General features: G+C 56.1%; 183 protein-coding genes, 3 tRNA genes and 1 other RNA gene (2 of these 187 running past the window's edge). 105 read left to right on the plus strand and 82 right to left on the minus strand.

The annotated features are described in order from the left end of the window. Positions 1-46, plus strand: partial view of a dienelactone hydrolase family protein gene (locus ABD890_RS21300; protein ID WP_345094354.1) — the 3' portion only. The gene continues 743 nt to the left of window position 1, outside the view; 46 of the gene's 789 nt are visible here — the last part of the coding sequence; its start codon lies off the left edge, out of view; it ends in the stop codon at positions 44-46. A gap of 43 nt (positions 47-89) precedes the next feature. Here ABD890_RS21300 and ABD890_RS21305 read toward each other — a convergent pair whose 3' ends face one another. The 3 genes from ABD890_RS21305 to glgX all read right to left on the minus strand — a co-directional run bounded on the left by ABD890_RS21305 (position 90) and on the right by glgX (position 4088). Next, positions 90-725 (minus strand): hypothetical protein, encoded by a 636-nt coding sequence (locus tag ABD890_RS21305; RefSeq protein WP_345094355.1) that lies wholly within the window; start codon positions 723-725, stop codon positions 90-92. A gap of 93 nt (positions 726-818) precedes the next feature. Beyond that, the gene (locus tag ABD890_RS21310) at positions 819-1922 is read right to left on the minus strand and encodes a cellulase family glycosylhydrolase (protein WP_345094357.1); all 1104 of its coding nucleotides are present in this window, start codon (positions 1920-1922) and stop codon (positions 819-821) included. 78 nt (positions 1923-2000) lie between these two features. Then, entirely contained in the window at positions 2001-4088 is a 2088-nt protein-coding gene (glgX, locus tag ABD890_RS21315; RefSeq protein WP_345094358.1) for a glycogen debranching protein GlgX, read from the minus strand. A gap of 583 nt (positions 4089-4671) precedes the next feature. Between glgX and purM the strand changes: the two genes are divergently transcribed. After that, positions 4672-5733 carry a phosphoribosylformylglycinamidine cyclo-ligase gene (gene purM, locus ABD890_RS21320; RefSeq protein ID WP_345094361.1) on the plus strand — a complete coding sequence of 354 codons (1062 nt, stop codon included), beginning with the start codon at positions 4672-4674 and terminating at the stop codon, positions 5731-5733. Here purM and ABD890_RS21325 read toward each other — a convergent pair. The 5 genes from ABD890_RS21325 to hflX form a co-directional block, all read right to left on the minus strand. Continuing rightward, positions 5704-6939: an amidohydrolase family protein gene (locus ABD890_RS21325; RefSeq protein WP_345094363.1), complete on the minus strand. Its 1236-nt coding sequence runs from the start codon at positions 6937-6939 to the stop codon at positions 5704-5706. The two genes, purM and ABD890_RS21325, sit on opposite strands and share 30 nt — an antisense overlap. Next, positions 6936-7682, minus strand: a complete 747-nt coding sequence (locus tag ABD890_RS21330) for an RluA family pseudouridine synthase (protein ID WP_345094365.1) — start codon at positions 7680-7682, stop codon at positions 6936-6938. The genes ABD890_RS21325 and ABD890_RS21330 overlap by 4 nt, the downstream gene beginning before the upstream one ends. A gap of 126 nt (positions 7683-7808) precedes the next feature. Beyond that, entirely contained in the window at positions 7809-9302 is a 1494-nt protein-coding gene (locus ABD890_RS21335; protein WP_345094367.1) for a Gfo/Idh/MocA family protein, read from the minus strand. A gap of 346 nt (positions 9303-9648) precedes the next feature. Beyond that, positions 9649-10437 carry an SDR family NAD(P)-dependent oxidoreductase gene (locus ABD890_RS21340; RefSeq protein WP_345094369.1) on the minus strand — a complete coding sequence of 263 codons (789 nt, stop codon included), beginning with the start codon at positions 10435-10437 and terminating at the stop codon, positions 9649-9651. Then, the gene (gene hflX, locus ABD890_RS21345; RefSeq protein ID WP_373356250.1) at positions 10437-11768 is read right to left on the minus strand and encodes a GTPase HflX; all 1332 of its coding nucleotides are present in this window, start codon (positions 11766-11768) and stop codon (positions 10437-10439) included. Before hflX ends, ABD890_RS21340 begins: the two co-directional genes overlap by 1 nt. A gap of 306 nt (positions 11769-12074) precedes the next feature. Here hflX and ABD890_RS21350 point away from each other — a divergent pair, with 306 nt between their 5' ends. The 4 genes from ABD890_RS21350 (at position 12075) to trhO (ending at position 16647) form a co-directional block, all read left to right on the plus strand. Then, entirely contained in the window at positions 12075-12998 is a 924-nt protein-coding gene (locus tag ABD890_RS21350) for a sugar phosphate isomerase/epimerase family protein (RefSeq protein WP_345094370.1), read from the plus strand. A gap of 413 nt (positions 12999-13411) precedes the next feature. Continuing rightward, entirely contained in the window at positions 13412-14032 is a 621-nt protein-coding gene (locus tag ABD890_RS21355; protein ID WP_345094372.1) for a toxin-antitoxin system HicB family antitoxin, read from the plus strand. Positions 14033-14397: 365 nt separating this feature from the next. Next, the gene (locus ABD890_RS21360) at positions 14398-14733 is read left to right on the plus strand and encodes an ATP-dependent Clp protease adaptor ClpS (protein ID WP_345094374.1); all 336 of its coding nucleotides are present in this window, start codon (positions 14398-14400) and stop codon (positions 14731-14733) included. 60 nt (positions 14734-14793) lie between these two features. Continuing rightward, the gene (gene trhO / locus ABD890_RS21365) at positions 14794-16647 is read left to right on the plus strand and encodes an oxygen-dependent tRNA uridine(34) hydroxylase TrhO (RefSeq protein ID WP_345094376.1); all 1854 of its coding nucleotides are present in this window, start codon (positions 14794-14796) and stop codon (positions 16645-16647) included. 23 nt (positions 16648-16670) lie between these two features. Here trhO and ABD890_RS21370 read toward each other — a convergent pair whose 3' ends face one another. From ABD890_RS21370 to ABD890_RS21380, 3 genes are all read right to left on the minus strand, one after another. Then, entirely contained in the window at positions 16671-18992 is a 2322-nt protein-coding gene (locus tag ABD890_RS21370; protein WP_345094378.1) for an ABC transporter permease subunit/CPBP intramembrane protease, read from the minus strand. An 18-nt stretch (positions 18993-19010) separates the two neighbouring features. Further along, a complete protein-coding gene (locus ABD890_RS21375; protein ID WP_345094380.1) occupies positions 19011-19760 on the minus strand; it encodes an ABC transporter ATP-binding protein in 750 nt (249 codons plus the stop codon). Positions 19761-19937: 177 nt separating this feature from the next. Beyond that, complete coding sequence (locus ABD890_RS21380) at positions 19938-20432, minus strand: acetolactate synthase (protein WP_345094382.1); 495 nt, start codon at positions 20430-20432, stop codon at positions 19938-19940. A 166-nt stretch (positions 20433-20598) separates the two neighbouring features. Between ABD890_RS21380 and ABD890_RS21385 the strand changes: the two genes are divergently transcribed. Continuing rightward, positions 20599-20985 (plus strand): acyl-CoA thioesterase, encoded by a 387-nt coding sequence (locus tag ABD890_RS21385; RefSeq protein ID WP_345094384.1) that lies wholly within the window; start codon positions 20599-20601, stop codon positions 20983-20985. Here ABD890_RS21385 and ABD890_RS21390 read toward each other — a convergent pair. Next, positions 20971-21600 (minus strand): phosphopantothenoylcysteine decarboxylase domain-containing protein, encoded by a 630-nt coding sequence (locus tag ABD890_RS21390; protein WP_345094386.1) that lies wholly within the window; start codon positions 21598-21600, stop codon positions 20971-20973. The genes ABD890_RS21385 and ABD890_RS21390 overlap by 15 nt on opposite strands. Positions 21601-21832: 232 nt before the next feature. Between ABD890_RS21390 and ABD890_RS21395 the strand changes: the two genes are divergently transcribed. Both ABD890_RS21395 and ABD890_RS21400 read left to right on the plus strand, forming a co-directional pair. Continuing rightward, complete coding sequence (locus ABD890_RS21395; RefSeq protein WP_345094388.1) at positions 21833-22717, plus strand: hypothetical protein; 885 nt, start codon at positions 21833-21835, stop codon at positions 22715-22717. 97 nt (positions 22718-22814) lie between these two features. Continuing rightward, positions 22815-23786, plus strand: a complete 972-nt coding sequence (locus tag ABD890_RS21400; protein ID WP_345094390.1) for a right-handed parallel beta-helix repeat-containing protein — start codon at positions 22815-22817, stop codon at positions 23784-23786. Here ABD890_RS21400 and ABD890_RS21405 read toward each other — a convergent pair. Continuing rightward, the gene (locus ABD890_RS21405) at positions 23701-24783 is read right to left on the minus strand and encodes a lysylphosphatidylglycerol synthase transmembrane domain-containing protein (protein WP_345094392.1); all 1083 of its coding nucleotides are present in this window, start codon (positions 24781-24783) and stop codon (positions 23701-23703) included. The two genes, ABD890_RS21400 and ABD890_RS21405, sit on opposite strands and share 86 nt — an antisense overlap. A gap of 235 nt (positions 24784-25018) precedes the next feature. Between ABD890_RS21405 and ABD890_RS21410 the strand changes: the two genes are divergently transcribed. Then, a tRNA-Ala gene (locus ABD890_RS21410) sits at positions 25019-25091 on the plus strand. 139 nt (positions 25092-25230) lie between these two features. Here the strand turns inward: ABD890_RS21410 and ABD890_RS21415 are convergent. From ABD890_RS21415 to ABD890_RS21430, 4 genes are all read right to left on the minus strand, one after another. Then, on the minus strand, positions 25231-26427 hold the full coding sequence (locus tag ABD890_RS21415) for a RimK family alpha-L-glutamate ligase (RefSeq protein WP_345094394.1): 1197 nt from the start codon (positions 26425-26427) through the stop codon (positions 25231-25233). A 123-nt stretch (positions 26428-26550) separates the two neighbouring features. Next, complete coding sequence (locus ABD890_RS21420; RefSeq protein ID WP_345094396.1) at positions 26551-27078, minus strand: ATP-dependent zinc protease family protein; 528 nt, start codon at positions 27076-27078, stop codon at positions 26551-26553. Between the two features lie 92 nt (positions 27079-27170). After that, positions 27171-28769 carry a M48 family metalloprotease gene (locus ABD890_RS21425; protein ID WP_345094398.1) on the minus strand — a complete coding sequence of 533 codons (1599 nt, stop codon included), beginning with the start codon at positions 28767-28769 and terminating at the stop codon, positions 27171-27173. Positions 28770-28905: 136 nt separating this feature from the next. Further along, complete coding sequence (locus ABD890_RS21430; RefSeq protein WP_345094399.1) at positions 28906-29658, minus strand: NIPSNAP family protein; 753 nt, start codon at positions 29656-29658, stop codon at positions 28906-28908. 197 nt (positions 29659-29855) lie between these two features. On the opposite strand from ABD890_RS21430, the gene rnpB reads away from it, so the two are divergent. Continuing rightward, an RNA gene (gene rnpB / locus ABD890_RS21435) (RNase P RNA component class A) lies at positions 29856-30252 on the plus strand. Between the two features lie 45 nt (positions 30253-30297). Here the strand turns inward: rnpB and mnmL are convergent. Beyond that, positions 30298-31248, minus strand: coding sequence for a tRNA modification radical SAM protein MnmL/YtqA (gene mnmL, locus ABD890_RS21440; protein ID WP_345094402.1), 951 nt, complete (start codon positions 31246-31248; stop codon positions 30298-30300). A 115-nt stretch (positions 31249-31363) separates the two neighbouring features. Between mnmL and ABD890_RS21445 the strand changes: the two genes are divergently transcribed. From ABD890_RS21445 to ABD890_RS21455, 3 genes are all read left to right on the plus strand, one after another. Next, positions 31364-31777: an FHA domain-containing protein gene (locus ABD890_RS21445; protein ID WP_345094404.1), complete on the plus strand. Its 414-nt coding sequence runs from the start codon at positions 31364-31366 to the stop codon at positions 31775-31777. 154 nt (positions 31778-31931) lie between these two features. Further along, on the plus strand, positions 31932-32255 hold the full coding sequence (locus ABD890_RS21450) for a Dabb family protein (protein ID WP_345094406.1): 324 nt from the start codon (positions 31932-31934) through the stop codon (positions 32253-32255). Between the two features lie 17 nt (positions 32256-32272). After that, positions 32273-33109, plus strand: coding sequence for a DNA alkylation repair protein (locus tag ABD890_RS21455; RefSeq protein ID WP_345094408.1), 837 nt, complete (start codon positions 32273-32275; stop codon positions 33107-33109). A gap of 85 nt (positions 33110-33194) precedes the next feature. On the opposite strand, the gene ABD890_RS21460 is transcribed toward ABD890_RS21455, so the two are convergent. Beyond that, complete coding sequence (locus ABD890_RS21460) at positions 33195-34502, minus strand: leucine-rich repeat domain-containing protein (RefSeq protein WP_345094410.1); 1308 nt, start codon at positions 34500-34502, stop codon at positions 33195-33197. A gap of 163 nt (positions 34503-34665) precedes the next feature. After that, a complete protein-coding gene (locus ABD890_RS21465; protein WP_345094412.1) occupies positions 34666-35031 on the minus strand; it encodes a hypothetical protein in 366 nt (121 codons plus the stop codon). Between the two features lie 242 nt (positions 35032-35273). Between ABD890_RS21465 and ABD890_RS21470 the strand changes: the two genes are divergently transcribed. From ABD890_RS21470 to ABD890_RS21485, 4 genes are all read left to right on the plus strand, one after another. Continuing rightward, positions 35274-35840: a hypothetical protein gene (locus ABD890_RS21470; RefSeq protein ID WP_345094414.1), complete on the plus strand. Its 567-nt coding sequence runs from the start codon at positions 35274-35276 to the stop codon at positions 35838-35840. A 138-nt stretch (positions 35841-35978) separates the two neighbouring features. Further along, positions 35979-36872 (plus strand): FAD binding domain-containing protein, encoded by an 894-nt coding sequence (locus ABD890_RS21475; RefSeq protein WP_345094416.1) that lies wholly within the window; start codon positions 35979-35981, stop codon positions 36870-36872. A gap of 19 nt (positions 36873-36891) precedes the next feature. Next, on the plus strand, positions 36892-37434 hold the full coding sequence (locus ABD890_RS21480) for a (2Fe-2S)-binding protein (RefSeq protein ID WP_345094418.1): 543 nt from the start codon (positions 36892-36894) through the stop codon (positions 37432-37434). 11 nt (positions 37435-37445) lie between these two features. Then, positions 37446-39716 carry a xanthine dehydrogenase family protein molybdopterin-binding subunit gene (locus ABD890_RS21485; RefSeq protein WP_345094420.1) on the plus strand — a complete coding sequence of 757 codons (2271 nt, stop codon included), beginning with the start codon at positions 37446-37448 and terminating at the stop codon, positions 39714-39716. Here the strand turns inward: ABD890_RS21485 and ABD890_RS21490 are convergent. Then, positions 39713-41689 (minus strand): vWA domain-containing protein, encoded by a 1977-nt coding sequence (locus ABD890_RS21490; RefSeq protein ID WP_345094422.1) that lies wholly within the window; start codon positions 41687-41689, stop codon positions 39713-39715. The two genes, ABD890_RS21485 and ABD890_RS21490, sit on opposite strands and share 4 nt — an antisense overlap. Before the next feature lie 218 nt (positions 41690-41907). On the opposite strand from ABD890_RS21490, the gene ABD890_RS21495 reads away from it, so the two are divergent. Beyond that, a complete protein-coding gene (locus ABD890_RS21495; RefSeq protein WP_345094424.1) occupies positions 41908-43518 on the plus strand; it encodes a hypothetical protein in 1611 nt (536 codons plus the stop codon). Here ABD890_RS21495 and ABD890_RS21500 read toward each other — a convergent pair. Next, a complete protein-coding gene (locus ABD890_RS21500; RefSeq protein WP_345094425.1) occupies positions 43515-44474 on the minus strand; it encodes an ornithine cyclodeaminase family protein in 960 nt (319 codons plus the stop codon). The genes ABD890_RS21495 and ABD890_RS21500 overlap by 4 nt on opposite strands. A 23-nt stretch (positions 44475-44497) precedes the next feature. Next, entirely contained in the window at positions 44498-46024 is a 1527-nt protein-coding gene (gene xylB, locus ABD890_RS21505; RefSeq protein ID WP_345094427.1) for a xylulokinase, read from the minus strand. A gap of 483 nt (positions 46025-46507) precedes the next feature. On the opposite strand from xylB, the gene ABD890_RS21510 reads away from it, so the two are divergent. Both ABD890_RS21510 and ABD890_RS21515 read left to right on the plus strand, forming a co-directional pair. Beyond that, positions 46508-47536: a glycosyltransferase family 4 protein gene (locus tag ABD890_RS21510; protein ID WP_345094429.1), complete on the plus strand. Its 1029-nt coding sequence runs from the start codon at positions 46508-46510 to the stop codon at positions 47534-47536. Between the two features lie 428 nt (positions 47537-47964). Beyond that, positions 47965-48561 carry a hypothetical protein gene (locus ABD890_RS21515; RefSeq protein ID WP_345094431.1) on the plus strand — a complete coding sequence of 199 codons (597 nt, stop codon included), beginning with the start codon at positions 47965-47967 and terminating at the stop codon, positions 48559-48561. 3 nt (positions 48562-48564) lie between these two features. Here the strand turns inward: ABD890_RS21515 and hemG are convergent, their stop codons facing one another. Then, positions 48565-50010 (minus strand): protoporphyrinogen oxidase, encoded by a 1446-nt coding sequence (hemG, locus tag ABD890_RS21520; protein WP_345094433.1) that lies wholly within the window; start codon positions 50008-50010, stop codon positions 48565-48567. A 166-nt stretch (positions 50011-50176) separates the two neighbouring features. Here hemG and fhcD point away from each other — a divergent pair, with 166 nt between their 5' ends. Then, positions 50177-51061 (plus strand): formylmethanofuran--tetrahydromethanopterin N-formyltransferase, encoded by an 885-nt coding sequence (gene fhcD / locus ABD890_RS21525; RefSeq protein ID WP_345094435.1) that lies wholly within the window; start codon positions 50177-50179, stop codon positions 51059-51061. 122 nt (positions 51062-51183) lie between these two features. Here the strand turns inward: fhcD and ABD890_RS21530 are convergent, their stop codons facing one another. Both ABD890_RS21530 and ABD890_RS21535 read right to left on the minus strand, forming a co-directional pair. Further along, positions 51184-51717, minus strand: a complete 534-nt coding sequence (locus ABD890_RS21530) for a helix-turn-helix domain-containing protein (protein WP_345094437.1) — start codon at positions 51715-51717, stop codon at positions 51184-51186. A gap of 528 nt (positions 51718-52245) precedes the next feature. Next, complete coding sequence (locus ABD890_RS21535) at positions 52246-52869, minus strand: glycosyltransferase family 2 protein (protein WP_345094439.1); 624 nt, start codon at positions 52867-52869, stop codon at positions 52246-52248. Positions 52870-53190: 321 nt separating this feature from the next. Between ABD890_RS21535 and hisI the strand changes: the two genes are divergently transcribed. From hisI to ABD890_RS21555, 4 genes are all read left to right on the plus strand, one after another. Beyond that, positions 53191-53580 (plus strand): phosphoribosyl-AMP cyclohydrolase, encoded by a 390-nt coding sequence (gene hisI, locus ABD890_RS21540; protein WP_345094442.1) that lies wholly within the window; start codon positions 53191-53193, stop codon positions 53578-53580. Between the two features lie 26 nt (positions 53581-53606). Beyond that, positions 53607-54071 carry a RidA family protein gene (locus ABD890_RS21545; protein WP_345094444.1) on the plus strand — a complete coding sequence of 155 codons (465 nt, stop codon included), beginning with the start codon at positions 53607-53609 and terminating at the stop codon, positions 54069-54071. Positions 54072-54175: 104 nt separating this feature from the next. After that, a protein-coding gene (gene prfB / locus ABD890_RS21550) for a peptide chain release factor 2 (RefSeq protein WP_345094446.1) occupies positions 54176-55286 on the plus strand; the annotation gives its coding sequence in 2 pieces (ribosomal slippage) (positions 54176-54244 and positions 54246-55286; 1110 coding nt in all). Between the two features lie 36 nt (positions 55287-55322). Next, entirely contained in the window at positions 55323-55916 is a 594-nt protein-coding gene (locus ABD890_RS21555; RefSeq protein WP_345094448.1) for a hypothetical protein, read from the plus strand. Position 55917: 1 nt separating this feature from the next. Here the strand turns inward: ABD890_RS21555 and ABD890_RS21560 are convergent, their stop codons facing one another. Next, positions 55918-57573, minus strand: coding sequence for a diguanylate cyclase (locus ABD890_RS21560; protein ID WP_345094450.1), 1656 nt, complete (start codon positions 57571-57573; stop codon positions 55918-55920). A gap of 325 nt (positions 57574-57898) precedes the next feature. On the opposite strand from ABD890_RS21560, the gene ABD890_RS21565 reads away from it, so the two are divergent. The 3 genes from ABD890_RS21565 to ABD890_RS21575 all read left to right on the plus strand — a co-directional run bounded on the left by ABD890_RS21565 (position 57899) and on the right by ABD890_RS21575 (position 62962). Beyond that, positions 57899-59707 (plus strand): hypothetical protein, encoded by a 1809-nt coding sequence (locus tag ABD890_RS21565; RefSeq protein WP_345094452.1) that lies wholly within the window; start codon positions 57899-57901, stop codon positions 59705-59707. Between the two features lie 29 nt (positions 59708-59736). Next, positions 59737-60870 (plus strand): polysaccharide biosynthesis/export family protein, encoded by a 1134-nt coding sequence (locus ABD890_RS21570; protein WP_345094454.1) that lies wholly within the window; start codon positions 59737-59739, stop codon positions 60868-60870. A 103-nt stretch (positions 60871-60973) separates the two neighbouring features. Then, positions 60974-62962: a redoxin domain-containing protein gene (locus ABD890_RS21575; protein ID WP_345094456.1), complete on the plus strand. Its 1989-nt coding sequence runs from the start codon at positions 60974-60976 to the stop codon at positions 62960-62962. 17 nt (positions 62963-62979) lie between these two features. On the opposite strand, the gene ABD890_RS21580 is transcribed toward ABD890_RS21575, so the two are convergent. Then, positions 62980-63420: a hypothetical protein gene (locus ABD890_RS21580; protein ID WP_345094458.1), complete on the minus strand. Its 441-nt coding sequence runs from the start codon at positions 63418-63420 to the stop codon at positions 62980-62982. Between the two features lie 295 nt (positions 63421-63715). Beyond that, entirely contained in the window at positions 63716-64825 is a 1110-nt protein-coding gene (locus ABD890_RS21585; RefSeq protein ID WP_345094460.1) for a hypothetical protein, read from the minus strand. A 253-nt stretch (positions 64826-65078) separates the two neighbouring features. Between ABD890_RS21585 and ABD890_RS21590 the strand changes: the two genes are divergently transcribed. Then, positions 65079-65149, plus strand: a tRNA-Gly gene (locus tag ABD890_RS21590). Between the two features lie 68 nt (positions 65150-65217). Here the strand turns inward: ABD890_RS21590 and ABD890_RS21595 are convergent. Next, positions 65218-65595: a hypothetical protein gene (locus ABD890_RS21595; protein WP_345094462.1), complete on the minus strand. Its 378-nt coding sequence runs from the start codon at positions 65593-65595 to the stop codon at positions 65218-65220. A gap of 225 nt (positions 65596-65820) precedes the next feature. Between ABD890_RS21595 and ABD890_RS21600 the strand changes: the two genes are divergently transcribed. Together ABD890_RS21600 and ABD890_RS21605 are read left to right on the plus strand one after the other, a co-directional pair. Beyond that, positions 65821-66750 (plus strand): sialate O-acetylesterase, encoded by a 930-nt coding sequence (locus ABD890_RS21600; RefSeq protein WP_345094464.1) that lies wholly within the window; start codon positions 65821-65823, stop codon positions 66748-66750. Positions 66751-66960: 210 nt separating this feature from the next. Next, positions 66961-68997 carry an ABC transporter ATP-binding protein gene (locus ABD890_RS21605; RefSeq protein WP_345094466.1) on the plus strand — a complete coding sequence of 679 codons (2037 nt, stop codon included), beginning with the start codon at positions 66961-66963 and terminating at the stop codon, positions 68995-68997. A 44-nt stretch (positions 68998-69041) separates the two neighbouring features. On the opposite strand, the gene ABD890_RS21610 is transcribed toward ABD890_RS21605, so the two are convergent. Continuing rightward, entirely contained in the window at positions 69042-69407 is a 366-nt protein-coding gene (locus ABD890_RS21610; RefSeq protein ID WP_345094468.1) for a hypothetical protein, read from the minus strand. A 40-nt stretch (positions 69408-69447) separates the two neighbouring features. Continuing rightward, positions 69448-69927 (minus strand): thiol-disulfide oxidoreductase DCC family protein, encoded by a 480-nt coding sequence (locus tag ABD890_RS21615; protein ID WP_345094470.1) that lies wholly within the window; start codon positions 69925-69927, stop codon positions 69448-69450. Between the two features lie 278 nt (positions 69928-70205). Here ABD890_RS21615 and ABD890_RS21620 point away from each other — a divergent pair, with 278 nt between their 5' ends. Then, positions 70206-71861: a hypothetical protein gene (locus ABD890_RS21620; protein ID WP_345094471.1), complete on the plus strand. Its 1656-nt coding sequence runs from the start codon at positions 70206-70208 to the stop codon at positions 71859-71861. A gap of 131 nt (positions 71862-71992) precedes the next feature. On the opposite strand, the gene ABD890_RS21625 is transcribed toward ABD890_RS21620, so the two are convergent. The 5 genes from ABD890_RS21625 to ABD890_RS21645 form a co-directional block, all read right to left on the minus strand. Further along, complete coding sequence (locus ABD890_RS21625; protein ID WP_345094473.1) at positions 71993-72196, minus strand: hypothetical protein; 204 nt, start codon at positions 72194-72196, stop codon at positions 71993-71995. A gap of 298 nt (positions 72197-72494) precedes the next feature. After that, positions 72495-73514 carry a 2-oxoacid:ferredoxin oxidoreductase subunit beta gene (locus ABD890_RS21630; protein ID WP_345094475.1) on the minus strand — a complete coding sequence of 340 codons (1020 nt, stop codon included), beginning with the start codon at positions 73512-73514 and terminating at the stop codon, positions 72495-72497. A 59-nt stretch (positions 73515-73573) separates the two neighbouring features. Beyond that, entirely contained in the window at positions 73574-75439 is a 1866-nt protein-coding gene (locus tag ABD890_RS21635; RefSeq protein WP_345094477.1) for a 2-oxoacid:acceptor oxidoreductase subunit alpha, read from the minus strand. An 871-nt stretch (positions 75440-76310) separates the two neighbouring features. Next, positions 76311-77192, minus strand: coding sequence for a hypothetical protein (locus ABD890_RS21640; protein WP_345094479.1), 882 nt, complete (start codon positions 77190-77192; stop codon positions 76311-76313). Positions 77193-77296: 104 nt separating this feature from the next. After that, positions 77297-78136, minus strand: coding sequence for an alpha/beta hydrolase fold domain-containing protein (locus tag ABD890_RS21645; protein WP_345094480.1), 840 nt, complete (start codon positions 78134-78136; stop codon positions 77297-77299). Positions 78137-78304: 168 nt separating this feature from the next. Here ABD890_RS21645 and ribA point away from each other — a divergent pair, with 168 nt between their 5' ends. Then, positions 78305-79510, plus strand: a complete 1206-nt coding sequence (gene ribA / locus ABD890_RS21650; RefSeq protein WP_345094482.1) for a GTP cyclohydrolase II — start codon at positions 78305-78307, stop codon at positions 79508-79510. A 23-nt stretch (positions 79511-79533) separates the two neighbouring features. Here the strand turns inward: ribA and ABD890_RS21655 are convergent, their stop codons facing one another. From ABD890_RS21655 to ABD890_RS21670, 4 genes are all read right to left on the minus strand, one after another. Continuing rightward, positions 79534-79809 (minus strand): hypothetical protein, encoded by a 276-nt coding sequence (locus ABD890_RS21655; RefSeq protein WP_345094484.1) that lies wholly within the window; start codon positions 79807-79809, stop codon positions 79534-79536. Between the two features lie 9 nt (positions 79810-79818). Further along, complete coding sequence (locus ABD890_RS21660) at positions 79819-80247, minus strand: RrF2 family transcriptional regulator (RefSeq protein ID WP_345094486.1); 429 nt, start codon at positions 80245-80247, stop codon at positions 79819-79821. A 7-nt stretch (positions 80248-80254) separates the two neighbouring features. Then, the gene (locus tag ABD890_RS21665) at positions 80255-81022 is read right to left on the minus strand and encodes a phosphoadenylyl-sulfate reductase (protein WP_373356470.1); all 768 of its coding nucleotides are present in this window, start codon (positions 81020-81022) and stop codon (positions 80255-80257) included. A gap of 207 nt (positions 81023-81229) precedes the next feature. After that, positions 81230-82864: a cation:proton antiporter domain-containing protein gene (locus ABD890_RS21670; protein WP_345094490.1), complete on the minus strand. Its 1635-nt coding sequence runs from the start codon at positions 82862-82864 to the stop codon at positions 81230-81232. Between the two features lie 260 nt (positions 82865-83124). Between ABD890_RS21670 and ABD890_RS21675 the strand changes: the two genes are divergently transcribed. The 9 genes from ABD890_RS21675 (at position 83125) to ABD890_RS21715 (ending at position 91440) form a co-directional block, all read left to right on the plus strand. After that, positions 83125-84618, plus strand: a complete 1494-nt coding sequence (locus tag ABD890_RS21675; protein WP_345094492.1) for a rhamnulokinase — start codon at positions 83125-83127, stop codon at positions 84616-84618. A gap of 148 nt (positions 84619-84766) precedes the next feature. Then, complete coding sequence (locus ABD890_RS21680) at positions 84767-85810, plus strand: Gfo/Idh/MocA family protein (RefSeq protein ID WP_345094494.1); 1044 nt, start codon at positions 84767-84769, stop codon at positions 85808-85810. A 135-nt stretch (positions 85811-85945) separates the two neighbouring features. After that, positions 85946-86233: a hypothetical protein gene (locus tag ABD890_RS21685; RefSeq protein ID WP_345094496.1), complete on the plus strand. Its 288-nt coding sequence runs from the start codon at positions 85946-85948 to the stop codon at positions 86231-86233. A gap of 281 nt (positions 86234-86514) precedes the next feature. After that, the gene (locus ABD890_RS21690) at positions 86515-86841 is read left to right on the plus strand and encodes a hypothetical protein (protein ID WP_345094498.1); all 327 of its coding nucleotides are present in this window, start codon (positions 86515-86517) and stop codon (positions 86839-86841) included. Positions 86842-86971: 130 nt separating this feature from the next. Continuing rightward, a complete protein-coding gene (locus tag ABD890_RS21695; protein WP_345094499.1) occupies positions 86972-87259 on the plus strand; it encodes a hypothetical protein in 288 nt (95 codons plus the stop codon). Positions 87260-87604: 345 nt separating this feature from the next. Then, the gene (locus ABD890_RS21700; protein ID WP_345094501.1) at positions 87605-87937 is read left to right on the plus strand and encodes a co-chaperone GroES; all 333 of its coding nucleotides are present in this window, start codon (positions 87605-87607) and stop codon (positions 87935-87937) included. A gap of 73 nt (positions 87938-88010) precedes the next feature. Then, positions 88011-89624: a chaperonin GroEL gene (groL, locus tag ABD890_RS21705; protein ID WP_345094503.1), complete on the plus strand. Its 1614-nt coding sequence runs from the start codon at positions 88011-88013 to the stop codon at positions 89622-89624. Between the two features lie 132 nt (positions 89625-89756). Continuing rightward, positions 89757-90191 carry a DUF6985 domain-containing protein gene (locus ABD890_RS21710; protein ID WP_345094505.1) on the plus strand — a complete coding sequence of 145 codons (435 nt, stop codon included), beginning with the start codon at positions 89757-89759 and terminating at the stop codon, positions 90189-90191. 232 nt (positions 90192-90423) lie between these two features. Next, a complete protein-coding gene (locus tag ABD890_RS21715; protein ID WP_345094506.1) occupies positions 90424-91440 on the plus strand; it encodes a glycoside hydrolase family 43 protein in 1017 nt (338 codons plus the stop codon). On the opposite strand, the gene ppk2 is transcribed toward ABD890_RS21715, so the two are convergent. Both ppk2 and ABD890_RS21725 read right to left on the minus strand, forming a co-directional pair. Continuing rightward, entirely contained in the window at positions 91429-92343 is a 915-nt protein-coding gene (gene ppk2, locus ABD890_RS21720; RefSeq protein WP_345094507.1) for a polyphosphate kinase 2, read from the minus strand. The two genes, ABD890_RS21715 and ppk2, sit on opposite strands and share 12 nt — an antisense overlap. Before the next feature lie 111 nt (positions 92344-92454). After that, a complete protein-coding gene (locus tag ABD890_RS21725) occupies positions 92455-93420 on the minus strand; it encodes a LysR family transcriptional regulator (protein WP_345094508.1) in 966 nt (321 codons plus the stop codon). Between the two features lie 386 nt (positions 93421-93806). On the opposite strand from ABD890_RS21725, the gene ABD890_RS21730 reads away from it, so the two are divergent. Beyond that, positions 93807-94625: a universal stress protein gene (locus ABD890_RS21730; protein WP_345094510.1), complete on the plus strand. Its 819-nt coding sequence runs from the start codon at positions 93807-93809 to the stop codon at positions 94623-94625. Positions 94626-94683: 58 nt separating this feature from the next. Next, positions 94684-95685, plus strand: a complete 1002-nt coding sequence (locus ABD890_RS21735; protein WP_345094512.1) for a bestrophin family protein — start codon at positions 94684-94686, stop codon at positions 95683-95685. A gap of 17 nt (positions 95686-95702) precedes the next feature. On the opposite strand, the gene ABD890_RS21740 is transcribed toward ABD890_RS21735, so the two are convergent. Next, positions 95703-98708 (minus strand): hypothetical protein, encoded by a 3006-nt coding sequence (locus tag ABD890_RS21740; protein WP_345094514.1) that lies wholly within the window; start codon positions 98706-98708, stop codon positions 95703-95705. Between the two features lie 154 nt (positions 98709-98862). Here ABD890_RS21740 and ABD890_RS21745 point away from each other — a divergent pair, with 154 nt between their 5' ends. The 7 genes from ABD890_RS21745 (at position 98863) to ABD890_RS21775 (ending at position 105927) form a co-directional block, all read left to right on the plus strand. Further along, positions 98863-100623: an arylsulfatase gene (locus ABD890_RS21745; RefSeq protein WP_345094516.1), complete on the plus strand. Its 1761-nt coding sequence runs from the start codon at positions 98863-98865 to the stop codon at positions 100621-100623. A gap of 42 nt (positions 100624-100665) precedes the next feature. Next, positions 100666-101634 carry a sialate O-acetylesterase gene (locus ABD890_RS21750; protein ID WP_345094518.1) on the plus strand — a complete coding sequence of 323 codons (969 nt, stop codon included), beginning with the start codon at positions 100666-100668 and terminating at the stop codon, positions 101632-101634. A gap of 237 nt (positions 101635-101871) precedes the next feature. After that, positions 101872-102105, plus strand: a complete 234-nt coding sequence (locus ABD890_RS21755; RefSeq protein ID WP_345094520.1) for a FeoA family protein — start codon at positions 101872-101874, stop codon at positions 102103-102105. Then, entirely contained in the window at positions 102105-102329 is a 225-nt protein-coding gene (locus ABD890_RS21760) for a FeoA family protein (RefSeq protein WP_345094522.1), read from the plus strand. Before ABD890_RS21755 ends, ABD890_RS21760 begins: the two co-directional genes overlap by 1 nt. 92 nt (positions 102330-102421) lie before the next feature. After that, positions 102422-104641 carry a ferrous iron transport protein B gene (gene feoB, locus ABD890_RS21765; protein ID WP_345094524.1) on the plus strand — a complete coding sequence of 740 codons (2220 nt, stop codon included), beginning with the start codon at positions 102422-102424 and terminating at the stop codon, positions 104639-104641. Between the two features lie 102 nt (positions 104642-104743). After that, entirely contained in the window at positions 104744-104989 is a 246-nt protein-coding gene (locus ABD890_RS21770; protein WP_345094528.1) for a hypothetical protein, read from the plus strand. A 29-nt stretch (positions 104990-105018) separates the two neighbouring features. Next, positions 105019-105927, plus strand: coding sequence for an aminotransferase class IV (locus tag ABD890_RS21775; protein WP_345094530.1), 909 nt, complete (start codon positions 105019-105021; stop codon positions 105925-105927). Here ABD890_RS21775 and ABD890_RS21780 read toward each other — a convergent pair. The 4 genes from ABD890_RS21780 to ABD890_RS21795 form a co-directional block, all read right to left on the minus strand. After that, on the minus strand, positions 105924-107156 hold the full coding sequence (locus tag ABD890_RS21780) for a HEAT repeat domain-containing protein (RefSeq protein ID WP_345094532.1): 1233 nt from the start codon (positions 107154-107156) through the stop codon (positions 105924-105926). The genes ABD890_RS21775 and ABD890_RS21780 overlap by 4 nt on opposite strands. Before the next feature lie 159 nt (positions 107157-107315). Continuing rightward, the gene (locus tag ABD890_RS21785) at positions 107316-107948 is read right to left on the minus strand and encodes a T6SS immunity protein Tdi1 domain-containing protein (protein ID WP_345094534.1); all 633 of its coding nucleotides are present in this window, start codon (positions 107946-107948) and stop codon (positions 107316-107318) included. 144 nt (positions 107949-108092) lie between these two features. Further along, positions 108093-108521 (minus strand): acyl-CoA thioesterase, encoded by a 429-nt coding sequence (locus ABD890_RS21790; RefSeq protein WP_345094536.1) that lies wholly within the window; start codon positions 108519-108521, stop codon positions 108093-108095. Positions 108522-108536: 15 nt separating this feature from the next. Beyond that, positions 108537-109127: an HAD family hydrolase gene (locus ABD890_RS21795; protein ID WP_345094538.1), complete on the minus strand. Its 591-nt coding sequence runs from the start codon at positions 109125-109127 to the stop codon at positions 108537-108539. A gap of 180 nt (positions 109128-109307) precedes the next feature. On the opposite strand from ABD890_RS21795, the gene ABD890_RS21800 reads away from it, so the two are divergent. Together ABD890_RS21800 and ABD890_RS21805 are read left to right on the plus strand one after the other, a co-directional pair. Further along, complete coding sequence (locus ABD890_RS21800) at positions 109308-110558, plus strand: PQQ-binding-like beta-propeller repeat protein (protein ID WP_345094540.1); 1251 nt, start codon at positions 109308-109310, stop codon at positions 110556-110558. A 61-nt stretch (positions 110559-110619) separates the two neighbouring features. Further along, positions 110620-111981, plus strand: a complete 1362-nt coding sequence (locus ABD890_RS21805) for a Trx7/PDZ domain-containing (seleno)protein (RefSeq protein ID WP_345094542.1) — start codon at positions 110620-110622, stop codon at positions 111979-111981. A gap of 81 nt (positions 111982-112062) precedes the next feature. Here ABD890_RS21805 and ABD890_RS21810 read toward each other — a convergent pair whose 3' ends face one another. From ABD890_RS21810 to ABD890_RS21830, 5 genes are all read right to left on the minus strand, one after another. Then, positions 112063-113088, minus strand: coding sequence for a hypothetical protein (locus ABD890_RS21810; RefSeq protein WP_345094544.1), 1026 nt, complete (start codon positions 113086-113088; stop codon positions 112063-112065). 388 nt (positions 113089-113476) lie between these two features. After that, a complete protein-coding gene (locus ABD890_RS21815; RefSeq protein WP_345094546.1) occupies positions 113477-114127 on the minus strand; it encodes a 3-keto-disaccharide hydrolase in 651 nt (216 codons plus the stop codon). A 182-nt stretch (positions 114128-114309) separates the two neighbouring features. Next, entirely contained in the window at positions 114310-114528 is a 219-nt protein-coding gene (locus ABD890_RS21820) for a hypothetical protein (RefSeq protein ID WP_345094548.1), read from the minus strand. 574 nt (positions 114529-115102) lie between these two features. Beyond that, complete coding sequence (locus tag ABD890_RS21825) at positions 115103-116185, minus strand: PA0069 family radical SAM protein (RefSeq protein WP_345094549.1); 1083 nt, start codon at positions 116183-116185, stop codon at positions 115103-115105. A gap of 77 nt (positions 116186-116262) precedes the next feature. Beyond that, positions 116263-117150 (minus strand): SMP-30/gluconolactonase/LRE family protein, encoded by an 888-nt coding sequence (locus tag ABD890_RS21830; RefSeq protein WP_345094551.1) that lies wholly within the window; start codon positions 117148-117150, stop codon positions 116263-116265. Positions 117151-117300: 150 nt separating this feature from the next. Here ABD890_RS21830 and ABD890_RS21835 point away from each other — a divergent pair, with 150 nt between their 5' ends. Continuing rightward, positions 117301-118290, plus strand: coding sequence for a 3'(2'),5'-bisphosphate nucleotidase (locus ABD890_RS21835; RefSeq protein ID WP_345094553.1), 990 nt, complete (start codon positions 117301-117303; stop codon positions 118288-118290). Here the strand turns inward: ABD890_RS21835 and ABD890_RS21840 are convergent. The 3 genes from ABD890_RS21840 to ABD890_RS21850 form a co-directional block, all read right to left on the minus strand. Then, on the minus strand, positions 118287-118628 hold the full coding sequence (locus tag ABD890_RS21840; RefSeq protein ID WP_345094554.1) for a Rieske (2Fe-2S) protein: 342 nt from the start codon (positions 118626-118628) through the stop codon (positions 118287-118289). The two genes, ABD890_RS21835 and ABD890_RS21840, sit on opposite strands and share 4 nt — an antisense overlap. A gap of 13 nt (positions 118629-118641) precedes the next feature. Further along, a complete protein-coding gene (locus ABD890_RS21845) occupies positions 118642-119700 on the minus strand; it encodes a 3-deoxy-7-phosphoheptulonate synthase (protein WP_345094556.1) in 1059 nt (352 codons plus the stop codon). A 142-nt stretch (positions 119701-119842) separates the two neighbouring features. Further along, positions 119843-120340, minus strand: coding sequence for a hypothetical protein (locus ABD890_RS21850; protein ID WP_345094558.1), 498 nt, complete (start codon positions 120338-120340; stop codon positions 119843-119845). An 82-nt stretch (positions 120341-120422) separates the two neighbouring features. Between ABD890_RS21850 and ABD890_RS21855 the strand changes: the two genes are divergently transcribed. The 14 genes from ABD890_RS21855 (at position 120423) to ABD890_RS21920 (ending at position 136884) form a co-directional block, all read left to right on the plus strand. Further along, positions 120423-121811 (plus strand): ATP-binding protein, encoded by a 1389-nt coding sequence (locus tag ABD890_RS21855; RefSeq protein ID WP_345094560.1) that lies wholly within the window; start codon positions 120423-120425, stop codon positions 121809-121811. Positions 121812-121910: 99 nt separating this feature from the next. Further along, the gene (locus tag ABD890_RS21860) at positions 121911-122444 is read left to right on the plus strand and encodes a response regulator transcription factor (RefSeq protein ID WP_345094561.1); all 534 of its coding nucleotides are present in this window, start codon (positions 121911-121913) and stop codon (positions 122442-122444) included. 261 nt (positions 122445-122705) lie between these two features. After that, positions 122706-123398 carry a cytochrome c3 family protein gene (locus ABD890_RS21865; protein ID WP_345094563.1) on the plus strand — a complete coding sequence of 231 codons (693 nt, stop codon included), beginning with the start codon at positions 122706-122708 and terminating at the stop codon, positions 123396-123398. After that, positions 123386-126586 (plus strand): TAT-variant-translocated molybdopterin oxidoreductase, encoded by a 3201-nt coding sequence (locus ABD890_RS21870; RefSeq protein ID WP_345094564.1) that lies wholly within the window; start codon positions 123386-123388, stop codon positions 126584-126586. Before ABD890_RS21865 ends, ABD890_RS21870 begins: the two co-directional genes overlap by 13 nt. 63 nt (positions 126587-126649) lie before the next feature. Continuing rightward, positions 126650-128071, plus strand: coding sequence for an NrfD/PsrC family molybdoenzyme membrane anchor subunit (nrfD, locus tag ABD890_RS21875; RefSeq protein WP_345094566.1), 1422 nt, complete (start codon positions 126650-126652; stop codon positions 128069-128071). A 40-nt stretch (positions 128072-128111) separates the two neighbouring features. Further along, complete coding sequence (locus ABD890_RS21880; RefSeq protein WP_345094568.1) at positions 128112-129539, plus strand: quinol:electron acceptor oxidoreductase subunit ActD; 1428 nt, start codon at positions 128112-128114, stop codon at positions 129537-129539. Between the two features lie 5 nt (positions 129540-129544). Then, on the plus strand, positions 129545-130798 hold the full coding sequence (locus ABD890_RS21885) for a quinol:cytochrome C oxidoreductase (protein WP_345094570.1): 1254 nt from the start codon (positions 129545-129547) through the stop codon (positions 130796-130798). Positions 130799-130811: 13 nt separating this feature from the next. Then, a complete protein-coding gene (locus ABD890_RS21890; RefSeq protein WP_345094572.1) occupies positions 130812-131195 on the plus strand; it encodes a hypothetical protein in 384 nt (127 codons plus the stop codon). A 24-nt stretch (positions 131196-131219) separates the two neighbouring features. Then, positions 131220-132089 (plus strand): SCO family protein, encoded by an 870-nt coding sequence (locus tag ABD890_RS21895; RefSeq protein ID WP_345094573.1) that lies wholly within the window; start codon positions 131220-131222, stop codon positions 132087-132089. Positions 132090-132135: 46 nt separating this feature from the next. Beyond that, positions 132136-133146: a cytochrome c oxidase subunit II gene (gene coxB / locus ABD890_RS21900; protein ID WP_345094575.1), complete on the plus strand. Its 1011-nt coding sequence runs from the start codon at positions 132136-132138 to the stop codon at positions 133144-133146. Positions 133147-133171: 25 nt separating this feature from the next. Next, positions 133172-134875 (plus strand): cytochrome c oxidase subunit I, encoded by a 1704-nt coding sequence (locus ABD890_RS21905; protein WP_345094577.1) that lies wholly within the window; start codon positions 133172-133174, stop codon positions 134873-134875. Between the two features lie 62 nt (positions 134876-134937). Beyond that, complete coding sequence (locus ABD890_RS21910) at positions 134938-135840, plus strand: cytochrome c oxidase subunit 3 family protein (protein ID WP_345094578.1); 903 nt, start codon at positions 134938-134940, stop codon at positions 135838-135840. A gap of 18 nt (positions 135841-135858) precedes the next feature. Next, the gene (locus ABD890_RS21915; RefSeq protein ID WP_345094580.1) at positions 135859-136230 is read left to right on the plus strand and encodes a cytochrome C oxidase subunit IV family protein; all 372 of its coding nucleotides are present in this window, start codon (positions 135859-135861) and stop codon (positions 136228-136230) included. A gap of 90 nt (positions 136231-136320) precedes the next feature. Next, positions 136321-136884 (plus strand): cytochrome c oxidase subunit 3, encoded by a 564-nt coding sequence (locus ABD890_RS21920; RefSeq protein WP_345094582.1) that lies wholly within the window; start codon positions 136321-136323, stop codon positions 136882-136884. Here the strand turns inward: ABD890_RS21920 and ABD890_RS21925 are convergent. Continuing rightward, on the minus strand, positions 136881-138812 hold the full coding sequence (locus ABD890_RS21925) for an ATP-binding cassette domain-containing protein (RefSeq protein WP_345094584.1): 1932 nt from the start codon (positions 138810-138812) through the stop codon (positions 136881-136883). The two genes, ABD890_RS21920 and ABD890_RS21925, sit on opposite strands and share 4 nt — an antisense overlap. Positions 138813-139263: 451 nt before the next feature. Here ABD890_RS21925 and ABD890_RS21930 point away from each other — a divergent pair. The 4 genes from ABD890_RS21930 (at position 139264) to ABD890_RS21945 (ending at position 142751) form a co-directional block, all read left to right on the plus strand. Further along, positions 139264-139339 (plus strand) — tRNA-Ser (locus tag ABD890_RS21930). 473 nt (positions 139340-139812) lie between these two features. Then, positions 139813-140919 (plus strand): slipin family protein, encoded by a 1107-nt coding sequence (locus ABD890_RS21935; RefSeq protein ID WP_345094586.1) that lies wholly within the window; start codon positions 139813-139815, stop codon positions 140917-140919. 130 nt (positions 140920-141049) lie between these two features. Next, entirely contained in the window at positions 141050-141433 is a 384-nt protein-coding gene (locus ABD890_RS21940; RefSeq protein WP_345094588.1) for a DUF488 family protein, N3 subclade, read from the plus strand. Positions 141434-141905: 472 nt separating this feature from the next. Further along, positions 141906-142751, plus strand: a complete 846-nt coding sequence (locus tag ABD890_RS21945; protein WP_345094589.1) for a TIGR01457 family HAD-type hydrolase — start codon at positions 141906-141908, stop codon at positions 142749-142751. Between the two features lie 216 nt (positions 142752-142967). Here the strand turns inward: ABD890_RS21945 and ABD890_RS21950 are convergent, their stop codons facing one another. Then, the gene (locus ABD890_RS21950; protein ID WP_345094591.1) at positions 142968-147407 is read right to left on the minus strand and encodes a CheR family methyltransferase; all 4440 of its coding nucleotides are present in this window, start codon (positions 147405-147407) and stop codon (positions 142968-142970) included. 474 nt (positions 147408-147881) lie between these two features. Here ABD890_RS21950 and ABD890_RS21955 point away from each other — a divergent pair, with 474 nt between their 5' ends. Continuing rightward, positions 147882-148796, plus strand: a complete 915-nt coding sequence (locus ABD890_RS21955) for an outer membrane protein assembly factor BamB family protein (RefSeq protein ID WP_373356468.1) — start codon at positions 147882-147884, stop codon at positions 148794-148796. Here the strand turns inward: ABD890_RS21955 and ABD890_RS21960 are convergent. Then, a complete protein-coding gene (locus tag ABD890_RS21960) occupies positions 148793-149089 on the minus strand; it encodes a Rho termination factor N-terminal domain-containing protein (RefSeq protein ID WP_345094595.1) in 297 nt (98 codons plus the stop codon). The two genes, ABD890_RS21955 and ABD890_RS21960, sit on opposite strands and share 4 nt — an antisense overlap. Before the next feature lie 300 nt (positions 149090-149389). Here ABD890_RS21960 and ABD890_RS21965 point away from each other — a divergent pair, with 300 nt between their 5' ends. The 3 genes from ABD890_RS21965 to ABD890_RS21975 all read left to right on the plus strand — a co-directional run bounded on the left by ABD890_RS21965 (position 149390) and on the right by ABD890_RS21975 (position 153539). Beyond that, positions 149390-149971: an RNA polymerase sigma factor gene (locus ABD890_RS21965; protein WP_345094597.1), complete on the plus strand. Its 582-nt coding sequence runs from the start codon at positions 149390-149392 to the stop codon at positions 149969-149971. A 34-nt stretch (positions 149972-150005) separates the two neighbouring features. Beyond that, positions 150006-151952, plus strand: a complete 1947-nt coding sequence (locus ABD890_RS21970; RefSeq protein WP_345094599.1) for a serine/threonine-protein kinase — start codon at positions 150006-150008, stop codon at positions 151950-151952. A gap of 138 nt (positions 151953-152090) precedes the next feature. Then, positions 152091-153539: a DJ-1/PfpI family protein gene (locus tag ABD890_RS21975; RefSeq protein WP_345094601.1), complete on the plus strand. Its 1449-nt coding sequence runs from the start codon at positions 152091-152093 to the stop codon at positions 153537-153539. Positions 153540-153625: 86 nt separating this feature from the next. On the opposite strand, the gene ABD890_RS21980 is transcribed toward ABD890_RS21975, so the two are convergent. From ABD890_RS21980 to ABD890_RS22005, 6 genes are all read right to left on the minus strand, one after another. Next, positions 153626-158452, minus strand: a complete 4827-nt coding sequence (locus ABD890_RS21980) for a PVC-type heme-binding CxxCH protein (RefSeq protein WP_345094603.1) — start codon at positions 158450-158452, stop codon at positions 153626-153628. Between the two features lie 185 nt (positions 158453-158637). Further along, positions 158638-159915 carry a DUF1552 domain-containing protein gene (locus ABD890_RS21985; protein ID WP_345094605.1) on the minus strand — a complete coding sequence of 426 codons (1278 nt, stop codon included), beginning with the start codon at positions 159913-159915 and terminating at the stop codon, positions 158638-158640. Positions 159916-159949: 34 nt separating this feature from the next. After that, on the minus strand, positions 159950-162250 hold the full coding sequence (locus tag ABD890_RS21990; RefSeq protein WP_345094607.1) for a DUF1592 domain-containing protein: 2301 nt from the start codon (positions 162248-162250) through the stop codon (positions 159950-159952). Between the two features lie 265 nt (positions 162251-162515). Further along, entirely contained in the window at positions 162516-163952 is a 1437-nt protein-coding gene (locus ABD890_RS21995) for an L-serine ammonia-lyase (RefSeq protein ID WP_345094609.1), read from the minus strand. A 164-nt stretch (positions 163953-164116) separates the two neighbouring features. Continuing rightward, a complete protein-coding gene (locus tag ABD890_RS22000; protein WP_345094611.1) occupies positions 164117-165595 on the minus strand; it encodes a DUF1501 domain-containing protein in 1479 nt (492 codons plus the stop codon). Positions 165596-165649: 54 nt separating this feature from the next. Further along, on the minus strand, positions 165650-168712 hold the full coding sequence (locus ABD890_RS22005) for a DUF1553 domain-containing protein (protein ID WP_345094613.1): 3063 nt from the start codon (positions 168710-168712) through the stop codon (positions 165650-165652). A gap of 241 nt (positions 168713-168953) precedes the next feature. Between ABD890_RS22005 and ABD890_RS22010 the strand changes: the two genes are divergently transcribed. The 3 genes from ABD890_RS22010 to ABD890_RS22020 all read left to right on the plus strand — a co-directional run bounded on the left by ABD890_RS22010 (position 168954) and on the right by ABD890_RS22020 (position 176086). After that, positions 168954-169466, plus strand: coding sequence for a sigma-70 family RNA polymerase sigma factor (locus ABD890_RS22010; RefSeq protein WP_345094615.1), 513 nt, complete (start codon positions 168954-168956; stop codon positions 169464-169466). Beyond that, positions 169463-171037, plus strand: a complete 1575-nt coding sequence (locus tag ABD890_RS22015; protein WP_345094617.1) for a LamG-like jellyroll fold domain-containing protein — start codon at positions 169463-169465, stop codon at positions 171035-171037. Before ABD890_RS22010 ends, ABD890_RS22015 begins: the two co-directional genes overlap by 4 nt. A 126-nt stretch (positions 171038-171163) precedes the next feature. Further along, on the plus strand, positions 171164-176086 hold the full coding sequence (locus ABD890_RS22020) for a DUF7133 domain-containing protein (protein WP_345094619.1): 4923 nt from the start codon (positions 171164-171166) through the stop codon (positions 176084-176086). A gap of 65 nt (positions 176087-176151) precedes the next feature. Here the strand turns inward: ABD890_RS22020 and ABD890_RS22025 are convergent, their stop codons facing one another. The 4 genes from ABD890_RS22025 to ABD890_RS22040 all read right to left on the minus strand — a co-directional run bounded on the left by ABD890_RS22025 (position 176152) and on the right by ABD890_RS22040 (position 181823). Beyond that, positions 176152-177183, minus strand: a complete 1032-nt coding sequence (locus ABD890_RS22025; RefSeq protein WP_345094620.1) for a diacylglycerol kinase catalytic domain-containing protein — start codon at positions 177181-177183, stop codon at positions 176152-176154. A gap of 10 nt (positions 177184-177193) precedes the next feature. After that, positions 177194-178174 (minus strand): SPFH domain-containing protein, encoded by a 981-nt coding sequence (locus ABD890_RS22030; RefSeq protein WP_345094622.1) that lies wholly within the window; start codon positions 178172-178174, stop codon positions 177194-177196. A 148-nt stretch (positions 178175-178322) separates the two neighbouring features. Continuing rightward, positions 178323-180275, minus strand: coding sequence for a glycoside hydrolase family 32 protein (locus tag ABD890_RS22035; RefSeq protein ID WP_345094623.1), 1953 nt, complete (start codon positions 180273-180275; stop codon positions 178323-178325). Between the two features lie 99 nt (positions 180276-180374). Further along, a complete protein-coding gene (locus ABD890_RS22040; protein WP_345094624.1) occupies positions 180375-181823 on the minus strand; it encodes a Gfo/Idh/MocA family oxidoreductase in 1449 nt (482 codons plus the stop codon). Positions 181824-182089: 266 nt separating this feature from the next. On the opposite strand from ABD890_RS22040, the gene ABD890_RS22045 reads away from it, so the two are divergent. From ABD890_RS22045 to ABD890_RS22055, 3 genes are read left to right on the plus strand one after another with little or no spacing between them, the layout of a single operon-like run. Beyond that, positions 182090-184531 (plus strand): DUF1592 domain-containing protein, encoded by a 2442-nt coding sequence (locus ABD890_RS22045; RefSeq protein ID WP_345094626.1) that lies wholly within the window; start codon positions 182090-182092, stop codon positions 184529-184531. A gap of 3 nt (positions 184532-184534) precedes the next feature. Then, entirely contained in the window at positions 184535-185932 is a 1398-nt protein-coding gene (locus ABD890_RS22050; protein WP_345094627.1) for a DUF1552 domain-containing protein, read from the plus strand. 7 nt (positions 185933-185939) lie between these two features. Next, positions 185940-187076 (plus strand): hypothetical protein, encoded by a 1137-nt coding sequence (locus ABD890_RS22055; RefSeq protein ID WP_345094629.1) that lies wholly within the window; start codon positions 185940-185942, stop codon positions 187074-187076. Between the two features lie 90 nt (positions 187077-187166). Here the strand turns inward: ABD890_RS22055 and ABD890_RS22060 are convergent, their stop codons facing one another. From ABD890_RS22060 to ABD890_RS22075, 4 genes are all read right to left on the minus strand, one after another. Further along, positions 187167-188051 (minus strand): alpha/beta hydrolase fold domain-containing protein, encoded by an 885-nt coding sequence (locus ABD890_RS22060; RefSeq protein WP_345094630.1) that lies wholly within the window; start codon positions 188049-188051, stop codon positions 187167-187169. Between the two features lie 88 nt (positions 188052-188139). Beyond that, on the minus strand, positions 188140-189249 hold the full coding sequence (locus tag ABD890_RS22065; RefSeq protein ID WP_345094632.1) for a hypothetical protein: 1110 nt from the start codon (positions 189247-189249) through the stop codon (positions 188140-188142). 132 nt (positions 189250-189381) lie between these two features. Continuing rightward, positions 189382-189816, minus strand: coding sequence for a hypothetical protein (locus ABD890_RS22070; RefSeq protein ID WP_345094634.1), 435 nt, complete (start codon positions 189814-189816; stop codon positions 189382-189384). A 33-nt stretch (positions 189817-189849) separates the two neighbouring features. Beyond that, positions 189850-190830 carry a DUF1559 family PulG-like putative transporter gene (locus ABD890_RS22075; RefSeq protein ID WP_345094636.1) on the minus strand — a complete coding sequence of 327 codons (981 nt, stop codon included), beginning with the start codon at positions 190828-190830 and terminating at the stop codon, positions 189850-189852. A 250-nt stretch (positions 190831-191080) separates the two neighbouring features. Between ABD890_RS22075 and ABD890_RS22080 the strand changes: the two genes are divergently transcribed. Continuing rightward, entirely contained in the window at positions 191081-192175 is a 1095-nt protein-coding gene (locus ABD890_RS22080) for an NAD(P)H-dependent flavin oxidoreductase (RefSeq protein WP_345094638.1), read from the plus strand. Between the two features lie 39 nt (positions 192176-192214). Here ABD890_RS22080 and ABD890_RS22085 read toward each other — a convergent pair whose 3' ends face one another. Next, entirely contained in the window at positions 192215-193657 is a 1443-nt protein-coding gene (locus ABD890_RS22085; RefSeq protein WP_345094640.1) for an MFS transporter, read from the minus strand. Between the two features lie 96 nt (positions 193658-193753). Next, on the minus strand, positions 193754-194743 hold the full coding sequence (locus ABD890_RS22090) for an aldo/keto reductase (RefSeq protein ID WP_345094642.1): 990 nt from the start codon (positions 194741-194743) through the stop codon (positions 193754-193756). Between the two features lie 411 nt (positions 194744-195154). Between ABD890_RS22090 and ABD890_RS22095 the strand changes: the two genes are divergently transcribed. The 8 genes from ABD890_RS22095 to ABD890_RS22130 all read left to right on the plus strand — a co-directional run bounded on the left by ABD890_RS22095 (position 195155) and on the right by ABD890_RS22130 (position 203802). Beyond that, positions 195155-196063 (plus strand): AraC family transcriptional regulator, encoded by a 909-nt coding sequence (locus tag ABD890_RS22095; protein ID WP_345094644.1) that lies wholly within the window; start codon positions 195155-195157, stop codon positions 196061-196063. A 202-nt stretch (positions 196064-196265) separates the two neighbouring features. Continuing rightward, positions 196266-197327 (plus strand): NAD(P)-dependent alcohol dehydrogenase, encoded by a 1062-nt coding sequence (locus ABD890_RS22100; protein WP_345094646.1) that lies wholly within the window; start codon positions 196266-196268, stop codon positions 197325-197327. A 61-nt stretch (positions 197328-197388) separates the two neighbouring features. Continuing rightward, entirely contained in the window at positions 197389-197760 is a 372-nt protein-coding gene (locus ABD890_RS22105) for a hypothetical protein (protein WP_345094648.1), read from the plus strand. Between the two features lie 141 nt (positions 197761-197901). Further along, positions 197902-198087, plus strand: a complete 186-nt coding sequence (locus ABD890_RS22110) for a hypothetical protein (RefSeq protein ID WP_345094650.1) — start codon at positions 197902-197904, stop codon at positions 198085-198087. Then, positions 198066-198464 (plus strand): HTTM domain-containing protein, encoded by a 399-nt coding sequence (locus ABD890_RS22115; RefSeq protein WP_345094652.1) that lies wholly within the window; start codon positions 198066-198068, stop codon positions 198462-198464. Before ABD890_RS22110 ends, ABD890_RS22115 begins: the two co-directional genes overlap by 22 nt. Then, entirely contained in the window at positions 198430-198834 is a 405-nt protein-coding gene (locus ABD890_RS22120; protein ID WP_345095067.1) for an HTTM domain-containing protein, read from the plus strand. Before ABD890_RS22115 ends, ABD890_RS22120 begins: the two co-directional genes overlap by 35 nt. 472 nt (positions 198835-199306) lie before the next feature. Continuing rightward, positions 199307-200620, plus strand: a complete 1314-nt coding sequence (locus ABD890_RS22125; RefSeq protein WP_345094654.1) for an efflux RND transporter periplasmic adaptor subunit — start codon at positions 199307-199309, stop codon at positions 200618-200620. Further along, a complete protein-coding gene (locus ABD890_RS22130) occupies positions 200617-203802 on the plus strand; it encodes an efflux RND transporter permease subunit (RefSeq protein WP_345094656.1) in 3186 nt (1061 codons plus the stop codon). The genes ABD890_RS22125 and ABD890_RS22130 overlap by 4 nt, the downstream gene beginning before the upstream one ends. Positions 203803-203903: 101 nt before the next feature. Here ABD890_RS22130 and ABD890_RS22135 read toward each other — a convergent pair whose 3' ends face one another. Both ABD890_RS22135 and ABD890_RS22140 read right to left on the minus strand, forming a co-directional pair. Then, entirely contained in the window at positions 203904-205358 is a 1455-nt protein-coding gene (locus ABD890_RS22135) for a DUF1570 domain-containing protein (RefSeq protein WP_345094657.1), read from the minus strand. A 326-nt stretch (positions 205359-205684) separates the two neighbouring features. Continuing rightward, positions 205685-207304, minus strand: a complete 1620-nt coding sequence (locus tag ABD890_RS22140) for an NAD-dependent malic enzyme (RefSeq protein ID WP_345094659.1) — start codon at positions 207302-207304, stop codon at positions 205685-205687. A 400-nt stretch (positions 207305-207704) separates the two neighbouring features. Between ABD890_RS22140 and ABD890_RS22145 the strand changes: the two genes are divergently transcribed. From ABD890_RS22145 to ABD890_RS22165, 5 genes are all read left to right on the plus strand, one after another. After that, the gene (locus tag ABD890_RS22145) at positions 207705-210416 is read left to right on the plus strand and encodes a DUF1592 domain-containing protein (RefSeq protein WP_345094661.1); all 2712 of its coding nucleotides are present in this window, start codon (positions 207705-207707) and stop codon (positions 210414-210416) included. A 56-nt stretch (positions 210417-210472) separates the two neighbouring features. After that, positions 210473-211876, plus strand: coding sequence for a DUF1552 domain-containing protein (locus ABD890_RS22150; protein ID WP_345094663.1), 1404 nt, complete (start codon positions 210473-210475; stop codon positions 211874-211876). Positions 211877-212129: 253 nt separating this feature from the next. Then, positions 212130-212786 (plus strand): hypothetical protein, encoded by a 657-nt coding sequence (locus ABD890_RS22155; RefSeq protein ID WP_345094664.1) that lies wholly within the window; start codon positions 212130-212132, stop codon positions 212784-212786. 221 nt (positions 212787-213007) lie between these two features. After that, complete coding sequence (locus ABD890_RS22160; RefSeq protein ID WP_345094666.1) at positions 213008-213457, plus strand: cupin domain-containing protein; 450 nt, start codon at positions 213008-213010, stop codon at positions 213455-213457. 442 nt (positions 213458-213899) lie between these two features. Then, positions 213900-215015: an EAL domain-containing protein gene (locus tag ABD890_RS22165; RefSeq protein WP_345094668.1), complete on the plus strand. Its 1116-nt coding sequence runs from the start codon at positions 213900-213902 to the stop codon at positions 215013-215015. Here the strand turns inward: ABD890_RS22165 and ABD890_RS22170 are convergent. The 3 genes from ABD890_RS22170 to ABD890_RS22180 all read right to left on the minus strand — a co-directional run bounded on the left by ABD890_RS22170 (position 215012) and on the right by ABD890_RS22180 (position 220389). Beyond that, the gene (locus tag ABD890_RS22170) at positions 215012-215821 is read right to left on the minus strand and encodes a metallophosphoesterase family protein (RefSeq protein ID WP_345094670.1); all 810 of its coding nucleotides are present in this window, start codon (positions 215819-215821) and stop codon (positions 215012-215014) included. The genes ABD890_RS22165 and ABD890_RS22170 overlap by 4 nt on opposite strands. Positions 215822-215895: 74 nt before the next feature. Further along, positions 215896-217335: a DUF1501 domain-containing protein gene (locus ABD890_RS22175; protein WP_345094672.1), complete on the minus strand. Its 1440-nt coding sequence runs from the start codon at positions 217333-217335 to the stop codon at positions 215896-215898. 18 nt (positions 217336-217353) lie between these two features. Beyond that, positions 217354-220389: a PSD1 and planctomycete cytochrome C domain-containing protein gene (locus tag ABD890_RS22180; protein WP_345094674.1), complete on the minus strand. Its 3036-nt coding sequence runs from the start codon at positions 220387-220389 to the stop codon at positions 217354-217356. A gap of 366 nt (positions 220390-220755) precedes the next feature. Here ABD890_RS22180 and ABD890_RS22185 point away from each other — a divergent pair, with 366 nt between their 5' ends. Both ABD890_RS22185 and ABD890_RS22190 read left to right on the plus strand, forming a co-directional pair. Continuing rightward, positions 220756-221256, plus strand: a complete 501-nt coding sequence (locus ABD890_RS22185; RefSeq protein ID WP_345094676.1) for a carboxypeptidase regulatory-like domain-containing protein — start codon at positions 220756-220758, stop codon at positions 221254-221256. Between the two features lie 76 nt (positions 221257-221332). Beyond that, positions 221333-222430, plus strand: coding sequence for a DUF1559 family PulG-like putative transporter (locus ABD890_RS22190; protein ID WP_345094678.1), 1098 nt, complete (start codon positions 221333-221335; stop codon positions 222428-222430). A gap of 236 nt (positions 222431-222666) precedes the next feature. Here the strand turns inward: ABD890_RS22190 and ABD890_RS22195 are convergent, their stop codons facing one another. Next, entirely contained in the window at positions 222667-223308 is a 642-nt protein-coding gene (locus ABD890_RS22195; protein ID WP_345094680.1) for a hypothetical protein, read from the minus strand. A 384-nt stretch (positions 223309-223692) separates the two neighbouring features. On the opposite strand from ABD890_RS22195, the gene ABD890_RS22200 reads away from it, so the two are divergent. Next, positions 223693-224241 (plus strand): leucine-rich repeat domain-containing protein, encoded by a 549-nt coding sequence (locus ABD890_RS22200; protein ID WP_345094682.1) that lies wholly within the window; start codon positions 223693-223695, stop codon positions 224239-224241. 252 nt (positions 224242-224493) lie between these two features. Here ABD890_RS22200 and ABD890_RS22205 read toward each other — a convergent pair whose 3' ends face one another. Further along, positions 224494-225366 carry a leucine-rich repeat domain-containing protein gene (locus ABD890_RS22205; RefSeq protein WP_345094684.1) on the minus strand — a complete coding sequence of 291 codons (873 nt, stop codon included), beginning with the start codon at positions 225364-225366 and terminating at the stop codon, positions 224494-224496. Positions 225367-226138: 772 nt separating this feature from the next. On the opposite strand from ABD890_RS22205, the gene ABD890_RS25550 reads away from it, so the two are divergent. The 5 genes from ABD890_RS25550 to ABD890_RS22225 form a co-directional block, all read left to right on the plus strand. After that, positions 226139-226726, plus strand: coding sequence for a sigma-70 family RNA polymerase sigma factor (locus ABD890_RS25550; RefSeq protein ID WP_373356202.1), 588 nt, complete (start codon positions 226139-226141; stop codon positions 226724-226726). After that, positions 226723-228141 carry a FecR domain-containing protein gene (locus ABD890_RS22210; RefSeq protein WP_345094686.1) on the plus strand — a complete coding sequence of 473 codons (1419 nt, stop codon included), beginning with the start codon at positions 226723-226725 and terminating at the stop codon, positions 228139-228141. The genes ABD890_RS25550 and ABD890_RS22210 overlap by 4 nt, the downstream gene beginning before the upstream one ends. 50 nt (positions 228142-228191) lie before the next feature. Then, positions 228192-229151 carry a DUF1559 family PulG-like putative transporter gene (locus tag ABD890_RS22215; protein WP_345095069.1) on the plus strand — a complete coding sequence of 320 codons (960 nt, stop codon included), beginning with the start codon at positions 228192-228194 and terminating at the stop codon, positions 229149-229151. A gap of 79 nt (positions 229152-229230) precedes the next feature. Continuing rightward, positions 229231-229650: a transthyretin-like family protein gene (locus ABD890_RS22220; protein ID WP_345094687.1), complete on the plus strand. Its 420-nt coding sequence runs from the start codon at positions 229231-229233 to the stop codon at positions 229648-229650. Positions 229651-229723: 73 nt separating this feature from the next. Continuing rightward, positions 229724-230686 carry the 5' portion of an FAD-dependent oxidoreductase gene (locus ABD890_RS22225; RefSeq protein ID WP_345094689.1) on the plus strand. 531 nt of this gene lie beyond the right edge of the window, so the window shows 963 of its 1494 coding nt (coding positions 1-963); the start codon lies at positions 229724-229726; its stop codon lies beyond the right edge, outside the window.

Consider the following 230686-nt stretch of genomic DNA (forward strand, 5'->3'; position numbering starts at 1 on the left):
CCTGCTGATGGCGTTGCTCAAGAAAGACTTGGGGGAAAATAAATAGGCACCCAAATAATTGCGAAGCGATTTTCGCTTGCTAAATCGCATCAGGGGGAGAGAGATTGCTCAACTGAAGTCTCTTTCCCCTTTCTGTTTTCTTGCATATGAAAACCAGCAACGGCAAATTTGCCTCCGAAATAGCCCAACAAGAGCAACCACAGGGTGTGCCCAGCCATATGAAACGTTTGCCAATCCGGATAAGCCACACGTGTTACTAGGGTACTACTAAATAAACTGGCTTGTGAGCCGAGCATTCCCAATTTATTACCATGGCGATCGAAAACTTGGCCAACCCGATCAACGGTAGGCCCAGATGCAGGGTCCACCAGTTTTCCCTCGACGAAATACTCGTACCGGACGATTCCTTCGTAGACTTTGTCCCAAACCAACTGCGAAGGGAGTCGAGGTCCAATGTCCATCTGACTGGCCAGCGAAGAAAAGAGCAAGGTCGTTGCCACGTAGCCATACGCGAAAACCAAAAACCCAATCAGGAAAGCTTTTCTTTCACCATCGACAATCCAGACCAGCGCTGTCATACCCATCAAAGAAACCCAAACACATGTCAGCAGAATTTGATCCCCTGGCGAGGGGGACCAAATCGAGCCCAGGGCGACAAATCCCACGGAAACAACCACGAGAAATTCTACCAACGAGAATTGAACGATTGCCTTCGATCGACTCATGAACGTCTTACCTCTCGAAGTTCTCATGGCGTTGAAAACGGTTTTGGACATCCATTTTAGAACGACCAACCATTCAGGCGAGTGTTTCGGCATTCATGGTGTCTGACCAGAAGCCAATTCACGATAGATTTTGAGCCATTTCGCGACGATCGCTCCTGAGATCTCGCCCGACGATTGATTTTCTTCGATCGTCTTTCCCCAATAGAAACTGGTCAGGCCATCGCTTACGGGCCTGGCCTTGTCGATGAAGTCTTTCGCTTCTTCCAGCGAGCACTTCAAGGGAAAGAACTCTTCGATCACCAGCGGTTTACCAATGTCGTAAACCTTCAAGGCGGTGATCGCTTTGTCGACTTCGCCCGCAACGGGATAGAAGTGAACGCTGGCGAAGTCGAGGTGCTTCGAGACCGGCTCGCTATAGAACAGCGGCTTCGCGTTGGGCCAAACATGGGCCCACGGAATTACGCCGACCGTGATCAGCGTTTGGGAATCTTCCGAACGGATGGCTTCGGTCAGCTTCTGCCCCCACGCGGCGGCGATTTCCTGATTGCTTCGTCCTTTGAGATCGCCGGCCCGGGCAATTCGCTGGACGAAATACTTGCCTCCCAACGAATCCCCTACCAGCCACTCATCGCTGGGGCCACCACCACTGACAACCGGTTCGTTCATCAAGTCGTAGCAGAAAACGGCCAGCTGATCGCGACATGCATGAGCGATTGCTTTCCAGAAGTTGGCTTGCACCTGCCAACGCTGCTCTAGCGGTAGTTCGTCGTACCAGGCCGGAATGTCCGCTTTGTGGTAACACCCGAGGCCCGTGAGATTCAGATACAGCCCACTCCTTTCGGCCAGCTTGACCAACTGAACCAGCTTAAGAAGATTCGCTTCGTTCGGCTGGTCAGCCGTGGACATGAACTTGCCCAACTGCAGATGCACCCGGACGACGTTGGCGCCGAGCGATTTAATTTCGGCGAAGTCTTCCTCCACGGTCGACCACTCGGCATCCCAGTAGTCTTCGATCAATCGGCTGTCACCATCGTGATCGTAGTTGACGCCCCAGACGAAGAAGTCCTGATCGGTTCCGGCAAGTACGAAGTCTTGGCCATTCTCGGCAATCTGCACCCTTCGCAACGTTTGACCGTGGGCAATGGCGATAAGCCCCAGATGGCATGTCAGCATCAAGGCAATTAGGTGAAGACGCATGACGATCACTCCACAAAAAAAATGGCGGCTCGTTTCCAAGCCGCCATTTTAAGGTTTTCCCGAGGGGGTCGCGAATCGTTACCGGGAGGCAACGTAGATTCGCACGCTTCGTTCTGGCATGACAAACTTGCCCGAAGCTGGTGGGCGTGGCCCGTTGAGGTCTGGGTAAACGTCGCTTGGCGAAGTTGCTGCCGTGTCGACAAACATTCGCCAACTCGTTCCCTTGGCAACCGGCGGCAGAATGAACTGCTGCGGCGAAGCACTACCGTTCATCAGCAACAGGACGTCGCGACCGAATTGCTCTGGGTCGGTATCCTTGTTAGGTGCTGCGAACAAACAGGTCAGCATCGAGTCGCCACTGTCCCAATCGACGGCCGTGCCGAGATTGTTGTACCAGTTCACGTCGAACAGACCACGTCGACCGGTGGGGAAACCACCGAGGAAGTGCTTCTGGCGGACGGTTGGCTGGTCGCGACGGAAGGCGATCAAGGCTCGGACGAAGCGACGCATTTCGTCGTTCTTCTTCACCAGCTTCCAGTCGAGCCACGAAATTTCGTTGTCCTGGCAGTAGGCATTGTTATTGCCGTGCTGCGTACGACGAACTTCGTCACCCATCAGGATCATCGGAACGCCCTGCGACATCAGCAACGTGCAGAACATGTTCTTGATCTGCTGGTTGCGGATCTTTTCCGTACTGGCCCGCTTGGTTGGACCTTCCACACCGTAGTTGTAACTCAGGTTGTGGTTGTCACCGTCGCGGTTCCCTTCGCCGTTGGCCTCGTTGTGCTTGTGGTTGTACGAGACCAGGTCGTTCATCGGGAAGCCGTCGTGCGACGTGATGAAGTTAATGCTGTGGTACGGCTGACGACCACCGGCCTGGTAAAGGTCGCTCGATCCGGCCAAGCGAGTTGCCAGGGCACCCAGCTTGAATGGCTCACCCTTCCAGAAGCTACGGATGTCGTCGCGGTACCGGCCGTTCCATTCTGCCCAACGCAAGTTGGCGAACGATCCGACCTGGTAAGCACCGGCGGCGTCCCAAGCTTCGGCGATGATCTTCGTATCGGCCAGCATCGGATCTTCAGCAATCGCTTCGACCAGCGGCGGATTGGCCACCAGGTTGCCGTTGCGATCGCGGCTCAAGATCGATGCCAGGTCGAAGCGGAAACCGTCGACGTGGTAGTTATGCACCCAATGACGCAGGCTGTTAAAGATCATCTCGCGAACGATTGGGTGGTTACCGTTGACCGTATTACCGCAACCGGAGTAGTTCTTATACTCGCGGCCGCCGTTGGCCAACATGTAATAGACCTGGTTCTCGAGCCCCTTGAAGCTGAGGATCGGTCCCTTCTCGTTCCCTTCACAGGTGTGGTTGTAAACCACGTCGAGAATCACTTCGATGCCGGCCTGGTGCAAGGCCTTGACCATCTCTTTAAATTCGCGGACCTGACCACCAGGCGTTTTGCTGGCGGCGTATCCACGGTGCGGCGCGAAGAAGGCCATGGAGTCGTAACCCCAATAGTTGCCTCGCGTCGGCGTTTTGCCCGTGACCATGTCCATGATCGGGAACTCGTGGATCGGCATCAGCTCGACCGCGGTCACCCCGAGGGACTTCAGGTACGGAATTTTTTCAATCACCCCCAGGTAGGTTCCTGGGTTCTTCACGTCGCTCGACTCGTGTGCCGTGAAACCTTTCACGTGCATTTCGTAGATGATCGACTCACTGAGGTCCCGCTTGAGATGGCGGTCCCCTTCCCAGTTGAAGCTTTCATCCACGACAACGCACTTGGGCGGACGGATGATACCGTCGTCCGATGGTTGGAACGTCCCGGCCAAAGCTTTGGCGTAAGGATCGATCAACCGTGCGCGACCGTCGAACAGCATACCTTCGTCAGGGTTGTACGGTCCTTCGGCTTGGAAGTGGTAAAGCTGTCCAGCCGAGAGGCCTGGAATAAAAATACTCCAGATGTCTCCCCAACGATCGGTCTCGCGATCGAAGTCGATGATTTCGCTTGGCTCGCGATCGTCGACGTTTTTATAAAGTAGGAGTCGCATCGCCGTGGCGGAACGGCTGAATACAACAAACCGAACGCCGCGTTCGTGCAAGATTGCTCCATAAGGAAGCACGTGACTAAATTGCAGCTCCGGATGCGGATGAACCATAAGCATAGGCGACTATCCCGATCTAACCTCCAAAGGTCTCGATGAATGCGTGTGCTAGAACACTACCACCCATTTCGCAGAAGACCGGGTAAGACTCCCCTCCTAAATCCAAATTTTTGACTTCAATACGCGTGATGCATCATCTGGCGAAATAATAGCTTAGGGCTAAGGGGTAGGTCCTGCGGAGAGTTTGCCGGTTCAACCGAATGAACCCGGGATGTTCCTGCCTGAGGGACCAATCCTCGTGCCCTCACCAGGGAATGCCCTGGGTCGCCCGAGTCTGTTGCAATCGTCGGACCATTGGGGGAGTCTGCAATGCGCCGCCTAGGAGCAAATTTCCCATTTCGCCGATTTTGCCGTTTCATTTTAATCATTCCGACCCCAGTAATAGAACCTGGGCCCCCAAATACGTGCTATGCCGATCGGCAGTGGTGCCTATTCCGTTGGCGAGCCCTCCCCCCGAAAGAATTTCCGCAATTTTCACGAAGTTGTCCTCCGTCAGCCATTCTGCGGTGCGTTGACAATATCGGCGGTGGGTTCGAAAATCGGGCTCTCTGGTCGCACACCCTTGCCCCCATAGAAATAACTAATGGCAAAAGCCACCTATAAAGATGCCGGCGTCGATTTAGACGTATACGCAGAATCGATGTCCCGACTGCCGCGATTGGTCAAACGAACCTTCTCGCCTCGGGTTATGCAGTTGGATGGCGGCTTTGCCGGGTTGTTCAAGCTCGACTTCGACAACGCCCTGTTCGCCCGCAAGTACGAAGATCCCGTTCTGATCTCTTGCACCGACGGTGTCGGCACCAAGATCAAGCTGGCGATCGATAGCGGCAAGCACGACACCGTGGGGATCGATCTGGTCGCCATGTGCGTCAACGATGCCATCTGCTGCGGGGCCGAACCCCTCTTCTTTCTGGATTACGTTGCCATGGGCAAAGACGATCCAGAACTGCTTGAACAATTGGTCACCGGGATCACCAACGGCTGTGTCGACAGCGACTGTGCGCTGATCGGTGGCGAAACGGCCATCATGCCCGACTTGTACAAAGTGGGGGACTATGACATGGCTGGCTTCTGCGTCGGGGTTGCTGATCGCAAGCACCTGATCGACGGCAAAGCGATTGCCGATGGCGACGTGGTGCTGGGTATCTCGTCCAGCGGCGTCCATTCCAATGGTTTCAGTCTGGTCCGGAAAGTGGTCTTCGACATCGCCGGCCTCCAGTTGGATGATCATATCGAAGCCCTTGGCGGGACCGTCGGCGAAACCTTGCTGACGCCAACCAAGATCTACGTTCGTCCCGTTCGCCAGGTCTTGGCGCACTATAAGATCAAGAACGTCGTGCATGGCATCGCCCACATTACCGGCGGTGGCCTGCAAGAGAACCTCGAGCGTATTCTGCCGAAGAACGTCGACGTCGAGATCAAAAAGGGAAGCTGGCCCCAACTACCGGTCTTCCCATGGCTGCAAGAACTAGGCGAAATCGAAGACGCCGAAATGGGACGCGTCTTCAACATGGGTATCGGCCTGGTGGTGATCGTCAGCAGCTACTATGCGGCCAGCGTTCAGAAGATGTTGGACGAAGGTGGCTGCGATGTCTTCGAGATCGGCAAAGTCACCTCAGGCAGTGGCAAGGTCGAGCTCATTTAGCCCGGCCCCCAAGTCCCAAAGTCTTGGCTGGCCAGCCAACATGGTGGCCAGCACGTCGGGGCAATCGCTTCCTACGGCAAACGCAGCAACGCGAGCCTGATAACCAGGCTCGATCGTGCCGTAGCTTTCTTCCAGCCCTAATGCATACGCGGCATCCCGCGTAACCATCGTCAAAAGCTGCTCGGCCGGAATATCGGGAAACGCGTGATGGACGTGCTGCACTTCTGCCCAAAGATTCAAGTCAGGACTCGACGCCCGCGAATCGGTCCCCAGCACAACGCGAATCCCCTGCCCTAGCATCTCTTCGATCGGATGCGTCGGATGATGGAAATAGGCATGCGTTCGCGGGCAATAGCAGACGGTCAGTTTATCTGGGAATTGCTGTAAGACCTCGGAACTCGCTTCCGCCAGATAATTGCCATGCACGACCAAAGCCCGATAGGCCGACGTCAGATGCTGGATGTATTCCGAGACCTTCCGACCGCCTGGGAAGTCTTCCGCTTGGAACAGTCCCATGTTCTCGAGCATCACTCGAAACGGCCCGGTCCCTTTTTCTAATAGCTCTAGCTCCTCGAGCGACTCGCCCAGGTGCATCGCCAGCGGCAACTGATGTTTCTGTGAAAGCTGCGCGGACTGATCGACAATTTCCATCTGCACCGTGTACGGAGCATGGGGACTGATCCCTGGCGTCACCAACTTGCTGGACCAAGGGTACCCTGCATGGGTTTCGGCCTGGACGATCCTTTCAGCCGCCCTTTCTGGATCAAGCCCGAGAACTTCCAGCATCGAGACTACGTGAACCTGGGAGCGGTCGTACGATGCTTCCAACAGCGGAAGCGTGGCGATCTCGCCCACGACACCCACGCCGAAGCTTGCCGATTGCTGTAAGCCGTTGCGAATTGCATGAGCCCGTTCGACCGCCAGGTCTTCGCCAAAACCCTGGCGATAACGAACCACTTCCGTAATCCACTGCGGAAAGGGCATCGCTTCCGTGCCGAGGGGAGCCTCGAGATTGCTGAACTCGAGATGCGTGTGGGCATTCACCAGCGCCGGCATGATCGCCCACGAGCGCAGGTCGACCGCATCGGGCCAGACTCCGTTTTCTTCGATCGCGACGATCCTGCCATCTTCGACGGAAACCGTGGCGTCTTGAATGGGCGTTCCACTGATGGTGAATAGCCAGCCGACACGATATCTGCGAATCATGGTTGAATCTCCCTACTGCTTTGACGAGCCAGTTCCTGCCAGGCTACGTTTTCTAACCATGCCGACGACAAAGGTGCCACGACATCGACCTGTTCTTCGACCATCGGGTGTCGAAACTGCAGTCGGCGAGCGTGCAAGGCAATGTGCTGTTGCCGGGGATCGTCGACGATCGGTCCAAAGGCCTGCTGAGCACCATACAGCGAATCGCCGAGAATGGGAAACTGCCGCGAAGCACATTGCAATCGGATTTGATGATATCGGCCGGTTCCCAGCTCAATCTCTAGCAGGGAATGCGTCGAAGTCCGCGCGAGCACTTCATACGAAAGCTCTGCCGGCCGGGCATCGTCGCTGCCAGCCGCGACCACTTCGCCTTGGGCAACATCGGGGATCTTCCGAACGTGATCGGTCCACGCCCCCGAATCTTCCGGTACGACACCTTCGACGATCGCCCAATATGTCTTTCGTACACTTCGCTCGCGAAATTGGGCCGAGAGTCGCTGGGCTGCCCGCACATTGCGGCAAAACACAATCGCTCCCGACACAGGGCGATCAAGCCGATGGATGATCGCCAGATAGATCTTGCCGGTCTTGCCGTCACGCTGCTTGCAGAACTCGCGCACCTGAAGTTCCAGGTTGTCGATTCCGGGGGGCGCTTGCGTGAGCAACCCGGCCCGCTTCTGCACGCAGATGCAGGGACCTTTTTCGTATAAGACTTCAAATGGTGGCGTCACAGGCGAGTTCATGCCCGCTATTATATCGCGCGACGATTCTTCGATGAGGGATGCTCTGCTCCCCTGCCCTTTCCAAGAAACAGAAAACGCCAGACGACATGCACCTGGCGTTTTCCAATTTCAGCTTGGCGAATCGGCTTAGACTTTGCCTTCCGCTGGGACTTCGAAGCCCTTGCGGTAGTTGCGAGTCAGGTAACCGTCGGCTTCCTTGTTATCGACGAAGGTTTCGGTCTTTGCATCGAACGGCAGCATTGGGCCGAGCGTGACACCTTCCTTCACGATGTCGACACCGTTGTCGCGAAGGTGATCCTGGACACGTTCCATGGTCGCACGAACGTTTTCGGTCGTCTTGATCCCTTCCATCCGTTCCAGGCATTCTTCTGGAGAAACCTGTTCGCCCATCTGGTACGAGATGAGACCGGTATGGCAGAGAGCACTTGAGAGGTGACCTTCCAGGATGTCGCCATTGAGGTGGTCGACGTCGCGGCTGCGAACCGCTTCCACGAAGTTGTTGTAGTGGTTCTGGTCGCCACCACCGTTGAAGTCGCGGATCTTGTTGCCATCTTTGTCGAAGGCCGAACCGGAATGGTAGGTGGTCATAACGACGTAGCCATCGGTACCTTCAAAGATCACGCCGATCTTCGAGCCCTTATAGCTGACCGAGCTTTCCTTCAGCTTCTTGTCGTAGACCAGGCCACGCACTTCGAAGACCAGCGACTTGTCGCCGTAGTCGTGAACCACGACCTGCGTGTTAGGCGTGGTGCCGGCATCGTCGTAACCGAAGCGACCGCCGTAGCTGATCACAGCCTTGCTCAGCTCGTTGACGTTCAAGCCCCAGCGAGCCAGGTCCATCTGGTGGATACCCTGGTTACCCAAGTCACCGTTGCCGAAAGGCATCTGCCAGTGCCAGTCGTAGTGGAATTGAGGACGGGTCACGTCCTGCATCTGCGCTGGGCCAAGCCACAGGCTGTAGTCCACGGTCTTTGGCGGCTGGTAAACACCCTTCGGGCCGATGCTCTTACGTGGCTTGTAGCACAAACCACGAGCGACCTTCACGTCGCCGATCTTGCCGCTGTGAACGAACTCGATCGCTTCGATCATGCCTGGGTTCGAGCGGCTTTGGGTACCGGCCTGGCAGATACGGTTGTACTTGCGAGCCGCTTCGACAGCACGACGGCCTTCGCTGACGTTGTGACTGACTGGCTTTTCGACGTAGACGTCTTTGCCGGCCTGCAATGCCCAGATGGCCTGGAGCGAGTGCTGATGGTTCGGGGTCGCGATGCTGACGATATCAACTGATGGGTCATCCAATACGCGGCGAAGGTCGGTTTCAAACTTTGGCTTGTGACCATCCTGACGCTTGGCGACACCTTCCACCTTGCTTTCGTGGAACTTCGAGTCGACATCGCACAGGTGCGTAATGATCACGTCGTCGCGATTGGTGAAGCCGCCGATATGAGCGTTACCACGGCCATTCAAACCGATCACAGCAACGTGCAGCTTTTCGTTGGGGCTTTTGCTTTGCTTTTCTTCTGCGGCCAGCAACGAAGTCGGTGCCGCGAAAGCAGCGGCCGCGGCAGCGGCAAACATGGAATCTTCCAGGAACTCGCGGCGAGACTTGCGAATCGTCATGGCAGTAGCCTTTTCGATGAAAATGAATGATGGGCTTGATGGCAGGTAGGTGATGCCCAGGCTGGAATTCGACGACGGGGAGCATGACGGGGGTCGAGCTCGCAGAATTGCCCCCGAACAGGGAGTCACTGAGCACAATTAAGAATAACTGTTCATAAAGATTCTGACAACTATTTCGGCCTCAAACCCGCACGGCAAAATTGCCACCCACAAGATCGCCAGCAAGGGGAAAGCGGGCTCGAATAGGGCTCCCGGTTCGAGCCTACATCAGACGACGTTTTCGCCGAGAATTGCCGAGCCAAGCCACGTTTTTGGCCAGTCAAAATAAAGGCGAGTTTTTGACTACTCAAACATAGCCAAACTTCGCTACGGCCCAGTCCGCCAGAGATGGACAGAGCCGATCGAGCAGAATCATCGCAAAACCCGTTTTACTGGGGATGATCTCATGACGACCGAGTCGAATCGCCCGCAGGGCCGCGACTGCCACATTGTGGGGCGTGCGGACGAACTTTCCTTTGGCCGGAACCTTGCCCCGCTTCTCGATCACCGCGGCAGCAAACTCACTGCTGGTGGTGCTGGGACTGACCAAAATAACGTCTATTCCCTTACTCGACACTTCCGCCCGCAAGGCATCACTGAAACCGTGCAACGCGAACTTGCTAGCACAGTATTCGCTCTTCCCAGGGACCGCTCGATGCGCCAGAACCGACGAGATATTACAGACCGCCGGCGTGGTCCCTTTTTCCAGAATCGGGAGCACTAAACGGGTCAATTCGACCGGGGCGAAGAAGTTGACTTCCATCAGCGTTCGCAGACGTTCGGGCGTGGCATCTTCAAAACTTCCATACGCCCCGACGCCGGCATTGTTGACCAGCACATCGAGCCCTCGAAAATCGCTTTCCGCTCGCTCCACCAGACGCTGCCGATGGGCTGGATCGGTGATGTCGCCAACGACATAGCGAGCATCACAACCCTTGGCATGCAGCACCCCAAGAAGCTCCTCCAGACGGTCTTCGCGACGGGCTGTTAGCAGCAGCTTTGCCCCTGCTTCGGCCGCCAGAATTGCCATCGAACGGCCAATGCCTGAGGAGGCTCCGGTGATGAGCATCCGCAGGCCATCGAGTTTTCTCCGCATTAGGCCACATCCCCCACGGCGCCCGATTCCGCAGGATCGAAATCCTGAGCATAGGGACGAATAACAACGCCGGGGTTTTGGTTTTCGATACGCCCCAAATGAGCCGTCGGAATTCGGCAATGCACGAAGAGTTTTTCGTTGCCGTATCGCTTAGAAACGATCTCGCCATGCGTCGCACAATAGGCGACCAACTTGCCGTTCTCGACCGGGGCTTCGATCTCGACATCCGAGAACGATTTACTCAACGCATCACTGACGGCGATCGCCAGCTTATCGAGCCCTTCGCCCGAGTAGGCACTCACCGGAACCGCACGCGGGAAGCGAGCCTGAAGCTGCTCTAACTGCCGAGAATCTTCGATCCGATCGATCTTATTGAGGACCAGCAGCGTGTCTTTTTGCTCGATGCCGATTTCCTCGAGAACTTCGTAAACCGCCGCGATTTGCTGCTCGGCTTCCGGGTTACTGGCATCGGCCACGTGCAGCAGCAAATCGGCCTGATTAGCCTCTTCGAGCGTCGCCTTAAACGAAGCAATCAAGCGGTGAGGCAGGTCGCGAATAAACCCGACCGTATCACTCAGCAGAACGGGCCCCCAGTGTGGCAATCGCCAACGCCGAGTCCGGGTATCGAGCGTAGCAAAAAGCATGTCGGCCGACAGCACCTGGGCGTCGGTCAACTTGTTCATCAGGGTGCTTTTGCCGGCGTTGGTGTAGCCCACCAGGCTGATGGTCATCGACTCTTTGCGAGCGGCCACCTGACGTTCGCGACGCTTAGCAACCTTCTCTAAATCGTCCTTCAAATCGCGGATCCGCTTTTCGACCAAACGACGGTCGACTTCCAGCTGCTTTTCACCAGGACCACGCATACCCACGCCCATTTTGATACGGTCCAAGTGAGACCACATCCGCTTGAGGCGTGGAAGCGAATATTCAAGCTGCGCCAGCTCGACCGCCAGACGCGATTCAAGGGTCTGAGCATGGGTGGCGAAGATATCCAGAATCAGCTCGGTCCGGTCGATTACCTTCCGTTCGGTTTCACGTTCCAGATTACGCGTTTGACCAGGGGAAAGCTCGTTGTCGAAGATGATCACATCGGCCGACGAGGCATCGGCGCACAGCTTCAATTCTTCGATCTTTCCCTTTCCCAGGTACGTCCCCGGATCAGGCCTATCGCGTCGTTGAGTTAACTTGCCCACGACGGTCGTTCCAGCGGTGGTCGCCAGCCCATCCAATTCGTCGAGCGGATCGTTTGGATACTCGACACCAGGGTCCAAAAGCTTAACTAGAATGGCGTTTTCTTGAGCGACGCTCTGTTTGCGATCTCGTTCTGTCACAAGCGGTGCCTGCTATTCCTTTCTATTGACCTGCGTCTGGTTCCGACGAACCATTCGCGAGAGCCACTTTGAGACTGCTGAACCCGGGTCAGCAACTTCCATTTCAATTTTAACCCGCCCAGGCCATACAGCGAAGGTGCAATCACACCCCCTGTGGGTAAGAATTTATGGCCTGGGTGCCCCAATTTTTCCCCTGAAATAGCCCCGGGAATAGCGGCAAGATAATCCGTCTTCTAAACTAAACTGGAGACGAAACCTCGCGAAAAGTTCGCTAATCTCACGTAATTACCTACCAAGGAACACCCAATGCCCATGCAACTTGGCCGTCGCCAGTTTCTTCAATCGATGGCTGCCGCTGGCGCCAGCCTGTCCCTAGGCTCGTCGCTTTTGGCTGCCGAATCGGAAAAGAAGGCCCCCTTCAAGATCTCGCTAGCCCAATGGTCGCTCCACCGTACGATCCGCAGCGGCAAGCTCGACAACCTCGATTTCGCCAAGACCGCCAAAGAACAGTGCGGCATTGAAGCCATCGAGTACGTGAATCAGTTCTTCAAAGATAAGGCCAAGGACGAAAAGTACCTGGCCGAAATGAATATGCGGGCCAACGACCTGGGCGTGAAGCAGGTGCTGATCATGGTCGACGGCGAAGGTGCCCTGGGCGATGCCGACGAAGCAAAACGCAAGAAAGCCGTCGAAAACCACTATAAATGGGCCGAAGCCGCCAAAACCCTGGGTGGTCACTCGATCCGCGTGAATGCCCAGAGCAGCGGTAGCTACGAAGAACAGATCAAGCGAGCCGCCGATGGCCTGGCTCAATTGAGCGAATTCGCGAAGGGCCTGGGCCTGAACGTGATCGTCGAAAACCATGGTGGCCTTTCGTCCAACGGTGCCTGGTTGGCCGAAGTGATGAAGACTGTCGACATGGAAAACTGCGGCACGCTGCCAGACTTCGGCAACTTCCGTGTCAGCAAAGACGAAATGTATGATCGCTACAAAGGCGTCAACGAACTGATGCCATACGCCAAGGCGGTCAGCGCTAAGTCGCACAACTTCAACGCCGAAGGCCTGGAAACCAACACCGACTACTTCAAGATGATGGACATCGTCGTGAACAAGCATGGCTATCACGGCTATGTCGGTGTCGAATGGGAAGGTGGCAGTCCAGACGAGATCGAAGGGATCATCCTGACCCGCAAGCTGCTGGAACGTTGCGCCGAAAAGCTATCGGCCTAGTGCCAGCATTGCCTGGACACCCAGGCGAACTCTCAAATCTGACGAACCCGAAACCCCGGTGCTATCACGCTCCGGGGTTTCTTTATGCGCGTTTCCCCCGGAAAACTGCTATCAGAGCAACTATTTGGAACTATTTTCGGAAAAATGAAGGGCCCTTGGACAAACATCTTCTCCTATGCGACTTTCGGCCGTGCACAACTTTTAAGCACAGGCACCCCTGCCCAAAAAAGTCGCTCGACTGCAAGCAGATTGTGCATGCATTGCTGATACGCGTAAGTGCTTGCATTGCAGTCACTTCTACGCTGCTCTTGACTCGAAACACAGGATTCTGGCATACCGTTACACATCGCATGTCACACCAAGTCATGACGGTGCAAAAAGTCCTCAGTCGTTTCCAGGAAGGAGCCTCGCTAATGTCGCAGTTCAACCCAGGCACTAACTCGTATCCGCAGCCTCAGCCAGCACCGCGACCGGTTTACCCGAACACCACGTTCCCGCCGCAGCAGCATAGCCAGCCTCAGTACCACGCTCCGCAGCCAGCAGCTACCGAAGGCATGTACGCGACCTCGCGTCCGACCTTCACTGGTTCGCCGCAAGCACCGGTTCAGCCAGCTGCACCTGCCGGCCCGGCCATGAACGTTGCCCCAACTGCCACCTTCGACGAAAAGAAGGGTGAAGCCCTCCGTATCGCTCGCGATTTCTTCCGTGGCGTTCCGGATTGGGTTACCTACTTCCGTGAAATCCTGGGCGTGGAAGGCATCGTGCATCGCCTCTTCCCACAGCCAGAAGAATTCACCAAGTTCGAGCAATCGGAAGAGTACGGCGAAATCCAGCTGATGATCGTCAAGCTGCGTGAACGCACCAACACTCAGAACGAATCGAAAGAACCTACCCGGGTTATCACCGTTCGTCTGCCGAAGAGCCTGCACGAATCGCTGCGTGTCGAAGCCCACTCGCGTCGCACCAGCATGAACAAGCTTTGCATCTCGAAGCTGCTGCAGGTCATCGACGATTCGATGATCCCGAACGACTAAGGATCCGAGCCGCCCAGGGACGCCGCCACGTGCGATGGTCGATCCCGGCTCGATTCGAGAAACACAGAAGACCGGACCAATCAGGCTCCAAGCACCACGCGGAACCAACACCCCATCCGGCAACCTTCGCGCTTCCACGCGCGACCCGCTAGCGATCTGTTCGCTGGTCAGGTCGCCGCGCACTTGAATTCGATTGCGGCTGAGGACGAAAAGGGTCTGGCAGCATCGCCCAGCGATCTGCCGGCCCTTTTTTTGTTTCTTGCTGGCAATTGTTCCCCAAAAATTGGTTTGGCAGCGAAGGAATTCGTTATTACAACTGAAAAGAGTGCGATCCAGTTCCTTTCAACATGGCGTTCCAAGAGAGAATGAGCAGCGAAGATACCGTTGTCGCCACCCCAGAATCGATCGTCGAGAACAAACCTCGACGCCAGCCCCCCTATGGCGTGATTCTGCATAACGATCACATCAACACGATCGAGTTTGTGGTCGAGACACTCCGAAAGGTATTCGGATACGATCTCGAAAAGTGTTTTTTGCTGACCCTTGAAGCCCACGACCATGGCCGCAGCCTGGTCTGGTGCGGAACACTGGAAGGCGCCGAGCTGAAGCGTGAACTGATCCTCTCGCGCGGTGCCGATCCGGAAATGAAGGCCCGCGGCGCCCTTCCGCTGAAGGTCACCCTGGAAGAAATGCCGCAATAGCGTCCCCGACTTGGCGGTCCCCCGTTTGCGAAAATGGACGTCTTACCGATAATTTGCGGTATGAATACGACCACTGCTCTGCCCGACGCCGGGCCCGTTCTGAACATTTCTTCGTACCTGTTCGCATCGCTGAGCGACTTGAAGCCGCTGCGCGACTCGCTTCGCCGGCTTTGTCGCCGCTTGGATCTGCGCGGAACGATTCTGCTGAGCACTGAAGGGATCAATCTCTTCGTCGCCGGACCGGCCGAGAGCATCGAGAAGTTGTTGGTCGCCCTCCGCAAAGTCCCTGGCCTGGAAAAGCTGGAAGCGAAAGAAAGCTTCACCAGCTATCAGCCATTCCGCCGCATGCTGGTGAAGATCAAGAAAGAGATCATCGCCTTCGGTATCGATGGCATCGAACCCGCCACGCGGACCGCTCCCAAGCTTCCGCCTCAGCAGCTCAAGCAATGGCTCGACGAAGGTAAGCCGCTGATGCTGTACGATGTCCGCAACGACTACGAAGTCAAAGTCGGGACGTTCACCAATGCGGTGCCGGCCGGGATCGATACCTTCCGTGATTTTCCGGAAGCGGTCGCCAACCTGCCAGAAGAAAGCAAGCAAACTCCGGTCGTCATGTTCTGCACCGGGGGAATTCGCTGTGAGAAGGCAGGCCCCTTCATGCAGAAGGCGGGCTTCCAGGAAGTCTATCAACTGGAAGGTGGCATCCTGAAATACTTTGAACTTGTCGGTGGCGATCACTACCAGGGAGATTGTTTCGTCTTCGATCAAAGGGTTGCCGTCGATCCACGATTGCAAGAGTCGGCCGTGGCTCAGTGCTTTGTCTGCCAGACTCCCCTGACGACCGAAGAACAAAATTCTCCGTTGTATGTCCCTGGCGAGTCGTGCCCGCACTGCTTCAAGTCGGCTCAGGAAGCGATGACGTCCGTAATTGCCAAGCGACATGCCAAGCTGAAAGAAGTCACCTCGCCCCTGCCAGGCAGCATCCCTTACACCAACACGCGCCGCATTTATGTTTCGTCGGAACAAAAGGGTAAGACGATCTACGAAGTGATGGCCGAGAAAGTCCCGGCTGCCTCGCAAGGCTTTTGGGAGAAGATGGTCCGCGAGCGTTTGATGGTCGAGATCATCGAACACCAGGACGAACGCCTGGTCGAATATCGCGCCGTCGATCCAAATGCTCCACTAGAAGCAGGCCAGCTTTTCGAACAACGCTACCCAGGCACCATCGAGCCGGACGTCAGCACCGACATTCAGATTCTGTACGAAGACACTGGCCTGATCGTTGTCAGCAAGCCGGCCCCACTGCCCATGCATCCATGTGGTCGCTTCAACAAGAACTCGTTGGTCAACTTCCTCGAACGGGTCTATCACCCGCAGAAGCTTCGCATCGCCCATCGCCTCGATGCCAACACGACCGGCGTGGCGGTGTTGTCGCGAACCAGCGCTGTCGCGCGTCAGGTTCAGCCGCAGTTCGAGCAAGGCAAAGTCGAGAAGCGTTATCTCGCCCTGGTGCATGGCCATCCGACTGAAAACGAATTCATCTGCGAAGAACCGATTGGCACTTCGCGTGTCACTGGTGGTGGTCGCCGGGTGGAAGAAGGCGGCCAGCCAGCTCGAACCGATTTCATCGTTCGCGAGCGATTGGATAACGGCACCGCTTTAATGGAAGTCTCGCCGAAGACTGGTCGCACGAATCAAATTCGTTTGCACCTGTGGCATCTCGGCTTCCCGATCGTCGGCGATCCGATGTACCAGCAGAACAACGTCATGCAGCAGAAGCAGACGCTAGGCGTGGAAGAACCGCCCATGTGTTTGCATGCGTGGGAAGTGCGCTTCCGTCATCCGCAGACGACCGAGATGGTTACGTTCCAAGCCCCCGCACCAAGCTGGGCAGAAAGCGTTTCGGCAGAATAGCGGCTTTGCTCGTCGACCATCGGCTAAGTCGACGGGCTACCATCTTCACGCTTCGGGGCCGACGCTCGATAGGTCCCTTGATGGCTGAGTGCCATTTGGCGACGCTCTTCCACGGAAAGCTCCGCGGGCATGCGAGCAATTACGCCAACAATGACCACGGCCCCCAGGGCGGCAATGGCAACCAGAAACGGGTTGTAGCCCGCCTCGCCTGGCATATCACTTACCCACCACACCAGCCCGTTGAGCCAAGGGTGCTCTTTCATGGTCTCGGTCGTGATCACACCATGGGCGAACACCAGGCTGTTATGCACCATGTGGAACGCGATCGCCGGGAACAAGCTTCGGCACTGAACGGCAACAAAGCCGATCATCAGGCCAAAGATCGCGGCAGGGATCGATTGCTGCAAAATGCCATGCAACATTCCGAAGAAGATCGCCGAGATCGAAATAGCGGCCCATTTATGACCGAGGTGCCGCATGCCTGACAGAATAAATCCACGGCAGGCAAACTCTTCGCAGATCGCCGGCAAGACTGCAAACATTGCGAAGATCGCCCAGATCGGCAGATCGGCCGTCCCACCCAGCATACTCGCCAGACGTTCCTGTAAATCTTGCGACATCGGAATCGATTTCTGAATCAGCATCCGCAGGTACAACGCGAACGGATGCAGACAAATGGCCAGAGCAATTGCCAGAGGAATCCCTAGCAACGCCTGGCGATCGGCCAGGCGAAGCTGAAACGTCTTGGTCACACTGCGCGTGAAAATCAACGCGGCAACCACCACCGGCAACAAGATCAAACCGATCTGATTGGTCAGCATGTAACGCACAAGCTGCGGAGCTTCGAGCTGCCCATCGCCATTCAATTCTGGCTGAATGTAGCCACTCAGGGCGTGCGGAAGGGCCAGCAACACAATTCCCATCACGAACGCACCGGCGGGGGATGGCGTTGGCTGGCGATCTCGCCAAACTTTTCGTAGCCAGGCTTTCAGATTGAAACGCTCGCTTTCGCGGAACAAGACCGACTCGTTATTGAACTGATCAATCGCCCAGCGAATCGCAATCCAGATACAGAATGCCGTCACCGCCAAGACCGGCACGAAATAGGTCGCGGCCCGGGCATAATCCCCTTCCATCAACGTCTTCAGCAGGAACGACATCCCGCTGACGGGAATCAACGACGTACCGAAGCTCAGCTCGGTATCCGGCAGCACCGGCAGCACCACCAACGGCAAGTTCAGCATCAGCAGCGGCAGCAGGTAGTACTGTCCTTCCTTGCTACTGCGAGCCATCGTCGCGATCGCCAATGCCAACGCACTGAAAAGTGCCGCCATCGGAATCAACGCGAGGAACAACCAGCCCAGCGACCAGATCGGAGGAGGACCGAAGTTCAACTTACCGGCCATCTCGCCACCGACTTGCCCCATCACGAACGTGGCAGTGAAGCCCATGCTCATGAGATTCAAGACACTCGTCGCGATACTAAACGTCATGATTGCTAACAGCTTGCCTGCGACAATTTCGGATCGCAACGCGGGGCTGGAAAGCAACGTCTCGAGGGTGCCTCGTTCTTTTTCACCGGCACATAAGTCGATCGCCGGGTAAAACGCACCGGTCAACGCCCAGATCACCACAATAAACGGGAATATCTTGGCCCACAGATACGAAGACGTATCGAGTGGCTTGTCGGAAAGATCGAGCGTGCCGATGCTGAACGGATCGGTGATTTGCGAGGGAACGTCGTTCGCTTCCAGATTGAATTGAATGAGGTTTTCGCGCCATGAGTGCAAGATTTGCTTGAGTCGATTTTCGGCCAGCTTCGATCGCTCGTCCGAAGACTTGGTAATCAACTGAGGCGCCGGCAGGCCTTCGGCGCCTTCTTCCTGGTTTTTCCGCGCGTTCTGGAAACTCTCCATCCGCTCGCGGAAGCCGGGCGGGAAATAGATGATCGCGTCAAGCTTCTCGGCCTCTAGCGTTTCACGGGCCGTTTGTTCAACGACCGTCGCGTCGACAGAAGCTTCGGAAACTTCAATATTGAACCGGCTGGTCACGCCAGCACTCTTCAGCAGTTCTTCCGCGAACTGGTAGGTGGTTGTTTCGGTATCGTCTTCGTTTTTCTCAACAGTCGATTCAAAGAGCTGCGGCGTGCTGGGAAGCTCGACCAGGCCAATTACCCGCAAGCGAGTCGGATGAGCCTGACGAAACTGCATGACATTCAGCACCATCAATCCCATCAAGGGATAGAGCAGCACCGGCAAACCGATGACCGAGAACAACGTACGGCGATCCCGCGCCTGGTCGCGCAGTTCACGCTTCAAAATCAGTTTGACGTTGTCCCAGTTCATGCCCTGATCTCGCTGCCCTTAATTGGCGATACCATCTGGCTCGCCAATCAAGTGGAAGAAGAGCTCTTCCAGGTCAGGCTGCCCGTACTGCGTACGAAGTTCGTCGATCGTACCTTCCGCCAGAATCTTCCCGCGATTCATGATGGCGACTTTGTCACACAGCTTTTCGACTTCTCGCATGATGTGCGACGAAAAGATGATGCACTTCCCTTGATCGCGAAGTTCGGCGATCAGTTGAACCAGTGCGCGAGCAACAAAGACGTCGAGGCCCAATGTTGGTTCGTCGAAGATCAAAACCGGAGGATCATGCACCAAAGCACGCGCGATCGAAACCTTTTGCTTCATGCCGGTCGACATCTTCGCGCCGAGCACGTCGCGGATTTCTCGCATGCCAAGCCGATGGAATAGCTCTTCCATTCGCTCGTGCAGTTCTTCGTCCGGCAGGCCGTAGAGTCGACCGAAGTACTCGACCATTTCCCAGGCCGTCATCCGGTCGTAAACCGCCGTGTTGGCCGACATGAACCCGATGCGATGCCGCACCATGGCAGGCTCGGTGGTAACGTCGTAACCGGAGATCTTCACCGTGCCAGAAGTGGGTTCGAGAACCGTGCTCAAAATACGCAGCGCGGTGGTCTTCCCGGCACCGTTGGGACCGAGCAAGCCGAAGATTTCGCCCGGCATCGCGTAAAAGCTGATGTGATCCACTGCCGTGAATTTGCCGAGTTGCAGATCGTCGTACGATTTGACGAGATCACGAACGTGAATCATACGGCAGCCAGTGTCCGATGGCTAAAAAGGTTGCTGGGAACTTGAGTTCGTCGTGCAGTGAATTCTATCTGACGACGGACACGCGATGGCCTTGGGCAGGCAGTTCGCGTCACAGTTCGCCATATCCGAAGTGGCATGGCGCGGTTGTAACGATTTTCAGCAGGACCCCACGACGAACTAGGGGTCGTCGAATTTCAGGTCGTCTTCGCTCAAAACCTTGAAATTGCGGGCCAACAGGGTGTCCATCGCAATATCGGCGTTGTCGACCATCAAGGCCACTGCCGCTCGGTTGTTGGGCGTGTAGAGAAGCGGATAGGCCTGAACGATATTCACTTCCGATTGCAGCAGCGCGGTACAGACCCGCAGCAGTGGCTGCTTCTCGGCAGGAAGTTCCACGCCGATCAAATCAGATTCGATCAGCGCCAGGCCTGCTCGCTCGAGAATTTCGCGTCCCCCTTCGGGATCGCTTAAAAGAAACCGAACGAAACAACATTCGGTCGCATCGTTAATCGAGAGAGCGACGATGCGAACATTGCTCCCCTCGAACCGTCGCACGATTTCGAGCAACTGCCCTACGCGGTTTTCCAAAAAGACCGTGAACTGGCGCAGCGAAGGATAGTCGCGGCCACGCATCGTGCTGAAGTTCGTACCGGAGCCGGCTCCCGTACTCATAGAGCCCCAATCATGCTAAAACGAAACTGGCGGATAACAATCGCAACTATAAAACAGCCCTAGGGTTCGGTCAATCATCGCCCCAAATGGTGGGAATCGCTCGCCAACGCCGGATGATCACTGATCGAAACCGCTATCGGCCACTTCAGCTCCCCAGGACGAGAAGATGCTGACGGAACATACCATCGAGGTCCGCGTTCGCTATCAGGAAACGGACGCCCAAGGCCGTGTTCATCACGCCAACTATATAACCTATTTCGAGTTGGCACGAACAGAAATGCTGCGAGCCGGCGGATTTAATTACAAACGGATGGAAGCAGAGGGACTGCTGCTGGTTGTTCGCGATGTCGAAGTCCGGTATCACCTGCCTTCCGAATTCGACGATTTGCTGCTGGTAACGGTTAAAACCCTCAAAGCGAAGGGAGCCCGGATCGAGCTCGTTTACGAGATTCGTCGTGATGACGAGCTGGTTGTCGAAGGGCGAACGATCCTGGCTTGTATCTCGCGCGAGGGGAAGCCAACCCGAATCCCAGAAGTGCTACGCGTCGATTAGTCGCTCGCCGACGATCTGCATGATCTGCGAGGCGACCTCACCCTTCGAGCCGTCAATGGTCGCGACCACGCTGCCATCTTTGGCCAGCACTTCGACGTGGTTTTCTTCGCTGTTCATCGCTTCAGGGCCGTTCAAAACCATCAGATCGCAGCTCTTCTTTTCGAGCTTCACAAGTGCTCGAAAGCGGCGATCTTCGGTTTCCAAGGCGAACCCGACGACCCAGCGGTCTTTCTTTTCAGCCCCAAGCGTCGCCACGATGTCAGGCGTTTCGATCAGCTGCAGGACGAGCGGCTGGCCGGTTTTCGCGATCTTCTGATCCTGGACGAATTCTGGCCGATAGTCGCACGGGGCAGCCACGCCGATCAAACCGTCGCACTGGGCGAACTGCTCGCGAGCCGCCGACAGCATTTCGTCGGTAGTATTCACCCATACCACGGTGGCCTGCTCAGGGTAGGTCACGCTGACCGGTCCCGAGACGATGATCACCTCGTGCCCGGCTGCGACGGCCGCTTCAGCCAGGCTGCACCCCATCCGCCCGCTCGAGGCGTTGGTCAAGTAACGAACCGGATCAATGTACTGTCGGGTTGGTCCCGAGGTCAGAAGAATGCGGGCCATAGATCACAAGGCAAGGTTGGGGGCATGAAGCAAACCCCATCTATCCTACTGCGAAAGGCCGCCGGTGCTACCAGGGCATGCTGGCAAACCAAGGGTTGAATTCACCTTGACCCATCTTCGGGGGCTTCGTAATGTTGCCGCGGTTCAGGTTTTGCCCCCCGTGCGCTGCTGTTTGGCCGGTTTCGCACGAGAAATCTTGGCTTTCGATCCTTATCAGCAAAGGACACCACACATGGCGAAGACGCTGGCTTTCTGCCTGATCGTGACGATCGTGGCATGGACCACCAGTCCAGATTTCGCCCTGGGCCAAGGATTGCTATCGGCTGCCTCGAGCGAGAGCCGAGCTGACGATCCCGATCCGCCGAAACCCAAAAAGAAGAAAAAACACCACCATTACGATGACGATTGCGACGACGACGATTCGTTCGGCGACGCCCTGGCCGAGGCCGCATTCGCTGCAATCCTCAGCTCGTTTATTCCGAAACGGACAACCACGGTCTATACCACCCAGACCGGGCCCACCGTCAGCCAAGAGATCATCGCACTGCCTGGCTACTTTTCCGACTACCCCTACCAGCACGAGTTTGGCTACATGCTGATGGGCGACGAGTGGTACGGCATAGGAAAGACATCCTCGATTCGCGCCTCGGTCGAACATGGCAACGACTTCCAAGACCTGACGCGGATCGGCACAAAGCTGCTGGTCGAAGGGACCTCGAAATGGGGCCTCGATATGCAGTGGGACGAATACTTCGAGAACCTATCGGCAGGCGGCACCGATCAACTGTCGATGGGCGATATCAACTTGATGTACCGGTTCGGTCAGGGTTATCACAACCAGCTTCGTTTCGGGCTGGGGGCCAATTACCTGCACGACCGACACGGCTCGGAATACGGGCTCAACTTTACCGGCGGATACGATGCCTACCTGGGCAAGCCTTGGATCTGGTCGACAGAATTCGATCTGGGCAAAGTGGGTTCGGCTGACCTGTTTCGCTTTCGCACCACCCTTGGTCTGCAGTGGAAACGGGCGGAAGTGTTCGCGGGGTATCAATACACCAACTTGGAGGGCATCGAATTGGATGGATTCCTTTCGGGCCTGAGAATTTGGTTTTAACCAGTTTTCCCGGGTGGAAATCACACGGTCACCACGGCATGATGGGTCGTGTGAAACTGGTTCAATTGTGACGAATAAATCGACTGAGTGGACTTCCATGCGTCATATCGCGTTCGCCTTGATGACTATCCTTTTCGCCAGCCCAGCGTGGTGTGCCGACATCTTCGTGGACAATATCAGCGGAGATGATCGTAACACCGGTAATGCTGCCGCCTTGAAGGAAGGAAGCACCGGTCCCATCTTCACGATCGCTAAGGCCCTGCGAATTGCCCTTAAAGGGGATCGCATAGTTCTGAAAAACACCGGCGTTCCGTATCGCGAATCGATCACGCTGCAAGGTGCCAACAATAGCGGCCTGCAGTATCTTCCCTTCATCATTGAAGGCAACGGTGCGGTTCTCGATGGCCGAGCGAACATTCCCCTCGACGGCTGGAAGCATGCGACCGGCGACATCTATTGTTTTGCTCCGACCTATAAGTCGTACCAGCAGCTTTACATCGAAGACCGACCGGCCGAACGTGCCCAGATTGATAACGTGGCGGACATCATCAAGCTCCAGCCGTTGCAGTGGAGTCTGGTCGATGGCATGATCTTCTTTCGCGCGGAAAAGGACCATGGTCCTGGCAGTTACAACCTGACTTACTCGGCCCAGCGAACCGGCATCACACTTTATGAAGTGCGGCACGTGAAGATCGTCGATCTGACTGTCCAAGGCTTTCAGCTCGATGGCATCAACGTCCACAGCAACTGCTACCACACCGACCTGATCGCGGTCACCTCGCGCGGTAACGGCCGCAGTGGTGTTTCGGTCGGCGGTGCCTCGCGGGCCACGATTTCCAAGTCGCTTCTGGGTGACAACGGAACCGTGCAGCTCCGTGGCGAAGGCTTCTCGACGACAACCGTCATCGACTGCACGCTACTCGATAACACCGCACCAGCGACTTTCCAGAAAGACGCCAAGATCGAAATTGACGGCAAGCCGATTAGCGAGCCTCAGGCTCCTCAGACGGCTCGAACTCCTCGCCCGCTGTCTCAGCCAGGTGCTCCAGGTTCTCCTCTTCAGCGGTAGCCTCTGCCATCGATCGATCGACCGAAGCACGATTGGTCCAATAGAACACGGCCCCGATAAACGCCAGGCCGATCGTCAATGCCCGAAAGCCAAGTGCCACGGTAATCGCACTCGCCTTCGACATCTCTTCTTCTGGAACGGTCACGTACAGCTCGGTGATCGCCAGTTCGAGCGTTCCCATCCCGCCTGGGGAAAGAGGAATCGCCGCGAACACCATCGCGAGTGGCGTGATCACGATCATTTCGAGCAGCGTCGGATGATGCTCGAACAAGCCTGACGCCAGAAAGTAGGCCGCCACCGAAAAAAGCGAATGCACGCCCAGGCTCAGCACGGCGATCACTACCAGATATCGGGGATAGCGGCGGTACATTCGAACCGATGCAAAGATCCGTTTGAAAATATGCCCGACCTTCGGGATCGCCTCAAGGAAATCACGGATCGATCCCTTCGCGAAGCCTGGCAATAACGCCAACGACATTACCACCAAACCCGCGATCGACACCGAGTGGACGACGTAGGCCATCGTGCGAATGGCAGGCTTGGCGGTTTCCAGGTCAAGGCTCGATGCCGCAGCCGACGTAACCACGAAAAGCGCGTACAGCCCGATCAGACGATCCATGACGATTGTCGAGACTGCTTCGGGGCGTTTCTCGGGATTGTCTTTGGCGAGCATGTACCCTTTGAACAGGTCGCCCCCCACGCCACCGAGCCCAACGAAATTGAGCAGATAGCCTAGGAAGCCAAGCCGGAACGCATCTTTCAAATGGAAAGGAATGCCGACCGAGATCACCAGCAGATACCAACGAATGAACGTGAGCGACAGTGCACTCAAGGCGAAGCCAAACGCAATCGCTACCATTCCCCAGCGAGTTCGTGAACTGAAAATCTGGCGAACCGCTTCGACGTTTTCAGGGTCCCTAGCAATAGTCCAAATCAAATAGACCAGAATGGCCGCCGGCACGAGGATCCGCAGAAGAGTCAACAGATGCTTTTTCACGCGTTTCCTTAGAAGCTTAAAGGTGAGGGTCGCCCCCTTAGCGATACTGATGCCCGCACGTAATCGGGCGGAAATCGTAGGTGTAGTGTAACTTAGTAAAAAGTTCCGCGACCAGTCATTGACACCCTTCGCGGGGATTGGTAATTTTAACCCTTTACTTGACGGCCCCTGAGGCCGATAAGGTAAACTAAACGTTGTTGCGGGTCGTAAAAGCCCCAAGATAACGACCCAGTACGGGGGATTAGCTCAGCTGGGAGAGCGCTTGCATGGCATGCAAGAGGTCATCGGTTCGATCCCGTTATCCTCCACTTGAAAAGCCGCAAACCAATTTGGTTTGCGGCTTTTTTTGTGCGCGGATCGCACCCATGGAAGATCGCTTCCGCGCATGAAAAAGCCCGCCTGGCAATTTGCCGGACGGGCTTTGAATGACCGGGATCGCTCAAGCGATTAAGGTTTGCCCAGTGCCGAGTCGGTCAACTTCTTCACCTTCGGGCGACGCTGCTTGATCACCTTTTCTGGGATCATGCCGCGCATCGCGTCGAGCTTGCCGAAGCAGAGCAGACGGTCTCCCGGTTCGAGGGTTCGCTTGAGGCGTGGGTTCGGAATCACCGAGGTCCCACGGTAGAGCGTTAGCACGTTGATATCGAGATCAGGCAGACCTGATTCGTCGATGGTCTTACCGCAATACTCTGAGCCTTCCGGGATACGCAGTTCAGTCACGCCGTAGCCTCGGCTAACTGTCAGGCGCTGACGGATGTCGATTTCAGGGAAGTCGACCTGAGCGGCGATGTAATCGACGATCGCACCGGCAATATCGAGCTTGGTGCAGCGTTCGATCCCTTCCAGACCAGGGGAAGAATTCACTTCCATTACCTGCGGCCCGCTTTCGCTTTCCAGCATATCGACGCCAGCAACGCGAAGTCCCATGATCTGGGCGGCGCGGACGGCTGTTTCTCGGTAGCGTTCGTCCAGCTCGACTGGTTCGGTGGTACCACCACGGTGAACGTTACTGCGGAACTCGGTTCCTTGGGCAACGCGGCGCATCGCAGCGACGACCTGATCGCCGACGACGAAGGCTCGCACGTCACGGCCACGGCTTTCGGAGACAAACTTCTGCACCAGCACGTTTTGACGCGTGCTATGCAGGGTTTCGATGATCGCTTCGGCAATCTTGACCGAATCGGCCAGGATCACGCCAACCCCCTGGGTCCCTTCAATCAATTTAATCACGACCGGTGCACCACCCACGCGTTCGATTGCCGGAAGAATGTCGGCCCGATCGCGAACGAAAGTGGTCTGCGGGATGCCAATATGATGGCGGCTGAGGATCTGCAGGCTGCGGAGCTTGTCGCGCGAGTTGGTGATGCCTGACGAGCTGTTGGCCGGAAAGACATCCATTTGCTCGAACTGCCGCACCACGGCCGTGCCGAAATAGGTAATCGACGCGCCGATTCGGGGGAGAACGGCGTCGTACGGGGTGAGTTGCTTCGACCGAAAGTAAAGATCGGGCTCACCCTTCTCGAGATCGATCGCGAATTTAAGCGTGTTAAGCACTTTAACTTCGTGCCCACGTTCGGCCGCGGCATCGCGCAATCGACGAGTGCTGTAGCAAAACCGATTGCAGGAAAGAATTCCTAACTTCATTACGTCGCGTTTCCATCTCGACAGGTATTTATTAAGACACCGCGGTGAGGCGGCCAGACGCAAGGGAGCCGTCTCCCCGTTGGCGTCATCGTAAAGACATTTTGACGTGAGGCAACCGAATTGCTAGGTGGCATCCTGCTGCGGCTGCGTGGACGTCGTTTTTCCAGGTAAGACCTTGGAATTACGGGCAATCTTCAATCGCTTAGGGACGCCCGAGAGGAACGAAGCCCCAGAGTCGACCAGCAACCGGCCTCGAATCGCTTCACGCCCCAGCAGCATCCGGAAGCCCATAGCGTCGCGATTGGCCAGAGTTATCTCAATTTGCCAGATTCCGCCCAAGATATCGACATTCGTCAATATAACTGGACGCTTGGTGACCTGGCCGTTCGAGCTGCGGACCTTGCGGAACTCGAGGACCGCTGCTTCGGCAACGATCGGGCCAGAAGAACTGCGTTGGCGAGGATGGACTTTAAAGCGGACCCAATCCTGTCCATCGCGTTGCTCATACTTCAGATCGAATGCGTGCAGCGACGACGACCGGGCACCGGTGTCAATCTTCGCTTTGATCTTGGCGATCCCCAACTGGGGAAGCTGAACCCACTCGCGCCACCCGATGATCGGTAGCTTAACCGGATGTGCTTTCGAGGCCATGCCTGACTCGTGATCGTGATCTCTAGTTTATGAAACAAGAGGAGCACATCGCGCCACCTCAACCGAGCCTGGATTGTAGGCGACTTGCAGGTCTAATAGTAGTCGGGTTCGTTCCAGGGACGAACCGTTCCGACACCAATGCGATACCGCATTAAGACCGACTGCGTATCTTGCAGCGTGTTCCGCTTCACGGTCCGGCGCAGATACTGGCAGTACAAATCCCAAGTCACATTCTTGGCCATCGACTCGAAGTCGGCAAAGAGATTTTTGGCATCTTCGTCCAGCGTGAAGATCCCTGGCGCGTTCTCGCGGGCGGCATTCTGGAAGCGAGCCGATTCGCAAGGATGCGAGTCAAACAGACCGCTCCGCCCGGAGGTGGTTTCTTTTTGAATCTGTTCGATGATCGCATCCGACATGCTGGCGATGTGGTGACGAACCAGCAGTGCGACATCGTCGATCAAGATGTCACGTTCGGCCAACTGCGAGATCTGCGACTGGGCGTGCAGCCAGGCATATCCGGCCAATTGAATTCGCCAACTGGTCCTGGCAAACTCGTCGCTTCCAGCCACGCGAGCTTCGTAACGGTCGGCATCGTATTCCATCTCTCGCAGCAGAAAACCACCCACCAACCGCCCAATGTTCATCAACAACCGCAGCAGCTGCCGCGAAAGCCAAACGCAAGATCGGGCCGGCCAGGTAATCACCGCCAACGGCAGAAATTCAGGGCCGCACAGCATGTCGAGAGATTTATCCCACTGATCGCGTTCAAACACGACACGTGCGAACCAGTCGTTGATGGCGCGTATGATAAAGGTCAGCCGCATGCCGGTTCCCTGGCTGAAGTGCCCGAACTCGTGGGCCAGCACGCCTGCAAATTGACGCATCGTCAATGCGCCGACCAGCGGCACCCCGATCGTCAGCACCAGGTCATTGCCGCGCAGCAAACTCGAGAGCCCGGAACGGAAACTCGCGGAAGCGTTGACGTCGTAGGTCACATCGATTCGTGTCGGGAACGGCGAACCGACCACGTCACACACGCGAGAGACGAAGGCGAATAACATTGGATCGCTTTGCGGCGTGATGCTTCGCGTGCGAGCGACATTCGCCGGTGCGGCAAAGATCGGTTTCAGCAGGAAGAAGACCACCACGCAGCTAATCACCCCAATCGCCGAACCGACGAAGTAAGGGAGCGGCCCGACCATGGTGGGAAACAGCTGGTACTGGGCATGGGCGTAATACCAATAGGTCGCATAGCAGATACTGCCGACGAACAGGAAGTAGATCATCGGCAGCGTGATCATCACCAGCGCGACGATCGCGACGGCAATTTTGTAAGCCCACGTCGGCTCGGTCTTTTCAATCGGTCGACCGAACGCCTTCAGAATCCGCAGACCATCGGCTGGGAATTCCGGGGCATGCAGCGGCGAAGTTCGCTCGAAGTGTTCGGCCCGCTGCGAAGGAAGCCGCAGCGAACGTTGAACCGGAGACTTCCAGTTTTCGGACGAGGAAGTCGAGTCCTTCAAGGAATCGCGGTGCTGCGTCGCCCCAACGGGGTCGGGATTGGGCTGGGCCGGAGGCGTTGGGACGACAAGTTCTTCCAGGCAGCGCGGACACTTTTGTCGAGTACCCGCGGCAGAGGCTGAGATTGTCAGCTTCTGATGGCAATGCCGGCAGCGAAATCCAATTTTCATCCGCTTGCGAACCTTCGCTGTGACAGGTCAGGGATTAACCTGATACCCCCTAAGATAAGACGCTACTAGTTCGATCTGACCTTCTGTCAGGCGACTTCCTGACCTATCCACCCTGATTCGGTGGATGCCTTGCCTTTTATTTCGTTGGGGAATAATCGACCGGACGCAGGACCTGGCTTTCGACCTTGATCACGATTTTGCCATCCTTCGTCGATTTCTCCCATAATTGTTGCCACTCTTCGTCGGCTCGGAAACCGTCCCACGATTTCTTCATCGCGTCGGCATCTTTATGGGCGACCACATAAATCAACGTATTCGGCATATCGACCGGGACAAAATAAGCGATGTTGGTCATTCCCTGTTTCTCGAACAGCTTCAGCTCGCCATCGCGGAAACGCTGGAGGAGGGCTGGTAGGCGACCTTCCGCGGTGGTGTACTTACGCAGCTCGAACAGACGCGGTTCTTCGGTCGACTCGAAGTTCTGCGGCGAGAAGTCGGTCGCAGTCATATAGACCGCATCGGGACGTGCCGACAGGATCTTGCCATCCTTTTCCGATTCAGCGGCGACCTTCTGCCACTCAGCATCTTCGCGGAAGCCTTTCCAACTGGCCTGCGCGGCCTCTTTATCTTCGTGCGAGATGATGTAAACGAGCGTGTTGTCCGCCCCTTCGCCATCGACCGGAACCCAGTAAATCAGGTTCTTGATGCCATGCTTGGCAAACAGACCGACGGTGTGATCGCGGAAACGGGTATGCAGGTTCTCGAGCTTGCCTTCGTTGGTAACGTAAGTCCGCAGCTCAAACAGTTGGTCTTCAGCAGAGACAGCAGTTACCGACATGGCAAACAGAAAGAGGCAACAAAGCCCCAGCAAAGGCAGGCGGAAGCGCATCGTGCTATAGGTCCCGAGAAAAGGAGGAAGAAAGAGGTGGGTCCGAAGTCTTCATTCTAGTGAACTTGGAAAATAGTTTCGCGGGTATTTTCGCGAGATGGGGGAACTTTTTCCCCCAATCCCCACCATAAGGTGAACGCCTCCTTTCAGGGGTACGTATCCAATCCGGGACGGTTCACCTATGCTTAACCATTGCCCAAGTGGATCAGATAGTCGCCGGCTGAGGGTGTTACACCACCAGCGGGAGGAAAGTCCGGGCTCCACAGGACAGGGTGGTCGATAACGTCGACCGGTCGTGAGATTAGGGAAAGTGCCACAGAAAACATACCGCCTAAGTCCCCTTGGGGGCCGGTAAGGGTGAAAAGGTGCGGTAAGAGCGCACCAGCAGCCAGGGTGACCTGGTTGGCTTGGTAAACCCCACCCGGAGCAAGGCAAACAGGCGGAACGGGGTCTGGCAACAGACTTCCACGGGCTCGTCCGGCCCGTCACTTCCGCCGGGTACGCTGCTTGAGACGCCGAGCAATCGTCGTCCTAGAGGAATGGCTATCCCCGCTTTTTGCGGGACAGAACCCGGCTTACCGATCCACTCGGGCTTCTTTTATGCGCCGATCGAAGCGTCGGCGTTCCCTCGAATCCGCCTCAAGCGGTCGGGCAGAATTTCCCTTGCCAGGTATCGCGGCGGACCAGCTCGTCGTCGATCGCCCTAAGCACGGCCGACTTATCGAGACACCAGCTTGGCCCCACAAAATAGTCTGGCGGGGCATCGCCGATTGTTCGTTCGACCAGCACGTTCGCCGGAATGCGTTCGAGGAAATCGACCAGCGTGTTGATGTAATCTTGCCGCTCCATCAACACCACTTCGCCCGAAGCGACCTGATCGGCCATCTTCGTATTCTTAACGCAGTACAAGTTGTGGATCTTCACCGCATCGATGTTCAGCCGAGCAACTTCGGCGGCGGTCGCCATCATGTCTTCGTGCGTTTCGCCCGGTAAACCCAGGATTACGTGCAGACAGATCTCGAATCCCCGGCCACGGCTTCGTTCGATCGCGTCGACGGTGGCATCGTGATGATGGCCACGATTCATCCAGTCGAGCGAGCGATCGTGAATCGTTTGCATGCCGTACTCGACCGTCAGATAGGTCCGCCCGGCGAACTCTTCCAGTAAGTCCATCACGTCAGGACCGACACAGTCTGGCCGGGTACCAATGCTCAGCCCGACCACCTTGTCGTGATCGATTGCCTGATCGTAGAGAGGACGCAGTCGATCGACTGCCGCATAGGTATTGGTCGCTGGCTGAAAGTAGGCAATGAAGCGTTCGACTTTGTAGCGACGCTTCAATCGCATCATGCCGTTTTCCAACTGATCCGTCACATCACGGATTGGCTCGCGGCGGCTTGGGCTAAAGCTGCGATTATCACAGAACGTGCAGCCCCCCTTCGCGACCGTGCCATCCACGTTCGGACAGGTGAACTTGGCGTCGAGGCTTACCTTCTGGATTCGTTCGCCAAAACGCTGCCTCAGATACCAGCTATAGGCATAATATCGGAGCCCGGCTTCGCGCCATCCGTTGTCGACCGTCGCGGACAAATCAACCTCTACTGATGCGTGTTGACTGATGTTAAGGAATTGGTACAGTGGATCATGCCCTATTCTTATCGATATTAGGCTTATCATCTAGGCACTACGGAACGAGGCACTTGTAATGTCCCAGAAATTTGGGGAGCTGGTCCCCGTCGGCGGGGGAGATCCCATTCCTCTGCTTAAGAAGACACTTTTAGTGGGTCGTCGCGAAACCAATGATGTGGTTCTTCGCTTCGCCAACGTATCGAGCAACCACTGTCAGCTCTACGTGAAGCAGGGTTACTGGTTTGTCGAAGATCAGAACAGCCGCAATGGCACGAAAGTGAACGGCAAGCGCGTGACCGATACCGACAAGCGGATCGATCCCGGCAAGATCATTGCCATTGCCAAGCACGAATACGAACTGCATTACGACCCAATCGATTTGGGTGCGACCGGACCACCACCGTCTGAAACTGACATGACCGAAGAAATCCTCGGCAAGTCACTGTTGGAACGGGCCGGCATTGGTAACGCGCGGCGTCGCTCCGACTAATGCAGTCGTTGATTCCACCAACAAACTCGAAAGGCCACGGTCACCCGCCGTGGCCTTTTTCGTGCCCCTGCGTTGTGGGGCGGAGGGTGTCTGGTTAAATTGCACTGCTTCAATGGAACCCACCAAACATGCCCTTGGAAGACGATAGCCTGCCATGGAAAATCTGACGCAAATCGCCCACAACGTTTACTTCACGCTTAAAGACAAGTCGCCAGAAGCCCAGCAGAAGATGGTCGAAGCTTGTCACAAGTATCTTTCGGGTCACCCCGGCTGCGTCTTCTTTGCCGCTGGCGTACTTACCGAAGAACTCGATCGTCCAGTCAACGATCGTGCCTTCCAGGTGGCGCTGCACGTCGTTTTTGATTCGCTGGAATCGCAAAACGCTTACCAGGTCGCCGAACGCCACGTGCAGTTCATCGAAGAGAATAAAGAATCCTGGGAATCGGTCCGCGTCTTCGATTCGACCGTCGCCAGCTAACTCGGGCAATCGCCAACGTGGTCGACCTGGAACAACTCCGATCCCGCAAAGGTGCCGTTCGACGGAGCGAAATCCCGTCGAACGTCGTCACAGCGCTTAACCGTGGCGAACTCGAAACGGTCAATCTGGTCGAGTTTCTGATTGTCGATCACGTCAAACTCTTTCGCGCGGTTCGTCCTTCGCTGGATCTCGACGACCGCGCCGCCAAGCAAATCGCCGCCACGCTCAAACGACTGGCGGACGAAGGAGTCATGCAGCGGCTCGTGCAAACAGGCATCGCCTTCCACGAATCCTTGCCCGATGCCGATCGGCGGGAAGTGGTTTATCAGCAGTTGGCTGGCCACACCAGCGACACGCTACGAAACTGGGCCGCTTACATGGATGCAGCCGATGCGGGGATGACATTCAGCAAGCGACTGAAGCGAGTCCGCCCGTTCGCTCTCGATCCGAACATGGGCGTCCGTGAGATCGCGTGGATGTGCGTCCGCTTGCCAGCCGCGAACGAGATCGTTACGCAGATCGAAAAGCTAGTTCCCTGGGCGAAGCAAAAACATCATTACGCCCGACGCTTTGCGATTGAGCTCTCGCGACCATGCGGTGTGTGGACGAAGCACATCACCGAGCTGAAGCAGCGTCCGGAAGTCGCGGAAACATTGCTCGAGACCTGTTGCACCGACGAATCGAAGTACGTGCAAGACTCGGTCGCGAACTGGCTGAACGATGCCAGCAAGACGCGACCTGACTTCGTCCAATCGGTTTGCGATCGCTGGCTGGCCGAATACGATTCTCCCCATACGCAGCGAATTGCCCATCGTGCCTTGCGAACGCTTCGCAAGAAAAGTGGCGGCAAATAACTTTTAGTTCGACATCCATCCGCGCATGAAAAAGGCCCCGGCAATCGATGCCGAGGCCTCTTTTTGTTGGCAGGATCCGATTCGCTTAGAACGTAACGTCCAGCTTTGGATTGGCTTCCTTCAGCTTCTCGACGCCGTCGTCGTAGATCTGGGTGAAGTTCAGTGTCAGCTTCTTCAGATTGGTCAGCGTTAACAGAACCGGAATCGATTCGTCACTGATGCTGCTGTTTTCCTTCAGCGAGAGGCTTTGCAGGCTGGTCATGCCTTCCAGGTACTTCACCCCTTCATCGGTCAGTGCACAGTTCTGCAGGTCGAGTTCCTTCAAGTTCTTCAGGTTCTTGATTGGCTCGAGCCCGGCGTCGGTGATGAAAGTATTCCAGAGGTTCAGCGATTCGAGGCTTTCGAAGGTCGAAACCGTGGCGACCCCTTCATCGACGAACGAGGTTTCGCTGACGTCCAGATCCTTCAGCTTCTTCATGTTCTTCAAGGCATCCATCTTCAAGCCACGAATCTTGGCCGACTGACGCAGCTTCAAGTCGACCATTTCGGTCATGCCGCTCAGGTACTGCAGGCCATCGTCGCTCACCTTGGTGCGGAACAAGTGTAGCTTCTTCAGCTTGGTGCAATCTTTGATGTGGGCCAGACCTTCGTCCGTGCATGGCACTTCGTTCAGTTCCAGCGTTTCCAGATTCTTCATCCCGGTCAGGTACGACATACCCTTGTCGGTGATCTTCTTGTCACGCAGATTCAGAAAACGCATCTTGGTCAGGTCGGCAATATACGACAAACCTTCGTCGCTGATCAGCGTGCCTTCGGTTCGAAGCACTTCCATGTTCTTCATTTCGCCGATCGACTTCATCCCTTCGTCGTCGATATTGCAGTAGCGAATATCGAGATAACGGGTCTTGGGGAAGGTGGCGATGGTGGCCATCGACTTGTTCGAGATGTTGGTACGACGCAGACCAAATGCGCCGAGGTTTTTGGACGCCTTCAGGTTCTCGATACCGGCATCGGTGATGACGGTGTTCTCGAACGAAACGTCACGCAGTTCGGTCAGTTCCTTCAGGTACTCGGTTACCTGATCGGTCACTTCCGCCCCATAGAACTTGACGACCTGAAGCTGCTTCAGCTTCGAGACCGGTTCGAAGACCTTGTCGTCTTCGATCAGAACCTTCGAGAGGTCCGCGCGAATGACGTTGCCGTTGGCATCTTTGGTCAACTCTCCACCCAGCTTTTCCAAGGCAGCGACCGCTTCCGCATCGTCCGCTTCTGGTTTCGCAGCCGAGGTGTTGCCACCTTTGCCCTCGGGGGAGTCGGTCGGGGCGCTGGAGGGGCAGCCAACGAACAACGGAAGGGCGAGCAGAACAAATCCGAGAGTCCAGAGACGGTTCATGGAGAACTATTTCCTAAAGGGGACAAATTAGCGAGGCTAGGGAGAAATTTTCAAACAGTTTAGGCTACAGCACATCCCAAACCTTCGCAACCAACGATAAAAGGCCCGCGGCGTTTGACGCCCGGGCCTTTACGTTATTCTCGGAGTTATCCAAGGGGTCGGCTTATTTATGCACGTCGTGGCAAGTCTTGCAGTTGGCAGCCTTCTTCAGCTTATCTCCAGCCCCTTCTTTGCCATCAATGGTGGCTTTCGCGGCTTCGATCAGAGCGGTGGTCTTTTCCTTCCAGCTCTCTTCGCTGCCTTTGTGCGGTGGATTCTTGGCCAGCGATTCCAACATTTCCATCGCCAACTTCTTTTCTTCGTCGTCGGCTTCTCCCTTGGCAACCTTGGCGATCAGGCCCCCCTTGAAGCCCTTCTTCATGATCTCTTCGGTGCTGAACTTGGAATCTTCCCCTTTATCAGCCATCGCAATGTTGCCAAGCAACACGACAGCCAGTAGCCCGGTCGCAACGAGCAAACCTTTCTTCATCACAATATCTCCAGCAGAGGCAGGTCAAACAGGAAGCCGCAAAATCGAATGACTTTGCACAACTCGACTCATCGTACAGTTCTCCCTAACCAATTTCCTTAGGCAATGCTCCAAAACTGCCCAGATCCCCCTGATTGAGACATCCTCTCAATAATTTGCTGCCTGCCATATTTAGGAACGTGACATAGGCTTAAAAAACGGGCCCCAACACCTCCAGAATTGATGCCGAGAACGATCGACCGATGTTCAACTACTACGAATACTGGAGCGGGAAAGATCCGAGTCGCCAGGTCGGCAGTATCGACGTCAACACGCAGTACATCGCTCAGCGGTCGTGGGGGGTGATTCTGGTGAAAGCCTTCGCGGCAGTGATCGTCGCGGCGTTTCTGTTTTGGTTGCCATACCACTTTCTCCCGCTCGTCGGCTGGCAACGCATTCCGGTCGCTGCCGGTTGCGTGTTGATCTATACCGGGCTCGCCTTCTTTGTGGTTCCGCGGCCCAATACCGACAACATGGGTTGGTGCGGGGGCATGATCAACAATCCGCTTACCTACACCGACGACTGCAACCAGTGGCTGTTTTGTTTCTACGCGGTCCTCGGGCCAGGTCGTTTGATATCGGGAGCATTTCTGGACGTGGCCTGTGAATTGGGTTTCGCTCAAAGCGATACGATGCCAGAACCAGACACGTCGTTCGTCGATTACTATCGGACCGAGAATCAACATTCGAATGATTCTGTTTCCACCTTCGATGGTTTCGAATCCTCAGAAGATTCGAAGCCACGATTCGTATTGAACGACGACGAGTAGTCTCACGCCCGGAGCCCAAGCGACTTCGATTGCTTGACACTGTCAGAGTGAGCCTCGATATTGGGGGCGAACCCATTTTGCAGCGGCTGCCTGCCCCGCAATGTCGCCCCACTCACGCTGATAGAAATCGGAGTTCGTGTGCAATCGTTCACATATCATGCGCCTCGAACGATTCCCGAGGCGGTCGCACTGCTTACCGAGTCGGAAGGAAAGTCGGTCTTGCTGGCCGGCGGCACCGATATCTTGGTGCAGCTTCGCGAAAACCTGCGTCATGCTGACCACGTCATCGACATCAAGCAGATCCAGGATCTCGCGCGACTGGATGGCAATGCGAAGCAGGGGCTGTATCTGGGCTCGGCCGTGACCTGCTCTCAGCTTCTACGAAGCCCGATTACCCAACCGTATGCCGCACTGCGTGACTCGGCCCAGATCATTGGTGGCTGGCAAATTCAATCGCGAGCGACCATTGGCGGCAACCTCTGCAATTCGTCGCCGGCGGCCGACTCGATTCCCTCGCTGATGGTTCATGGCGCGGTCGCGGAAGTGATCAACGAAGATGGCCACCAGAACATTCCGGTCAGTCATTTCTGTACTGGGCCTGGGAAGAACGCCTTGGCAGGCAATGGGTTACTGCTGGGGCTCGCGATTCCCGAAGTCGGCACGATCAGCGGATCGGCCTACCAGCGATTCATTCCCCGGTATGAAATGGATATCGCTGTTGCCAGTGCGGCTTCTTACATCGAACTGCTGGAAGATGGTACGGTCGCCACCGCGACCATCGCCCTGGGTGCGGTTGGCCCCACGCCTCTTTTGGCCAGTGATGCTGCCGACATGCTCGTTGGTGAAACGCCGGAAGAAGCGTTGATCGAACAGATCGCCCAAGAGGCCGCCAGGATCGCCACGCCAATCAACGACATGCGTGGCACGATCGAATTTCGCAAACACCTTGCCTCGGTGTTGGTGAAACGAACTTTGCAAACGGCACTCCGCCGCGCCACCGGCGAAGTGGTTGTCTCTCATCCGCACGTTTAATGAGCTGAAAGTGAATTTGATGCCAGGCAACTCCCCAGCAAAAGTGGCGGTCTCGACCACGATCAACGGACAATCGCACGACTTCCTTTGTCAGCCACGACAAAGCTTGTTGGAGGTTTTACGCGACACGCTGCAACTGACCGGAGCGAAAGAAGGCTGCAACAACGGCAACTGCGGGGCATGCACCGTCTTAATGGATGGCGAGCCGGTCAACAGTTGCCTGGTCCTGGCGGTTGAGGTCGAAGGCAAGCAGCTAACGACCGTCGAAGGCCTGGCCAACAAAGGTGTACTGCATCCATTGCAGCAATGCTTCCTCGAAGGGGCGGCACTGCAATGTGGCATCTGTACGCCGGGCTTCTTGGTCGCCGCGAAAGCGCTCCTCGATAAGAAGCCGAACCCGACCGAAGAAGAAATTCGCTTCTCGCTGGCAGGCAACCTTTGCCGCTGCACCGGATACGACAAGATCGTCCGAGCCGTGCAAGCCGCCGCCGAACAGCTTCAAGCGGAAGAGGCTCCCCTCCCCTCTTCGGCCGCTCATCAACAAGCCCAGCAACAGCAATAGGAAACCACGCGATGCAAGGATCACCGATTTCCTACAGCGACAAGAAGTATCAGGTTCTGGGCACGCGGCCGATCCGTCACGACGGAACCGATAAAGTCACCGGGCGAGCGATCTATACCAACGACGTCCACTTCCCCGATATGGTGCATGGCAAGATCTTGCGCAGCCCGGTCGCTCATGCCCGGATCAAGTCGATCGATACCTCCGCGGCGGAAGCCCTCGACGGCGTCGTGGCCGTGGTGACAGTCAAAGATTGGCCTGACCTGAAAGACAAGATGGCCGACCTGGGCGAAGGTGCCGTGAACCTTGCTGAACTCGGCGCCAACTGCATGGCCCACGACAAAGTGCTGTACAAAGGGCACGCCGTCGCTGCCGTGGCGGCCCGTAATGTTCACATCGCGGAAGAAGCGTTGGCATTGATTCGCGTCGAATACGAAGAGCTGCCGTCGGTGCTCTGGGTGCAAGATGCGATGCACGAGAACGCGCCGATTTTGCACCCGAATCTTCGCACCGATCACATGGGTAAGCCTGGCGATCACCCCACGAACATCGCCAAGCATCTTCATTTCGAAACCGGTGATGTCGACGCGGCGTTTAAATCGGCCGATGTCGTCGTCGAACGCGAGTTCAAGACGGCGACCGTCCACCAAGGCTACATCGAGCCTCACAACTCGGTCGCTCTCTGGAACGAAGATGGCAAGCTGAAGATCTGGACCGCGACTCAGGGATCATTCACCTGTCGTCATCAGGTCGCTGAACTGCTGCAGATTCCGATTTCCAACGTGACGGTCACGCCTTGCGAGATCGGCGGCGGATTCGGCGGCAAGATCGCGGTCTATTTGGAACCGGTCGCGGCCCTGCTCAGTCGCAAGAGTGGCCGCCCGGTGAAGATGGTCATGCAGCGTGACGAAGTCTTCGAGGCAACCGGTCCGACACCTGGCTCGTACATGAAGGTGAAGCTCGGAGCGACCCGCGAAGGCAAGCTGCTCGCCGGCGACGCGACGCTGGCGTACGATGCGGGTGCCTACCCCGATGGCGTGATCGGCCCTGGCTGCATGTGTGTGTTCAGCTGCGTCGAACTGCCGAACGCTCGCGTACATGGTTACGACGTTTGCTTGAACAAGCCGAAAACGCAGGCCTACCGCGCCCCTGGAGCGACACAGGCCGCATTCGCGTTCGAGTCGGTCATGAACGAACTGGCCGAGTCGCTCGGGATTTGCCCGCTCGAGTTCCGCCTGAAGAACGCGGCGAAAGAAGGTACCCGACGCGTTGATGGTCCGGTCTATCCTCGGGTCGGCCTGATTGAATGTTTGGAAGCCGCCAAGAATAGTCCTCACTGGAACACGCCGCTGGAAGGACCGAATCAGGGACGTGGGATCGCGGCAGGGTTCTGGTTCAACATCGGCTTGAAATCGTCGGTCACCGCCACGGTCAATCACGACGGTACGGTGAACCTGCTGGAAGGTTCGACCGACATCGGCGGGACGCGAACATCGATCGCGATGCAGTTGGCCGAAACGCTGGGCATTTCTGCTGAAGCGGTGCATCCGAAGGTGGTCGATACCGATAGCGTAGGCTACACCGATGTCACCGGCGGAAGCCGTACGACGTTTGCCACCGGTTTGGCAGCATATGAAGTTGGACTCGACCTGCGGAAGCAACTTTGCCAACGCGCGGCGATACTGTGGGAATGCGATCCGAGCGAAGTGACGTTCAAGGAGGGCACCTTCGTCCATCAGGACAAGTCGCTAACGTTTCAGCAGTTGGCGGCTCAACTTCCAGAGACCGGCGAACCGGTCGTCGGCCGGGCCTCGATCTCCAAAGATGTTTCGACCAACGGTTTCGGTGTGCATCTTTGCGACGTTGAAGTTGACCCTGAGACCGGTAAGGTTCGCGTACTGCGGTACACGGCGATTCAAGATGCCGGCAAAGCGATTCACCCGAGCTATGTCGAAGGGCAACTGCAAGGGGGCGCGGTCCAGGGAATCGGCTGGGCTTTGAACGAAGAGTATTACTATCGCGACAACGCCACCATGGCGAACGCGTCGTTCCTCGACTATCGCATTCCGACCTGTTACGACTTGCCGATGATCGACACGATCATTGTCGAGGTCCCAAATCCGGACCATCCGTACGGAGTTCGTGGCGTGGGGGAAACGCCGATTGTCGCTCCCCCTGCTGCGGTTGCCGCCGCCATCTACGAAGCGACCGGAGTTCGCATGTTCGAGCTGCCGATGTCGCCTCCTAAGCTATGGAAGGCGATTTCCGAGAAGAACGCTTAGAGCTTCGGAATTTGAACCGGCGGTGGTGCCGGGCCATTGCCGACCGGACGAGGTCGATTGATTCGGCGCGTATCGAAGAAGACCGGCTCTAACTTGACGCCGAAGCCACGTTTGATTTCCCACGTGGCTCGCGTCGCCCAAGGTGTGCCCTCGTGTTCCTCGCGAATGTATTGCAATATTTCGCGTGAGAGGGAAATGTCGGCTTCGGTTTTCTCTGGGGCCGACAACTCATCGGTCGTCGCCAATCGCCAACCGCGAAACTCCATATACGGAGGCATTTTCGGCGGAGCCGGTGGGTTCTCGGCGAACTTCGTCAGGTAAGCCCCATACTCGAACGCACGAGCTCGGTAGGCCAATAGCTGGCCATACAACAGGTCGTAGTTCGCACTCCAGCGAAGCGACGTCGAGTCGTCTCGCAAATCACGGTTCTTCTCCGCCACTTCGATCGCGCGGTCGAGGTACGTGATATAGGTGATCATCTTCGCCTGTTGCTGGCGAACTTGCTGGCGGAACATTCGCAGGTCAGGGCTGAACGACTGCTGAATCTCGATCACGTCCGCTACGCTCTCTTGATAAGGATTCAGATCGTAGATGATCTTCGTCACCAGCGTTTTGAGCGGATCTTTCTTCACCTCGCCAACTTGTTCCAGACGAGAGCGCAGATCAGGGCGATACATGTCCATCGTCTTCGGTTCGTACCGACGATCGATGGCGTTGTTCACATTCGATTCTTCCCCAGGCAGCATGAAGAAGATCCCCCCGGTCTCTTTGGCCAGGCGAACCTGCTCGAACGGTCCGAAGCCACTGGCCAGGGCATCGGTTCGTTTACCGAAGCCATCGGTTTGAAGCTGCTCGATAATGGCAGCCTCCGGCCCGCGATCGACCGGCAGTAAGTGATCGGTTCCGTTTTCCGGATGGGTCCAGCGAACATGAGCGTAGGGATAGCCGAACACCGCTTCGCGTCCCAGAACAAAAACCCGAGCGTCGGTCGCCTTCGCAATCCCGATCGAAGTTTCCAACCGGCTTTCGTTGTCGGCGCTGTTGCCACTTTCGTCGGTCACCACAATTAAGGCGATTTTTCGATCGGCGATCTTCGCGTAGCGGCGATGTCGCGTGAGGACCTCGGCGACGGCCGAACTGAACATCTCTTCGCCGGAAGGATCGACCGGAACGGCCGCGATGGCCTGATCGACTTCGGCGGGATCGTTTGTGGGTGCCTTGGTGTGCATCAAAAAGCCTTGCCCGAAACTGGCGACCGCCGTGGTCAGTGCGTCGCCGCGGGCATGTTCGCTAAGGCCGACTTCGGCATAGATTCGATGAATGCGACGACGGATATCTTCCTGGTCGTCCTTCATGCTTTCCGACTGATCGAACAGCCAAATTACCAGTACCTTGTTATGCGACAACATCCAGATCAGTTCCTGCGAGATCTGATCCATCGCTTCCTGATAATCACCAACGACAGCCTGGACCGAACCAACAGTACCCAGTGGCATATCTTCGATCAGCGAATCGGTGTCTTTGGTCAGCAAGGCGTCCGCTTCCAGCGAAACGAGCGGAGCGTTGTCAAACTCGGTCGGTGGCATCTCGAGTTGCGGCGCGGTGAGCGAGGCCTCGACCATTCCCTGGAGCCCTTGCTCGGTGGTGGTCAGATTCGCGATCGTCATTTCCTCGGCGATCTTTTCTGACTCGTCGAGTTCAATTTCCAACGGCTTGATGTGCTCTTCCAGTTCGGGCTCGATCACCACCAACTCGATCTGTTTGGTGGGAGGTTCCAGAATCGTATACATGGCCAACACGACCACCAGGCCGAAGTGGAACATGAACGAGACCAGGAACGACGCCGAGTTATGGATACTCTCGACACGAAGCCAAGACCGACGGGGCGCACCTTCCGTGGTCGGTGCTAGCGGTGTAGCACCGTTGTCTGGTCCAGATGGAGACCAGTTTGCGGTGGGTGCAGGTTGGTGCATGCTTACCGGTCAATCAAGGAGGGAATCGTGTGGGGGTGTTTCTTCAATCGTAGAAGAAATTTGCTATTGGTGCCATGCATTTTTACGCAAAGGGCCAGTTGGTTCGGTCATTACGACCGAATCTCCCCCAACTGGCCTGGAACTGCTTCGGCATTTTTGATAAAGCACGACCAACTTGCGCAATTATTTTCGAGAAACTCGCTCCAGCCGAGGATACCGTGTCCGTTTTCCGAAATCTGTTGATCGTGGGACTTCTGGTCTGTGTAGCCTACAACGGCTACGTCATTTACCGCAATCAATTGGCTTCATCTCCTACCGAAGCGACCGCTCCGGAAGAGACCGCTCCTTTGTTTTCGGCCGAGGCCTTCACGGAACTCGCCGAGAATCGGAGCCAAGTCACCGTCAAAGAAGTTCCTACGGTAATCACGCCTGCACAGCCGGCGCAAACCGACGCTGTCGTGGCGAATCCGGTGCTGGAATCGTCGGTCGATAAGACCGAAGTCCTGCCAGTATCAGCCGAAGTGCCAGCCAATCCACGTGGCAGTCGCTTCTCGGAAACGGCAACTGTAGCCACGGAACCAGTCGTACCTGCTGAGGTAACCGAGTCCCCCCAGACCGATGTTGTGATGGCACCGCTGGGCGATATCACGCCCCAGGTCCTTTCCTTTGAAGATGCCTGGACCCAAATCGAAATGTCGGAAGCGGCATTTACCTGGGCGATCGCTCTGCGACAGATTCAGCAGCTGATCCAGCGTGACGATCTCACCAATTCCCAGCGTGAACAAGTTCTCGCCAAGGGTGACGAGCTCGCGGAAACGGTCATCTTCGCCAGCAACAAACATCTGGCCCAGCCAGCGTTGACTTATTTGCCAGGCACCAACGTCGTTGAAATCGCCAAGACGCACGAGATCCCGGTTTCGTTCCTCCGTCAAATCAATGGCTGGAACGACCAGTTCGAGCCAACCCCAGGCGACTCGGTCAAAGTGCTTCAAGGTCCAATCACCCTGGTGATCGACCTGCCGGCAAAGACCATGCGAATGACGGTTGGCGACCTTTACGCTGGTCGCATGTCGATTGGCAAAGCGGACGTGACCGTTCCGGTCGAAAGTATCTTGAACGTCGAAATGGTCGAAGAAGTTGAACGCCTTTCCATCGGTTCGGTCGCTGTGGTGATCGATCAAGAGAACATCGCACCAGAACCGAACTCGCTGCTGGTGACCGCCGACGACTGGAAGCTGCTGCACGCCCTGACCGGCAGTCACGTCGACATTCGCTGGATTGAAGAGAAGGCCCCGGTCGAAACCGTGGTCGCTGCTCCGATCACTCCCCAACCCGAGATGACAGCTGCCGTCGAACCGATGACCAGCCAGCCGGTCGATGCGTTGAAGATGGAAGTCTTCGCCCCGGCGGGCGCGGTGCTGCAAGGCAAGCCTGCTCGCTACGGAATCGAAATCACCAACATGAGCGACAAGCCGAGCGACTTGGTTCAGGTCGTGGTGAACTTGTCGGAAGGGATTGAACCGATCAAGGTCGAAGGCCAACCAGGGCGAATTGGCCCAGGCCAGGCGATGTTCGATCCCATGACGATCGAAGCAGGCGAGAGCGTTCGACTGGTGGTGACCATCGAAACGAAGACCCCAGGCCAGTTCCTGGTTCGCCCTGAGCTACAATGTGCGCAACCAGCCACCCGGTACGCCACAGAAATTCAGTTGAAGGTCGCTGCCGCCGAATCGATCTCGGCGGAAGTAGAAAAACAGGAAGCAGAGTCGCCGCTGCCGGAAAAGGCGATGGCAGAAGCTCCGCAGAATCCTGCCAAGGAAATTCGCTAGAACGGCAAGTCGACGCCCAGCTCTGGATTTTGAGCCGCAAGTTCCAAGAACTTCGTTCCCAAAGCCACGTCCTGAATGGCGAGCCCGACCGTCTTATAAATGACGATGCTATCGGCGTTGTCTCGACCGATCGACTGGCCGGCAATCACGTCGGCCAGCGAAACCGATTTGTCCCAGTCGAAGTAACCTTCTTCGGCGGCCAAGACATAATCGCCTGCTTCTCCGCGACAAGCTTCAATCGAATCGCACACCCAGTTATCGGCGCGGCGAATCGCGACGACGTCGAGCTCTCGCTTGAACGTCCAGTTCGCTCCCATCGCGCAGACCAGTGCCCCTTCGGCCAAAAGGTTGCCGTCGAAAACAGGATGTTTGCTGGTCGTGGCGGTGACGACCAGCGGTAGGTCTTCCACTGCATCTTTCGGATCGTGTACCGGGACGATCTCGATCTGCAGCTTCTCGCCCATGCGTTCGGCGAACGACTCTCGCTTTTCCTGATCGCGGGAATAGATGAATGCCTGGGTGATGGGCAATTCGGTGGCGAGTGCTTCGAGCTGAGCCTCGGCCTGCCAACCGCTTCCGAAGATACCAAGCTGCGTGATCGGTTTGCGGGCCAGATACCTCGCTCCGACGGCCGAAGACGCGGCGGTGCGAATCTGCCCGAGCGTGTCAGCTTCGATCAGGGCTTTCATCTGGCCACTGTCGATGTCGTAGAGCCCCACATGAAACCGAGCCTTGATCCGGGTCGTGCTGTACATTTTCCAGCCCGCCGTTCCCAAGTACTCGGCGGCGGCGTGCATGCCATGCAGCGCAAAGCCAGGGGCCCGGGCTCGTTGGCGAGGGATGTTCTCGGCCCCGCCAGTGCCCAGTTGCCGAAAGCTTTCTTCCACCACATCAATGGCGGTCGCCATATCCAACAGCGAAGCTACTTCTTCTTCGCGATAGAATCGGCACGTCATGTCGCCTCCCTTTCCGCCAGGGATCAGTCGTCAAGCCGCCCCAGCTTTTTGAAATCGTCTTTCAGTGATCGATACAGATCTTGATAGACCGGGAAGGCCCGATCGTAATACTTCTTGGCGGTGCGATCCGGAGTTGTTTCGCTCACTTCGCGAATTGTCGCCGCACATGCTTCCTGAATGTTTTTGTACGCTCCGGCGCCCGTGGCTGCCAACAGGGCGACCCCATAGGCAGGTCCCTGTTCGGCGTTCAGCGTCACGACCTTCTTCCCGAAGACATCCGACTGCATCTGTCGCCATAGTGGCGACTTGGCTCCGCCACCGCCGGCACGAACCTGGCGGACCGGGATGTTCATCTCGTTCAGCACTTCCAGGCTTTCTCGCAGCGAGTAAGTCACCCCTTCCATGATCGCACGCGTCACATGGGCTCGCTCGTGTTTCAAGGTAACCCCAATGAAACAGCCACGTGCATCCGGATCGGCATGCGGGGTCCTTTCGCCCGCCAGGTAAGGCAGGACCATCAGACCTTCGCTACCGGCCGGAACCGAGGCCGCTTCTTTCATCAGCGTCGTGTATGGATCGACTTTTCCCTTGGGGCCCTTCATGTCGCTGCATAGTTTCTGGACGAACCATTCCAGTGTGCCGGCGGCACAAAGGGTTACTCCCATCATATGCCACTTGCCACGAACGGCGTGACAGAAAGTGTGCAAACGGCCCTTTGGGTCGGCAGCCATTTCGTCGCTATGGACGAACATCACGCCGCTCGTTCCAAGCGAGCTGGCGAGAATCCCCTTCTTCACGACGCCATTCCCCAGAGCGTTGGCGGCGCAGTCCCCTGCCCCACCGACGACGACACACTCGGTGGTCAGGCCAAGTTGCCGAGCCGCCTTCTTGGTCAGCGTACCGGTGACATCTTCCGACTCGTACACCTTGCCGAGCAAGTCGCGATCGAGCTCCAGCTTCGACAACAAGTCGAGCGACCAGTCACGTTTGGCGACATCCAGCAGCAACATGCCGCTCGCATCGCTCACTTCGGTGGCGTATTCGCCCGTCAAGCGGCGACGGATTTCATCTTTGGGTAGCAGCACCTTCGCCAGGCGAGCGAAGTTCTTCGGTTCGTTGTTGCGGAGCCACAAGACTTTGGGAGCCGTGAAACCTGTCAGGGCCGGATTGGCGACCATTTTGATAAGCTTGGCCCGGCCGCCTGCGCGTGATTCGATCTCTTCGCATTCGGCGACGGTTCGTTGATCGTTCCAAAGCAGTGCCGGACGAATGACTTCGTCGTTTTTGTCGAGGAACACTGAGCCATGCATCTGCCCGGAAAGCCCGATCCCTTTCACGTCTTCCGGCTTGGCCTTTGCTAGTTGCACTACCTTTTTGACGGTCTTGATGGTTGCCTTCCACCACAGTTCAGGATCTTGTTCGCTCCACAGTGGCTTCGGATGCGAGACACCATAGCTAGCAGAGGCGTCTGCCAGAATCGATCCATCTTCGGCCATCGCGATGGTCTTGGTTCCAGACGTACCGATATCGATTCCCAGGTAGATATTCACCAGGTTAGATCCTCAATTGGGGGCAAGCGGGGCGACAGCTGCGAGGGTTAGGACGAGTTGAATTGACTATTCTGATCTATTTCTGCTAGAGAACCAAGCATCCCCAGGCCCCAAGAACGCCTATCTTGTTAACTTGTTACGATTGTTGTGATGCCGCATGAAAACTCCGGGTCTTACGGCGGGCAGTGTTAATGGTTCAGATCTCTATTTCCCACGGTCGATGAAATCGGTACTCTCTGGGCGTCGGTGGGGGATTTGCTCCAAGTCGTTTGAGGGCTAAGGATTCTTCCCAGTCAGACTATCGGCCATCTGCTCGATCTTCAGCCTAAGCATGGCGAGCGCTTCGAGTTGGCATCGATCCTGTTATTGAAATACATGCACAATCCACCACCACGAGTTGTTCTCGATCTCGAGAAGTCACGGAACCGCTGTTCCGGGCTCGGGCAATTTGCCTGCCAACTTGGTCATGCGCTTTTAAACGAAATGACCAATCGTGGCCTGGTGCCCATTCCTTTCGTGTCGCCCAGCAACAGCGATGAATTCGGTACGCCGGAATCGCTGGTGGCCAAGCTCTGGCGGAAAGAGATCTTTCAGCGGTGGTATCGCTGGACCCAGACCGGTCGCAAACCACCATATGCCTTGTGGCACGCAACGCATCAGCAGGTCAAGTTCCTGCCATTGAATTCCAAGACACGCGTTGTGTTGACCATTCACGACTTGAATTACTTGCGTGAAAAGAACGGCTCGAAGATCGAACGCGAACATCGCCGGATCGCCCGGCTTATCCGCCGCTGCGATGCCGTGACGGTGATCTCGAAGTTTGTCGCCGGCGAAGTCCAATCGCACTTCGATCTGCAAGGCAAACCGCTGCATGTGATCTACAACGGTCGCCCCGACATTTCGCAGTATGAAGCGGTCCAGCCAGATTGGCTGCACAGTGAACGACCTTTTCTGTTCACCATCGGCATCGTCGACCGTAAAAAGAACTTCCACGTACTGCTCGATCTGGTCGAGAGCCTGGCAGACCATCAGCTGGTGATCGCTGGCCAGAACGACTCGGAGTATGCCTCCGAAATTCGCCGCTGTATCGAACAGCGTGGTCTAGCCGATCGCGTGATCTTGCCGGGTCCCGTGAGCGATCACGAGCGTCAGTGGCTGTACGAACATTGCGAATCGTTCGTCTTCCCTTCCTTGACCGAAGGCTTTGGTCTTCCGCCGATCGAAGCAATGACCTGCGGCAAGCCAGTCTTCCTGGCACGCCGCACGAGCCTGCCGGAAATTGGCGGCAACAAGGCGTTTTATTGGGATGAGTTCACCACGGATCACATGGTGAACATCTATCGCGAAGGGATGCAAACGTTCGCGAGCAGCCCGACCTATCCCGCAGAACTGCAACAAGCGGCGGCCCGTTTCTGCTGGCAAGATTCCGCCAAGCAATACGTCGATCTCTATCGCGACGTGCTCGAAATGCCGGTGGAAGAGGCCTTCCAGCCGCGACTTGCCGCTGCCTAGCAGGCGAAACCGATCTCTCTCGGATTGCGATAATTAAATTTATTGGCGTTTTTACATTGACTCCATAGAGGGATACGCCTACGCTAATGCGCAGTATTCGATAGAGACTCATCGCATCGATAAATCTTCCTGCTTCCAAGCCAGGAACAAGTGTCGATGACATCGCGATAAGCTCAGCAGAATCTGTTCCCATTACCTACAGCGAACTTCTTCCCGGGGCAGGACACCGCCAGGTGTCGGCAGGAAGTTTGGTTGCACTGCGATCGTAGGCAATGGGAACTTTTTCTCTTTCTTGGCCTCCCCCTTCTGCTGTGGGGAAATTCTGCCTGCCAAATCGGCGTAATCGTTAAAGTCGGCCTGCCAGCATTCCCGATAGAAAGAAACACACAGGACTCGGTTTCTTTCTTCTCGCAGGAAGCGAAAGCGAAATGAACATCACATCCGCCATACCATTGGGCATCGGTGCTGCGTCACTCGCCGCTGGGGCTGCATCGCAGCTTTCTCAGGGTGTGTTTTCGTTGTTCAACGGAACGGAAGCAGAATCAGACGGTGGTTCGACCGACCAAGGTTCCATCGCCAGTTCGACACTGGAAGCGTTCCTTTCGCAAGCAGGTGAACTGGGTGCCCAGAAAGACGAACTGGAACAACAGCTTCAGCGTTCGCTGGAAGAACTGGAAGGGATCCTGCGACGCACCGCCCATCAAGCGGGACAAGAGCTTCCCGATGCATTCCAACTGAGCATTAATGCCGACGGCGAAGTGGCGTTGGACTCGTCCGATCCACTCAGCCAACAAACCGAAAGCTTGCTCAGTCAGTCGGAAGAAGCGCAACGCATTCTGAACCAGATCGCAGCCCAAACGGCCACCATCAAAGCCGCGAGTGAACAAGAGGCATACGCCAAACAGTTCAACGAAGATCCGATCGCGGCGGCCGACGCCTTAGAGAAAGCTCGCAGCAAACAAGCCGAACTCAACGTCACCTTCGTCGGTGGCGAGATCTCTGGCTTCCAGCTTGGTTCGGTCTAGCTTCTAGCGATTGCCCGCCGAAGCTTCCGCATTCGCTGCGGAAAGATACTCGATCACTTTGGTCGCTGCCTGTTCGCCGCTTTGAACACATTGCGGAACGCCTACACCGCGGTACGCATTGCCTGCCAACTCGAAGCCGGGCAATTGGGCCGCTTCGTTTTCCAGTTCCGCCACGCGATCGAGATGCCCGAGGTGATATTGCGGCATCTTCCCCATCCACCGCGTGACCAGAAACTTCTCCGGCTCCCCTTCCAGTCCGATCAAATCGCGAAGCTCGGTCTGGACGATCTCTTTCATCTCGTCGTCGGTCAGGTTCGCCAATTCCGGATGACAGGCCCCACCCACGAAAACGCGAATGATCACTTTGCCATCAGGAGCCCGGCCTGGGAACTTGGCACTCGAAAAGCTCCCGGCGAGGATCTTTCGATTTTCAATCTCTGGCACGACAAACCCGAACCCCGCGACGGGTCGACGAATCTGCTTCTGATCAACCGCCAAAATCGCCACACTGCAGCCGGCGTAAGGAATCGTCTCGAGACCTGCCGCCAACTTCGGAAACTCGGTCAGTACCTTGGCCGCATGAGGAGCCGGCAAGGCCATAACGACGGCGTCGAAAGTTTGCTGCGCGTCGGCTGTCTCAACGATCCATCCTTCAGCGGATTGACGGACCGACTTAACTGGCGTGTTCAAATGGATTGACTGGCCAGCGAGCCGCTCGGTCAATCGCTGGACGATGTCTCCCATGCCATGCTTCGGTGCGACAAACATCGAGTACCGGGCACCACTGTCCCCCTTCTTCGACTCGGCCGCCTCGCGGTTTCGCATCCCTTTAATGAGGCTGCCATGCTTCTTTTCCATTTCGACGAACTGCCGCAGCGTGGCCTGCACGCTGAGTTTCAGCGGATCGGCCGTATAGATCCCACCGATCAAAGGCTGCACCAAACGGTCGTAAACTTCCTGCCCCATTCGCCGGGTTACGAACGACTGAAGCGATTCGTCGGCGGCATCATCACGTTTGGGAACGAAGTATTCCTGAGCGAGCCGCAACTTGCCGCTCCACGAAAGAATAGGAGTCGTCAGGACCGACCACATCTTGCTCGGAGCCATTAACACGAAGCCTTCCGGCACCGGATGCAGTTGGCTCTTACGGACGACGAACGCCTTCCGCAGCGACTCGTTAGTGGGCAATAACTCTTCTTCCATCCCCAGCCGTCGGCACAGGTTTAGGGCGAAAGGAATGTTCGTGATGAAGTTGTCGGCGCTGTTTTCCAGCAGATAACCATCGTCGGTATGGGTCGTTTGCAGCACGCCCCCCAACTTGTCGTCGGCTTCGTACAAATGGATCTCGCAGGACGGATCAAGTTCCTGCAGACGATACGCGGCAGACAGCCCGGAAATACCTCCCCCAATGACGGCAACGCGGCGGGAAGGTGTCGAGGTTTCGCTCATGGAACGTGTGGCTTCATCAAGGCAGGTAGAGGGCGGACTCTATCTATTGTAGATCAGCCGCCCGGATATGGTTACCCATGCTTGGGCTGGGCGGGGTTGGCAGTGCCCTGGTCACGGGGGAAGATAGAGGTTCGATTGGCTCGATCTTTCAACGGGAAACGGCTCTGTGCAACTCGGAAATACGCAAATTGTCGATACGTTCGCCGAAGCGTTCGGGATGGTCTACACGCGTTTGATCATTACCGCTTTCGACGATCACTGGCTGATGGCCGCCGCCAACGAACTGTGTGGCTATGGCAGTAGCGTGATTGCCTGTGATGCGGAAGTTGGGATCGAGCACTTTCTGACTGCCGACCAATCGCCGGATGGCCGGCCGGCGGTTTCGATCCTGGCGTTCGGCTTTTCGGCCGATGCCCTCACCAAAGCGGTCAGCAATCGAGTTGGTCAGTGCGTGATGACCTGTGCTTCGACGGCCGTGTTCGACGGATTGCCAGCCGCGGAGAAACGACTACCGCTCGGTAAATCGCTACGGTACTTTGGCGACGGCTTCCAGAAGAGCAAGGTCGTCGCCGGAACGAGATACTGGCGGATCCCGGTCATGGATGGCGAGTTCTTCTGCGTCGAGTCGCTGGGAATCGAAAAAGGAGTCGCCGGGGGAAACATCATCTTTCAAGCCGTTGACCAGGCAACCGCCCTCACGGCTGCCCGGAAAGCGATCGATGCCTTGGCACCGCAGCCGGAAGTGATCGCTCCCTTCCCGGGCGGCGTGGCACGAAGTGGCAGTAAAGTTGGCTCGCGATATAAGACCTTACGGGCCTCGACTTCCGACACGAACTGCCCAACCTTGCGGGGCCGCGTCGAATCGCAAGTTGTCGAAGGTGCCAACTGCGTGCTCGAAATCGTTTTGGATGGCACCAGCGAAGAAGCAGTCGCCGCCGGCATGAAAACGGCTCTCCATGCCGCCGCGATCGAAGGCATTCTGGCGATCTCAGCCGGAAACTACGGCGGCAAGCTCGGGAAATTCCATTTCCATCTGAAAGATCTGGTTTAACGCTCGACTAGCCGGCAGGTTGGCTTCCATCACGCGATCGCGCATAAAAATGCCCCAAGCCTGAACGGGTCAAGCTTGGGGCACGGGGAAACACTGATCGGGAGAAGCGCGATTGGCGGTGGCTAGTCTCGCAAAGCACTAACGATCGAATCGCACGAAATACGCCGTTCGGCGATCTGGCCCAGGTCGTTCAGCGAACGGCGTTGGCCAACGTTGTTCCACGCATTGATTTCTGCCAATTCTGGCATCAGGTCGGTCAGTTGATCGACCAGCACTTCCGCCAGGATACCGATATTGGCTTCCTGGGTACGCTCCGAGATTGCCTTGACGGTCTTCATGATGCGAACCAGCTTGGCGCGTTCACGAATCGGAGACGAGAGATTGTTTTGTGGCTCTTCCAGTAGATCAGCGATGGGCACGTCTAAGATATCGGCCCACTGCGAAAGTTGAGAAACGAGAAGATCCGAACCGGGCTTCTCTTCTTCGCGGACCTGAGAAGCGGGCATGCCCAACTTCCGAGATGCGGTGCGAAGCGATACACCCTGCTGTTTACGAAGCTCGCGGATGCGATGCAACTTACGAGGGGACTTATTGCCCGTCTCGGAAGGCGCATACGCGTATACCGCGTGGTCCATGGTAAATGGAACCGTTGCCATGAGAAGTCCTCCCTATTCCGGAGACTCAACCGACTGCCGAATGACCTGGGTCGGTAGCAACGAAAAGACGGCACGACAGCAAACACACACCGAAAGCGCGCGGGCACCTAAGGAAAGAGAGTTTGTCGGAATGCTTCTTGTCTGTTCCGTTGTAATCGATCGAAGGCCAATTAGCGTGGGGTGCCTAATCCCGTCTGCTAAGCCTGATGTTTGGAATCTGATGCCGTCCCCGAAAAGAACCAGGACTTCATCGAACTCCGTGAAAAGTGTGCCTGAAAACGCTCCAAGCATCGGAATGATTCCGAAGCTGCCGTTGGGGTCACTTCTCAACCCTTAGGAATGAAAAGATCACCTGGAAGGGAAAATGAGGGATATAGCGCCTGAAACGTCTTGTCGGCACTGGCCGATTCTATCGAATCCATTCCGACGAATCAAGAGTTTGCAATATTTATTGGAAAATAGTTCGCCGCAACTTTGACAGTAAGGGGCAACATCTTGACGAACGGAAAACTCTTCGCAAATTGCCCGTTATTCACCGGTGGCGAAGTCGTGCAAACGGCGGAGGAAGCGTGGCATTTTTAAGCGAGGAGCCGGAGGCTGAACCACTTCGGTAGGCTGCCTGTCTGACCGGGATTCGTATTGCAGTTGTTCCAGTGCCTCGTTCAGTGATTCGAGCTCGCTGATGTCAGCACCCCAGCTGGCCAGGCGACGTAAGAGATCGTCGTTGAGTGGCTGAGGATCATTTGGCAGCACGGGGAAGCCCGGCCGACTGATGGCAGGCTCTGGCTTACGAACCGGCTGGGCGTTGGCTGCATCGATATGCATGGCCCACAGCGAATGGATATCGTCGCTGGTAAGTTGACGTTCTTGATCCTGGATCATCACCACTTCGCCAGAAGCGGCGGCCAGCCCGAGATCGATGGCCGTGGCCTTACCCTGGCGTGGCGTGTAGCGACGCGAGCGGACTTGCGGATATCGGCAAGTGATTTCGTACAGTACTTCTTCGGTACCGTCGGTCGAGCCATCGTCGACGATCATCACCTCGAAATCGTTGGTCAGATCCGAAACGATATCGAGCAAACGCTCTACTTCCCCACCGATGCTCGACTGAACATTGTGAACCGGCATGATAATACTGAGCGACTTTTTCACGACGGAACCTCGTGCATTCTGGGGGAATTATCGAAGGAAGCTGGCGATTGCTAGTCCTTTGCAGCGCGAAAGCGGCCTGACAAACTCAGATTCGGCAATCTGCTTCCAGTGACTACACCGCTAGCGGCTTTGGTCCGGATTTGCGGTGTCTGCGGGCAACACGGAATGCCCCTCGCAAGCCACGTATGACGTTTGACCGGCCCGCCAGGTTGAGGGGGCGTCCGACGTGCGCTCACCCGGTTGCCGATTGCGGCCCAGACGGTCACACTAAACCGAATTGGTTTCCCGATTTCCTGCCCATTTACTAGAGATTCCCCAGCGATGACGATTTCTCTCCCCCGCGAGCCGGACTTCGACAAAGCTGGTGGTTTGGTGCCGGCGATCGCCCAGGATGCTGATAACGGCGATGTCCTGATGATGGCATGGATGAATCGCGAAGCGTTCGCGGAAACGCTGGCCACCGGAAAAGCGGTCTATTTCAGCCGCAGCCGGAACAAGCTGTGGCGGAAGGGCGAAGAGAGCGGACACCAACAAACGGTCCGCCAGATTCTGGTCGACTGCGATGCCGATACCGTGCTGCTGAAAGTCGAGCAAGTTGGAGCGGCCTGTCACGAAGGCTTCCGAACCTGCTTCTTCCGCGAGATCGATTCCAGCGAAACCAAGATTGTCGAAACACGTCTGGTCAACCCAGACGATGTCTATAAGAAGTAAGAACTAATCGAACGAGAGAGCGAGCAATGAGCTTCGACGCAAACCTGGCAGCCCTGAACGTAGAACTTCCACCGGCCCCCAAGGCCATGGGCTTGTACAAGCCAGCCATCACCGTCGGTAACCTGGTTTACCTGTCGGGTCACGGTCCCTTGAGCACCGACGGCACGCTGCAACTGGGTAAGATCGGTCAAGACCTCGATCAGGAACAAGGCTACGCCGCAGCTCGCCAGACCGGCCTGGCCATGCTGGCTACGCTGAAGGCTCACCTTGGCAGCCTCGACAAGATCAAGCGTCTGGTGAAGACCTTTGGCTTGGTCAACTGTGTCGATGGTTTCTCGCAGCAGCCAGCCGTGATCAACGGTTTCAGCGAGCTGATGAAGGAAGTGTTCGGCGAAGATTGTGGCATTGCCGCCCGTAGTGCTGTCGGCGTGAACGCTCTGCCAGCCAACATGTGCGTGGAAGTCGAAGCGATCTTCGAGCTGAACGACTAAGTCGCATCGCATCTCAGGCCAGAGCGTCGCCACGTGCCCCGTTCTGGCCATTTGCTTTTCGATCTCACCCTGTCTTTGATTTGCAAGCCTCTTTCAGGTTTACCATGGAACGCGAGTTTTACGACCGTGCCGAATCAATCCGCCAGCGACTCCTACAGCTAAAGGACTCTCTTTGACTACGCTGCTAAACAGCAACAGTTGAAGAGTATCGAAGAGCGCATGGCCGCTGCCGATTTCTGGGATAACCAGGAACGCGCCCAGGAAACGGTCGGCCAAATGAAGTCGCTTCGCGCACTGGTCGAACCGCTGGATGAATGCCTGGCGGGAATCGAAGACCTGGACGTGATGCTCGAGATGGCCGAAGAAGATGACTCGCTGGCCGCGGAAGTCCCAGGCACGCTCGAGACGCTGGAAACCACGCTTGAAGCGTTGGAATTGAAGGCGTTGCTCGACGGGCCTTACGACAACTGCGGAGCGATCGTCACGATCAATGCTCGCGACGGTGGGACCGACGCCAACGACTGGGCCGAGATGTTGCTGATCATGTATGGCCGCTGGGCGGACCAGAATGAATACAACGTCGAACTACTCGATCGAACCGACAACGAAGAAGCAGGCATCAACAACGCCACGTTCGTCGTTCGCGGTCCGATGGCTTACGGCTACCTCAAAGGGGAAACGGGCATGCATCGCCTCGTGCGAATCAGCCCATTCAATTCGGAAGGGAAACGGCAGACCAGCTTCGCGGCGGTCGACGTCTCTCCTGAAATCCCCGATTCGGAAGAAGTCGACATCGACGAAGAAGATGTGCGAACCGACACCTTCCGGGCCAGCGGTGCCGGCGGTCAGCATGTCAACAAAACCGACAGCGCGATTCGCTTGACGCACATTCCAACCGGGATCGTGGTGCAGTGTCAGCAAGAGCGAAGTCAGCATAAGAACCGGGCCCAGGCCTGGAAGATGCTTCGTTCGCGGCTGGCTCGTGTTGAAGAAGAACGTCGCGAAAACGAGCAAGCCGCCAAGTACAAAACGCAGGCAAAAGTTGGTTTCGGATCGCAGATTCGCAACTACTTCCTGCATCCCGATCAACGCGTGAAAGATGCCCGAACTGGTTTTTACATGGGCAGTTTTCACAGCGTGATGAATGGTGAGATTCAAGGGTTCCTCGATGCCTACTTGCGTTGGCGAGTCGGACAGGAAACTCCAGACAACTAAGCCTTAACGCCCCCTCCATCATCAGGAGCCAGAGACGTGTCTCAAAACCCCGCGGAAGCCAACGAGTATATTGTCGAATCGATTCGTGAAGACGGTGTCGGCTTGTTCGTACATTTCGTCAAGCAGAAAGATCGCTTCGGTCATGTCCTCGCCCTGGTTCAAGGCGAAGAGTGCACGCCGCTGTTCGCTTCGATTGAAGGAACGGACGAAGAAGATTGGCCGGAGAGTCCACCTTATCAAGAGGTGCACATGGAAGATCGAGGCGATTCGAGTGTCGCTTTGCTGGTGGGCAAGGCGGGGCACAGCCACTGGTCTGCCGCGGTCGAACCGACGAGCAAGCCAGGCGGATTGCAGTATGCGGTTGCTTGCCGCATGCAAGATTACCCACGCTGCATGTGCAGCCGATATGGGTCAGTGATGCCAACGCCGGTCGAGCCGAAGCTGGAACGAGATGGGCCTTGGGTCTGGAACGTCAACGGCGTGGAAGTCTGTGTCGAAGTGATCGCCCAGGAACAGTTCCCGACGCCAGAGTTGCCAGCCTCTTCGACCGGTTTCGAGGTGAACGCTTCGCTCGATCACGAACCGTTTCCGAAAACGATTCAGTGGCGTTACCAGATCTGGGTGCGTTAACTTACGCTTCGTAAGATTCGAGGATCGAATCCAAGTGCATCGCTCCGCCACCTTCGCCGACCGATGCCAAAAGTTCGTTCAACAGTTCTTGCATCTGCGAGACCGAACCAATCACCATGGCAGCATGATCGTCTTCCGAAAACTGGTCGACGTCGTCGCTTAACTTACGAGACGCGTCGGCCAACAGCCTGGCGGCCGTCTCGATGCGTTGTGGCGTGCTTACGGGACCTACCCCGCCTCCTTCAACAGGAGCGGACTTCTTCCACACCGAGTTCGCCAGCCAGCGCAAGATGCTTTGTCGGCTGATGATTCCCAGCGTCTTACCATTCTGGCTGATGAACAGCGAACGGATTGAAACGCGGTTGAGAAACTCCCAGACGACCCGTAGGGGAATGTCGGGGGGATAGCAAATCGGATTGCGACGCATGACCTGATCGATCGTCGTCGAATAGGGATCGGGCTGACTGGCGACCGCCAGCAAGTCTTTATCGGAAACCACCCCGACCAGCAGGCCATCTTTGTTGACCACCGGCGCGGAAGGGATGCGATAGGTCAGGAAGAACTGACTGACTTCGATCACGCTCGACTCGGGTGTCACTGAACTGACAACCTGGGTCATCGCATCGGCAGCAATCGCTTCGCCGAAGATTGGATCGACTCGATTGGCTGATTCTGCGGCGGCCTGCTTCAGATCGTTAAAGCAGACGACCTGGTTGCGTCCGCTCCCCTTGGCTTCCAGCAAACATTGGTCGGCAATCTCGACCAAATCCTCTGGATCTTCCATCTCGGCCAACGACTCGGCGATGCCCATACTGATGGTCACATTGACGACGGCAGAGTCGAGGATGATGTCGCGTTCGGACAGTCGCTTTCGTAGCTTCTCGGCCCAAATCGCGGCCTGCTCGGAAGTCGCTTCCGGTAGCAAGGCACAGAACTCTTCCCCACCGTAGCGACAGATGATATCGGAGTCACGCACTGAATCAGCGAACACACGTCCCACTTCTCGGAGTACCTGATCGCCGGCGGCGTGGCCGTGAATGTCGTTGACCCGTTTGAAATAGTCGATGTCGAACAGGACGCATGATAGTGGACGACGATAACGTCGCGCTCGGCCCCATTCCTTTGAGACCAGTTCCTCGAACACACGTCGCGTTGGCAAGCCGGTTAGCAAGTCGCTGTTGGCCAGATGCGTGAGTCGGGTTTCAAGATCAAGGATACGTTGGCCCGCTCGCATACGGGCAATCAGTTCGCCGCGATCAATCGGCTTGGCGAGGAAGTCGTCGGCCCCAGCATTGAGTGCACGGGTCAGATTGTCTCGATGGCCGTGGGAAGTCGCCATCACGATATACATGTAGTGCGAACAGACCACGTGGCGAACGTGACGAATCAGATCGATTCCAGAACCATCGGGCAGTTCCCAGTCGGTCACCAGGAATTTAAATTCGTTACTGGCCTCTTCCAAAATCGATAGTGCTTCGAGGCAGTTCTCGGCCAAGACGACTTCATAGCCTTCACGGCTAAGATATTCGTGCATTAGCGTTCGAATGAGCCGATCATCGTCCACGACCAGGACGCGGCCGTGGGCTGGTTTGTGCTCAATTTGTGGACTATGAATCGTGGTCAATGTGTCGCTCTTCGAATCGGAGACGCCCCTCACAACGCCGGTAAATGATTACCGTTTCCCAAGATTAGAATACGTTTTTTTGCCAAGCGTGACTTACTTACTGGTAAATCCATTTTCCAGGTTCCACCTCTTCTTTTAGCCGCTGGCGTCGCCTCGATCTGGCTGTAACGGTTATCCGGAACGTTCATCTCCTACGGCGTGTATCAGGTATGACATCCAGCCTGCACACGACTGGCTTCGACGAGTCCGGTTTGAGTGATTGCATCGTTTTGGATTGGTCGATTCCGTCTTTAGGAATCGATGTGCCATTCCACGGATCGGAGTGCGCCACATCACGCGAGTCTTCATGGATGGAACGATGGATCGACCTCTGCCCTCAACAACCCAGGTTGGGATTGTGCTGAGTTTGGCGATTGCAATGATCGCCGGATGTGGACGCACACCTGAACTGGCCGATCACGCGCAAACACCGGCTGCCAAGGTCGTTGCCCCGAATCGTTTCCAGGCACCGGACGATGTTCGTCCTATGACCCAGTTGGCTGCTCATCTGGTCATCAGCGAGGCTCACGCAGCTGCCAGCGCGATCGAAAACTCCGACAGCAATCCAACGCGGCTACCCCCGGTCGGGCAAGATCAGAAGCCAACGTCGCTCGAGACGATCCGCTTTCCTATCAGAATCGAAAAGAAACCCTCATCGGAAAACTTGCCGCAACTGGAACCTGTTCCAACTCCGGTAAAAGCCCCCAAAGCAGGATTCAATTCCTTCTACGCGGAACCTCCACTTCCCTCGGCCGCACCCAAGCAACCTGCTTCGATTCCCGTTCAACCCAACCCAGCACCTCAGCCGCAGCGAGCGATCACTCCGGCCGTCGAGGCATCCACTCCGCTGGTTTTGAATGGGCCTGAACTGGAAATGCCTGCGCAGCCAACGCCAGCGGCTAGCCAGCCACGGATGTCGGCGGAAGAGTTCCTTGCCAACTTGCCGCCGCAAGAGCCGCTGCCGGAACCAACCAGCCAGATGCGTGAGATCCCGAACAACACGATTCTGCCGAACTACGTCGGTCCAGCTTCGCCGCAGAAATCGGTCCTGGAGTCTCCTGCTCCGCGACAACCAGGCCCTCGAGCCGATTACGTCAGCCTGGCTCCGCGGCAGGTGGAACTCGCTCCGGCCAATCCGGCGATGCAAGAGATTGTGAATCTCCCGGGTCCACCGATGGATATCCGTTCGCCAACGCAGAACATGCTTCCGATTGGTCCCCAGATGGTGCCATCTCCCCAGCAGCCGACACCATCCATCGATCATGCGATGCTGGCCGTGCGTGGGCGTATGGATTCGCTGGTCAATCATGGTTTGATCCTGGCTCAGCGGGGTGCCTACTTCTCGGCTCGTGCCGAGTTCATTCAGGTGCTGCGTCTCGCTACGCAAACGCTGGATACGGCCGAGAAGTCGCATCGTCACAGCGACGCCCTGGCCGAAGCGATCGTCGCGTTGGAAGAAGCAGGCGACTTCATTCCTTCAGGTGCCCGGCTGGAAGCGAACGTCGACCTGTCGATGGTGGTAAGTTCGCACCGTACGCCGGTGCTGAAGAACCGAGACCTGCAGTTTGAAACCGCGCTGACCGCCGCTCAGCTTTACTTCAACTACGCCCAAGACAAGATGTCGATTGCTTGCGGTGGTGTACCGGAAACAGCGCGGGCCTTGGTCGGACTGGGTCGCATTCAAGAGTACCTTTACAAAACGACCGGCGATAATCGGACGTTGATTGGCCCTCGCTCGATGGCCTTGTTCCAAACCGCTTTGGCCATCGATGGATCGAACTTCGAGGCGGCAAACGAACTAGGGGTCATGCTTGCTCGCTATGGCCAACTGGAAGACGCCAAGCAGGTCTTGCTGCAAGGTGTGAAGTCTTCGCCACGAGCCGAGATCTGGCAAAACCTGGCGTCGGTTCACCAATCATTGGGTGAAGCCGAGATGGCACAACGTGCTTCGACGGAAGCCCAGCTTGCTCGCCAGTTCTCGGAAACCAACGCCGGTCTAGATGCGGTCCGTTGGGTTTCGCCAGAAGAGATGGCCCATCATGGCAAGGGAGACACCGGTCTCAAGCAGGCACCGAGCGGCGAAGCCATCGATCCGATTGCACGACGACAACGCACCACCCCCCGCTAGTCACGATTCACGGTCAAGGATTCGACCCAATGCGTACTTGGATATTCACCCTGAGTGGTCTGCTGATCTTCGCGTTCAGCATGTCGGCCCATGCCCAAAACATTTCGGCCTATCACCAGCCACCTGGCACGAGCGACGTTCTCGTGGGTGTCGACTCGGCCGATCCGACTTGTGAAGGTGAACTTCACTGGAATGCTCGGCGACCGATCCCTTGGCAGGTCTTCGCCCAAGGTGAATACGTCGGCCCCGCGCGAACAGCTCACGTGCCAGAGTATCGCTTGCGTGTCGACGACGAACTCGACTTCATCTTCCGTTTGACTCGCCAGGAAACGACCAGTCCGTATCGTTTGAATGTCGGCGACGAGATCAACATCGAATCGCTTACCGACCCGAACCTGAACCGCAACCTGGTGGTGCAGCCCGACGGCACGATCACCGTGCTGCTGCTGGGTCAGATTCATGCGGCCCGTCGTACGGTCGACGAACTGCGTCAGGCGTTGGATGAGAAGTACAAGAAGTACTACAAGGTGCCTGCCATCACGGTTACTCCGCTGAAGGTGAACACCAAGCTGGAAGACCTGCGAGCTTCGGTCGACAGCCGTGCCGGTGAAGGTGGTCAGCAGCGTCGTAGCCGTGTCACGCCAGAAGGGACGATTCAGCTTCCCGCCATCGGGAACATCCCTGCCCAAGGGATGACCCTGGACGAACTGAAACGCGAAATCGACGAACGCTATGCCCAGCAGATCGAAGGTATCGAAGTCACACCCGTGCTGATCCAGCGAGCGGCTCGGTATGTTTACGTCCTGGGCGAAGTCCCGAACCCAGGCCGCTATGAACTGACCGGTCCGACGACTGCCATTCAAAGCGTGGCGATGGCTGGCGGCTGGAATGTGGGAGCTAACCTGCGAGAAGTGGTCGTCTTCCGCCGTGCCGAAGACTGGCGTCTGGTAGCGACAAAGCTCGACCTGAAGGGGGCCCTCTACGGCAAACGTCCTGCCCCTTCCGATGAAATCTGGATTCGCGATTCCGATATCATCATCGTCCCCAAGAGCCCGATCTTGTGGGCGGATGAATTCATCAACCTGGTCTTCACCCGTGGTATTTATGGGGTCGTTCCCTTCCAAGGGGTGAATATCAGCGTGAACCGCTTGACGACCTTCTAAACGGCTGAAAATTTTAGCTTGGCGAAACCAAAAGCCCTTCGCTACAGTTAGCGAAGTAGGAAATTCTTTTCGCCAAGCCCCGATTTTCATGAGGGTTCCTGCCGTGAACCGCGCCGTTGCTGCCCTTCTGCTCGTATGCTTCTCTGCCGGACCGCTGCTAGCCCGAGAGTCCAAAATCGAGCCACAGCCGATCGGGAAGCAGGTCGCAGGCTTCGAGCTGAAAGACTACCGCGGCAAGACGGTGAGCCTGTCGGACTTTAAAGATAGTCCGGTTGTTGTGCTGGCCTTCATCGGCTGCGAATGCCCGGTTGCCAAGCGCTATACGGTGACGCTGCAACAACTTGCCAACGATTTCCAAGACCAGAAGGTCGCGATTATTGCGGTCGACGCCAACCAGCACGACTCGCTGACCGAGATGGCTGCGTTCGCCAAAACGCACTCTCTGGAGATTCCGTTCCTGAAAGACCTGGCCAATCGACTGGCCGACGAAGTAGGTGCCCGCCGAACGCCTGAGGTGATCTTGCTCGATCAGGCGCGCACGATTCGTTATCGCGGCCGAATCGACGATCACTTCCTGGTCGGCAACGTCCGCGACGCCGCGACCCGCGACGACCTGAAGATCGCCATCAACGAAGTCCTCGCGGGAAAGACAGTCACCGTTCCTGAGACCGATCCGGTAGGTTGCCACATTGGTCGCTTGCTGGAAGCGGACGAGAAGGCCGAGGTGACCTACTCGAACCAGATCGCCCGCATCTTCCAGAACCGCTGCGTCGAGTGCCACCGCGAAGGGCAGATCGCTCCGTTCGCACTGGCCGACTACGAGGAAGTCGTCGGCTGGGCCGAGATGATTGCCGAAGTGGTCGAAGATCAGCGAATGCCTCCCTGGCATGCCGACCCGAGGTATGGCCACTTCGCCAACGATCGTCATCTGTCGGCGGAAGAGAAAGACACGATTCTGAAATGGGTCGAAGCAGGGGCTCCGGAAGGGGACAGCCAGCAGATGCCCCAGCCACGAACCTTCGTCGAAGGGTGGACGCTGCCGACCAAGCCAGACGTGGTGCTGAACGTCACGAGCACCCCTTACCCAGTTCCAGCGGAAGGGGAAGTGGAATACAAGTACGCGGTGGTTGACCCTGGCTTCGACAAAGACATGTGGGTCAAAGCGGCCGAAATTAAGCCAGGCAACCTGCAGGTCGTCCACCACATTCTTTGCTTTGCAGTCTCGCCGGGAGCGCTCAAGAAGGGGATGCTTCCTTCGGAAGGTGGAGCCGGCGGATTCCTGTTTGGTTATGTGCCTGGCATGCTGGCCAAGAGCTATCCGGAAGGTGCCGCCAAAAAGATCCCTGCCGGGTCCCGTCTCGTATTTCAGATTCATTACACGCCGATCGGCTCGCCTCAGGAAGACCTCAGCCAGCTTGGCCTGATCTTCGCCGAAGAGGAGGATGTGAAGTACGAAGTTCGCACAACCAGCGCCGCCAATCGCTGGTTTAAGATCCCTGCCAACGACGGCAACTACCCGGTCTACGCTTCCACCAACGAAGTGAGCAACGACGACACGCGACTGCTCAGCTTCATGCCGCACATGCATCTGCGCGGCAAGTCGTTCCGCTACATCCTGGCAACCGAAGATGGCCAAGAGGAAACGCTGATCGATATTCCTCACTACGACTTCAACTGGCAGACCGCTTACGAACTGGCCGAACCTCGGTCGTTACCGAAGGGCTCGCAGATTCATGCGATCGCCCACTTCGACAACTCGACGGAGAATCTATTCAACCCGGATCCCAAGAAGGATGTCCGCTGGGGTGATCAGACGAAGGATGAAATGATGATCGGGTACTTCGACGTCATCGTGCCGGCCGACGGCGACATCTCGGTTCCCAAGACGCAGCGTCCCAAGATCGACGTCGCCTTGATTCAGTCGCGTGCGAACGACATCTTGAAACGCTTCGATAGCGACAACGACGGCATCATCAAGCGCGCGGAAGTTCCCTTGCGTGGCCAGTTGTTATTCAACCGGATCGACAAGAACGGTGACGGTGAAGTCACTAAGGATGAGCTTCTGGAGTTCGGCCGGAATATGGAGCGATAACGTCGCGACCCAATCGGCTACGAAGGACCGTTCTGCGCAAGGATATGCAGAAAGCGTCCGCCGTTGTCGTACCAGCCATGCCGCGTGAAACGAGTCCACAGCAAGTCGGTCACGACCGATGCCCGGGCACCATCTTCCGATTCCAGTGTCAGGATCACGCGGCGATACGGCAGCGGATCGCGGTGGAAAAAGTCGATTCCGCGCTCGGTGATGTTCTTCCCCACGACCACCGTCGATAGATCGTTCAAAGCCTGACCGGCAGCATCGACTGGGGTCAAATAGATCAAATGGGGGTAGGGATACCGGAAGTCGCGTCGCCGCTCGTTGCTGATCTTCTTCGGTAAGATTCGGCTAATCAGTTGACCTACCGTCGCACGCACCTTGGCTTCACTTGCATCAGAGCAAGTTGGAACCGTGGTGAAAGCGAACTCGGATGCGGACGGTGCGCAACTGGTCATAAGCCTGTGAACCTGGAGTTAATCGCGTAAGAAAAGTGAATCAGACGAGCGGATATCGCATGTCGAACTGTCAAACGGATGAACGTCGGTGGGGCTAGACCGAGTTGGTACCTTCAGCGCGTAAGTTCCTCGAAATGATTGCCCCGGAACTATTCAAAAAAATACGTCATGATTCGTTGATGGCAAATCCTCGTCCCTTGAAAAGGGCCTAGGGCAACCCCACATCGCGGTAAGCCGCGAATCGAGCAGCTCTTGGGGCAGATAGCTGCGGGGAGTCGCAAATGGCTCGGCTCAACTAGCTGGGGAGAAATTGTCGATACTGGCGCCGCAACTGGGCGATCGCCAACGGATCGCTCTCGAGGGCGGTCATCGCCAATCGCAGAATGTTCTTGGCCTGAAGCCATTCGCCCCGGGCCGTCGCGTCCTGGATCCATTGTTCGTAGATAGAACGGGTTGTATAGCGGCTCGGCTCGGAGCCAGGGTACTGCTCAAGCAGTCGCAACGCTTCTTCAAAACGGCCGGTGCGGCACCACTGCTCGATGACGGCATCGACAATCTTCTGTCGGTTTTCGGTCAGTTGTTCGTCGTGCGTTGACTGCGATTCCATTTGCTCCAGGACCTTCAAGGCCTGGTCGCTGTCCCGCTGGCTGACACATGCCACCGCCCAATTGTTCAAGATGGCGGTATGGTTTCGCCGAGCCGCCGCATCGTTGGGATCGAGACGCAAGGCGAACTCGAGCAATTGCATGGCCTGGGCATAGTCTCCGCCGGCAGCCGCGATGCTCGCTTTGTTGTAGGGAATCTTGGCAGCCAGACCGCGTGCTGAAAGCGTTCGAGCCTCGTTTCCTGCGAGAATTGCCGGGGAAGAGTCGCGATCGTGCGGTTCCAACAGGAACCAGGTCGGGCAGGTCGTTTCGATGTCGAGCTCTGGTCGACTCAGCAATCGGCACCAGACGTGGCCGCGAGTTTGCATCGCCACGGTGGGCAAGGCAGACTGCTCGGTCAAAATCTGAAACAAGATCGTCGCCGAGACGCAGTTATAGTCCCCTTCGATCAGGGCTCCGCTCAGTGTGTTTTGATTTTCGTCGTACTTCCCATTCAGCAAACGATCGTGCATCGCTTGAAAGACCCATTCGCCACGCTGCTGCAGAGTGTACTGGCCCCAACGCTGCGGAAGATTGTCTTCCATCCATTTCAAATGGTTGAGCAGTCGCTGCTGAGCTTCCGCCTGGCGATTGCCATCGAGATCGGACTCGGCTGCCCAGGCATAATCGAGAAGGGTTGCCGCACTAGCTCGAATGATGGTGACGTCACGGGCAGGCATTGCCACGCTGATCGTCGTCGCCAAATAAAACAGAATCAACGTCCATAGGACGTGGTCAGATTCCTTCCAAAATCGAGCCATTCCATCACCGACCGGGATTGGGTTATCGGGAGAGTTTTACAAGTGTGCGCGCCGGTGATCTGCACGATGGAAAGCCGTCGAAGTTTTTCTGGTGCTTACCTCTTGCCCAACTGGCAGATGCGGAGAAACCGCTAGAATCGGATGATTCGACTACACAAATCGAGCAATCCGTGGCCAGCCACCGGCTGATTAAATTCGCCAAGGCACATCCTTGCCCAGCGTCAGGGTGGCGTTATATTAGGTGAAGTCCCTCGCGGGTGTAGCTCAATGGTAGAGCCCTTGCTTCCCAAGCAAGTTACGAGGGTTCGATTCCCTTCACCCGCTCTTCATCAAAAAAGCCCACGCTTTCATGGCGTGGGCTTTTTTCGTTTCAAGCTTGATCGATTGGCTGACTATTTCACTTCCAGCATGTAGTCGAAGGTCGTTGGCTTGTCGCCGGTGGGCCACTTCACCGTGATGCTGACTTTGACTTTTCCCTTCTTCGAAGGCAGGACCACCACGCGTTTGTGAGCCGGTCCGAGCAGGGCCGGGCCACCATTGACCCGCTTCAAGTCGTAAAGTGTCGCCGTTGCCGGACCATCGACGGCAATCTCGAATTGCGAGCCAGCGATCCCTTTCGGAGCGATCACGACAACGTCTTCCGTGGTCAGTTCGACCACTTCCTTCGCGTCCAAAGCGCCTTCGATTTCCAAAATGGTCGCGGCTTCAGCACTTGCGACCGTCCAACCTACCAGCAGCGCCAAACTGAACAGGGCAATCCAACGTTTCATTACCATCTCTCCTCGATTTGCGAATAACAGCCTGACTCCCTGGAATTGGGAGCGACTGAACATGTGCTTCAAATCGATGCCCTTCACTCGAAAGGCATCGCTACCCAACGTTACTACAGAAAACGAATGATGGCGGTGTTTTGTTTCGAAGGTCGATTCGGGGTAAGCTGAAAGCGTCTTATCTGGTCCCCGTCTCCCCTCCCCTTCTTCACCATGCGAGCCACTATGTCCTATCGATTTACTGCAGTTATTGGCCTGATCTTCGCCCTGACAGCGGTTGTTTCCCCTTCGACTGTCACCGCAGGCGAACCGGTCGACGTTTATATCCTGTCGGGACAATCGAACATGGCGGGTAGTGGTGCGAAAGTGCAACTGCCGGAAAGCTGGCAAAAGCCGCTCCCCTCGGTGCAGTATTGGGATGGGAAGCAGTTCGTTGAGTTCGCTCCAAATTCCTTGAACCTGAACGGCGGCGGTCGCTTTGGGCCGGAAGTCGGTTTCGCAGGTACCTTTGCCTCGCTGATGCCTGACAAGAAGATTTATGTCGTGAAGTTCGCACTGAGTGGGCAACCATTGCACGCCGGGTTCAACGGAGCGAAGTGGACCGGCGAAACGCCCGGCCCCAACCGGGGAACCTTCTACCCAGGCATCTCGCCTGACGATCCGAACATGGGAAATCACTACAAGCGACTCCGGGATCAGTTCACCAAGGCGTTCGAGGCACTCAAGGCGGATGGCAAAGAACCGCAATTGAAAGGGGTGGCCTGGATGCAAGGCGAAGCGGACGCCAAGCAAGAGGTGTCGGCCACCAAGTACGATCAATCGATCGCGCTGCTGAAGTCTCGGATTGAAGAAGATTGCCAAAGCCAGCCAGTCCCGTTCGTCATGGGAGAAGTGCTACCCAACGTGCCATGGATGGAACGCTTCACGCATCGCAACGAAATCCGGGCCCAGCAAGCAGCCGTCGATATGCGAAGCGGATCGGACCTGGCGATCCGCGGCGTCTGGACGGTGCCGACCGACGGAATGCCGCTGCTAGCAGACACTGTCCATTACGACACCACTGGGCAATTAATGCTGGGGACATCGTTCGCCCTGGGAATGATGGAAGCGGCAAATCAGATGAAAATGCTCGCCGCCAACGACGATCCCGAATAAATCGACTGCTAGCACAGCCCCCGCGGAAATGCGTTCGCCGGCATGACTGATATTGCTGGCAAATCCAAATCGCGGTAGCTTTCTCCGGTTCCTTTTCGCCGAGCTGGCATTGGGCAATGGATGTGCCTCTGCTGCGGCGACTTTCAAGAAGCCTGGTGCTCGAATATCTCGAGCGCTCGAGGTTCCTACCGAAGATTGCACGATCCTAGCATGAAGTATCTCCTGTTCGCGATTCGCCACTGTGTTTCCAAATACCGTTGGTCAATCATTGGCTCGGTGATTTGCTCCCTGTTGGTTGGGGTGCTGTGGGGAGCCAATATCGGTGCGGTCTACCCTTTCGCCGAAATTATTTTCGACGGACAGAGTCTGCATGAATGGGCCGATCGCGAAACGGTCAATTGCAATACGCAGATCGCGCGACTGAACACCGAAATTCAAGAGCTGCAGGCAAAGCTTCCGCAAGAGAACGATGCGGAAGAAGCGTCCCTGATGAAAACTCGCATTCGTCAGGCTGAAAGCGAGATCTCCGGCTGGCAAGGCAAGCTGAATAACGTTGAAAAAACGAAGCCCTACATCGAGTCGTATGCGCCTGCCAGTCCGTTCAATACGCTGCTGCTTCTCGTCGGCTTTTTGCTCGTTGGTACGATGCTGAAAGGCTTCTTCCTTTCGCTCAGCATGATGCTGGTGGCTCGGGCAACCCAGCTAACGGCGCTCGACTTGAAACACGAATTATTTGAGAAGCTGCTCGATATCCGGCTTGGCAAAGCGAACATCTCGGCCGGCGACTCGACGACCCGTATGCAAGGGGATGTCGGATCGATTGGTGCGGCACTCGAAATCTTGTTCGGCAAGTCGGTTCGTGAACCCATCAAAATGTTTGCCTGCCTCGCGGGCGCGGCCTACATCAATTGGCGGTTGCTGATCCTTTCGCTGATTATTGCTCCGATCGCGGCCTTCGTGCTTTATCGCCTGGCTCGAACGATCAAAGAACTGAACGTCCGTTCGATCTTGATCAACGGCATGATCACCGGGTTCTTCCTCCAAATCATGGAAGGCTATCACGTCGTCAAAGCGTACGGCACCGAAGACTACGAGAAACAACGTTTCGAGGCGAAGTCGCGCCAGGCCTATTGGGAACGGGTCAAAATCCAGTTCTTCAACTCGATGGTCCGCGTCAACAACGAAGTCCTCGGCCTCGGCATGGTCTGCTTGTCGATGATTGCCGGTGGCTATCTCGTGCTGAACCAAGAGACGCACATCTTTGGCATTCCGCTGGCTGACAAGCCAATGGAACTGGGCTCGATTCTCGCGTTTTACGCCTTCCTGATTGGCTGTACCGATCCCCTGCGAAAGCTGGGAGACGTGTTCGGCTCGATCCAGGCAGGCATCGCCAGTGCCGAGTTGGTTTATCCGATGCTGCAGGCCGATCCACCGATCCTCGATCCCGTAAACCCAGTTCCGATCGACAGCGTTGGCCGTGAAATCAAGTTCGAGAACCTCGAGTTCTGCTATATCGACAACACGCCGGTGCTGAAGAAATTGAACCTGACCGTTCGCCAAGGGGAAACGGTGGCGATCGTCGGGCCCAATGGCTGCGGTAAGAGTACGTTGATCAATCTGATGATGCGGTTCTACGATCCGGATCAGGGATCGGTCCAAGTTGGCGGCGTCGATATCCGCAATTTCACCCAGCACGATCTCCGCAAACAAATCGCGTTGGTGACACAGTCGACTGTGCTGTTCAACGAGTCGATCCTCGAGAACATTCGCTACGGTCGAATGGAAGCGACCGACGAAGAAGTTTATCAAGCCTCGAAGCTGGCCTACGTCGACCAGTTCGTCCAGACTCACATGTCGCATGGATACGACACGCTATGTGGCGACAGCGGCAAGAACCTCTCTGGCGGTCAGCGTCAGCGAGTTTCCATTGCCCGAGCCCTGCTTCGCGATCCAGATATCATCATCATGGACGAAGCAACGAGCCAGATCGACATGGAAAGCGAACGCTTGATCCACGAAAGCTTGAAGAACTGCATCGCCGGACGCACCGCGATCTTGATTACCCACCGGGCGAGCACGCTACAACTGGCCGACCGCATCGTCGTCATGAACCATGGCGAGATCGAAGCGACCGGCACGCATGAAGAATTGATCGAGACCAGCAAAACGTATTGCCGGCTCTACGTCGAAGACGAATCCGAAGCGAAGTCGGAAGAAGCCAACGGCGAGAAACGCTCGGCCGCTTAGGCGTGGCCCAACCACCACGCAGCAACCACAGAAAAGGGCGTCGCTCAGACGCCCTTCTTCTTTTCTTGCATCCGGCGGAAAGCACGTTGCTTCTTGAGGCTGGTCAAAATGTTCGAGATCGGCGAGACCGACTGACCATACTTGAAGTCCAGCTTCTTGATCTCTTCGTGCGCCGCAGCTCGGGCTGAACTCTCGGACAGAAATCCGGTCAGGTAGGCTTGCAGCAGAGGTTCGCCGCCATCGATCTTCACGCTGAAGACAACCCGCTTCGATATCGGACTGGCTGCACGCTGGGCGATCTCGACCTGGTAGTCGAGAAACGTTTCTACCTTGGGTGTCTGCATCCCCACACGGCGAATCGACTTCGGTTTGCCGGTGCTATGCGACGAATGCTTGCGAAGATCGAACATGGCCAGGAACTCCCTTCCTAGAATCAACGATCGAACAAAGCTACTTGGAATTCTGTTGGTCTGGTTTCGGACCGAAATGAATCTGGCAGGCATCGCCGCAGTCTTCACCGGTATGCTTCCCAAAGCGATACCGTGCCGCGGCCACCTTCCGATACATCCACTTCCCAACCGGAAGCGAGCCAGGGATGTGCATCAGCGGCATCACCGGCCACAACAAAACCAACCGCCGCGTCAGGTACCGAAACGCTTCGGCCCCGCTATGCTGGCGACCTCGAATATCCGCCACCCACATCTCTTCCATCATTTGATCGAAGGTCAAGTTGGGGGCCACATCAGCAACTCGGGCATCATGAAGTGACAGAAACGACAATCGCTTCTGCACATCGAGCCAGTACAGAATCTTCACCCCGCCGGTACAGATTCGACAGTGACCGTCATAGATCACGACGTCGGTATCGGGACGGGCCGCCGGATCTGGCAGCCGCTGCGAGGTCTTTCGAGATTCCGTTTGCGTTACCATCAATTTCCGTCCTCAAGCCTGCTCTTGCGCGAAAATGCAAGAATCGCTCTACCGTCTGGTATCGTCATTTTGGCAAGGCAGGCTCGTCTCCTACCATCTTACCCGCAATTTCCCGAGCAGTACCACTGCAACTTGGGGGCCCGTAAGTTGGGTTTTCCTTGGAAAATCAGTGGAAAATTCCGGCCCCTATCCGGTAAACTTACAAGTGCACCGATCTTGCCTGCGATGAGCCCGCAACGATCGCAACTCTACGTCGAAAACTACAAGGACGACGTTCCATGGACACTCTTCACAAACATATCCGCAAAGCCCAGTGGCGAATGACGTTACAGCAATTCGTCGCCCGGCTGATCATCAGCCTTTCGGTGACCATGTCGCTGGCGGCCATCGCGGTTCTGCTGCCCAAGTTCTGGCCGCTGGGACTTGATCGAACGGTATGGATGTGGAGCTGGATCGGCGGAGCCAGCGCTCTTGGCCTGATCCTGGCGATCGTCTGGACCTATTTAACGCGGACATCCGCACTCGCTGCCGCAATCGAGGTGGACATTCGGTACGGACTGAAAGAACGGGTTTCGAGCTCGCTATCGCTGGATGACGAAACCCGTCAGACCCCACTGGGTCAGGCTTTGATGTCCGATGCCATGCGTCAGGTTGAACGGATCGACGTGACCGAGCGTTTCCCGATCCGCAGCGGCTGGAACGGGCTCGCCCCGATCTTCATCGTGGCAGGTGCCATTCTGATCGCCTTGTTCGTGCCAGACGCCGTGATCGATCCGAACACCGCCAACGCCAACTCAACCCGTCTCGATCCGGAGCAAACCAAGGTGGTCAAAAAGACCGCCGACCAGCTTCGTAAGGAACTGCAAGAGCGTAAAGAAAAAGCGGAAGAAAAGGGTCTGGAAGAAGCCAAAGAGCTGTTCAAGAAGCTGGAAGAAGGCACCAAGGGAATCGCCAAGAAGGACAAAGTCGACCAGAAGGAAACCTTGCTGGAACTGAACGACCTGGCCAAAGAGTTGAAGAAGCGTCGCGACGAACTGGCTTCGAGCGCCGAGTTCAAAAAGAAGCTCGAGATGCTCAAAGACCTGCTCAAGGGTGGCCTGGCCGAAGAACTGGCCAAGGCGATGCAGAAGGGTGACCTGGGCAAGGCTCTGGAAGCGATGAAGAATCTGCAGAACAAGCTGAACAACGGCGAGCTCTCGAAGGAAGAACGAGAAGAACTGGCCAAGCAACTAGGCGAGATGGGCAAAAAAATGCAGGAAATGGCGAAGGCTCATCAGCAAGCCAAGCAGGCCCTCAAGGATCAAATCGATCAGGCTCGCCAGGCTGGCAATCAGGCCGAAGCGGAACGTCTGCAGCAGCAGCTCGACCAGATGAACATGCAGGATGGCCAGATGCAGCAAATGCAGCAGATGGGTGACAACCTGGCGAAGGCGTCCGACGCCCTGCAGAACGGTCAGCAGCAGCAAGCCGCCGATCAGATGAATCAGATGGCCCAGCAGATGCAAGACCTTCAGGCCCAGCTCGACGAGCTGGAGATGCTGGATGGTGCCATGGACCAGATGGAAGCGGCTCGCAACCAGATGTGCAAAGCCTGCCAGCCTGGCCAGAACGGGATGATGGGGCAAAACGGCATGATGGGCCAGCGACCTGGTAACGGCATGGGTCGTGGTCAGGGACAAGGCGATCGTCCGGAAGAGGAAAACGAAACCGGTGCCTACGACTCGCAAGTTCGTGCCGACCCGAAGAACGGCAAGGGTGTGATCGTCGATTACGTCGACGGAAAGAACCGCGCCGGCCAGACGCTGATCGACATCAAGACGGCGATGGAATCGGAGTCGTCGCTCGGCAGCGATGCGTTGACCGAAACCCGCCTGTCGAAGGATCACCAGCAGAACGCTCAGGAATACTTCGACATGGTTCGCGAAGGCCGTTAATAGCCCGGCTTCGCAATGAAACAGAAGAAGCCCTGAAAGGGAAACCGGTAACTCCGGCGTCTCTTTCAGGGCTTTCTTTTTTATCTACCCGACGATCGCATCCTGATGGCAGGACCGACCCGTTCGGCTGACTAGCCGTTCATCCGCTTGGGAATCGTGAAGCTGTAGAGAATGACAATCGCTCCGCTCGACATCATACTCCAAGGAGCCCAGTCTGGAGGCGTGAACGAACGAGGGCCACCTTCCGCGGCCATCATGGCCGAATCGACGACCAGACACTCAGCCCCGACAATGATCAGCGTGATTCCGACTGCCAAAAATAGCGACCGCCACATGGCAAATTTCCTTATTTTCCTCCGTGCGTTCCTGATCGACCTGAGACAGCTCAAGCCGCGGAGATCAACACCGTTCATCAGCGCATTTTCGAACGGCTTGTTGCGGTACTTATCGGCTAGCACCCGGGTAGCCGCTAGCGTGATTTTTGGCTGGGTACTCTAATCGATACAACCGTCGAACGATGCCTGATTCGTTCAACTAGGTCGTGCCCCTTGCCGTTCAGACAACGCGCACGAAAAAAGCCGGCAACGTAGCTGCCGGCTTCTTAATTTGGTCTCACAACGAATCGAGAACGGCTTATTCGACGACCCAGGTATCGCCCGAGTTGAACAGCTTTTCGAGGCTCGCTTCGCCGCGGGTTTCCTTGGCTTGCTGCACCTGGTAGTTGATCGCATCGTCGTAGCATGGAGCATCGATGTCACGCAGAACGCCGATTGGCTCTGGGAACTCGGGATGCGACATGCGGGTCAACAAGTAAGCGAGGGTCGGGTCGGTCGACTTGGCGTCGTGGAACAGCAAGTCGTCCTCGGTGATTCCCTTGCCCAGTTCGACCACTTCCGGGGTGATGCCGTTGAGACGAATCCCCTTATCGCGATTCTTACCGAAGATCAGCGGCTTGCCATGTTCGAGTTCGAGCACGGTGTCGGCCTTCGTGTCTTTGTCGGTCGCCCACTTGTAGGCACCGTCGTTGAACACGTTGCAGTTCTGGTAAACCTCGACGAACGACACACCCTTGTGGGCGACGGCCTTTTCCAAGGTGTCGGCCAGATGCTTGATGTGGACGTCGATCGAACGAGCAACGAAAGTAGCCTCACACGACAGAGCAACCGACAGCGGATGGATCGGGTTATCGATCGCACCCATCGGCGTGCTCTTGGTCACCTTCCCTCTTTCGGAGGTTGGCGAGTACTGACCCTTCGTCAAACCATAAATACGGTTGTTGAACAGAATGATGTTCAGGTTCACGTTACGACGCAGCACGTGCATCAGGTGGTTACCACCGATCGACAACGCGTCGCCGTCACCGGTAATCACGAACACCGTCAGATCCTGACGGGCCGACTTTAAACCGGTGGCAAAGGCTGGGGCACGACCATGCACGCTGTGCATGCCGTAGGTGTTCATGTAGTACGGGAAGCGGCTGCTGCAACCGATACCGCTGACGAAGACAGTGTCTTCACGGCTCATGTTGAGCGTCGACATGACCTTCTTCATTTGGGCCAAGATCGAATAGTCACCGCATCCTGGGCACCAACGCACGTCCTGGTCGGTGCCATAGTCCGCGGGCTTCAAAACAGGCAGTTCTGCGGATGCCATGATGGGTCGTTTCTCTATCATTGAAGGGTTATAGATTCAGGTTTCAGTGGGGGTGTTTTTTAGCCGAGCAGCGATTCAATCTTTTCAGCGATCTCGGTCGTGGTGAACGGCTTGCCTTGAACCTTGTTCAGACCGACCGCATCGACCAGGAACTTATCTCGCAACAGCATTCGCAGCTGGCCCAGGTTCAGTTCCGGAACCAGGATCTTGTCGAAGCTCGAAAGGAGTTCGCCCAGGTTACTCGGGAATGGATTGAGGTAGCGGAGGTGGGCATGGCTGACCGACTTGCCGGCGGCCTGCATACGGGCCACTGCGGTGCGGCACGAGCCGTAAGTACCACCCCAGCTCACGACCAGGACCTTACCCGATTCGGCGCCCATCACTTCCTGCTTTGGCACTACGCTGGCGATGTTCGCGACCTTCTTGGCTCGCGTCAGCACCATGTGATGATGGTTGGCAGGGTCGTAACTGACGTTACCGGTACCATCCTGCTTTTCCAGACCACCCACGCGGTGCATCAGACCTGGCGTGCCTGGGATCGCCCAAGGTCGAGCCAGTTCTTCGTTGCGTTTATAGGCCATGAACGGCGGATCGTCTTCGTTACGTGGGCCTGGATGTTTGACTTCAATCTTCGGCAGGTCGGCGACGTTCGGGATACGCCATGGCTCGCTGCCGTTCGCGATATAGCCGTCGGTCAGCACGACGATCGGGGTCATGAAGCGAACGGCCAGACGCCAGGCTTCAATCGCGACGTCGAAGCAGTCGGCAGGACTACGAGCGGCAATCACCGGGATGGGCGATTCACCGTTGCGGCCGAACATCGCTTGCAGCAAGTCGGCTTGTTCCGTCTTGGTTGGCAGACCGGTGCTTGGGCCACCACGCTGCACATCGACGATCACCAGCGGCAGTTCCAGCATCATCGCCAGACCCATCGCTTCACCTTTCAATGCCATGCCAGGACCGCTGGTCGTGGTCAAAGCCATTTCGCCACCGTAAGCGGCACCAATGGCCGAGCAGACAGCAGCGATTTCGTCTTCGGCCTGGAAAGTGAGGACGTCGAAATTCTTGTACTTGCTCAGTTCGTGCAGAATATCGCTGGCAGGCGTGATCGGGTACGAACCCAAAAACAGCTTTTTTTCGCTCAGCTTAGCCGCGGTCATCAAACCCCAAGCCAAGGCCTGGTTGCCGGTCATGTTGCGATAGCGACCCGGAGCCAGCTTGGCCTTGTCGACCTTGTAGCTGCTGCGGAAAGCGTCTGTCGTTTCACCGAACGCATGGCCAGCTTTAAGGGCGCGGCGGTTCGCTTCGGCGACGTTAGCAACCTTGGCGAACTTCGCATCGATGAATCGCAGGGTCGGTTCCATCGAGCGGCCATACAGCCAGAATACCAGGCCCATGGCGAAGAAGTTACGGCAACGATCCGCTTCCTTCACACTCAGATCAAGACCGTCAACCGCACCACGAGTCATGCTGGTCATCGGAACGGCAAACGTTTGATAGCCGCTCAACGATTCGTCTTCGATCGGGTTGGTTGCGTAGCCGGCCTGACCGAGCGACTTCTTGTCGAACGCATCGCTGTTGATGATCAACACGCCATTGCGTTTCAGGTCGCCGAGGTTGGTCTTCAAAGCGGCTGGATTCATCGCCACTAACGCGTCGACCGCTTCCCCAGGAGTGAAGATGTCGTGCGAGGCGAAATGAATCTGAAAACCACTCACGCCAGCGAGCGTTCCACGAGGCGCACGGATTTCAGCCGGGAAGTCTGGGAAGGTGGCAATGTCGTTGCCAGCCAACGCCGACGTGTTGGAGAACTGGGTACCAGCCAGCTGCATCCCGTCGCCCGAGTCGCCACAGAAGCGAACCGTCGCCTCCTCCAAGGGCTGAATCTCTTTTACGATCGTGGTTTCGTCAGTAGTCGTGGACATGATTACTAGGGGGTTCCGGGCAACAAACGGGGTTTCTTACTTGGAATTATTAAGAGGCGGCGACCTGCGGCAAATGTCGCGAGCCGGCAGCTCTTCATTGGGATAGGGGTGCGATGTCGGCAAGGTGGGGGAAGGTTCAACGATTGGTGAATTACTAGTCAAACAAATAGTACCCAAGGCCGCTACGCAATTCGGGCTTGCGTTCCTCCCAATTCGGGAAGAGTGCTGGCAGAAGAGAACGGATTCTCTCGTATGGACTAGACCACACAAGTCGCCGTCAGGTTCGACCGCAAATCGGGCGAAACCAGGAGAGCCTTCGGCCAGACGACCGGTGCTTCGGACGCAACTAGCGCCGAAAGGCATTGGTCGAATGCCTTGTTGATGGCGAGGATTCACACGACGACGGTTCGGCGAACGGTCGCGACATCCTTGCTGGACGGACTCCGCTTCGTGCTTCATGGCCCCTGGGCAAATATCAATGGATCGCTGCCATCAATGACAGCGATCGGCCTTCAATCGGTTGGTTTGGTTTTCGAAATCTCAACGCGTCGTCAAACGGCGCCCACTAATTGAAATTTCGACGAGCTACCCCGACTTTTCTGAGGCAATTTTGCCGGTTATGCCGATTTTTCGGGGTTCATTTCCCGGTTTAGTCTACCAATCTCCCCGTTTTGGTGTAACAAGACGACCAACGAAACCCGGGTAAATTGGGTAGAAATTGCCGTTTCCCAGTAAATCGGACATGTTTATCCATTTTATAGACGCGATCTTACGGCTGGCTACCCCGATTCTCAAAAACATGCCTCAGAAATGAGGTCATCTCGAATGCCCCGCAGACCCCCGGGTCACCCCAAAGCCCGTCAATTACCGCCTATTCGAAGTCGTCAATTGGCGGAGGGGGCATTCCTTCTTTCTGATAGAACTTCGTCAGATCGATCCCGCCTCGGTTTTCTTCTTCGAGCAGTTTGATACGGGCCTCAAGTCGTTCCATCCGCCGCATCATTTGGGGGATCAAAAACAAGCTCTCGTCGACCTTCTTCTTGGATGGGACCTTCGGATAGCCCAACTGACGCTGCAGGGCCGAGAACAACAGCATCGGGTCCCGCTTGCGATTGGCTAGCGCGATCCGCCCTTCCCGTTCCCCGAACAGTGGCGGAAAGTCCGAGCCTGGCAGCTTTCCACCACGGCGGATCTGCTGCGTGATGTAATGCTCGCTGCGGGTGTAGATCATGTCGGCGATGTCGATCAAACCGATCCGTCGACGATTGATCTCCAGGAAGTTTCGCCACGCGTCGTCGTACATCGGATCGAGCAGCATCGCCGCGAAGCCGGTGTCGTACTTCAAACGATGGCGACAGATCGCCTCGAACTGAAAGAGGAATAACGACTGCGGCGTCGCATGCTCGGCCCTTAGTTTGGCTTCGAGCTTCAGGATCTCGAGCCCGGTCTGAAAGTCGAACTTCCCATGATCGTCCTCGGCCGAGGCGACGATGTAGGTTTGAAAGCCGGAGAAGTAATGCCCCAGCCGCTTCATGGCAGGGCCGAACTGGCCGCTATGCCGCAGTTCGGAAGCCATGAAATCGATTGCCATCGGCAGGTTGGTGGTGACGAGAATCTCGTCTCTCACCGACATCAGTATCTCTTGCATGGGGCGATTGTCGGTCAGCCCGTGCTGGATACCTTCGAAGAAATGCCGCTGCTCGATGTATTCCTCAACCTCTAGACCTGGTCCAGGGTTCGGCGCTTCGCTCATAGTTTTCCTGTCTGTGGCCTGGGCTGGCGGCACAATGTTGCAAGATAAGCCCCAGGCGGAAGGATCGATGCTGGTGTGGCACAGAACCGCTCCGAGCACCTCGGTTACGACTCTTCGAGTTTGAGATGTCCGTCAAGGAATTTCAATGCCTCTCGCTTGGCATTGGGATCGATGAAGGTCGACAAGTGCCCGCGCCCTTCCGATTTAAAAAAGGTGGTCGGGATGCCCAGGTTGGTTAGCTTCGCATGCATCCGCTCGGCGTTGTCGATCGGCACCACGTCATCTTCGGTGCCATGAAAGAAGAAGATTGGTGGACACTTGGCGGTGACATGCGTCAGCGGCGAGGCCTCGGTATAGGTCTCGGGAACGTTGGCTCGCGAGCCTCCAAGGAAGAATTTCAACCGTTGACTATGCAGCGGTTCGTTCGTGAAATCGCAGGGAGCTCCACCGGCAACGACTGCCTTGAGCAGTGGAGTTTCTCCTTCGTCTTCCGCATCCATCGTGGCGACCAGACAGGCCAAGTGACCACCGGCCGAATAGCCCCAGCCAGCTATGCGGTTGGTGTCGATGTGAAACTCTTCGGCGTTCGTCACCAACCAATCGAGTGCGGCCTGACAGTCTTCAAGTTGGGCCGGGTAGATGTGCGTGGGAGCGAATCGATACGTAATCGTCGCTACAGCGTAGCCATGATTGGCGAGAAAAATGGCGTGCGTTGCCATGTGGCTTCGCGAACCACCAGCCCAAGCACCTCCATGAATCATCAGCACGGCAGGAAAGGGACCTTCCCCAGGAGGCAGATAAACATCGGCCTTGAGTATCTTGTCTTCCCGCTCGGCGAATACCTGATTCGGCAGGTAACGAATCGCCCCCATTTCGGCCTGGAGGGTCGAACGCCAGGTAGCGAGAAAAAGAATTGCGAGAATGAAGGTTTTCAAGCCTGTCACGACCGACTCCGTCAAGGTGAACTATTCCGCGATAGCACGGGTCCTATAATGAGTTATTCCGCTCCCGTTGCCTATTATTAACCCTGTGGGCAATATTAACCCCGAGCATCGTGCCAGGCATCCCTTTTAAATCGGCGATGCCCCCAAGTTTTCAGGAGAGTGCTTCCCGTGAGCCACCGATTTTCTACCGTCCAGGCTGCCGTCGACGCGATCAAAGCTGGCAAAGTTATCATCGTTGTCGATGCCGAAGACCGGGAAAACGAGGGGGATTTTGTCGCTGCCGCTGAAAAGACGACCCCCGAAGTGGTGAACTTCATGATCACCCAGGGGCGAGGCCTCTTATGTGCGGCTTGCCTTCCGGATGTCTGCGAACGGCTTGATCTGCCACCATTGGTCGAAAACAACAACGCTCCCCTGCGAACCGCGTTCACGACCCCCATCGACCATAAGAACGCCAAGACCGGAATCACCGCCAAGGAACGCTCCGAAACGATCATGGCGATGGTCGACCCCCAATCGACCGAAGACGACTTCGTCCGCCCTGGCCACGTTTACCCGCTGCTGGCCAAAGAAGGTGGCGTGCTGCGACGCGCCGGGCACACCGAAGCCTCGGTCGATCTGGCCCGCATGGCAGGCCTGACGCCGGCTGGTTCGCTGTGCGAGATCTTGAATGAAGAAGGAGACCGGGCCTCGCGTGACGAACTGATCGCCCTGGCCGAGAAGTTCAATCTCGAGATCATCTCGATCGAGCAGCTCATTTCCCATCGTCGCGTCAACGAAAAGCTCGTGGAACGAGGTGCCGAAGCGAAGCTGCCGACCAAGTTCGGCGAGTTCGACATCATCGTTTACGACGTGAAGTACGAAACCCAGGAACCAGTCGTACTGGCCATGGGAGATCTCAGCTCGGTCGAAGCACCTCTCGTGCGACTTCACAGTAGCTGCTTCACCGGCGACTTGATCGCTTCGCTCCGCTGCGACTGTGGCGACCAACTGGAAATGGCCCTGCGTAAGATCAGCGAAGAAGGCGTGGGGGCCTTGGTCTATTTGCCGCAGGAAGGTCGTGGCATCGGACTGAAAGCGAAGATCCGCGCTTACGCGTTGCAGGACCAAGGTCTCGATACGGTCGAGGCGAATCATGCGCTCGGTTTCAAGAGCGACATGCGCGACTATGGCGTGGGGATCCAAATCTTGAAAGACCTCGGTCTATCCAAGATTCGCCTGCTGACGAACAACCCCAAGAAGACAGACGCGTTCATCTATGGCGGGTTCGATCTGGAAGTTGTCGATCAGGTGCCAATTCACCCGACTCCCAATCCGCATAACCAAAAGTATCTCGACACCAAGCGCGACAAGATGGGGCATCGCCTGCCGTAAGCATCGCAGGTGGGCGGCACTCGTTAGTTGCGTGCCATGCACACGCTGTCGACAATCTTCCCTTCGCGTAGCACGGCCAGGCCAGCCTGGCCTTGATTGGCGGCCCAAGCGGAATCGGGCGTCGAGTAATTCCAAAGCTCGTCGCCAGGGACCATTTGCTGAAAGAGACCGCCCGCCTGATTCAGGTAGTGGCGAGCCATTTCGGCCACGGCAGGGTCTGGGTTAGAACAGGTCGCCAGAATTTCGTCGACCGTGGTCTGCGCGGTGAGCCACTCACGTGGGATCGCTTCAGAATTCATCAAATCCGCCTAGATATAGAACATTTCGTCAGGCTGTTCCGCCACGCGAGTAGCGAGACTGGCCAGGGTAACATCTTCCAGAATCTTGGTGCGTTCCTGACAAATCTTACCCCACACGCCGCATAGCGCCTGGGCAGCAGGCGTAGGCCGCTGCAGGTTCGATTCCGCCTGATCGCCACTTCCTTCGATCACTTGAAAGATATCGGCCAGGGTAATGCGATCGGGGGCCTGCGCCAAACGGTATCCCCCGGTCGAACCGCGGGTACTTTGCACGAGGCCCGCCGCTTTCAGCTGAGCCATGATCTGCACGAGAAACGGCTGCGGAATGCCTTGTGCCTCGGTGATCTCGCGCAAACGCGCTGGCTGATCGGCTTCGTACCGGGCAGCCAGTTCGATCATCGCGATGCAGGCGTATTCGCTTTTTGCCGAGACCGTCATGTCACTACTAGGCGTTGGGGCTGTCGTCTAAGGTGTGCAAGCCACACTCGGTCTTGCCTGTTCCGCTCCATCGGCCGGCACGTTCGTCTTCGCCTGCCAGAACGGCACGCGTGCATGGCCAGCAGCCAATGCTGGTGTAGCCCTGGTCGTGCAGTACGTTGTAAGGCACGCCATGCTCGGTAATCATTCGCCAGACCCAGCTCTTGGTCTGGTTGGCCAGCGGATTGATCTTCACCAGGCCGAACTTCTTATCCCAGCCAACAATGCTGGCGCGGGCCCGGTCTTCGCTTTGGTCGCGGCGAATGGCACTGATCCAAGCATGCTTCCCTTCCGCACCGCGCTGCAGCACTTTGATCTTCCGATCGAAGCAGCATTGGGTTGGGTTTGTCTTATAGAGCGGGCCGCCATGAAGTTGCTCGTACTCTTCGACGGTGTGCTCCGGCTTGAGCAACTCGACATCGATGCCGAACTTCTCGCGAATCTGGTCGCGAACATCGAGCGTCTCTTGGAACTGGTAGCCAGTGTCGAGATTGAAAACCGGCGTCTCCGGGGCAACTTGCGAAAGGAGATATAGAATCACACACCCTTCCGGACCGAAGGCGGTTCCCATCGTCAGCTTGGTGCCAAAACGTTCCGCTCCCCAGCGAATGATCTCTTCGGGGGTGGCGGTTTCTAGCCGCTGCGACGCTTCTTCCAACTCGGCCATCAGCTCTGGAGTGGGCTGTAGCATGCCGGAAGTTGTTTGCTCTTCTTGATTTACGTTGCTGGCCGACATGGCATTCACTTGAAACGGGTTGTCCGTGGTAAGGCTTGTCAGTTGCATGGATTACGTGCCCTTGGGTGTCATTGTTAACTAACATGACCAACTTAGTCAACAATAGATCCGATGCCGAGAATCTTCATCGGTTACACCCAGGGACAATCTCCAGGTTGATTTGTGCCGGTTCTAGCGATTGCGGCAGAGGAGGGACCAACAGCCCGTTTAAAACGCGTCGCTTTCCGAGAGCTTCTCGATCATTCCGATCAGCATGAGGGCGGTTTGCGATTCTTCGTCGGTCACGTAATCGGCCCCAACCAGGTGCAATCGCTCGCGATTTCGCTGATAGCGGCAGCGAGCCAAAATGGTGCAGCGACGGTTCATCGCTCGAATGCTTTTGACAATCTGCACCGAGGCCTCGTCGTCGGGGACCGCCACCAAAACCAGGTTGGCATGGGCGATTTCGGCTTCTTCCAGTGTCTTGCGCTTAGTGGCATCGCCGGTGACGGCTCGAAAACCAGCTTGAATCAGCGGATAGGTATTCACCGAATTCAGATCGATGAATCGAACTTCCGCCCCAAAGATTTCAATCCGCGAAGCCACCTGCCGGGCAACGGGGCCGACCCCGATGATCACCGCCTCGCGAATGGTCTCGCGGGCTTCAATGGCCTTCTCTTCTTTGCTGGTGTGCAAGGAAGGATCGTTACCCAGCTTGCGGATCCCCCAGCGAATGAACCCTGGCGTCAGAATCATAGTCCCAATCGCCAGCACCAGCATCTGGTTGTAGTGCGACTCTTGTACAAGGTTTCGCGTCAGACCTTCCGACAGCAGCAGGAAGCTCATTTCACCGACCTGCGAAACTCCCAGCCCCATCCAAAGAGCAACGCGCCAGCTCATGCCGGAAGCTCGAATCGCCAGGCCGGCCCCCAAGGTTTTCACGAGGACGACCAGCGGAAAGCCAATCAGCACCAGCAGCGGATCGTGAAGCAAGGCTTCGATATCGAGCAGGGCCCCCAGCGAGATGAAGAAGACCGCCGCAAAACTTTCGCGGAAAGGTAGTGTCAGGGCATCGACCTGCTGCGTGAAGCGATTTCCTCCCAGGATCAGACCGGCCCCAAAGGCACCGAAAGCGGCCGGAAGCCCCAGGATATGTGCCACAAAGCAGCCACTTCCCAGCAAAGCCAACGCAAATAGAAGCAACAATTCTCGGCTTCTCAGCAGCGAGAAGAGCGGTAAGGCGAAACGATGCGTGACAAATGCCAGGACCGGAATGGTTGTCAAAAACAGGATCGTCACGATCCCCAGCCGCACGAATTCCAGCGGCGAATGGTTCTCGGTCGCGGCGATCAGCGGGACTGCCAACATCAGCGGAACGATCGCCATGTCTTGGAAAAGCAAGATTCCGACGCTACGTACGCCAGCGGGCGACGAGGCGACATTGAGTTCGTGCAGGGCCCGAAAGACGAGCACTGTCGAACTCAAGGCCACGGATGCGCCCAACAGCGAAGCCCCCTGCCAGGGAAGCCCCAGCAAGATGAACAGAAAGCTTACTGGCACCGCCACGGCACACATCTGGACGAAGCCGGCCACCAGAATCCACGGCCCGACATGCCGCATTTCTTCCCACGAGACTTCCGTGCCGATCGAGAAAAGGAGAAATAGCGCCCCCATCTCAGCCAGGTGCTTCAGATCGTGATTCTCGGTATGCAGAATCTGCAGAGCCCCGTTCCCGATAATGGCACCAGCAATCAGGTAACCAACAATCGTCGAGACATGCAGGTAGCGACAAATGGCACCCGACACGAAGCCGGCAGCCAGAATGATGATCAGGTTGAGTGCCAGGATCTCTAACGGGTCCACAAGTCCAAAATCCCTGGAACAAAGAACAAAGGTGCTTCCATCACGCATTGGCCCCTTAGTTTTAAGCGGCCTGGCAAGTTTTATCGATTGGGTTGCCCCTTACTTTCTGGTGTTTCTCGCGAGAAAGCGATGATTGTTGACGTCGCTCGTGTCTATTAAACTGCAAATCCCATTTCTACTGACAGGCCAACTCCTTTTTAGGCCTGCCTGGATCTGCCCTTCCCCTGTCACCCAATCCTGCATCGTTCAAAAGCTCAATTATGTCTAACAAGACCTACCTCGCAGTCGACCTGGGAGCCTCCAGCGGTCGTGTCCTCGGTGGACGTTTCGATGGCTCGACGCTTCAACTGGAAGAAGTTCACCGTTTCGAGAATGGCCCGATCGCTTTCGCCGGGCATCTGCACTGGGACCTGTTGAAGCTTTGGCAAAACATCAAAGACGGCCTGACTGCTTCGGGAAGCAAGTTTGGCAGCGAGATCAGTAGCATTGGCGTCGATACGTGGGGCGTCGACTTCGCCCTGCTCGGCCGCAATGACGAATTGCTGGGCAATCCGTATCACTACCGCGATCCGCGCACCCAAGGCATCTTCGAGCGAGCCTTCGCCAAGGTGAGCCGTGACGAGATCTTCGCCGAAACTGGTTTGCAATTTATGGAGATCAACACGCTGTATCAGCTGATCGCCATGCGGGAAGCGAATAGTTCGATCCTCGAATCGGCCGAAAGCTTCCTGATGATGCCCGACCTGTTCCATTGGCTGCTGACCGGGGAAAAGGGGAACGAATTGACCAACGCCTCGACAACGCAGCTTTTGAACCCGGTGACCAAGCAGTGGTCGAAGAAGCTGATCGAAGGCTTCGACCTGCCAGAACGGATCTTCGGCGAGATCGTCGACCCCGGCAGTGTTGTCGGTCCACTCCGAACGACCGTACTCGAACAAATTGGCTTGAACGGAACACGTGTCGTTCGCCCAGGCACCCACGACACCGCTTCGGCGGTGGTTGCCGTGCCGGCCAAGAGCTCGCCCGGCGAGATGCCTAACTGGTGTTATATCTCCAGCGGAACCTGGTCGCTGATGGGTGTCGAAACGCCGCATCCGATCATCAACGAGCAGTGCGCCGAGTTTAACTACACCAACGAAGGCGGCGTCTACGGGACGACCCGCCTGCTGAAGAACATCGCCGGCTTGTGGCTGGTGCAAGAGTGCCGCCGTATCTGGAAACAGGGTGGCCACGAGTATGGCTACAGCGATCTGGTTCGGATGTCGCAGGAAGCTACGCCGCTGGCTTCGTTCGTGAATCCAGACCATTCCGACTTCGCCGCGCCACAAGATATGCCGGCGCAGATTCGCGACTTCTGCGAACGTACCGGACAGATCGTTCCGCAAGCCGACGGTGCCGTCATTCGTTGCGTGCTGGAAAGCCTCGCGATGCGGTACCGCGTGGTCCATCGCAAGCTGCAAGATCTGACCGGAACCAAGATCGACACCATCCATATCGTCGGTGGCGGAACGCAGAATCAGCTTCTTTGCCAGATGGCCGCCGATGCGTGCAACTGCCAGGTCGTCGCCGGCCCGGTCGAAGCAACGGCCATCGGCAACTTGATGCTTCAGGCCGTCGCTTCCGGCGACATCGGTAGCCTGGCAGAAGGCCGCGAAGTGATTCGCAACAGCTTCCCAGTTGTCACCTATACACCGAAGACCCCAACGATGTGGGACGACGCGTTTCCACGATTCGAGAAAACTTGCAGCATCTAATCAGGCCGCCGAGTTTTCGAGAAGAACTTTCTCTATTCGCTGACAGTGGCCAGCAACAGTCGATTCACCTTTACTGGTACCAGAACAGACTTCCCACCTAAAGCACTGCGACAAACAGCCTCGCCGAGAAGCAAGAAAGAGTAGCACCATGATCAAAGTCGGAATCGTTGGCGTCGGATTCATGAGTTGGATTCATTACCTGGCCTATCAAAAGGTCCGGGGAATGAAGGTCATCTCGTTCTGTTCGCGCGATCCGAAGAAGCAACAAGGGGACTGGCGCGGGATCAAGGGTAACTTTGGTCCGGCCGGCGAGCAGATCGATGTTTCCAAGATGGCGGTCTATGCCACGCTGGAAGAAATGCTGGCGGACGATTCGATCGATATGGTCGACATCTGCCTCCCCCCTGCTCTACACGAAGAAGCCACGATCAAAGCGTTGAAAGCAGGCAAACATGTACTGGTCGAGAAGCCGATCGCCCTCGATCCGGCGGCCGCTAAACGGATGCAGAAAGCAGCCGACAAGAGCGGCAAGCTGATGCTAACCGCGCACGTGCTGCCTTTCTTCACTGAATTCAACTTCGCGTTGGAAGCCGCTCGCTCTGGCAAGTTTGGCAAGGTGCTTGGTGGCCACTTCAAGCGTTTAATCAGCGATCCGACCTGGATCCCAGATTTCTACGATCTGGAAAAGGTGGGCGGCCCCCTTCTCGATCTGCATATTCACGACGCTCACTTCATTCGACTGATGTTTGGCATGCCCACCAGCGTGACCAGCGTTGGCCGCATGCGTGGCGACTGCGTCGAATACTGCACCACGCAGTTTGGTTTCGCGGACAGCAGCTACGTGGTGACGGCCACCAGCGGCGTCCTGCATCAGCCGGGACGAAGCTTCACGCATGGCTTCGAGATTCATTTTGAAGAAGCGACGCTGCTGATGGACTTCGCCGTGATCGACGACGCCCCGGTCGTGGCGATGCCGCTGACCGTGCTGCCGAAGAAGGGGAAGTCGAAGCAACCGAAGCTGAAGGGTGGCGACCCGGTCGATTCGTTCGCTGCCGAACTAAAGGAAGTGGAGCAAAGCATTCTTTCCGGCACCCCATCCAGCATCCTGGGTGGCGACCTGGCTGTCGACGCATTGGTACTTTGCCAGAAGCAAGCCGACTCGATTGCCAAAGGCAAGACGGTCCGCGTCTAAAGTGCCAGCTTGCCTGGAAACGATCTTCGATGGTCGACGGTGCGGCGAATCCGATTTTCGAAGAGATTCGCCGCAAGACTGGTCGGACCGGGGCGAATCTCAGTCCATAGCGTTGTTTTTCCCGAAGATCGACCGATGGCAATATTCCTTATTTCCCAAGGCTGCGGCCTGCTTGCCCTCTGCATCCTGGTGAACTTCTGGTGTGCCCTGAAGGTCGGTTCCGACCTGGACGACAACCGAGCCCTGGGAGCAGCGATGCACGCATCGTTCGTCACGGGTAATTGGGCCGCGAACTTCGGTGCTGGCTGGTCCCGCATGGACGAGCCCGAGATGCTATTCACGATGGTGACCTGGACAACCGCCCTAGGAACCTTCGGAGGAACGTTGGTCCTGGCATCGCTACTGTGGGACTATTTGTTCTGACGAGGATCGCCCTAGTAGTCCGATCACCTTCAAGCAAGAAATCATGGAACTTCTGGCTATGTTAGATGCGATCGGGATTATCTTCGAGTTCATCGGCTTTTTCCTCGAACTCTTCGTCGCGTCGTGCAACAAGAAGAAGTAACGCCCTGACAACGCTCTCAAATCGGCCAAATCCCCCGAAAACTGGTTGCCTGCACGAAAACGGCAACGTAAATATCTCCAGCCGGACCATGCTTCCGGAGTCGCGCTAAAACCGCTTCAATCCTGGGGAGCCGTACGAGATGAATGCCGTCGAAACGATGCTATATGCCCTGGTCTGGGTCATTGCGATCGTGAATTTCATTTGCTTCTTCTACGTTATTTTGAAGATGTTTCAGAACAATGACGTAGGTCTGGCACTGATCTCACTGCTACTGACGCCCTGCTCTGGGCTGGGGATGCTGATCGTCTTCATCGCCGGCTGGGCCTACGTAGTCCGGTACGACACCTTCCGTTTTATGGCATTCTGGAGCCTGCTCTCTTTCTCGCAACTTCTGTTTGCGATCGCGTATGTCCTGCTGGAAATCCAGCAGCACGGGCAACTACCGATGATTGCCGGCGCGGATTAAACAAATCGGAGATTCTCCTTCACTCCGCCATTGAATTTGCTTGCTCGGCCCTGAAATCGAGCAGTAGAACGAAGAACGGTGCTGCTTCACCGCGAAGCAGCAGTGGCCATGTTATCGGGGGAATTGCATCATGCTGGTTTTGCTGTTGGCCCTCTCTGGGCTCATGGGCCTGGTTTCGATCGGCTGCTTCATCGTCATTGTGATGCAGATGTTTCAGCACGGGGACGCGACCCTGGGGATCGTCTGCCTGGCTACGCTCTTGTGCGGCCTCCTTGGCTTTCTGATCGCGTTTGTGATGGGCTGGATCAACGTGGGTAAGTACCAGGCCAACAAGGTCATGATGATCTGGACCATCTGTTGGATCGGCCAAATGGCGATCGCCGTGATTGGCAATAGCAGCGGCGCTTTCGGCGGCTAAAACAGCCACTACAACACTACAGAAATACCGAAAGGGCACCTCGGCGAGTACGAGGTGCCTTTTTCTGTCATATTGGCAGGGCCGACCGCTACGGCGGAAACACCCTGCCACGGCGATGCACAGACACCGATAAGTCTTTTCCCCAAATACACTTACGCCGCCAAGACCATTCTATGGCACGCTTCTTGCATACTTCATGCCCCACGCAATCGTTCGCGCAACAATGGCAGGCGGTCGCGGTTTAGACCTACCGCGCCTCGTCCGTCCACCATTCATATCCCGCATCGGCGTCTCCTGATCGGAGGAGACACTAAGCCCCTAAGTTTTCTGGAGGAAGACAATAGCATGGCAACGGCTACGAAAAAGAAGGCTTCGAGCACCAAACAACGTCTGCAGCCACTGGGCGATCGCGTAGTGGTTCGCCGCGACGAATTGGAAGAAAAGACCGCTGGTGGGATCTTCCTGCCCGAAACCGCCAAGAACAAGCCGTCGCGTGGCGTGGTCGTTAGCGTCGGCACCGGCCGTCTGCTGGAAGACGGCAGCCGCAGCCCGCTGCAGGTCAAGGAAGGCAACAAGGTCATCTTCAGCGCTTACGCTGGTAGCGACACCTTCACCGTTGGCGACGACGAAGTCATCCTGCTCCGAGAAGACGACATTCTGGCCGTCATCGAAGGCTAAGCCGACGTCCTTCCGGACTATCTACCCGTACACACACTCAGACGAATCAAAATACCTTTAGGAGATACCATCGATGGCCAAGATCATCGCCTTTGATCAGGAAGCACGCGAAGCCATCCGTCGCGGCGTATCCAAGCTGGCGAAAGCTGTCAAAACGACCCTCGGTCCCAAGGGCCGTAACGTCATCATCCAGAAGAGCTTTGGCAGCCCAACCGTCACCAAGGACGGCGTGACCGTCGCCAAGGAAGTCGAACTGGAAGACGTCTACGAAAACATGGGCGCCCAGATGGTTCGCGAAGTTGCCAGCAAGACGAGCGACGTCGCTGGTGACGGTACCACCACCGCCACGCTGATGGCCGAAGCAATCTTCAACGAAGGCCTGAAGGCTGTTGTCTCGGGCGTCAACCCGATCCAGATGAAAGCTGGTATCGAAAAGGCTGTCGCCGCCATCACTGCCGAACTGAACGGCATGGCGATTCCGATCAAGAAGAAGGAAGAAATGGCCAACGTTGGCGCCATCGCTTCGAACAACGATCGCGAAATCGGCGAACTGCTGGCCGACGCCATGGAAAAGGTCGGTAAGGACGGCGTTATCACCGTCGACGAAGGCAAGAGCCTGGCCACGGAAGTGGAATGGGTCGAAGGTATGCAGTTCGATCGCGGCTACCTCTCGCCTTACTTCGTCACCAACCCGACCACCATGCAGGTCGAACTGGATGACTGCTACATCCTGGTCTTCGAAAAGAAGATCAGCAACATCAAGGACCTGGTTCCAGTTCTGGAAGCCGTGGTTCAGCAGAGCAAGCCACTGTTGATCATCGCTGAAGACGTCGACGGCGAAGCGTTGGCCACCCTGGTCATCAACCGTCTGCGTGGCACGTTCAAGTGTGCCGCCGTGAAGGCTCCTGGTTACGGCGATCGCCGCAAGGCCATGATGGAAGACATCTCCATCCTGACTGGTGGTACCGCGATCTTCGAAAGCTTGGGCATCAAGCTGGAAAACCTGGGCCTGGCCGAGCTGGGTCGTGCCAAGAAGGTGATCATCGACAAAGACAACACGACGATCATCGAAGGTGCCGGCGAAACCCAGAACATCAAGGATCGAATCGCTCAGATCCGTCGCGAAATCGAAAATTCGTCCAGCGATTACGACAAGGAAAAGCTGGAAGAACGTCTCGCCAAGCTGGCCGGCGGTGTCGCCAAGGTTAACGTTGGTGCCGCGACCGAAAGCGAAATGAAGGAAAAGAAGGCTCGCGTTGAAGACGCTCTGCACGCAACCCGTGCCGCTGCTGCCGAAGGCATCCTGCCAGGTGGTGGTGTTGCTCTGCTGCGTGCTTCGTCCAAGGTGAAGGGTGCTGACCTGAGCCACGACGAAGAAATCGGCTTCAACATCGTTATCCGCGCTTGCCGTGCACCGATCACCACGATCGCCACCAACGCTGGTAAAGATGGCAGCATCATCTGCGAAAAGATCCTGGATAGCAAAGGCAACCAGGGTTACAACGCACTGACCGACACCTACGAAGACCTGGTCAAGTCGGGCGTCATCGACCCAGCCAAGGTTACCAAGACCGCCCTGGCCAACGCCGCCAGTGTTGCGACCCTGCTGCTGACCAGCGATGCCCTCATCGCCGAGAAGCCAAAGTCCGACAAGAAGGGTGGCCACAGCCACGACGACATGTACTAAACCAATCTAGTACATCGTTCCATCCAAAAGCCTGCCAGAGTGCTCTCTGGCAGGCTTTTTTTATTTGGGGACCGTTGGTATAAATTGTCCCCGATTTTCTTCACTTTCACACATTGCAATTGAGACCTCGCAATGGACAAATACCAACACCCATCCTTAGGTACCTTGTTTCTCGAAGACGACCAATGGCTGACCGAAGAAGGTGAAGTCACCTTTGTTGACGAGGTTATTCGCATCGTCTTCGCCCGTGGTACCGAGGAAGGCCCGTCCGATGCCTCGCTCGAAGGTTTCGAGTGGATCGACGCCAACTGGAGCAAGGTTCTGACGCTGATCGAGGACCAGGCATTCGAGTTCTATCAAAGCTACGACAACTCAGTGGAAGAGTTCCCGGAGTTCGCCAAGCCTGCCGATATCTGGGGATCGGAATACCTGCTTGGACTGCGAATCTTTTCGCCCGAAGAGTTCGAGGTCACGCTACAGTTCGATTGGCAAGAGGAAGACGACGAACACGAGATCACCTTCTATATCGAAGAGGGAGAATGCAACTCGTATTCTCGAGACGGCTAGGCTTCCGTCACGTCGCCAATCAGAAGTCCTTAGGTTGCGAGCTGTCGAGGGACGAACGCGTCGACGACGCGGGATCTCAAATCGGCTAACAATCGTCCTCAAATGCCCAAGTTTCAGCCCGTTTTTATCGACCTTACGCCCCCATGCGGAGGAGGGAGCGACGAGCTGACCTACTAAAATGAACAGCAGTCCCCTTAGCTCCACTGCTTTCGTTTCGAAGGTCGTTGCATCGATGATTTCCCCTCGCGAATTCTCTTGGCGTCGTCTGAACTCGCTTCTGACATTTTCCCTGCTGCTCGGTATCACGATGAGCAATCTCGCGTCGGCGGAAGAACCTGCCCCATCCAACAATCCGATCTTTGAGGGTTGGTACGCTGATCCGGAAGGGATCATTTTCGACGACACCTACTGGGTCTATCCGACCTACTCGGCCCCGTACGATCAGCAAACGTTCTTCGATTGCTTCTCGTCGAAAGACCTGGTGCATTGGACCAAGCATTCCCGCATTCTCGACAACACCGAGATCAAGTGGGCCAAGCGAGCAATGTGGGCACCCTCGATCATTGAGAAAGATGGCAAGTACTACTTCTTTTTTGGTGCGAACGATATCCAGAATGACCAGCAACATGGGGGTATCGGTGTCGCCGTGGCCGATCATCCGGCTGGCCCCTTCAAAGACCATTTGGGCAAGCCGCTGATCGACAAATTCCATAACGGTGCCCAGCCGATTGACCAGTTTGTTTTCAAAGATGCCGACGGCACCTACTACTTGATCTACGGTGGCTGGCGACACTGCAACATCGCGAAGCTGAACGACGATTTCACCGGTTTCGAGCCACTCCCCAACGGGCAGATCTTTCAAGAGATAACACCGCAAGGTTATGTCGAAGGTCCGTTCATGTTCATCCGCGATGGCAAGTATTATTTCATGTGGTCGGAAGGTGGTTGGACCGGTCCCGACTACAGCGTTGCTTATGCGATTGCCGACAGCCCGTTCGGTCCGTTCAAGCGAATCGACAAAGTGTTGAAGCAAGACGCCGAAGTAGCTACCGGTGCCGGGCATCACTCGGTGATTCATATTCCCGGCACGGAAGAATACTTTGCCGTGTACCATCGTCGTCCAATCGGAGAAACCGATGGCAACGCGCGGGTCACCTGCATCGACGTCATGAAGTTCGACGATCAGGGCAAGATCTTGCCGATCAAGATCACGCACGAAGGTGTAGCGGCTCGCCCATTAGTAGACTGACGGCACGAACACATCTTCCGGCAGTGACTTTCGCTGATAACCTTCGGCATGCTCGCGTGGCGGAAGCGAGATCGGCTGGTTGGGCACTTCAGCGTATGGAATCTGCTGCAAGAAATGATGAATACAGTTGAGGCGAGCACGCTTCTTGTCGTCCGCCTCGACGACCCACCACGGGGCCTCTGAGATGTTTGTTCGGGCAAACATTTCTTCTTTGGCCCGCGTGTACTGCTCCCAGCGTCGACGCGCCTCGAGATCCATCGGGCTTAGTTTCCACTGCTTGAGAGGATCGTCGATCCGGCACTGGAAACGAAATCGTTGTTCGTGATCGCTGATCGAAAACCAATACTTGATCAGGTACATGCCAGAGGTCACCAGCATCCGTTCCAATTCCGGGACCGTTTGAAAAAACTCTTGCAACTGCTGGTCGTTGCAAAAGCCCATCACACGTTCGACACCGGCGCGGTTGTACCAACTACGATCGAAGAGCACGATCTCGCCACCGGCTGGAAGATGCCTGATGTAACGCTGGAAATACCACTGGGTTTTCTCACGCTGATTCGGTGCAGGCAAAGCGACGACACGGCAGACTCGCGGGTTGAGGCGTTGGGTAATGCGTTTAATCGCACCTCCTTTGCCCGCCGCGTCGCGGCCCTCGAAAAACACCGCCACCTTGGCTTTCGTTTCAACAACCCAGCTCTGCAGCTTGATCAACTCGCGCTGCAGCCGCAGCAGTTCGCGAAAATAGACACGTCGAGGCATGCGACCTTCTTCGCTGATCTCTTCCCGAGGAGTGGCCCGTTCCATCAGGGCATCTTCCAACTCGGCTTCAAATTCTTCGTCGAGCGAATCGAGAATTTCGTCGTGCAGACGTTGTTGTTCCAACTCGTGGTCCGAATCGGTCATGATCGCAGGTCTCGGCGGCAGAGGTTTTCATCCGTAAGGGCAGTTCCCTGGAGTTTAGCAAACCTGACGGGAGAGCGCCGTTAAGATTTTGAGAACCAGGCCGCCAAGCGGCTATTTTGCCGCGTCTGGTATGCTGCTGATCCCTGACAAATTCGTTCCGTTCCGCATGTCGAACAAGATCTTTGGAGCTTCTTCCGAGATCGCCATCACCACCGGATGCACCAGCTTTCGCTGAGCCGTGATGGCAAAGAAGTGGCTGCGAACGTCTTCCAGCGTTCCGACCAGCTCGACGTTGTATTGACGTCGAACCCGATCGAGAACCGCCGCTGGCGTTGGAAACACCCCTGCCCCACCACTGCCGAATTCATTCAGCATGGCACTATCGTCGAACTGGGCGACGACTCGCGGTGAGATGTCGTTCTCGTCGAACCACTGATTCAAGTGGCATCGCAGTTGAGTGTGAGGCGAAGGTAGCAACAGCGGCGCTTGCTTCAACGAGTTCGGGAAATCTCCCCGCAGTTGCTCCGCGAGCGACTCGACCGCACAAAAGGCAATCGCGCAGTCCCCCAAAGGATGATTGAAGCTTCGCGACTTGCGTTCCGAAGCGATCGGCCGGTCTGAGATAATCACATCGTGCTTGTGCCGAACCAGGTCCGCGACCAACTGTTCCATCGGCGCTTCATGGTATTCGATCTGCACCGGCGTTGGAAATCGCAGCACCACTTCCAGCAAGCGATAAGTGATCAGCTTCGGAACGTACATCGGCACGCCCACGCTCAGCTTCAATGCTCGCTCGGTCGGCAAGCCCCGCAAGCTGCCGAGCATTTCTCGTCCGGCGGAGAAGATCTCGTCGGCGTACTCGAAAACAGTTCGTCCCACTTCGGTCAGTTGCAGGTCGCGACCACTCCGATCGAACAGTTCGTGTCCAAGTGTTTTCTCCAGCTTGCGAATCTGCGAGCTGACCGTGGGCTGCGAGAGATGCAAATGATCGCATGCCGCCGTAATGCTTCCTTGCCGAACGGCACTCCAAAAGTAAAAGAGGTGCAGAAAGTTAAGGTCTTGCAGTCGTTCAATCATCTGGCCGCTTCGTCCATGGAATCGGTGTTGGCCGGGGGCATCGGCCGGGGTGACTCTTAAGGGTGGGGTGGTCCGTGAAATTGCTGCTTTATTCTAACGGCACAGTCCACCCCCGACCTTACGGCAATGGTGACCCCAAGGGCAGTTTTCGGCAGATTTGAGCTCATTGGCCATTGCAGACATAGAAATTTTTTATGGCTCACAAAGACATATACCCCATATAGAAAATTTGAATGTTCGCCTACGAAAGAATGACTGTGATCTTCCCTCAGGCATTCGCGTATAAACAAAAAGCCGCCGCGGGCAGCAGGGTGGCACCCACCCAAGCTCTGTTCCGAATCGTTCGAGAATGGATCGCGTTCCTAACTTGCAGGAGTAGCAACCGAATGCTCAAAAGCGTACTGCTTCATCTGAGCGGATCGTTTGGCTGCGATCGCGTCATCGAGCTTGGTGCCAGAATTGCCCAGTGCAATGGTGCCCGGCTGCGTGGCCTTTCGGTGCTCGATACCAGCTCGTTGCAGTCCGCGTCGCAATCGGTTTCGGCGGCTCATGCCATCTCGGACTTCGGTCGGTTGGCCCAGGCCGAGCGCGGTCAGGCTTATTCACACGATCAGCTCAGCGATATCGCCGAGAAGTTCGAGGTTCCGTTCGACTCGATTGGCATTGCCGGTAACGCGATCGAAAGCCTCGTTCGCGAAGCACAGTTTCACGACATCGTGGTTACGGCAGCTCCGACGCAAGGCAACCGCTCGACAGTCGATTTACCTGCCTGGCAATTGATCGACCTGGTGGTGAAAGGTCGGCAACCAACCTACATCTCGCGCGGCATGAACACACAACCGCGTCGGGTGCTGTTGCCCTACGACGGCACCGAGGCAGCGGCTCGTGCGATTCGCAGCTTTTTAATTCATAACCCACTACGCGATGCCCAGTGTCGGCTGCTGGGTGTCGGCCTGGCCGCACATGAACATTCCAAGTCGCTGCAAGCGATGCGCGAGTATTGCGAAGCTCGGCAGCCCAACCTGGAAGTCGGCTGTTTGCCCGGCCCTGTCCGCCGGGTGTTGATTCCCTATGCATCCAAATGGGGAGCCGACGTGATCGCGCTGGGCGTTCCGCGTACCTACGGATTGTGGACGCGGTTTTTGGGACAGCTATCGTTAGACGTACTCAATCGGACCCACTTGGACTTGTACCTCGTGGGATAACAACCTCATAAGTTTCTGCCCGGCTGGGTGACTTAGAAAGACCGAAAAAAGTTAGCGTATGATTCGAGAAGGTTTCTGGACCGAAGTATTTAAGTTACAGGGATCGGTAACGCCTTACATCGCAGGCCGCTTGATTGCGTTCACGTTGTTCGGAGCATGTGCCTATTTCTTCTTCGACATCTTTAAGATTCATAACGGCCTGGCAACGGCTCACTACGAGTACATCGGGGCCGTGTTGGCCTTGCTGCTGGTGATGCGAACCAACGCCGGTTACGACCGCTGGTATGAAGCCCGCAAATTGTGGGGAGGCATCGTCAACCAATCTCGAAATCTCGCCCAGATTGGCTTGATCTATGGCCCACAAGATCGGAAGTGGCGCGAAGCTTATGCTCGTTGGGTCGCTGCCTTTTCACGTTCGTGCTGCCACAGCCTACGCGACGAAAAGAAATACAACGAAATCGCTCAACTGGCCGAGACAGTTGGTGTCGAAGAAACGCGCCGCTTGAGCGATGCCAATCACATGCCGATGTACGTGGTTCGTCGCGTCGGCGAACTGCTGAAAGAAGCGGTCGAAAAGGATGATCTCGACCGTTTCTATTTTCTTCAGGCCGAAGCGGAACGGGCTCGCTTGATCGACCACCTTGGCGGGTGCGAGCGTATTTTGAAGACTCCACTGGCCGCGGCGTTCTCGATCAAGATTCGTCGCTTCCTGTTCCTTTACCTTCTGTTCCTGCCGATCGCCATCGTCGACGCGGCCGGGATGATCACGCCGCTGATCGTGTTCCTGGTGGCCTATCCGCTGTTGGCTCTCGATCAGATTGGTGTCGAGCTGGAAAACCCCTTCTCGAAGTCTCGTTTGAACCACCTTCCCCTCGACCAAATCTCGGACAATATCCGGAGCAATGTGCTGGCCTCGCTCGAAGACCTTGAGCCGCTGGTGCCTTACGCGGAGTCGCCTGTGGTTCGACCTCACGTTGAGAAGGCTCGTCCCGCTCTGGTTCCTTCGGTGGAAGATTACGCGACGATCCCCATCGCGCCTCACCCTGCCTTAGAAAGTTGATCATATGCGGCTGTGATTTAGGGCCGCTCGAATAGCAGCAAGGCCGGCTCCGGGGAGACACTGATCAATGCCGAAGATCTGTCGAACCGGAGCTGGCTGTGCTGACCATCGATTCGAATCAAATCAATCGCTGTGTTCGGAGGGACGGAGACTTCAACGGTCTTCGTCCGTTCGTCATTCCAGAGCACCTTCAGGCAACGCTTCTGGTCGTCTTCGAACAGAAACTCCTGCGTTCCGTCGGGGTGCTGCTTCTCCGAGACGAACTTCTTCGCCGCCAGGCTGTTGATCATGTGGTAATAGGTGATCGCGTCGATGCGAGGATTGTAGTTATTGAACTTGCAATCAAACACGCAGTGTGCGTCGCCGAACTGCCCGCGAGCGTTCCCGTTCTTATCGGGATACATGATCGTGAACCAACTGACGGTCTCGCCTCCTTCGGCAAAGAAGACCGTGCACTTCTTGATCAGTTCGATCGCCACCGAAAGGCGTGCTTGCCCTTGGCTGTTGAGGCCCAGCTCGGTCGAGTGAATTGGTTTCACGGCATCGTACTTCTGCATCAGCTCGCGATACTCGTGCATCGTCCGCCGCACCTTGGTGTAGTGCTCGTAGATGTGGAAGTCGTATGAGTCGAGATAGTTCTGATAGCCAGCTCGGAAGTACTCGTCGTTTGGTTCGACCGAAGTTCCGATGACATGAATCTTCGGATCGAATGCTTTGACTGCTTCGTACACTGTTTTGTAGGCCCGAACGTTATCGAGAACGACTTGCCCTTTGCCATGCGGCTCATTCCCCATGGCAATCATCGCCAGCCCTTCATCCGCATACGCCTCCAGGAAGTTGGTCATCCCTTCCCTGAGCGACTCTTCGCTGACAGTCTTGAAACCTTCGCGTTCCACCGTCGAAGCAGGCGTGCCGGTGATCCACTTCGCGTTCAGCTTCTGCACCGTTTCCAGACCCGGCAGATGGGGCTTGTAAGGTGGCTTCTGCGACCAGCCTCCCCACACGCCCATCATGCGCAGCCCCAGACGATCGGCCAGATAGAAGTAGTCGTTGATGCGGCTATCCCAATTACGAATCGTGAAGGGAATCTCTTCCGGCGCGTACTGTTTGCTGATCGCTTCCGGCAAGATGGCGAAGCCTGACAACTCGGTGACCGGGTTACCTTCTCCCTGCGGCACGGAAACATGCAGCTCGTAGAATTGCCCCACATTCAATTGACTCGCATCGAGTTGGACGGCAGCCTGAAACTCGCGTTGCTTGGAACCAGGCACTTCGACCAGCGGGACTTCTTCAAGCGTCTGCACCACCTCGCCGCGATAGTCGCGAACTTCCAGACTCAGCCGACGATCGGCTAGCGGCAAAGGCTTGCTGGTCGGAACCTTCACCTCGAAGGCAACCGCGTCGCCTGGATAGAACAAATTGCCGATTGCTTCGGAGGCAATCCGGATACTCTCGACCACTGAAGAGGATGGCTGCACCACGAGCCGGGCCGCAGAAAGATCGTCGACCTGAAACGTTCCATACGTTTTGTTCAACTGCACATGCCACCGGGCGGCGGAGGCTCCGGTCGGCAGCTTGATGACCTGCCGCTTCGTGATCCATTCCGTTTTCCCGAAACCAATTCCCAGCGGCAACGTTTCCAGCAACTTCCCTTCGCGATCGAAGACCTGAAGTTCGACGGCCCCGTGGAACGAATTATCCGGCGAATGCAATTTCGATTGAACTCGACAAGCCAGTTCCCACGAACCAGGTCGCACTGGAAACTTCGCACTCGTTGCGGAAGTGGGTGACTGAATTGTTTCGAGCGTTCGCGTCAGCGTCAGTTGATCTTTCTGCGAAACATCCCCTTCGGTCAGCCACGGCTGCCCAGCTTTGCTATCGAAGGCTTCCCGCCAGGCCTGTCCAGAGACTTCTCCTTCGACCGTTGCTTGCATCTGGATGTTGGCGAGATCGAGCTGCATCGGTCCGCTGGCCGAGCGTGGGTTGAGCATGATCTCGATCAGCTGCACGCCCCCGTGCCAGCGACCATCTTTCGCCCCGCCCCAGTGTTCGCCCCCAGCGATCTTTTGAGGATCGATCGAAAGCGACTGCCACTGTCCATCCGCTTTCATGGCGATGCCATGCCGCTGATGCGTTTGGTTTGTGCTGTCCACGAGACGGATCGAAAACTGATCGACGTTGTCAGATCGAACCCACAGGTCGATCGATTCCGTTTGCTTGACGTCGACCTCGGGAAATCTTTTTCGCATGCCAACGTACCGGCCTCCCTCGGTGAAGTCGACTTCCAGTCGCAAGGCTGACTCGCTTTCGCTACGACCTTCGATCATGCTCAAGCTGCCGGCGGCACCAGGGAACTCGGAACCAGGGTTGTATTGCCAGCCTCCGTTTTCGTCAGCGGTGAAATCGGAAAGTGGGATCGTGGTGGTGACTTCGACTTTTGGCGGAGGCTCGGTCGCGCGTACGTTGCGGATCGCGATGCTTCCATCGCTCATCGCTTCTTTACCAGCGAGGATCACAAACAGCTTCGCCGGTTGATGCCATCGTCCGTCGTTAGCTCCGCTCCACTTCTCGTAGCGAGTGACGATATCCATCGGCGTGCCAGCCTCGAGCGAGGCAAAGTACCGAGCGACCGGAAACACATACGTTTGCCAGCCACCTTTGTCGTTCAAGCGAATGTTCAACTGATGACACTGCCCGGTCCCGTCGATCAGCCGAGTGGTCACATTGCCCACGCCACTGGGGACTTTGATGTCGAACGAGATCGATTCCAGCGGAATCTCAGGCAGACGCCGGGCCGCCTGAACGTACATTCCGCCTTGCGAGAAGTCGCCATGCAAAACGAGCGTGGGGTCGTCTTCTATCTGTAGTTCCAGCCTGCCAACCGCACCGGGAAATTCTTTACCATTGTCGAATGTCCAGCCCCCCAGTGGTTTCGCCGAATCGATCAACGTAAGCGACTGCTGAGCGGTTGCCGTTGTGGCCGCGGCGAGAACCATCAAGATGACAGGAAGCGTTCGAATCATGGCGGATGGCAATCAGTTGGGTGCGAAAGGAAGAATATCGGCCACTGCACGATTTTTGAGGCGGAATGGTTTGACCCTGCCCACTTGCGCGAAGACAATAGCGAACGTTCGATGCCCTGCCTACCTATGCCCTGCCTTGCCCGAAAGTTACATCATGCTTCGACTTTTTCCCATCGCTTTGCTCGCGATCTTCCCTTGCCTGCTCTCTTCGGCGACGGCCGCCGAGAAGCAGCTTCCCAACATTGTCATGATTCTGACCGACGATCAGGGATGGGGCGATCTTAGCATTCAAGGGAACACCAATCTTTCGACCCCGAACATCGATCAACTAGCAAACGACGGCGCTCGCTTCGATTGGTTTTACGTCTGCCATCTGTGTGCTCCGACGCGAGCCGAAATGCTGACCGGTCGATTCTATGCTCGCACCGGCGTCCGCGGCGTTTCGACTGGCCAGGAACGTTTGAACCTCGACGAGAAGACACTCGCTCAATATCTCAAAGAAGCAGGCTATGCGACGGCTGCGTTTGGCAAGTGGCACAACGGGATGCAGTTCCCTTACCATCCCAATGCTCGCGGTTTCGACGAGTACTACGGCTTTTGCTCTGGCCACTGGGGCCACTACTTCAGCCCAGAGCTCGACCACAACAACACGCTGGTTCGCGGCGATGGCTACGTGACCGACGACTTCACCAACAAGGCGATGCAGTTCATCGAGAAGAACAAAGACAACCCGTTCTTCTGCTACGTTCCGTATTGCACGCCCCACTCGCCGATGCAGGTCCCGGATCAGTTTTACGACAAGTTCGCCGACGCCGATCCAGCGATGAAGAATCGCGATCCAGAAAAGGAGCAACTCGGCATGACGCGAGCGGCCTTGGCGATGTGCGAGAACATCGACTGGAACGTCGGCCGAATTTTGAAGAAGCTCGATGAATTGAACCTGGCGGAAAACACGATCGTCATCTACTTCAGCGACAACGGCCCCAACAGCTTTCGCTGGAACGGGAACATGAAGGGACGCAAAGGTTCGATCGACGAAGGAGGTACCCGCGTGCCCTGTTTCGTGCGATGGCCAGCTCAGATCAAACCAAATACCCGTATCGGCAAAACGGCCGGTGCGGTCGACCTGTTGCCGACGCTGCTCGATTGTGCGGGAATCGAAGTGGAGTACGCCAAGCCAATCGACGGCCGCAGCGTAAAACCGCTGCTGACCGGCAACTGGGAACGCTGGCAAGATCGTCCGATCATTGCCGTTCGCAACAAAGAGATCAGCGTCCGCACCCAGACCAGCCGTCTCGACTCGAAGGGGCATCTCTACAACATCTTGAAAGATGTCGGCCAGCGGGAAGATATTTCCGGCACCAATCCAACCATGGTCAAACGGATGCAGGCCGTTGCCGACAAATTCCGAAGCGAAGTGCAAGAGTCTTACTTCGCGAAAGATGACCGCCCCTTCACGGTCGGCTACACCAAAAACACACCGCTCCCAGCCCGCGATGGCAATGGTCATGGCGGGATCGAGCGTTCGGCTCGTGCTCCAAATTGTTCGTACTTCACTAACTGGAAGACCACCGATGGCCGCGTGACGTGGGATGTCGAAGTAGGCGAACCAGGCGAGTACGAAGCGGTTGTCTATTACACCTGCCCCAAAGAAAACGTCGGAGTCGAAATCCAGGCCGAACTACTCGGCCAGAAGACTTCGGCGACGGTGACCGAAGTCCATAATCCTGAAAGCTACGGCCCAGAACACGATCGCTTTGATCGCGGCAGCGAGTCGCCAGTGAAAGATTTCAAACCACTTTCACTCGGCACGTTGAAACTAGAAAAAGGGCGTGGCACACTCACCCTGTCTGCCTTGAAGATTCCAGGCGAAGGTGCGATCGAAGTCCGATACGTGTGGCTCAATCGCAAATAGTCTTCGTCCCATTCAACTTCCTCTTCGATGAGAAAATAAGTCATGAAATGGTTTTCGGCTCTGCTGCTTGGCATCTGTTTTTTGACGGGGATCGAGGCAATCGATGCCGCACCGGTGAAGGTCTTTGTCCTGTGCGGTCAATCGAACATGGAAGGGAAAGGGGCGATCAAGCATCTGGAACAGTTGCTGGCCGATCCGAACACGGCGGAAGCGTACAAGCATCTGCGTGACGAAAACGGCTGGGTCGAACGAGACGATGTCTGGATCAAGTACAACGACGATCGTGGGCAAGGCAAGCTTGCCCCTGGGTTCGCCACACCGACCAATCGCTTCGGCCCGGAGCTTGGTTTCGGCAACGTTGTCGGCGACGCGTTCGACGAGAAAGTCCTGATCATCAAGTGTGCCTGGGGTGGCCGGGCTTTGGCGGTCGAGTTCCGTCCGCCCAGCTCTGGTGTGGGGGACTACACCCGACGCAATCGCGAAACGAAAGAAATGGAGCCGCTGCCGAAGGAAGACTACGGCGTCGCCTATCGCGATACGATTCGCATTGTGAAAGAGACCTTAGCCAACATCGATCAAGTCGTCCCGGACTACGATAAGTCGCAAGGGTACGAACTGTCGGGCTTCGTTTTCTTTCAAGGCTTCAACGACATCATCGATCAAAAGAAAACCGACGAGTACGGAGCGAACCTGGCGAATCTAGTGCGCGATGTTCGCAAAGATCTGGATGCCCCGAACCTGCCGTTTGTGATTGGTGAACTTGGCCAGCAGGGTGTCGAGCCAGAGAAACGCTACGCGGAAAAGCACTTCGCGTTTCGCAAATCGCAGGAAGATGTCTCGAAGCTACCAGAATTCGTCGGGACAGTTCGCTACGTGAAGACCAGCCCCTACGTGATCAGCGACGGCGAGTCGTTCGATGGCGGGTATCACTACTACGGTCGGGCCGACAGCTTCTATAACTTCGGCAAAGCATTTGGCGAAGCGATGGTCGACATGACCAAGAAGCAGTAGTCCGCTGCCTGGTGAATGTAAAAACGAAAGGCGTTCCGCGACGATTTGCCACAATCGTGCTTGGCAATTGGCGAACGCAGCAGGTCGAACGGTCTGTCACAGTCGCTACCCTCCCCCCAAAATTGGCCGCGAGTACCGCTGCCGATTGGCTTCTCGCAACCGGCAACACCTTGCCACTGCCGCCTGCCTCAGCTAAGATTTCTCTACTGAGAATTACTCTCAATTAGCAGGCAATATATGCTTCCCGAAATTCCTCTCAGCATGGTGCAAAGCGGCGCAGTCGTCCGCATTTCGCAGATCGTCGGCGGATGCGACGACGTGAAGCGAATGGCTGAACTTGGACTGCAGAGTGGAACCGAAGTCGAAATGCTTCAGAGTGGTAGTCCCTGCATCCTTCGCGTAGGGCAGTCGAAGCTTTGTTTTCGACAGTCAGACATCCTCAACATTCTGGTGAATACGGACGAGACGTAATGTCGAAGCTGTCGCAACTTGCGGTGGGTCAGGAAGGGGTAGTCGCTTCGATCGACGCCTCGAATATCGCCGCCGTGCGATTGATGGAAATGGGCATGACTCCTGGCTGCCCGGTCAAGATGATCGGGTCGGCCCCATTCGGAGATCCGTTAGAGGTGGAGATTCGCGGTTACCACCTCAGCCTGCGTCGTACCGAAGCCGACCTCGTGGAACTCGAGAGTTAGTTATCGGTATGCCCTCTGCCGCTGGCGTTTGAGTTGACTTCGATACGCCCTGATCCCGCATTCCCAAGCCGCCAACCCCCAACCGAAACCGCATGTCTGTCGACGCTCCTGCCCAAACCCTTACCGTAGCCCTGGTCGGAAATCCTAACACCGGCAAATCGACCCTGTTCAACGGCTTGTCAGGCATTCGTCAGAAGACCGGCAACTATCCTGGCGTGACGGTCGAAAAGAAGCATGGCACGTTCAACCACCATGGGCAGAAGGTCAACCTGATCGACTTGCCAGGTACGTACAGCCTGGCACCACGATCGCCCGACGAGATGGTTACCGTCGACGTGCTGCTGGGTCGCCAGGCCAACGAAATCAAACCGAACGCCGTGCTGGTGATTGTCGACGCCAGTAACGTGGAACGAAACCTGTACATCGTCAGCCAGGTAAAAGAGCTTGGCCTGCCGACGATTGTCGCTCTGAACATGGGCGACATCGCGGCCGATCGTGGGATCACCGTCGATGCCGCCAAGCTGCAGGATCGTCTGGGACTTCCAGTGGTCGTCACCCAGGCCAATCGCCGCGGCGGACTAGAGCAACTTCGCGAAACGATTATCTCGCTCCTCGAAAAACCGGCGACCGCCGCGGAAAGCCCTTTCCCTGCCGAGTTCCGCGAGAAAGTCGATCAGTTGCAAACGCAGCTTGGCAAAGTCTCGCCCGACACGCCTCGCTATCTGGCCGAGCGTCTGCTGCTCGACACGACCGGATATCTCGAAAAAGAAATGATCGGCGGCGGGCAAGATCTGCACAACTGGATTGTCGAAGCCCGGCAGTCGCTGGCTCAGCAAGGGCAGCCGATCCCGGCGATCGAAGCGATCTCGCGTTATAAGTGGGTTCAGCAAGTTCTCGAAGGTGTCGTCACCCGCGAGGCCAATCGCCGCGTCACGCTGTCCGACCGCATCGATAAGGTGCTCACCAATCGCATTGCCGGGACGGTGTTCTTCGTCGTGATCATGACGCTGATGTTCCAGGCTGTCTTCTCGGACCTGGTGGCCGGGAACTTGATGGGTGGCATCGAGTGGATCTTTGAGCAAGTCGCTGGCGTGGTCGATGCCAATCTGGCCGATGGAGCCTTGAAGTCGCTTTTGATCGATGGCGTTATCGCCGGGGTCGGTGGCGTGTTGGTGTTTCTCCCTCAAATCTGCATCTTGTTCTTCTTCATCGCGATCCTGGAAGACTGCGGTTACCTTGCTCGGGCCGCCTACCTGATGGATCGCTTGTTCAGCAAGATTGGTCTGAGCGGCAAGTCGTTCATTCCGCTGCTGTCGTCGTTCGCGTGTGCCATTCCGGGCATTATGGCGGCTCGCGTGATCGAAAATCGTCGCGATCGATTGATCACGATTCTGGTCGCTCCGCTGATGAGCTGTAGTGCCCGTATGCCGGTTTACATTCTGTTGACGGCAGCGTTCATTCCCGATGAATCGTACCTGTTCGGTTTGATCAGTTTGCAAACGCTAGTGATGCTCAGCATGTACATCCTGGGAATTCTGGCGGCCGTCGGTGTCGCGTTCACCTTGCGAAAAACGATTCTGCCGGGCGAAACACCTCCATTCGTGATGGAACTGCCCAGCTACAAGTTTCCGTCGATCTCAGGCGTGCTTAGCGTGATGGTCGAGAAGGCTTGGGCGTTCGTTCGCCGAGCTGGCACGCTGATCTTCGCTATGACCGTGATCGTGTGGGCGTTGTCATACTTCCCACGTGACGAGAAAGCCGCCGTGGCTCCGTTCGCGGATGAAGTCGTGCAATTGAACGCCGACCTCGAAACGGCCAACACAGCAGAAGCAAACGCCATCGAAGAACGTCTCAGCGAAATTCAGAACGAAGTCGATGGCGAACTGCTGCGACACAGCTTCCTGGGGATGGCTGGTCACTGGATCGAACCCGCCGTCCGGCCACTGGGTTGGGACTGGCGAATTGGTAGCGCGGCGATTGCTTCGTTCCCGGCTCGCGAAGTGATCATCAGCACGATGGGCGTGCTTTATAATTTGGGTGGCGATGAAGACGAAGAGTCCCAGCCACTGCGAGAAACGATCAAATCGGCGAAGTGGGCCGACACCGAAGAGAACGTGTTCAACATCCCGGTCGCCTTGTCGATCATGGTCTTCTTCGCGCTGTGTGCCCAGTGTGCCGCCACGCTGGCTGTGATCAAGCGAGAAACGAACAGTTGGCGATGGCCGATTTTCACCTTCGTTTACATGACGGTGCTGGCTTACGTCGGTGCATTGGTCACGTACCAGGTATCGGCCCTGTTTCTGCTGAACTAGCTCCCTTTCCACCTCCGATAAAATAAGATGGCAATGGTCCGGACGCCGCTGGTTTGACTTCCAAGCCAGCCCTGCAACGATTCCATCAAGGAGTTCCCCCACATGTCGCAAAACGGGATAGTACTGTTGATCGTTGCTTCCGCCGTGCTTTACGTCGGCTGGAATATCTATCGCGGAATCGTTAGTGCCGCCGGCTCTTGCAGCGGTGGTGGTGGCGGGTGTGGCGGCTGCGGTTGCAAGTCGACTGCTGGCGGGGGGAATCTGATTCAGCTTGGCTCGGATGTTGCCAGTCCCGAGTCGGCAACTTCCCCAGAAGAAGCATCTGCGGTAAGCTCGGAGCGGATTTAAGCCGAGACGCACCGCTCTGAAAGGACACCATGGCCGAGCCCATCGCCTATTGGGAAGGAACCTGGAAACCGCATCGTGAATTAACCATTCCGCTAAACGACGCAGGCTTCCAGCTTGGCACGACCGTGGCCGAGCAACTACGAACCTTCAACGGCAAAATCTTTCGCCTGGACCAACATCTGGACCGGCTCTGGCGAAGTCTCGAAATCCTGGGCGTCCAATCGCCTGAGTCGCGTGAATCGCTGACGGACGTCGTTCATCAGATTATCGAGCACAACTTTCCGCTGCTGCCTGCCGGTGCCGATCTGGGTGTTTCGATCTTCGTCACGCCAGGCCCGCTAGAACAAGTCAGTCGTCCGCACAAGACGGGTCGCCTGGCCGTGCATACGCAGATGGTCGCCTTCAAGACCTTCGCCCACTTGTACGAAGCAGGGCAGCCACTGATCGTCCCGTCGACACGTCAAACACCGGTTGAATGCTGGCCTCGGGAATTGAAGGTGCGGTCGCGAGTCCATTACTATCTGGCCGATCTGGAAGCGAAACGCGAGGATCCAACCGCTCGGGCCGTACTGCTCGATATGGATGGCTACGTCATGGAGGCCACCACGGCGAACATCGCCAAGTACCATCCCAACACTGGACTGGAACTTCCACCCGCCGAACTGGTGCTGCCTGGCATTAGCATCGCAACGCTGACCGAACTGGCCAAGCGACTCGATATTCCGGTCACGCATCGGCAACTTACGCCCGAAGATTTTGCCACAGCGGACGAGGTGCTTCTGACCAGCACTTCACCCTGCGTGATTCCATGCAATACGTGGAACGGCAAGCCAATCAGCGTGGGCAAGCCTGGGCCGATCTTCAAGCAATTGATCGAGGCCTGGGAAGAAATGGTCGGGCTGAACGTTCGCGAGCAAGCGTTGCGATTCGCAACCTAGATATCGCGACGCATGTCGACCGTGAGCGGGATCTTCTTGTTGGCGTACCAGGTCTTCCAACCAGCTTCATTGAACTGGAAGTCGACTTGGTCACCCAAGATCTCTTTCAATGCGACCAGAACCGCTGCGTTGGTCAGATCCTGTTCGATGACCTGAGCCTTCGGCTGGCCGAACGACATGCCGCCGCCACCCTGGTTGCTGAATGCAGCGTTGGTACGCCCAGGGTCACCACCCTTGGTGACCTGAAACTTGTGCGTCGTGACCAGGGCATCCATCAGCGGCAAAACACTGGCCGGATGCTTGAGTCGGCCGAGAACGATCGCTGCTCGATTCACCTGCGTGTTATCCGAGCTCTTTAATTGCTTGATCAGAAACGAGACAGCGACTTGATTGTCGCGATTCTCGAGACCGATCGTGGCCAGGTCGCGAACGGTATCGTTCGGATCGTTCGCCGCCAGGTTGACCAGGGCCATCGTTGTCTGAGCCGTCTTGATGTTGGAAAGCCCTTCGACCACCAACTGCTTAATCGAAGCGTTGTCTTCGCCATCGAGGAGTTCGACGAGGGCGAGACCTGCGTAAGGATCTTTCACCGTTCGCAAACCGTTGGCGGCCTCTTGTGCCCGATCGCCACCACGCTTGAGCCACGACTTCCAGATCCGAACCTGTTTACGCCATTCGACCTGCTTGTCTTCGTTCGAGCTCTCTTGCTCCTTCATCTTGATGTCTTGCGGGAATCGCCAGCGACCGCCGTCGCGAACGTATCCCTGCTGACGCATCCAGTCTTCGCGGATGATCCACTTGTTCTGGAACCGCTCGTAGCCAAGGGCCTTGCGGGCCGCTTCGTTATCAGGGTCTTGCTTCAGGATTTCGTTGTAATGGAAGTCTCGCTTGTCCGGCAGGTTGTTCTCGTCGCACCAGCGAGCCATCTGAAACTGCCCTTCGATCGTGTCGGGCATGCGAGGCAAAAACTGCTCGTACTGTTTGAGCTGGGCCGAGAACGCCACCACATCACGCACCGTGGTCTTCCCCAGCACCAGCGTGCCAGAGTCGGTCTTCACTTCGTACGTCGTGCGAGGCGATTGATCCGGGTTGAGAAGTGTCCCTTCGATGGTCCCGCCGCTGGCCATATGGAAGATCTCGGCCTGGGCCACGGCGCAGCTTCCCCAGAAGAGGCTCGCCGCAGCGACCATCTGAAAGAAAGGCGAGTTGGCAGGGCGTCGAAACGTCACCAGCAAATTCCTGAAAGGGACCGTGGGTCCTGAAAACCTATCTCTAAGTATACGAACCAGTTACCTTCGGAACCAAGATTTGGTGGCAGAAATCGGAAAATGCGGGTTTTGCCGCTCGTTTGGCCCCAGTCTTAGTGGTAGCCAATGCAGCATAGTCAGCTAATCGTCTTCGATCTCGATATTTCCGAGGACGGTCCCCTCTTCCATATCGGCCGTTTGTCGTAGCAATTGCCCCGAGATTTCCCAGTAGACGTCCATGCTGGTGGGTGAGAGGTTCTCGACATCTTGCTCGCCACCCAGGAACAGTGGCACCTCGAAACCAATGCATTCGTCATGGGTAGGCGCTTCGCCTCCCGAAGCCAGCCACTCGTCGTAGAACGACTTTCCGAGAGCATCGTCCGCGAATTCGATGAATTCCCGGTTATGCAACTCAAGAAAGTTCGCCGGGATCTGGAAGATCTCACTCGAGCCTATTTCGAACAACAATATCTCGTATTGCCCCTCGGTTTTTCGGGATGCATCCAGTGCGAAGACACGCCCCTGCCAGTCGAAACCGAAGCACATAATGCGTTTCTGATAGCCAGGAAAGGCATGCGAAACGATATTGTTCCAGGTCGGAATCTCGGTCACCTTGAACAGTCGATAGATCCCTTTGCCGAATGAACCACCGGAACGGCTGGCGAAGAACTCAGTGATTCCGTGGGCCAGCGGTTCGATCTTTTCGAAAGCGGCGGTCGGGCAAGTGGATGGTGGGGGAAGCGGGTCGCGCGGAAAGGTACTGTCGAAGAGCATGGTGAGGCATCCTGAATAGTCGGACAGAATGCGGCGTGACACGAGATTCTCGAGCCGCCAATCTGCTTTTATCCTGCGCCTGCGGCCACCCAATAGCAATAGAATCCGTGGCCCATTTGGCGGATTCGCTCCGCCCGATGCCACTTAAGACGTTTGGGCCAGATCGTCCGATCGGAAGGCTTCGATGATCACTTGGGGTACCTTGGCCGGCATCCGCTTCTCGAGATCGACGAAGGCCCAGTTCGTCTGAGCGATCGCTACGACCTTCTGGTCGCTGCGTCGAACGATCTCGTACTTACGCACGCACGAAGCTCGGCGGAACGAATCGACCCAGGTCACAACTTCCAACTGATCATTCTCGAAGGCAGGAAAGCGATACTCGATCTGATGGGCACGAACGACCCAGCTGCAACCAAGCTCGCCATACTCTTTATGCCCCCAACCTTTTTCCAAAGAATGAGCCACCGCGGCATCCTGCATCCACTTCAAATAGACGAGGTTATTCACGTGCCCTTGGACGTCGATGTCGTCGGCAACGACTTCGATTGGATAGCGATGGATGTTGGTGAGCATGAGATTTGAACGCGATTAGGCTCCGGCGGTGATTCGCCGTGGAGTGTGTAAGTTTCGCACGTCAACGACATGCATGCCAGCGGCCTGGCCTGCTTCGATTCCCAACTGGGCATCTTCGTAAACGCAGCACTTTTCAGGGGCGACATTCAACCGGCGAGCCGCTTCCAGGAACACATCCGGAAACGGTTTGTGCCGCGTCGTATCTTCTGAAGAAACAAATGCCTGGAAGTAGTGCCGCAGTTCAAGCTGATCGATGATGCGATCCATCACCCATTTCATCGCGCCGGTGGCGACTGCCATCGGCACTTTGCCATGATTGGCTCGTAAGACTTCGATGACCGGTTCAATGGGTTCGACTTCCGAGAGCAGCTCGATGAAAGCGTCTTCTTTTTCATGGGCACATGCCAGCGGATCGATGACAACGCCCTGCTCTTCGGCCAGCATCGCGAAGATGCGTTCCGATGGCACCCCCCCGAGCGAGTAAAAGCGATCTTCCGACAATTCAAGCTTGTGTTTTTCGGCTGTTTGCCGCCAAGCCAAAAAATGCGCCGGCATGGTATCGGCCAAAGTGCCGTCCAGGTCGAAGATATACCCCGCGAACTCCATTGATCCCTCTCTTTAGGGTCCAGATTTGCTTACTGTCTGTTTCTGCCCATTGTAGATCGTCCCTCGTCGCAATGAAGGCCATTTGAGTTGACTCCCGGGTTTCCGCTTGGCGATAATGGGTTTTCCCTCCGCCTTGTGCAACGATCCTCCCCTCTCGCACCTTCTTAAGGGTACTGCTGAATGCGTCTGCCGATTTTCCTTTCTTTCTGTCTGACACTGCTTCTCGGGAACACTTTGTCGGCTGAGGACAACTGGCCCGAGTTTCGTGGTTCGGACGGGAACGGTACCAACCTTTCGGCGGAGGTGCCGACCGACCTGTCCGACTCCAGCAATATCGCCTGGAAAGTCGAACCACACGGCAAAGGTTGGTCGTCTCCCGTGATTTGGGGAGATCAGCTTTGGATCACCACTGCGACCGTCGATGGCAAGAAGCAGTATGCCCTTTGCTACGATCGCAACAGCGGCGAGACCATCCACGACTTGTTGCTGTTTGAAAACGAAAGCCCTGATGAAGCGCACGAAACCAACAGCTATGCCTCGTGCACCCCAGCGATCGAAGAAGGACGCGTCTACGTTCACTTCGGCAAGTATGGCACGGCCTGCCTCGATACCAAGACGGGCGAGAAGCTATGGGAACGCCGTGACTTTGAATGCAATCACCACCGGGGACCTGCCTCGAGCCCGGTCATTGACGACAAGCACGTTTACGTCGCCTACGATGGATTCGATTTGCAGTATGTCGTGGCTCTCGACAAGAAGACCGGCGAGACCGCCTGGAAGGTCGATCGCAATATCGACTACGGCACCGACAATGGCGACCGCAAGAAGGCGTACGGCACGGCGCTGCTGATCAACCATAAAGGACGCCGCCAGTTGATCTATCCGAGCGCCGTCGAAACGCAGGCATTCGATCCCGACACTGGCAAGATTTTGTGGACCGTGCGTCATGGTGGCATGAACGCGGCAATTCGCCCGGTCTATCGTCATGGCTTGGTCTACATCTTTGCCGGCGACGGCCAAGACAAGCTGGTCGCCGTCGATCCTTCTGGAAGCGGCGATGTCACACTGACGCATGTTAGCTGGCACGCAGGCAAAGGAATCCCGCTTCGCCCAGGCCCCGTTTTCGTCGACAACAAAATTTTCCTGCTAGAAGACAAGGGTGTCGTCTCGTGTCTTGATGCCAAGACTGGCGACACGCTGTGGGTGAAGAGAATCGGTGGAAACTATCGCGCTTCGCTCTTATGTGCCGGCGACAATCTGTATGCGTTCACCGACGATGGTCACGCCACTGTCTTCAAAGTTGCGGACGACTACGAAGAAGTAGGCCAGGCCGACTTTCCCTCGGGCTTTCAAGCCTCCGGTGCCGTGGTCGGCGATTCACTTTACCTCCGCAGCGTGAAAGGGTTGTACTGCTTCCGGAATCCGAAGTAGTCCCCTTTAGCCAGTCTCTCATCTCCTCGAACTTCTCTTCCCTAACAAGGCCCAGCCAACTATGAGCAAGGTCACCTGGTCGATTTGTGCCCTTACCTTGGCCACGTTCATTACGCTTCCTCTGCACGCGGCCGAGGAAGGAAAGAACAATGTCCAACAAACCCGATCGCAAAAGGTTCGTGGAGACCGGCAAAAGGTTCTCTCGGACGGCTATTGGATTTACAACGACTTCGAGAAAGGTTTGGCCGAATCGAAGAAGACCGGCAAGCCACTGCTGATTGTCTTGCGATGCATTCCGTGCGAAGAGTGCGTCAAGCTCGACGAAGAGATCATGGAGAAAGATCCTGAGCTTCGTCAGTTGATGGACCAATACGTTCGCGTTCGTATCGTTGGCACCAACGGCTTGGATTTGAACTTGTTCCAATACGACTACGATCAGTCATTCGCAGTCTTTTTGATGAATGCCGACAAAACGATCTATGGCCGCTTTGGCACGCGATCGCATCGCACCGATTGGACCAGCGACGTTTCAATCGATGGTTTCGAAAAAGCCCTCGCCACCGGGCTGGAGTGGCATGCGAACTACCCTGAAAACAAGGCGATGTTCGCTGCCAAGCAAGGTGGCAAGCCTCTCTTCGCGGCCCCGGAGAAGTCGCCGGCGCTGAAAGACAAATACACCTCGGCGCTCAACTACGAAGGGGACGTCGTCAAAAGCTGCATCCATTGCCACCAGATCGGGGACGCTCAGAAGTCGTTCTTCCGCGATCAAGGAAACGTCATTCCGGATCAGTATCTCTTCCCCTATCCACACCCGAAAGCAATTGGCCTGATTCTCGACCCGAGCGAAACCAATCTTGTGGAAGCCATCACGGCTGATTCGATCGCCGAAAAGGCAGGACTGAAACCAGGTGACCGCATTGCATCGCTCGACGGGCAACCGATTCTGTCAATCGCCGACGTCCAATGGGTGCTGCACCATGCGGAGTCCGCTGATGAAATCGACGTCGCTTATGTTCGGGGCTCCGAAAAAGGCGAGACGGTTCTTTCGCTGCCAGAAGGTTGGCGTCAGCAAGATGATTTAAGCTGGCGGGTCAGCTCGTGGCCGATGCGCCGCATGGTACTCGGCGGACTGGTTCTGGAAGAAGCCAATGCCGAGCAGCGTGCCCAAGTCGGCATCACCGACCCGAACCAGATGGCACTTCGCGTTCGTTTCATGGGTCGATACGGCGACCATGCATTGGCAATGAAAACAGGCTTCCAAGTCGATGACATCCTGATTGGATACGACGGTCACACCGACTTGATGCGAGAAACGGACCTCTTGGCGTATGCTGCTCAGAACTGCTTGCCAGGTGAAAAGGTCGAGATTGAATTCGTCCGTGGAGGGGCGAAGAAGAAGCTATCGCTGAAGATGCAAAAGTAGTCCGCGCATAAATCAGGCCCCGCAAAGTGTTTCACCTTGCGGGGCCCTCTCATGCATTTATCTTAGCTAGTCAGGCTTTGACTAGTTACCAGCTCCGACAGCAGCACCGATACCGGCACCGATCTGAGCACCCTGTCGACCGCCGATGGCACCACCGATACCGGCACCGATGCCAGCACCTCGGCGAACGTCTGGGTCAGCGAACGATCGATCGTACATGCGGTTACCACCGTTCATGTAGTAGCGACCGTTGTTGTCGAAGTAATACTGGCGACCGTTGTCGTAGTAGAAACGGGTACCGTCGGTATCGCGGTAGTAGTAACCGTTGGTATATGGCGAACCACGATAACCGGTGGTCGTACGTGGCTGGTAGTTGTCGTACCAACCGCCACCGTGACCGTAACCAGGACCGTTGTATCGGGTCCAGTTACCACTACGGTAGACCATCCAGTAGTTGTTCGGAGTCCAGTACCACCAGGCACCGTTATGGTTCTTGAAACGCCACTTGGCGTTACGATCCGAGTCACGACGACCGTCGCGGTCACGACCATCTCGATCGCGACCGTCACGGTCACGCATACGAGCATCGACGTCAGCGTTTAGGTTTGCGTTCGGACCGATGTTGGCATCGGCATCCAGATTGGCGTTCGGCCCGAGTTGGGCGTCAGCGTCAACACCGGTACGTCCTGCGGGCGTGTTCACATCCACATCGACGTCAGCTTGGGTCGGTGGCATTGGAGCATCGACGTCAGCGTTCGCTTTGATGTTCGAGTCGACATTAGCATCGACACCGGCATCTACTTTGGTGTCTTTAGGCAGATTGGCATCCACTTGCCCTTTCGCTTGGCCTTCGATCGAATCGGTCAGGCTTGGGGCAGGAGCATCACCTGGCGTTGGGGTCGAAGGAACTGCGGGAGCCGAGGCATCGGCCGCAGCATCTGCACCTGCTTGAGCACCACCGGTCACGGTGTTACCGGCAGCTTCGACAGCGCCGCTCGCTTGCGATCCAAGGTCGGCGCCCAGGTCTTGGGCATGCAGTGAACCTGCGAATGCCAAACCGGTGGCGGCGATCAAACCGAGCATCCAATTGCGGGGCGAAACGGTCATAGTATAGATCCTTTCTCGTAGGAGGGTACTTCCTGGTTCGTAGATGAGCGAGGGACTCCCTGCTTCATCTAGGATCGACAGTGCGTGATACGCGGTGCGATCTTGAACAACTTGTTGTTGGTGAACCTACGAGGCAAGGTGTGTGCCATTTCTATTCCAGATCTCCCCAAATCTTTCTTGACCAAGGTAGTGTCAGCCCGGAAAGGCCCTGTTTTTCCAGTAATTTGTCACGTGACATTTTTTCTGGAGCGTTTCGCCGAAACGACCGACAAGATTGCGCTGGTCAGGAAGCAATCAGGCTGGACTGGATCAATTCAGACCAAACAAAAAAAGAGCCGCCTGGTGCATCAGGCGGCTCTTTTCTATTTGACTACTAACGATTGGGTGGCTAATTGTTCAGCTTCTTCAGCTTGATGTTTTTCCAAGCCACATCGTAGGGACCTTGGTCCTTAGCGATCCCATGCACCTGCAGACCGATGAAGCCCTTCGAGTGCGTCTTGTAGATTGGTTCATCCGTCAGATCTTCGATCTGAACACCGTTGATGAAGGTCTGGATGCGAGGGCCCTTGGCGATCACTCGGTAGTGATTCCACTCGCCACTCTTAAAGTTCTTGTGCTTCTTCAGACGTTCTTCTGGAGTCAACCAACCACGACCGGTTGCTTCGCCATAGACGTAACCAGCTTCGGCTTCGCCTGCTTCGATTTCGACCTGAGGACCGTTGACGCGACCGTCGTTGGTGTTGCCCTTGGTCTGCGAACGGATCTGAACGCCCGAGTTCAAACGGTCGTGAACCTTCACATCGAACTCGAGTTCAAAGTCGCCGTACTCTTCATCGGTGCACAGGAACGAGTTCGGGCTACCGGTGTTGGTGGTGCCAACGATCGTACCATCTTTGACTTCGTACTTGGCGGTACCGTTCTTCTGGGTCCAGCCAGAAAGATCTTTGCCGTTGAACAGTTCGATCCAGCCTTCTTCGGCTTGGGCCGTGGTGACGAAGCCCAGCAACAGCATACCGATCGTGAGTGACAATTTTTGCATGGGTAGAAAAACTCCTAAGGTGAAAGAGTCGATGGGGTTTTGGAGAGGGTTTGTCATTATCCTTGGCTCGGTCGGCTGCTTCAACCAAAGCGAAAGGCAAAAGCGCACAAAATTGCCCCTTTTCGCATCGAAACACGAAAAGGGGCCGGGTTTAACCGCATTCCACGACTGTTAGATCGTGATTATTCGCTACAACAGGCCTCGGCCGCTTCGCAGCAAGGCAAACCAAGTTCGCAGCATGCCGAGAGACTTTCGTCGCAGCAATCGGCACCTTCGACACAACAAGCTTGGGGAGGCGAACAGCAACTCGACGGCGAAGCTGGCGATGAGGCTGTGACCGACATAGCTCCCAAACCGAGACCCAACGTTGCCAATGAACCGAGCAGAATTTTGGTGATCATAAAACGATATCCTTGTTTCGATTTAATTTTGAAATTGCGTACTAGGGCCGGCACCGCGCAGACCTTCCGCGCATGCTGACCAGAGATTTCAAAGAATGCCGAGAAAGAGCTCGGCTAACAGCGCCAGACGCAATTCAGAATGTGAACCGGAACCGGACCTATGAACGGCGACCGTTGATGCGGCGAGCGAACGCCGCCATTTATTGCCAAAGAGTGCTGTGGCTCGAACGATGCCATCCAGGAAATGGCCGGCAAATCCCACTGCACCACGGGAGAGCTGTTCGTCTTGGGTGTTACCGAACAGGCACAATGCGTCTGCGAAGGAAGTTGCCCAGGAATCGGACTTTCTACGGGTTCAGCGAGGCAACAGCTAGGATGATTGTTGCCAATCCGCTCGACAGCCATCGCACGGCAATGGGCAAAACACCACGTCGGCCCCGCTGCCAGAACGACAGCGATCGCGAGCAAGAGCGGCATTTTCAGATAGCGTGGCATGAACGAACCATTTCTCGAAGTAACGACGCCTAATTCTTCGAGTGTCCACCTTCAAAAGCAAGTCACTAACGAGCGTCGATCAGAACATTCGGAGTTGCGACTTTCCATTTTGTCCTGGGCCACGAAAACGTGTTGTATCGAGCTTCACATTCCGATGCTCCAGGCCGTACTTTTGCCGAAAGATCTGGAAGGTTTTCGCGATCGTCGTAGCGATGCTTCCTTCCCCGCGCATCCGACTTCCCCAGCGAGCATCGGTCAGTTCGCCACCGCGACATGCTTCAATACGGGAACGGACGCGGTGGGCATGCTCTGGCAGATGTTCGTCGAGCCAGGTCACGAAGATATCTTTGACGGAGTGTGGGAGACGCAGCAGCGTGTAGCCGGCACTGAGCGCACCATGGTCGGCAACCGCTTTTAGGATCGCCGGAATCTCGGCATCGTTCAGCCCGGGAATGATCGGGGCGACCATCACGTTGACCGGAATGCCTGCCTCGGTCAGTTGCTTCACCGCGTTCAGCCGCGCGGCAGGACTCGATGTTCGGGGCTCCATGACGCGGGTCAGCTTCTGATCGAGCGAAGTGATGCTGAGATTCACGCACACCAGACGATGCCCGGCCATCGCTTGCAGCAGATCGAGATCCCGCAGCACCATCGCGTTTTTGGTGATGAGGCCAATCGGCTGCCTCGCTTCCAAGGCAACCTCCAGGCAGCCTCGCGTCACCTCGAATTCTCGTTCGCCCGGCTGGTAACAATCGGTGACGCCCGACATGGCAATCACTTCGCACTTCCAAGACGGCTTCCGCAGAAACTCGCGAAAGAGCCGCGGAGCTTCCTGCTTGACCATGATCTTCGTCTCGAAGTCGAGGCCGCTGCTGAAGCCCAGATACTCGTGATACGGTCGGGCATAGCAATAACTACAGCCATGCGCACAGCCGCGATACGGATTCAGGCTGTATGTGAACGGTATGTCGGGACTGTCGTTCTTGGTGATCAGCGACTGGGTGGCATCGGCGAAATAGTCGGTCGACACCTTTCGATCCGCCAACGCGTCGGCATCGGTCGGATCAAGATGCTCCAGATCGTTGGCAACACTCAGCCGCTCGAATCGATTGGTGGGATTGTCACTTGTCCCGCGTCCCACTGCCTTACGAAGCGCATCCATGGCAAACCGTCAGCCGAAGAGGAAGAAACTCTCACAGCCAACAGTATACACACGTACACATACCTGCCAAGCCAAATCTAGCCGGCAAATGGCGTGGTCACTGCCCCGCTGACGCCAGGCTCGCATAGGAAAAGCCCGCCGGCGTTTGGAAACTTGGCCAGTTGTTCGTCGTCGAGTCCCTTGCGAGGCGTTGTAATATAGAGCTGGTCGAGCTTTTCGCCACCAAAGCAGCACGAGGTAACGTTCGGGCAGGGCATCTCGATCTTACCGATCAACTCGCCAGTGGCAGGGTTCCAGCGGCAAACGGAAGCTCCGCCCCACATCCCAGTCCATAGCATCCCCTCAGCATCGATGGTCATTCCATCTGGTTTGCCAATTCCCATCGACTCAGGAATGTCGACAATGGTTCGACGTTTGGAGATTGCCCCGGTTTCGATGTCGTAGTCGAACGCGTCGACTTTCCGAGTTGCCGTATCGATGTAGTAGAAAACGGTGTGATCGGGCGACCAGCAAAGGCCGTTGCTGTTTACCACGCCGGGGACGACTGTTTCGTAGTTGAACTGACTGTCGAACCGGTAGCAATTGGCATCGCCAGGGGTTCGTGTGTCGGAAATCGTCCCGGCAAATAGCCTTCCGCGCGGATCGCATTTGGCGTCGTTGAACCGGGTAGTGGCTCCATTGGACTCCGGATTCGCCACCTTCACGATCTCACCGGTGGCAGGATTCAGCCGCACGATCCCATCACGAGTACCGACAATAATGTCGCCGCTGGTCGAAGCGATCGCGAAGCTGCACTCCTTTTCGACGGTCCACGACTCGTTTTCGCTGGTCACAGGGTCAAAGCGATTCACCTTGCTATTCTCGATATCGACCCACAAGAGGGAGTGGTTGGCGGAATCCCAGGACGGTCCTTCCCCCAAAGTTGCCTGAATATCGAGTACGCACTTTGCCTGGTAAGTCTGCATTGGGCCAGCTATCCGTCGTTCAAGGGGTGTTGTGAGACTTTAGGAAGACCTTCTAAACTAGTTATTGGCTTGAACTTCAAGCATCACCGCCGATCGTAGGCCTCTTGGCTATGATCTGCAAGGATATCCCCCAGCCCCAGAGCCTTCCCCATGGCCGATAGCCAGTACTCTCAAGAACTTCGAGTCGCCATTCAGGCAGTTGTCGAAGCCAGCAAGATCTGCCGGCACATTCAATCGACGGAAGATTTCGCGGAACTTTCGAAGAATGACCGCAGTCCTGTGACCGTGGCCGACTTTGGCAGCCAGGCTGTGGTGTGCAAGGCAATTCATGAAGCCTTCCCGGAAGATCCAATGATCGCCGAAGAAGATTCGGCGGCGCTGCGTTTGCCCGATCAGATTTCAGTATTGAATCGGGTCGTCAAAGAAGTGGGGAAGGTTGTCCCAGACGCCACCCAAGAGCAGGTCCTTGGCTGGATCGATCAAGGGATCTCCCGCGACCCGGCCCCCCGGACTTGGACGCTCGATCCGATCGATGGCACGAAAGGCTTCCTTCGCAAGGAACAGTACGCGATCGCCCTGGCCCTGCTGGTCGACGGTCAGGTGAAAGTGGCAGCTTTGGCTTGCCCGAACCTGGGGACGATCGAAAGCGATGAGGTGGGCTTCCTCTTCACCGCGATCCGTGGCGAAGGGGCTTACGTTTCTCCACTTTCCGATCCGAACGATCGGACGCGCATCTCGACCTCCAGTTCCATCTTCACGCGAGACGCTCGCTTCTGCGAATCGGTGGAATCGGGTCATAGCGATCACAGCTGGTCTTCCGAGATCGCTCATTCGCTGGGGATAACCCGCGATTCGGTCCGCCTCGACAGCCAGGCCAAATATGCCGTGGTGGCTCGTGGCGAAGCCGAGATCTATCTGCGTTTGCCCACCAAGCCGGGCTACGTCGAGAAGATCTGGGATCACGCCGCAGGTAGTCTGGTGATTGAAGAAGCAGGTGGCACGGTGACTGATGTACATGGCCACCCACTCGACTTTTCGCGGGGTGCGTTGCTTTCCGAGAACCAGGGAATCATCGCAACCAACGGCCCTTTGCACGAAGCTGTCGTGACCGCCGTGAAGAAGTGTAACGAAAACGGCTAGATCAGCCGGATCGACTTCGGTTCGAAGCTAAGTTCTACAGAAACCGTGTCCTGCTCTACATGGACACGGTAAGTGCGGGCATTAAAGCGATCGATGTCCGCATCCAGGTATTTGCCATCGGTCAGGCGAAATCGCCAGTGATGGACCGGACAGGCAACCGCTCCATCGCAGACGTTGCCCTTGGCAAGATTCGCTCCGGCATGAGGGCACATCGCGTCGATGGCGAAGATTCCCTCGTCGGCCTTAAAGAGGCCGATCCACGCTTCGTCGACGATCACCAGCTTTCCGCCATGTTCTGGCAGGTCGGAAAGCTTCGCCAAGGGAACGAATCGCGACACGGCTGCCGACGCCTTAAGCCGTGACGAGCGACTTCAAACGCTCGTGGGCTTCCAGAAGAAGCTGCTCGGTTTCTTCCCAACCGATACAAGCATCGGTGATTGAAACGCCGTATTCCAACTGACTGATGTCTTCGGTCAGCTTCTGATTGCCTGGCTTGATGTTGCTTTCCAGCATCATACCTGCGATCGCTCGGCAGCCTTCGGTACGCTGTTCCAAGACGTCACGCCATGCAACCGCCTGACGAGTATGATCTTTCAGCGAATTGCCATGGCTGCAGTCGACCAGCAAGCGAGGCTGCTGATTTCGCTTTTCCAACTGAGCAATCGCGTCGGCAACCTTCTCGCGCGAGTAGTTCGGGCCTGAGCGGCCACCACGCAGAATCAAGTGCCCCCAAGGATTCCCCTTCGAGTGGATCACACAGGTGGCGCCTTCGCCGTCGATGCCCAGGAAACTGTGCGGAGCGTTCGAGGACGTCATTGCATCCAAGGCAATCTGCAGATCGCCATCGGTACCATTCTTGAAACCGATCGGCATCGACAGGCCACTGGCCATCTGGCGATGGGTCGGCGACTCAGTCGTTCGGGCACCGATCGAAGCGAGTGAGATCAGGTCGGCAATGTATTGTGGCGTGACAGGTTCCAGAGCTTCGGTTGCCGCAGGGACCCCCGCTTCTGCCAGGTGCACCAACAGTTTACGAGCGAGGCGGTAGCCTTCCGCGATGTCGAAGGTATCGTCGAGGTGAGGATCGTTGATCAAACCCTTCCAGCCGACGGTCGTGCGAGGCTTCTCGAAGTAGACACGCATCACGACCAGCATCGTTTCCGATACCTGATCGGAAAGCTTCTTCAATCGCGTCGCGTATTCGATTGCCATATCGACGTTATGGATCGAGCAAGGGCCGACCACCGCGATCATGCGATCTTCTTCGCCAGCGAGAATCTTTTGGATGTGCTGACGTGTCTCGAATACGAAGTCCTGGGCAGCTTCCGAACTAGGAAACTCTTGCTTGATCTCGCTGGGTGGGGCCAGCTTTTCGATCCGATGAACGTTGATATTGTCGGTCTGGTGCATGATCCTGCCTACAATGGCCGCCTTATCGATCGGGGGAAACCCCTATCATGTCTAAAGGCCTGCAATTCTCCTAGGCGGCTGCCCACACAGAGGGGCAAATTTGTGGGCTCGAGGTAGGATTTTGTCGATTTCAATCGAACTTTTATGGTTCCGATGGCAATTCAGGCTTGCTTGGACGAGCTGGGGCTTTCTGTAAATCCTCCAGAAGCTTTTCCGATTTCACCTCGAAAACACCGCGAGAATTGTTCGGCAACTTGGCGTAAACACCGACCTCGGTCAGGATATGGTCGTCCGGGCTGAACGGAATCCCACCCTTACGGGCGAAGTTTCGCAGGGCGACGGTCAGTTCTTTGCCTGGCTCCAAGGCCGTTTTGTTGTAGAAGTGGAACGCGTCGTTGAGCGAAATGCCGATATTTCGCAGCGGCTCATCCGATTCGTTCGTCAAAATGAGGGCCGGCTGGTCGTCCGCGACGTTTTTAATCAGCAGAGAAACCTGCAATCCATTCTCTGCTTTGGCAGGCAGCGAAACCCACAAAAAGATCAGCATGGCGATCGGCAAGAGGACGATGACGGCCAGAAATATCGTCAGACCGAATCGCGAAAGGTGTAAAACGTTGGGATCTTGAGCGTTTTCGTCCATCAATTAACCTGTCCTGAGGCAGTGTCGATCGCTTGCACTGCCATATTCTTTGCCTTCAGCGTAGGGAATGGCTACCCGCTTTATGCCGCAATCCTCCCATTTTGATAACGGGCCCCATCTGCTGGAAGGGCGGAAGGCTCGATTAACGATCAATACTGCGTGGCTGATCAAGCTTCGCTGGGTTGCCGCGTTCGGGCAATGGATCACGATCGCATTCGTGATGTTCCTGCTCGGTTTCCAGATTCGTTGGCAACCGCTGGCCACCATCATCTTCCTGACCGCCAGTAGCAATCTGGTGCTGAGTTACTTGTTCGAGTCGCTCCGGTCGCGCGAACTCAAGAGCCTGACCGCCTGGGAAACACTACTTTTCGGCGTGATGCTGATGGATATTGGCTTTCTCACGGCGATGCTCTACTTCACCGGTGGCATCTCGAATCCATTTGCCGTCTTCTACCTCGTGAACCTCGCCTTGGCAGCGATCGTACTGACGCCCCCCAACACGGGTATTCTGGCCATTGTCACCGTGGGATGTATTGGACTGTTGCTGCTGGCCGGCTATCCGCTCCGCTTTTTAGGTGAATGGCAGATCGAAAATCTGGTGACCAGTGGCATTCCGGTCCATATTCTGTTGGCCGGGTCTTCGATGGCCTTGGTGACCTGTGCGATGGTGGTCGTTTATTTCACGACGAAGCTGAACGTCGAACTTCAACGCAAAGAAGCAAGCCTTCGTTTAAACGAGATAAAACAAGCCCGAAGCGAGAAACTAGAGGCCTTAGGTACCCTTGCTGCCGGCGCGGCCCATGAGCTCTCGACTCCTTTGGCCACAATCGCTGTGGTCGCGAAGGAAGTTCAGCGCGAACTGGAACAAGGAGACTTGCCGGCGGAGATCAAAGAAGACATCTCCTTGATTCGTAGCGAACTCGATCGCTGCCGCACGATTTTGGACCAGATGTCGACCGATGCCGGCCAGGCGACGGGGGAGCCAATCGTCTTGCTTTCGGCCCAAACGCTGGTCGATGAAGTCGTTCAGAGAATCGAAGTGCAGCATCGACATCGCGTGAAAATCGAGGGAGATATCCCCGCCGTGGAAATTCACGCACCGCTCCATCTTCTGGCTCAAGCGATCCGCGGCCTGATTAAGAACGGGCTCGATGCGACGCCCATATCGGAATCGGTCGACCTGCTTTTAGGAACGACCTCACATCATCTGGTGCTAACCGTCCGTGACCATGGCACCGGCATGCCGCCGCACGTTCTTGCTCGCATTGGCGAGCCTTTCTTCACGACGAAGGAGCCCGGCTCTGGCACAGGTTTAGGCGTGTTCCTGGCGAAGAATGTGGTGGAGAAACTGAATGGGGAAGTCCGCATCCAATCGACCGCGGACATAGGGACAACCGTCGAAGTGCTGATCCCTCGCGCTGCCTCGAAAAATAAAACAAATTCTCCAAAGAACTCTCGCAGTGACACGTAGGCATCGTTTCCGGTATTCCCTATAGTTAACCATCTGTCTGACCGCGTCATGACTTAGTCAGGTCTCTACCCAGCTACGCAATCCGGATTCGGCGGAACAATGTCCCGACCTACAATCCTCCTCGTCGATGACGACGACATCTTGCGAAATCGCCTGACCCGGGCGTTCACGTCCCGCGGTTACGATGTCTACTCGGCGAAGACGAAACAAGATGCCGTAGCTCAAGCGGAAGAGGCACAGCCTGAACGGGCCGTCCTAGATCTCAAATTGCCAGAGACTTCTGGCATTGAGATCTTGAAAGACCTTCTCAAGGTTTCCCCCCTTACGCAGACCGTAATTTTGACCGGATACGGCAGTATTACCAACGCGGTAGAAGCGGTACGCCTGGGGGCGATTAATTACTTGACGAAACCGGCTGATGCAGACGAGATTTTGGCGGCCTTTGAAAATAAAGGGCCTGCAGACCCCCAAACAGAGACCAAGGCTTACTGCCCGCAATCGCTCGCCGAAGCGGAGTGGGAGCACATCCATCGCGTCCTAAATGATTGCGGTGGAAACCTTTCCGAAGCAGCACGTTTGCTGGATATCCCTCGCCGGACCCTGCAACGCAAGCTGAAGAAACTTGCACCTTAAGGTGGACATCCACGACACCCCCCATCCTAGTGCGACCTATTGTCACGTCGTGTTCACCCACCGATTATTTTACGATTCACACGCTGATAGCTACGAGGGAGATGCCTTTGCAAGGCAATCACTTATCGCTGGCGAAATTGCACTTAACGACCACACGCTCCCTTCGGAGCATTGTCGAAGCCCACGCTTCGAGCTGCTTCAAGACGAGCCCTTTTCCGTCGAAGCGTCTCCCCGCTGAGGCCATTAACGACTGAGAAAGTCATGGACCGCTTTCTATTTCCCAAATGGGTAAATAAGTTCGTTCCACTCGCAATTGGTGTTGCCCTTGTGGGTGCCGCCTATGGTGGAACGGTTCTATTCGTGACCTCCTCGCCCGAGATTCTCAATCGCGGCTACCGTCCCGAGCAACCAGTTCCATTCAGCCACAAGCTGCATGCTGGTCGTTTGAAGATGGACTGTCGTTATTGTCATAACACGGTCGAGAAATCGAGCCATGCGGCTGTTCCTCCGACGGCAACTTGTGGTAACTGCCACAGTGGTGCCGACGCTTCGGGAGCCACGCCATACGCATCGGTTCGTGCTACTAGTGTCGCGTTGGCTCCGGTTCGCGAAAGCCTCGCCACAGGCGAGTCGATCGACTGGACTCGAGTCCATAATCTGCCGGACTTCGTTTTCTTCAACCATAGTGCTCACGTCACGCGTGGCGTCTCTTGCGTCGAATGCCATGGCCGCGTCGACAAGATGGACGTTGTCCAGGTCGTCGAGCCAATTTCGATGTCGTGGTGTCTTGAATGTCACCGCAACCCGGACTCGAGCATTCGGCCCGTAGACGAGGTCACCAACCTCGAATGGGGAACCGATATGAGCGAGGAAGAAAAGCGAGTTCTCGGCAAGCAACTAAGCGAAGAGTTGAACATCCATCCATCGACCAACTGCTCGACATGTCATCGATAAAGCCACAAAACGATAAACCGAAATACTGGCGTAGCCTCGATCAGCTCGAGGGAACCCCTGAGTTCGAGCAGTTCCTGAAACGCGAATTTCCGGAAGCTGTCGAAGAAGCTCCAACGGGTCTTCCTCGCCGCCGCTGGATGCAGCTGATGGGTGCTTCGCTCGCTCTGGCCACCGGTGCCGCTGGCTGCCGTTACCCAGAAGAAGAAGTGGTCGGCTTCCGTTACCCGGAAGAAGAGATCGCTCCTTTCTCGCGACGCCCAGAAGGCCGAATCCCTGGCAAGCCAGAGAAGTTCGCCACCACGCTAACCGTTGCCGGCCAAGTTTGTCCGGTGGTCGCTACCAGCTACGATGGTCGCCCGATCAAGATCGATGGCAACCAGATGCACTCGCTGGTCTTCGGTGCCGATACCTACGCCCAGGCAATGCTGCTGCCGCTTTACGATCCCGATCGTAGCCAGCACCCAGTCTTCCGCGATGGCCAAGACCTTTCCCGCAACTGGGATGAGTTCACCGTCTGGTGGAAGGAAGAATCGAAGAAGCTGGAAGGTGGCAACTCCTCGAAGCTGGCGATTCTGCACGAGACCAACAGCTCGCCTAGCGTCCTCGCTCAGATGAACGAAGTCGCTCGCAAGTTCCCACAAGCCAAGTGGTACAGCTACGACTCGATCTCCGGTAACACGACGGCTGGCACCGAAATGGCTTTCGGTAAGAAGCTGCGTCCTCTGTTGAACCTGGAATCGGCGGATATCATCGTCGACATCAGCTCCGATTTGCTCGGAAGCCACGCCACGCAAGGCAAGAACAACAGCGAGTTCGCCAAGCGTCGCACGCCTGAAAATGGCCCGATGAATCGCTTGTACGTTGTTGAAAGCCGTTTCTCGCCAACCGGTACTTCGGCCGACCATCGCCTGGCGGTTGCGGCTTCGCAAATGGCCAGCTTCGTCGCTGAACTGGAAGCGAAGATCGACGCTGCCCTGGAAGCGGGCGAAACCAAGGAAGCTCCGACCGAGAAGGTCGACATCCTGGTAACCGCCATGGTCAACGACCTGATCACGCACAAAGGCAAGAGCGTCGTCGTTGGTGGCGAAACGCTGGATGTTGAAACCCAGGTCCGTATCTGGCGAATCAACAATAAGCTCGAAAATCTTGGCAAGACCGTCACGTTCGTCGAAGAGCCACAACTGGCCCGCGACAACGCTGGCAGCATTCAAGACCTGGTTGCGGAACTGAACACCGGCAACGTGCATACGTTGATCGTTCTGGGCGGCAACCCAATCTATGATGCTCCGGTTGATACCGACTTCGCCGCCGCGTTCGACAAGACGCGTGCCCAGATCTTCTTCGGCGAATACGAAAACGAAACCTCCAAGCTGTCGACCTGGCATCTGCCAGCTTCGCACGGCCTGGAACAGTGGGGCGACGCCATCGCTTACGATGGTTCCTACTGCGTGACTCAGCCTTTGCTGGACCCGATCTTCAAGTCGAAAGACCCGATCCAGTTCCTCAGCATCCTGGCTGGCACTCCGATCACAGAAACTCTGGAAGCGGTCAAGCAAACCGTCGCTACAACGTTCACCAGTTCTGCCTCGGAAGCGGGTTGGATGAAGGTTCTGCACGACGGGTTCATTGCGGACTCAGCTGCCGAGGCTGTGTCGGTCTCGATCTCCGATAGCCTCAACCTGGGCGACGTTTCGACGACCGCCTGGCGTGGCGGTCTCGAGAACGCCTTCGAGTTGATCTTCCACCCAGGCAGTGCCACCTACGATGGTCGCTATGCGAACAACGGTTGGTTGCAGGAACTGCCAGAACCGATCACCAAGGTAACTTGGGACAACGTCGTTACCCTCAGCCCGAAGACTGCCAAGGAAATTGGCGTCGGTCAGGGCGAGTTCCTGGCGATCACCGCCAACGGCAAGACGATCGAAGTTCCTGCTTACATTCAGCCAGGTCAGGCACACGGCACGTTGGCCGTCGGTCTTGGCTACGGCCGCAAGATGGCTGGCCACGTCGGTGGTTTTGAAGAGAACGGTGTCGACCCAGTCGGTGTTGACGTCGGTCCTCTGCGAACCTCGCAGACCATGCTGCTGGCCACCGAAGTCGAGGCCAAGGGGACCGGCAAGCAGTTCACGCTGGCCACCACCCAGGATCACTTCGCCATCGACCTGCTGGGCATGCGTGAAATCGGTCGCCGGGTTGGCGAACTGGTTCGCGAAGGCACGCTGGAAGAATACGAAACGCACCCAGACTTCGCGAAGCACGTCGTCCATCACCCACCACTGACCAGCCTCTGGGAAGATCAGGAATGGATGAAGGAATCGTACGACGGCCATGCGTGGGGGATGTCGATCGACTTGAGCAAGTGCACCGGCTGCAACGCGTGCACCATCGCTTGCCAATCGGAAAACAACGTTCCGATCGTCGGTAAGGAAGCGGTCTCGGTTGGTCGTGAAATGCATTGGATTCGTGTCGACCGCTACTTCAGTGGCGACATGGAAGATCCCAAGGCCGTGACCCAACCGGTTACTTGCCAGCAGTGTGAAACGGCTCCATGTGAAAGCGTTTGCCCCGTTGCTGCCACCGTGCATACCAACGAAGGTTTGAACGACATGGTTTACAACCGTTGTATCGGTACGCGTTACTGTGGTAACAACTGCCCCTACAAGGTTCGTCGCTTCAACTACCTGGACTGGCGTGCCAGCGACGATCGCTTTGATGCCGCAAACAAAGAGCTGGCCAAGCTGATCTTCAACCCGGAAGTCACCGTTCGTAACCGCGGCGTGATGGAAAAGTGCACCTACTGCGTGCAGCGAATCCAGAACACCAAGATCGAAGCTCGTGCCGAGCGTCGTGCGATTGGTGCGAACGAAATCAAGGTTGCCTGCCAGGAAGCTTGCTCTTCGCAAGCAATCGAGTTCGGCGACTTGAACAATCCAGAAAGCAACGTCGCCAAGGCCCACGCCAACCAGCGTGCCTATGCGATGCTGGCCGAACTGAACACCAAGCCACGTACCCGTTACCTGGCTCGTATCACCAATCCGCATCCGTGGCTGGCCCCGGAAGTGCCGGATCATGGGCATCATGGTCCCGGCGAAGAAGGTCATGGCGAACATGGCGATGATCATTCGCACGATCATGCCGAGGGCGAACACGCCGAGCACAAAGAAGAAGCGAAAGAAGAGAAGCCCTAAACCTTCCCTTCTGCGTTAACCTCCCAGCAAGCAATCAGCCTAAGTTCATATTCAAGAGTACGAATGGCCACCGTAAACGAAGTCATAGACACCACGATCGACGATCCGGGCAACCGGACTCCCCTCGTGATTGGCGGGCACGACTACGGCTCGATTACCAAGTTGGTTTGCCGGATCAACGAAGACAAGACTCCGTTTGCGTGGTACGTCGCATTCGCGGCTTCGCTGACCGTGCTCGGCTTCTTTTTCTCGCTGATCGGTTACCTGATTTTCACCGGTGTGGGCGTCTGGGGTAATAACAATCCCGTTTACTGGGGCTTCCCGATCGTGAACTTCGTGTTCTGGGTCGGTATCGGTCACGCGGGAACCCTGATTTCCGCCATTCTGTTTATCTTCCGCCAAAACTGGCGAACGAGTATCAACCGTTTCGCGGAAGCCATGACGATCTTCGCCGTGTGCTGTGCTGGTATCTTCCCAGGTATCCACATCGGCCGCGTCTGGGTTTTCTATTGGTTGTTCCCGCTACCTAGCTTGCAGCTTTCGATGTGGCCAAACTTCCGCAGCCCGCTGCTGTGGGACGTGTTCGCCGTTTCGACGTATGCCACCGTGTCGTTGATCTTCTGGTACACCGGTATGATTCCCGACCTGGCAACGCTGCGTGATCGTACCACCAACCCAATCCTGCGAATCGTCTACTCGATTCTCTCGCTCGGTTGGACGGGTTCGGCTCGAAGCTGGTCGCGTTATGAAAAGGCTTACACGCTGTTCGCCGCTTTGGCTGCTCCACTCGTGCTCTCGGTGCATACGATCGTGAGTTTCGACTTCGCCGTTTCGCAGCTGCCTGGTTGGCACACTACGATCTTCCCACCTTACTTCGTCGCTGGTGCTGTGTTCAGCGGTTTCGGTATGGTGCTGACTTTGATGGTTCCGGCTCGCCAGTTGTTCGGTCTGAAAGACGTCGTGACGCTGCGTCACCTCGAGAACGTCTGTAAGATTTTGCTCGCGACCGGTTCGATGGTGGGCTATGCCTACGCGATGGAGTTCTTCATCGCCTGGTACGGCGGTAACATGTACGAACAATTTGCGTTCATTAACCGTGCCTTCGGACCTTACTGGTGGGCGTACTGGATCATGGTGTCCTGCAACGTGATCAGCCCGCAGTTGTTCTGGTTCAGAAAGTGCCGCACGACTCCTTGGTTGATGTTCGTGATCAGTATCTTCGTCAACATCGGCATGTGGTTCGAGCGATTCGTGATTACGGTCACGTCGTTGGCTCGCGACTTCCTGCCGTCCTCGTGGGGCATGTTCAATCCAACCTGGGTTGACTATGGCATGCTGTTCGGCAGCTTCGGCTTGTTCTTCACGCTGTTTTTGATCTTCATTCGCTTCGGCCCCATCGTGGCCATGGCAGAAGTCAAATCGGTGATGCCACATCCGCACTCGCCGGTTCATGACGATCACCACGCAGCCGTTGAACACTCCTAATTAACCTTTCCCACTGGATCACCAGCAGGGCCTAAGATAGATGGCACAAGACCCGAACAATCCGGACCAAAAGCTGATTGGGCTGATGGCACAATTCGACGACCCCGACTCGTTGTTGGCGGCGTGCGAAAAAGTGCGGAAGGCAGGTTACACCAATACCGACGCCTACACCCCATTCCCGCTCCATGGAATCGACGATGCCCTGGGCATCAAGCCAACCATCCTCCCATGGATTGTGCTTGCTCTCGGTTTGATGGGTGGTAGTGCTGGTCTGGCACTGCAGTACATCACGAACGTGGAGTTCTACCCGTTCATCATTTCGGCGAAGCCGCTGTTCAGCTTGCCAGCGAACATTCCGGTGATCTTCGAACTGACGATTTTGCACGCTGCCATCGCCGTGTTCCTCGGCATGCTGCTGCTCAACCGGATGCCAACCTTCTCGAACCCACTGTTCCGGGTTCCTGAATTTGCCCGAGCCACCGACGACAAGTTCTTCTTGACCGTGGGTGTCGCCGACGAAAAGTTCAAGCCAAAGAAGACCCGCGAGCTGTTCGACAGCTTCATCGGTCAGACGGCCGTGATTGAAGTCTTCGACGATCCATCGAGCAACGAGATCCCTAAGGTCTTCAAGTTTGTTGGAATCGGCGTTTCGGTCCTGGCTTTGATTCCACCACTGTTGTTATGGCGAGCCTACAACGACACCGCGACCGTTCCGCGTATCAATCCGATTCGCGATATGGACGTTCAGCTTCGTGGTGACACGCAAACCGTTAGCCATGTCTTCGCCGATGGTCGTACGATGCGTCCTCGGATCGCGGGTACGGTTGCTCGTGGCGAATATGTCGATCCGATCTTGCTGACCGGTATCGTTCCAGAAATGGATCAGCAAAACGTTGCCTTCCTGCAGGAAGAAGAGCCTCCGAAGGAAGAAGGCGAGAAGCCAGCAGAAGAAGCCAACGCAGAGGAAGACAAACCTGCCGAAGAGCCAGCGGCTGAAGAAAAGCCAATGGAAGAGAAGCCTGCCGAGGATAAGCCCACTGAAGAAGCGGCCGCCCCAGCTCAGCCGGAAGAACCAGAACCAAATTGGGTCAAGATCGCACCGATCGAAATCAACATGGCAACGCTCGAGCGTGGTCGCAATCGCTACAACATCTACTGCTCGGTCTGCCACGGCCTGGCAGGCGACGGCGACGGTTTGGTTTCTCAGCGTGCTCTGCAGCGGCAGGAGCCAACGTGGGTTCCACCAACCAACTTGCACACCGACTACCTGCTGACGCAGCCTGACGGAAAGATCTACAACACCATCACGAACGGTATCCGCAAGATGAAGGGATACGCCGATCAGATTCCAACGGAAGATCGTTGGGCGATCGTGACGTACGTCCGAGCTCTGCAGAAGACGCGGACCGGGACACCAGCCGAGATTCCGGCTGTCGAGATGAAAGAATTGGAAATTAAGGGTCAGTAAGCAACATGGGCGGTCATCACAAACCCACAATCACGGTGACGGACGACGAATCGATCCGCATCAGCCCGGCTTGGCAGTCGTTGCGTGTCCTCGGACTGTTCGGCGGCGCCGGACTGCTGATCGTGGCGTGGTTGATCGGGAAGTTCTCCGACAGTTCGTCGTACTTCTACTTCTCGTACCTCACCAGCTTCGTTTACTTCCTCAGCATTTCGCTGGGTGCCTTGTTCTTCGTGCCGATCCACCACCTGACTCGCGCAGGCTGGAGTGTGGTCGTCCGTCGAATTTGCGAACTGATCACGCAAAACCTCATTCCGATGGCTGCGTTGTTCCTTATCATCCTGCTGCCTGTCGTGTTCGGCAGTCACTCGCTGTTTGAGTGGAACAATCCAGAACTGTGGAACAAGGATTCCTCCCACTACGATCAATTGATTGCCCACAAGTCGCCTTACCTGAACCCAACGTTCTTCGCGATTCGTGCAATCATCTACTTCAGTGCCTGGATCTGCATTGCCCGCTACTTCTTCTTGAACTCGCTGGCCCAAGATTCCAACGGCGACAAAGCGATCACGCTGAAGATGCAGAAGTGGAGTTCGCTGGCCGTTGTCACGTTCGCCCTGACGGTCACGTTCGCCTCGTTCGACTGGCTGATGTCGCTCGATCCTCACTGGTTCAGCACGATTTTCGGCGTCTACTTCTTCGCCGGTTGTGCCCTGAGCTTCTTCGCTTTCCTGACGCTGACGGTATTCCTGTTGCAGCAGAGTGGCAAGCTGGAAGGCATCATCACCAAGGAACATTACCACGACTTGGGTAAGTACACCTTCGGGTTCACCCTCTTCTGGGCCTACATCGCTTTCAGTCAGTTCCTGCTGATCTGGTACGCGAACATTCCGGAAGAAACCGGCTGGTACCTTCGTCGTCAGGAAAATGGTTGGGCCTACGTCGCCATCGCCCTGATCTTCGGTCACTTCTTCATCCCATTTTTCGGGGTCATGTCCCGCCACATCCGCCGCAACAAGTATGCGTTGGTTTGCTGGGCCTTGTTGATCCTGGTCATGCACTACGTCGACCTCTACTACATCGTGATGCCGCAGGTTGCCCATGGCACCGCCGCTCCGAGTTTTGGTCTGATCGACGTGTGCTGCATCGTCGGTATTGGCGGTGTTTATATTAGCTTCCTGATTTGGTTTGCCACCGATAAGCCGCTGGTTCCGCTGAAGGATCCACGCCTGCAAGAATCGTTGGCCCTTCAGAATCATTAATTAGGGTGATTTGATGTCGGAAGTCACTGAAGACTCGCACGAACAAGAACCGGTTGATAACACCGCAGAAGTCTCGGTTGAAGAGATGGGCGCGGAACCATCCGGTCCCCAGTACGACGACCTGAACACCCCAATGATTGCTCTGGTCGGTTTCGTCAGTGCTGCTGTTACGCTGATCTGCATCCTCGGATTGCAGGCTGCATACTTACAGTACGAACAGATGGAATTCAAAACCAAGGTGGTCGACGTTCGTTTGAACGAGGTAGATAGCGTCCTGAGTGCCCAGAAAGAGCAGCTTAACAGCGGTTATGCCTGGGTTAACAAAAAGGACCAGGTGATCAGTATGCCGATCGAGCAGGCCATGAAAGTGGTCGCCGAGCAATACGAATCGAAATAACCGTTCGCGGTAGCCAAGGATAGAATGCGAGGTTGTGCGACAATCCGGCCGATTTGGACAGTAGTTTTCTGCCTGTCGATCTGTACGTCCGCCTTCGCCCAGTTGAACGAAACCCCGAAGGAAGTTGACGGGCTTGGTGTTGAAGAACACCTTAACGAGCAACTTCCTCTCGATACTAAGTTCACGGACGATCGAGGACTAGTAATTCGCCTTGGCGATTACTTTGACGGTAAGAGGCCGGTCATCTTGTCGCTCAACTACTCGAATTGCCCAATGCTGTGCCAACAGCAGCTCAATGGCTTAGTAATGACCTTGAGTGGCATGGAAGAAAGCGTTGGCAAAGACTTCCAGGTCGTTTCGATCAGCATTGATCCTCGAGAACCACATCAGCGAGCCGCCCAGACACGGCTTCGTTACTACCAGGATTATGATCGCCCCGGCACGGCCGATGGCTGGCACTTCCTGGTCGGAACCGACAAATCGATCCTGAAGGTCGCCAAGGCAACCGGGTTTCAGTTTCGATACGTGCCTGAGCGAAAAGAGTATGCCCACAACGCCGTGTTGATGCTTTGCACACCGGACGGGCGGATCTCTCGATACATTTACGGCGTTCAATTCGACGAGCCGACCTTAAGGTTGTCGCTGGTCGAAGCGAGCGAAGGCAAAATTGGCACGACGATGGATCAAATCATCCTCACGTGCTTCATGTACGATGAAACGGCCGGTCGTTATGGACCACAAGCCGTGAAGATAATGCAGTTGGGCGCGTTTACCACGATCGTCTGCCTGGCTGTGGGACTGTTTCCGTTTTGGGTGCTACGTCGCCGAACCAGCAGTCCTCGTAGTGACAATTCCAACCAGGCCGGTCGGCATGCTCCGACGCAGGCAACCTAGCAAGTAGGTAAGACAGTACGAGATGGTCCAAGTACTAGGCTCAACCATGCAATCCATCTTGGCGGATACCATGTTCTTCCCGCCCGAGCGATCCTCGGTGGCGGGCAGCGTGGATGGTCTGTTCGACTTCATCTACTACCTTTCGGCGATCTTCTTCGTCGGCATCGTATTCGCGATGGTGTACTTCGTGCTGAGGTATTATCAGCGTCCTGGTCACAAGGAAGAACCGTCGCCGTCGCATCATGAAGTGCTGGAAATCACCTGGAGCGTGATTCCTTCGCTGCTGGTCGGGGTGATCTTCTTCTATGGTTTCACCGGCTACCTCAACATGCGAGAAGCACCGGAAAATGCCTATGAAATTAATGTCAGGGCATCGAAATGGAACTGGCTTTTCGTTTATCCAAATGGGGCTGAATCAGACGAACTGCACATCCCGGTCGATCGTCCTGTGAAGTTTCTGCTTCAGTCGGGCGACGTGCTGCACAGCTTTTACATTCCAGCATTCCGGATCAAGATGGACTGCGTTCCGGGTCGTTATACGTCGACCTGGGTTATCGCTACCGACACCACCGAAGCTCCAGATCCGAATGATGAAAACGCCAAAGACGGTCATCTGCCGATGAACCTGTTTTGTGCGGAATACTGCGGTGAAAAGCACTCGGCGATGCGTGCGAAGGTCTTCGTTCACGAGCCGGGCGAGTTCGATGTCTGGGTTGAAAAAGCCGCCAATATCCTTGAAGGACGCTCGCCAGCGGAAGCTGGTGAGATTCTCTTCAAGCGAAAGGGCTGTGCTCAGTGCCACTCGATTGAAGGTGACATGTCCGCCAAGTACGCCGGTCCGCCACTCAATGGTCAGTGGGGAACCGAACGCAAGGTTACTGCTCGCGGCACCACCGAAACTGTCACCATGGACGAAAACTACGTTCGTGAATCGATTCGACAACCAAACGCCAAGATCGTCGAAGGCCGCAAGCCTGGTATGACGGTCTTCACCCCTCAGTTGCTCAAAGACGACGAGATCACAGCGATCATCGCTTACCTCAAGTCGCTTAAGTAAGAATTTTCCATAGGGCAGCCAAGCCATGTCCACGATTACTCCAGACACTAAACTCGACATCGGCCACAACGACGATCCGAGCTCGAACTACCTGACCTGTTCGAGCGGGTTCCTCTCGTGGGCCTTCACGCTCGATCACAAACGAATCGGCGTGATGTACCTGGTCGGTATCTTCACCTCGTTCTTCCTGGGCGGGTTGTTTGCCCTGCTGTTGCGTATCCACTTGTTGATGCCAAACGGCTTGTTCCCCGAAACCTGGGTGAACATGAACACTTACAACCAGCTGTTCACCCTGCACGGGGCAGTGATGACCTTTTTGTTCATCATTCCCAGCGTGCCAGCCGCCCTGGGTAACTTTGTGCTGCCATTGATGGTGGGTGCCAAGGACGTGGCTTTTCCTCGCATGAACCTCGCCAGTTTCCACCTGTGGGTGATTGGTGCGATCTTCTTCCTGATCGCGTTGTTCACGACCGGCCTGGATACTGGCTGGACGTTCTACACGCCCTACAGTATCGAAACGCAGACCAACGTGATCGCGGCCACTATTGGTGCGTTCATCCTTGGTTTCAGCTCGATCTTCACTGGCCTGAACTTTATTGTGACCGTGAACACCATGCGTCCTCCAGGCATGTCCTGGTTCAAGATGCCATTGTTCATGTGGGCCATCTACGCCACGGCGATCATCCAGATTCTGGCCACCCCAGTTCTCGGTATCACGCTGCTACTGCTGATGGCTGAACGCCTGCTCGGGATCGGCGTGTTCGATCCTTCGATGGGTGGCGACCCGGTTTTGTACCAGCACTTTTTCTGGTTCTACTCGCATCCAGCCGTGTACATCATGATTCTCCCAGCGATGGGTATCATGAGCGAACTGATGTCGGTTTACAGCCGTAAGCCAATCTTCGGTTACACGTTCATCGCTTACAGCTCGATCGCGATCGCTTTGCTCGGCTTCCTGGTTTGGGGTCACCACATGTTTGTGAGTGGTCAAAGCCCAATGGCCGCGGTGATCTTTAGCGGTTTGACCTTTAGCGTGTCGATTCCGTCGGCCATTAAGGTCTTCAACTGGCTGGCCACGATGTACAAGGGGAATATCAACCTGGCGACGCCGATGTGCTACGCCTTGTCGTTCATCTTCCTGTTCGCCATCGGCGGTCTGACCGGTCTGTTCCTGGGTGCCCTGGCAACCGACATTCACCTGCACGATACCTACTTCGTTGTGGCTCACTTCCACTATGTGATGATGGGCGGTACCGTCATCGCCTTCGTCGGTGGCTTGTACCACTGGTGGCCGAAGATGTTCGGCGTGATGTACAACGAAGCTTGGGGACGGTTCTTCTGCCTGGTGGTCTTCATCGGCTTTAACCTGACCTTCTTCCCGCAGTTCATCATGGGCTCGCGTGGTATGCCTCGTCGTTATGCGACTTACGATCCTGAATACCAGATCTTCCACCAGCTTTCGACGCTCGGGGCAATTGTCCTGGGGCTGGGCATGGTGGGTGCCGTTGCCGTGTTGGTTTGGTCGCTGTTCAACGGCCGTAAGGCTCCTGCGAACCCTTGGGGTGCCGCGACGTTGGAATGGACCTGCACGAGCCCACCACCTTTCTACAACTTCGAGCACGCTCCGCACGTGGGTTCGCCCTACGATTACAGCCAATTGAAGTACGATCCTCAGGTGGGTGGCTACGTTAAAGATCCGAACGCCAAACCGGCTTCAGACCACCACTAAAGATCGCCGCAGACACTTCCCTCATTCCGTATTGAGACGACGTTTAGAAACGAAATAGCCCTATGAGCGCCGCCGTCGACCACCAAGACCAAGCCCATCATGCGGGAGATGACCATCACGGTCATAGCCCGTTTCAGGCTCACCACTTCGAGACGATGCAGCAGCAATTCGACTCGGGTAAACTTGGCATCTGGCTTTTCCTGTTCACGGAAATCCTGATGTTCAGCGGGTTGTTTTGTGCCTACATCATCTACCGGTACAACCATCCAGAGATCTTCCTTTACGCTCACAAGCAGCTCAACACGACGCTGGGTGCGACTAATACGGTCGTGCTGATCATCAGTAGCTTGACGATGGCCTGGGCTGTCCGTGCTGCCCAGTTGAACCAGAAGAAGTTACTGATTTGGTTGCTGAGTGCCACGCTCGCTTTGGCAGGCGTGTTCCTCGTGATCAAATACTTCGAGTACACCCACAAGTTCGACCTCGGTTTGTATACCGGTCGCGAAAATGTGATGTACCAACTGCAGCATCCTGCCGATTTCCAGGAACTGCACGAGGAAGTGGAAGAGAACCTCGCCAAGCAGGCCGAGGAAAAGAAAGAGGCAGAAGCCCACGCGGTTTCGGAAGCGGAAGCAGTCGACGCTCATCCTTCAGAAGAGCACGGTGACGAGCACGCTGCCGCCCACGACTCGCACGGTCACGATGGCCACGGCGGTCCCGAGCAGTTCCTCGATGCCCCTCGCAATACACAGATATTCTTCGGCATCTATTACATGATGACCGGATTGCATGGTTTCCATATCGTCGCTGGTATGATCGCCATTGGTTGGTTGCTGAGTCGCTCGATTCGTGGCGACTTCAGCTCCGAGTACTTCGGTCCGGTTGACTATGTCGGTTTGTACTGGCACTTGGTCGACTTGATCTGGATTTACTTGTTCCCGCTTCTGTACCTGATCCGTTCCTAAGCCACTGGTAAGCCTGCAATGTCTGACCATACCACCCAACATTCCGACGATCACGATCACGGCCTGGCTCACGTCATGCCGATTCCGATCATGATTGGAACGTTTCTGGCCCTGCTGTTTTTCACAGGCCTAACCGTCTTCATCGCGGATCAAGATCTCGGCGAAATCGATATCTTCATCGCGTTGGCGATCGCCACTCTGAAGGCAGGCCTGGTCGCGACTTATTTCATGCACCTTCGCTGGGATAAGCCGTTCAATATCCTGATGTTCCTGTTCTGTTTTGGCTTCGTAGCGCTGTTTATCGGCATCGCGTTGCTCGACTCGAACGAGTACCAACCAGCGATCGAAGCGTACTACAACGCCACGACAGAGATCGTTGAAACTCCTTAATCACCTGATCAAGGCCGATGGGCGTCATTGTTTCCATCGGCCTCGACTCTGGTCCCTGCGATGCTCAGGAATTCTTTCTCCCCGATTCTCATGCGCCGCGATGAATATCAGGCTAAATTCGGGTTCTACCTGTTCACGGCATCGCTAACAGCATTCTTTCTGTCAGGCATGGTGGCCTACGGAATCATCCGGATTGCCTCGAAGGCTCCGGCGATTCCGCTGAACACCTTCCCCCCGAGCCTGCTGCTGAGCACGCTTTGCATGTTCCTGGTCAGCTTTGCGATGCATAAGGCAGTCGTGAATGTTCGACGGGAACGCCAGGTTCCATTCCGCCGCTGGCTGTATTCCGCTGCAGCATTATCGCTGGTGTTTCTTGGCTTCCAGACGGTTGGGCTACATGCCCTGCTCGAACTGCACATGGCAGCGTTAGAAGATGGAACGACCAAGCAGTTTGCCTTGATGTTCTTTCTGGTGCTGGTGCACGCCTTGCACGTGGTAGGCGGCATGTCGTTTCTAAGCGGCGTCGTCATGCGAGCGCGACGCCACTACTACGATCACGAGAAGCACTGGGGCGTCGACATCTGCGCCATGTATTGGCACTTCCTGGATGTCGTGTGGATCGTGATGCTCGGCATCTTTCTGCTGAGCCGTTAGCTGCCTTCCTGAATGGTGGCCAGCTCTTCCCAGCGTTCTAGTGCCATCAGAAGTTCGTCGCCAATCGATTCAAGTCGCTGCGTGACTTGCTTGATCTCGTCTTGCGGCTTTTGATAGAAGCCAGGATCGGCCATCTTGGCCTGAATCTGTTCCTGCTCCGCTTCCAGCGACTCGATCTTCTCTGGCAAGCTTTCGAGTTCGCGTTGCTCTTTATAACTCAGCTTGCGTCCTCGCGGCTTGTCGGCTGGTTTCTTCTCGGGAGCAGGCTTCTCGGCAACAGCGACTGCTGGCCTGGCTTCAGGCTTAGGAGGCTCGAACGGTGGAGTGCTATCCTTCTTTTGCTGAATCAGATAGTCGTCGTAGCCACCGGCGTATTCCAGCACGATACCATTCCCCTCGAACGAGATGGTGCTGGTCACCACGTTGTTCAAAAACTCACGATCGTGGCTCACCACCAGCATTGTGCCTGGGTAATTGACCACCAGGTCTTCCAGCAGTTCCATCGTGTCGGAATCGAGATCGTTCGTCGGTTCGTCGAGGACCAGAACGTTGGATGGCTTGGCAAACAATTGCGCCAGCAAAAGCCGGTTACGTTCGCCACCGCTTAAGAACTTGATTGCCCGGTTGGCTTGCTCAGGCGTGAATAGAAACTCCTGCAGATAGCCCACGACGTGTTTCGACTTGCCGTTTACCTGGACGAATTCGTTTCCTTCTCCGATGTTTTCACGAAGCGTTTGATCCGGGTCGAGCCGGGCTTGAAGCTGATCGAAGTAAGCGATCTGCACATTGGTGCCGACCTTCACTTCACCTCCGTCTGGCTTCAATTGCCCCAGCAAAATCCGCAGCAGCGTCGACTTGCCAATCCCGTTGCGGCCAATCACGCCGACTTTGTCTCCCCGCATGATCGCAGTCGAGAAATCGTTCACGATTCGCAAATCGCCAAACCGATGGGCCAGACTGTCGGCCTTGAAAACGAGTTGCCCGGAACGATCTCCGACGTGGGCTTCCATTTTGACACTGCCGACGTGCTTGCGACGATCACGATACTCTTCGCGCATCACCTTCAACGCACGGACGCGACCTTCGTTGCGGGTTCGCCGAGCTTTAATTCCCTGACGAATCCAGGTTTCCTCGATTGCCAGTTTCTTGTCGAACAGGGCCTGTTCTTTTTCTTCGGCATCGAGTGCCGCCGCTTTGCGTTTCAAATATTCGTCATAACCACAAGCCCAACTGGTAACGCGACCTCGATCGACATCAACGACGCGAGTTGCCAGCTTCCGCGCGAACGTCCGGTCGTGCGTAACGAAGATGATCGACGACGAGATTCCCATCAGTAGCTTTTCGAGCCAGATGATCGAGTCGATGTCCAAGTGGTTCGTCGGTTCGTCGAGCAGCAACAAGTCTGGTTCATTGACCAACGCCCGCGCCAGAAGTACGCGACGTTTCATTCCGGCCGACAGCTTTTGAAAAATCAAGTCACCGTCGAGCCCGGTCCGGGTCAAGGTTTGCTCGATCTGGTTTTGCAGATTCCAGCCATCCTGGGTATCGATCTCGTGCTGCAGTTCATCGATTCGGCGAGCCACGTCGTCGCTGGCGTTCTCGGCTAGTTGATGGGTCAGTGTATGGTATTCGCGAAGGATCGCTGCCATTTCCCCGACGCCGTCAGCCACTACATCAAAGACGGTTCCTCGATCGTCGGTTGGCACGGTCTGGGCCATCTGAGCCCGCGTCAGACCGGTGGCCAAGGCAACTTCACCCTCGTCCGGTGTGACTTCGCCCGCCAGAATTTTCAGCAGGGTCGACTTCCCGGCACCGTTTCGCCCCATCAAACAGACACGCTGACCTGGTTCCAGCACCAGGTTCACATCGGTGAAGAGAGGACGATCGTGGTACGAATGACGTACGTTTTTCAGCGTAATCAGCGGCATGGCAATGGATGGCCTGAATCAGGCAGCCTGGCACGAGGAGGAACGAATTCGACGGGAAACGAAAGTGATTCCCAGGTATTCCCTCTATCGTCGCGAATCTTGTCGATTCGCAAAAGGCCCAGCAAGGCTCTCTTCACGGCAATTTCCCCCGCAAAACAAGATTCCCAGGCAGTAAATCTCGGCTCATGGCACCTCGCATCCCAAGGATTTCCAGATCGAATTTACCGCTCAGGGTGAACCACGCTAGTGGGGAGGTGTCCACTCTTTCTACGCGATTCCGAAACCTCGTGGTGCAAGTTGCCTTCCATTGGATGGTGACCGGTCAGGTTCGACTCCTGCGGAATCGCCTTGGTAAGGTTCGACCGAGTTCATGTCCGGCGGTCCTGGTGCCCATGCAAACACAGGTTGGCAACCAGGATTCCGTGTTACGGTTTCTGAATCGTGAACTCGTTTGATGGTAGCTCAACGGTAAGAGCATCAGCTTAGAAAACTGATTGTTGCAGGTTCGATTCCTGTCCATCCAACCAACTAGCTGGTTTGAAGCCACCAGCTTCCACCGGGGGCGAAAGCCTCCACCATTGATCGCCAGCGGTAAGCGGGCGGTCGCCAGGTCCGCTTTGGCGAGCCGGTGTTGGCAGAAGTTCGATCGATTTCGTTTCGGCGACGTCGATCGGATCGATGCTGCCCGTGTTGGCCAAAGCACCAGCATCGTAACGCCTTGCAGCGTTTCGATGAACCGTCACCAGACCTGGTGTCGAACGACGGCGAATTTCGTCAGGCAAGGCAGGCATCGCAGATGTCTGCCGCCTGACGATTGCAACCCAAGTTCGCCCAGGACGATGGCCGTTCATGGCTCGCTCCGCGTGATTTGTTGGGACCCAAGCGAACGTCCGTTTGCCAAAGGTGTCATTTTTAAAATTCAACACTGTGCGCGTGGCATCACCCACGCCTTTTTTCAATCCGATATTTTTCGTTCGGTTGTACCGCGAGGAGGTGCAACATGTTGTTCTTCAAGCAAATCAAGATTCATCGCCACGAACTGGGACTGTTGTTCCGCGACGGAGACTTCGCGCAGATCCTTGATCCAGGCCAGCACTTTGTGTTTGATCCACTGGGTAAGATCCGCGTTGATGTCTGTTCGCAGCGTGACCCGTACATTGCCCATAACCAACTGGACCTCATCGTTCAGTCGGGTGCGTTGCAAGACCGCGCGATTATCGTTGACTTGAAGCAGCACGAACGTGCCATTGTATGGATCGACGGTCGTTTCAGCCGCGTGCTCGGCCCAGGCCTGTACGCGTTGTGGACGAAGATTCGTAACGTGAATGTCGAAACGTTCGATGCCCGCGACGTTCGTTTCGTGCATGCCGACTTGAAGACGATCGCTCGCGATGCGACGGCTCGTGTTCAATTGGATATCTGTGACGTCGAGCGTGAATGCGTCGGCGTCCTATTCCTCAATGGTCGCTTTGCGGAAACGCTGAGCCCAGGCACGTACGCGTTCTGGCGTGGTCCGGCAGATGCTCGGATCGTCGAAGTCGACCTGCGGGAAACCATGGTCGACATCGTTGGCCAGGACATCATGACGTTCGACAAGGTTTCGCTGCGGATGAACGCGGTCGTGACGTACAAGGTGGTCGATGCCGTGAAGGCGGTGACGACGACCAGCGACGTCCGCCAATCGCTATACCGCGATGCCCAGTTGGCGCTGCGAAGCGTTGTTGGCGCACGCGAACTCGACAACTTCCTGACCGACAAGGATGCGGTCGCGGAAGAACTCGAAGCTGCCGTGCGACGTCACGCCGGAGAACTCGGCCTGGAGATCCTCAGCGTAGGTATCCGCGACGTGATTCTGCCAGGCGAGATGAAGGACCTGATGAACAAGGTAACGGAAGCCAAGAAGGCGGCCGAAGCCAACCTGATCGTGCGTCGTGAGGAGACGGCGGCGATCCGTAGTCAGGCCAACACTGCCAAGCTGCTGGCTGATAGTCCAACGCTGATGCGTCTGCGAGAACTGGAGGTTCTCGAAAAGATCGCCACGGCGGGCAAGATGAACATCGTGCTCGGTGAAAAGGGCCTGGCCGACCGAGTCATCAACCTGTTGTAGTTTCAAGCCTGCTGTTTCGCTGGAAGCAGCAGGCTTCTTTCAGGCGCTGAGAGAACTGGCGATCGGGACCCCAACGGTGGTAGCATGAGACGGTTCTTCCCCATGCTTGTCCCAAACATCGCAATCTACCATGCTCTCTCGTTATACGATCTATCGACGTCGCCCCGCTGATGCCGGTCCGCTTCCGGACGGTGTGCGTCAAGACACTCGCTATCGTACGCGCCATATCTTGCGGCCGACTCAGGAAATCGTCGAGGCGTATCTCGGTCAGACTGGTGACGACCACTTCGCGCGATTTCGTCGTGATTATCTCGCCCTGTTGAATCAACGATTCGCGGACGATCGGGCAGGTTTCGATCAACTTGCCGAGATGGCCCTGCAGGAAGACGTTTATCTAGGGTGTAGCTGCCCGACGCAAAAGAACCCGGATGTGCGGCACTGCCATACCTGGCTAGCACTCCAGTTCATGCAAACGTATTACCCGGAACTGGAAGTCTGGTTTCCTGAGAAATAAATCTTACGGGCAAGTCTACGCAACCTTCCTTTACCGCGTAGCATCTCTAAGCAACTGAACACCGCTTGCTCAGGTATTTCTTATCCATTCGTTACGACTTCTCGTCGATTAGAACGCCACTTTTGCGATATTCGGTCTTACATCCCTAGAGTGAGTAGGCCGTTGAGCGCAAAGCTCGCGAGGCTGCTGCCTCCTTCAGCAGCCGCACCGCGCACGCCTTTAGCAATTGCGACAACTAAGTTATTTGGCAAAGAGTAGTTTTTTCGCAGCGGGGCCTTCTCTTCCACTATTATCTACTGCGACGCCGTTTCTCCGCATTCTGTTGAATTGGCCAGAAATGACTCTTCCCTTAACAGAACTTGGCACGGACCTTGCCAACGCTTCCTGTGGAACTGAATTGAGTTTTATCGATTGCTGTCTTCCCTCAGGAGCGGACAGCACCATCGAGACGTTTACCTTCGAGAGGCAAGAGATGAGCAAGGGATTTTTGATCGACATGGATGGCGTCATGTATCGCGGCAGCCAGCTGATCCCTGGGGCGGACCAGTTTATCCGCCAACTCCGCGACGACGACACTCCGTTTCTGTTTTTAACCAACAACAGTCAGCGCACGCGACGCGATGTGGTGACCAAGTTGTCTCGGATGGGCATCGATGTGGAAGAACGCCACGTCTTTACCTGTGCGATGGCAACGGCTCGATTCCTGGCCAGCCAGAAACCTAACGGTACCGCTTACGTCTTGGGCGAAGGTGGTCTGCTGAACGCCCTGCATCAAAACGGCTTCTCGGTGGTCGACCACGATCCCGATTTCGTCGTCGTGGGTGAAGGGCGAACGCTGAACTGGGACATGGTCGAAACGGCCACCCAGATGATCCTCGACGGTGCCAAGCTGATTGCCACCAACGACGATCCCAACTGCCCGACTTCACGCGGAACGCGTCCTGGTGCAGGGGCAACGATTGCTTTCCTGGAGAAAGCAACTGGCCGCAAAGCTTTGAGCATCGGCAAGCCAAGCCCATTGATGATGCGGATGGCCCGCAAAGAGATCGGTCTGGAAACTTCCGAGACCGTGATGATTGGCGACACCATGGAGACCGACATCCTGGGTGGCGTTCAGATGGGTTACCAGACCATTCTGGTTCTCTCCGGCGGCACCAAGCTGGAAGATATTCCAAGGCACCCTTACCACCCCGACCTGATCATTGAATCGGTCGCCGAGTTGGTACGGAAGCGTGATGACGAGGCGGTCTCGCTGCGAACTCCGGTCATGGTCCCGGATGATGCAGCCCACGAATTCGTTGCCTCGCTGCGACGCTAGAAGAAACGCTTTTCGCTTCGTTTAAAACCAACGGCGATACCATCCTGGTGATCGCCCTGATTGCCTTCCCCGGTGTGATCGATCTGCGGCAAATCGACACGCTTCGACGGTCTATCGAGATTCCCACGAGGGGCCGTTCCGCCAGTCCACCTTTTCTGCCGAATCGCCCAATACACTGCGGGCGTCACGTCTTTGCCTTGGAAGGCGTGACGCTCGTTACTCTTCTCTCAGCTTGGGATGGCCGAGCAATTGGCGAAGGTCTTCAATGCCCACAGGCTTCACCAGGTGGAGATCGAAACCTGCGGCCTCCGAATGCAACCGATCTTCGTCCTGCCCATAGCCGGTCACGGCGACCAGCAAGATGGTTCGCTCTGGGTCGTTTTCACGAATGCGTCGAGCCACTTCGTACCCATCCATAATGGGCAGCCCGATATCGAGCATGACAATCCGCGGTTGAAAAGTGGGGATGCTTTCTAACGCTTCCATGCCACTGCCTGCCGTTTCGATTTCATGGTTCCCCAAAGCGGCGACCAGACGCGACAACAGGTGACGGGCACTCTTGTTGTCGTCGACAATTAAGATTTTGTGGCTTCCATGCAGTTCCAATTTCGGCATCTCGACAATTTCCCCGGGGCCTTCCGGCAATATCGGTAGCGATACAGTGAATTCGCTTCCCTTGTGGTGACCATCACTGGTCACGGCGACAGAACCATGATGCAATTCAATCAGGCTCTTCACGATCGTCAATCCAATCCCAAGCCCGCCGGGAGCCCGGTCCGACGATCGAGACGACTGCGCAAACAACTCGAAAACGCGTGGCATCAGGTCTTCGTCGATGCCGATTCCGTTATCACGGAACGAGATCGATACGGATTCTTCTTCCCGAATGACCGTGACTTCGATCGAACCACCTTCCTGCGTGTACTTCACTCCGTTGATCACCAGGTTTTCAAAAACCTGGGCCAGTCGTACCGGATCGGCTTCCAACCAGACGGGGTCTTCGGCCATTCTTACCGATATCGAAATGTTCTTTTGCTCAGCCATCGGCTGAATCGTTCCCACCGCCATCTTCAAAATCTGTTGTAGCGGAACAACTTCCAGACGCAAATCAACCTTGCCACGCGTGATTCGCGAAACATCCAGCAGGTCGTCGACCAGGCGAACGAGATGACGGACTTGCTCTTCCATCACGTTCAACGGTTCTTGAGGTACCTGGGAGTCCATCAGCAGCAAATCGATACCGCTTCGGATCGGTGCCAACGGGTTACGAAGCTCGTGAGCCAGCATGGCGAGGAACTCGTCTTTGCGACGGTCAGCATCTTTGAGTGCCTGTTCCAGTTCCATCTGTTCGGTGATGTCCGTGTTGGTGCCAAACCAGCGAACAACTTTCCCATCTTGATCTCGAATCGGGACCGCACGTGACAAGAACCACCGATAAACACCATCGTGGCGTCGCAGCGGGAAGGTATCTTCCCAAACGGTTTCATTGCGGGCTGCTTCCGCCAGCTTCGCGAAGACCCGTTCGATATGGTCTGGGTGATGTGATTCTGCCCAACCGGTGTCTTGGGCACTCTCGAAATCGGCTCCAGTGAACTCATACCAGCGGCGGTTATACCAGGTCACATTGGGCAGTTCGTCACAGGTCCAAGCTAGTTGCACAATGTTGTCGGCCAGATTACGGAAACGCGTCTCACTAATCTGCAACGCTTTCTCGGCTTGATAGCGTTCCGAAATATCTTGAATCAGTGCGTAGTAACCAATAACGGTCGACTCACTATCGAGGTGAGGAATGTATTCGACATGAACGAATCGTGCCGAACCATGCCGAAAAGGTAATTCTCCCTCCCACGAAATCCGTTCGCCACTCATTACCAATTCGATCTTCTCGCGGGCTACCTCATACGCTTTCTGACCAACTACGTCCCAAACTGGTTTGCCAACGACATCGTCGATCGAGATGCCAAACCACCTTTCATAGCTGGCATTGGCAAATTGGTAGCGTAAATCTTTGTCGATATAAGCAATCAACACCGGCATCGCGTCCGCAACCAGCGAGAGCTGCTCGCGCTGTAGCGACAGTTGATCCTGGATATGTTTGAGTTGGGTAATGTCCTGGAACGTCGCCACGACCCCTTCGATCCGGTTGTCGTGTGTTCGATACGGCAGCAAGCGTCGCAGGAACCGGCGATTTCCCTCAGCGATCACTTCGCGTTCTACCGGCGCAAGCAGCTTCAAGACTTCGCGAGCATCGTTTAAGAACGAACCATCGGTGAACTTATGAACCAGGTCACTGATCGGGCGACCGATGTCGGTGCGAATCAAACTGAACAGTTCGATCGCTTCCGGAGTGAAGTTTCGCACGCGGAATTCGGTATCGAGAAACACTACGGCGATACGCGTGCTCGAAATCAGGTTATCGAGATCGTTGTTGGCCGACTCTAACTCCGATAGTTTGTCTTCGAGCTGAACGTTGAGCGTCGTCAACTCTTCGTTAAGCGACTGCAGCTCTTCTCGTGAGGCCTCCAGTTCTTCGGTACCCGACTGTAGTTCCTCGTTAACGCTCATCGCTTCTTCGTGCGATGCTCGAAGTTCTTCGTTGGCTTGCTCGAGTTGTTCGATCGTATGGCTAAGCTCTTCTCGCGTCTCGAGCAACTCACGCTCGAGATTAGTAACCAATTCCTCTTGAGAGTCTCCATTGACCAGCCCCGAGCTTTCACCTCGCTCAGTTGGCAATTGACTCGTCTCGAAGTCGCGTGGCGAGCGATCTTCTTCCAGGTGAATGTAAATCAGCCGCTGATGACTCTCGGGATCGGCCATCGTGCGTACGACACCCCGGACATCGATTAACGATCCATCCGACTGGGTCACCTTCGCTCGATCGAAACGTGCCTCATTGGCGTTGTCGAGGCGTCCGATGGCGGCCCTCAGCTTTAAATGCAGCCCTGGTCGAACCAGTTCATAGACCGTGTACCGCTGCTCGCCTTCAGGAATCTTCAGGAACCGTTCGCCACTTCCGCCGACGTAAATCGGCTGAAGCTTGTCGTTCAGAACCAGCACGACCGACTGGGTCGCCTTCCAGAACATCTCCGCCGCAATCTCTCGCAAACTGGGAGGTGCCGGACGGGGAACTCGCTGACGAGAAAACGAAACCCGCTGCGGCTTAGGCGCGGTATGAACGATGGGGCTGACAACGCCTGCCTCGTTGACGCGGCGATAAATCCGTAGCCGCGAGTCGACCGGATCAAACCCTTCTTCAAATCGCCCGGCGGTCTCGGAGTTACCCAGCATCAGGTACGCGCTCGGATTCAGTGCGAAGTGAAACTTTCGCAAAATCTGCGTTTGGGCTTCTGGCTCGAGGTAGATCAACAAGTTCCGACAACTAATTAAATCGAGTCGGAAGAAGGAAGGGTCTCCCTTCAAATCGTGCGACGCGAAGACGACCATTTCCCGAATCGCCTTCGTAACGCGATAACCGTCGGCATCGATCGTGAAATACTTGCGTCCCCATTCCGGCTTGATATCGGCAGCGATGGTCTCGGGATACCAACCAGCGCGGGCCGTCTTTAACGCATGGTTGCTGATATCCGTTGCGAAGATCTGCGTGCGAATATCGCGTCGGTCGCCAATCGCATCGCTCAGAAGCATTGCCATCGTGTAGGCTTCTTCGCCCGTCGCGCAGCCCGGGATCCAGACGCGAATCGGGTTTTCCGGACGCCGCTCATTAATCAACTTCGGCAGGACCTCTTCGGCCAGAACATCCCACACTTCCTGGTTCCGCAAAAACTGCGTGACACAGATCAACAGGTCCTGGGCGAGCGCTTCGATTTCGTGCGGACGGTCTTTCAGCCGATGAACATATTCTTTCAAGTTCGCAACGCCAGCCAAACCCATGCGTCGTTGTACGCGACGTAGCAAGGTGGTGTGTTTGTAGTTGCGAAAGTCGTACTCGGCATGGAATTGAAGAAGGTACTGGATCTCGGAGAGTTCTTCGTGGAACCGAAGTGGATCGACGGAGGAATCGTCGAAGAGCGAATTATGATCGACGTAACTTTCCAGCGATTTGACGAGTTCTTGAACCGGCTGAACATAGTCTGCCTGACCGGTCTCCATCGCGTTGAGCGGCATCGAGTCCTGGCCCGCTTCGTGCGGATGCTGAACCATGACCATGCCACCACATTCTTTTATCTCGCGAATACCAAGCGTGCCGTCACTACCATTCCCCGACAAAACAACCGCAACGGCGTTTTGTCGCTGGTCGCGAGCCAGGCTCCGAAAGAAGTGGTCGATCGGATGACGCCATCCCCGCGATTCGGACGACGGAGTGACAAACAACACCCCATCTCTCAAAGAAACATCCTGGCCGGGCGGCGCCACGTAGACGGTGTCTGCCTCAACCGGCATGCCGTTGGTCACGGTGGTTACGGGCAATTCGGTATGCTTCGTTAAGATCTCGGGCAGCAAACTATCGTGATCGGGCATCAGATGCTGAACGATCACAAAAGCCATCCCTCGATGGTCCGTAACCGCAGCGAAAAACTTCTTCAGAGCTTCCAGCCCACCAGAAGACGCACCGATCCCCACGACAGAAAGTGGATGTTTCGGGTTGTTATGTCCTCGACCGCCAGGATTGTTTTCGGTCGATTCAGCTTGTCCCATAGGTGTTCAGTCGTTGCCGAATGGGTAAAAGACTTGCGCGGAAAATCCCCACGGACGCCCTGCAGGGGTAAGCAGATTTGAAACGAACCGCAACGAAATGCCGCCGTCTACAACAAAGCCGAACCTAATCCCCCGATTAAAGATGCTCGGGCTTTACGTCCTTCATTGTCGCAGACCCCTCCAAGCACCGCAAGCTGACTCCTATTCCTTTGTGATTACAAGACTTAGGCCCATTTCCGGGCCGACCTACCTAGCGTGGGAAAGTCAAGGATCGCAAAGATTCTCAATCCGACCAATATTCTGCTGATTTTCTTCCGGAAAGATCTCTCAAATCCCCGGGCAATTAGGCCGCGTGATTGGTTATGGAATAGGCTCGCCTATACTCAAATTGAGTCCATCCTTTCCCCATCTCATCTTGCCCCTCTCGGAGAGCCACCCATGCTACGTACCTGGTCGCTTTTATTGCTACTGACGATGGTCGCGATTCCCTCGTTGGCGATTGCCGGTCCATTTCGCCTGGTGATTCAAGGAAATAACAAGCTGGCGATTGTCGACACCGACGGCAAGATTGAGTGGGAGGTGCCATGGGGAGGCATCCACGATATCCATGTGCTCGACAACGGTCACATCATGGTGCAGCAAGGTGGCGCCAAAATCGCCGAGATCGATCCGGAAACCAAAAAGGTGGTCTGGTCGTACGATTCGGCCAAGATGAATGGAAACGCAGGAAAACGGATCGAAGTCCACGCCTTCCAACCGCTGGAAAATGGCAACGTGATGATTGCCGAGTCAGGCGCAGGCCGGATCATCGAGATTACACGTGACGGCAAGATCGTCAAAAAGATGCCATTGAAGCTGAACAATCCGCACCCTCACTCCGATACCCGTCTGGTTCGGAAGCTCGAAAACGGTAACTACCTAGTCGCTCACGAGAATGATGGGGTCATTCGTGAATACGACGGCGAAAGCGGCAAGGTTGTGTGGGAATACGAAGTCCCGATGTTCGATCAGGAAGCTCGCAACGGACACGGTCCTGAAGCCTTCGGTAATAAGGCCTTTGCAGCAATTCGCTTGAAGAATGGCAACACGCTGATTGCAACCGGCAACGGGCACAGTGTGATCGAAGTGACGCCAGAGAAGGAAGTGGTCTGGAAGATCGCCCAGAACGACCTGCCCGGCATCACGCTCGCCTGGGTAACCACGTTAGAGGTGTTGCCGAATGGTCACTACGTGATTGGCAACTGCCATGCTGGTCCCGGCAACCCTCTGCTGGTCGAAGTCGATCCGAAGACCAAGAAGGTTGTCTGGCAGTTCGACCAATACGACGTGTTTGGCAACTCGGCACCTAACTCGCAACTGCTGAGCGTCGAAGGAGACGTTCTCCGCTAACGGCGGTCACGGATCGCATCGATCAACTGCGGCTTGGACATCTTGCTCCGGCCGCGGATACTCATCTTCTGGGCGATGTTATAAAGCTCGTCCTTCGTGCGGCTTTCGAGCGAAGAATGGGGATTACCGGTTCCTTGCGTCCGCTTGTTCGGCGTTTCCCCTTTTTCGCGGCGCTGCTTGTTCACGGTTCTCGCAGCGACTTCTTTCGCACGCTCTTTCTTCATTCCACGTTCGAGATTACTATCGCGAATCGCTTCGTATTGCCGATCGTATTTGTCGGTCCAGCCTGGCATGGGATTGCTCCTTGGAATGAGGCTTGCAATGTCTAAAATCTTTCCACAGCGAATCGCGTGCCTATCATCCCCGTGGCCGCTTGCTTGCCCAATTTCACGATGGGTTTGAATCGGCAACGGCCAGGTTGCCTTCTGCGGCGACACATCGCGAATATTGCTCGTGGTATCCCCTTTTTGCGCAAGCTTGCCGGGGGCTCATCAAAATTTAAAGCTTCGTGGGAAGCAGGGTTTCCGCGGGAAGTGTAGGATGGAGCGACGTTTCTTGGCATCCGGCAATTCCTCCAGCACGTTCCGATCGCGATGGATACCTCGGTCAGTTTTCTCGATTCGCTTCAATGCACCTCGGACGAGGAAGCATGGGGGCGACTCGTCGGGATGTATTCGCCGCTGATCCGTGGTTGGCTGAAACGTCATGGAGCCATGGTCGAAGACCTGGACGATGTGACTCAAGAAGTGCTGGCGGTAGTCTTTCGCCGCTTCCCCGATTTCCGGCGAGAGCCACGCGCGGGTGCCTTTCGAGCCTGGCTGCGAACGATCACCGCGAACTGTTTGCGTGACCATTGGCGGAAAAAGAATCGGCAGCCAACCGGCGTCGGCGGAAGTGACTTTGGCGCCGTGATTGCCGAACTGGAAGATCCCAACAGCGGTCTTAGCGCGCAATGGAATCGAGACCACGACCGGCACGTGATACAATATCTGCTCGACGAAGTCCGTCCCGCATTCACCGATAAGACATGGCAGGCGTTCCAACGATTCGCCCTGGACGGCTTGACTGCGGACGACGTGAGCCAAGAGCTCGGCATTTCCGTCAACGCCGTCTTCGTTGCCAAGTCGCGCGTCCTGAGTCGGCTCCGCCAGCGCGGTCTAGGCTTGATCGAGTAAGTGGTCATATCGATTCATTTGTAGCACACTATTGATGAACCAACGCAGTTCCACGCACCCGACGAAAGAAGAACTGGAATCGTTCTTTCATGGAACGTTGGAAGAAACGCGTCGTCAATTGGTCGAAGACCATATCTCGAAATGTGATCAGTGCTGCGATGAGCTGCGGACGATCCCTCACGACGGCTTGATCGAACGGATCCATGCCGCGACCAGCAGCATCGACGATGGCCAAACGCCATGGGCTAGTGCCTCGACGATCGCGGAATCGGAGCCTGCCGATTCGATTCCGGCGGCATTGCTCGATCATCCACGCTATCGAATCATTCGCCGACTTGGCCAAGGTGGCATGGGGGTCGTCTACCAGGCCGAACATCGATTGATGGAACGGCCGGTCGCATTGAAGGTGATCAACCCACGTCTGGTGAGCAACGAGCTCGCGGTCGAGCGATTCCATCAGGAAGTCAAAGCGGCAGCCAAGCTTTCACATCGCAACATTGTCGCTGCTTACGATGCCGAACAAGCAGGCGACCTGCACTTTCTGGTGATGGAATTCATCGACGGGATTAGCCTCGATCAACTCGTCGCCCGCCGCCAACCTCTGCCGGTGTTGCATGCGTGCAATTACGTTCTTCAGGCTGCCCAGGGACTGCAGCACGCCCATGCCCGAGGCACCGTTCATCGAGACATCAAACCGCATAACCTCATGCGGACAGATCGAGGAACGGTGAAGATCCTCGACTTCGGCCTGGCTCGTTTTGCGACCCAAACTGATCACGCTGCCGACGATCCAGGGCTGACAGCCGACTTCACTGCGCTTGGCACGCCCGACTATATGGCCCCAGAGCAAGCCCGAGATTCGAAGCGGGCCGATATTAGAGCCGACCTCTATAGTCTCGGTTGCACCCTCTATTTTCTGCTGGCAGGACATGCTCCTTTTCCAAACGGGACCGCATTCGAAAAAGTCTTGGCCCACTGCGAACGGCAACCGACCTCGCTGGGTGAACTTCGTGACGATGTTCCGAGCGATGTCATAGCAATCGCCGAACGGTTGATGGCGAAGAACCCTGATGACCGCTTTCAGACGCCTGCGGAATTGGTCGAAGCATTGAAGCCGTTCGGTCGACCTGACTCGGTGGCGGCACATGACCAGCCAACTAGCGACAGCGGAAAGACGCTCGTCGCGATGCCGATGCCGCAGCTTCAAGTGAGCACCGAAAGCACCGCAACACGTACTCGGACCAAGGTCAGCAATCAAGCAACCAGCACTTGGGTGCGACGGAATCGTTGGCCATTGTTCGCGGTCAGCGGAGTCCTTGGTGTCGCCCTTGGTTGGTATGTGCTCGCAGATCGTGGCGAGCAGCCCCCTGCTCTGCCGGAAGACAATTCGTTAGTGGGGCAGCCTTCCGAAACCATTCCTCCAGCTACTTCTACTTCGGACGCGGAATGGATCGACTTGATCGCTCGCATCGATTTGTCGGCGGATGTCGTCGCAGGGAACTGGACGGTCACGCCAACGGGCGAGTTACGCGTCGATCATACGCCGTCTGCTCGGGTCATGCTTCCCTTCACTCCGCCGCGAGAATACGACTTCGAGGTCGAGTTTACCCGCGTCGAAGGGGATCAATCGATCGCCTTGCACTTCGTCGATGGCGATGGCATCGCGAGCTTTGATATCGATGGCTGGGGCGAGAATCTTGCTGGGATCCAGACCATCGATCAGATCGACATCCGCCGAAATCCGACACGGATCGACAACATTCAACTGATCAACGGGCGCCGATACCGGGCCGCCGTGCATGTGCGTCGAGATCATGTCGACGCCTTGTTCGATGGCGAAAAACGAACCACATACCACGGTGATGGTTCCGATCTGTCGCTGCTGCCGCTCTGGTCGCTTCCGGAAAATACGTTAGGCCTGGGTGCCTACGACAGCGACACCATTTTTCATAGCGTGCGAATCCGCCCCATTTCCAACTGATATCCACGGCTTAACGGGGACCCGAGAAAAACTCTCCAAAAATCTGCTTCCGCGTGAAAGGTTTTCTGCTCCGCGTCCATTTATTCAGTACGCCAGCAGAAACAGGTCCATTTTCGGAACAGTCTTGGAGAAACTTACATGTCTCGCTTCCCTCTCTTCTCGTCGCGTAAGCGTCCATCCAAACCCAATCGCCAGCGTCGCGTCGGACGTTCGATGCAGAGCCTCGAAGATCGCTGCCTGATGGCTGGCGACCTGGCCATTGCCTCGATGCCGATCGAATCGGAATATGTGGAGACCTCGTCCTTCACCACGAACACCACTAGTGACTGGAACTTCGATCCGGTCGGCGATCTGGAAATCGAAAGTGGTGAAGCCTTTGAAACGCGGCTGACTATCAGCGGTGACTTGGATACTAGTGCCGTGATCTTCAGCGCGACGATCGTCCCGACGCTGGAACAGGAACTCGATGCTCGGTACGACCTGGTCGAGTCAGACGACTATCATACCAACTGCCTCGGGCAGAACGCTCGCTGGATGCGATCCGCCAACGGTGGCTGGTTCTACATCATGCCGGAAGGAGACTTCTTCCAATGGCGTGGTTCTTTCGAGAACAGTCGTCTGCTCGGTTCATTCGACTCCGATCATTACGATAATCCTGACCTACTGACCGAGCCGGAAGCGGTTCCGGCCGACGTCGCCATTGAAGGGGATACGCTGATCGTCCGAACCGATGCCGACTACACCGGCAGTTTCCAGATTGAAGTCGGTGCCACGGATGGATCGCGTTCGATTTATCAAACGATTAACTCGTTCGTGTTGAAGACAACGCCTGACGATCCCGGTCCTGACGACGACAATCCAGGGGATGATCCAACGACGCCGCAGGAACCGATGCCGGTGCTGATGGTGATCGCCAACCAGGACTTCTACTTCCAGGAATACGCCGACACACGAGCCTCGCTCGAAGCGCAAGGCCTGGAAGTTGTGGTCGCTGCCGCCACGACCGATAATGCCACACCGCACGCAAATTCAGGCCAAGGCAACAGCAGCGGCCAGGTCGTGCCTGACTTGACGCTGTTTGAAGTCGACGCGGATGACTATTCGGCGATCGTGTTTGTCGGTGGCTGGGGCTCGTCTCAGTACCAATACGCCTTTGAGGGAACCTATAACAATGGTTCGTACAACGGCGAAGAAGTCTTGAAGCAGACCGTGAACGACTTGATCAACGACTTTGTCGACCAGGATAAATATGTCACCGCCATCTGCCACGGGGTGTCCGTTTTGGCCTGGGCTCGAGTCGATGGCGAGAGCCTTTTGGATGGCCGCACGGTGTCCTCCTATTCCGGCAACGCTCCGAATTCCAATCAATCGTTCTACACGACGCGGGATCAGATTGAATACAACGGCGCGACGATGGTTGCCTCAGGTTCACTCGGCGATCCAACCACGGCAACAGACGATGTCTATGTTGATGGGCGAATCATCACGGCAGAGAACTGGGACTCGGCCACGATGTTTGGGGAAGTGATCGCCGACCTGGTGAGCGATCCCGACTACATCGATCAGGTCTTTGCTGACTGGGAGTAATCTCCAAGGGCTAGAGGCAGTCGGTTCCATTCAGGCCGCTCGATCAATCGTGATCGCAGCGGCCTGAACGACTGCGCATCCTGGCGTTACTTCCCGTCACCATGTGAATGACCATGCTTCAGATGCTCTGGCATCTCATATCCGCCTGCTTCGAGGTAAGCATGCAGGTCGTAAATTTCGTCCTTCGTCAGAATGTCGAGCAAGCCAGTCGGCATCGGCGACATCTTGGAAGGTGCCATTTGCTCGACGTCCTCTTTCAGAATCTTCGTCAGGCTATTGGGGGTCAGCAGGTTCGTAGCGACCTGGTACGAGGTTTTATCTTCTCCGACGACGACACCGGTGATGACTCGGCCGCCGATCGTCAAGAATTGGACGTTCTGAAACTTCTCGTTGATCTGGCTCGAAGGATCTACCATCTGCTGAAGCAATTCCTTGCCACGCAGTTTCTCAACGGACTTGGTCAGATCAGGGCCCAGGTTCGTCCCGTGACCTGCGACGACATGGCATTGATTGCAGCGAGCTTTCACGAAGGCCGTCATTCCACGGGCCAACGTCGCATCGTCTTTCGGCCGATTTGCAGGCTGGAAGTCCGCGAAATCAGCCATCTTCCATTCCTGAATGACCTGCGGAATGCTCGAGTCCATCAAGGCCTGGGCACGGGCATCATCTTTCGCGACCACCATCACGCCATTCATCACCACCCAGTGACCTGGGAAAGTGCACACATAGGGGTACAAGCCTTCCTCTTGAGGTGCCTCGAAACGCAAGACAGCAATTTGGGAGGCCCGATTGGGACCAATCATCGGCGTGTTCTGCAGAATCAATTCTCCCTTTTCGCGCGGGATGAAATCGGAGTCGGCGTTCGTGGGATCTTTCGCCATATCATTGGCCGCCATTCCGACTTCCGATAAGGAATCAGGCTTCACGATCACAAAATTATGGTCGGTGGCATCGGGGTTGGTGAAGACGATCTTCAGCGGCTGCCCCGGCTTCACCATGAAATGCTTCACGTCGAAGAGCATCCGCTCCGGCAAACAGGTCACCTTCACGGTCTGAAGGTCTGCGCGGGCATCAAATCGGGCCTGAGCGACGGTTGGCTTCGGTTCTTTGATTTCGGCGTCCTTGGCCGACTGCTTCAAGATGCGGGCAATGTCGTAGCGAGGGTTTCCCTCCCAATGGGCACGCATCGGTTTCGACATCAACGCACACGTGACGGCATACGCCAAATGGCCATCACGAGGATGCTTCAATACGTCGAGCATCGCTTGAAAGGCTGGCTTGGTACCGATATAGGTCGCGGCAATCGCGGCCTGCATTCGCACGATCCCAAGTTCGTCGTTGGCCGAAGCCTGCAGATACTGCGGCCAGTTTTCTAGGTGCGGATACCAATAACGTAGTTGCTTGGTCGCCGCGGCCCGGGCCATCGGCTCTTCGCACGTGAGTAGTTGCTCCAGCGTATTCACCGCAACGCTCAGATCTTGATCGGAAGTCGTTGCCGAGCCAGGAACCATGTCGACACAACCGATCCAGCGGTAAGTCCAGATCGCCTCGACCTGGTGATGTCGGAATCGAGGATCGGTCGTATCGAGCTTTTGAACCCATGCGTTGAGAAGCGGCTTGATCTCAGCCGGATCTCGTTCGCCTAATTCTCGTTTGGCGAGAAAGCGGATCGTATACTCCGGGCGTTTTAGCAGATCGAGCAACGCTTCGTTCGAGGCATCCGCGATCTTCGGCAGATCTTGGAGCGGCTTCCCCTTGGCCGTGATTCTCCAGATTCTGCCAGAATGGCGATCGCGGCGTTCATCCCGCAGCGAGTACTGGGCATGGCCTTTGATTGGGTTGTACCAGTCGCAAACATACAAATCGCCGCATGGCCCCCACTGCAGATCGACCGGAATGAAACTGAGATTTCGTGAAAACAACAGGTCGCCGACGTACTCCTCGGTGAAGCCATACGGGCCCTGCTTCCACTTTAAGATCTCGACGCGGTTGGTCGGCTTATAGCGAACCTTGATGAACGTTCCTGCCAGTTCTTCAGGGAACGTCGCGAAGTCGACGATTTGGTGGCCGCAAACACCTGAGTATGCCTGCAGTCCGCGCGGGGCCGCATTTTGCAACGGGTAAGGCGGATCAACCGCGTGATGAGCTTCGGCATAGACCGGATGGCTGGCCATATGCTGACCCCACTCATCAAAGCTGACGCCCCAGGGATTGGTACTTGGGTAGGAACCGAAGCTGATCAATCGCTGCGTCTTGGGGTCAAAGCGAAACCAGCCGCTGTTTTGCTGGCGAACCGGACCGTAAGGCGTTTCGACCTGGGAGTGATGAAAGATCGATTCTCGAAAGATCAAATCACCGTCAGGCGTCCAAGTAAAATCGTGCAGCGAGTGATGCGAGTCTTCCGTTCCGAAACCGCGCAGAACCGTCGTCTTCGTATCGGCTCGATCGTCGCCATCGGTATCTTTGAGGAACGACAGACAGGGCTGCTCGGAAACGTAAACCCCACCATCACCAAACTCGAACGAGAGAGGAATGTGCAAGTTATCGGCAAACACGGTCGACTTATCCGCTTTGCCATCGCCATTGGTGTCTTCCAGAATCACCAGTTTGTCGTTCGGCTCATTCCCCGGATAAACGTGCGGGTAGGTCGTCGAGCAACTCACCCACAAACGTCCCTTACCATCCCAACGCATCTGAATCGGATTCACGATGTCGGGAAATTCTTCTTCGCCAGCAAAGAGACTAACCTCGAAGCGAGGATCCATGTCGAATGCCTTCTGCTCGTCCGCGGCCGACATCCACTGATTCGCGCCGCGACTTTGCTTGGTCATCGGCAGAGGCGGGACGTTCGAGTCGTCGACCTGGGCCGGGACTTCTTTTCCTTGAGCCAGATCCCAGATCCGTTGATCACGATTGGCAACCATCAGGTCGAAGTTCCGCATCGCTGGCAGGAAGTCGAGATAGCCATACTCTTTGCTGCGGCCGCCGGTGTAATAGAACGTATTGAGCGGGCGAAATCGGCGAAAGAACTGCTGGTTCTTGTCGACGATCGTGGCGAGCATCTGCGGCTGGATCTCAGGCGGTTTCACTTGAAACAGTTGCTCGAACAATGCCGCCGAGAAAAGCTTATCGCCTGCCTGATTCAAATGCACACCGTTGATCGTCAGATCGGTACCGGGGCTTTCCATTGCCGACTTGGTCGCGCTGAAGACATCAGCAAAGGCAACCTGCTGCTCGGCCGCCACTTCTCGCATCACCTCGAGATAAAGCTGAACGTTGGCATTGTTGAGGTCAGCGGCCGGGATATTCTCGATGTTTTCACTCGCAATAGGCGAAACGAGAACGATCCGGGCCGATGCCTCACCGTTGAATGCCTTCGTCTTCAGATCCGCTAAGTAATCCGTAAGTTGCTGCCGAAAGTCGGCCAGGCCAGCGGGACCGGCAAACGATTCGTTGAAACCGAATGCCGCCAGAACGATGTCTGCTTTTTCATGCACGAGGTGCTGCTGTGTGTCGGCGAAGTTGTCGGGACGCGGCTGAATTCCGATCGCGTCCGCCGACCACGCCAGGTGCCGCACGATCAGCTTATGCTGCGGCAAATGCTGCTGAAGCATCGCTTCGAAATGACCGAAATCCTGTGAACGCTCCAGAAGCGTGTTCCCAATCAAGGCGATTCGGTCGCCCGGCTCGACTTTCAAAGGAAGCGACGTCGGCGTTGACTTGGCGACTTTGGCGCGAGGTGCCGTCTTCTCGTAAATGGCGAAGCCTGAGAAGTCCTCATCGGTTGTCTTCGGTGGATTCTTTGCTGTCGCGTTCCGGGCGTCTTTTTCGTTTTGAAGACGCGGATCGCGCCCCTCATCACGACGAGGGGCTTTCATTTGCGACGTCTGTTTTCCATCCTTGCTGTGATCGGGCAGGATGGGCGATTGCCAGCCTTGCAGTTCGCTCGGCTTGACACCTTTACGATGTCCGCCAAAGCTGAACGTGACCGGTTGATACGGTCCGACAAAATCGACGCCCAGTTCTGGCGTGATCTTGCTTTCCATCCCGGCCGCCCACAGACAACCGTTGATCATCATCCGGCGGAAGTCTTCGTTGAGCAGGTCTTCTGAAGCACCGTATGTCGTGGTGAAGACGCGGCCCTTCTGGCCACCGGGGGAAGTGTATTCGCGAGTCCAAACGCCTGGGCAGGGTTTCTTTTCTTTGGCAACAGGCGAATCGATTTTCATGCCGTCCAGCGGCTGAGCCATCGCCAGCACCGTGCTGTCTTCCATCGGCTCGGTCCAATAGCCGCCTGCTTGAACCCACGGAGCTTTCACACCACGGAGTGCCGGATGATCTTTCTGCGCGGTAACCAGATCGAGACGGGTACTCATCGCATGATTCTTGCCATAATGCCCTGCCCAGGTTTCGCCAAGGATCTGACGACCAAATCCGAGTTTGAAGTCGTCTCCTGCGTAGCGATAGTCGAAGCGGGCGAAGGGGGAATCTTTCGGAATCTTGAAAGCATGGGTCGACGTTCGCATGCCAACCACGGGGCCGCCACGTTGCAAATAGTCAGCGATTGGCTGCATCTGCTCTTTCGGGAAATCTTGGAAACGCAGGAAGATGACCATCAAGTCGGCATCGTTCAAGGCCTCGGTCCCCGGCATGTGGCTCGAGCCTGGCAAGATCTCGCCGTTCTTCGGATCGAGCGAGAAAAGAACGGTGCACTTGAAGCCATGTCTTTTCGCCAGGATGCGAGCCATCGCCGGAAGCGATTCTTCCGATCGATACTCGTGATCACCGGCGAGAAACACAATGTGCTTCCCTTTCCCGATGCCAGAATCCCCTTCATAGACGAGCGGATTGGCATGACAGAGGGGCGGCAGGCAAAGTAAGAGCGCAGCGGCAGACAGAAAGAGTCGAATCATGGTTCTGAGGTGGGCAGCAAAAGGGAGGATTCGTTGGGTAACGGAAGAGAAGTCGCGTTCCGATGGTTGGAACGCAACTACAGTCTACTACACCCCAATACCGCGCGTCGAACGAATCACCTGCCGCAAATTCCGCGAAGTTTGCCAAAACTTGCGATTCGACGAAATTCGATTCGTTTTCTGGGTTAAACCGTCTGAAGCCCTGTCAGGGTTCCCGTAGCGGACGAGAACTCATCGGTTTCCACGCCCAAGTGCTGCAGATAGTTCACCAGCAGATTGCACAGCGGCGGTGCTTTACCATCCTCGAACGCCAGATGCTGACCATGGCGAAAGTGCCCACCGGCGGACAAGATTGGCAGGTTCGTGTTGTTGTGGCTCGATGCGTTGCCGAGGTTCGATCCGAACAGAATTGCCGTTTGATCGAGCAGCGAATGATTGCCTTCCTGGGCGCTGTCCAGCTTCTGAAGAAGCTCTGCCAGCAATCGCATCTCTTCCAATTCAATAATCGAAAGCATCTCGATCTTGCCTGGGTCGCGGCCGTGATGGCTTAGGTTATGCCAACCATCTTCGACACCATCGAGCGCGACCACCTCGTTACCGCCAGGACCAATTAAGGTGATCAGCCGCGTCGAGTCGGTTTGAATCGCCAGGTAAATCATCTCGTACATCAAACGCAGACGCTCGGTCAAATTCCCGCGGTCGGTGATGTCTTCCGGCTGTTTCCGATCGACTTCTGGCTTGGGATGCTTCGCCCAGGCCTCGGCTTGCACCAAGCGCTGCTCCAATTCACGCACGCTGGTGAAGTACTGATCGAGCGTCTGGTTGTCTTCGCGACCGACCTGCCTGGTAACCTTCTTCGTTTGGTCTTGAACCAAATCCATGATGCTCTGACCATCTTCGATCCGCCGCATCTGCTCGGCTTTCTCTTGCGGCGTTCCTTCGAGGAATAAGCGAGCGAACAACTTGGAGGGACGGTTCTCGGCTGGGATCTGAACGCCGCTGCGCGTGTACGAAAGACTGTTGTTGTCGACCGCCAGCGTCAACGAACCGAAGCGGGTCTTATAGCCAATTTGCTCAGCTGCCAACTGATCGACCGAAATCGTGTTCTGAAAACTCGGCTGCCCAGGATGCGCGGCCCCAGTCAGAAAGCTCTTTTCTGCCGCGTGTCCGCCATCGACGTTCGGGTGCATGATCCCGGAGACGACCGTGATTTTGTCACGCACTGGCTGCATTGGCTTCAAGTACGGACTTAGCTCGAAGTCGCGGCCTGACTTCTCAGGAAAGAGATTCGGCGTGTGGATTCCCAGCGGGGCACAGATCGCCAGCATGCGGCGGACGTCGCCTGACTCGTCGGCGTTGTCTTTCGCCAACAGACGGGTCGGGCCCATGCTTCCCAGCAGAGGCAATCCCATCGCAATCCCGGAAGCCCGGAGAAACGTTCGGCGGTTCAATCGTGAACGCATGATAATTCCTTAGGTATGGAGCAAGGCGAAGGGATTACGGAGTCAGGAATAATTCGCTTTCGACCACGGCATGAATCATCGATTTCAAGCCATGGTCGTTGGCATCAGTCGTGGCGACAATCTGGTCGACCGCCTCTCGCTGCGCCAAACCGATGCGGCGACCGGTCGCATAGACCAAAAGCTTTTCGGCGATCGCTCGCGCCACCACCGGTTCGTCTTCCAGCAACCGCTGACGAAACTCGATGAAGCCAGCGAAGTCGCGACCATCGGGCATCTCGGAAGCGGAGTCGACATCGGGACCTTTGCGGAACGACTTATTGCCTGGGATCTTTTCCCCTTCGCCAATCGAGCGATAAAAATCACGATGCCCACCGATGGCGTCGAATTCTTCCAGGGCAAACCCTGGCGGATCGATTCGCTTATGGCAACTCGCACATGCCGCAATGCTGCGGTGCTTATCGAGCTGTTCACGGATGGTCGTCGCTCCACGGATGTCGGGTTCGACGGCGGGGACGCCAGGTGGCGGCGGAGGCGAAGGCCGACCGAGCAAATTGTCGAGCACCCACACGCCGCGAATAACCGGGGAGGTCGTCGTTCCGTTGGCCGTTACTTTCAGGACGCTCGCCTGGGTCAGCACACCACCTCGAATCGAATCGTCAGGGAGTTGGACACGCTGAAAGCTTTCGTGCCCTTCGACTGGCGGCAGCCCGTAGTGATCGGCCAGACGCTGATTCAGATAGGTCCAATCGGAATCGACGAAGTTCATCACGCTCTTGTCTTCACGCAAGACATGCTCGAAGAAGTGACGCGTTTCGCCCAACATCGCTTCCAGCAGCAGCGGATCGTATTCCGGGTAAAGCTTCTTATCAGGCGTGTTGAATTCAATATCACGCAGGTCGAGCCATTGTCCGGTGAAGTCATTCACAAAGTTCTCGATCTTCGGATCGGCGATCATTCGTTCGACCTGGGCGCTACGAACCGCAGGGTCACGAAGCTTGCCGGCGGCTGCCAGGTCGAGCAGTTCCTGGTCTGGCATGGTCGACCACAAAAAGTACGACATCCGAGAAGCGATCGCGTAGTCATCCACCGCAGGCTCGCGATTGATCAGCAGAAACTGCGGCGCGCAAAGGATCGCCGTGATTCCGGTTCGCACGGCCTGTTCGAAGGTGCGCCCGCTTTCCAGACGATTGACCGCCAGGTCGATAAACGGCTGCATCTCAGCTTCCGAGACTGGTCGACGGAACGCTCGTGGAATGAAGTCACGAAGAACTCGCTCCAGATCCTCTTTGGGCTGAGTCGATTCGACGATGTGATTCTTCACATTCTTTCGGTGCCGCATCCATACCGGCCACTCTTCCTTCATGAAGATCGACTCAGCATCGCCGAACAGGCGAACGGTCGATTCAGAAGGAAAGTCCTGATCGATCGGTCCATAAGTTTCGACCCAGGCAATCCCAACACCCGGACGCTGTTCGTGCTTGTCGCGCCAGCTGACATGCTCTGGCCAAACTCGCGGGACAATATGGATCGTGTCGCCTGCCTTCATCCGCCGAGTGAACTCGACTATGCGTGGCTTTTCAGGGGTGCCTGCCGCATCGAACACGCCGACAAAGTCTTGCGTGTCAGGTCCGAACAACGCACCGACGTAAAGTGCAACCGAGATCGTGCGGTTATTTGGTTCGTGCGGCCAGATCGCGACACGGCAGCGATAGATACCATCTTCAATTGGATGGGCCGAGTCGATTCGAGCCGGAGGCCAGCCAGGGGTAAACTTCACCAGCGAGCCATCGACTTCGATGACGCCCCCTTTCTTCTTGTCGACCGAATCGATGTTCTCTTTGATCTGCATCAGCTCGGCACGACGCGTCTCCGGCGGCAACGGTTTAATCCGTCGAATGGCCGCATCGAAGGCGACGTTGGCTGCTTTCAAATATTCTTCCATCAGGACCGAAGAGAAGCTGAGGCCATCAGCCCCTTTATCGAATCCTTGGACACTGCCATCTTCCGGCAGAAGATCGACCAGCGGTTCGTCGATTCCGAGCAGATCATGAATCGTGTTTTCGTATTCCTGACGATTCATCCGCCGCAACGAGATCGGCCGTTGTACTGAACTCGAAACGGTCTGCACAATCTGACCGATGAGCTGCTTCTTTTCCTCTGCCGAGGGCTGGTCCTGATAGTCGGGTGGCATCTCGCCCCGTTCAATCGCATTGACGACCCGTGACCAGACATGGGCGTTGTCGAGCTGCGGCGAAGGGAACGCCAGATTGTCGAGACGGATGCCTGCTTCTTGGGTATCGGCTCCGTGGCATTCGATGCAATGCGTGCGGAACATTCCCCGAACTTCGACATGATCCGCCGCGATTGCCGAGGAATGAAAGAAGGCAAGGGTGAAGCACCCGACCAGACAAGACGAGAGAAGAAGAGCTGTTTTCATACCGCAAGTATAGCGAGGAAACGGGAAATTCTCACAAGATTTCAACAACAGACAAGGCTGCGTCACAAGCGTATGAGCGCATCTGCCGGTTGGTTACATCTGAATCAGGCGAGATTTCACGTTTTGAGAACGGGCGGTTTTCAGATGATATCGCGAGGATTGCCTAGCATTCGCTGATATTGACCGCCAAACCGCCGCGAGAAGTTTCTTTATATCGCGACGACATATCGGCTCCGGTCCGCTTCATGACGCGGATGACCCGGTCGAGCGAGACGAAGTGGCTTCCGTCTCCGCGAAGTGCTAAACGGCAGGCATTGATCGCTTTGACCGCCCCCATCGCGTTGCGTTCAATGCAGGGAACCTGAACCAGGCCTTTGATCGGATCGCAGGTCAGGCCCAAGTTGTGTTCCATACCGATCTCGGCCGCTTCTTCGACCTGGCGAGGCGATCCGCCGCGAACTTCGGTCAATGCTCCGGCGGCCATGCTGCAGGCCACGCCCACTTCTCCCTGGCAGCCAACTTCAGCTCCCGAGATCGACGCGTTCTTCTTATATAGGGCACCGATCGCCGACGCCGTCAGCAGGAACTGCTGAATCTTCTCCGGCGAAGACTCCGGGCAGAACCGATCGAAATAGCAAAGCACGGCCGGAATGATCCCGGCAGCACCGTTGGTCGGGGCCGTCACGACCCGGCCACCCGCCGCGTTCTCTTCGTTAACGGCAATGGCGTAAAGGTCGACCCAATCCAAAATATTGAGCGGATCGCGCATGTTGGCTTCTGGGCGACCAGTCAGCGTTTGATAAAGCGAAGGGGCTCGACGGCGTACATTCAGCCCGCCCGGCAAGATGCCTTCGTTGCGACAGCCACGTTCGACGCAGCTTTGCATCGTCTCCCATATCTTCATCAAACCGTCGCGTATCTCGTCTTCGCTACGGAACGCCTTTTCGTTCTCCAAAGCGATGTGACTGATCCCGCAGGCATGCGTTTCAGCCAGTTTCAACAGCTCGGCAGCCGAGTTAAACGGATAGGGCACCGCCGACATCGGATGCTTGATCCCCTCTCCTTCGGCTCCTTCACGAATAACAAAGCCGCCACCGATCGAGAAATACGTTTCGCTCGCCAGCGGCTCGTTGCTCTCGCGCGAAGCGAATGCTCGGAAGCGGAGGGCGTTGGGATGTCCTTCCAGGAAGGTCTTGCGGCGGAAGAGGAGGTCCTCTTTCTCGATGTAGGGAATGTTGCGTTCGCCTGCCAGCTGCAGTTGGTTTTGCCCGCGGATGACTTCCAGTTTGGCAGCGACTGTCTCGGGATCGATCTGATCGGGAACTTCCCCTTGCAGCCCCATCAAGATGGCAATATCAGTCGCATGTCCGATACCGGTCAGGGCCAACGAACCGTAAAGGTCGACTTCAACCCGCTGCACCGAGTCTAGGCAGCCAGCAGCACGGAGCGTCGCCAGAAACATCTCGGCGGCCCGCATTGGACCGACGCTATGCGAACTGGACGGACCAATACCGATCTTGAAGAGGTCGAAAACCCCAACAAAGGCTTGCTCGGCAAGGGGGGCCGAAGCTGGTTCGGGGCTGACGGCTTTAGAAGACACGGCTGAATCCCTGGAGAATGCAAAACGACACGCCTCCATGGAATTGTGGTCAAACGCGCAGAGTTCGTGAAGGGGAAACGTTCGCCGATTTGCCTGACTTTCTCAGAGAATGCCAGGAAATCGTACGCTTCTCCCTTTACTGGATGTCACTAGACACAAAGGCGTTAAGAAAGAATGTCATGCACGACATGCCCATGGACGTCGGTCAGCCGGAAATATCGTCCCTGGAATCGATAGGTCAACCGTTCGTGATCGATACCCAGCAGGTGTAGCATCGTGGCATGCAAATCGTGAACATGGACGGGGTTCTCGACCACGTTGTAGCAAACGTCATCCGTCTTGCCGTACGTCACACCACGTTTGATTCCCGCCCCGGTCATCCACAACGAGAAACATCGCGGATGATGGTCTCGACCGTAGGTATCTGCGTTAAGAGCTCCCTGGCAATACGATGTTCGCCCAAACTCGCCACCCCAGACGACCAACGTGTCTTCCAACAGGCCGCGCTGCTTTAGGTCATTCACTAATGCCGCCGTTGGCTGATCGGTGTCCTGGCACTGACCGGGCAACTGGCGCTGTAACGTGAAGTGCTGGTCCCAGCCCATATGGAAGAGCTGCACGAAGCGGACGTCACGTTCCGCCAGCCGTCGGGCCAGCAGGCAGTTGTACGCGTAAGTCCCGCGCTTCATCACGTTCGGGCCATAGGCGTCCAGCACATGCTGCGGTTCGTCCGAGAAGTCGGTCAACTCCGGCACCGACGTCTGCATACGATAGGCCAGCTCGTATTGCTGGATCCGGGTATGAATCTCAGGATCGCCAAACTCGTCGAGCTTCTTTTGATTCAATCGCGCCAGATCGTCCAGCATCCGGCGACGAGCCGTCGGGTCGAGACCTTCCGGATTGCTGAGGTACAACACCGGATCACCGACACTCATCAGCTTGACGCCTGCATAGGTCGATGGCAGGAAACCGCTTCCCCACAGTCGATCGTACAGCGGCTGACAGTTGGGGCGGCCAGTACCACGCGAGACCATCGTGATGAACGTCGGCAGATTCTGGTTGATCGTTCCAAGGCCATAATGCAACCACGATCCGAAACTGGGGCGTCCCGGAAGCTGGTTGCCAGACTGAAAGAAAGTCATGGCCGGATCATGATTGATCGCTTCGGTTTGCATAGAACGGATCAGGCACATGTCGTCGGCCAGCGTCGAAATGTGAGGGAGCAGTTCGCTACCGAGCTCCATTCCGGACTGACCACAGCGCGTGAACTTGAAACGTGAGCCTGCCAGCGGAAACGACTTCTGCCCGGCCGTCATTCCGGTCACACGCTGATTCATCTCGACGTAGTCGGCCAGCTCTTTCCCTTCGTTCTCTTGAAGCAGCGGCTTGTGATCAAACAGCTCTTGCTGGGACGGGGCGCCACTTTGAAAGAGGTAAATCACCCGCTTCGCTTTGGGTGGCGTGTGATACGCCTTGAGCACACCGGTCGGCTCGCTGGTCCCAAGTTCGCCAGTTTCTGCCTTGGCTTCACTTCCCATCAGCGAGGCGAGCGCCGCCATCCCAACGCCGGACGCCGTTCGCCCGAAAAAGTGACGACGGGTCAACATCATGCGGTTTTCGTTGGCTTGATCGAAAGGCTTCATGGTAGGTGCCCTCTTTGGCAGTCGATTCAATCGGGGAAACAGGAAACGCGGAGACTACTCGACGGTGATGAACTCATCGAGGTTCAAGACCAGGTGAGCCACCGCAGTCCATGCCGCATGGTCGCCAGGTTCGATCGACGCATCGCGTGGCGAAGAGCCAACTGCCACCAGCTGCTGGGCAGCGTCGGGGTTTTCCTGGAAGTGTTGCCGATAGTAGTTCAAGCTTTCGGTCAACACATTCATCGTTTCATCATCAGGGGCATGGGCGAGTGCTTGTTGATACATCTGAAAGAGCCTGTCCCGGTCATCTTGCACTTCCAACTTCAGCGACCGCTGCGCCAAGGTTCGGGCCGCTTCGATAAACGTCTTGTCGTTCATCAAGACTAACGCCTGAAGGGGCGTATTCGTGCGGCGAGCACCAACGGTACACACTTCCCGTCCACCGGCGTCGAAGATCGTCTGTCGTGGCGGGTTCACGGCCCGCTTCCAATAGGTATACATACTCTTGCGATAGAGATTGTTGCCTTGGTCTTCCCGGTAGCGGGTCCCAGCGTTCGCCGCGACCGACTCCCACAGCCCTGGCGGCTGATACGGTTTGACCGAAGGGCCACCGATTTGCTGGTGCAACAATCCACTGGCCTGCAACGCGATGTCTCGGATCGAGTAACCATCGAGCCGGAAGCGAGGGCCGTGCAACAGCAAACGGTTCTCAGGATCCTTTTCCCGTTGGGCGATCGTCTGCACTGACGACTGCTGATAAGCCGCACTGGTCACCATCAAGCGGTGCAAGGCTTGCAGGTCCCAGCCTGATTCGATGAACTCGACCGCCAGCCAGTCGAGTAGTTCAGGATGGCTCGGCACTTCCCCTTGCAGACCGAAGTCTTCCGAGGTCTTCACCAAGCCCACGCCGAAATGGTCTTGCCAGATCCGATTCACAATGACTCGGGCCGTCAGCGGGTTTTCGCGCGAGACCAGCCATTTGGCGAGTTCCAAACGACTACCTGGCTGCGGGGCGTCTTTGCTGGCGAGCAGTGCCACCGGAACGCCGCGTGACAGTGGTTCGTCTTTAAGTGGTTCGTTGTACTGACCACGATCGAGAAGATAGATCGGCGTCGCGGTTCCTTCTTTTTCCCGCATGACCATCACGTTGACTTCGGGACCGACTTCCGCTCGCCGCCTTTGATCAGCTTGTTTGAATTCGAGTTCGGCTTTGGCCAAGATGGGGTCGATCGTCACATAGTGATCGCGTATCGCTTTCCAATCTTGATCGGATCGCTTTGCTTCGTCGATCGCCAGCGCGTTCCGAGCCGCTTCTGGCAAACCACCTTCGTTCGCCTTGCCAGCATCGGGATGCGTGGAGCCTTGAACACGAAACTTACCAATCGCGTGGTTCGCGTACTGGCTCTCGAATCGCATTTGCAGCGTTAGACCGTCTCCTTCGTTCACTTCGATGGGCGTCTGAAATTTCAACGTCGCTGAAACAGGATCGGCTTTCACATTCGGACCGAAGACAGCCCAGCCCGTGGCTGCGTTATTGTCGAGAATGTTTTTGACGGGATAGCTGTCCTGTTCGAACGATGCCAGGGCCAGCTCGACCGGAATCGACTTTCCTTGATAAATGACCGCCAGACGCGTCATCACGAAGTTGCCATTCACGCTCGGGGCAAGTTGCCGCGGCTTGTTGAAGGCTGCGTCCGGCAGGGCTTCCAATTTCAAGGCGGTCAATGTGTTGCCTGGCGGATGAAGCGTCACGTCGTAAACGATGTCGGTCGCATTGCTGCCGCCTGAATACCGCACGGAATTCTCTTCGGCGATCTCCAGCGAACCTTCGCCGGTCAACTTCACTTGATCAACGCGGCAGACCTGCCATTCGACTGGCGGCTTCGCGGCTGGACCTTCGCTGCTGACCAGCCATTGCCGCATTCGCTCGTCGATGCCTTGCTTTGCGACTTCGACGCTCTTCTGAGCCGCTTCCCACTGAGCAATTGTTTCTGGCTGCACTTTGGCAAACGGCGAACTTGCCTTGAGCAGCGGATTTGAGTCGCGGCCTGCCCCGATGCCGCGTTCGCCGATGTTATTGAAGTAGCCGAAGAACTGGTAGAACTCGCGTTGGCTCAGCGGATCGTACTTATGGTCATGACACCGGGCACATCCCATCGTCAGGCCAAGCCATACCGTCGACGTGGTCTCGACGCGATCGATCACATTCTCGACGAAGAACTCTTCCGCCAACGCGCCACCTTCCGCATTTTGGCGGTGGTTTCGATTGAAGGCGGTTGCCAGTCGCTGGGCAGGCGTCGGATTGGGAAGCATATCGCCTGCCAACTGTTCGATCGTGAACTGATCGAACGGCATATTGTTGTGCATCGCTTCGATCACCCAATCTCGCCAAGGCCAGTTGGTGCGTTCGAAGTCGTTCTGGTAGCCGTCGGTATCCGCAAAGCGTGCCGCATCCAGCCAGCGCAACGTCTGGCGTTCGGCGTAGTTCATCGAACTCAACAACTGGTCGACTGCGTGGCGATACGCTTCTTCGGTCGGGTTCGCTAGAAATTCCTTCTGCAACGACTCCGGCGGAAGCTGACCAGTCAGCGTCAATGCAGCGCGGCGAAGACGCCACGCAGGCTCGGCCATGGGAGATGGTTGCCAACCTTCTTCCATCAGGCGTTTCCCGATAAAGACGTCGATCGGATTCTTCGACCAACGCTGCTTGAGCTCTTCCGGCCAGTCTGACTGCTCGATCGCTTCGGTCGGAACCTCCGGTCGCTGAGGAACCTCGAAGGCCCAATGCTTCTGGTACTCGGCCCCTTGTTGAATCCATAGATCGAGGATTCGCTTTTCTTCCGCCGAGAGACTTCGATTGCTGTCCGGCGGGGGCATGACCACTGATTCGTCATCGCTGTGGATTCGAACGTGGAGCTCGCTTTTCTCGAGGTTCCCAGGCACCACCCCGGCATATCCCCCCAAATCGGCCAGCAGATTCTCTTGGCTGTCGAGCCGGAAGCTGGAGTCCTGGTTCTGGGAATCGGGACCATGGCAATGGAAACAGCGATCGGCCAAAATCGGCTGAACCTGCCGCCGAAAGTCGACTTTCTCCTGACCGGCACCTGTCGATGCCATACTAGCCACTGGCACTGCCAAGAGAAGAATTAAGGCTTTTTGCCCAAAATGGAGTACACTCAAGGTGGGGTTCCCATTCGAGAATTCTGAGCGAATTGAGGTGAGCTCTGTCATTCTACTCCCGATCTGCCAAAAAACTGCCAACTTATTTTTCAGATCAAAAATGTTCCGATTTCGCGGCAGGTTCCTGGGCCGTTGGGAGTATGCTCCTGGATAGCTACGTAATTTAGGTACGACTGTCGTGGACAAAGATCGATTCCTCACCCTATTCCTGAAGCATGAACGCGAGCTGGCTGGCATCGCCCGGGCAGCATTGCCCGATTGGAACGCCGTGGACGACGTGATTCAGGAAGCCAGCCTCGTGATGTGGCGGAAGATCGATCAGCTTCAGGCAGACGACGAATTCATTCCCTGGGCCCGCATGATTCTTCGATTCGAGGTGCTGAAGTACCGCCGCAGTTGTAGCCGTGATCGGTTGCTGTTGGACGATGACCTGGTGTCGTTGATTGCGGTGGAATCGAAAGATGATCCGGCCGAGTTCGTGCAGCAACAGCGTTCGGCGGTGCGAGAGTGCCTGAAACGCTTTTCCCCAGACCACCAGCGATTGTTGCTGGCCCCCTACACTCGGGACGACGCCGTGAAGGAAATTGCGGAAGCCGCTGGCAAAACAGCCAACAGCCTTTACAAACGCCTGGGCCGCTTACGGTCGAAGCTGCATGATTGCGTCCGCCTTCAGGTAGGAGCCGCCACGTGAGCGAGAACCAGCCTGACCCGGTCTCGGAATTGGTCGAGCGTTATTTCCTCGATCCCAATTCGCTATCCAATACCGAACAAGCCACCCTGATCGAGGCCTTGAAGGCCGATCCTGCGGTTCGTCGTCGTTTCCGCATGGCTGCCCATATCGAAACAGAGCTTCGTTACGAAGCGAGCGGTGAAGAACCGGTCGCGACGACTCCTTCCCCATCCACCGGTACCAGTTGGCCGAAATTGGTTTTCGCCATCGCTGCGACCCTGTTAATAGGAATCGCGATTGGCTATGCCATCTGGCCCGGCACTGGCAACGCTCCGCCCGAGATCGCCGTGGAAACGCCCAATCCACCAGAAGCGGTTCAGCCCGAAGCAGTGGAACCGGAACTCATCACCCCACCGAACGTGATCGCCCGCTTGGATGTCGGTCACGCCTATCGATTTGAAGAAGGCTTCGCACCGAAGGAAGGGGAGTTCCTGCCAGGCGACTATCATCTGGCCGAAGGAGAAATCACGCTCGGCTTCGATAACGGCGTGGCGGTTTCTGTGGAAAGCCCGGCCCGCTTCAAGGTGGTCGATCCCCTGCACATGCATCTGGAACATGGCCGGGCCCGAGCAATTGTGCCGGAGACCGGTCACGGGTTCGTCATCCAAACATCGAAACTTGTCGTCGAAGATCTTGGCACCGAGTTTGGTGTCGTAGTCGACGACAAGCAAAACCAGGAACTGCACGTCTTCGCCGGTGAAGTCCGCCTGCATGAACAAAACTTGCCGCCTGAACTGTTGACGGAAAACTCGGCCTTGGCCTGGAATGCCCAGGACCAGCGTCGCACGATCGCTGCTGATGACCACGCGTTCGCGACCAGCATGTCGATCGGTTACAAGCGTTGGCTCGACTATAGCGAACGTCTGCGAGATGATCCGGCAGCGCTGTTCTACTTCGACTTTGAAACCGACTCTCGCGAAAGCAGCAACGTCACCAATCGCGCCGAACATAGCGTCGTGCAAGATGGCCACTTGAACAGCGGTATTTGGGCCACTGGGCGTTGGCCTGAAAAGGGGGCAATGCTCTTCGAGAATCCTGGCGACCGGATCGAACTCGACATTCCTGGCGAGTACGACCAGATCACGATGATGGCCTGGGTGCAGATGAACCGCTATGACCTGGCCCTCCAAACGGTGTTCAACACGATCGGATTCGAGCGCGGCGAACATCACTGGAACTTGCTTCGAAGTGGTTCGCTGCGGATGGGCCTGGGCGGCATGTACGACTTCACGTCGCGAGCCAGCCTGCCACGCAATCGCTGGACGCATGTCGCTGCTCAGCTCGACTCGATCGCAAAAGAATCCATTTACTATATCGACGGAAAAGAGGTCGGCCGGGTGGCCTGGAACTCGACGATTCCGCTGCAGTATGGCCCGAGCACGATTGGTGCCTGGGGCTCTGTGAACAATCAAGGCGAAGTCGTTTATGGCCGCGAGCTGCGAGGCCGGATTGACGAGATCGCGTTGTTCAGCCGAATCCTTTCGGCGGACGAGATTGCTGAGGCCTATGAAGCTGGAAGCAACTTCCAGTAGGCAATTCCCTCCAACCCATCATGCCCCCAGCCGGCGAATCGAACCGTTGGCCCTGGGCAACAATCCCATTCGTTTCCATTCCCCACAACCTACCCCCCAGTTCCCCTTCTAGACCCTTAGGATCCCATGCGTAAAACGATTTTGTCGCTTTCGGTCTGCCTGAGCCTGGCTTGGGTTGCCCTGGCGAACGCTCAGGCCCTCAAGCTCGAAAAAGACGACCACATTTCCATCATCGGCAACACGACCGCCGATCGAATGCAGCATCATGGCTGGTTGGAAACCTATATCCAGGCGATGCATCCGGAACTGAATCTGACGTTCCGTAATCTGGCCTTCCCGGGCGACGAACTGAAACTTCGCCCTCGTGAAGATAACTTCGGTAGCCCTGATCAATGGCTTTCTAAGAACGAAACCGACGTCGTGTTCGCCTTCTTCGGCTACAACGAGGCCTTCAAGGGTCCGCAAGGTGCTGCTGGTTTCAAGAAGGATCTGGCCGAGGTGATCTCGGGAATGAAGGGGCAGAAGTACAACGGAGAGTCGGCTCCGAAGATCGTGATGTTCTCGCCGATCGCTCACGAGAATCTTTACAGTCGCCACTTGCCGGACGGTTCCCAAAACAATCCGAACCTGAAGCTCTATACGGAAGCGATGAAGGAAGTCTGCGACGAACAAGGAGTTCTGTTCGTGGACTTATTCACCCCTTCGCAGAAGCTGTATGCCGACGCGGAAAAACCGCTCACCATGAACGGCATCCACCTGCTGGATCATGGCAATAAGGCGATCGCCGAAGCCATCGTTCCCCAGCTCTTTGGTCAAGCCGCTCCTGCCAGCGACACGCCTGAAGTTGCCAAGCTGCGTGATGCCGTGCTGGAAAAGAACTATTACTGGTTCAGCCGCTACCGCGTGGTCGACGGTTACAACGTTTACGGTGGACGCTCGAAGTTGGCCTGGTTTGGTCAGTCGAACGCCGACGTGATGCTGCGTGAAATGGAAATCTTCGACGTCATGACTGCCAACCGCGATGCGCGCGTGTGGGCAATTGCCCAAGGGGGCGACCTCGAAGTCAAAGACGACAACATTCCCGAAGAGTTGGTCGTCAAGTCGAACCGAGATGGCGACATGGCCGACGGTAAGTTCTCGTACCGTACTGCCGAAGAAGGCTTGAAGAAGCTGGAACTGTACAAGGGTCTGGAAGCCAACGTCTTCGCTTCGGAAGAGATGTTCCCGGAACTGATCAACCCAGTTCAATTGGCTGTCGATCCGGATGGAAACATGTACGCTTCGGTCTGGCCGAGCTATCCACACTGGAATCCAACCGAACCACGCACCGACCGTATCGTCTGCTTACCAGACGATAATGGTGACGGCGTTGCCGATCGCTGCGTTGTCTTCGCAGATGGCTTGAACAGCGTCACCGGGTTCGAGTTCTGGGGTGGTGGCATGCTGGTCGCCTCGTTGCCGGAACTGTGGTTCCTGAAAGATACCGACGGCGACTTGAAAGCCGACGTCAAGATTCGCGTTCTGCAAGGTCTCTCCAGCGCGGACTCGCATCACTCGGCCAACGCCATGGTGCTGGGTCCTGACGGTTGGATCTATTGGTCGCGTGGCGTGTTCAACGTGGCAACCATGGAAACGCCAACGCAAACCTATCGTTCGACGCAGACGGGCGTGCACCGTTTCAATCCGCGCACGTTTGAAATGGAATTCCACTATCCCATCGGCCCAAATCCACACGGCGACGTGTTCGATCGTTGGGGTTATCAGTTCGCCAACGACGGCACCACCGGTACCGGTTCGTACGTGAACATTGGCAAAGGCATCGGCAACAAGCAGTGGTTCGATAAACGCGTGCGTCCTGTCGCCGCGACCGGTCTGCTGGCCAGTAGCCACTTCCCCGAAGAGATCCAGGACAACTTCCTGATCTGTAACTGCATCGGTTTCCTCGGCGTGCTGAATCACGACATCGAGTACAACGGTGCCGATATTCGTGCGAAGGAAGTCGATCCAATCCTCGTTTCCTCCGACCCCAACTTCCGTCCGAGTGACGTCGAGATTGGTGCTGATGGTGCTTTGTACGTTGCGGACTGGGCGAATGCTTTGATCGGCCATATGCAGCACAACATGCGTGACCCGAACCGCGATCATCAGCATGGACGGATCTTCCGCGTGACGGCCAAAGACCGCCCGCTGATCAAGCCAGTTCGGCTGAAGGACAAGCCGCTGCCGGAAGTTCTCGCAGCGTTCTATGCCAAAGAGAACGCGACCCGTTACCGTGCTCGTATCGAGCTCAGCGGTCGTGATTCGGAAGAAGTTCAAGCGGCCGTTGAAGCCTTTGTCGCCTCGAAGGACATCCACGATCCTGACGACGCACAAGCAATGCTTGAGTGCCTCTGGGTTTTGGAAGAACATCGCTTGCCGAACATGAACCTGGTGAAGCTGGTTGCCCAGGCCGACGAACCTCGCGTTCGTGCCGCGGCGATTCGTACGCTCGGTCACTGGGCCGGTTCGGTCGATGGTTGGGAAGCCACCATGCAAGCCGCCGCCAGCGACAAGTCGCCCTTGGTTCGTGCCGAAGCGATCAAGTCCGCAGTCGAGTTCCCAGGTGCCGCCTCGGCCGAAGTTATCTTCGAAGCCGCCACGCACGAAATGGATCCGGAACTGACCTCGGTCTTGAAGTACGCTCAAAGCCGGATCGATGTCGACAAGATGATTGCCGAAGCGATCAAGTCTGGCCGCAAGCTTTCGCCTGCCGCGACGAGCTACGCCTTGGAAAAGGCCAGCTCCGACTTGCTGCTGAAGCTGGATCGAACGGACGAAGTTTACGCCGCGATTCTCAGCCGAGTTGGAATTCCAGCTCAGTATCGCCAGGAAGCTCTGGCCACGCTGGCTCCGAAGAACAATCGCTCGCAGATCGACGAGTTGGTGGCCTGGATTTCGACTGCCGAAAGCCAGAATTTGCCAAGCTTGAACGAACTGGCTCGCATGCTTCCCGCCAGTAAGAAGGAAGACTTGACCAAGTCGCAACAGCTGCTTGCCAAGCTCGCCTCGACGACTGCCTCGCCTGTCGTTCGCCGAGCGGTCTATCGAAGCTGGATCGCCAGTGGTGGTGCCGAAGCGGCCTGGGATCATGCGTTGCAGTCCCCTGCCCTGATGGCCGATCTACTACAGGTCGCTGCTAGTGTCGGTACCACGGCCGAAGCTGCACCGCTGTATGCGAAGATTCGTCCATTGATGTTTGAGCTGCCAAGCGGTCTGCGTCCTGAAAACGCTGGCTCGATGGGAAGCGGCCCTGCAGTTGCGTTCGACTACTATCAGCCGAACCCTGCTCAGAACGTGGCGATCGAAACCTTGAACGCGGTCAAGCCAACGTTCTCGGGTCACATGGACAACTTCAACAAGTACGTGCCGAAGGGCCGCAAAGATCAGTTTGCCACCAAGCAAACCGCCGCGATCATTGCCCCGGTCCCAGGTGAGTACAAGTTCTATATCGTCTCGGACGACGGCTCGCGTCTCTACCTGAACGGCTCATTGTTGGTCAATAACGACGGTCTGCATGGCATGGTCGAAAAAGGTGGCACCGTCACTCTGACGCCAGGTCCGCATGAACTGGTCGTGACCTACTTCGACAACGGTGGCGACGACGGCCTGCGAGTGTCGTGGGAAGGTCCTGGCTTCAAGAAACAGGTCATTCCAACTTCGTCGCTACAAGCCGCTGGCCAGCCAGACCTGCAAGTCGCTGCGATCCGCGCGATCATTGCCTGGCCTGGTCACCAAGACGAAAAGATCGCCGACTTCGCCAAGCTGGCCACGTCCGAAGGTCCACAAGCTGTTGGCTTAGAGGCCTTGGCAACGCTGCCAGCCGGTGACGTCGCCAAGCAGCTTGATCCAAGTGCCCAGGCAGCCGTGCTCTCGGCCCTGCTGACCACCGCCAGCGAAGCTTCGCCGGTCGAGAAGCAGGCTCCGCAGTATGCCCAGCTTTTAACTTTGGGTGAAGCATTGCTGATCAGCAACATGGCCACCGATCGTGGTTCGATGAACAAGCAACTGGTGAACCTGAGGAACAGCATTCCGGTGAAGGCTAATCCGGAAGTGATGGCCATGGGTAAGGAGATATTCCTTCGCGAAAGCCACTGTGCGACTTGCCATCAGCCGCATGGCCAGGGCATGCCAAACCTTTACCCACCGATCGACGGTAGCCTGTGGGCGACCGGTTCGGAAGATCGTTTGATTGCCCTCGTCCTGGACGGGATGCATGGCACGATTGAGGTGAAGGGAAAGGTCTACAGTTCGCCGCCACTGCCGCCGATGACCGGTTTCCGTCAGCTTCTGAACGACGAAGAAGTTGCCGCGGTGCTGACTTACGTACGAAACTCTTGGTCGAACCGAGCGAAGCCAGTCGAGGCGGCTCAGGTTAAAAAGATCCGCGCGATCGATCGTGGCGACGCCACCTTCTGGGCGGTCAACGACCTGATGGCGAAGTACCCGCTGGAAGATGGTCGCAAACCCTTGGAATCGACCGGAGACAGTTGGGTGCCGAAGTTCGTCAAAGAATGGAAAGCTGCCGACCTCGATCCGAAGAAGGTCGCTGCTGCTCCGCGTAACTTCGCGGTCGGTCAGGTCTACTTCAATCGACTTGGTTGTGCCCAGTGTCACCAGATCGGTGAAAGTGGTGGTAACTTCGGACCGAACCTGGCCGAACTCCCTTCCAAGAAGAAGACCGCCGAACATGTGATCGAATCGATCGTTGACCCTGCCAAGGTGATCGATCAGAAGTATCGCATGCAGACGATCCTGACGATCGATGGCAAGGTGATCTCTGGGATGATTGTTGCCAATCGCCCCGACGAGATCCACTTGATCACTGATCCGCAGAATCCGAAGAAGCCAACCATCATCAAGAAGGATGATATCGAAGAGCAATCGGACACGGCAACCACGATCATGCCGGGTGGTATGATGAACTGGCTGACCGAAGAAGAGATCTACGATCTGGCTGCGTTCGTCCTGGCAGGCGGCGATGAAAAGGACAAACTGTTCGAGAAGAACTAGTCCTCGCCGATCCATCCGTTTGAAAACCAAAGTCCCTGTCAGATTCGATCTGGCAGGGACTTTTTTTAACCGACCACCAAATGAGCCTGGCGTTTCGAGACGCTGAACGTCGCGATGTTGCCGCTGTTGAACTCTAAGTAATCGCTCTCGATCCCATCCGAAAAGATCACCCCTTCGGTCGGCATCTGCGACGCAATCACCAGTTCCTCTTCGCGGGCAAGAATCCCCATCACATGGTCGGCCCTCGAATGCCGACTAGTGAAAGGCTCGCGTACGGCCCACATCAGTTGCGGATCGCAGCGATCGAACTTAGTTGGTCGAAGTTCTCCCTGGTTCAGGTAGCGACTTACCCCTGACGCCATGTTGAAGACGGAAGACATCCACCCGGTCAACCCTGCCCCGGTCGAAACCAACACGCCGCTGGACGATTGCGGTTCGCGTTGTTGATCGACATCCAGCGTATACCGCGCCGACGTATGCGAACGGCAACCGATGTAGAAATCGTTGAAGGCCAGCATCTTCTGGCCAGTTACCGTGTTAACTTCAGCCAGCGTGACTTTATCGACCCGATGCCGTTTGGTCAGCACGCGCTGCACGATTGACCGAGCCTGACCGACTTGAAAAGGAAGCAAGACGCCGTCGTAGATCGACGGATCTGGGTTCACACCGATCACCGGCAAATCGCCAACATACTTGGCCGTGTTTGCCACGAGACCATCTTGCCCGACGACCACAACCAACACACAGCGTCCGAAATCGAAGTTGGCCAGGTACGAACGATCGATTTCCCGAACCGGAAAACCGAGGTCACGCAATTGATGCATCAGTTCCCGTACGGCTGCCTGATACTGGGTATCTTCCCGCTGATAGGCCGTGTTGTCCGCCAAAGCGGCGACGTCGCCTGCCATCAGGTCGAACTCTTCCTGCTTGACCGAACCGCCCTTCGTCTTGCGTTTCCGAAAGCGTCGTTCCACTTCGTGCTCGACGGCAGCCTCCATCAGGAAGTCGGCCTGACGCGAAGTTCCCCAGCGCTGCTTCAAGCCCTCCATCCGCGTTTCCCGCGTGACGACTACGATCCACTGGGCACCAATTCCCATGGTGTTCTCCTTACTTCGTGCGTCGCGGAACTTGCTGTTGGTTTTCGAGCAGCGTGCTGAGCAAGTCTGGCGAGATGTTCAAATTGCCAACCTTCTCGGCGTTGTCGGCCAGGTCACGAAAGGCCATTGCAATCATCTGATTGGCATCGAGTCCGCCGGGCGATGCAGCCAACAGCGTTCGCCAGTCGATATCCTTCAGTGGTTCGAGAATCGCCTTCAATGCGTCAGCCTTGGCCTGCGATTCTTTGCGTTCGTTGTCGATCTTGCGATCGACGAGTGTCGTACGTTCCTGTTCGATGGCAATGTCGGCCGCCAGCTTCGTTTCGCGGACCTGACGTTGCTTTTGCTGGACAGCGATCTCGGTGTTCAGTTCGTTTTCTTTGATCTGACGTTCGAGTTCGACGGCCGTGTTGCGGCGGGCATAAATCGCTTCGTCTGCCTCCAGCAGTAGCTTTTCCCGAGCCTCGGCTTGTAGGGCCTTCGCCATCTCCGGCGTTGCCTTGATCGACAAAACCGACAGCGACAAGACCTCGGCACCTAGCATCGCAACCGCCGAAGATTCCGTCAGTTCTGCAAAGACCTGAGCGACCAGTTCGTCGCTGCTGACCAGCAGTTCGCGTAACGTCTTCTTCAACGTGAAAGCCCGGGCAAGAGTCTGGGCAGTGTGGATCAAGCGATCGTTCAGCTTCGACGGATCGTCCGATCGATAACGTCCCCAGGCATCGGTGCTGAAGTCGAGTAGCCCTGCCAACTTGCTGGGGTTGTTGATTCTGAAGGTAATCTCGCCCTGGATGGTGGCGTCTTGAAAATCAGACGTCACCTCGTTGAACACGAATGGCACATCGATACTGGCGATCGGTACCTGAACCAGGGTGGCATTGGGCGAGAAATAGAAGAACGAGAGCCCTGCCCCTTCGCATACCACCTTGCCACCACGGAAGAGCATGACATGCGTAGATGGCGGCGCCTTGATGAAGCTAATCCCCAACATAACGTGGTTCCTTCGACGGTGTGGTATTGCGGCATTTCTTTCTGCCGTCACCCTTAGTGTATAAGTCACACCATTGAAAGCAAGCAAATTGTCAGGATTTTTGAGTCCGTGAATTTCGGCACGAATTCAGGCCTAGAGGCTGGCCGACCTATTTCCAGGCCGAGCCAAGCTGGTGCACTTCCAACTTGGAAATCGCAGCCTTTTCAGAACCGCCTAGGTGTACCGAAAGATTCTGCGGATCGATCTCGGCGTTGAACGTTGCGACAAACTCGCCGCCGTTCACAAACAGTTCCACCGAAGCGCGATCGACCAGCATCCGCACTTGCACTTGGCCATCGATCACAGGGGCTGGCATTGTCGCGTTCTGGTAGTGCAGCATGCCGTTACGATAGGTGATCGCCTGCCCTCGAAGGTCGACCGTCAACGTCGTGTCGGCCTTCGCCTCGAACGCGATCGAGATATCCAGCAGATCGGCCGAGAAGTCTTTCAGGGCCTCGTTGGCCTCGGCGATGATTGTGTTGTCGAGCGTGACTTGCTTCTGGTAAAGCTTTTTGATTTCGTCGATCGGCCAGCGAAACAGTTTCACGCCGTCGGCCGTTGACTTCAGTTCCATCGTCTGCGGAAAGCTCATCTGCTGATGGAACGGCATTCGTTCGCGGCGGAAAGGAACGTTCTCGCCTCGCATCCACCCCATGATGACCGTTCGATCGTCCGGGCTATCGTTGAACGTCTGGGCGGCATAGAAGTTCGGTCCATAGTCGCCCCGCAAGACCCTTTCGTCGGTCAAGAATCGTTGGCCGTCAAACTTGCCAGTCTCGTATTCAAAACTGGCGTCGTACAGCACCCAGCGTTTGTCGTTGGGATTGCCATCGAGCGGCAACTCGACCAGATCCATGCACTCGAATACCCAGTCGCGATCGAATTGGCTGACTTCCTTCCACGACTTCAAATCGTCCGATTGAAAGAAGAGTACACGACCAGGCTGCCCCTGCTTCACCCACAACACCATCACCCATTTCTGACTCGCTTCGTGCCAGAAGATCTTGGGATCGCGTTCTCCGGCATCGTAACCTTGATTTTCCACGACCGCTTTCCCTTCGTTCCAAAGCTGAAACGTCCGGCCACGATCGGTACTGTAAGCAATCGCTTGATAGAACGGACTGCGGGCAAACGTGAATGCCGCGACCAGCGTCTTGGTATCGCCTTGTTGAACGCCCAAGCTGTTGTTGTGATCGACCACCGCTGTGCCAGAGAAGATCGTGCCTTCTTCGTACGGCAAGATCGCATGGGGAAGTTGCTTCCAGTGGACCATGTCGGGGCTAACCGCATGTCCCCAGGTCATGTTGCCCCAAACGGTGTCGTGCGGATTGTGCTGGAAGAACAAATGGTACTCACCATCGAAGTAAACCATGCCGTTCGGATCATTCAGCCAGTTCTTCAGCGAAGTGAAATGAAACTGCGGCCGATAGGTCTGGTCGTAGCCAACGTCGCCGTACGAGGGAAACGTCTGCATGTTCGGCTGCTGGAAGATTTCGTCAGATGAGATGCCGCGGCATGTTTCGCTCTGCCAGATGTCGTCGACATTGATATGCCCCCAGCCGCCAGTTCGGTTGTCGACAATTTGTAGCTTCGCCTGTTTACCTTTCAGCGATTCAATGTTCCAGTGCACCGGTTGCAGACGCTCCGTCCCACCCGGTCGTCGATTGGGACCGGTCGCTGTTCGGACGACCTTACCATCGACGATCAAATTCATGCAGGTCTCGTCTTTGTAGCCGCCACCCCCAATCAAGAAGTTGAGAAACGGGCGTTCGATCGTGAAGCTTGGCGAAGTCAACGTGCCGGTGGTCTTATCGCCACCACGGAAAGAATTGACGAGCCCTTTCCCTGCGAAACCGCTCACGTCCATTTGCCCTGGCAGCGTGCCAGCAGCAGGCTGGGTTCCGAAGGCATCGCCAGTGATTTGCCAATCGCCGTAAGTGGTGCCTTCGAAGTCCGCGATCAGCGTTTGGTTCTTTTCTAGTTCGGCGGCCTGCAAACCTGGTAGCCCCAAAGTCAAAGCAACAGAGGTCACAGCAAACCAACGGACAAGCGAACGTTTCATCAGAGATCTCAATCGATAGGGTCTATTAAAACGACAGACGCCGAAGGAGTGCTTCGGCGCCTGTCTGTTGGTTTGCATTGTAAGTCGATTGCGATCGGTTTACACCTTGGCAATTTCGGGGATCTCAAATCCCTTGCGATTCTTATCCTTCAGCAACGAATTGGCCGCTTCGGAGTGGTCGCCCACGTGCTTCTCCGTTTCAGGATCGAAGGTCAACGTTGGCCCGACGGTGTAGTTTTCGTTGTCCTTCACCCCAACACCCTTGTCCATAATCTCGTGCAGACGGCCGAAGTGCTCGGCCGCCTCGGCATTGTCGCCGAACTTGCCTGCCTTGGCGTTGAACGGAACCTGTTCGCCCAGGCGATACGAGTTGTTCATCAAGTGCCCCAGCACACAGGCATAGTGCGCATCGTTCACATTGCCATTGGCCATGCTTGGATCATTGGCCCGCACGGCCGAGATGAAGCTACCCCAGTTACCGCCTGGCGTGACACTGCCTCGGTCGACCTTGACCTTTTCCCCCTTGTCGCTTCCCTTCGGATAATAGACGCCACGAATGATGCGTCCGCCGTCCTCAAAGTAGTACTCGTTCTCGACCTGATGTTCGTAACCTTTGTAGTTGACGTTGCGAACGTTGAAGAAGACATACTGACCGTTCGGGTACTCGGCCATGGCAAACATGGTGTTCGGGGTTTCGCCCTGATCGTCCCACTGGAAACGACCACCGATCGCCATAGCGCGAACAGGATGCGTCTGGTCCGTATCGATCGCCCAGCGAGCGACATCAAGTTGATGCGTTCCCTGGTTATTCAAGTCGCCGTTGCCAGTCTGCCAGAACCAATGCCAGTTGTATGGATGGTAGTTGCCGTGGTACTCGGCGACTTCCGCTGGTCCACGCCACAAGTTCCAGTCGAGTTGTTCCGGCGACTGCGAAACCGACTTGTTGCCGATGCCGCCACGTGGCTTGCAGCAGTAACCATACGAAATCTTGAGGCGACCAAACTTACCGGCCTGGATCGCTTCGTGCAGGCCAGCGATTCCGGCATCACTACGACGCTGCGTACCATGCTGGATCACGACGCCATATTTCTTTTGAGCTTCAACCGCAACGCGACCTTCTTGCACGTCGTGGCTCATTGGCTTTTCGACGTAGACGTGCTTACCGGCCTGGGCGGCCCAGATGGTCATCAGCGAATGCCAGTGGTTTGGTGTGGCGATCGAGATAGCATCGAGGTTCGGGTCGTCGAGGGCTTCGCGAACATCACGAACGCCTTTCACCTTGAACTTGCCATCGACTTTGTCTTGAACCGCTTTCACGGTTCGGGCGAGCACCTTCTCGTCGGGATCGATCAGGTAAGCGATCTCGACATTGTCTTGGCCGAGCCAGCCATCAATGTGGTTCTTACCGCGACCATTCAGACCCGCGACCGCAATGCGGACGCGCTCGTTGGCACCTTGCACCGCACCTGAGGCGGCCGTTCCGGTGAGAATCAGGCCCGCACCAGCGGCCGAGGTTTGCAAGAAGTGACGACGATTCAGTGGCGACATGACAAGCTCCGTGGTTTTGGGATTGGGAGGAGGGACCGCTGTAGTAAGCGATTTCAATGCAGGTGAGATGCATTCTGACGAGTGAGTAACCCTGCGTCAAACTTTGTGTTGCGCCAAATCACACCCAGACAGAAAGATTTATGGGGACAATTGTGTTTTTCAATTGACCCACCCAAACGATTGGGTCTAAGATGAGGCAGCCTACCCCAAGGAAGAAAGTTTCCTATCCCGCCTCCTTCCTTCCCACCTTTCAGCCGCTGCCCAATATGATGAGTCGACCACTCTCGCGCGTCATGCTTTCGGTTGCCATTTTGGGAACCATTGCGTGCTCTCAATCGCAAGCCGCCGATCAGGCCGCACCGTTCCAGGATGTTGTTGGAACGTTCATGCAGTCGCACTGTGTTCGGTGCCATGGCCCTGAGTCGCAGGAAGGTGATTTCCGCGTCGATACGCTGTCAAAAGATGTCGGTGGCGGCACCACGGTCAATCGCTGGTTGGAGGTGATCGAGAAGATCAACAGTGGCGAGATGCCCCCGGAAGACGAACCGGAGCGTCCGACCGCGGAACAAGGTGCCAAGGTGGTCGAATGGCTGGCGGCACGCATTGAAGAAGGTCGCTCGGCCCGGCTCGCCAAACGACAGCCGGTTTCGTTTCATCGCCTTTCGCGATCCGAATATGCCAACACGGTCGAAGATCTTCTTGGCGTACGTTACGGCGTCGCCGACCCTGGCGGACTAAATGAAGATGCCGAGTACCACGGTTTCGAGCGTATCGGCACGGTCCTTTCGTTGTCCGCCTCGCACATCGAGAAGTACTACAACGCGGCCGAACAAATTCTGGACGAGGCGTATCCAGAAAAACCGATCGAAACCACGATCGTTCGGAAGCGAGCCCTCGACCTGCGTGGCGGCCCTTCGCGCGAACAGATCGAAGAGTTGGAAGCCCAAGGCCTGGCCGACAAAGTTCGTGTCGACATGTGGCCCGGGCATCATATCCAAGGGGGAAGACCTGGCCCAGGCAACGATATGCTGAAGAATGGGGGCTTCTTCAAAGTCCGCATTCAAGTCAGTGGAATGAAACCGCCCGGCGGACGTGCCCCTCACCTTACTTTCTATGCCGACAAGATCGATCGCCTGCTGTTCGAGCAAGATATTCTCGCTCCCGAAGACAAGCCTGAGATCGTTGAGTTCACTTGTCACTTGCCACCTTCTGCAAACTCGTTTGAATTGACCAACGACGTCCCAGGCCCTTCAAACTTGCCTCGCTCAGGCCGGTCGGGCAATCGTCCCTTCTTCAGCCTGAAGGAAGGCCGCATTCCGTGGCAAATTAAGCTGACCGACGAAGAAGGCGTGCCGCTCTATCCGTTCCTGATTGTCGACTGGGTGGAATGGGAAGGCCCGATCATCACCGACGAAGTCGCGGGCAAACGGGCACGCTACATGCCTGCCGACGGTGCCAAGCCAGACGAGATTCGTGAATGCCTGACACGCTTTTGCGAAGATGCCTTCCGACGTCCGGTTACCGCGGCAGAAGTCGACCGCTACATGACGATCGCCAACGAAGAACTGGCAGCCGGAGCCAAGACGCAGCCCGCCATGAAAACGGCGATGCTGGGCGTCCTATGCTCGAAAGACTTTCTGTTTCTGGTTGAAGGCAATCTGGAGCAGCCGACCGATACGCTCGACGATTTTGAGATCGCCAATCGGCTGGCCTACATGCTATGGAGCACGATGCCCGATGAAGAGCTGCTGAAGCTTGCTCATGAAGGCAAACTGCACGACAAGCAAGTCTTGAAAGAACAGTTCGATCGCATGTTGGCCGATCCACGGGCCGCCCGCTTCAGCCAAGACTTTCCACGGCAATGGCTGCAACTGCACAAGCTCGGGATGTTCCCGCCGAACAAAGATCTTTACCCCAACTACGATCCGCACCTGGAACGAAGCATGCGAGGCGAAACGTCCGCCTTCTTTCAGGAAGTGCTCGACCAGAATTTGAGTCTCCGCGAGTTCCTTGATTCCGACTGGACGATGGTGAATCCTCGTTTGGCGATGCACTACGAAATGCCAGGCATCGAAGCGGATCGCTTCCAGCGAGTCCCCCTTTCAGACGAAGTCCATCGTGGTGGTCTGTTGACCCAGGCCGCAATCTTGTCGCTCACTTCCGATGGCACACGCCATCGACCGGTGCATCGTGGTGTATGGGTGATGGAATCGATCTTTGGCAAGTCGCCTCCGCCACCTCCAGCGAATGTCGATCCGATCGAACCAAACCCGGTCGATTCGCCCAAGGCGACCATTCGCATGAAACTGGAAGCCCACAAGCATGATGCCAACTGCGCGGCATGCCATCGCAAGATCGATCCGCTGGGCCTGGCGTTCGACAACTTCGATGCCATCGGTCGCTGGCGAACCGAAGAAGTAGTACCCAACGGCACCGGATCGAATCCGAAAGTCGACGCCAGTGGCGTGCTGCCGGATGGTCGCGAGTTCGCCGGTCCGGCTGAGTTCCGCCAGTTGCTGTTGGCGAATGTCGATGACTTTAACGATACCTTCCTGAAGAAGCTGGCAACCTATTCCCTTCGTCGAACCATGACGGTTGACGATCGCCAGTCCCTCGAGGCAATCGCGGCGCAAAGCCGAGATACTGATTACCGCGTGCGTGATCTGGTCGAAGCCTTTGTCCTTTCCGACTTGTTCCAGAAACGGTGAACCATGAGCTATTTCAATTCACGACGATGGAAAGTTAGCCGCCGACACGTGCTGCGAGGCATGGGGGCAAGTCTTGCTCTTCCATTGCTCCATTGCATGGATCCCGCTTCACTGCTGGCGGAAGAGAAGGCCGAGGCGGAAAAGGGCAAAGCCAAGCCGAAACGCGCCGTCTTCATCTACGTGCCGAATGGCGTGAACACCCTGACCTGGCAGATTCAACAGGCGGGGGCTGACTATGAACTGAGCGGCCCGATGAAGTCGCTCGAGGCGCATCGTCAGCAAATCACGCCGATCAGCGGTCTATACCATCCCAACGGCATCGGTCAGGCACATGAGTGCGATAAAATCTGGCTCACCGCCGCCAAGATCAGTCAGGAAGGGGGCGCCTTCCGCAACTCGGTTTCCGCCGACCAGATGATGGCTCAGGTCACCTCGCCGCACACACGATTTCCATCGCTTGAACTGGCGATCACCGGCGGTACGCTGGCCTGGTCTCCGGATGGTATCCCGCTGCCTGCCGAACGCCGCCCGCGAGCGATTTTCGATCGATTATTCGGCGTGGAAAAGGGAGGCGTCGAAGGAGCAAAGCGAAACCTCAATCGCCGTGGTAGTGTGCTCGATGCGATCTTGGAAGATGCCAATTCGTTCCGAGGTCAGATCGGCACCGAAGACCGCAACAAACTCGATGAGTACCTACATGCGGTCCGCGACGTCGAGATTCGTACGCAACGTTCGTACGACTGGCTCGACATTCCAAAGCCAGAGGTTGCTGAAGCCACCAAGGCCAAGCTGACCCGCGACATCCCGAACACCGATGCAGGCGACCTGTATCGAACGATCTACGACCTGATGGTGTTGGCCCTGCGAACCGACATGACGCGGGTCATTACCTGCATGAGCGGTAGCGAAAGCAATGGCCTGGCGATTCCAGAAATCGGCGTCGCTCAAACCCGCCACGAACTTTCGCACCACAACGGCGATCCGGAACAACTTCGCCGCTTGACCGAAACCGATACCTTCCTTGTCCAGCAGTTCTCATACTTCCTCGAACGCTTGAAGTCGTACCAGGAAGAAGAGAACGAAACGCTGCTCGACCGGACAATGGTCTTGTTTGGCAGTGGCATGGCGTATGGTCACAGTCACGGCAACGCCAACTTGCCAATGATCCTGGCAGGTGGTTCCGGCTTGGGCTTGAAGCATGGTAACCATGTCGACTTCAACCTGCCATCGCTGGGCAATTACACCATGGACGACTCGCAGAAGCACTACCGTGTTTGCTCGCGGCCGATCGACAGCGATGCCCACTTAAGCAATCTGCTGTTGACGATGATGCAGAAAATGGATGTCCCAGCCGAACAGTTTGGCGACAGCAACCGAGTCATGTCGGAAATTTTGGGGTAGTCCTCTCGTGCGATTGAAACTTGCCTGCCTGATGTTGTTTGTTGTCGGTTTCGCCTCGCCGCTTGCGGCCCAGGAAGCGTACCGCACCGATGCCAACCCGGACGAGAAGCTCCCCTGGTTCCAGACGGTGGCGGGGCAATTTCCACCGGAAGGTTCGGCGCATTACTTCTCTGGCGAACTGGTAGGCGTCGATCACATTCGCCGCACCGGCGTGCTTCGGGTTTCGCGAACCGACGCCCAGCGGCGAAGTCACTGGGACTTGCCGATCGACTTCCGCATGCTCCCTTATGGATCGGTTGCCTATCACGGTGCTCCGGCGGCACTCAAAGACATCCCGCTCGGGACGCATCTGCATGGCTGGTTCTATTATAAGGACAAAGACGAAGAGACCCATTCGATCTTCCTGAACCGCAAAAGTATCGAAGACGGCTTTAACAAGGCGTTCCGCCTGGAAGATGACTTCACCTACTACCAGAATAAGAAACAGTTGTGGCTGGTCGATTCGGTCGACCTGAAAGAAATGCAGCTCTATCTGGTCAGTCAGGCCGAAGGGGAAAAAGAACCGACGAAGATCAAGCTCGACCTGACTTCGGCCACACGGGTCTACCAAGGCGACAAGATCGCCACACTCGAGGACATCGAGCCGGGTCAGACGGTGTTGTTCAACTTGACCTGGGCCACGCTCTATGGAATCGGACGCTGTACCGATCTATGGCTGGATGAAAAGTCGCGAGCAATCGCCTCCGCTCAGCAGCTCGAACAGCATCGCCTTTACCAGAAAGATCGCGGTCTGGCCGGCATCATCGAAGCGGTTGACAACCCAAATCGCGTTTTGACGGTCACATTATTCGGTGGAGTCGATCCCCAGTTGATCGAAGACTTCAAAGTCTCTGGTTCGGTGCATGTAGTCGTGGCAGAGCCAACTCTGCAAATCTACGATCAAGTGAACGATCGCAAAGTCGGACCGATCCTCGAGAAGACGGAGATCGACAAGCAGCCTGGCAGCAGCGGTGTTCAAATCCGTGTCCAGCCCCAGATGCTTCTGGAAGGCTACCGACCAGGACGGATCGTTCGCATCTTCCCAATGAACTGGCCGGTTGTCACGTTGCCCGTTGAGCAATCGCTGTGGCCGGAACGCAACTAGTTCTGCGGTCAACGATTTCAAGTCAGCGCATTCAAAAAGCCTCGTTCCAGGAACGAGGCTTTTATTTTGAGTGAACCGCGAAGATCAAGCTTAGTTGCTCAGCTTTTCGATCAGGTACTCGGTTGCGTTGCGGTATTGTGGCTTTTCGACGCCCGGGTGAATCAGCACGACATCGACACCAGCTTCTTCGAGGCGTTCCTTCAGCTTCAACCCCATCACGCCGGAATGCGTAGGATCTTTCGGGGACGAACCAAGGACTGGCTTCTCGCCACCGTAGAACATCGCGATCGGTGGGTCATCTTTGGAGACGTGTTCGATCGGCGAGTATTCTTTGATCCAAGGCATCACCGACTCACGCTTTTCCATCACGACGTCCAGATTCGGCAGGCCGAAGGCATGGGCACCATAGCGATAGTTGGGCATCCATTCGCGCAGCTCTTTCGGATCGAGCGAAACCTGGGCACCGTTCACGGCAGCACAGTAGAGCCGAGTCGATTCGTGAGCGATCGGATCATCGCTGCTAGGATCGGCCATGTCGTCATGGAACGAAAGCCACAGCGACGAGCAACCACCAGCGGAACCGCCGGTGGCACCGATCTTTTCTTTGTCGAGATTCCATTCGCCAGCCTTCGACCGGATGAACTGCAGTGCTCGGGCCGCGTCTTCCAGCGGAGCTTTCACCGGTGGAGTCACGCCTTCTTCGACGGCGTTCTTCACGTAGCGATAGTTAATCGCCACGACCGAGATCCCCTTGTCGAGATAGGGCTTCGGATTGGTCTTCTTATCGCCACCTTGCCAGCCACCGCCATGGATGTAAAACACCACTGGGGTCGGCTTGTCCGATTCGGCCTGATAGAAGTCGAGAACTTGCCGCGGATGGTCTCCGTACGGCACGTCTTTCATTTCCTTGGTATCCGCAGCGAACGCTTGCTGCGTGAAGCCCAGCAGGGCGAGAAACAGAAACAGTTTCTTCATAAGGCGGGTTCCTTCGAGGATGCAAAATGGGACAGGAAGCCCCTATTCTCGCAAATCCACAACCGGCACGCCAACCAAATTAACGGCTTCAATTCGATTCTGCTGGCTTAGCGGAAGATTCAATCACCTTCGCACCGATCGTATTCAAGGTCGTATCGGTGAAGCGGCAATCATCGATCACCAGTTCTCCTCCGTTGACGCGAACCAACGCAGGCGTGCTTTTCTCTTTCGTACGGACCTCGACTCGCGTCAGTTTCAACTCGAAACCTTCGACATCGGCTCGCGGGCCAGCCACCAACGCCGAAGCGGTCGTCGTGTTGGTGATCTGGCAATCGACCAGTTCATGCCGCTGCCCGATCAAATAGACATCGGTATTCACATTGCCGAAGAACTGGCAATTTCGATAAACCGTCTCGGCCTGATTCACGTCGGCGATTCCGTTCTCATTGCCGAAGAACTTCCCGCCGTCGATCACGCACTCGCACGTTTCATGGGCCGAGAACCCTTCGTCGAAGCAGTCGTAACCCTCGATGTTCTCGAACCGCATCTCGCGGCCGTCCCCATGAGCATTGAACCCATCATTCAGAAAGTTACGGGTCTTCAAGTCTCGCACGACAATTCGGCGACAGATTCCACTGGTTGCCAGGCCATTGACGCGGGTAGCCCATTGCAAGTTGGCAGTGCTGCCACGGACGTAGAGCCAACCCTTCTTCTCGTCGATGTTCTCAAAACGGAACTGTCCTGGCTTCAGTTCTTCTAGCGGAGGGAACGGCGGCGAGTTCGAACTTTGCGTACGGTTCATCCGCTCCATCTTGCCATCAACAATCAGCAGATGGCGGTTGTACGCGGTCACGGGCAATTGCTTCCGAAACAGATCAGACTCGACTTTTTCCCAACCTTCATTCGGGAGCGGATCGGCGCCGTCGAGCGTCACTCCATTGCCTTCAATGGTAATGCCGGAACGAGCTGGTAAAAGTGCCGACTGGCGATAGATCGCCCCGGCCGGGTGCAATTGAATGACATCTCCGTCTTTAGCCGTGTTGATCGCTTTTTGCAGCGTGGCGAAAGGCTTCTCGGCGGAGCCGGCGTAGGAATCGCGACCGGTTTGATTGTCGACGTGCCACTCGGCACCATAGCACCAATTCGTCATCACGGCATAAAGGAGCAAACCAATCAGGCGAGTCGTTGTCGAGGGCATGGCAAGATTGCAGAGGAAGGTAGGGTGGAAGTGGGAGTCGCCCCATTGTAATCGTTCGGCCGCAGCGCCACAAAAAAAGCCTTCCGCATGGGAAGGCTTTTCTCGAATACCGGTCGTTGCGATCGGTACGACTTAGTTTTTCATCTCGACATCAAACGTATTCTCGCCCGCTTCGACCTGGCACGTCAGTGGCGTCGTCTTTGGGGCCCGGTACTGCTTGGGGATGTTGTCCATCTTCTTCAGCACGAGCCCTGGCTCCGAAGTGCCCGACGGGTTCGGGTCTGGAATCTCTGGTGGGAAGACGATGACTTTGTACTCGGTCAGCGGCAAGCCTCCTTTGTGGGTCGTTGCCGTGTACGTTCCATCAGGCTGGATCTCGGCATCGACGCGAACGCCTTGATCGTAGTTGATGAACGAAACGATCCCGTCGTCGAGAGGTGTTCCTTCGTAGCTAACCGTACCCGTCACGCTACCCACCGGCTCGGTTGGCTTCGGAAAGCAACCAATGGTCAGCAGCAAGGCCAAGATACCTGCCAGGCCCCAGCCGTGGCGAATCGATATGCTCATTTCCCAATTCCTTGTTTGGTTTTCGATGGCTCGTTAAGGAATCGTTACAACGTTACCGTCGTCACGATTGGCAAGATTCTTCAGCAAAGCCAACTGCGTGGTCTCTGGCAGGAAGTGAACACTTCCATCGAGGAACAAAAACTGGGCACCGCCAGGATGCTCGGAATTGAGAGGCGCATTGCAGCGATCGTTGCCTTGGGTCGTTCCGTTGTAGGTGTTGTGACCAATCGGATAGACCACGGTTGTGAAGTTGTAGCAGCGTCGGCTATGGATGTGACTGATGTACCAGCTATCAGGGCCCTTGGGGATCGTGTTGTAGTTCTTCCCCATCTGAAAACCGCTGCTCCGGCTGTTTCGTGGATCGACAATCGCCCCACTGCTGTTGAAGCTGCGGCCAGAGCTTTCCCCAACCACCATCGTGTTGGAAGTCCCGTCGGTTGCATCGCGGAAACCATGCACGATGTTCGGCACCAGCATCCCACCACCACAGACTAGGCCCATGTCCTGATTGTTCGGATCGCACGTCTGATGCCCTTCGGCGCCGGCGATCGCAATGTAGTCGGCGATGGCGACTTCAGTTCCCTGTTGATTGGTCGTGTCTGGTAAGGAACTCGACGGGCAGTTCAACCAAACAGGATTGAAGTTGGCGAACGCCGCACGGGTCGCGGCCGAGCTCGACGAAGTGCTTCCCAACCAGAACCACTGCATTGCTGGGATCTTGTCGTAGACGTTGCCCGCTTCCAGATGGGGAAGGATATGAACCCAGAACGAATTGCCGTGCCCCGTCAGCCGCAACGAACCTGGCGGCAACGTTCGCACCACGTCGTGATAGTTGTGCAGAGCAATGCCGACCTGTTTGAGGTTGTTCGAGCATTGCATCCGGCGGGCTGCTTCACGTGCCTGTTGCACAGCGGGAAGCAATAAAGCAATCAACACTCCGATGATGGCGATCACGACAAGCAGCTCTACGAGCGTAAAACCGCCGCCGCGACCTAGTCGCTTACGAAAAGACATGGACCGCGCTCCAAGAAAAGATCCGACAGATTAGATCACGATTTTCACACTTTTACCTTACACTGCCATTGGAACAAACTCAACCTTAATACGCAAGCGTGAGGTGCCTTCTCATCCCTTCTTCATTTCAGACCAAACAACCTAGTCATCCCAAACTAGCACGTATCGGACGGCTTCCCGGCTGGAACGATCGCCCTCGCTGTAACGATCTCGCTTCCCGCCCATCTAATTCCTTGGTCCCGCTGCCTTTATGACGACTGATCACTGGCCCCACACCATCCTCGACATGAACACACTTCTGACCCAACTCTCGATCCCGCTTCCCATCATCCAAGCTCCGATGGCTGGTGTATCGACTGTGGAATTGAATGTGGCTGTCTCTTCAGCTGGCGGGCTCGGCTCAATCGGTATTGGCAACTTAGATGTCGATGCATCGCGAATGATGATCCGGTCCGTTCGTGAACGAAGCGATCGACCGTTCAACGTGAATTTGTTTTGTCATCGTCCCGCCACTGAAGATCCGGTCCGCCAAGCGGCCTGGATCGAACGGCTCCGTCCCCATTTCGCCAACTTCGATTGCGAACCACCACAATCACTTCGCGAGATCTACACCAGCTTCGTGCAGAACGAACCGATGCTGGAGATGCTGCTGGAAGAACGCCCGCCGATCGTGAGCTTTCACTTTGGCCTGCCTCCTTCTTCCACAATCGCAGCCTTGAAGCAAGCTGGAACGGTTCTGTTGGCGACGGCAACCAATCTTGAAGAAGCCCAGGCGATTGCCGCCGCTGGGATCGATGCCGTTGTGGCTCAAGGCTATGAAGCAGGCGGGCATCGCGGCATCTTCGATACGTCGGGCCTCGATACGCGACTCGGCACTTTGCCCCTGACCCGCCAACTTGCCTCGCAGCTTTCGATACCGGTGATCGCAGCTGGCGGCATCATGGAGGGAACCGACATTGCCGAGGCGATGCAAGCTGGAGCTTCCGCAGTACAACTCGGAACGGCCTTCCTGCTGTGTCCGGAAGCAGCGACCGATGCGGGCTATCGTCAGCGTTTGCAGTCGAATGCAGCCCATGAAACGGTGATGACTAACACGATTTCTGGCCGGCCTGCGCGAAGCTTGCCGAATGTTCTGGCCAATCTCTGCCACGAGGTCGAAGCGAGCCAGGTCCCAGACTATCCCATCGCCTACGATGCCGGAAAAGCGTTGAACGCCGCGGCGAAGTCGCAGGGCAACTTCGACTATGGTGCCCACTGGGCCGGACAAGGATCGCCACGCCTCAGGAGCTTGCCTGCGGCTGAGTTAGTTCAGCGTCTCCATCAAGAGATGACCAGCGGCAATTAAACTCGCGACTGGTCGTCGAGGGCTAGAAAGCGTTCTGCACTACGCTTCGCGCGGTTTCACTTTCGGCAGCACGAACGCGAACGCAATCAACATCGCGAACAACGTCATCACCGCACCACCAGTCGTCGCGGCCGATATTTTTCCGGCGAGAATCGCGTTGGCACTCCACTGCGGGAACTCGGCCGAAGCGAACACCACCACTAAGATCGCCAGGCCTAACGTTCCACCTAGTTGATGCGCGACGTTCACCACGCCTGACGCCACCCCTTGATGATGGTGCGGGACTTCGGTCAGGCCTGCAACCGTCAACGGTCCCAGGGCAAACCCATTCCCGAATCCAATGGCGATCATCGGCAAAGCAATGTCCGACCAATACCAGGCGGAATCATCGGCCAGGCTCAACCAGAACATGCCGGCCGAACACATGCCGAGCGAAAGACAAAGCAGTCCACCGTTGCCCATTCGACGCGTGAAATATGGGACCATCATGCCAGCGATGAAGGTCGGAATAGTAACCGGCAGAAATGCGAGACCTGCTTGCATCGGCGTGTAACCGAGCACTTCTTGCAAGAGTTGGGTCGTGAAGAAGAAGAAACTGACGATCGCACCAAGAAACAACATTCGGGCAACGTAGGCACCGGCACGCGTGCGATGCGTGAAGAGCCACAGCGGCACCATTGGATGCGTCGAACGCTTTTCTCCGAAAAGGAAGCAACCCAGCAGCACCGCTGCCATCAACAGCGAGCCAATCGTCATCGGATCGCCCCATCCATATTGAGCCGAATGAACGATGCCGAACACGAGTGTGCCCATTCCCATCGTCGATGCCAGCCCGGCGATGAAGTCGATTTGAATATCGCCGACGCGTGGACTCGCCAGGTAACGCCACACCGCCAGCATCAAACCGATGCCGATCGGAACGTTGATATAAAAACCGACACGCCACGAAACCTGTTCGGTCAGAATGCCCCCCAGTACCAGGCCAAGGCTGGCCCCGGCTCCAGCGACCATCGAATACCAGGCCAGAGCCTTAGTCCGCTCTTCCCCTTCGGCGAACGTGGTCGCGATCAGGCTCAAGACCGCAGGAGCTAAAATCGCGGCTCCGATTCCCTGCCCCGCTCGCGAGGCGATCAAGACCATCGCGTTGGGTGCGGCTCCGATCATCAACGAAGCAAGCGTAAAGATCGCCAGGCCGATTCCCATCATCCGTTTGCGGCCATAGGCATCGCCAGCACGTGCCCCCACCAATAGCAATCCACCGAAGCAAAGCAGGTAAGCGTTCTGCACCCACGAAAGATTTACCGGGGAAAGTTGAAAGTCGTGACCGATCTCGGGCAGGCCGGCGATGACGATCGAAATATCGAGCACGATCATCAAATAAGTGGTTAAGGCAATTACCAGAATCCACGTTTTCTTGCCTGGAGACAATTCTTCCTTGGCTGGCTCAGAGGTACGGATGGACGTTTGCGAAGTTGCGGTCACTCGACTTCCTAATTGGGGGATCATTCAGCTGGCAAACGACTCTCGCCACGGACTTTCCTTTCCGGACGAGAGCCATTATGGGAATGCTAAACCCGATTATCGATTAATCAACTTTTGCCCAGCTTCGGTGTAGCGATCGCCGACCACCGTTAGCTTCGATAAGCCGGCATCGATATCTGCCAGTTCTACTCGCGAAAGTTCGATCGAAGCAGCTGCCAGGTTTTCCTCTAGGCGATGTCGCTTGGTCGTCCCAGGAATCGGCACGATCCAGGGCTTCTGAGCTAGCAACCAGGCCAAGGCGACCTGAGCCGGCGTGACCTGCTTCGACTCGGCAACCTCTTGGACCAGGTTCACGAAGTCTTGGTTCGCTTTGCGATTCTCCGCCGAGAAACGAGGGACCGCGCTCCGGAAGTCGCTGTTATTGAATCGGGTCGTCTCATTCAATGTCCCCGTCAGAAATCCTCTGCCGAGCGGGCTGAACGGAACGAAGCCGATTCCCAGTTCTTCCAATGTTGGCAGCACTTCTTCTTCCGGCTCGCGCCACCACATCGAGTACTCACTTTGCAGGGCAGTAACGGGCTGCACCGCGTGGGCTCGTCGAATCACATCGACGCCTGCTTCCGATAGTCCAAAGTGCCCCACCTTGCCGGCTTCGATCAATTCCTTGACCGTTCCCGCGACATCTTCGATTGGGATGTTCGGGTCAACGCGATGCTGATACAGAAGATCGATGTGGTCGGTCTGCAAACGCACGAGACTTGCTTCCACGACTTCCTTGATATGCTCTGGTCGGCTATCGAGCCCCGACTGTTTGCCATTCTCATCGATGGCAAAGCCGAACTTCGTAGCGATCTTCACCTTGTCTCGTTTCGAAGCTAAGGCCTTACCGACGAGCACTTCATTCGTGTACGCACCGTAGACCTCAGCCGTGTCAAAGAGGGTCACGCCCAAATCGATGGCCGCATGAATCAAGTTGATGCCGACCGATTCTTCCACCGGTTGGCCATAGGCAAAGCTCATTCCCATGCAGCCCAACCCAAGGGCCGAAACTTCCAACTTCTTCGATCCCAATGTTCGCGTTTTCATCGTTTTGCTCCCGACGGTGTGCTGTTAGCGTTTTTAAGCAGGAAAACCTCGGAAAGATGCCGCGCCCCCACAAAGTGAACTCACCACGAACCAAGTGTCCTGCGTCTTCAAGGGGGTGTGGTTTCCAGCAAGGGTGGACCTTCGCGACATGAACTTACGCGCTGCTCCTTAGGTCCGAAGTTCGATTGGAAACATCAGCCACGAATAAGATAAACCTCCGCGACATTCGTGATCGCAACTCGCAATTCCCCCCTTCGATGTCGAATTCTAGGAGCCCCACTGCTCGGCAGGTATGACGATACTACTAGGTCATTGTCTGATTCTCTAATCGCTCAGTTTTTTTATTCTGCCGCCGAAACAGGTTGATAGAATCGCTTTAGCGAACGACGGCCCTAGACGGAAAGCATGAAAATGAGTCCCGAACAATTTCATCGCGATCACGAAGAACTGGCACGCCGCATCGGCAAAGCGATGCCGGAAGATGGCCGACTCGAAGTGCAGCCAGGCATCTTTCTCAACCGGGCTTCGCATCCTGGCAATCTACTGCACGCGGTCGCGGAACCTTGCTTATGCATCATCTCGCAAGGCAGCAAAGAGGTTCTGCTAGGCGAACAACGATTCCGTTACGACCCGGCCCATTACTTGATCACCACGATGGCGTTGCCTGTGAGTGGTCAGGTTGTGGAGGCGACCACCAAAGAGCCTTACCTCAGTTTGCGGTTGAATCTCGATACCCCAGACGTGACTTCAGTCCTTTCGGAATCAGGCTTTGCGGCTCTGAACGTCGGTGAACACAACCCAATCGGGATCAGCGTCAGCACGCTCAGCGAACCACTGCTCAACGCGGTGCTGAGACTCGTTCGTATGCTGGACGATCCGCTGGAATACCAGGTCCTCGCCCCGATGGCCAAGCGCGAGATCATCTTTCGCCTGCTGGTCGGGGATCAAGGAGCACGGCTCCGGCACCTGGCCAAGTTCGGTGGCAAATCGCATCGGATGGTGCGAGCGGTGAATTCGATTCGCAGTAACTTCGATCAACCCATGCGCATCGAAGATCTGGCGAGCGACGTGAACATGAGCGTCTCCAGCTTTCATGCCCACTTCAAAGCGGCCACATCAATGAGTCCGCTCCAGTTTCAAAAGAAGCTGCGTTTGCAGGAAGCACGGCGTTTAATGCTGGACGAAAACAGCGATGCCGCCGAAGCCGCATTCAAAGTCGGCTACGAAGATGCGGCACAGTTTAATCGCGAATACAAACGGCAGTTCGGCCTACCACCCAAACGCGATATCGAACGCATTCGCGAGGCAACGCTCGCCTGAGACATTGCTGCGTAGCCAAAGGCAACCTGACAATATTTTTCTGCGATGCTCAGAGGATTGATCAAGAATCGACGAGCATCATTCTACCGGTTTGATTTCCTGAGCTTCTAAAATCAAAACCACTGAGCAGTTATTGCAGTTGTTATTCAATCTCGACTGCTAATCTCTCCATCGCCTCGCCAATATTCAGAGAACTCGAATTATGTACCAGACTCGTGCGTATGCGGCATCCAGCGCTACTTCTCCCTTGGCATCCACTTCGATCCCTCGTCGCGATCCGACAGAACAAGACGTGCAGATCGAGATTCTGTACAGCGGGATCTGTCACTCCGACCTGCACATGGTTCGCAACGAGTGGCAAAGCGTGATGCCTACCGTCTATCCGATTGTCCCGGGCCACGAAATTGTCGGACGTGTTACTAAGGTCGGTTCCAGTGTGACGCGTTTCAAGCCGGGCGATCTGGCGGCGGTCGGCTGCCTGGTTGATTCCGATTTGTCGTGCCCGCAATGCCAGGCCGACCTAGAGAACCTTTGCCCTAACCAGGTCCTCACCTTCAACGGCCCGGACCATCATGGCACAGCACCGGTCACGTATGGTGGGTATTCCGATAGTATCGTTGTGAAAGAACATTTCGCGCTGCACCTGCCATCGAACCTCGATCTCTCCGGAACCGCACCGCTACTGTGTGCCGGCATCACCACCTATTCGCCACTACGTCGCTGGGGTGTTACCGCCGGCAAAAAGGTCGGCATCGTTGGCCTTGGCGGGCTCGGTCATATGGGTGTGAAGTTCTCGCATGCGTTCGGTGCCCACACGGTGGTCTTCACCACGTCGCCTCACAAAAAAGAAGATGCCCTGCGATTGGGCGCCGACGAGGTGATCTTGTCAAAAGATGCCGCTGAGATGCAGAAGCATGCCGGCACGTTCGATTTCATCCTCGACACCGTTTCGGCCGATCACGATGTGAACATGTATCTGAACATGCTGACGCATGACGGAACGATGACCATCGTCGGTGCAAACGAGAATCCGATGCAGGTCTCTGGCTTCGCTCTGCTGATGGGACGCCGCAACCTGGCGGGATCGAACATTGGCGGAATCGCCGAAACGCAAGAGATGCTCGACTACTGCGGCGAAAAGAATATCACCGCCGATGTTGAAGTCATTCCGATTCAGAAAGCCAACGAGGCGTACGAACGCCTGCTGAAATCGGACGTAAAATATCGCTTCTGCATCGACATGGCTTCGCTGAAAGAAGAATAATCCGCCAGCGACGAAAAATGATTCGATCGACAACCGTACTTTAAGTGGTCGGGCAAGCTACATGAAAGATGTTGTCCCGGTCACCGGTTATGTCGAACTGGATGGCAAACCAGTCACCGAAGGCCATGTCACTTTCACCCCGAAAGTGACGAGCAATGCCGATCCGCTCTCTTCTGGCAAAGCGGCCAGCGGAACGATCGGTAGCGACGGCAAGTTCATGCTGTCGACCTATGGCAACAACGACGGTGCAATTATTGGCGAGCACACGGTCACGTTCTTTCGGCCCGATCCGGAAGATGACGAGCAATTGGTGATGCGAAATCGCTTTATCCCCGGCGGAAAGCAAGTCGACGTCGAAGTCCCGCCGGCCGACAACGATCTGCAGATCCATCTTTATCGCAAAGGTCCGGCCGAAGTGACACGCGGTTCGTAACCACAGCGATGTAACGGAACTTTTGCGATTGTGACTCGCGACCATTTCGCACTTGATCGAGCAATCTTTTCGCATGCTTAGTCCCGCGACCTCTCCGACCGAATCCTCACACGACACACGTGCCTTGGTGTCGCGATACCAGTGGTTGCACCTCTCGTCTTCTTTCGCGTCTTTTTCGGCGTGATGATGCTTTATCACTTGTACGGCATGACGGTCGACCACCGGATTCATTTCTTCTACGTCCTGCCTGACTTTCATTTCACCTATCCAGGCTTTGCTGGGTGGAGCCTTGGCCAGGCGAAGGAATGTACTTCCATGTGGCGGTGATGTGCGTTGCCGCGACAGGAATCACGCTTGGATGCTGCTTTCGCTTGTCGTCGCTGTTGTTCTTCCTGGGATACACGCATCTATTTCTGATCGAGAAAGCCCTTTCTCAGAACCATTGCTACTTAATCTGCTTGCTCAGCGGCATCTTGTTTTTTCTGCCAGCCAATCGAGCTTGTTCCGTCGATGCCTATTTTCGCTGGGTGAAACCAAGTACTCAGGCCCCAGCGTGGACGCTTTGGCTATTGCGGCTTCAACTCGGGATACCCTATTTCTATGGGGGCCTGGCAAAGCTGAACTACGACTGGCTCAACTCGCAGCCGCTGAAGTTATGGCTGGCAACTGATCCTTCCCTTCCGACACTTCCTTTACCCCGGTGATGTCAGTTGGACTGAAGAAGGACATCACTTCGCCTGGCATATGATGCTGCGTGAGAAAGATGTTGGCATTCGCTTTTATGTTATCGCCCCGGCGACCGGCACTCGCGGTCTGGTGAAGGTCAGCGACTTTCTCAACGAGCGCCAGATCAGCCGCATGGGCAAAGATCTACAGATCTACGTTCTCAATATCGCGGCACTCAATGGCCGCAAGCCGCAACTGCTGATGGATCCGACAGTCGATTACTGCGCGGTGCAGCGAAGTTGGTTTCCGCAACCTTGGATCGTCCCGCTCGAAGAGCCTTTGCGGGCCGAAAGTTGGTCGGCACCACTCGATCAGTGGGAACAAATTCTCGACCTCGATGTCCCTTAGATGATGCGGCCAGCCCAGGTCAACACGTCATCACCCTAGCAGTTGTCTGCGGGGACGCGCAGCTCGTGCGGGTCAAATCCGCCCCTCTGAGGGGAAGCCAACTCATCAGACTTTTTTGATTAGAGAATTTGCTAAAGATCTTGGACCTTTACCCTCTCGACCCGAGAGACGAAGTGTCTAAGATTAGTCCAATGACTCGAATTGGTAGATATATCAATAATTCGCGTCCCTAACTCACCCCCCGACAATCTGCCCCCACCTTCGACGTAGCAGTGTGCTTGTTGCGTCAGCTTTGCAATCGATGTCTTGGTCGTTGCGAAGTCCGGAAAAAGCCAGCATTCTATCCGAATAGTTCTTTACAAAAACATCTGACACTATGCCTTTGCTTCGAGCTCTTACGCTGCCGAACTCGGTAATTTCGTGTAGCGTTCTTCTGATCGGGCTACTGGGATGCAACCAGTCTGCTCGCGAAATGCCCAAGCCTCCTGCGCCCACCATGACCGTAGCGCAGCCTGTTCGAAAGGAAATCGTCGAATGGGATGCCTACACCGGCCGCATGGAACCCATCGAGTTTGTTGAAGTCCGATCCCGCGTAAGTGGGTATCTGCAGTCGATTCACTTCGACGAAGGTCAGATGGTGAAGCAAGGCGACCTCTTGTTCATCATTGACCCGCGTCCCTTTGAAGCGACGCTCAATGGGGCGAAGGCTCAGCTGAGCCAGGCCAAATCCCAACTGTCCCAGGCACATGCCCAGATGGAAGAGGCAAAAGCTCAGCAAAAACAGGCTGACGCTCAAGTCCAGTTGGCGGATGCCCGCGTGAAGCGTACTCGTACGCTTCGTGTAAGCAGTGCGGTCGCCCAGGACGAACTCGATCAGCGGGAAGCCGAATTTACCCAAGCCCAAGCCAATGTTGCTTCCGCCTTGGCCAGCATCAGTTCGGCGGAAGCCGCACAGGGAACGGCTGCCGCGGCGATCGAAGCGGCCGAGGCGGCCATCGAGTCGGCTCAGCTCGATTTGAATTACACCCGGATCTATGCACCGGTCACCGGTCGCATCAGTCGCGAATACATCACCGAGGGCAACCTGGTGAGTGGCGGGACGGCGACTTCCAGCTTATTAACGACGATCGCTTCGGTTCAGCCGATCTATTGCACGTTCGACGTCAACGAACACCAGGCCCTCAAATACATTCGCCTTGCCCAGCAAGGAAAACGTAAGAGCTCGCGAGAAGCGAAGAACCCGGTCTACCTGGGCCTGTCGGACGAAGACCAGTTCCCGCACATGGGGCACATGGAGTTCGTCGACAACCGTTTTGATACCGACACCGCCAGCATGCGAGTCCGCTGCATTTTCCGGAATGAAGATCAGGTGCTCGTCCCCGGGATGTTCGGCAAGGTTCGCTTACCAGGAAGTGCCGCATACGAAGCGATCCTGATCCCCGATTCTTCCATCGGAACCGACCAGTCTTCGCAATACGTCTACATCGTTGCAGACAACAAGATCGAACGCCGCCAGGTCACGCTGGGCCCAATCGTCGATGGCTTGCGTGTGGTGCGTGAAGGTCTGACCGGCGACGAACAACTGGTAATCCAAGGTCTTCTGTTGGGTCGTCCAGGAATGGACGTCAAAACCGAGCCAGGCGAGATCGCTGTGATTGAAGATGGTCTGCCGAATACCTATCTACCGCTTCCGGCGGAGGAATGGATTTCGCCAGGTCTGACGTCGATCACCACACCAACTGAGACCTTCCAGGCGACACCGAAGAAAGCAGAGGTCGTTCAATGAAGTTTTCCCACTTCTTTATCGAACGTCCGATCTTTGCCGCGGTGCTCTCTTTTATCGTGGTTTTGGTGGGCGGCATCACCTACTTTGCCCTGCCTGTTTCGCAGTACCCTGACGTCGTTCCTCCCACGATCGTGGTGCGTGCCAGTTACCCTGGTGCGACGCCACAAGTGATCGCCGATACGGTGGCGACGCCGATCGAGCAGGAAATGAACGGCGTGGACGACATGCTATACATGGAATCGTCGTCGAGTGCCGACGGTACCATGCAGTTGACCGTGACCTTCAAACTGGGGACCGACCTCGACGATGCCCAGGTGCTGGTGCAAAACCGCGTCGCCATCGCCGAACCTCGCCTGCCTGAATCGGTCCGGCAGATCGGTGTGACCACGAGTAAACAGATTCCCGACATGCTGATGGTGGTTCACTTGAATTCGCCAGACAGCACTCGCGATCAGCTCTATATCAGTAACTACGCGTTCCTCCGAGTTCGCGACGCGCTCATGCGTTTGGACGGCGTCGGTGACGTGCGTATCGCCGGTGGTAACGAATACGCCATGCGAGTCTGGCTCGATATCGAGCGGATGACTCACCTGGGTTTGATGCCAGGTGACGTGATCTCCGCGATTCGCGGTCAGAACGTTCAAGTCGCCGCCGGTGTGATCGGTCAGCCTCCGACCAGCGATGTGGGTGCGTTCCAGTTGAACGTCACTACCCAAGGTCGTTTGAAGGATACCGAAGAGTTCGGCCAGATCATCATCAAGCGTGGTGAAGATGGTCGTGTGACGCGTCTGAGCGATGTGGCCCGCGTGGAACTGGGTGCCCAGGACTATTCGCGACTCAGCTACCTCGATGGCAAGCCAGCCGTCGCGGTGCTCGTCTATCAGCGGCCTGGTACGAATGCCGTGGACACGGCGGACCAGGTCAAGCAGGTCATGAGCGACCTGAGCCGCGACTTCCCCGTCGGTATCGGTTACGAAATCGCTTACAACCCGACCGACTTCGTCAAAGAATCGATCGACGAAGTGTTCGATACGCTTTACATCACGACCGCGTTCGTGATTTTCACGGTGTTCATCTTCCTGCATGGCTGGCGGCCGACCATTATTCCGGTCATCGCCATTCCGATCTCGCTGATTGGAACGTTCGCCCTGATGCAGGTCATGGGTGTGTCCCTGAATACCTTGTCGCTGTTCGGCTTGGTGCTGGCGATCGGGATCGTGGTGGACGACGCGATCGTGGTCGTTGAGAACGTCGAGCGTTTGATTGCCGAGGGAATGAATCCACGGGCCGCGACGCATAAAGCCATGGACGAAGTTGGTTCCGCCCTGATCGCCACCACCCTGGTGCTGATCGCGGTGTTCGTTCCGACCGTCTTCATCCCCAGCATCAGTGGTAAGTTCTATCAACAGTTCGCCATTACGATTGCGATCTCGACGGCATTCTCGACCTTTGTCTCGCTGACACTCAGCCCAGCCATGTGTGCGATCTTGCTCCGTCCGAAGAACGAAGAAAAGAAGGGCCTCGCAAAGCTGGGGGACAAACTGTTTGGCTGGTTCTTCCGCTTGTTCAACAAGACGTTCGATATCACAAGCGACGCGTATGCATGGATCATTTCGCGAATCGTGCGGGTCTCGGCATTCGTGCTGCTGCTGTACGTCGTGATGCTGGTTTGCACGTGGAAAAGCTTCGACCTGGTTCCGACCGGCTTCGTTCCGGCTATGGACCAAGGGTACTTGATCGTCGCCATTCGTCTGCCCGATGGTGCGGCATTGTCGCGAACCGACGTCGTCACTCGAAAGGTGGCCGAACTCGGCGGTAAGATCGATGGCGTGGCTCACTCGGTCGGTATCGCCGGTTTGTCGGGTTCGACCTTCACGATCAGCCCGAACGCCGCCGTGTCGTTCCTTCCGCTGGAAGACTCGAAAGAACGTGGTGCCCGCGGGCGAACGGCCAACGCGATTGTCGCCGACCTGCGGCAGGCCGTTTCTTCGATCAACGAGGCCGAGATCTTCGTCATTCCACCTCCGCCGGTCCGTGGTATCGGCCGTGGTGGCGGTTACAAGATGTATCTCCAAGACCAAAGTGGTGCTGGGATCGATGCGTTGGACCTAGTGACGCAGCGTATGGTTGCCGAAGCCAATCAGCAGCCTGGCCTGGTTCAGGTGTACTCGAACTATCGCTTGAGCGTTCCTCAGATTTACGCCGACGTGGATCGTACGAAGGCAGAAATGCTGGACGTGCCGGTCGGGAATGTCTTCGAGGCGTTACAGGTTTACCTTGGTTCGCTCTATGTAAACGACTTCAACTTCCTGGGACGAACCTATCGTGTGACCGCTCAGGCGGAGCCTGAGTTCCGCGATGAAGCGAGCGACATTATGCAACTTCGCACGCGGAGTGCTCGCGGCGCAAGCGTTTCGCTCGGTTCGCTGGTGAACGTGAAGACCGTTACCGGTCCCGACCGCCTGGTGCGATTCAACCTCTACCCAGCCGCCGACCTCAATGGCGACACAGTGGCAGGTTTCAGTACCGGTCAATCGCTCGACACGATGGAACAGTTGGCTCAGACCACCCTTCCACCAGGTTTTGGTTATGCATGGACCGATATCGCTTACCAGGAACGCCAAGCAGGCAACACGATTGTCTACTTGTTCCCGTTGGCGGTGTTATTCGTGTTCCTGACGCTGGCCGCGCAGTACGAAAGCTGGTTGCTTCCACTGGCGATCATTTTGATCGTTCCGCTTTGTTTGCTGTTTGCCCTAATCGGGATTTGGTTCCGAGGGATGGACAACAACATCCTGACGCAGATCGGCTTTATCGTTCTCGTGGGTCTGGCTTGTAAGAATGCGATTCTGATCGTCGAGTTCGCGAAAGCGGAAGAAGACGCCGGCAAGAATCGCTTCGAGGCCGCCGTCGAAGCATGTCGTCTGCGTCTGCGTCCGATTTTGATGACTGCTTTCTCGTTTATCCTCGGGGTGATTCCGCTGCTGATCGCAACGGGGGCTGGGTTCGAGATGCGTCGCGTGCTCGGAACCGCGGTGTTCGCAGGCATGCTGGGCGTGACCTTGTTCGGTCTATTCCTGACGCCCGTCTTCTACGTGGTGCTTCGCCGGTTCGCGCAGAAGAAGACGCCGGAAGCCGAAACAACTGCGACCCCAGCACCGGCAGTCGCCGAAGCGAAGTAGTCCATTCGCTCAGACCATCGTCTGACCGATGCATTAACAATAAGAGGAGGCCCCAAGAACGCTTGGGGCCTCCTCTTATTTTGTTTTGGTAATGCGCGAATTTAGCGTGCGTCTTCCAGCGTTTGCTCGAGATCGGTCTTCAGTGAACGCATGTAAGCTCGCCACTGGCCATCGAGGGCTTGCTTGTCTTTGCCGAACACCTTGTCGAAGACCTTCTGCAGCTCTTCCGGCGTGGTGTGCGTCGCCTTCGGCATCTTGCCCAATTCCCGGTAGTATTCGATCAGCTTGTCGAAGTGTTTGTCCATCAGGAAGTGAGTCAACGCCCAGGCCTGACCATAACCGTGTAGCGTCGAGAAGTTATTCGCCGCACGCGTGAAGATCTGATCAGAGGCAATGAAGTCGATGTTCGAGATGTTGCGGATCGGAGCCAGCTCGCGATACCAACCCAATCGCTCCGCATTGACCGCACCGATACCGCTCCACGCGGCTTGCTTCGGTGACTCGAAATAAGTTGCCAGACCTTCCGCAGCCCAAACCGGCACCGGGGCATTGCCTGGCATCAGTCCCGTATTGGCAGCAAGCTGATGGGTCGCTTCGTGGCTAACCACTTCGATGTCCAGGTTCTCACGTTTCACTTCAATCAACAAACTAAGCGTATCAGCGAAGCGAATCACGTCCGCCAGACCGCCGATTTTCCGGCGCACGATCTCGTCGCGCTGGCTTTGAATACGCTTATTCAGCATGTTCAGCACCTCGAACGATTGATCCGTGCCTTGGTCGTAGAAGACAGCAACATTGTCAATGCGATGGAAGAAGCCCGCCGCCGAAGCGAGGTCTGGCCCCAGCAAATTGACGAACTGGAGATACTCGCTATGCTCGGCGAACAGCACCACCATCAGCAGTTTGTCTGGCACATCCAGCTCGACACCCTCCAGGCAGAACTTCATCAGGAAGCTCTCGTAAACGGTCTCGAGCAGTTCCAGGCGTTCCTCGGCTCGGGTCTTGCCAGTGCGGCGATCTTTCTTGTCGCCGGTGTCGTGCAGAAGCAGGAAGTGCTTGCTTCGCAGAAAGCTCATGTCGGCGCGGTTCTTGGTGAAGTCGCGCATGATCTTTTCCTGAGCCGGATCAATCGGAACTGGCTTGGTGATCTTCATCTTCAGATCGACCAGCTTCTTCACCCGGTCGTCATTCGGATCGATCTCCCATGCTGCTTTACAGGCCTGATAGAAGATGTCGAGCTTACCCACACGCAACGCATGACGGGCCGCATCCAGACAACCAGAAAGATCACCGGCCGCCTTGGCCGAGTTCAATTGGTTGACCGCTTGCGATTGCACCGACGGGACTTTGAAGATCTTCACGTCCGATGCGTTCATGTACAAGTTGCCGAACGTCGAATGACGAAACGTCACCGTCGCCCCGGGGTTCACCGACGCACGGCCTTGCAGAATGAAGACCAGATCGGTGCCAGGAACGTTGTACAGAACCAGATCAGCGAAAGCAGAAGAAACGCATACCAGCCCCAGAATCAGGCTGAAGATCGAGCGAGCAATCATAAAAACTCTGCCGGGGAAAAGTGAGTCCGGGTGAGTAGATACCACCCGGATTATGCCCGTTGAACGGAGGGTTCGCAAAACAAACTTTGCGACTTTCATTTGATTGCTCAAGGATCGTCCGCCAAACATTCCGGTTCTTTCGATCACACCGATCAACGTCGACCGGCACAAAAACAGTACTTTTTAAAGACCCGAACTTTCACTTGAAAACCTTGGCAATCGGTCAAGCAAAATCGATCTGCCAGCAAGAAACAACGCCGGGCAGCGCTGCATGGTGCTAACGCTGCCCGGTCTCGTTATCGCTTTCAACTCGAAGTGCGAACGCGTTATGCGCCGTACTTAGGGTTATAGACCATCGATTCGATCCATCCACGGATGTCTTCCGGGCGTTCGACGGTGGCATCGCCTTGGTCGAAGATGAACTCAGCAACGCGAGCCGCCGTGGTGATTTCGGTCTCGAGGATCGAATCTTGGCGTGGAAACAACATGCCATGCTTGCGATCGGACTGGCTGACCTGATCGGCACTTCCGTGGGCAGCGGCGATAAAGGTCGCGTCGGTGATCCGTTTGGGCCGGGTCGCGTAAACCGCCATACCCACCGCCGGGAAGATATAGAAGTTGTTGGCCTGGCCAGGATGGAACTTCTTGGCGTTCAGCATCACGTCGTCAAACTGCACACCTGCAGCGACTAACGCCGCTCCATTGGTCCACTTATAGATCTGCTCGGCAGTTGCTTCCGCATGATCGGTGGGATTGCTCAGCGGGAAGATGATCGGGCGATCGCACTTGCCATACATCGCCTTCACCACACCTTCAGTAAACAGTCCGCCAACCGTGCTGACGCCAATCAAGATGGTTGGCTTAACGTGCTTCACGGCCTCTTCCAAGCGACGAATCGGCTTATCTTGTCGGGCATAAACCTTCTGTGAATCGCTCAGGTCTTTGCGGCTCGAGACTAACAGACCGTTCTCGTCGAACATGGTGATCTTCGTGCGAGCTTCCGCTTCCCCCAGACCTTGCTGAACCATCGCTTCGACCATCATGTTGGCGATCCCGATCCCGGCCGAGCCGGCACCCGCGAACAAGATACGCTGGTCACTCAGTGGTTCCTTCTTGATCTGCAGAGCCGTAATCAGCCCGGCCAGGGCGACGCTTGCGGTGCCCTGAATGTCGTCGTTATAGACGAGATACTTGTCTTGATAGCGATGCAACAGGCGGATCGCATCGGAACCTTTCCAGTCCTCGAAGTGAACACAAACGCCAGGAAAAACTTCGTTGGCCGCTTCCATGAAGGCATCGACGATCGAGTCAACTTCATCTGGCGTCGGTGGAGCTTCGCGAAGCCCCAAGTACAGCGGATCGGCTCGCAAGGCGGCGTTCGAGGTACCGATGTCGAGATGAATTGGTAGCAAAACCTCGGGAGGCACCCCAGCACAAGCCGTGTATAGCTGCAGCTTGCCAATCGGAATCGGGGCACCGTTCACGCCGATATCGCCCAATCCCAGAATTCGCCCGCCACTGGTCACGCAAATGAAGCGGACATCTTTGTTCGGCCAATTCTTCAGCACGGTGGCAAAGTGATTCTTCATCCGCTTGTTCAAGTACATCCCCTGCGGGCGACGGAACAAGTGACCATACCCAAGGCACGCATCGGCGATCGTCGGATCATAGACAATCGGAATGAAGCGGGCCGGATCGCTCATCAGCGTGGCATAGAACAACGTCTGGTTTCGCTCGACCAGATCTTGCAGATAAACATAACGTTCCAGATCGTTCGGCTTGGCATCCAGTTGGCCAAGAACGCGCTCGATTTGGCGTTCGAGCGTGTCGACGCCCGATGGCAGTAACCCTTCCAGTCCAAACGAGTAACGTTGTTCTTCTGTGAAGGCGGTCCCCTGATTGCTGAGAGGATCGTTCAAAACGGCAAACTGGCTGGCGCTGTCCATGGTCGGTTCCGGGTGATTAGCGAAGACATTAGTCAACGCGCAAGACTAGCCCAGGCTATCGGGCAAGCAAGTTTCATCACCCACATCCCGACCGGGGTAAGGGTTGTAGCGGTTGGGTGCCGGGGAAGGATCGTGCTTGGCATGCCCTTCTTTTTGGGCCAACCTCCCCCACTGCGTAGCAGCTTCGGGGGTGAATTTTTGTACCTGGTTCCAGCGGACAACCGGCCTATCGGAGTGGGCAACGCTCAAACTCGAGCCTGCCCGAATCGCAAATTTATATTGGCGGGCCGATTCGATTGCTTTAGACTGAGTGTTACCTGCCCCAACGCCCCCTTCGGTTCATCTGCCGTTCCCCGCAGATACCTCGTGAACCTGCCTGCCTTTCGTGGTCTGTTGCCTTATGTCGATCCCATCGAAGACAACTTGCCGGATCCTTTGCGTGATCTTGCTATGCGCCAGTATCCACGCCGCTTCTGCGGCAGAAGTGGACCCTGCCGCAGAAGCGGAACTTCCCAGCCTCGAACAGTTAAAGCAAACGGGCCTGACCCGATCCAGATTTCACTCGACAGCAAATGGCCCCAAGGCCCTGCCGGCCGATGGCAAGCCTCCGGAAGCCGACCTGAAAACCTTTCAGGACAAGATCAAGCCGCTGCTAACCCAATACTGCTACGACTGCCACGGCGCCGATGCGATGGAAGGCAACTTCCAGGTTTCAAGCCTCGACCCTGACATCTTGAAGGGAAAAGACACCGAGTGGTGGGCGGAAGTATTCTCGGTGGTGACCAAAGGCGAGATGCCGCCGCCAGACGATATGGACATGGACGAAGCGGACCGACGCGTGGTGGTCGATTGGCTGTCGCGGGAACTCGAAGCCGCCTCGATCGTTCGTCGGCAATCAGGTTCACACTCGGCGTTTCGTCGCCTGACGCGTTACGAATACAACTACGCCCTGCAAGACTTGCTGGGGCTGCCGTGGGACTTCGCCAAAGACCTGCCGCCGGAACCTCATTCCGAAGAAGGTTTCGAGAACAGCTCGGATCTGCTGCATGTTTCGGTTTCGCAGTTTGAAACCTATCATCGCCTGGCTCGCGAAGCGCTCGACAAAGCGACCGTCTCGGGTCCGCGTCCTGAGCCGATCTATTGGGGCATCTCGATGAAGCAAGCGGCCGAACGCGAGTTCAAGCAGCAAGATCAACAGGTCGCTAAAGCGAAGAAAGAACACAAAGACAATCCCGAGAAGCTGGCGGAAGAACTAGCGAAGCTGGAAAAGAACGCCAAGCAAACCTTCCGTACGCCTTACTATCAGCAGTTGTCGACCGGACGCACCGCCCAGGCCGAATGGGCTTATTACGGTGCCAGGTACGCGTTCGCCCCGATCAAAACGAAAGCGGAGTTCCCGGAAGACTACGACCATGTCGCGATCTTGCCTGGAGGCCAACGCCGCAACATCGTGGTCGAACTAGGCAATCAGATTCCGGACGAAGGCACGATGAGGGTCACCGTCCGGGCTTCGCGTGTTGGCAAGGAAGATAAGAACTTCCCCAGCCTGCAACTATTGTTCGGCTGGCAAGCAAGCAACGAAGGCCGAGCCCTGCAGCGAGTCAGCGAAGCCGATGTTCCTATCACCGCTACGCCCGATGCACCACAGATCGTGCAGTGGGAGTTCCCGCTCAGCGAGATCTATCCCCGAAACTCGGTTCGTAAGACTTCGCCGATGGGGCATACGCCGAGCCCTTCCGAGTACATTCGCATCGCCAACAGTGCGGCGTCGGCCAGTGATATTCAAATCGACTACGTTTGCGTCGAAGCCCCCGTCTACGAGCAGTGGCCACCAAAATCGCATCAGCAGATCTTTTTTGAGAGCGAAAACTCTGGTGACGAGACGGCTTATGCCCGCGAGATCATCACGCGCTTCATGACTCGGGCATGGCGTCGTCCTCCGAGCCCGGCGGAAGTCGATCGGAAGCTCAAGCTGTTTGCCGTGATGCGACCACAGTGCGAACGCTTCGAGGACGCAGTTCTGGAAGTGCTGGCGACCGTTTTGTCTTCGCCCCAGTTCCTGTATGTTGCTCAGGCTAGTCCGCACGAGGCTGCCCCAATCGATGAAGCCAATGCGCAGCAAAACGCCCGTTTGGCAACTCGGCTGGCCCTGTTTTTGTGGTGCAGTTTGCCCGACGATGAACTGATAGAGGTCGCCTCGAGTGGCAAGCTGACCGACCCGGACATTCTTTCCGCTCAGGTCGATCGGATGTTGGCCGATCCTCGTAGCGAGCGATTTTCGGAGCACTTCGTCAATCAATGGCTCAATTTGGAGTTGCTCGGGTTCGTTAGCTTCAAAGGGCTCGACCCGCTGCTGAAAGAAGCGATGCAGCACGAACCGGTCGCGTTGTTTGAGGAAGTGATGGCCAACGACGCGAGCATTCTCGACTTCTTGCATGCAGACTATGCAGTCGTTAACGAACGCCTCGCCCGGCATTACGGCTTGAAGAATGTCTACGGTAACGAATTTCGCCGAGTCGATCTCGAAACGAATGTTCCCCGTGGCGGTCTGCTCACCCAGTCAGGCGTGCTGGCGATGAACTCCGACTTCCCCGATTCGCATCCATTGAAACGAGCCATCTGGCTCTTGGAATGTATCCTGGCCGATCCCCCTCCCCCGCCACCACCTGCGGTTCCTCAAATCGACCTGGCAAATCCGGAGATCGCGAAGATGACGCTGCGGGAGCGAATGGAAGATCACCGCAGTCAGGCCGCTTGCAAATCATGTCACGTGAAGATCGATCCTTGGGGGCTCGCCTTCGAGAACTTCGACGCCCTTGGTAAATGGCGAGACGACATCCGTGGCAAACCAGTCGATGCATCGAGCGAGCTATTCAACGGCGAGACGCTGGAGGGCATGGAAGGACTGAAACGCTTTCTGCTCGACAATCGCCAAGATCAGTTCGTTGAAGCAACCGTCCGCAAACTGGCGACGTTTGGTCTCGGGCGTCCACTAGGTTTCGAGGATCGGGCCGAGATCGATACCATCACTGCCCAGATACGCCAGCAAGGTGATGGCCTGCGGACCGTTGTCCAGACGATCGTTCACAGCGACCTGTTTTTGTCGGAATAACTTATCCCCGAAGCATGCACCAGCGTGCGACCATCGCGAAGCAAGAGAAGCAAATCATGGGATTGAATTTGAACAAGCTTGATCGACGACGTTTCCTACGGGGAAGTGGTTTCGCCTTGGCTTTGCCGCTGTTCGGCTCGCTGCTTCCGCAGAACCTGCTGGCAGATCCGGCGGTTAATAATCCGAAACGCCTGGGATGCTTTTACTTTCCCGATGGCGTTCCAATGCCGTTGCCGGAAGATCCATCCTATCAAGAGTGGGCCTGGTTTCCGCATGGTGGCGGCACCGAATTCACGTTCACCAACTGCATGACGCCGCTCGAATCGCTGAAGGGGGACCTGACCGTCTTCTCAGGCTTCTCGCACCCGCAGTCCCGTAGCGTGCATGGGCATAACAACGCGGATCAGTTCCTCACCGGCGCTTACATCGGTGGCGGCGACAAGGAATACAAAAACACGATCTCGCTCGATCAGGAATACGTTAAGTATGTCGGCGATAAGACCCGTGTCGCTTCGCTGGTGATGTCGACCGACGGCGGGACCGGCACGGCTCGCGGTACACATACGATCTCCTTCGATCGCAACGGTCGCCCGATTCCGGCAGAGCATCGCCCGAAGCAAATCTTCGACATGTTGTTCGTGAAGAAGAACAACGACTCGGCTCGGCGGCTTGCCTTGAGTGACAGTGCCCTCGACGAAATGCTGGCCGATGCCCAGTCGCTGCGAAAGACACTCAGCAAAGAAGATCAACACAGCCTCGACGAGTACCTCGACTCAGTCCGTCAGGCCGAACTGAAAGTCGATAAGGCGAAGCAGTGGCTGAGTGTTCCACTGCCAACGGTCGATCGCGAGCAACTCAATCTGGAACTTACGACTGAGCATCCTCGCGAATACCTGCAGACGATGTTCGAGCTGATTTACCTCGCTTATAAAACCGACACCACGCGCGTGGCAACCTATCAAATCGGTCGCGAAAATGGCGTCGGTCGCAGCGATCATCTGGCCCGGGCCATCGGTTTCAATCTGGCCCATCAGCTTTCGCACGAAACGAAGAACCCCAATGGCTGGAAGAACTTCGGCCTTTATTGCCAGTTCCTCAACGAAGAATTCGGGCGATTCGTCGGCAAGCTGAAAGAGAACCCAGAGCCTGCCGGCACCGGCTGCATGCTCGACAACACGCTGCTGCTGATGGGCTCGGCTTCGAGTGCGTTCCACTTGTCGCGGAACTATCCGATCATTTTGGCCGGCGGTAAACAGATGGGTCTGAAGCATGGTCAGTACATCAACAACGCTGGCATGAACTTCCAGGGTGGTCCTTGGCTGGGCAAGCGCGAGCCATGGCAAGATCAAGCGAAGGGGAGTGACCTGCCGCTGTCGAACTTGTACGTCACCATGCTCCAGCGATTGGGCGTCTCGGCCGAATCGTTCGCCGATAGCACCGGTGTGATCGAAGGCATCTAACTTCCGCCTTCGTTTCGCTATCGTTGATGGCACTACCAACCAGGTCGCGTGGCACACAGCTAGCGACCTTATCTACCGATAGGCTTGCCCAAAATAAGCCTTGAAACCGTTGCCGGAGGCTGGCAAGATCGCCCCCTCAAAATCGGCTTAATGCTGACAATCCGCAATGTCGATAGTCATTCGGGGGCAACAGACAACACAGATGAGCGGCACGCAATGGTTGCGGGGCTGGCTATCTGCGGTGGAGACCAGAATGCAGCGTCGTCTATTTCTTTCTTACCTGACCGGTTCGCTTTGCATCGGCCCGACAGCGTGCCTTTTAAGTGGATGCGGAACGCTGATTCATACCGAGCGTGTCGGCCAACCTCACACGCACCAGATCGACTGGAAGATCGTCGCCCTCGATGGTTTGGGCATGCTGCTCTTCTTCGTCCCTGGCGTGATCGCATTCGCGGTCGACTTCTATACCGGGGCGATCTACATTCCTTACGACGAATACCACGGGCCTTATCCGGCACCTGGTCCGGCCAGCACTCCGCAGCCGACCTGGGGACCACCACCAAGCGTGCCGGTCACGACCCAGCAGACCACTGCCGCACCGACTCCGGCAGGCGTCGCTCCGGCTAACGGCCCTTCGTTACAACCGCCAGGCAATTCGGTCTCGACCGTCTGGAGCCCAGAACTTGGCCTCCGCCGGGTGGAAGTCCCTCGTGATCAGCTCGATCCGCAGTCGCTGGAACAGGTCGTCTCGATGCAGATCGGCCGTCCCGTTTCACTACAAGATCCGAGCGTGCGAATGAGCGATCTGGCTCAGATCGAATCGTTCCAGGACCAACGTCGTACGCACGAAGAAGATCGTTCGTTCGGCTCGAACATCCGACGCTTCTTCGACCGCTTCCAGCAAGCGTAACGCTTCCATTGGCCAGCATCTTGGGGGCAACAGATTCCCTGGAAAAGTTGCCCCGATTTCTAGAGGCGTCCTAGAACTTTCTTCGCATACCCCCAAATCTGACGTAAATTTGGTCGCTGGGGGTCGGGCGCGACGGGCGTTGGACCGGGCATCGGTTCTTACCGGAACGCACTAGGTTTTTGCCTGCGTTCTGTCAACCTTTCGCGGTGGAAAGCTCGCTCATGAATCGCCTGACAACCTACCTGCTTTGTTCGCTCGCCTTGGTAGTTGTGGGCGGAATCGGCCTCGCTTGGGCACATGAAGATGGCATCTTGAAGGTGACCGTCGTTGCGAAGTCGATTGACTCGTGGGACGGCAAGCCACTGCCTAAGTACCCTGAAGGTCAGCCAGAAATTACGATTCTGCGGATCGTCATTCCAGCCGGCGAACGAACGCCACTGCACACCCACAGCGTCATCAACGCCGGCGTCATGCTTCGCGGCGAACTGGTCGTCCACATGGAAGGTGGCGGCACCAAGACGCTGAAGGAAGGGGACTCGCTGATCGAATTGGTCAACAAGCCACACTGGGGTCAGAACGACACTGAAGCCGATGCCGAGATCCTGGTCTTCTACGCCGGCATCCAAGGCAAATCAAACACGCACACCGTGGAAGAGCACGTCCATCCGTAGCGGGAGCGGCCCGGGACTGTCGCCGACCGCAATGCGTTCTTCGTCCTGGAATGACTCATTACCCAGCTTAGTGCCTTTACGCGTGATGTTGTCGCCCGGCGGTGGCTCCGCTTGTGGATCTTTGCCTTGCCATACGGCCTCTCCAAGTCGGAACGAACGCGTGATCAAAGCTAGGTGGCCATCACCACGAGAATCTGCGGAGAAGTCACAGCCGGTAACAAACTCGCCCGGGGTGGTTCGTGCGAATCGTACCAGTTGTAGCGAGCGTCAGCTGCCTGAAGGCCGCCATTACCGAACCCGCTTCACGGGTCCATGCAATTTGGCGGCTTTCCACGACGCAGCCCCAAACCGTATGCCAGACTTCAGCCAGTAATCAGGCCGATTTTCAATCAGCCTGCGTGCATCGACTTCCGAAGGCTGACTTGAAGGTTGGGGATTGCTGGTGACTTGTTCGTGCCGAACTGAAGAACGTCGTTTCTGCTTGCGATTTAATCCGAGCGTGAACTGGGGTACTCACCTGAAGCAATTTGTGGAATTACGCGACTGGCAACCTGGCAACCTGGCCAACGACTTTGTCGTGCTGGTCGGAGGCAGCTCGCGTTATGTGATCGTGAACGATGTGGTGAACTTCCTGCGCGCGATTCTCGAGCCGACGCAGCTTGCTTCCATTGAAGCCCGCTGGGAAGCTGCTTCGCCAGAGCCAGGCTGCTGCATGCGTCAGGCCGCGGCGGCGACCCACGCAGCCGAAGCATTCGTTCCATTGGAACAGTTTGCCCCGCTCAACTCGACACCACTGGTCGAACTGCTACGGGGTGGCCGTATCACTAGTCACTTTCAGCCCGTCTTTCGGGCCGACGGGAAAACCGTGTGGGGCTATGAATGCCTGATGCGGGGCGTCGCTGAAGAGGGCCAGATCATCTATCCAGGTGAACTGTTGGCGTGGGCTGCCCAGGAACGTCTTACGTTCATGCTGGATCGCGTTTGTCGCGAAACTCACATTCGTAACGCGAAGAAGGCTCTGCCAGAAAACGTTTCGATCTTGATCAACTTCTTGCCAACGGCGATCTATGAACCGTCCTATTGCTTGAAGTCGACCATCGCCGCGGCGAAATCAGCCGGGATCGAGCCAGATCGGATCGTCTTCGAGGTGGTCGAGACCGAAACGGTCGATCAGCGTGAACACCTAACCGACGTGTTGATGTACTACCGCGAAAAAGGTTTCCGGATCGCGTTGGACGACGTCGGCGAAGGCTTCGCCGGTTTGAACATGCTGGCCGACTTGAACCCCGACGTCATCAAGATCGACATGAGCCTCGTTCGGACCGCGGTCAGTTCGCCGATCCATAAAGCGATCTGCGGTGCGCTCGCTTCGATTGCCAAGCAGTGCAACCGACTCTGCCTGGCCGAAGGGATCGAAACGGTCGAACAGTTCGAGCTGATGAAGTCGCTTGGTGTCGATTTGTTTCAGGGCTATTACCTGGCCCGCCCCGCCGCCACCGCCTTTCAGGCAGCGTCGTCTCCAAAGATCGTCGAAGCAGAAGCGGTTGCCGCCAGCTAGTTTGCAGTCAGCACCACAGCCCGAGCATCGACATTCAGTACCTGGGTTCCGTTGGCCAGCTCAGCCAGTGGCGTGTCCCAGTGGGCATGACCACGAACGACTAGCGTCGGGTCGAACTGCTCAATCATCTCACGCACGAGTGCCAAGCCACGGCAGCCTGGCACTGGGGCATCAGGGCCGTCGTGCATAATCACGATCTCAGGCGATTCGCATAGAAGAGAGCCGACACCGTCGACGAAGTCATTGATATGCCTTCGCCAGAGACGCCTCGGCTCGCCAGGGATGCCGCTGATTCCCGCGATTCTCAGACCATCGACCGTCACCAAGTCACCGTCGAGGAAGTGCATCGAGCCCGAGAATCTCGGCGGCCCTGCTTTATCGCCGAAGAGGTCGTGGTTGCCGGCGACTCCGACCACCCAATCCATTTGGTCGGCGAACGCCTGCCAAACTGACCGCACATCGCCACTGCCTCCGCGACGATCCAGTGTCGGTACCGTATAGAAATCGCCTGCCATCAGGACGCCGATGCGCTGATTGCCCACGTTCAGTGAAGGCAGGATCTCGTCAACGAACATTGCTGGAAGAACTTCTCCGAGCAGGCGTAACGGCTGACCACGCGCCGACTCGAAGGTCTCGCGACCTTGCAAGTCCGCGGTTACCACCAGCGCCGACATCCCCTCAGGCAGTGCGTCAACAACGCCATGCAGTACCGGCAGCGAATCGGAATAGAAGTCGCCAGGCCGCTTGCCAGCGTTCAGGAATCGAATCTCCTGTACCGGTTCGTCGCTGAGGGATGTGATTCTCATCCCGCCGAGGACACATCTTCACCGAAACAGGTTCGCTGACGGTCAGCAAGTGTCTGGCGGGCCTTGATCTTGGTCTAGCTTAAGAGGTCCAAGATCGGGTGATGCTCTTCGACGCCGGTTAGCTTGAAGTTCAAACCACGATGGCGGAAGATTAGCTTCGTATGATCGATCCCCAGGGCGTGCAAGATCGTCGCTTGAACGTCATGCACATGGGCCTTGTTCTCAACGACGTTGAAACCAAGTTCGTCAGTCTTGCCATAGGTCAGCCCAGGCTTCATTCCGCCACCGGCGAACCACATGGTGAACGCTTGCGGGTGATGGTCACGTCCCTGACTTCGTCCCAACGCAGCACTCGATTCGACCATCGGCGTTCGACCAAACTCACCACCCCAAACGATCAGCGTATCGTCGAGCATGCCCCGCCGACGCAGATCTTCGACCAGGGCCGCACACGCTTGATCGGTTTCTTTGGCCTGAGCTCGTATCCCGCCTTCGACGTTACTGTGATGATCCCAGCCAGCGTGATAGACCTGAACGAATCGGACGCCTCGTTCAGCGAGCCTTCGTGCGAGAAGGCAATTGTTGGCGAACGCTTGCTTCGGATCACTCGGGTTCGCCCCGTAAAGATCCATCGTCTCTTGGGTCTCTTGCGAGAACTCCATGAGCTCTGGGGCCCGCGACTGCATGCGGAAGGCCATTTCGTAGGCTTCCATTCGCGTACGGATTTCAGGATCGCCTAGCGCATCGAAACGTTGTTGATTCAACTGACGAATTAAATCGAGCGACTCGCGCTGCGCTTTCGTATCGAAGCCAGGCGGATTCGATACGTGCAGGATCGGATCGCCTTGCCCGCGGAAGGGGACGCCTTGATGCACCGATGGAAGGAAACCAGCGTTCCACATAGCCGCCCCGCCACTCAAGCTGCCACCACTCTTCAGCACGACGAACGACGGCAAATCGTGGGCTTCGCTTCCCAAGCCGTAGCTCAGCCAAGAGCCCATGCTAGGTCGACCTGGCACACCATTGCCGGTGTTGCAAAAGAGCTGGGCTGGCGAATGGTTGAAGTGATCGGTGTGGACCGAACGGAGGATCGTGATATCGTCGACCACCTTCGACAAACCTGGCAGCATTTCGGAAATCTCGGCACCACATTGGCCATGCTTCGCGAACTTGAAACGTGGGCCAAGAACTGCCGCGTCAGGCTGAATGAACGCATAGCGTTGCCCAGCGATCACCGACGGAGGAATGGGCTTCCCTTCCATTTCGGCCAACTTCGGTTTGTAGTCGAACAGTTCGAGCTGACTCGGAGCGCCTGCCATGAACAAATAGATGACCCGCTTCGCTTTGCCGGGAAAGTGCGTCGACTTCGGCGCGAACGGGCTGGCGTTGTCCGCCTGGGCAACTTCGTTCGCCATGCCTGATTCGGCCAAGAGCGAAGCCAGGGCAATCTTACCGATTCCCACGCCACAATTGCGAAAGAAGTGTCGTCGAGTTTGTTCTTGAAGCCAATGCATTGGTTCGTTCACTTCCGTTTATGGTTTGGTGATGGATTCGTCGAGGTTCATCAAGGCACGAGCCACCATCACCCAGGCCGCGTCGTCCGCCGAACTGTTTTGCTTCCCTACGATTGTTGCTGGATCGAGTTCGCCACTTTGCAGCCGTTGTAATTGCTCGTTCCAATATTGCAGCACTGCTTTGACTTCGCCCGATTCTGGCGGCCGAGTCAAAAGGCGTCGGAAAATGTTCTCGGCGATCGTTTCATTGGTCGCGCCCTCGGTCTTCGCCGCAGAGGCCAGGGCCTGGGCAAGTTCCAGGTACATCGCATCGTTTAACAACGTCAAAGCTTGAAGTGGCGTGTTGCTACGATCTCGCTTCGCAATACAAACTTCACCGCTCGGCGCGTCGAACACTGTGAACGCCGCGAAAGGTGCCGTTCGCTTGCTGAAGGTGTAGATCGACCGGCGAAAGCGATCTTCGCCCGGCGAAGGATTCCACTTCATTCTGTCGTAAGCCAAGGCAGTCACGCTATCGGGCTGAGGTGGAAAGACCCCGTGTCCGAACATCTTGTCCGACAGCTGCCCGCTCGCCTTCAACATCATATCTCGGACCATTTCGGCATCGACGCGGAATCGAGGTCCCCGGGCCAGTAGCCGGTTTTGCGAATCGATCGCTTGCAGTTCGGGCGACGCGACCGGATCTTGGCGGTACGTGGCACTCAAGACAATCTCGCGATGCAGCGATTTCATGGACCAGCCATTCTCGATCAACGACGAAGCAAGATGATCGAGAAGCTGCGGATGCGATGGCGGTTCCGACTGGGTGCCGAAGTCCCCGGCACTCTCGACCAGGCCGCGTCCGAAGAATGCCTGCCAGGCACGATTCGCCACGACCCGCGACGTCAAAGGATTGTCGCGACTGACCAGCCACTGGGCGAGTTCCAAACGATTGGCAGGCCCGGGGCTCGACTCGTCTGCGAGGAACTGCGGCACATTCGGTTGCACCAATTCCTTCGGACTGAGGTACTCGCCACGATGATGGCGATGGGTCGGACGAGGGTTGTCTTCAGGACGCTCCTGCATGACCAAGGTGGTCGAATAGCGAGGCATCGACTTTCGCAGCGCATCGATCGGCTTCCGAGCCTCGGCCAGTTCAGGAGCAACCGCCAGATAGTAACGCTCGATCTGCGACGCTTCCTCAGGCGAAAGGTCGCCGGACGTTCGTGTCAGCAAGGCTTCCACTTCGACGGGCAACTGCTTCGCTTGAACATTGCCATCTGCGGAAGCGGCTGAGATCCGAAACCGTCCTAGGCTAGCAGCAAAGTGGCGTTCGAAGAGCAATTCGATTGTTAGCTCGCCTGCCGAGGTGATCGGCTGATCGAAATTCAGCACCAGTTGATTCGACTTCCCTTCCTGTTCGGCAGTCGACCAGCCGGTCGATCCGTTGCCGTCCAGCACGTTGGCTGCGTCGGCACTACCACTGCCGATCCCAATCTTGCCGTAGCTATGCGACGCGTCGGTGAGCTTGACAGGCTGACCATTGAACTTGGTCGCGAACTCGCTGAGGAAGAAGTCGCCTTGCCGTCCTTCGTAGTAGGCGCGGCCAGGGCCACCGGCTGGCAAACGATCGTCTGGCATCACTTCCAACCGCAAGGCGGTCAACGGAAGCTGCGCCGGATCAATGGAATAGGTCAGCGTGAAAACATCTCGCTTGGTGATATCGCCGCTCGAGAAGATCGAGCCATCTTCTAGCGTCTCCAGCTTCGGTAAGTTGCTCTCCAAGGCCGAAGGACGGAGCGTCTGCCAGTCCACGGCTTGCTGCCGAGCGTCGGCAAGCCATTCCGCCTTCTTCGCTTGGAAGTTTGCTTCGCGACGTTGGAGCAACTCCCCTTCCCCATCAGCAGGCGGGAACTGACCGGGCAACTGCGATTCGAGTTCTGCGATCTTGGCGAGCATCGCTTCCCGCCGCTTGATATCTTCGGGCGTTTTTAGCAATAACGAAGGTTCGTCGGCGTTGTTCAGCAAGGCCATGAACGCGAAGTAGTCCGTATGCGTGATCGGGTCGTACTTATGCGTATGGCACTGGGCACAGCCGATCGTCAGGCCAAGCCACACGGTGCCGGTCGTTGCGACTCGGTCGACCATCGCGTAGTAGCGATACTCGAGCGGATCAATCCCCCCCTCTTCGTTCAACATCGTGTTACGGTGAAAGCCGGTCGCGATCATCTGTTGCTGGGTCGCATCCGGCAACATGTCACCGGCAAGTTGCTCGATGGTGAACTGATCGAACGGCATGTCATCGTTGATCGCTTGAATGACCCAATCGCGATAAGGCCAGATTGAACGCTCGCGATCTTTCTCGTACCCGTTCGTATCGGAATAGCGAGCGAGGTCTAACCATTCACGAGCCCAGCGTTCGCCGTAGCGAGGCGAGGCCAACAAGCGATCGACCAACTTCTCGTAAGCTTGCGGATCTTGATCGTTCACAAACGCATCGGCCTCGGCAGGGGTCGGAGGCAAGCCGATCAAGTCAAGATAGACGCGACGCACCAAGGCATATCGATCCGCTTCGGCAGAAGGAGCAAGCCCTTCTTTATCGAGCCGCGCGAGCACGAATCGATCGAGCGGCCGCTTAGGCCATGCCTCGTTGGAAACCGGTGGCAACTCTGGCTTGGTCACCGGAACGAATGCCCAATGCTTGGCGTACGGTGCTCCCTCTTCAATCCACTTTTGAAACAGCTTTTTCTGTTCGGCCGTCAGCGTGTCGTTGGTATGGGGTGGCGGCATCTGCAGATCGTGATCGTCTGTCAGGATGCGTTCCATCAGCAGGCTTTCGGTCGCCGAGCCTGGCACTAAGGCCCCGTAATCGATAGCAGCCTCCCGATCGTCCAATCGCAAATCGGCTTCGCGATGTTCTTCATCCGGACCATGACACGCAAAGCATTTGGAGGCAAAGATCGGGCGAATGTCGCGATTGAAATCGACAGTGTCCTCGGCCAGGCCTGGCCGAGCTAGAAGGTGAATTCCCCCCAACACTGCCAAGAGGGAAAGAGCTTTCCAAACAGGTCGCATTAACTGCTCTCACTTATTCTGAACGGGTTCGGAATAACGACTTCGCACACCGATATTACACCTAGAGGCCCGATTTGCAAAACACCACGTGAAGGTTTGAGCGAGATTTCCAAATCAGGCGAAACGTTGCCAACGCTTGCCGTGACCGGGCTATTCGCGAGCATTACCGAAGATTTAGACGTGTTTCGTCCTGGCCCTGTTACATTTTTATAACGAACGTGGCTCGTTTTTATAATTTGACAGCAATAAGCCCATCTTTTACAAATATTTACGTTCCACCCCTGCTTTTGGCTTATCGTTTTTGGGGTGCTCCAACGGCCCCGGCGGCAAGTTCCGTTTCGGCTCGTTTCGCCCGAAGGAGTTGCTATGTCCGTTTCGCAGACCCTGGTGATCGCGTTTCTCTCGATCGGTCTTATTTCGGGCTTCGGTTGCAGTAGCGAACCACCGCCGCCGGAGAACATGCCCGAATTGCATCCTGTCACCTTAACGATTGTTCAAGAGGGAACTCCGCTGGAACTGGCGTCGATTCGGTTGATTCCTGATGCGGCTCCTTCTCCGTGGTACTCTGGCGGAAGTACCGATGCCAGTGGCATTTCCAAGATCCGAACGCACGGCAAATTCAACGGGGTGCCTGCGGGGACCTATCGCGTGACGGTGACGAAGATCGAGATGCCTCAAGCAGGCTCTGGCTCGCTGGCCGAGATGAATCAAACGTCTGCACAGGATGCGACCTATGACCTGGTCGATCCGCAGTATTCGAACCCCACCAAGACGCCATTGCGACTGGAAGTAGTCGCCGGCAGCAATGCGCAAGAGTTCGATCTGGGTGCACCGGTTCGCGTCAAACGGAAAGGACCGCCGGGCTAAGTCAATCGAGTTGGCCTGAACCTTGTCGGCAATTTTCTGATGCTCTTCTTCTCTTCTTTCATTCTGAGGTGTCCCGATGCGTTCTTTAAGCTCCCGAGGTTTCACGCTGGTTGAACTGCTGGTCGTGATCGCGATCATCGGCGTATTGATCGCCTTGCTCCTTCCAGCCGTCCAGCAAGCTCGCGAGGCGGCTCGTCGGATGCAATGCAGCAACCAGATCAAACAAATCTCACTCGCCCTTCACAACCATCACGATTCCTATGGAGAGTTTCCCGCTGGCGGCGATGGCTTCGCTGGCCGATTCGATAACCCGGACGGAGGAAGTGGCGGCCGCTGCGGAACGATTGTTTACTTGCTGCCTTACCTGGAACAAACGCCGCTGTACGAAGCGATCTCGAGTGTCGCCCCGCTTTCGTTAGGGGCCCCCTGGAACGTGGACGAAGTGTATGCATCCGACCTCAGCAATCTGAAATGCCCCTCGAACGACGGCAACGTCCGCCATACCGATCCAACGTTCAATGGAAACACGGCTCCGCTGAATAGCTATGTGTTCTCGCTCGGCGATGGCCTTTGGACGCAAGGACATCTGCCCGGGGCAGATCAACATCGTCGCACGATCTCGCGCGGCATGTTTTATCGTGAACGAAAGAGCTTTCGTGACTGCACCGACGGCACCAGTAACACTGCGGCAGTGAGCGAATGCCTTTCGCCTGCGACCCGCGACGGGACCGACGTCCGCTCGAACGTCGCCCGCTACGATGGGATCTGGGACGGAACGGCGCACGGCCGACCTTTCAATTGCACCAACGGCCTGCCGATGGCCCCAGGCAGCGTTCGTAACTTTGCCGATGCCCACCGGTCGCCCACCTGGCGAGGTGCCTTGTTCACCAGCGGCTGGACGGCGGTGAATGGCTTCACCACGATGACGCCTCCCAACTCGCCCATGTGTCACTATGGCAGCAATGCCAATAACGACTGGGCCGTGCTTCCGCCTGCCAGCAATCATCCCGGCGGCGTCATGCTTGGCATGCTGGATGGTTCGGTAAAATTTATTCCCGACACAATCGACTGCGGAGACACGAACGCCGCCGCCGTCGGCTCAGGCGCGAGTCCCTTCGGTGTCTGGGGAGCGATGGGCTCGCCGCAAGGTGGTGAAGTGGTGTCGTCCAGCTAAGCCGCAACCAGGTCCATCAAGGCTTGCCGAAACGTGGCAAGCCTTCGGGGCAAATCGCCGCGACGTCATTCCTCGGCCTCAGGCACCGAGTCGCCCATCCGCCTCCTGCTGGCGAAAGCGAGAGGCTTCCTTGCCAATCCAAGCGAATGGGTTGAAGTCGAAGAGGCCGTAATCAACCATGGCAGGCAACGTGATACTCGATGCAGATGGCACCGGTCCGAACGATTTCCCAAAGGCTATTGAGGAAAGCTTGGAGGCTTATAGAGCGCCCCCCATAGCGAGAATGCGATCGCGAGCATTGCCACGAATAGGAAGAGGTCGAGCAAGCAGAGTTTTCGCTGCCGAAGGCTTGGAATGAACAAGGCCACAGAAAGGAACAATTGCCCAACCCCTGCCCAAAGAGAGGCGTGCGCCAAGGGATCTGATCGAAACCGAATCTCAAGCTCTGCCGTTCCGTCCGGATAGAGACTGTATCCTGCGATGTCCATTTCAGGCAATCGCCCACTGAATCGATGGGGAGAGTATGGGTGAAAGACCGTGGCGATAAAACATACGCCAAATAGCCCTGCGAACACGAGAGAGGTTGTTGCGAATCGTGTTTGCAATTGCGTTTCAGCATTGCAGAGAAGTGCTCCCATCGCGAAACCCGACGACACGAGCAATAGCATTGTCTGCTCATAATCAAAGACGGCGCATCTCTGATACACGGCATCGTCCGTGGTAAAAACGACGACTGGATCACAGGTAGTCCAAAACAATTGCTCCAGAACGATCAGCAACGCAAGGAACACCTGCCAAACCGCGACCACGCCTACCAGGCAATTCAGTTTAGTTACCCAGGTCATCATTGCTCCGCAGTAATTGCCAGTGCCCATCATAGGCCTCAACTCTTCAATTTATTCCCGTCTATTTCACTCGTATCTGCCATGTGCTGGCCAGTCAATTAGCTCCCCGGCCAACTTACTAAGCCATTTTTAGTTCGAGCATCGAAATGGCTAGTGAATCACGTTTTGCTGGCGGCATCGTCAATAACGTGAGATAACAACGCCAGGCACATGAAGTCTTCGACAACGTGTGCTTTGCTTATCTATGAGTATATGCCGGTCACCTATGACACACGTTATCGATACCATCTTCGTGGGTTGCGCTCGACCTGCGATCCTGCATCACGTGCCCATCCGCATTACCGCCACGGTTAAAGAGGTGCGTCGATGATCGATGAGGCTCCCCAACGCCGCCCACGGTTTCAATTCCGACTAAGCATGCTCCTTGTTACGGTCTTATTTGTCAGCCTGCTATTGTCGTTGTGCATCTGGAATATTGAGCAGTCGAAGCGACAGGAAGAAATTGGACGCATCCTGGAAGGTGCTGGCAGCGTCGTCGCTTACGAGGATGCCGAGCTTACGTTCCCTCAGAAGATCCGAGCGTTTCTCGGAGAACGCATCGCTAACCGAGTCGTGACTTCGGTGCTTGTCAACGAGCAGCTTGTCAACGCGGACGGGGAAGTAGTTGACTCCGGCTGGCGAAATTTCGGCGATGACGAGGCCGTCTACCTGGAAGAACTGCCGAACCTCCAGGTCCTATCCCTCAGCAATACGCGAATCAGCGACGCCGGGCTAACGCATCTTAAAGAACTGACCAGCATAGAAACCCTCTACCTCAACAACACAAAACTGAGTGATGCCGGGCTCGAGCACCTCAATGGCCTGACCGGCCTGAAGGTCCTCCATCTCAAAAACACCCAGGTCACTTCTGAAGGCGTCAAGAAATTACAAACCGCACAGCCTAACTGCAGCCACGTCGAGCACTGAATTTTGCCGGTGTGGCAAACGGCTAATGGTAGTAGCAGAAGGTCGGTTCATCGCCAGCCGGTTGTCATCAGCTTTTCATCCAGAGACAACAAGAACAACCAAATTCGGCACCAGAGTGTAGATCTTTGTGTGCACTATTGTTGCGACAGCGTTCGAACAACCACCAGCCTGCGAATACGGTAACAGTCAGACCTGTAGCCGGTGGCATCCACTGCCGCTGGAGCTTCATCGGGTAGGCAACGCTCGATATTATCAAAACCGAGAAAACACGCGCGAATTGACCTTCACGCCAGGAAGTTGTTCCTTCAATCGTTCGTAGTCGTTCACGTTCCAGTCATCTTCGAAAAGACTGAGTTCCTCAAGACGCTGAAATCTTTTCAGAAGTGGAATGACGTCTGGCTTGAGACCTGTCCCACTCAACGAAAGATGCGTCAAACCCTTTGGAAGCAGCAAGATCACAGAATTGTCGAGTTGGGCTTCATCTAAACGGAGGTGAGTCAGGCTACCAGGCAGGCTGACACCTTGTTTGAAAAACGAGGATTTGATTCCCGTGTTTTCCAAATCTAGATACTTCAGGTGCTTGAGTTCACCGATGGACGCCATTGAAGAATCGGCAAGCTGACTTTCCGTAAAGACGAGGCGCTCCAGAGCTTTCACACGTCCGAACACCTTCAATACCTCGTCGTCGGCGTGCCAAATACCGGTATATTCAATTCTTTTCAGGCGTGGCAATTTTAGAATCACCTCGATATCACGGCCGCTCACATCTGCGCCTCCCATCGCTAACTCTTCAAGTCGCCTGGCATGCCGAATCTGGGCAATGTCTTCACCTGATATCCATATCATTCGCTCCGGACCGTTTGTTTTGTCGGTCCCCCAAATCGCATTTGGCTGGAAATGAACGCGAGTCGCCTCTTTGAGCCATGTAACGGGGACTCTTTCGCCGGCATCGATCAGAAGGAATCCATTGTCGATGATAGGCTGATAGCCGGCCTGCTGTGCCCAGGCCGATCGAACCATGAATAGGAGAGCAACGCATATGACTAAGAATAAGAGGAATACATCAACACGAATTGATAGGCTTTCACAATAGAATGAACGTCGATACTGATGGATTGGGCTCATTGACTTCGTCCCGTCCGTTACCGCTTTAAAAGCTTCCGTCCTACTCACCAACTTAAGCGCCACATTGGAAGGGTCCTGTCCATTGAGAATCAGGCCGCAGGATCCTTCGCGTCCGAGCCCCCGTACGATCCAAGATTCCAAAGAGCGGAACCAAGGGATGAAGACTCGGTCACGCCAACAGAGGTCGAAGCGGAGCTACCCGAGATCCTATCCCAGACCAATCGTCATTCAAACATCTGAGATCAAGAAACGAAAAAACGCCCAAAGCAGTCACTCTCGGCGTTGCTCGTTAACTGGTTTGTCGAGGGAAAATCTGCTTCAAAGAAAGGCCCCCGGACTGAGCCCTCTTCGTGACTGTTCTCTGTTTGCAAATTCGCTCTATCCGACAGTGAAAAAAGGACTTAGCGTTTCCGAGTCGGTTTCGATCATCCCGCGAGCGAACCGAACACAGTATTGAACTCAACGGAAGCCAAGAGTCGGTTTGTCTATCTGTATCCAATTCGCACTGGCCAGACGCCGGTGACATCTGGAAGGTCGACCGCTCGCCAATACCATGCTGCCGAAACACCCCCAAGCTGGGCTAAGTTCCATCTTCGCCATCTCTGACCGATCTTTCTTGGAAGCCAATTCGCAAAACTTTTTGCATTTCGTCAGTTTTTTTCGTTATTAGACAGAAGTTTCGTCAATAGCTGAGCAGGAGAGAATCCTCTGCAAGCGAGATTAGGCGAATTTGAACTCTCTTCGCAGGACCAGATAACGGGCAAAAGATCCTATGCGTGGTAGCAGAACCGACATTATTACCTCTGAGGTTAGCGTGAGGAGTGAATCCCCAGGCGAACGCTCCTCACAGGAAGCCACCGATGAATGGTTTCGTGGGGAAATCGACTCCATTCAGCGTATTTTAATCAGTTTTGTCGCCTCGTTGGTTCGGGACCCCCACCTGGTAAACGATGTGGTACAGGAGACCAATTTGGTCATCTGGAAGAAGCGGGACTCGTTTACGCGGGGTACCAACTTTCGGTCCTGGTCACTTCGGATCGCTTATTTTCAATCTCTCGCAGCTCTCAAATCGGCACAGAGCAGCCGTTTGATGTTTAGCCAAGCCCTCGTCGATCGCTTTACCCATGACGCGGAGACTTCGACAAGCATTTTGACGCACGACACTTCCGATCGCCTTAGGGTTTGTTTAAGCCGGCTAACACCGCGTCAACGAGAAGTGATCGATCTTCGTTACCAGCAATCATGCTCAATCGCACGGATTACCGAGAAACTCGGTCGAACTCAGGCTGCGATTGCGATGCTGTTAAACCGCGCCAGAACTGCTCTTTTACAGTGCTTGAAGATGGGAGAACGAGAATGATTAGCAATCGCCTCCCCAATGATTTCGACCCTCATGAGCCTGAATTGCCAAATCAAGAATTTCAGCTGCTGGTTAGTAGTCTCCTCGATGAAAGTATTTCGGACCAAGACTTTGAACGCTTGCAAACCCAGCTTCAAGAGAGTGCCTCCGCACGAGACGCCTACCGGAATCTCGTCGAACTTCATCTGGCGCTTCACGAGACACTGTCAGAGCCTGTCGTCTCGATTGCCCCAGACAGACAAGCGTGGCCTCAGGTAGTCACTCAGCGCCAGGTTTTCGTCCCACTGCTGCTTGCCTCTTGTGCTCTGAGCATTGCGGTCGCATGTTTTTTCTTCTTCCCTATGAAAGAGAGACCAATTGCCTGGACCAGTTCAGAAGTCGACTCGGCTTTACAACTACATTCCGGCGACCGCGTCGTTGCCTCCGCCAACCACTCCAATGAGATCACGTTCCGCAATGGTGTCAAAGTCTCCTTATCTCAAGGGGCTGACCTGGAAATCCTTGGTGACAAGAAAGTTCGACTCCATAAGGGCCAGGTTTACGTCGATGTCGGAGAGCAAGGAAAAGGGTTTACCGTCCTAACCGATGCGGCAAATATCGTCGACCTGGGAACGGTATTTGGCGTGGGCGCCAATTCGCCTGACGAAACCGAAGTGCTGGTCTTTGATGGTGTCGTTGATGTTGCGACCAACAGCCGGAAAAATCTGGCACGCAAGGTTCTCGTTTCGGGCCAGGCGGAAAGATACGACAAGTCAGGCACCGGCGAACGCATTCCCACCGTTTGGAGTTCCTCTTTGTCGTCCGAATGGTCGACGGCTCCGGATGGCCGCAATTCTTCTGTGGCCTCCATTACCGACAATGTCCTCGGTAGCTCCAACGCCAAATTTTACATGGTCGTCAGTGGCGGATTTCGTGAAGATGCGTTGGTCTACGTCGATCGCAAGTACGAATGGAACGGCCTCGACAAGACGGGAATTCCCCAGGAACTGATTGGAGCGGACTATATCCGGACCTTCAACGACGACAAACATTGCAAAGACATCGACATCACGCTGACCCTATCTCGGGAAGCAGACGTCTACATCCTAGTAGATCAGCGCTACCTGATTCCCGATTGGCTATCCGAGAACTTTGTCGATACCGGCTGGAAACTCGGAATTGACCTCGGTCTATCGCATCGAGCAGGTGAGGTGAAAGCACCTCCCGTCGAATCGGATGTCGAACGCTTTCTCGGTAAAGGTCCAGGTAACTCGGTCGATGTACCGGTCAATGTTTGGCAGCTTAAACACAGCTCTGGCCAGCAGGTGCACTTAGGACCTAACGGCGAGAAGTCTCATCAGTTTGATAATGCGATCCAAGGTGCTGGTTCCATGTACGGCATCGTCATCCTACCGAAGGATCGCAAGTCGGACTAATTCCAGTCTTATTCTCATCTCCATTCCCTAATAAGGAATTCCTAGTGACCATGACAAATGTAAGACACCGTTACGGGTTTACCCTTGTGGAACTATTGGTGGTTATCGCCATTATCGGAGTCCTGATCGCACTACTCTTGCCGGCAGTCCAACAGGCCCGCGAGGCCGCACGGCGCATTCAATGCTCGAATACCTTGAAGCAGATCGGCATTGCCGTTCACAACTATCACGATGTTCATCTCGCCCTTCCACCAGGCCATGTGATTCAAGCAAACGACCCTGATTGGGGAGGTGCCACGGCCGACACCGACGTCGAGAGTTGGGGATGGGGCGCAATACTCCTTCCATATATCGAACAAGCCGCACTTTACGAACAGAGTGGACTCGGTCGTGGCACCCTGCTCGAGACCGTCATCGATCCGGTTGCGTTGACTCCTGTTGCGTCATACCGTTGCCCCTCTGACACGGCCCCGACAATTGGCGTAGGTCGCTTGTTTTCCGATTGGGCAATGTCTAACTACAAAGCCAGCTACGGACACCGCCATCGAGCAGTTCAAATTGCTCCCGTAGCCGCGGCTCAAACGGGATGCTTTCTACCGATTGGAAAACCGGGGTCTTACCAGGGATCGTTGCGTTTGCGTGATGTCACCGACGGTACGTCCAATACGATTGCCATTGGAGAGGTGGCCTGGAAACGCGGGGAACTATTTCACGAAGCAGCCGTCTGGGCTGGAGCGACACGTGGAAAAGGGGGAAACGTTTGCAAAGACGTTTATGCTGGTGGGCGCGCCGCGATCAACCACTCAAATAACGTTTCCAATGAGTTGTGCGAAAGCTTCAGCAGCATGCACCCGGGCGGAGCGCAATTCGTGTTCGCGGATGGATCGGTACATTTCCTGACAGAGAACATCGACTACGTAACGGATGGTTCCAGCAACGAAAGTGACGTCGACAGTTCGTATGAGCGACTATTGTCGCGCAATGACAACCAAGTCGTTGGCAACTACTAAGCGAGTGGGCTTTTCCTGACGGTCGATCGCGCTTCTCATTCTCCCCTTCTCTATCAACACCATTTCATCGGAACACCCCATGCCAACCCGAATAAACACATTTGGCCCCTACCGACTTTCGGTGCTTTTCGCGTGTGGCTTCGCATTGATTGCCGGTTGCCAGAAACATAGTGGTCCGGAACTTGCAACCGTTACCGGCACCGTAACTCTCGATGGCAAACCACTCAAAGACGCGACCTTACATTTTCAGCCAACGTCTGGGAGACCTTCGTATGGCAAGACTGATGACAACGGGAAATACAACATGGGCTACAGCCTGGAACGACAAGGGGTCGCACTAGGAAAGCACAAAGTCATCATCCGGACCGTGGTTGAAGACAAGTACGGCAAGATCCTTCGGAAGGAAATGCTTCCGAAAAACTATCACGATCAAACCGTTTTAAACGCAAAGGTCGAGGACAAGGCGAACGTCATTGATTTTGCCCTGGAATCTAAGTAGCCAACCGGCAACCGCGGTCGAAACACACCATTGCCAAACTTCTCACCCTCGCCGATATGAAAGAGGAATGCTGATGAAAGAGAATCGTCCCCAAATCAATCCAGGCCGTCGTGCATTTGTTCAATCCTCGGCAATCGGTGCCGTACTCGGCGCCAAGTCCATCTTGCTAGGTGGTGCTTGGGGTGCGGAACAAGCGACTTCCAGCAAAGTAATAACCCAACCAGACTTACGTAAAGGCGAAGTCCTGCGCACCCAAGGGGAACTCGCTGAGAAGCAGACCGTTCTCAGAGAGACCGAACGCACTATCCCCGTAGCTGGAAAAAGCGACGTTCTAGTATGTGGCGCTGGGCCAGCGGGAATTGGTGCCGCTTTAGCGGCCGCACGTGCCGGGGCAAGTGTGCAATTGATTGAGGTTGCAGGCTGCCTCGGAGGCGTTTGGACAGCTGGGCTGCTTACGAAAATCATCGGGGGCGGCAACAAATCGGGAATTATGGAGGAGATTCTCACAGCACTCTCCGAGCGGGGAAGCAACGTTGCCAAGTCAACCGCCGGAGAAGTCTACGATCCCGAGATCCTCAAGCTATTGTTGGAAGAACTATGCGTCGAAGCCGGAGTGCGCATTCAACTTCACACGCGTCTGGTGGGGACAGTTACTGACGGTCAGAAAAGAATCGTGGCCATCATTACCGAATCGAAATCAGGACGACAAGCGTGGGTTGCCGATCGCTACATCGATTGTAGCGGAGACGGCGACTTGGCTGCGCAAGCTGGATGTAACTTTGAAGTGGGATACGACCGCAACTGTGAATGCCAACCCATGTCAATGATGGCCCTGCTGACAGGGATTAACACCTCGGAAGTCAGCAAATACATCCGCGAAAACGGGGCCGATGCCAAAGCTCGATTCTACAAGCTCATGCAAGACTCTGGCATCAACCCTTCGTATCGAGCTCCTACCCTTCGACATCTTCACAGCGGAATCTATTCGCTCATGACCAATCATGAGTACGGAGTACCGGCGACCGATGCTGGGGCA

The organism is Bremerella cremea, assembly GCF_039541315.1.
GTDB lineage: Bacteria > Planctomycetota > Planctomycetia > Pirellulales > Pirellulaceae > Bremerella > Bremerella cremea.

Coding starts and splice junctions, on each gene's coding strand:
- ABD890_RS21305 (WP_345094355.1), bottom strand. CDS start 725: ATGAGTCGATCGAAGGCAATCGTTCAATTCTCGTTGGTAGAATTTCTC.
- ABD890_RS21310 (WP_345094357.1), bottom strand. CDS start 1,922: ATGCGTCTTCACCTAATTGCCTTGATGCTGACATGCCATCTGGGGCTT.
- glgX (WP_345094358.1), bottom strand. CDS start 4,088: ATGCTTATGGTTCATCCGCATCCGGAGCTGCAATTTAGTCACGTGCTT.
- purM (WP_345094361.1), top strand. CDS start 4,672: ATGGCAAAAGCCACCTATAAAGATGCCGGCGTCGATTTAGACGTATAC.
- ABD890_RS21325 (WP_345094363.1), bottom strand. CDS start 6,939: ATGATTCGCAGATATCGTGTCGGCTGGCTATTCACCATCAGTGGAACG.
- ABD890_RS21330 (WP_345094365.1), bottom strand. CDS start 7,682: ATGAACTCGCCTGTGACGCCACCATTTGAAGTCTTATACGAAAAAGGT.
- ABD890_RS21335 (WP_345094367.1), bottom strand. CDS start 9,302: ATGACGATTCGCAAGTCTCGCCGCGAGTTCCTGGAAGATTCCATGTTT.
- ABD890_RS21340 (WP_345094369.1), bottom strand. CDS start 10,437: ATGCGGAGAAAACTCGATGGCCTGCGGATGCTCATCACCGGAGCCTCC.
- ABD890_RS21350 (WP_345094370.1), top strand. CDS start 12,075: ATGCCCATGCAACTTGGCCGTCGCCAGTTTCTTCAATCGATGGCTGCC.
- ABD890_RS21355 (WP_345094372.1), top strand. CDS start 13,412: ATGTCGCAGTTCAACCCAGGCACTAACTCGTATCCGCAGCCTCAGCCA.
- ABD890_RS21360 (WP_345094374.1), top strand. CDS start 14,398: ATGAGCAGCGAAGATACCGTTGTCGCCACCCCAGAATCGATCGTCGAG.
- trhO (WP_345094376.1), top strand. CDS start 14,794: ATGAATACGACCACTGCTCTGCCCGACGCCGGGCCCGTTCTGAACATT.
- ABD890_RS21370 (WP_345094378.1), bottom strand. CDS start 18,992: ATGAACTGGGACAACGTCAAACTGATTTTGAAGCGTGAACTGCGCGAC.
- ABD890_RS21375 (WP_345094380.1), bottom strand. CDS start 19,760: ATGATTCACGTTCGTGATCTCGTCAAATCGTACGACGATCTGCAACTC.
- ABD890_RS21380 (WP_345094382.1), bottom strand. CDS start 20,432: ATGAGTACGGGAGCCGGCTCCGGTACGAACTTCAGCACGATGCGTGGC.
- ABD890_RS21385 (WP_345094384.1), top strand. CDS start 20,599: ATGCTGACGGAACATACCATCGAGGTCCGCGTTCGCTATCAGGAAACG.
- ABD890_RS21390 (WP_345094386.1), bottom strand. CDS start 21,600: ATGGCCCGCATTCTTCTGACCTCGGGACCAACCCGACAGTACATTGAT.
- ABD890_RS21395 (WP_345094388.1), top strand. CDS start 21,833: ATGGCGAAGACGCTGGCTTTCTGCCTGATCGTGACGATCGTGGCATGG.
- ABD890_RS21400 (WP_345094390.1), top strand. CDS start 22,815: ATGCGTCATATCGCGTTCGCCTTGATGACTATCCTTTTCGCCAGCCCA.
- ABD890_RS21415 (WP_345094394.1), bottom strand. CDS start 26,427: ATGAAGTTAGGAATTCTTTCCTGCAATCGGTTTTGCTACAGCACTCGT.
- ABD890_RS21420 (WP_345094396.1), bottom strand. CDS start 27,078: ATGGCCTCGAAAGCACATCCGGTTAAGCTACCGATCATCGGGTGGCGC.
- ABD890_RS21425 (WP_345094398.1), bottom strand. CDS start 28,769: ATGAAAATTGGATTTCGCTGCCGGCATTGCCATCAGAAGCTGACAATC.
- ABD890_RS21430 (WP_345094399.1), bottom strand. CDS start 29,658: ATGCGCTTCCGCCTGCCTTTGCTGGGGCTTTGTTGCCTCTTTCTGTTT.
- ABD890_RS21445 (WP_345094404.1), top strand. CDS start 31,364: ATGTCCCAGAAATTTGGGGAGCTGGTCCCCGTCGGCGGGGGAGATCCC.
- ABD890_RS21450 (WP_345094406.1), top strand. CDS start 31,932: ATGGAAAATCTGACGCAAATCGCCCACAACGTTTACTTCACGCTTAAA.
- ABD890_RS21460 (WP_345094410.1), bottom strand. CDS start 34,502: ATGAACCGTCTCTGGACTCTCGGATTTGTTCTGCTCGCCCTTCCGTTG.
- ABD890_RS21465 (WP_345094412.1), bottom strand. CDS start 35,031: ATGAAGAAAGGTTTGCTCGTTGCGACCGGGCTACTGGCTGTCGTGTTG.
- ABD890_RS21470 (WP_345094414.1), top strand. CDS start 35,274: ATGTTCAACTACTACGAATACTGGAGCGGGAAAGATCCGAGTCGCCAG.
- ABD890_RS21480 (WP_345094418.1), top strand. CDS start 36,892: ATGCCAGGCAACTCCCCAGCAAAAGTGGCGGTCTCGACCACGATCAAC.
- ABD890_RS21485 (WP_345094420.1), top strand. CDS start 37,446: ATGCAAGGATCACCGATTTCCTACAGCGACAAGAAGTATCAGGTTCTG.
- ABD890_RS21490 (WP_345094422.1), bottom strand. CDS start 41,689: ATGCACCAACCTGCACCCACCGCAAACTGGTCTCCATCTGGACCAGAC.
- ABD890_RS21500 (WP_345094425.1), bottom strand. CDS start 44,474: ATGACGTGCCGATTCTATCGCGAAGAAGAAGTAGCTTCGCTGTTGGAT.
- ABD890_RS21510 (WP_345094429.1), top strand. CDS start 46,508: ATGACCAATCGTGGCCTGGTGCCCATTCCTTTCGTGTCGCCCAGCAAC.
- ABD890_RS21515 (WP_345094431.1), top strand. CDS start 47,965: ATGAACATCACATCCGCCATACCATTGGGCATCGGTGCTGCGTCACTC.
- hemG (WP_345094433.1), bottom strand. CDS start 50,010: ATGAGCGAAACCTCGACACCTTCCCGCCGCGTTGCCGTCATTGGGGGA.
- ABD890_RS21530 (WP_345094437.1), bottom strand. CDS start 51,717: ATGGCAACGGTTCCATTTACCATGGACCACGCGGTATACGCGTATGCG.
- hisI (WP_345094442.1), top strand. CDS start 53,191: ATGACGATTTCTCTCCCCCGCGAGCCGGACTTCGACAAAGCTGGTGGT.
- ABD890_RS21545 (WP_345094444.1), top strand. CDS start 53,607: ATGAGCTTCGACGCAAACCTGGCAGCCCTGAACGTAGAACTTCCACCG.
- ABD890_RS21565 (WP_345094452.1), top strand. CDS start 57,899: ATGGATCGACCTCTGCCCTCAACAACCCAGGTTGGGATTGTGCTGAGT.
- ABD890_RS21570 (WP_345094454.1), top strand. CDS start 59,737: ATGCGTACTTGGATATTCACCCTGAGTGGTCTGCTGATCTTCGCGTTC.
- ABD890_RS21580 (WP_345094458.1), bottom strand. CDS start 63,420: ATGACCAGTTGCGCACCGTCCGCATCCGAGTTCGCTTTCACCACGGTT.
- ABD890_RS21585 (WP_345094460.1), bottom strand. CDS start 64,825: ATGGCTCGATTTTGGAAGGAATCTGACCACGTCCTATGGACGTTGATT.
- ABD890_RS21595 (WP_345094462.1), bottom strand. CDS start 65,595: ATGAAACGTTGGATTGCCCTGTTCAGTTTGGCGCTGCTGGTAGGTTGG.
- ABD890_RS21600 (WP_345094464.1), top strand. CDS start 65,821: ATGTCCTATCGATTTACTGCAGTTATTGGCCTGATCTTCGCCCTGACA.
- ABD890_RS21605 (WP_345094466.1), top strand. CDS start 66,961: ATGAAGTATCTCCTGTTCGCGATTCGCCACTGTGTTTCCAAATACCGT.
- ABD890_RS21610 (WP_345094468.1), bottom strand. CDS start 69,407: ATGTTCGATCTTCGCAAGCATTCGTCGCATAGCACCGGCAAACCGAAG.
- ABD890_RS21615 (WP_345094470.1), bottom strand. CDS start 69,927: ATGGTAACGCAAACGGAATCTCGAAAGACCTCGCAGCGGCTGCCAGAT.
- ABD890_RS21620 (WP_345094471.1), top strand. CDS start 70,206: ATGGACACTCTTCACAAACATATCCGCAAAGCCCAGTGGCGAATGACG.
- ABD890_RS21625 (WP_345094473.1), bottom strand. CDS start 72,196: ATGTGGCGGTCGCTATTTTTGGCAGTCGGAATCACGCTGATCATTGTC.
- ABD890_RS21630 (WP_345094475.1), bottom strand. CDS start 73,514: ATGGCATCCGCAGAACTGCCTGTTTTGAAGCCCGCGGACTATGGCACC.
- ABD890_RS21635 (WP_345094477.1), bottom strand. CDS start 75,439: ATGTCCACGACTACTGACGAAACCACGATCGTAAAAGAGATTCAGCCC.
- ABD890_RS21640 (WP_345094479.1), bottom strand. CDS start 77,192: ATGAGCGAAGCGCCGAACCCTGGACCAGGTCTAGAGGTTGAGGAATAC.
- ABD890_RS21655 (WP_345094484.1), bottom strand. CDS start 79,809: ATGAATTCTGAAGCGATCCCACGTGAGTGGCTCACCGCGCAGACCACG.
- ABD890_RS21660 (WP_345094486.1), bottom strand. CDS start 80,247: ATGACGGTCTCGGCAAAAAGCGAATACGCCTGCATCGCGATGATCGAA.
- ABD890_RS21665 (WP_373356470.1), bottom strand. CDS start 81,022: ATGTCGGCCAGCAACGTAAATCAAGAAGAGCAAACAACTTCCGGCATG.
- ABD890_RS21675 (WP_345094492.1), top strand. CDS start 83,125: ATGTCTAACAAGACCTACCTCGCAGTCGACCTGGGAGCCTCCAGCGGT.
- ABD890_RS21680 (WP_345094494.1), top strand. CDS start 84,767: ATGATCAAAGTCGGAATCGTTGGCGTCGGATTCATGAGTTGGATTCAT.
- ABD890_RS21685 (WP_345094496.1), top strand. CDS start 85,946: ATGGCAATATTCCTTATTTCCCAAGGCTGCGGCCTGCTTGCCCTCTGC.
- ABD890_RS21690 (WP_345094498.1), top strand. CDS start 86,515: ATGAATGCCGTCGAAACGATGCTATATGCCCTGGTCTGGGTCATTGCG.
- ABD890_RS21695 (WP_345094499.1), top strand. CDS start 86,972: ATGCTGGTTTTGCTGTTGGCCCTCTCTGGGCTCATGGGCCTGGTTTCG.
- ABD890_RS21700 (WP_345094501.1), top strand. CDS start 87,605: ATGGCAACGGCTACGAAAAAGAAGGCTTCGAGCACCAAACAACGTCTG.
- groL (WP_345094503.1), top strand. CDS start 88,011: ATGGCCAAGATCATCGCCTTTGATCAGGAAGCACGCGAAGCCATCCGT.
- ABD890_RS21710 (WP_345094505.1), top strand. CDS start 89,757: ATGGACAAATACCAACACCCATCCTTAGGTACCTTGTTTCTCGAAGAC.
- ABD890_RS21715 (WP_345094506.1), top strand. CDS start 90,424: ATGATTTCCCCTCGCGAATTCTCTTGGCGTCGTCTGAACTCGCTTCTG.
- ppk2 (WP_345094507.1), bottom strand. CDS start 92,343: ATGACCGATTCGGACCACGAGTTGGAACAACAACGTCTGCACGACGAA.
- ABD890_RS21725 (WP_345094508.1), bottom strand. CDS start 93,420: ATGATTGAACGACTGCAAGACCTTAACTTTCTGCACCTCTTTTACTTT.
- ABD890_RS21730 (WP_345094510.1), top strand. CDS start 93,807: ATGCTCAAAAGCGTACTGCTTCATCTGAGCGGATCGTTTGGCTGCGAT.
- ABD890_RS21735 (WP_345094512.1), top strand. CDS start 94,684: ATGATTCGAGAAGGTTTCTGGACCGAAGTATTTAAGTTACAGGGATCG.
- ABD890_RS21740 (WP_345094514.1), bottom strand. CDS start 98,708: ATGATTCGAACGCTTCCTGTCATCTTGATGGTTCTCGCCGCGGCCACA.
- ABD890_RS21745 (WP_345094516.1), top strand. CDS start 98,863: ATGCTTCGACTTTTTCCCATCGCTTTGCTCGCGATCTTCCCTTGCCTG.
- ABD890_RS21750 (WP_345094518.1), top strand. CDS start 100,666: ATGAAATGGTTTTCGGCTCTGCTGCTTGGCATCTGTTTTTTGACGGGG.
- ABD890_RS21755 (WP_345094520.1), top strand. CDS start 101,872: ATGCTTCCCGAAATTCCTCTCAGCATGGTGCAAAGCGGCGCAGTCGTC.
- ABD890_RS21760 (WP_345094522.1), top strand. CDS start 102,105: ATGTCGAAGCTGTCGCAACTTGCGGTGGGTCAGGAAGGGGTAGTCGCT.
- feoB (WP_345094524.1), top strand. CDS start 102,422: ATGTCTGTCGACGCTCCTGCCCAAACCCTTACCGTAGCCCTGGTCGGA.
- ABD890_RS21770 (WP_345094528.1), top strand. CDS start 104,744: ATGTCGCAAAACGGGATAGTACTGTTGATCGTTGCTTCCGCCGTGCTT.
- ABD890_RS21775 (WP_345094530.1), top strand. CDS start 105,019: ATGGCCGAGCCCATCGCCTATTGGGAAGGAACCTGGAAACCGCATCGT.
- ABD890_RS21785 (WP_345094534.1), bottom strand. CDS start 107,948: ATGCTCTTCGACAGTACCTTTCCGCGCGACCCGCTTCCCCCACCATCC.
- ABD890_RS21790 (WP_345094536.1), bottom strand. CDS start 108,521: ATGCTCACCAACATCCATCGCTATCCAATCGAAGTCGTTGCCGACGAC.
- ABD890_RS21795 (WP_345094538.1), bottom strand. CDS start 109,127: ATGGAGTTCGCGGGGTATATCTTCGACCTGGACGGCACTTTGGCCGAT.
- ABD890_RS21800 (WP_345094540.1), top strand. CDS start 109,308: ATGCGTCTGCCGATTTTCCTTTCTTTCTGTCTGACACTGCTTCTCGGG.
- ABD890_RS21805 (WP_345094542.1), top strand. CDS start 110,620: ATGAGCAAGGTCACCTGGTCGATTTGTGCCCTTACCTTGGCCACGTTC.
- ABD890_RS21810 (WP_345094544.1), bottom strand. CDS start 113,088: ATGACCGTTTCGCCCCGCAATTGGATGCTCGGTTTGATCGCCGCCACC.
- ABD890_RS21815 (WP_345094546.1), bottom strand. CDS start 114,127: ATGCAAAAATTGTCACTCACGATCGGTATGCTGTTGCTGGGCTTCGTC.
- ABD890_RS21820 (WP_345094548.1), bottom strand. CDS start 114,528: ATGATCACCAAAATTCTGCTCGGTTCATTGGCAACGTTGGGTCTCGGT.
- ABD890_RS21825 (WP_345094549.1), bottom strand. CDS start 116,185: ATGGATGCGCTTCGTAAGGCAGTGGGACGCGGGACAAGTGACAATCCC.
- ABD890_RS21830 (WP_345094551.1), bottom strand. CDS start 117,150: ATGCAGACTTACCAGGCAAAGTGCGTACTCGATATTCAGGCAACTTTG.
- ABD890_RS21835 (WP_345094553.1), top strand. CDS start 117,301: ATGGCCGATAGCCAGTACTCTCAAGAACTTCGAGTCGCCATTCAGGCA.
- ABD890_RS21845 (WP_345094556.1), bottom strand. CDS start 119,700: ATGCACCAGACCGACAATATCAACGTTCATCGGATCGAAAAGCTGGCC.
- ABD890_RS21850 (WP_345094558.1), bottom strand. CDS start 120,340: ATGGACGAAAACGCTCAAGATCCCAACGTTTTACACCTTTCGCGATTC.
- ABD890_RS21855 (WP_345094560.1), top strand. CDS start 120,423: ATGCCGCAATCCTCCCATTTTGATAACGGGCCCCATCTGCTGGAAGGG.
- ABD890_RS21860 (WP_345094561.1), top strand. CDS start 121,911: ATGTCCCGACCTACAATCCTCCTCGTCGATGACGACGACATCTTGCGA.
- ABD890_RS21865 (WP_345094563.1), top strand. CDS start 122,706: ATGGACCGCTTTCTATTTCCCAAATGGGTAAATAAGTTCGTTCCACTC.
- ABD890_RS21870 (WP_345094564.1), top strand. CDS start 123,386: ATGTCATCGATAAAGCCACAAAACGATAAACCGAAATACTGGCGTAGC.
- nrfD (WP_345094566.1), top strand. CDS start 126,650: ATGGCCACCGTAAACGAAGTCATAGACACCACGATCGACGATCCGGGC.
- ABD890_RS21880 (WP_345094568.1), top strand. CDS start 128,112: ATGGCACAAGACCCGAACAATCCGGACCAAAAGCTGATTGGGCTGATG.
- ABD890_RS21885 (WP_345094570.1), top strand. CDS start 129,545: ATGGGCGGTCATCACAAACCCACAATCACGGTGACGGACGACGAATCG.
- ABD890_RS21890 (WP_345094572.1), top strand. CDS start 130,812: ATGTCGGAAGTCACTGAAGACTCGCACGAACAAGAACCGGTTGATAAC.
- ABD890_RS21895 (WP_345094573.1), top strand. CDS start 131,220: ATGCGAGGTTGTGCGACAATCCGGCCGATTTGGACAGTAGTTTTCTGC.
- coxB (WP_345094575.1), top strand. CDS start 132,136: ATGCAATCCATCTTGGCGGATACCATGTTCTTCCCGCCCGAGCGATCC.
- ABD890_RS21905 (WP_345094577.1), top strand. CDS start 133,172: ATGTCCACGATTACTCCAGACACTAAACTCGACATCGGCCACAACGAC.
- ABD890_RS21910 (WP_345094578.1), top strand. CDS start 134,938: ATGAGCGCCGCCGTCGACCACCAAGACCAAGCCCATCATGCGGGAGAT.
- ABD890_RS21915 (WP_345094580.1), top strand. CDS start 135,859: ATGTCTGACCATACCACCCAACATTCCGACGATCACGATCACGGCCTG.
- ABD890_RS21920 (WP_345094582.1), top strand. CDS start 136,321: ATGCGCCGCGATGAATATCAGGCTAAATTCGGGTTCTACCTGTTCACG.
- ABD890_RS21925 (WP_345094584.1), bottom strand. CDS start 138,812: ATGCCGCTGATTACGCTGAAAAACGTACGTCATTCGTACCACGATCGT.
- ABD890_RS21935 (WP_345094586.1), top strand. CDS start 139,813: ATGTTGTTCTTCAAGCAAATCAAGATTCATCGCCACGAACTGGGACTG.
- ABD890_RS21940 (WP_345094588.1), top strand. CDS start 141,050: ATGCTCTCTCGTTATACGATCTATCGACGTCGCCCCGCTGATGCCGGT.
- ABD890_RS21945 (WP_345094589.1), top strand. CDS start 141,906: ATGAGCAAGGGATTTTTGATCGACATGGATGGCGTCATGTATCGCGGC.
- ABD890_RS21950 (WP_345094591.1), bottom strand. CDS start 147,407: ATGGGACAAGCTGAATCGACCGAAAACAATCCTGGCGGTCGAGGACAT.
- ABD890_RS21955 (WP_373356468.1), top strand. CDS start 147,882: ATGGTCGCGATTCCCTCGTTGGCGATTGCCGGTCCATTTCGCCTGGTG.
- ABD890_RS21960 (WP_345094595.1), bottom strand. CDS start 149,089: ATGCCAGGCTGGACCGACAAATACGATCGGCAATACGAAGCGATTCGC.
- ABD890_RS21965 (WP_345094597.1), top strand. CDS start 149,390: ATGGATACCTCGGTCAGTTTTCTCGATTCGCTTCAATGCACCTCGGAC.
- ABD890_RS21970 (WP_345094599.1), top strand. CDS start 150,006: ATGAACCAACGCAGTTCCACGCACCCGACGAAAGAAGAACTGGAATCG.
- ABD890_RS21975 (WP_345094601.1), top strand. CDS start 152,091: ATGTCTCGCTTCCCTCTCTTCTCGTCGCGTAAGCGTCCATCCAAACCC.
- ABD890_RS21980 (WP_345094603.1), bottom strand. CDS start 158,452: ATGATTCGACTCTTTCTGTCTGCCGCTGCGCTCTTACTTTGCCTGCCG.
- ABD890_RS21985 (WP_345094605.1), bottom strand. CDS start 159,915: ATGCGTTCACGATTGAACCGCCGAACGTTTCTCCGGGCTTCCGGGATT.
- ABD890_RS21990 (WP_345094607.1), bottom strand. CDS start 162,250: ATGTTCCGCACGCATTGCATCGAATGCCACGGAGCCGATACCCAAGAA.
- ABD890_RS22000 (WP_345094611.1), bottom strand. CDS start 165,595: ATGAAGCCTTTCGATCAAGCCAACGAAAACCGCATGATGTTGACCCGT.
- ABD890_RS22005 (WP_345094613.1), bottom strand. CDS start 168,712: ATGGCATCGACAGGTGCCGGTCAGGAGAAAGTCGACTTTCGGCGGCAG.
- ABD890_RS22020 (WP_345094619.1), top strand. CDS start 171,164: ATGCGTAAAACGATTTTGTCGCTTTCGGTCTGCCTGAGCCTGGCTTGG.
- ABD890_RS22025 (WP_345094620.1), bottom strand. CDS start 177,183: ATGGGAATTGGTGCCCAGTGGATCGTAGTCGTCACGCGGGAAACGCGG.
- ABD890_RS22030 (WP_345094622.1), bottom strand. CDS start 178,174: ATGTTGGGGATTAGCTTCATCAAGGCGCCGCCATCTACGCATGTCATG.
- ABD890_RS22035 (WP_345094623.1), bottom strand. CDS start 180,275: ATGAAACGTTCGCTTGTCCGTTGGTTTGCTGTGACCTCTGTTGCTTTG.
- ABD890_RS22040 (WP_345094624.1), bottom strand. CDS start 181,823: ATGTCGCCACTGAATCGTCGTCACTTCTTGCAAACCTCGGCCGCTGGT.
- ABD890_RS22045 (WP_345094626.1), top strand. CDS start 182,090: ATGATGAGTCGACCACTCTCGCGCGTCATGCTTTCGGTTGCCATTTTG.
- ABD890_RS22050 (WP_345094627.1), top strand. CDS start 184,535: ATGAGCTATTTCAATTCACGACGATGGAAAGTTAGCCGCCGACACGTG.
- ABD890_RS22060 (WP_345094630.1), bottom strand. CDS start 188,051: ATGAAGAAACTGTTTCTGTTTCTCGCCCTGCTGGGCTTCACGCAGCAA.
- ABD890_RS22065 (WP_345094632.1), bottom strand. CDS start 189,249: ATGCCCTCGACAACGACTCGCCTGATTGGTTTGCTCCTTTATGCCGTG.
- ABD890_RS22070 (WP_345094634.1), bottom strand. CDS start 189,816: ATGAGCATATCGATTCGCCACGGCTGGGGCCTGGCAGGTATCTTGGCC.
- ABD890_RS22075 (WP_345094636.1), bottom strand. CDS start 190,830: ATGTCTTTTCGTAAGCGACTAGGTCGCGGCGGCGGTTTTACGCTCGTA.
- ABD890_RS22080 (WP_345094638.1), top strand. CDS start 191,081: ATGACGACTGATCACTGGCCCCACACCATCCTCGACATGAACACACTT.
- ABD890_RS22090 (WP_345094642.1), bottom strand. CDS start 194,743: ATGAAAACGCGAACATTGGGATCGAAGAAGTTGGAAGTTTCGGCCCTT.
- ABD890_RS22095 (WP_345094644.1), top strand. CDS start 195,155: ATGAGTCCCGAACAATTTCATCGCGATCACGAAGAACTGGCACGCCGC.
- ABD890_RS22100 (WP_345094646.1), top strand. CDS start 196,266: ATGTACCAGACTCGTGCGTATGCGGCATCCAGCGCTACTTCTCCCTTG.
- ABD890_RS22105 (WP_345094648.1), top strand. CDS start 197,389: ATGAAAGATGTTGTCCCGGTCACCGGTTATGTCGAACTGGATGGCAAA.
- ABD890_RS22115 (WP_345094652.1), top strand. CDS start 198,066: ATGTACTTCCATGTGGCGGTGATGTGCGTTGCCGCGACAGGAATCACG.
- ABD890_RS22125 (WP_345094654.1), top strand. CDS start 199,307: ATGCCCAAGCCTCCTGCGCCCACCATGACCGTAGCGCAGCCTGTTCGA.
- ABD890_RS22130 (WP_345094656.1), top strand. CDS start 200,617: ATGAAGTTTTCCCACTTCTTTATCGAACGTCCGATCTTTGCCGCGGTG.
- ABD890_RS22135 (WP_345094657.1), bottom strand. CDS start 205,358: ATGATTGCTCGCTCGATCTTCAGCCTGATTCTGGGGCTGGTATGCGTT.
- ABD890_RS22140 (WP_345094659.1), bottom strand. CDS start 207,304: ATGGACAGCGCCAGCCAGTTTGCCGTTTTGAACGATCCTCTCAGCAAT.
- ABD890_RS22145 (WP_345094661.1), top strand. CDS start 207,705: ATGTCGATCCCATCGAAGACAACTTGCCGGATCCTTTGCGTGATCTTG.
- ABD890_RS22150 (WP_345094663.1), top strand. CDS start 210,473: ATGGGATTGAATTTGAACAAGCTTGATCGACGACGTTTCCTACGGGGA.
- ABD890_RS22155 (WP_345094664.1), top strand. CDS start 212,130: ATGCAGCGTCGTCTATTTCTTTCTTACCTGACCGGTTCGCTTTGCATC.
- ABD890_RS22160 (WP_345094666.1), top strand. CDS start 213,008: ATGAATCGCCTGACAACCTACCTGCTTTGTTCGCTCGCCTTGGTAGTT.
- ABD890_RS22170 (WP_345094670.1), bottom strand. CDS start 215,821: ATGAGAATCACATCCCTCAGCGACGAACCGGTACAGGAGATTCGATTC.
- ABD890_RS22175 (WP_345094672.1), bottom strand. CDS start 217,335: ATGCATTGGCTTCAAGAACAAACTCGACGACACTTCTTTCGCAATTGT.
- ABD890_RS22180 (WP_345094674.1), bottom strand. CDS start 220,389: ATGCGACCTGTTTGGAAAGCTCTTTCCCTCTTGGCAGTGTTGGGGGGA.
- ABD890_RS22185 (WP_345094676.1), top strand. CDS start 220,756: ATGTCCGTTTCGCAGACCCTGGTGATCGCGTTTCTCTCGATCGGTCTT.
- ABD890_RS22190 (WP_345094678.1), top strand. CDS start 221,333: ATGCGTTCTTTAAGCTCCCGAGGTTTCACGCTGGTTGAACTGCTGGTC.
- ABD890_RS22195 (WP_345094680.1), bottom strand. CDS start 223,308: ATGATGGGCACTGGCAATTACTGCGGAGCAATGATGACCTGGGTAACT.
- ABD890_RS22200 (WP_345094682.1), top strand. CDS start 223,693: ATGCTCCTTGTTACGGTCTTATTTGTCAGCCTGCTATTGTCGTTGTGC.
- ABD890_RS22205 (WP_345094684.1), bottom strand. CDS start 225,366: ATGAGCCCAATCCATCAGTATCGACGTTCATTCTATTGTGAAAGCCTA.
- ABD890_RS25550 (WP_373356202.1), top strand. CDS start 226,139: ATGCGTGGTAGCAGAACCGACATTATTACCTCTGAGGTTAGCGTGAGG.
- ABD890_RS22210 (WP_345094686.1), top strand. CDS start 226,723: ATGATTAGCAATCGCCTCCCCAATGATTTCGACCCTCATGAGCCTGAA.
- ABD890_RS22215 (WP_345095069.1), top strand. CDS start 228,192: ATGACAAATGTAAGACACCGTTACGGGTTTACCCTTGTGGAACTATTG.
- ABD890_RS22220 (WP_345094687.1), top strand. CDS start 229,231: ATGCCAACCCGAATAAACACATTTGGCCCCTACCGACTTTCGGTGCTT.